The sequence below is a fragment of the Janthinobacterium sp. TND4EL3 genome (genome assembly GCF_900156175.1).
GTDB lineage: Bacteria > Pseudomonadota > Gammaproteobacteria > Burkholderiales > Burkholderiaceae_D > Janthinobacterium.
On record NZ_FTMV01000008.1, the window covers coordinates 1 to 224,478 of the forward strand.

Annotated in this window: 219 protein-coding genes and 1 pseudogene (1 of these 220 only partly in view); 103 read left to right on the forward strand and 117 right to left on the reverse strand. The window is 63.7% G+C overall.

Annotated elements, in window-relative coordinates:
* The first annotated feature begins 104 nt into the window (after window positions 1-104).
* A complete protein-coding gene (locus tag BXA07_RS13720; protein WP_076568475.1) occupies window positions 105-455 on the forward strand; it encodes a hypothetical protein in 351 nt (116 codons plus the stop codon).
* A gap of 76 nt (window positions 456-531) precedes the next feature.
* On the opposite strand, the gene BXA07_RS13725 is transcribed toward BXA07_RS13720, so the two are convergent.
* Window positions 532-936 (reverse strand): c-type cytochrome, encoded by a 405-nt coding sequence (locus tag BXA07_RS13725; protein ID WP_083708222.1) that lies wholly within the window; start codon window positions 934-936, stop codon window positions 532-534.
* A gap of 164 nt (window positions 937-1,100) precedes the next feature.
* Complete coding sequence (locus BXA07_RS13730; RefSeq protein ID WP_076568477.1) at window positions 1,101-1,979, reverse strand: EamA family transporter; 879 nt, start codon at window positions 1,977-1,979, stop codon at window positions 1,101-1,103.
* A 221-nt stretch (window positions 1,980-2,200) separates the two neighbouring features.
* On the opposite strand from BXA07_RS13730, the gene BXA07_RS13735 reads away from it, so the two are divergent.
* Both BXA07_RS13735 and BXA07_RS31310 read left to right on the forward strand, forming a co-directional pair.
* A complete protein-coding gene (locus BXA07_RS13735; protein WP_139335562.1) occupies window positions 2,201-2,680 on the forward strand; it encodes a hypothetical protein in 480 nt (159 codons plus the stop codon).
* A gap of 85 nt (window positions 2,681-2,765) precedes the next feature.
* Window positions 2,766-3,182 carry a hypothetical protein gene (locus BXA07_RS31310; protein ID WP_076568479.1) on the forward strand — a complete coding sequence of 139 codons (417 nt, stop codon included), beginning with the start codon at window positions 2,766-2,768 and terminating at the stop codon, window positions 3,180-3,182.
* A gap of 584 nt (window positions 3,183-3,766) precedes the next feature.
* Here the strand turns inward: BXA07_RS31310 and BXA07_RS13745 are convergent.
* From BXA07_RS13745 to BXA07_RS30155, 3 genes are all read right to left on the reverse strand, one after another.
* Window positions 3,767-4,063, reverse strand: a complete 297-nt coding sequence (locus BXA07_RS13745) for a hypothetical protein (RefSeq protein ID WP_139335564.1) — start codon at window positions 4,061-4,063, stop codon at window positions 3,767-3,769.
* Window positions 4,064-4,236: 173 nt separating this feature from the next.
* Entirely contained in the window at window positions 4,237-4,407 is a 171-nt protein-coding gene (locus BXA07_RS30800; protein WP_170909660.1) for a hypothetical protein, read from the reverse strand.
* Between the two features lie 116 nt (window positions 4,408-4,523).
* Window positions 4,524-4,763, reverse strand: coding sequence for a hypothetical protein (locus tag BXA07_RS30155; protein ID WP_139335565.1), 240 nt, complete (start codon window positions 4,761-4,763; stop codon window positions 4,524-4,526).
* A gap of 78 nt (window positions 4,764-4,841) precedes the next feature.
* Between BXA07_RS30155 and BXA07_RS13755 the strand changes: the two genes are divergently transcribed.
* Window positions 4,842-7,733 carry an ImpA family metalloprotease gene (locus BXA07_RS13755; protein WP_139335566.1) on the forward strand — a complete coding sequence of 964 codons (2,892 nt, stop codon included), beginning with the start codon at window positions 4,842-4,844 and terminating at the stop codon, window positions 7,731-7,733.
* 60 nt (window positions 7,734-7,793) lie between these two features.
* On the opposite strand, the gene BXA07_RS13760 is transcribed toward BXA07_RS13755, so the two are convergent.
* Genes BXA07_RS13760 through BXA07_RS30160 form a run of 3 tightly spaced genes read right to left on the reverse strand, consistent with a single transcriptional unit; the run spans window position 7,794 to window position 12,448 of the window.
* Window positions 7,794-9,671: a phytase gene (locus tag BXA07_RS13760; RefSeq protein WP_244556273.1), complete on the reverse strand. Its 1,878-nt coding sequence runs from the start codon at window positions 9,669-9,671 to the stop codon at window positions 7,794-7,796.
* On the reverse strand, window positions 9,671-12,196 hold the full coding sequence (locus BXA07_RS13765) for a TonB-dependent receptor (protein ID WP_076568482.1): 2,526 nt from the start codon (window positions 12,194-12,196) through the stop codon (window positions 9,671-9,673). Before BXA07_RS13765 ends, BXA07_RS13760 begins: the two co-directional genes overlap by 1 nt.
* Before the next feature lie 45 nt (window positions 12,197-12,241).
* Entirely contained in the window at window positions 12,242-12,448 is a 207-nt protein-coding gene (locus BXA07_RS30160) for a hypothetical protein (protein ID WP_139335567.1), read from the reverse strand.
* 64 nt (window positions 12,449-12,512) lie between these two features.
* On the opposite strand from BXA07_RS30160, the gene BXA07_RS13770 reads away from it, so the two are divergent.
* From BXA07_RS13770 to BXA07_RS13795, 6 genes are all read left to right on the forward strand, one after another.
* The gene (locus BXA07_RS13770; protein ID WP_076568483.1) at window positions 12,513-13,409 is read left to right on the forward strand and encodes a GGDEF domain-containing protein; all 897 of its coding nucleotides are present in this window, start codon (window positions 12,513-12,515) and stop codon (window positions 13,407-13,409) included.
* Complete coding sequence (locus BXA07_RS13775) at window positions 13,409-14,434, forward strand: AraC family transcriptional regulator (RefSeq protein WP_076568484.1); 1,026 nt, start codon at window positions 13,409-13,411, stop codon at window positions 14,432-14,434. Before BXA07_RS13770 ends, BXA07_RS13775 begins: the two co-directional genes overlap by 1 nt.
* A gap of 263 nt (window positions 14,435-14,697) precedes the next feature.
* Window positions 14,698-16,092, forward strand: a complete 1,395-nt coding sequence (locus BXA07_RS13780) for a class I SAM-dependent methyltransferase (protein ID WP_076568485.1) — start codon at window positions 14,698-14,700, stop codon at window positions 16,090-16,092.
* Between the two features lie 2 nt (window positions 16,093-16,094).
* On the forward strand, window positions 16,095-17,438 hold the full coding sequence (locus BXA07_RS13785) for a sensor histidine kinase (RefSeq protein ID WP_076568701.1): 1,344 nt from the start codon (window positions 16,095-16,097) through the stop codon (window positions 17,436-17,438).
* Window position 17,439: 1 nt separating this feature from the next.
* Entirely contained in the window at window positions 17,440-18,537 is a 1,098-nt protein-coding gene (locus tag BXA07_RS13790) for a hybrid sensor histidine kinase/response regulator (RefSeq protein WP_076568486.1), read from the forward strand.
* The gene (locus BXA07_RS13795) at window positions 18,530-19,543 is read left to right on the forward strand and encodes a response regulator (protein WP_076568487.1); all 1,014 of its coding nucleotides are present in this window, start codon (window positions 18,530-18,532) and stop codon (window positions 19,541-19,543) included. The genes BXA07_RS13790 and BXA07_RS13795 overlap by 8 nt, the downstream gene beginning before the upstream one ends.
* On the opposite strand, the gene BXA07_RS13800 is transcribed toward BXA07_RS13795, so the two are convergent.
* Window positions 19,503-20,207: an energy transducer TonB gene (locus BXA07_RS13800; RefSeq protein ID WP_076568488.1), complete on the reverse strand. Its 705-nt coding sequence runs from the start codon at window positions 20,205-20,207 to the stop codon at window positions 19,503-19,505. The genes BXA07_RS13795 and BXA07_RS13800 overlap by 41 nt on opposite strands.
* A 59-nt stretch (window positions 20,208-20,266) precedes the next feature.
* Entirely contained in the window at window positions 20,267-20,794 is a 528-nt protein-coding gene (locus BXA07_RS13805; protein WP_076568489.1) for an SRPBCC family protein, read from the reverse strand.
* A 215-nt stretch (window positions 20,795-21,009) separates the two neighbouring features.
* Between BXA07_RS13805 and BXA07_RS13810 the strand changes: the two genes are divergently transcribed.
* A complete protein-coding gene (locus BXA07_RS13810) occupies window positions 21,010-21,795 on the forward strand; it encodes a DNA/RNA non-specific endonuclease (RefSeq protein ID WP_076568490.1) in 786 nt (261 codons plus the stop codon).
* A gap of 24 nt (window positions 21,796-21,819) precedes the next feature.
* Window positions 21,820-22,074, forward strand: coding sequence for a nucleotidyltransferase family protein (locus tag BXA07_RS13815; protein ID WP_076568491.1), 255 nt, complete (start codon window positions 21,820-21,822; stop codon window positions 22,072-22,074).
* Window positions 22,075-22,126: 52 nt separating this feature from the next.
* On the opposite strand, the gene BXA07_RS13820 is transcribed toward BXA07_RS13815, so the two are convergent.
* The 7 genes from BXA07_RS13820 to BXA07_RS13845 form a co-directional block, all read right to left on the reverse strand.
* Window positions 22,127-25,006 carry a TonB-dependent receptor gene (locus tag BXA07_RS13820; RefSeq protein WP_170909661.1) on the reverse strand — a complete coding sequence of 960 codons (2,880 nt, stop codon included), beginning with the start codon at window positions 25,004-25,006 and terminating at the stop codon, window positions 22,127-22,129.
* Between the two features lie 333 nt (window positions 25,007-25,339).
* On the reverse strand, window positions 25,340-25,603 hold the full coding sequence (locus BXA07_RS30165) for a hypothetical protein (RefSeq protein WP_139335568.1): 264 nt from the start codon (window positions 25,601-25,603) through the stop codon (window positions 25,340-25,342).
* 28 nt (window positions 25,604-25,631) lie between these two features.
* Window positions 25,632-28,511, reverse strand: a complete 2,880-nt coding sequence (locus tag BXA07_RS13825; RefSeq protein ID WP_083708228.1) for a M16 family metallopeptidase — start codon at window positions 28,509-28,511, stop codon at window positions 25,632-25,634.
* 113 nt (window positions 28,512-28,624) lie between these two features.
* Window positions 28,625-28,957, reverse strand: a complete 333-nt coding sequence (locus BXA07_RS13830; RefSeq protein WP_076568493.1) for a type II toxin-antitoxin system RelE/ParE family toxin — start codon at window positions 28,955-28,957, stop codon at window positions 28,625-28,627.
* A 1-nt stretch (window position 28,958) separates the two neighbouring features.
* A complete protein-coding gene (locus tag BXA07_RS13835; protein WP_076568703.1) occupies window positions 28,959-29,276 on the reverse strand; it encodes a type II toxin-antitoxin system Phd/YefM family antitoxin in 318 nt (105 codons plus the stop codon).
* 40 nt (window positions 29,277-29,316) lie between these two features.
* On the reverse strand, window positions 29,317-30,243 hold the full coding sequence (locus BXA07_RS13840) for a sensor domain-containing diguanylate cyclase (RefSeq protein ID WP_244556285.1): 927 nt from the start codon (window positions 30,241-30,243) through the stop codon (window positions 29,317-29,319).
* A gap of 149 nt (window positions 30,244-30,392) precedes the next feature.
* Complete coding sequence (locus BXA07_RS13845) at window positions 30,393-31,286, reverse strand: sensor histidine kinase (protein WP_170909662.1); 894 nt, start codon at window positions 31,284-31,286, stop codon at window positions 30,393-30,395.
* 289 nt (window positions 31,287-31,575) lie between these two features.
* Between BXA07_RS13845 and queE the strand changes: the two genes are divergently transcribed.
* The 8 genes from queE to BXA07_RS13885 all read left to right on the forward strand — a co-directional run bounded on the left by queE (window position 31,576) and on the right by BXA07_RS13885 (window position 40,220).
* Window positions 31,576-32,211: a 7-carboxy-7-deazaguanine synthase gene (gene queE, locus BXA07_RS13850; RefSeq protein WP_076568494.1), complete on the forward strand. Its 636-nt coding sequence runs from the start codon at window positions 31,576-31,578 to the stop codon at window positions 32,209-32,211.
* Between the two features lie 9 nt (window positions 32,212-32,220).
* Window positions 32,221-32,667, forward strand: coding sequence for a 6-carboxytetrahydropterin synthase QueD (gene queD / locus BXA07_RS13855; protein WP_034755997.1), 447 nt, complete (start codon window positions 32,221-32,223; stop codon window positions 32,665-32,667).
* Complete coding sequence (gene tadA / locus BXA07_RS13860; RefSeq protein WP_076568495.1) at window positions 32,660-33,169, forward strand: tRNA adenosine(34) deaminase TadA; 510 nt, start codon at window positions 32,660-32,662, stop codon at window positions 33,167-33,169. The genes queD and tadA overlap by 8 nt, the downstream gene beginning before the upstream one ends.
* 241 nt (window positions 33,170-33,410) lie before the next feature.
* Window positions 33,411-35,774: a TonB-dependent hemoglobin/transferrin/lactoferrin family receptor gene (locus tag BXA07_RS13865; RefSeq protein ID WP_076568496.1), complete on the forward strand. Its 2,364-nt coding sequence runs from the start codon at window positions 33,411-33,413 to the stop codon at window positions 35,772-35,774.
* Window positions 35,775-35,837: 63 nt separating this feature from the next.
* A complete protein-coding gene (locus BXA07_RS13870; protein ID WP_076568497.1) occupies window positions 35,838-36,995 on the forward strand; it encodes a hemin-degrading factor in 1,158 nt (385 codons plus the stop codon).
* Window positions 36,996-37,156: 161 nt separating this feature from the next.
* The gene (locus BXA07_RS13875) at window positions 37,157-38,074 is read left to right on the forward strand and encodes an alpha/beta fold hydrolase (protein WP_076568498.1); all 918 of its coding nucleotides are present in this window, start codon (window positions 37,157-37,159) and stop codon (window positions 38,072-38,074) included.
* Window positions 38,075-38,106: 32 nt separating this feature from the next.
* Window positions 38,107-39,024 carry a muramoyltetrapeptide carboxypeptidase gene (gene ldcA, locus BXA07_RS13880; protein WP_076568499.1) on the forward strand — a complete coding sequence of 306 codons (918 nt, stop codon included), beginning with the start codon at window positions 38,107-38,109 and terminating at the stop codon, window positions 39,022-39,024.
* Window positions 39,025-39,038: 14 nt separating this feature from the next.
* Window positions 39,039-40,220 (forward strand): DUF418 domain-containing protein, encoded by a 1,182-nt coding sequence (locus BXA07_RS13885; protein WP_076568500.1) that lies wholly within the window; start codon window positions 39,039-39,041, stop codon window positions 40,218-40,220.
* 1 nt (window position 40,221) lies between these two features.
* Here the strand turns inward: BXA07_RS13885 and BXA07_RS13890 are convergent, their stop codons facing one another.
* On the reverse strand, window positions 40,222-40,938 hold the full coding sequence (locus BXA07_RS13890) for an SOS response-associated peptidase (protein WP_076568501.1): 717 nt from the start codon (window positions 40,936-40,938) through the stop codon (window positions 40,222-40,224).
* Window positions 40,939-41,082: 144 nt separating this feature from the next.
* Here BXA07_RS13890 and BXA07_RS13895 point away from each other — a divergent pair, with 144 nt between their 5' ends.
* Window positions 41,083-41,304, forward strand: a complete 222-nt coding sequence (locus BXA07_RS13895) for a hypothetical protein (protein ID WP_076568502.1) — start codon at window positions 41,083-41,085, stop codon at window positions 41,302-41,304.
* Between the two features lie 19 nt (window positions 41,305-41,323).
* Here BXA07_RS13895 and BXA07_RS13900 read toward each other — a convergent pair whose 3' ends face one another.
* From BXA07_RS13900 to BXA07_RS13950, 11 genes are all read right to left on the reverse strand, one after another.
* Complete coding sequence (locus tag BXA07_RS13900; protein ID WP_076568503.1) at window positions 41,324-41,569, reverse strand: hypothetical protein; 246 nt, start codon at window positions 41,567-41,569, stop codon at window positions 41,324-41,326.
* A gap of 82 nt (window positions 41,570-41,651) precedes the next feature.
* Complete coding sequence (locus tag BXA07_RS13905) at window positions 41,652-41,957, reverse strand: hypothetical protein (RefSeq protein ID WP_076568504.1); 306 nt, start codon at window positions 41,955-41,957, stop codon at window positions 41,652-41,654.
* Window positions 41,958-42,194: 237 nt separating this feature from the next.
* Window positions 42,195-42,422 carry a hypothetical protein gene (locus tag BXA07_RS13910; RefSeq protein WP_170909663.1) on the reverse strand — a complete coding sequence of 76 codons (228 nt, stop codon included), beginning with the start codon at window positions 42,420-42,422 and terminating at the stop codon, window positions 42,195-42,197.
* A gap of 74 nt (window positions 42,423-42,496) precedes the next feature.
* On the reverse strand, window positions 42,497-43,066 hold the full coding sequence (locus tag BXA07_RS13915) for a manganese efflux pump MntP (protein ID WP_076568506.1): 570 nt from the start codon (window positions 43,064-43,066) through the stop codon (window positions 42,497-42,499).
* 59 nt (window positions 43,067-43,125) lie between these two features.
* Window positions 43,126-43,980 carry an undecaprenyl-diphosphate phosphatase gene (locus BXA07_RS13920; RefSeq protein WP_076568507.1) on the reverse strand — a complete coding sequence of 285 codons (855 nt, stop codon included), beginning with the start codon at window positions 43,978-43,980 and terminating at the stop codon, window positions 43,126-43,128.
* Window positions 43,981-44,088: 108 nt separating this feature from the next.
* Window positions 44,089-44,955 carry an alpha/beta hydrolase gene (locus tag BXA07_RS13925; RefSeq protein WP_083708234.1) on the reverse strand — a complete coding sequence of 289 codons (867 nt, stop codon included), beginning with the start codon at window positions 44,953-44,955 and terminating at the stop codon, window positions 44,089-44,091.
* 87 nt (window positions 44,956-45,042) lie between these two features.
* On the reverse strand, window positions 45,043-45,684 hold the full coding sequence (locus BXA07_RS13930) for a hypothetical protein (RefSeq protein WP_076568508.1): 642 nt from the start codon (window positions 45,682-45,684) through the stop codon (window positions 45,043-45,045).
* An 84-nt stretch (window positions 45,685-45,768) separates the two neighbouring features.
* Window positions 45,769-46,095 carry a hypothetical protein gene (locus BXA07_RS13935; RefSeq protein ID WP_076568509.1) on the reverse strand — a complete coding sequence of 109 codons (327 nt, stop codon included), beginning with the start codon at window positions 46,093-46,095 and terminating at the stop codon, window positions 45,769-45,771.
* A 25-nt stretch (window positions 46,096-46,120) separates the two neighbouring features.
* On the reverse strand, window positions 46,121-46,810 hold the full coding sequence (locus tag BXA07_RS13940; RefSeq protein WP_076568510.1) for a hypothetical protein: 690 nt from the start codon (window positions 46,808-46,810) through the stop codon (window positions 46,121-46,123).
* A gap of 98 nt (window positions 46,811-46,908) precedes the next feature.
* On the reverse strand, window positions 46,909-48,585 hold the full coding sequence (locus BXA07_RS13945; protein ID WP_076568511.1) for a DUF6138 family protein: 1,677 nt from the start codon (window positions 48,583-48,585) through the stop codon (window positions 46,909-46,911).
* A gap of 159 nt (window positions 48,586-48,744) precedes the next feature.
* Entirely contained in the window at window positions 48,745-49,596 is an 852-nt protein-coding gene (locus tag BXA07_RS13950) for a helix-turn-helix transcriptional regulator (protein WP_076568512.1), read from the reverse strand.
* A 136-nt stretch (window positions 49,597-49,732) separates the two neighbouring features.
* Here BXA07_RS13950 and BXA07_RS13955 point away from each other — a divergent pair, with 136 nt between their 5' ends.
* Window positions 49,733-51,352 carry a methyl-accepting chemotaxis protein gene (locus tag BXA07_RS13955; protein WP_076568513.1) on the forward strand — a complete coding sequence of 540 codons (1,620 nt, stop codon included), beginning with the start codon at window positions 49,733-49,735 and terminating at the stop codon, window positions 51,350-51,352.
* 236 nt (window positions 51,353-51,588) lie between these two features.
* A complete protein-coding gene (locus BXA07_RS13960; RefSeq protein ID WP_076568514.1) occupies window positions 51,589-52,281 on the forward strand; it encodes a DUF3334 family protein in 693 nt (230 codons plus the stop codon).
* Between the two features lie 15 nt (window positions 52,282-52,296).
* Here the strand turns inward: BXA07_RS13960 and BXA07_RS13965 are convergent, their stop codons facing one another.
* Both BXA07_RS13965 and BXA07_RS13970 read right to left on the reverse strand, forming a co-directional pair.
* On the reverse strand, window positions 52,297-52,743 hold the full coding sequence (locus tag BXA07_RS13965) for a GNAT family N-acetyltransferase (protein WP_076568515.1): 447 nt from the start codon (window positions 52,741-52,743) through the stop codon (window positions 52,297-52,299).
* A 47-nt stretch (window positions 52,744-52,790) separates the two neighbouring features.
* Window positions 52,791-53,465 carry a hypothetical protein gene (locus BXA07_RS13970; RefSeq protein WP_076568516.1) on the reverse strand — a complete coding sequence of 225 codons (675 nt, stop codon included), beginning with the start codon at window positions 53,463-53,465 and terminating at the stop codon, window positions 52,791-52,793.
* A gap of 302 nt (window positions 53,466-53,767) precedes the next feature.
* Between BXA07_RS13970 and BXA07_RS13975 the strand changes: the two genes are divergently transcribed.
* The 6 genes from BXA07_RS13975 to BXA07_RS14000 all read left to right on the forward strand — a co-directional run bounded on the left by BXA07_RS13975 (window position 53,768) and on the right by BXA07_RS14000 (window position 60,306).
* Entirely contained in the window at window positions 53,768-55,150 is a 1,383-nt protein-coding gene (locus BXA07_RS13975; protein ID WP_244556274.1) for a sigma-54 dependent transcriptional regulator, read from the forward strand.
* Between the two features lie 367 nt (window positions 55,151-55,517).
* Window positions 55,518-57,065 carry a hypothetical protein gene (locus BXA07_RS30805; protein WP_076568517.1) on the forward strand — a complete coding sequence of 516 codons (1,548 nt, stop codon included), beginning with the start codon at window positions 55,518-55,520 and terminating at the stop codon, window positions 57,063-57,065.
* Between the two features lie 61 nt (window positions 57,066-57,126).
* Complete coding sequence (locus tag BXA07_RS30185) at window positions 57,127-57,579, forward strand: hypothetical protein (RefSeq protein ID WP_139335571.1); 453 nt, start codon at window positions 57,127-57,129, stop codon at window positions 57,577-57,579.
* Between the two features lie 32 nt (window positions 57,580-57,611).
* Window positions 57,612-58,322 carry a C39 family peptidase gene (locus BXA07_RS13990; protein ID WP_083708277.1) on the forward strand — a complete coding sequence of 237 codons (711 nt, stop codon included), beginning with the start codon at window positions 57,612-57,614 and terminating at the stop codon, window positions 58,320-58,322.
* Window positions 58,323-58,351: 29 nt separating this feature from the next.
* Entirely contained in the window at window positions 58,352-58,855 is a 504-nt protein-coding gene (locus tag BXA07_RS13995; protein WP_076568519.1) for a hypothetical protein, read from the forward strand.
* A gap of 164 nt (window positions 58,856-59,019) precedes the next feature.
* Window positions 59,020-60,306 carry a coiled-coil domain-containing protein gene (locus tag BXA07_RS14000; protein ID WP_076568520.1) on the forward strand — a complete coding sequence of 429 codons (1,287 nt, stop codon included), beginning with the start codon at window positions 59,020-59,022 and terminating at the stop codon, window positions 60,304-60,306.
* Between the two features lie 48 nt (window positions 60,307-60,354).
* Here the strand turns inward: BXA07_RS14000 and BXA07_RS14005 are convergent, their stop codons facing one another.
* Entirely contained in the window at window positions 60,355-60,891 is a 537-nt protein-coding gene (locus BXA07_RS14005; RefSeq protein ID WP_076568521.1) for a DUF2939 domain-containing protein, read from the reverse strand.
* Between the two features lie 218 nt (window positions 60,892-61,109).
* Between BXA07_RS14005 and BXA07_RS14010 the strand changes: the two genes are divergently transcribed.
* The 9 genes from BXA07_RS14010 (at window position 61,110) to BXA07_RS14050 (ending at window position 70,235) form a co-directional block, all read left to right on the forward strand.
* The gene (locus tag BXA07_RS14010; RefSeq protein WP_076568522.1) at window positions 61,110-62,708 is read left to right on the forward strand and encodes an ABC-F family ATPase; all 1,599 of its coding nucleotides are present in this window, start codon (window positions 61,110-61,112) and stop codon (window positions 62,706-62,708) included.
* A gap of 224 nt (window positions 62,709-62,932) precedes the next feature.
* Window positions 62,933-64,066, forward strand: coding sequence for a quinolinate synthase NadA (gene nadA / locus BXA07_RS14015; protein WP_070218383.1), 1,134 nt, complete (start codon window positions 62,933-62,935; stop codon window positions 64,064-64,066).
* Entirely contained in the window at window positions 64,063-64,929 is an 867-nt protein-coding gene (nadC, locus tag BXA07_RS14020; RefSeq protein WP_076568523.1) for a carboxylating nicotinate-nucleotide diphosphorylase, read from the forward strand. Before nadA ends, nadC begins: the two co-directional genes overlap by 4 nt.
* Window positions 64,929-65,693, forward strand: a complete 765-nt coding sequence (locus tag BXA07_RS14025; RefSeq protein ID WP_076568524.1) for a substrate-binding periplasmic protein — start codon at window positions 64,929-64,931, stop codon at window positions 65,691-65,693. The genes nadC and BXA07_RS14025 overlap by 1 nt, the downstream gene beginning before the upstream one ends.
* A gap of 161 nt (window positions 65,694-65,854) precedes the next feature.
* Entirely contained in the window at window positions 65,855-66,442 is a 588-nt protein-coding gene (locus BXA07_RS14030) for an RNA polymerase sigma factor (RefSeq protein WP_076568525.1), read from the forward strand.
* Window positions 66,439-67,089 (forward strand): anti-sigma factor, encoded by a 651-nt coding sequence (locus BXA07_RS14035; RefSeq protein WP_076568526.1) that lies wholly within the window; start codon window positions 66,439-66,441, stop codon window positions 67,087-67,089. The genes BXA07_RS14030 and BXA07_RS14035 overlap by 4 nt, the downstream gene beginning before the upstream one ends.
* Window positions 67,086-68,387 carry a S8 family peptidase gene (locus tag BXA07_RS14040; protein ID WP_244556275.1) on the forward strand — a complete coding sequence of 434 codons (1,302 nt, stop codon included), beginning with the start codon at window positions 67,086-67,088 and terminating at the stop codon, window positions 68,385-68,387. Before BXA07_RS14035 ends, BXA07_RS14040 begins: the two co-directional genes overlap by 4 nt.
* On the forward strand, window positions 68,384-69,055 hold the full coding sequence (locus tag BXA07_RS14045; RefSeq protein WP_076568527.1) for a TorF family putative porin: 672 nt from the start codon (window positions 68,384-68,386) through the stop codon (window positions 69,053-69,055). The genes BXA07_RS14040 and BXA07_RS14045 overlap by 4 nt, the downstream gene beginning before the upstream one ends.
* A 100-nt stretch (window positions 69,056-69,155) precedes the next feature.
* Window positions 69,156-70,235, forward strand: coding sequence for a TIGR03118 family protein (locus BXA07_RS14050; protein ID WP_076568528.1), 1,080 nt, complete (start codon window positions 69,156-69,158; stop codon window positions 70,233-70,235).
* A gap of 68 nt (window positions 70,236-70,303) precedes the next feature.
* On the opposite strand, the gene BXA07_RS14055 is transcribed toward BXA07_RS14050, so the two are convergent.
* Window positions 70,304-71,197 (reverse strand): KPN_02809 family neutral zinc metallopeptidase, encoded by an 894-nt coding sequence (locus tag BXA07_RS14055; RefSeq protein WP_076568529.1) that lies wholly within the window; start codon window positions 71,195-71,197, stop codon window positions 70,304-70,306.
* A gap of 145 nt (window positions 71,198-71,342) precedes the next feature.
* On the opposite strand from BXA07_RS14055, the gene BXA07_RS31315 reads away from it, so the two are divergent.
* The gene (locus tag BXA07_RS31315; RefSeq protein ID WP_083708242.1) at window positions 71,343-72,236 is read left to right on the forward strand and encodes a GNAT family N-acetyltransferase; all 894 of its coding nucleotides are present in this window, start codon (window positions 71,343-71,345) and stop codon (window positions 72,234-72,236) included.
* A 6-nt stretch (window positions 72,237-72,242) separates the two neighbouring features.
* Here BXA07_RS31315 and BXA07_RS14070 read toward each other — a convergent pair whose 3' ends face one another.
* Window positions 72,243-72,947: a DAPG hydrolase family protein gene (locus BXA07_RS14070; RefSeq protein WP_076568530.1), complete on the reverse strand. Its 705-nt coding sequence runs from the start codon at window positions 72,945-72,947 to the stop codon at window positions 72,243-72,245.
* A gap of 106 nt (window positions 72,948-73,053) precedes the next feature.
* On the opposite strand from BXA07_RS14070, the gene BXA07_RS14075 reads away from it, so the two are divergent.
* On the forward strand, window positions 73,054-73,728 hold the full coding sequence (locus BXA07_RS14075) for a TetR/AcrR family transcriptional regulator (protein WP_076568531.1): 675 nt from the start codon (window positions 73,054-73,056) through the stop codon (window positions 73,726-73,728).
* Here the strand turns inward: BXA07_RS14075 and BXA07_RS14080 are convergent.
* From BXA07_RS14080 to BXA07_RS14110, 7 genes are all read right to left on the reverse strand, one after another.
* A complete protein-coding gene (locus BXA07_RS14080) occupies window positions 73,691-74,371 on the reverse strand; it encodes a DNA alkylation repair protein (protein WP_076568532.1) in 681 nt (226 codons plus the stop codon). The two genes, BXA07_RS14075 and BXA07_RS14080, sit on opposite strands and share 38 nt — an antisense overlap.
* A gap of 174 nt (window positions 74,372-74,545) precedes the next feature.
* The gene (locus BXA07_RS14085; RefSeq protein ID WP_070218375.1) at window positions 74,546-75,322 is read right to left on the reverse strand and encodes a peptidylprolyl isomerase; all 777 of its coding nucleotides are present in this window, start codon (window positions 75,320-75,322) and stop codon (window positions 74,546-74,548) included.
* 111 nt (window positions 75,323-75,433) lie between these two features.
* Entirely contained in the window at window positions 75,434-76,213 is a 780-nt protein-coding gene (locus tag BXA07_RS14090; RefSeq protein WP_076568533.1) for a peptidylprolyl isomerase, read from the reverse strand.
* Window positions 76,214-76,297: 84 nt separating this feature from the next.
* A complete protein-coding gene (locus tag BXA07_RS14095) occupies window positions 76,298-76,600 on the reverse strand; it encodes a BolA family protein (protein ID WP_244556276.1) in 303 nt (100 codons plus the stop codon).
* Entirely contained in the window at window positions 76,597-77,226 is a 630-nt protein-coding gene (locus BXA07_RS14100) for a septation protein A (RefSeq protein ID WP_076568534.1), read from the reverse strand. Before BXA07_RS14100 ends, BXA07_RS14095 begins: the two co-directional genes overlap by 4 nt.
* A gap of 83 nt (window positions 77,227-77,309) precedes the next feature.
* Window positions 77,310-77,711 carry a peptide-methionine (R)-S-oxide reductase MsrB gene (gene msrB, locus BXA07_RS14105; protein ID WP_076568535.1) on the reverse strand — a complete coding sequence of 134 codons (402 nt, stop codon included), beginning with the start codon at window positions 77,709-77,711 and terminating at the stop codon, window positions 77,310-77,312.
* A gap of 9 nt (window positions 77,712-77,720) precedes the next feature.
* Window positions 77,721-79,163: a protein adenylyltransferase SelO gene (locus BXA07_RS14110; protein WP_076568712.1), complete on the reverse strand. Its 1,443-nt coding sequence runs from the start codon at window positions 79,161-79,163 to the stop codon at window positions 77,721-77,723.
* 274 nt (window positions 79,164-79,437) lie between these two features.
* On the opposite strand from BXA07_RS14110, the gene BXA07_RS14115 reads away from it, so the two are divergent.
* Window positions 79,438-81,090: a 3-(methylthio)propionyl-CoA ligase gene (locus BXA07_RS14115; RefSeq protein ID WP_076568536.1), complete on the forward strand. Its 1,653-nt coding sequence runs from the start codon at window positions 79,438-79,440 to the stop codon at window positions 81,088-81,090.
* 6 nt (window positions 81,091-81,096) lie between these two features.
* Here the strand turns inward: BXA07_RS14115 and BXA07_RS14120 are convergent, their stop codons facing one another.
* From BXA07_RS14120 to BXA07_RS14135, 4 genes are read right to left on the reverse strand one after another with little or no spacing between them, the layout of a single operon-like run.
* The gene (locus tag BXA07_RS14120; RefSeq protein WP_076568537.1) at window positions 81,097-82,605 is read right to left on the reverse strand and encodes a chemotaxis protein CheW; all 1,509 of its coding nucleotides are present in this window, start codon (window positions 82,603-82,605) and stop codon (window positions 81,097-81,099) included.
* On the reverse strand, window positions 82,592-83,122 hold the full coding sequence (locus BXA07_RS14125; protein WP_076568538.1) for a chemotaxis protein CheD: 531 nt from the start codon (window positions 83,120-83,122) through the stop codon (window positions 82,592-82,594). Before BXA07_RS14125 ends, BXA07_RS14120 begins: the two co-directional genes overlap by 14 nt.
* Entirely contained in the window at window positions 83,119-83,943 is an 825-nt protein-coding gene (locus tag BXA07_RS14130; RefSeq protein ID WP_076568539.1) for a CheR family methyltransferase, read from the reverse strand. Before BXA07_RS14130 ends, BXA07_RS14125 begins: the two co-directional genes overlap by 4 nt.
* A gap of 3 nt (window positions 83,944-83,946) precedes the next feature.
* The gene (locus BXA07_RS14135; RefSeq protein WP_348532959.1) at window positions 83,947-85,647 is read right to left on the reverse strand and encodes a methyl-accepting chemotaxis protein; all 1,701 of its coding nucleotides are present in this window, start codon (window positions 85,645-85,647) and stop codon (window positions 83,947-83,949) included.
* A 557-nt stretch (window positions 85,648-86,204) separates the two neighbouring features.
* Between BXA07_RS14135 and BXA07_RS14140 the strand changes: the two genes are divergently transcribed.
* Window positions 86,205-88,292, forward strand: coding sequence for a 3-hydroxyacyl-CoA dehydrogenase NAD-binding domain-containing protein (locus BXA07_RS14140; protein WP_076568541.1), 2,088 nt, complete (start codon window positions 86,205-86,207; stop codon window positions 88,290-88,292).
* Window positions 88,293-88,335: 43 nt separating this feature from the next.
* On the opposite strand, the gene BXA07_RS14145 is transcribed toward BXA07_RS14140, so the two are convergent.
* The 3 genes from BXA07_RS14145 to BXA07_RS14155 all read right to left on the reverse strand — a co-directional run bounded on the left by BXA07_RS14145 (window position 88,336) and on the right by BXA07_RS14155 (window position 90,024).
* Window positions 88,336-89,184, reverse strand: a complete 849-nt coding sequence (locus BXA07_RS14145; RefSeq protein WP_083708246.1) for an alpha/beta fold hydrolase — start codon at window positions 89,182-89,184, stop codon at window positions 88,336-88,338.
* A gap of 100 nt (window positions 89,185-89,284) precedes the next feature.
* On the reverse strand, window positions 89,285-89,683 hold the full coding sequence (locus BXA07_RS14150) for a VOC family protein (protein ID WP_076568543.1): 399 nt from the start codon (window positions 89,681-89,683) through the stop codon (window positions 89,285-89,287).
* Between the two features lie 101 nt (window positions 89,684-89,784).
* The gene (locus BXA07_RS14155) at window positions 89,785-90,024 is read right to left on the reverse strand and encodes a DUF2798 domain-containing protein (protein WP_076568544.1); all 240 of its coding nucleotides are present in this window, start codon (window positions 90,022-90,024) and stop codon (window positions 89,785-89,787) included.
* 113 nt (window positions 90,025-90,137) lie between these two features.
* On the opposite strand from BXA07_RS14155, the gene BXA07_RS14160 reads away from it, so the two are divergent.
* Together BXA07_RS14160 and BXA07_RS14165 are read left to right on the forward strand one after the other, a co-directional pair.
* Window positions 90,138-91,085 carry a LysR family transcriptional regulator gene (locus tag BXA07_RS14160; RefSeq protein ID WP_076568545.1) on the forward strand — a complete coding sequence of 316 codons (948 nt, stop codon included), beginning with the start codon at window positions 90,138-90,140 and terminating at the stop codon, window positions 91,083-91,085.
* Window positions 91,086-91,204: 119 nt separating this feature from the next.
* Entirely contained in the window at window positions 91,205-91,408 is a 204-nt protein-coding gene (locus tag BXA07_RS14165) for a hypothetical protein (RefSeq protein ID WP_076568546.1), read from the forward strand.
* A gap of 97 nt (window positions 91,409-91,505) precedes the next feature.
* On the opposite strand, the gene BXA07_RS14170 is transcribed toward BXA07_RS14165, so the two are convergent.
* Entirely contained in the window at window positions 91,506-93,206 is a 1,701-nt protein-coding gene (locus tag BXA07_RS14170; RefSeq protein ID WP_076568547.1) for an MFS transporter, read from the reverse strand.
* Between the two features lie 230 nt (window positions 93,207-93,436).
* On the opposite strand from BXA07_RS14170, the gene BXA07_RS14175 reads away from it, so the two are divergent.
* The 4 genes from BXA07_RS14175 to BXA07_RS14190 all read left to right on the forward strand — a co-directional run bounded on the left by BXA07_RS14175 (window position 93,437) and on the right by BXA07_RS14190 (window position 96,694).
* Window positions 93,437-94,615, forward strand: coding sequence for an acetyl-CoA C-acyltransferase (locus tag BXA07_RS14175; RefSeq protein WP_076568548.1), 1,179 nt, complete (start codon window positions 93,437-93,439; stop codon window positions 94,613-94,615).
* A gap of 127 nt (window positions 94,616-94,742) precedes the next feature.
* Window positions 94,743-95,045, forward strand: a complete 303-nt coding sequence (locus BXA07_RS14180; RefSeq protein WP_076568549.1) for a Dabb family protein — start codon at window positions 94,743-94,745, stop codon at window positions 95,043-95,045.
* 165 nt (window positions 95,046-95,210) lie between these two features.
* Window positions 95,211-96,206, forward strand: coding sequence for an NADP-dependent oxidoreductase (locus BXA07_RS14185; protein ID WP_076568550.1), 996 nt, complete (start codon window positions 95,211-95,213; stop codon window positions 96,204-96,206).
* 59 nt (window positions 96,207-96,265) lie between these two features.
* Window positions 96,266-96,694, forward strand: coding sequence for a GNAT family N-acetyltransferase (locus BXA07_RS14190; RefSeq protein WP_076568551.1), 429 nt, complete (start codon window positions 96,266-96,268; stop codon window positions 96,692-96,694).
* A gap of 60 nt (window positions 96,695-96,754) precedes the next feature.
* Here the strand turns inward: BXA07_RS14190 and BXA07_RS14195 are convergent, their stop codons facing one another.
* The 9 genes from BXA07_RS14195 to BXA07_RS14235 all read right to left on the reverse strand — a co-directional run bounded on the left by BXA07_RS14195 (window position 96,755) and on the right by BXA07_RS14235 (window position 106,285).
* Complete coding sequence (locus BXA07_RS14195; RefSeq protein WP_076568552.1) at window positions 96,755-97,762, reverse strand: ABC transporter permease subunit; 1,008 nt, start codon at window positions 97,760-97,762, stop codon at window positions 96,755-96,757.
* 24 nt (window positions 97,763-97,786) lie between these two features.
* Entirely contained in the window at window positions 97,787-99,286 is a 1,500-nt protein-coding gene (locus tag BXA07_RS14200) for a sugar ABC transporter ATP-binding protein (RefSeq protein WP_076568553.1), read from the reverse strand.
* A 77-nt stretch (window positions 99,287-99,363) separates the two neighbouring features.
* Complete coding sequence (locus BXA07_RS14205) at window positions 99,364-100,299, reverse strand: ABC transporter substrate-binding protein (RefSeq protein WP_083708248.1); 936 nt, start codon at window positions 100,297-100,299, stop codon at window positions 99,364-99,366.
* A 52-nt stretch (window positions 100,300-100,351) separates the two neighbouring features.
* Window positions 100,352-101,302: a transaldolase gene (tal, locus tag BXA07_RS14210; protein ID WP_076568555.1), complete on the reverse strand. Its 951-nt coding sequence runs from the start codon at window positions 101,300-101,302 to the stop codon at window positions 100,352-100,354.
* 2 nt (window positions 101,303-101,304) lie between these two features.
* Window positions 101,305-102,789 (reverse strand): xylulokinase, encoded by a 1,485-nt coding sequence (gene xylB, locus BXA07_RS14215; RefSeq protein WP_212592308.1) that lies wholly within the window; start codon window positions 102,787-102,789, stop codon window positions 101,305-101,307.
* Window positions 102,790-102,820: 31 nt separating this feature from the next.
* Window positions 102,821-103,828 carry a LacI family DNA-binding transcriptional regulator gene (locus BXA07_RS14220; protein ID WP_076568557.1) on the reverse strand — a complete coding sequence of 336 codons (1,008 nt, stop codon included), beginning with the start codon at window positions 103,826-103,828 and terminating at the stop codon, window positions 102,821-102,823.
* A 324-nt stretch (window positions 103,829-104,152) separates the two neighbouring features.
* Window positions 104,153-104,890 (reverse strand): NRDE family protein, encoded by a 738-nt coding sequence (locus BXA07_RS14225; protein ID WP_076568558.1) that lies wholly within the window; start codon window positions 104,888-104,890, stop codon window positions 104,153-104,155.
* The gene (locus BXA07_RS14230) at window positions 104,881-105,171 is read right to left on the reverse strand and encodes a DUF4936 family protein (RefSeq protein WP_076568559.1); all 291 of its coding nucleotides are present in this window, start codon (window positions 105,169-105,171) and stop codon (window positions 104,881-104,883) included. The genes BXA07_RS14225 and BXA07_RS14230 overlap by 10 nt, the downstream gene beginning before the upstream one ends.
* Before the next feature lie 7 nt (window positions 105,172-105,178).
* A complete protein-coding gene (locus tag BXA07_RS14235; protein WP_076568713.1) occupies window positions 105,179-106,285 on the reverse strand; it encodes a CAF17-like 4Fe-4S cluster assembly/insertion protein YgfZ in 1,107 nt (368 codons plus the stop codon).
* 185 nt (window positions 106,286-106,470) lie between these two features.
* Here BXA07_RS14235 and mltG point away from each other — a divergent pair, with 185 nt between their 5' ends.
* From mltG to BXA07_RS14255, 4 genes are read left to right on the forward strand one after another with little or no spacing between them, the layout of a single operon-like run.
* Window positions 106,471-107,457, forward strand: coding sequence for an endolytic transglycosylase MltG (gene mltG, locus BXA07_RS14240; RefSeq protein WP_076568560.1), 987 nt, complete (start codon window positions 106,471-106,473; stop codon window positions 107,455-107,457).
* Window positions 107,458-107,479: 22 nt separating this feature from the next.
* Complete coding sequence (gene tmk, locus BXA07_RS14245) at window positions 107,480-108,121, forward strand: dTMP kinase (protein ID WP_076568561.1); 642 nt, start codon at window positions 107,480-107,482, stop codon at window positions 108,119-108,121.
* A gap of 16 nt (window positions 108,122-108,137) precedes the next feature.
* On the forward strand, window positions 108,138-109,166 hold the full coding sequence (locus BXA07_RS14250; protein WP_076568562.1) for a DNA polymerase III subunit delta': 1,029 nt from the start codon (window positions 108,138-108,140) through the stop codon (window positions 109,164-109,166).
* 46 nt (window positions 109,167-109,212) lie between these two features.
* On the forward strand, window positions 109,213-109,728 hold the full coding sequence (locus BXA07_RS14255; protein WP_076568563.1) for a GNAT family N-acetyltransferase: 516 nt from the start codon (window positions 109,213-109,215) through the stop codon (window positions 109,726-109,728).
* A gap of 6 nt (window positions 109,729-109,734) precedes the next feature.
* On the opposite strand, the gene BXA07_RS14260 is transcribed toward BXA07_RS14255, so the two are convergent.
* On the reverse strand, window positions 109,735-110,094 hold the full coding sequence (locus BXA07_RS14260) for a hypothetical protein (protein ID WP_139335573.1): 360 nt from the start codon (window positions 110,092-110,094) through the stop codon (window positions 109,735-109,737).
* Window positions 110,095-110,290: 196 nt separating this feature from the next.
* On the opposite strand from BXA07_RS14260, the gene BXA07_RS14265 reads away from it, so the two are divergent.
* The 8 genes from BXA07_RS14265 to BXA07_RS14300 all read left to right on the forward strand — a co-directional run bounded on the left by BXA07_RS14265 (window position 110,291) and on the right by BXA07_RS14300 (window position 115,349).
* Entirely contained in the window at window positions 110,291-110,677 is a 387-nt protein-coding gene (locus BXA07_RS14265) for a VOC family protein (RefSeq protein WP_076568565.1), read from the forward strand.
* 201 nt (window positions 110,678-110,878) lie between these two features.
* Entirely contained in the window at window positions 110,879-111,094 is a 216-nt protein-coding gene (locus BXA07_RS14270; RefSeq protein ID WP_076568566.1) for a hypothetical protein, read from the forward strand.
* A 160-nt stretch (window positions 111,095-111,254) separates the two neighbouring features.
* On the forward strand, window positions 111,255-111,761 hold the full coding sequence (locus tag BXA07_RS14275; protein WP_076568567.1) for a hypothetical protein: 507 nt from the start codon (window positions 111,255-111,257) through the stop codon (window positions 111,759-111,761).
* 118 nt (window positions 111,762-111,879) lie between these two features.
* Complete coding sequence (locus tag BXA07_RS14280) at window positions 111,880-112,659, forward strand: TatD family hydrolase (protein WP_076568568.1); 780 nt, start codon at window positions 111,880-111,882, stop codon at window positions 112,657-112,659.
* Window positions 112,660-112,675: 16 nt separating this feature from the next.
* Entirely contained in the window at window positions 112,676-113,326 is a 651-nt protein-coding gene (locus BXA07_RS14285; protein WP_076568569.1) for an ankyrin repeat domain-containing protein, read from the forward strand.
* A 270-nt stretch (window positions 113,327-113,596) separates the two neighbouring features.
* On the forward strand, window positions 113,597-114,520 hold the full coding sequence (locus BXA07_RS14290; RefSeq protein WP_076568570.1) for a class I SAM-dependent methyltransferase: 924 nt from the start codon (window positions 113,597-113,599) through the stop codon (window positions 114,518-114,520).
* Between the two features lie 229 nt (window positions 114,521-114,749).
* Entirely contained in the window at window positions 114,750-114,998 is a 249-nt protein-coding gene (locus BXA07_RS14295; RefSeq protein ID WP_076568571.1) for a hypothetical protein, read from the forward strand.
* A gap of 153 nt (window positions 114,999-115,151) precedes the next feature.
* Window positions 115,152-115,349: a hypothetical protein gene (locus BXA07_RS14300; RefSeq protein ID WP_034784591.1), complete on the forward strand. Its 198-nt coding sequence runs from the start codon at window positions 115,152-115,154 to the stop codon at window positions 115,347-115,349.
* Between the two features lie 63 nt (window positions 115,350-115,412).
* Here the strand turns inward: BXA07_RS14300 and BXA07_RS14305 are convergent, their stop codons facing one another.
* Window positions 115,413-116,531: a phospholipase A gene (locus BXA07_RS14305; RefSeq protein ID WP_076568572.1), complete on the reverse strand. Its 1,119-nt coding sequence runs from the start codon at window positions 116,529-116,531 to the stop codon at window positions 115,413-115,415.
* Between the two features lie 272 nt (window positions 116,532-116,803).
* Here BXA07_RS14305 and fusA point away from each other — a divergent pair, with 272 nt between their 5' ends.
* Window positions 116,804-118,912 carry an elongation factor G gene (gene fusA / locus BXA07_RS14310; RefSeq protein ID WP_076568714.1) on the forward strand — a complete coding sequence of 703 codons (2,109 nt, stop codon included), beginning with the start codon at window positions 116,804-116,806 and terminating at the stop codon, window positions 118,910-118,912.
* A gap of 3 nt (window positions 118,913-118,915) precedes the next feature.
* Here the strand turns inward: fusA and BXA07_RS14315 are convergent, their stop codons facing one another.
* From BXA07_RS14315 to BXA07_RS14330, 4 genes are read right to left on the reverse strand one after another with little or no spacing between them, the layout of a single operon-like run.
* Window positions 118,916-120,085, reverse strand: a complete 1,170-nt coding sequence (locus BXA07_RS14315) for an HlyD/EmrA/EmrK family protein (protein WP_076568573.1) — start codon at window positions 120,083-120,085, stop codon at window positions 118,916-118,918.
* A 21-nt stretch (window positions 120,086-120,106) separates the two neighbouring features.
* Window positions 120,107-121,558 (reverse strand): efflux transporter outer membrane subunit, encoded by a 1,452-nt coding sequence (locus BXA07_RS14320; protein WP_076568574.1) that lies wholly within the window; start codon window positions 121,556-121,558, stop codon window positions 120,107-120,109.
* A gap of 5 nt (window positions 121,559-121,563) precedes the next feature.
* Complete coding sequence (locus tag BXA07_RS14325; protein WP_076568575.1) at window positions 121,564-123,138, reverse strand: DHA2 family efflux MFS transporter permease subunit; 1,575 nt, start codon at window positions 123,136-123,138, stop codon at window positions 121,564-121,566.
* Window positions 123,135-123,569, reverse strand: a complete 435-nt coding sequence (locus BXA07_RS14330) for a MarR family winged helix-turn-helix transcriptional regulator (RefSeq protein ID WP_076568576.1) — start codon at window positions 123,567-123,569, stop codon at window positions 123,135-123,137. Before BXA07_RS14330 ends, BXA07_RS14325 begins: the two co-directional genes overlap by 4 nt.
* 130 nt (window positions 123,570-123,699) lie before the next feature.
* Between BXA07_RS14330 and BXA07_RS14335 the strand changes: the two genes are divergently transcribed.
* On the forward strand, window positions 123,700-124,230 hold the full coding sequence (locus BXA07_RS14335) for an SRPBCC family protein (RefSeq protein ID WP_076568577.1): 531 nt from the start codon (window positions 123,700-123,702) through the stop codon (window positions 124,228-124,230).
* 454 nt (window positions 124,231-124,684) lie between these two features.
* On the opposite strand, the gene BXA07_RS14340 is transcribed toward BXA07_RS14335, so the two are convergent.
* Entirely contained in the window at window positions 124,685-125,584 is a 900-nt protein-coding gene (locus BXA07_RS14340; protein ID WP_076568578.1) for an alpha/beta hydrolase, read from the reverse strand.
* A gap of 168 nt (window positions 125,585-125,752) precedes the next feature.
* Here BXA07_RS14340 and BXA07_RS14345 point away from each other — a divergent pair, with 168 nt between their 5' ends.
* On the forward strand, window positions 125,753-128,950 hold the full coding sequence (locus tag BXA07_RS14345; RefSeq protein WP_244556277.1) for a PAS domain-containing protein: 3,198 nt from the start codon (window positions 125,753-125,755) through the stop codon (window positions 128,948-128,950).
* Here BXA07_RS14345 and BXA07_RS14350 read toward each other — a convergent pair.
* The 4 genes from BXA07_RS14350 to BXA07_RS14365 are packed head-to-tail and all read right to left on the reverse strand — an operon-like array spanning window position 128,947 to window position 137,368.
* Window positions 128,947-131,817 (reverse strand): PAS domain-containing protein, encoded by a 2,871-nt coding sequence (locus BXA07_RS14350; RefSeq protein ID WP_076568580.1) that lies wholly within the window; start codon window positions 131,815-131,817, stop codon window positions 128,947-128,949. The genes BXA07_RS14345 and BXA07_RS14350 overlap by 4 nt on opposite strands.
* Before the next feature lie 7 nt (window positions 131,818-131,824).
* Window positions 131,825-133,015, reverse strand: a complete 1,191-nt coding sequence (locus BXA07_RS14355; protein WP_076568581.1) for a hybrid sensor histidine kinase/response regulator — start codon at window positions 133,013-133,015, stop codon at window positions 131,825-131,827.
* A complete protein-coding gene (locus tag BXA07_RS14360; protein ID WP_076568582.1) occupies window positions 133,005-133,886 on the reverse strand; it encodes a CheR family methyltransferase in 882 nt (293 codons plus the stop codon). The genes BXA07_RS14355 and BXA07_RS14360 overlap by 11 nt, the downstream gene beginning before the upstream one ends.
* On the reverse strand, window positions 133,886-137,368 hold the full coding sequence (locus tag BXA07_RS14365) for a response regulator (RefSeq protein ID WP_076568715.1): 3,483 nt from the start codon (window positions 137,366-137,368) through the stop codon (window positions 133,886-133,888). The genes BXA07_RS14360 and BXA07_RS14365 overlap by 1 nt, the downstream gene beginning before the upstream one ends.
* Window positions 137,369-137,652: 284 nt before the next feature.
* Between BXA07_RS14365 and BXA07_RS14370 the strand changes: the two genes are divergently transcribed.
* Window positions 137,653-138,105 (forward strand): Hsp20/alpha crystallin family protein, encoded by a 453-nt coding sequence (locus BXA07_RS14370; RefSeq protein ID WP_076568716.1) that lies wholly within the window; start codon window positions 137,653-137,655, stop codon window positions 138,103-138,105.
* A 97-nt stretch (window positions 138,106-138,202) separates the two neighbouring features.
* Here the strand turns inward: BXA07_RS14370 and BXA07_RS14375 are convergent, their stop codons facing one another.
* Complete coding sequence (locus BXA07_RS14375) at window positions 138,203-139,549, reverse strand: MFS transporter (RefSeq protein WP_076568583.1); 1,347 nt, start codon at window positions 139,547-139,549, stop codon at window positions 138,203-138,205.
* Window positions 139,550-139,766: 217 nt separating this feature from the next.
* Between BXA07_RS14375 and cyoA the strand changes: the two genes are divergently transcribed.
* The 7 genes from cyoA to BXA07_RS14410 all read left to right on the forward strand — a co-directional run bounded on the left by cyoA (window position 139,767) and on the right by BXA07_RS14410 (window position 146,556).
* Window positions 139,767-140,750, forward strand: a complete 984-nt coding sequence (cyoA, locus tag BXA07_RS14380; protein ID WP_170909664.1) for a ubiquinol oxidase subunit II — start codon at window positions 139,767-139,769, stop codon at window positions 140,748-140,750.
* Between the two features lie 90 nt (window positions 140,751-140,840).
* On the forward strand, window positions 140,841-142,844 hold the full coding sequence (cyoB, locus tag BXA07_RS14385) for a cytochrome o ubiquinol oxidase subunit I (protein WP_076568585.1): 2,004 nt from the start codon (window positions 140,841-140,843) through the stop codon (window positions 142,842-142,844).
* A complete protein-coding gene (cyoC, locus tag BXA07_RS14390) occupies window positions 142,837-143,475 on the forward strand; it encodes a cytochrome o ubiquinol oxidase subunit III (RefSeq protein ID WP_076568586.1) in 639 nt (212 codons plus the stop codon). Before cyoB ends, cyoC begins: the two co-directional genes overlap by 8 nt.
* Window positions 143,472-143,858: a cytochrome o ubiquinol oxidase subunit IV gene (cyoD, locus tag BXA07_RS14395; protein ID WP_076568587.1), complete on the forward strand. Its 387-nt coding sequence runs from the start codon at window positions 143,472-143,474 to the stop codon at window positions 143,856-143,858. Before cyoC ends, cyoD begins: the two co-directional genes overlap by 4 nt.
* Window positions 143,855-144,697 (forward strand): SURF1 family protein, encoded by an 843-nt coding sequence (locus tag BXA07_RS14400; protein WP_076568588.1) that lies wholly within the window; start codon window positions 143,855-143,857, stop codon window positions 144,695-144,697. The genes cyoD and BXA07_RS14400 overlap by 4 nt, the downstream gene beginning before the upstream one ends.
* Entirely contained in the window at window positions 144,681-146,030 is a 1,350-nt protein-coding gene (locus tag BXA07_RS14405; protein ID WP_076568589.1) for an ATP-binding protein, read from the forward strand. Before BXA07_RS14400 ends, BXA07_RS14405 begins: the two co-directional genes overlap by 17 nt.
* Entirely contained in the window at window positions 146,020-146,556 is a 537-nt protein-coding gene (locus tag BXA07_RS14410; RefSeq protein WP_076568590.1) for a response regulator transcription factor, read from the forward strand. The genes BXA07_RS14405 and BXA07_RS14410 overlap by 11 nt, the downstream gene beginning before the upstream one ends.
* Here the strand turns inward: BXA07_RS14410 and BXA07_RS14415 are convergent, their stop codons facing one another.
* The 11 genes from BXA07_RS14415 to BXA07_RS31610 form a co-directional block, all read right to left on the reverse strand.
* Window positions 146,557-147,309, reverse strand: coding sequence for a hypothetical protein (locus BXA07_RS14415; RefSeq protein ID WP_139335574.1), 753 nt, complete (start codon window positions 147,307-147,309; stop codon window positions 146,557-146,559).
* A gap of 194 nt (window positions 147,310-147,503) precedes the next feature.
* Complete coding sequence (locus BXA07_RS14420; RefSeq protein ID WP_076568592.1) at window positions 147,504-147,989, reverse strand: GNAT family N-acetyltransferase; 486 nt, start codon at window positions 147,987-147,989, stop codon at window positions 147,504-147,506.
* Window positions 147,990-147,991: 2 nt separating this feature from the next.
* Window positions 147,992-148,633 (reverse strand): hypothetical protein, encoded by a 642-nt coding sequence (locus tag BXA07_RS14425; RefSeq protein WP_076568593.1) that lies wholly within the window; start codon window positions 148,631-148,633, stop codon window positions 147,992-147,994.
* Window positions 148,634-148,690: 57 nt separating this feature from the next.
* A complete protein-coding gene (locus BXA07_RS14430; RefSeq protein ID WP_076568594.1) occupies window positions 148,691-149,056 on the reverse strand; it encodes a hypothetical protein in 366 nt (121 codons plus the stop codon).
* A 24-nt stretch (window positions 149,057-149,080) separates the two neighbouring features.
* Entirely contained in the window at window positions 149,081-149,878 is a 798-nt protein-coding gene (gene phnE, locus BXA07_RS14435) for a phosphonate ABC transporter, permease protein PhnE (protein WP_076568595.1), read from the reverse strand.
* Window positions 149,875-150,711 carry a PhnE/PtxC family ABC transporter permease gene (locus BXA07_RS14440; protein ID WP_076568596.1) on the reverse strand — a complete coding sequence of 279 codons (837 nt, stop codon included), beginning with the start codon at window positions 150,709-150,711 and terminating at the stop codon, window positions 149,875-149,877. Before BXA07_RS14440 ends, phnE begins: the two co-directional genes overlap by 4 nt.
* The gene (locus tag BXA07_RS14445; RefSeq protein WP_076568597.1) at window positions 150,705-151,517 is read right to left on the reverse strand and encodes a phosphonate ABC transporter ATP-binding protein; all 813 of its coding nucleotides are present in this window, start codon (window positions 151,515-151,517) and stop codon (window positions 150,705-150,707) included. Before BXA07_RS14445 ends, BXA07_RS14440 begins: the two co-directional genes overlap by 7 nt.
* A gap of 69 nt (window positions 151,518-151,586) precedes the next feature.
* Window positions 151,587-152,456, reverse strand: coding sequence for a putative selenate ABC transporter substrate-binding protein (locus tag BXA07_RS14450; RefSeq protein ID WP_076568598.1), 870 nt, complete (start codon window positions 152,454-152,456; stop codon window positions 151,587-151,589).
* Window positions 152,457-152,481: 25 nt separating this feature from the next.
* Entirely contained in the window at window positions 152,482-153,546 is a 1,065-nt protein-coding gene (selD, locus tag BXA07_RS14455) for a selenide, water dikinase SelD (RefSeq protein ID WP_076568717.1), read from the reverse strand.
* A 45-nt stretch (window positions 153,547-153,591) separates the two neighbouring features.
* On the reverse strand, window positions 153,592-154,680 hold the full coding sequence (gene mnmH, locus BXA07_RS14460; protein ID WP_076568599.1) for a tRNA 2-selenouridine(34) synthase MnmH: 1,089 nt from the start codon (window positions 154,678-154,680) through the stop codon (window positions 153,592-153,594).
* A gap of 79 nt (window positions 154,681-154,759) precedes the next feature.
* Window positions 154,760-155,152: an FAD-dependent oxidoreductase gene (locus BXA07_RS31610; RefSeq protein ID WP_076568600.1), complete on the reverse strand. Its 393-nt coding sequence runs from the start codon at window positions 155,150-155,152 to the stop codon at window positions 154,760-154,762.
* On the opposite strand from BXA07_RS31610, the gene BXA07_RS31325 reads away from it, so the two are divergent.
* The gene (locus BXA07_RS31325) at window positions 155,129-155,530 is read left to right on the forward strand and encodes a hypothetical protein (protein WP_244556278.1); all 402 of its coding nucleotides are present in this window, start codon (window positions 155,129-155,131) and stop codon (window positions 155,528-155,530) included. The two genes, BXA07_RS31610 and BXA07_RS31325, sit on opposite strands and share 24 nt — an antisense overlap.
* Here the strand turns inward: BXA07_RS31325 and BXA07_RS14475 are convergent.
* Both BXA07_RS14475 and BXA07_RS14480 read right to left on the reverse strand, forming a co-directional pair.
* Window positions 155,527-156,216 (reverse strand): LrgB family protein, encoded by a 690-nt coding sequence (locus BXA07_RS14475; protein WP_076568602.1) that lies wholly within the window; start codon window positions 156,214-156,216, stop codon window positions 155,527-155,529. The two genes, BXA07_RS31325 and BXA07_RS14475, sit on opposite strands and share 4 nt — an antisense overlap.
* Window positions 156,213-156,671 (reverse strand): CidA/LrgA family protein, encoded by a 459-nt coding sequence (locus tag BXA07_RS14480; RefSeq protein ID WP_083708256.1) that lies wholly within the window; start codon window positions 156,669-156,671, stop codon window positions 156,213-156,215. Before BXA07_RS14480 ends, BXA07_RS14475 begins: the two co-directional genes overlap by 4 nt.
* A 103-nt stretch (window positions 156,672-156,774) precedes the next feature.
* On the opposite strand from BXA07_RS14480, the gene BXA07_RS14485 reads away from it, so the two are divergent.
* From BXA07_RS14485 to BXA07_RS14515, 7 genes are all read left to right on the forward strand, one after another.
* Entirely contained in the window at window positions 156,775-157,683 is a 909-nt protein-coding gene (locus BXA07_RS14485; protein WP_076568603.1) for a LysR family transcriptional regulator, read from the forward strand.
* A 104-nt stretch (window positions 157,684-157,787) separates the two neighbouring features.
* Complete coding sequence (locus BXA07_RS14490) at window positions 157,788-158,528, forward strand: glutaminyl-peptide cyclotransferase (protein WP_244556279.1); 741 nt, start codon at window positions 157,788-157,790, stop codon at window positions 158,526-158,528.
* 39 nt (window positions 158,529-158,567) lie between these two features.
* Window positions 158,568-159,461: a hypothetical protein gene (locus tag BXA07_RS14495; protein ID WP_212592299.1), complete on the forward strand. Its 894-nt coding sequence runs from the start codon at window positions 158,568-158,570 to the stop codon at window positions 159,459-159,461.
* A complete protein-coding gene (locus BXA07_RS14500) occupies window positions 159,458-160,105 on the forward strand; it encodes a hypothetical protein (protein ID WP_076568605.1) in 648 nt (215 codons plus the stop codon). Before BXA07_RS14495 ends, BXA07_RS14500 begins: the two co-directional genes overlap by 4 nt.
* 281 nt (window positions 160,106-160,386) lie before the next feature.
* Window positions 160,387-162,393: a ferritin-like domain-containing protein gene (locus BXA07_RS14505; RefSeq protein ID WP_076568606.1), complete on the forward strand. Its 2,007-nt coding sequence runs from the start codon at window positions 160,387-160,389 to the stop codon at window positions 162,391-162,393.
* Window positions 162,393-163,325: an MNIO family bufferin maturase gene (locus tag BXA07_RS14510; protein ID WP_076568607.1), complete on the forward strand. Its 933-nt coding sequence runs from the start codon at window positions 162,393-162,395 to the stop codon at window positions 163,323-163,325. Before BXA07_RS14505 ends, BXA07_RS14510 begins: the two co-directional genes overlap by 1 nt.
* On the forward strand, window positions 163,318-164,178 hold the full coding sequence (locus tag BXA07_RS14515; RefSeq protein WP_076568608.1) for an HvfC/BufC N-terminal domain-containing protein: 861 nt from the start codon (window positions 163,318-163,320) through the stop codon (window positions 164,176-164,178). The genes BXA07_RS14510 and BXA07_RS14515 overlap by 8 nt, the downstream gene beginning before the upstream one ends.
* Before the next feature lie 64 nt (window positions 164,179-164,242).
* On the opposite strand, the gene BXA07_RS14520 is transcribed toward BXA07_RS14515, so the two are convergent.
* Together BXA07_RS14520 and BXA07_RS31330 are read right to left on the reverse strand one after the other, a co-directional pair.
* Complete coding sequence (locus tag BXA07_RS14520; protein ID WP_010398340.1) at window positions 164,243-164,491, reverse strand: DUF3297 family protein; 249 nt, start codon at window positions 164,489-164,491, stop codon at window positions 164,243-164,245.
* A 192-nt stretch (window positions 164,492-164,683) separates the two neighbouring features.
* Window positions 164,684-165,028 carry a hypothetical protein gene (locus BXA07_RS31330; protein ID WP_076568609.1) on the reverse strand — a complete coding sequence of 115 codons (345 nt, stop codon included), beginning with the start codon at window positions 165,026-165,028 and terminating at the stop codon, window positions 164,684-164,686.
* A 347-nt stretch (window positions 165,029-165,375) separates the two neighbouring features.
* On the opposite strand from BXA07_RS31330, the gene BXA07_RS14530 reads away from it, so the two are divergent.
* The gene (locus BXA07_RS14530) at window positions 165,376-165,756 is read left to right on the forward strand and encodes a hypothetical protein (protein WP_076568610.1); all 381 of its coding nucleotides are present in this window, start codon (window positions 165,376-165,378) and stop codon (window positions 165,754-165,756) included.
* A gap of 7 nt (window positions 165,757-165,763) precedes the next feature.
* Window positions 165,764-166,105, forward strand: a complete 342-nt coding sequence (locus BXA07_RS14535; protein ID WP_170909665.1) for an immunity protein Imm33 domain-containing protein — start codon at window positions 165,764-165,766, stop codon at window positions 166,103-166,105.
* Between the two features lie 25 nt (window positions 166,106-166,130).
* Here BXA07_RS14535 and BXA07_RS14540 read toward each other — a convergent pair whose 3' ends face one another.
* Window positions 166,131-167,414: a metallophosphoesterase family protein gene (locus BXA07_RS14540; protein ID WP_076568611.1), complete on the reverse strand. Its 1,284-nt coding sequence runs from the start codon at window positions 167,412-167,414 to the stop codon at window positions 166,131-166,133.
* Between the two features lie 109 nt (window positions 167,415-167,523).
* Here BXA07_RS14540 and BXA07_RS14545 point away from each other — a divergent pair, with 109 nt between their 5' ends.
* Window positions 167,524-169,023 carry a serine hydrolase domain-containing protein gene (locus BXA07_RS14545; protein ID WP_212592300.1) on the forward strand — a complete coding sequence of 500 codons (1,500 nt, stop codon included), beginning with the start codon at window positions 167,524-167,526 and terminating at the stop codon, window positions 169,021-169,023.
* Entirely contained in the window at window positions 169,020-169,673 is a 654-nt protein-coding gene (locus BXA07_RS14550) for a hypothetical protein (RefSeq protein WP_076568612.1), read from the forward strand. Before BXA07_RS14545 ends, BXA07_RS14550 begins: the two co-directional genes overlap by 4 nt.
* Here BXA07_RS14550 and BXA07_RS14555 read toward each other — a convergent pair.
* Window positions 169,670-170,242: a type 1 glutamine amidotransferase family protein gene (locus tag BXA07_RS14555; protein WP_076568613.1), complete on the reverse strand. Its 573-nt coding sequence runs from the start codon at window positions 170,240-170,242 to the stop codon at window positions 169,670-169,672. The two genes, BXA07_RS14550 and BXA07_RS14555, sit on opposite strands and share 4 nt — an antisense overlap.
* Before the next feature lie 241 nt (window positions 170,243-170,483).
* On the opposite strand from BXA07_RS14555, the gene BXA07_RS14560 reads away from it, so the two are divergent.
* Window positions 170,484-172,139, forward strand: a complete 1,656-nt coding sequence (locus tag BXA07_RS14560) for a phosphoethanolamine transferase (protein WP_076568614.1) — start codon at window positions 170,484-170,486, stop codon at window positions 172,137-172,139.
* Window positions 172,140-172,212: 73 nt separating this feature from the next.
* On the opposite strand, the gene BXA07_RS14565 is transcribed toward BXA07_RS14560, so the two are convergent.
* Window positions 172,213-172,986 carry a ferredoxin--NADP reductase gene (locus BXA07_RS14565; RefSeq protein ID WP_076568615.1) on the reverse strand — a complete coding sequence of 258 codons (774 nt, stop codon included), beginning with the start codon at window positions 172,984-172,986 and terminating at the stop codon, window positions 172,213-172,215.
* Between the two features lie 225 nt (window positions 172,987-173,211).
* The gene (locus BXA07_RS14570) at window positions 173,212-174,357 is read right to left on the reverse strand and encodes an acyltransferase family protein (protein ID WP_076568616.1); all 1,146 of its coding nucleotides are present in this window, start codon (window positions 174,355-174,357) and stop codon (window positions 173,212-173,214) included.
* Between the two features lie 258 nt (window positions 174,358-174,615).
* Between BXA07_RS14570 and BXA07_RS14575 the strand changes: the two genes are divergently transcribed.
* A complete protein-coding gene (locus BXA07_RS14575) occupies window positions 174,616-176,121 on the forward strand; it encodes a DASS family sodium-coupled anion symporter (protein ID WP_076568722.1) in 1,506 nt (501 codons plus the stop codon).
* 9 nt (window positions 176,122-176,130) lie between these two features.
* On the opposite strand, the gene BXA07_RS14580 is transcribed toward BXA07_RS14575, so the two are convergent.
* The 7 genes from BXA07_RS14580 to BXA07_RS14610 all read right to left on the reverse strand — a co-directional run bounded on the left by BXA07_RS14580 (window position 176,131) and on the right by BXA07_RS14610 (window position 186,539).
* Complete coding sequence (locus BXA07_RS14580) at window positions 176,131-176,778, reverse strand: hypothetical protein (RefSeq protein ID WP_139335579.1); 648 nt, start codon at window positions 176,776-176,778, stop codon at window positions 176,131-176,133.
* A gap of 104 nt (window positions 176,779-176,882) precedes the next feature.
* On the reverse strand, window positions 176,883-179,423 hold the full coding sequence (locus BXA07_RS14585; protein WP_076568618.1) for an EAL domain-containing protein: 2,541 nt from the start codon (window positions 179,421-179,423) through the stop codon (window positions 176,883-176,885).
* Window positions 179,420-182,653 carry a hybrid sensor histidine kinase/response regulator gene (locus BXA07_RS14590; protein ID WP_076568619.1) on the reverse strand — a complete coding sequence of 1,078 codons (3,234 nt, stop codon included), beginning with the start codon at window positions 182,651-182,653 and terminating at the stop codon, window positions 179,420-179,422. Before BXA07_RS14590 ends, BXA07_RS14585 begins: the two co-directional genes overlap by 4 nt.
* A 28-nt stretch (window positions 182,654-182,681) precedes the next feature.
* On the reverse strand, window positions 182,682-183,839 hold the full coding sequence (locus BXA07_RS14595; RefSeq protein WP_076568620.1) for an ABC transporter substrate-binding protein: 1,158 nt from the start codon (window positions 183,837-183,839) through the stop codon (window positions 182,682-182,684).
* A gap of 129 nt (window positions 183,840-183,968) precedes the next feature.
* Window positions 183,969-184,976 carry an NADP-dependent oxidoreductase gene (locus tag BXA07_RS14600; protein WP_076568621.1) on the reverse strand — a complete coding sequence of 336 codons (1,008 nt, stop codon included), beginning with the start codon at window positions 184,974-184,976 and terminating at the stop codon, window positions 183,969-183,971.
* Window positions 184,977-185,012: 36 nt separating this feature from the next.
* Window positions 185,013-185,822, reverse strand: a complete 810-nt coding sequence (locus BXA07_RS14605; protein ID WP_076568622.1) for an oxidoreductase — start codon at window positions 185,820-185,822, stop codon at window positions 185,013-185,015.
* Between the two features lie 90 nt (window positions 185,823-185,912).
* Window positions 185,913-186,539, reverse strand: a complete 627-nt coding sequence (locus BXA07_RS14610) for a TetR/AcrR family transcriptional regulator (RefSeq protein WP_076568623.1) — start codon at window positions 186,537-186,539, stop codon at window positions 185,913-185,915.
* A gap of 84 nt (window positions 186,540-186,623) precedes the next feature.
* Here BXA07_RS14610 and BXA07_RS14615 point away from each other — a divergent pair, with 84 nt between their 5' ends.
* Window positions 186,624-186,992, forward strand: a complete 369-nt coding sequence (locus BXA07_RS14615) for a gamma-glutamylcyclotransferase family protein (protein ID WP_076568624.1) — start codon at window positions 186,624-186,626, stop codon at window positions 186,990-186,992.
* A gap of 57 nt (window positions 186,993-187,049) precedes the next feature.
* Here BXA07_RS14615 and BXA07_RS14620 read toward each other — a convergent pair whose 3' ends face one another.
* The 5 genes from BXA07_RS14620 to BXA07_RS14640 form a co-directional block, all read right to left on the reverse strand.
* Entirely contained in the window at window positions 187,050-189,014 is a 1,965-nt protein-coding gene (locus BXA07_RS14620; RefSeq protein WP_076568625.1) for a cytochrome c/FTR1 family iron permease, read from the reverse strand.
* Window positions 189,015-189,144: 130 nt separating this feature from the next.
* The gene (locus tag BXA07_RS14625) at window positions 189,145-189,849 is read right to left on the reverse strand and encodes a hypothetical protein (protein ID WP_139335580.1); all 705 of its coding nucleotides are present in this window, start codon (window positions 189,847-189,849) and stop codon (window positions 189,145-189,147) included.
* Between the two features lie 82 nt (window positions 189,850-189,931).
* Window positions 189,932-190,966, reverse strand: a complete 1,035-nt coding sequence (locus BXA07_RS14630) for a zinc-dependent alcohol dehydrogenase (RefSeq protein WP_212592312.1) — start codon at window positions 190,964-190,966, stop codon at window positions 189,932-189,934.
* Window positions 190,967-191,253: 287 nt separating this feature from the next.
* Entirely contained in the window at window positions 191,254-192,522 is a 1,269-nt protein-coding gene (locus tag BXA07_RS14635) for a DUF4382 domain-containing protein (protein WP_348532960.1), read from the reverse strand.
* A 121-nt stretch (window positions 192,523-192,643) separates the two neighbouring features.
* A complete protein-coding gene (locus BXA07_RS14640; RefSeq protein ID WP_244556280.1) occupies window positions 192,644-194,071 on the reverse strand; it encodes a S8 family serine peptidase in 1,428 nt (475 codons plus the stop codon).
* Window positions 194,072-194,177: 106 nt separating this feature from the next.
* On the opposite strand from BXA07_RS14640, the gene BXA07_RS14645 reads away from it, so the two are divergent.
* Together BXA07_RS14645 and BXA07_RS14650 are read left to right on the forward strand one after the other, a co-directional pair.
* The gene (locus tag BXA07_RS14645) at window positions 194,178-194,681 is read left to right on the forward strand and encodes an RNA polymerase sigma factor (protein ID WP_076568724.1); all 504 of its coding nucleotides are present in this window, start codon (window positions 194,178-194,180) and stop codon (window positions 194,679-194,681) included.
* Entirely contained in the window at window positions 194,678-195,460 is a 783-nt protein-coding gene (locus tag BXA07_RS14650) for an anti-sigma factor family protein (RefSeq protein ID WP_076568629.1), read from the forward strand. Before BXA07_RS14645 ends, BXA07_RS14650 begins: the two co-directional genes overlap by 4 nt.
* 27 nt (window positions 195,461-195,487) lie before the next feature.
* Here BXA07_RS14650 and BXA07_RS14655 read toward each other — a convergent pair whose 3' ends face one another.
* Window positions 195,488-196,717, reverse strand: coding sequence for an NADH:flavin oxidoreductase/NADH oxidase family protein (locus BXA07_RS14655; RefSeq protein WP_076568630.1), 1,230 nt, complete (start codon window positions 196,715-196,717; stop codon window positions 195,488-195,490).
* Between the two features lie 195 nt (window positions 196,718-196,912).
* Between BXA07_RS14655 and BXA07_RS14660 the strand changes: the two genes are divergently transcribed.
* Window positions 196,913-197,326 (forward strand): MerR family transcriptional regulator, encoded by a 414-nt coding sequence (locus BXA07_RS14660; RefSeq protein ID WP_076568631.1) that lies wholly within the window; start codon window positions 196,913-196,915, stop codon window positions 197,324-197,326.
* 51 nt (window positions 197,327-197,377) lie between these two features.
* Here BXA07_RS14660 and BXA07_RS14665 read toward each other — a convergent pair whose 3' ends face one another.
* On the reverse strand, window positions 197,378-199,537 hold the full coding sequence (locus tag BXA07_RS14665; protein WP_076568632.1) for a TonB-dependent receptor: 2,160 nt from the start codon (window positions 199,535-199,537) through the stop codon (window positions 197,378-197,380).
* 252 nt (window positions 199,538-199,789) lie between these two features.
* Here BXA07_RS14665 and BXA07_RS14670 point away from each other — a divergent pair, with 252 nt between their 5' ends.
* The gene (locus BXA07_RS14670) at window positions 199,790-200,542 is read left to right on the forward strand and encodes a hypothetical protein (protein WP_139335581.1); all 753 of its coding nucleotides are present in this window, start codon (window positions 199,790-199,792) and stop codon (window positions 200,540-200,542) included.
* A 31-nt stretch (window positions 200,543-200,573) separates the two neighbouring features.
* Here BXA07_RS14670 and BXA07_RS14675 read toward each other — a convergent pair whose 3' ends face one another.
* Window positions 200,574-200,873: a hypothetical protein gene (locus BXA07_RS14675; protein WP_076568634.1), complete on the reverse strand. Its 300-nt coding sequence runs from the start codon at window positions 200,871-200,873 to the stop codon at window positions 200,574-200,576.
* Between the two features lie 387 nt (window positions 200,874-201,260).
* On the opposite strand from BXA07_RS14675, the gene BXA07_RS14680 reads away from it, so the two are divergent.
* Window positions 201,261-201,848: a hypothetical protein gene (locus BXA07_RS14680; protein ID WP_139335582.1), complete on the forward strand. Its 588-nt coding sequence runs from the start codon at window positions 201,261-201,263 to the stop codon at window positions 201,846-201,848.
* A gap of 142 nt (window positions 201,849-201,990) precedes the next feature.
* Entirely contained in the window at window positions 201,991-202,962 is a 972-nt protein-coding gene (locus tag BXA07_RS14685) for a hypothetical protein (protein WP_139335583.1), read from the forward strand.
* 560 nt (window positions 202,963-203,522) lie between these two features.
* Here BXA07_RS14685 and BXA07_RS14690 read toward each other — a convergent pair.
* From BXA07_RS14690 to BXA07_RS14695, 3 genes are all read right to left on the reverse strand, one after another.
* Complete coding sequence (locus BXA07_RS14690; RefSeq protein WP_076568637.1) at window positions 203,523-204,146, reverse strand: DUF2026 family protein; 624 nt, start codon at window positions 204,144-204,146, stop codon at window positions 203,523-203,525.
* Between the two features lie 58 nt (window positions 204,147-204,204).
* On the reverse strand, window positions 204,205-204,357 hold the full coding sequence (locus BXA07_RS30810) for a hypothetical protein (protein WP_170909667.1): 153 nt from the start codon (window positions 204,355-204,357) through the stop codon (window positions 204,205-204,207).
* 1,206 nt (window positions 204,358-205,563) lie between these two features.
* Window positions 205,564-206,589 (reverse strand): DNA-binding protein, encoded by a 1,026-nt coding sequence (locus tag BXA07_RS14695; RefSeq protein ID WP_076568638.1) that lies wholly within the window; start codon window positions 206,587-206,589, stop codon window positions 205,564-205,566.
* A gap of 253 nt (window positions 206,590-206,842) precedes the next feature.
* On the opposite strand from BXA07_RS14695, the gene BXA07_RS14700 reads away from it, so the two are divergent.
* The 10 genes and pseudogenes from BXA07_RS14700 to BXA07_RS14745 all read left to right on the forward strand — a co-directional run.
* Window positions 206,843-207,793, forward strand: coding sequence for a site-specific integrase (locus tag BXA07_RS14700; protein ID WP_076568639.1), 951 nt, complete (start codon window positions 206,843-206,845; stop codon window positions 207,791-207,793).
* Between the two features lie 202 nt (window positions 207,794-207,995).
* Window positions 207,996-208,331 carry a PepSY domain-containing protein gene (locus BXA07_RS14705; protein WP_076568640.1) on the forward strand — a complete coding sequence of 112 codons (336 nt, stop codon included), beginning with the start codon at window positions 207,996-207,998 and terminating at the stop codon, window positions 208,329-208,331.
* A gap of 56 nt (window positions 208,332-208,387) precedes the next feature.
* Window positions 208,388-208,984, forward strand: coding sequence for an undecaprenyl-diphosphatase (locus tag BXA07_RS14710; RefSeq protein ID WP_076568641.1), 597 nt, complete (start codon window positions 208,388-208,390; stop codon window positions 208,982-208,984).
* Window positions 208,985-209,059: 75 nt separating this feature from the next.
* A complete protein-coding gene (locus BXA07_RS14715; protein ID WP_076568642.1) occupies window positions 209,060-209,842 on the forward strand; it encodes a COG4705 family protein in 783 nt (260 codons plus the stop codon).
* A gap of 28 nt (window positions 209,843-209,870) precedes the next feature.
* Window positions 209,871-210,323 carry a hypothetical protein gene (locus tag BXA07_RS14720; RefSeq protein ID WP_076568643.1) on the forward strand — a complete coding sequence of 151 codons (453 nt, stop codon included), beginning with the start codon at window positions 209,871-209,873 and terminating at the stop codon, window positions 210,321-210,323.
* Window positions 210,324-210,342: 19 nt separating this feature from the next.
* Window positions 210,343-211,101 carry a COG4705 family protein gene (locus BXA07_RS14725; protein ID WP_076568644.1) on the forward strand — a complete coding sequence of 253 codons (759 nt, stop codon included), beginning with the start codon at window positions 210,343-210,345 and terminating at the stop codon, window positions 211,099-211,101.
* A gap of 25 nt (window positions 211,102-211,126) precedes the next feature.
* Window positions 211,127-211,792, forward strand: coding sequence for a response regulator (locus BXA07_RS14730; protein WP_076568645.1), 666 nt, complete (start codon window positions 211,127-211,129; stop codon window positions 211,790-211,792).
* Window positions 211,768-213,129, forward strand: coding sequence for an ATP-binding protein (locus BXA07_RS14735; protein ID WP_076568646.1), 1,362 nt, complete (start codon window positions 211,768-211,770; stop codon window positions 213,127-213,129). Before BXA07_RS14730 ends, BXA07_RS14735 begins: the two co-directional genes overlap by 25 nt.
* A gap of 8 nt (window positions 213,130-213,137) precedes the next feature.
* Complete coding sequence (locus BXA07_RS14740) at window positions 213,138-213,572, forward strand: EamA family transporter (protein WP_076568647.1); 435 nt, start codon at window positions 213,138-213,140, stop codon at window positions 213,570-213,572.
* Between the two features lie 13 nt (window positions 213,573-213,585).
* Window positions 213,586-213,801, forward strand: a pseudogene (locus tag BXA07_RS14745) (Tn3 family transposase); the annotation flags it as partial.
* 298 nt (window positions 213,802-214,099) lie between these two features.
* On the opposite strand, the gene BXA07_RS31615 reads toward BXA07_RS14745, so the two are convergent.
* From BXA07_RS31615 to BXA07_RS14795, 10 genes are all read right to left on the reverse strand, one after another.
* Entirely contained in the window at window positions 214,100-214,234 is a 135-nt protein-coding gene (locus BXA07_RS31615; protein WP_280175057.1) for a hypothetical protein, read from the reverse strand.
* On the reverse strand, window positions 214,231-215,319 hold the full coding sequence (locus tag BXA07_RS14755) for a DMT family transporter (protein WP_076568649.1): 1,089 nt from the start codon (window positions 215,317-215,319) through the stop codon (window positions 214,231-214,233). Before BXA07_RS14755 ends, BXA07_RS31615 begins: the two co-directional genes overlap by 4 nt.
* Before the next feature lie 107 nt (window positions 215,320-215,426).
* Window positions 215,427-215,789: a hypothetical protein gene (locus tag BXA07_RS14760; protein ID WP_076568650.1), complete on the reverse strand. Its 363-nt coding sequence runs from the start codon at window positions 215,787-215,789 to the stop codon at window positions 215,427-215,429.
* A gap of 110 nt (window positions 215,790-215,899) precedes the next feature.
* A complete protein-coding gene (locus tag BXA07_RS14765; RefSeq protein WP_076568651.1) occupies window positions 215,900-216,508 on the reverse strand; it encodes a hypothetical protein in 609 nt (202 codons plus the stop codon).
* 11 nt (window positions 216,509-216,519) lie between these two features.
* Window positions 216,520-217,230, reverse strand: a complete 711-nt coding sequence (locus BXA07_RS14770) for a HupE/UreJ family protein (protein ID WP_076568652.1) — start codon at window positions 217,228-217,230, stop codon at window positions 216,520-216,522.
* Between the two features lie 51 nt (window positions 217,231-217,281).
* Complete coding sequence (locus tag BXA07_RS14775) at window positions 217,282-218,511, reverse strand: TolC family protein (protein ID WP_076568653.1); 1,230 nt, start codon at window positions 218,509-218,511, stop codon at window positions 217,282-217,284.
* Entirely contained in the window at window positions 218,508-218,810 is a 303-nt protein-coding gene (locus BXA07_RS14780) for a DUF3240 family protein (protein ID WP_076568654.1), read from the reverse strand. The genes BXA07_RS14775 and BXA07_RS14780 overlap by 4 nt, the downstream gene beginning before the upstream one ends.
* The gene (locus tag BXA07_RS14785; RefSeq protein ID WP_076568655.1) at window positions 218,803-221,886 is read right to left on the reverse strand and encodes an efflux RND transporter permease subunit; all 3,084 of its coding nucleotides are present in this window, start codon (window positions 221,884-221,886) and stop codon (window positions 218,803-218,805) included. The genes BXA07_RS14780 and BXA07_RS14785 overlap by 8 nt, the downstream gene beginning before the upstream one ends.
* Window positions 221,886-223,001, reverse strand: coding sequence for an efflux RND transporter periplasmic adaptor subunit (locus BXA07_RS14790; RefSeq protein WP_076568656.1), 1,116 nt, complete (start codon window positions 222,999-223,001; stop codon window positions 221,886-221,888). Before BXA07_RS14790 ends, BXA07_RS14785 begins: the two co-directional genes overlap by 1 nt.
* A gap of 224 nt (window positions 223,002-223,225) precedes the next feature.
* Entirely contained in the window at window positions 223,226-223,621 is a 396-nt protein-coding gene (locus BXA07_RS14795; protein ID WP_076568657.1) for a hypothetical protein, read from the reverse strand.
* 431 nt (window positions 223,622-224,052) lie between these two features.
* Between BXA07_RS14795 and BXA07_RS14800 the strand changes: the two genes are divergently transcribed.
* Window positions 224,053-224,478: the 5' portion of a heavy metal response regulator transcription factor gene (locus BXA07_RS14800; protein ID WP_076568658.1), read on the forward strand. It continues 246 nt past the right edge of the window; 426 of the gene's 672 nt are visible here — the first part of the coding sequence; the start codon lies at window positions 224,053-224,055; the stop codon falls past the right edge of the window.

Here is a 224,478-nt window from a genome sequence, read left to right on the forward strand (position 1 = left end):
TCACTTTCGCGCGCGAAAGTAAATCAGCGACTGCTCCGTTCAAGAAGCCCGGCGCCATCACGTTCCAAAAACTGTCTGCCGCGCAGACTCCTAGGGGAACGCACATGCCTGTCGGTGCCAGTCCCAAGCGCGAGCGCGAATTCAGGAAGCTGGAAAAAGAGTTCAGGCAGGAGGGGCGCTATCGGGGCCGCGAAGACGAAGTCGCCGCCCGCATCGTGAACAAGCAAAGGGCGCGGGCGGGTGAGACGCAGGAGGCGCCAGGCCGGGAGCGGGCGGCCAAGACGGCCCCCGCGCCGGCGGCGCCCGACTTGCCGCTTGCCGGCTACCAGCATCTGACGGTGGCGCAGATACGGGGCAAGCTGAACGGCCTGTCCGCCGCCCAGCGCAAGCGCCTGCGCGACTACGAGGCGGCGCACAAGAAGCGCAAGGGCGTGCTGCAGGCGCTGGGAGCCTGATCTGGCGTCAGGACGTGATGCCGTGTGCCCGTGCGTGCGTGTGCGCGCGCCGCTTACATCCGCTTATTTCACGCGATTACTGCGTGCGCAGGTAGGCCAGCAGATCGGCCACCTGCTGCGCATTGCCGATGCCCCAGAAGCGCATGTTGTTTCCAGGAATGAAGTCGCTCGGTGCCTGCAGGAAGCTGGCGAGATTTTGTTCGGTCCAGACGATATTCGCGTTCTTCATGGCGGCCGAGTATTTATAGTCGGTGGTGGCGCCGGCCTTGCGGCCGATCACCCCCGTCAGCTTGGGGCCGAAGCCGCCGCGCGCCGAAGGCCCCACCTGGTGACAGGAGGCGCACTTGCGAAACGCGGCCTTGCCCGCTTCGGCATTGCCTTTCAAGGCGGCGGGAGCGGCCGCATTGACCATGGCGGGCGCCAGCAGCAGGGCCGCAGCGGCAAGAGGGGAGAACCAGCGAAAATGATATGTGGATGTCATCGGTGAGGCGGAAGTGCGCGATATGGCAAGCAATGACGCATTTTACAGGCGGGCATGCAATCCTGCCCGTTAGTGATGCAAGCATGTGCTGCAACCATGCCAGGCGGGCAAGCGGCCAGGCGCGGGCGCGGCGCAGTCAGCACGGCGGAACAGGCGCGATACCGCTAGCGCTTGCCGGCCTGTGCACCGAGCGCCGCCATGGCCGAGGCAAACACGATGCAGGCGATGGCCAGCCACTGGGTCAGGCTCAGCAACTCTCCCAGCACCGCCATGGCGGCCAGGGCGCTGACGGCCGGCGCCGCACTGCTGAACATGCCGAACACGCCTTGCGGCAAGCGGCGCAGGGCAAAGATTTCCAGAGAGTACGGCAGGGCGCTGGACAGCATGGCAATCGCCAGCCCCGTCAAGGCGATCGACGGCGCCAGCAGGGCCGTGCCCGAATACGCCACGCCGATGGGCACCGTCACCATGGCCGCCACCGTCATGCCCCAGGCCACGGCCTGGCCGCCCTGCAAGGCCGAGGCGCGCTTGCCGAAGATGATGTACAGGGCCCAGCACAGGGCCGCGCCCAGCGCATAGGCCACGCCGGCTGGGTCCAGGCTGCCCGGGCTGCCCTGCAGGGGCAGCAGCAAATACAGGCCGAACACGGCGCAGGCGACGGCGAACAGGTCGCGGGGCCGGCGCGACGACAGCATGGCCACGGCCAGCGGCCCCGTCACTTCGATGGCCACCGCAATGCCGATCGGTATCAGTGCAAACGCCCGGTAAATCAGCAAGTTCATCAGTCCCAGCACGGAACCGTAGACGAGCAGATTGAGCACATCCTTGCGCGTCAGGCGGAAACGCCAGGGACGGAAGATGGCCAGCAAAATCAGCGCCGAGAAGCCCACCCGGTAGGCCGTGATGCCCTCGACGCCGATGACGGGAAACAGGTTTTTCGCAATCGCCGCCCCCAGGTTGACGGAAATCTGTCCTCCCAGCACGGCCAGGGAAGGGAGCAGGACGTTGTCGGGCAGGGGGGAGGTCGAGGCGGGGGAGGTCATGGGGCGCCATTTTAATACGCCACAGGCCGCCGGTGGCTGGCAGATCTGCAAGGGGCCGCAATTAATTCGCCCGCGCCAGCGTGCGAGGGCGGGGCAGGCACTGTTGAGACAGTGCAAGTATTTTCTGATAATGCTATTCTGGCTGCACGCTTGGCACCGCCGGGCGCCACCCCGATTCTTCATCTTGATGGAGCCGTCTCATGAATTGCAGAAGCATGGTAGTGACAGTCGCTTTGGTGTTTGCCGCCGGCATGGCCGGTGCCCAGGCCTTGCCGCCGCAGGCGCAATTGCCGGTCTGGGCGACGCAACAGCTCGATAACCTGGCCAGGCGCGAGGCCATCGAAGTCAATGCACGCTTGAATCCCTTTGTCCTGCGCGGCGATTTCGACGGCGACGGCAAGGGCGACCTGGCTGTCTTGATCAGGAACAAGGACAGCAAGAAAGAGGGCATCGTCTTTTTGTTCCGGCAGAAGTCGGCGCCGCTGATCGTCGGGGCAGGCCATGCATTGTCGAACGGCGGCGATGATTTCGCCTGGCTGGAAGTGTGGCAAGTGGAAGACAAGGGCTCGCTGCAGCACAGCTACCATGAAAAATCCATCAAGCTGAAAACGGACGGGATCGTGGTGGCAAGAGAAGGTTCTGCCAGTGCCTTGATCTATATCAAGGGTGGCAAGGCGGTATGGCAACAGCAGGGCGATTGAAGCACTACCCGCGCGTGTCTGCTGGCCGAGGCGGCATGACGGCCGATGCCAGCGGATTCACGCGTTCATCAGGAGCAGCAGGGCAATGCAGATATTCAGTATCGGCGACACCAATTTCGACGTGGATGCCGTGAAATCCAGGATCAGCGTGACGGCAGGCGCCGATGGCATGCGGGAAATCAATATCAGGATCGAGGCCGACGACGAGGTCTTCCTGCGGCTGACGGAGGACGAGGACGCGCCCTGGTCGTGGGCGCTGTATCCGCCATCCTTTATTCTGCAGGGCTTGCTCCTGGCGGGAACGGATGGGGCGCCCGTGCAGATGCTTGCCGTTGATGCAAGCAATGCGGACTGCGAATGCAGTCTTTACATGATGGAATACCGCGACGTGGCGGATCTGCGCCTGGTGGAACTGTCGGCGCAGCGCCTGGCGCTGACAGGCAAGGTGGATTTCGATGGCAAAGACTTGCCTTTTGCCATCGATATGCGGCGCGCGGCGTAGCGGCGCGAGATCGCGGGGCAGCCAGTGCGGGCCGCCCCACTGCATGATTCGAGCGGCAAGGCCTGCGCCGCGTCCGAACACGCCACATACTGGAAGTTCCGCGCCCCATCGGGCAAGGGTCTCGCTGCGTGGATAAAACCAGGTATTTCAGGACAAATGCTCCAAACGCAGATGATCTATGGCTGGAGTGGGCGTACACCCCTGGATTTGAAACTGTATGCCGGGTCGCCTGTATTCTTCAGTGCTGTCTTGATGGGCGACTAAAGTCTTAATGCCGTCCTGGCAGCCGCTTGCGCTGATTGGCGGCGCGTATCCACAGGACGCCACTGTCGAGGCTGATTTCATTGACGCGTCGGGGCCGCTCCCCGTGCGGCATTGTCATCTGGAAAACTTCCTGGCATTGATGGCTGCGTCACTGATGTCCAGCGCCGTGATTTTTGCCATCCGGCCCTTCAAAGCGGCATCGTTTCAATGCCTCGCCAGCCAGCCGGAGTACCATCAGTCCGCTGGCCAGGGAGTCCGTGACGGCAGGAAAATCACGCCGGTCCACATACCTTGCTCCTTGCGCAGCAGCCAGCCGTTAATCAGGTTGGGGAATCGCGGTGGCGCGCATTATCGGAATAGCCAAAATGGCCATCCATCAAGCCGGTGACATAAAAACGCACGGCGGACATTGCCGTATCGTGCGTGACGACCTTGGGAATGAATGCCAGCGCCTGCTGGTAGCCCGTCGTCGTCCACTCGTGAAAGACGGGATTGCCGTCGTCGATGCTGCCCGGATGCGTGGAAAGAACGAGCGCCTGCACGGCCGCCAGATCTGCGCGCGCCATCGCTTGCCAGCGCAGCGCGGGGTTTTCCGCTGGCGCGGCCTTGTCCGCCATTTCTGCCGCATTTGAAAAGGCGCACGCGGTGCCGAGAATAAAAAGGCTGCAGATATTTTTCTTCATCGGACGGGTGTCATGAAATGGCGCAGCATGAAGCATTGCCTGTTGCAGGCCGGATGATGGAATCGGTATTATCCAAACAAGTATGGCATGTTTATATTTTATAAATATCAAGCTCGGACAGGAAAATTGATTGGCGGTAGCAGTTTATGCTGGCGCAGGCGAGCATCGATATGCCAGACAAATTTGCGGGCGATTTGATTAATAGTCATATTCATTTGCCATTTGCTTGATATTTTTAATAATGAGAAATTCCTGTTGATGGCGATGCGTTGCGTCATTGCCGTTTCCTGCCACATTACATTCCCCCGCACGCGACGGTTTTTTATTGGACTGGCAGAAGAAGAGTATGAGAAAATAAGAAAAGAAGGTAATTTTCGCAATAATTTTCATAGTCCTAATTATATTGCGAATTTCCTATCTGATTATCTTTCTTGATAATGGTGTGCGCGACCATACAGGCGGCGCGTGCACTGCCCGGGGATTGAATGTGCAATGGAAAATATGATAAATAAAATGTTTTGATGCCATCGACGCCCGAGCGGTGGAACGGACTGATGACGCTGTCTTGCAAAATCGTCACCTGCCCGCCGATATCACGCCCTGTTCCGAAACGATAAAACCCCAGTACCGCCATGCAGCCGGCATGGGCGGCAGCGTACGTCAGCGATCGGCCTGTCCATCGCCGGTTCAAGCCTCCATTCAGGAAACTTCAATGAAACAAATTTTCAGGCCAGTCATGGTCTTGGCCATGCTGTCCGCGCTCGCCGCTTGCGGCGGCGCGTCCGACAGCGTCAGCAACAGCGGCAGCAGCGGCGGCACAGGCACGGGCACGGTGCCGGACAACGGCGGCACTGGCGGGACTGGCAGCGCGGGCAATGCGGGCAATGCGGGCGATGGCGGTAACGGCGGCGTCACGGGCGGCACCGGCACGGGCAATGGCACGGGGCCAGGCACGGGTGGTGACGCGAATGGCAATGCCGCGGCCCTGCGCATCGGCGCCGCCCTGGCCAGCGGCGACCCGGCCGGCCTGCAAGGCACGGATGCCGCCAGCCTGCTGGAGCTGGCCATCGCCGAGGCGGGCCGCAAGAACGCGGGCCACCAGGATGCGCTGCGCGCCATCTACGGCGCCGGCGGCGACGGCCTCAGCCTGGCATTGAACGTCGGTACCAGCACCAGCGCCACCATCGGCGTGCTGGCGTCGACGACGGCGACGCCGTACATCGTGTCGGACAGCGGCGCCGGCATCGCGGCACTGAGCCATGACGGCGCCGGGCGCGGCATGGCGTATGGCGCCGACGTGCTGCAGTGGATGGCGGGCACGAGCAAGGAACAGCAGCATTATCCCCAGTTCCTGCGCGCCTTCACGTGGCTCATGACGGGATCGGGCAGCGGCAGCCTGCCGGCCACGATCCGCTATGCCAGCGCCGGCTATGCGGCGTCCTCCGTGAAGAACTTCATCACGCGCACGGGCAAGACGCCGGCGGCCGTCGATTGCGCCGTCGCCGACAGCAGCAACACGTGCTGGGTGAATGCCGACCTGATCGTCTTTGGCGGCAGCGTGCCGGCCAGCGCGGGCTTGACCGGGCTGGTGCAGAAATACCTGGCCGCAGGCAAGGCCGTGATCTACATGCACCCGAACTGGACGCAATCGGCGGGCGGCATCGAGGTGCTGGCGGCCATGGGCATGACCCTGGGCGGCTATCCGGGCAATTACTATGCGCCCGCCAGCGGCGTGTCGGTTTCGGCCAGCCGCACGGTGGCGCAGTCGCTGGCGGCGGCCGACAAGCTGGGCGCCCTGGTGACGTCGCTGGACCTGCTGCGGCAGAGCGCCCTGTCGCTGGATGTGAGCGGCGACAGCACGCCCGCCGCACCGTTCAAGACCATGCTGAACGAACTGGCGGCCATCAATGGCGCGGGCGTCGACATCTTTGCCGGCGACGGCAACTACCTGCTGCACCGCCTGCTGGTGCTGTGGGCCGATACGCAGCGCAGCGCGATTACGTACGGCCATATCAGCCGCAGCGCCGCCGTGCCCTTCCTGCGCACCTACGCCAGCGACGCCTTCCTGTGGTTTGCGCGCGGCGCCACGACGGCGGCAACGGCCGGGCAGGGCGATTACATGCCCGCCGTCGCGCAGACCCTGGTGCCGGGCAGCGACTGGGAAGACATCGAAGTGACCCTGCCGCAGACGAGCGGCATCACCCTGATCGGCCGGGGCGCCGTGCCGGCCAGGGGCGTGCAGGTCGAAGTGCTCGATAACGCCGGCGCGGCCAGCCTGGGCATCCAGACCAGCTATTTGCGCAGCTGGGGCAATCCGCTCACGGAGGCCGCCAACACCTATGCGCGCCCGCTGCAGCCGCAATCGTTTACGGTGCCCCTGGGCAAGGGCATCCGCGCATTCGTCACGCCGAACGGCGGCCCCCTGATGCTCAGCTACAGCGGCGCGACGGCCGACACCGTGGTCAGGCTGCGCATCAAGGGCGCCGTGCGCTATGCGCACTTCGACTACACGCGCAGCATGAGCAATAGCGACGTGGCACAGGCATCGGCCGCCCTGAAGGCGGGCACGTTCGGCTGGCAGACGACGAAGGTGACAGGCGGCGAGATCCAGCAAACCATCACGTTTGCGCAAAAGGTGATCGGCACGACGGCGCCCGAGGCGTACGCGAACCAGTCCATCCGCGACGGCCTCTTCATGAGCAACCATATCGCCAACGGCTACAACGATGCGGGCATGACGGGCACCGTCAGTGCGCTGTGCAGCAGCTTTGCCTGGACCTGCGACGGCAGCGTGCACAAGCAGCCGCTGGTGCAGCACTTCGTCGGCTGGATCGCCACCTGCGGTTTTCTTTGCTCGGGCAACCCCATCGACGGCGCTGCCGGCATCGACCTGGGCTGGGGCTATGCCCATGAAATGGGGCACAACACCGTGCAGCGCGTCATGCGCATCATGCCCGACGGCACGCATGGCTGCGGCGTGGAGTGCGACAACAACATCCTGGCCAGCGCCACGGCGCTGCGCGCGTACGAGCTGCACGGGCTGGAAATCAGCAGCGGGCACCCGCTCGACCATCCTGGCCTGTACGCGGCCGTGGCGGCCAGCCGCGCCACGGGACTGGCGGACGATGCGCTGGTGGCCAACATGCAAAAGCGCGTGTGGACGGACAGCGGGCAGGACGTCATGCGCGCCGTGCACTTCCAGCTGGCCTTCCAGTTCACCCGCTACCGCAGCGGCCTGGCCGCGCCCACCATGCCGTCCACCCTGGACTACTTCAGCCTGCTGACCAAGGGCGACCGCCTCGTGGCCAGGGATTTCAGCGCCGCCACGGCCGCGCACTACGGCATGGGGCGCTACGCCACGAACAGCATCAGCAATCACGACCTGCTGTACGTGCTGAGCTCGAAGATCATCGGCCGCGACATGCGCAAGCTGTTCTGGATGTACGGCATCGCGCCGAGCGCCGACGCGCTCAGTTCGGTGGCCGACCTGGGCCTGCCGCTGGCGCCGCGCAGCTACTACGCGTTGCCAAAAGGAAAGCACAACCAGCTCGCCACCGGCAAGTGGCTGGACGTGGAAAGCGGCATGCCCGCCTGGCCGTACTGATCCATCGCAAGGATAGCTCTCCGGCACGCCGGAGAGCCGTTCCCGGCAGGCGCTGCGGCCTTACTCCAGCCGCAAGGCCTTCGCCACCGCCTCCCACGCTACATACTTGAAGTTCTGCGGGCCGTCCGGCAAGCGCTTGTAGCCGTCCTGGATCACCAGCATGCCTTGCGCATACGCGCCGCCCAGGTTGGCGGAGGTGACGTCGAGGCCATCCGTTTCCGACGTGCCGTCTATGCCGGCGGGCAAGTTGAAGCCCACCTTGAAGCGGCCGCGCACTTTATATGGCGCTTGTGCGTCGAGCACCACGTAGCTGCTGTCGCCCTGGCTGGAGACGACCAGATAGCCTGTATTGGGCGCGCCACCGGGCTTGCGGTAGATGGCCATGCCTTCCACGTCCGCCGCCAGGCTTGCGCCCACGGGCAAGACCATGGTCAGCGCGTCCGGCTTGGCGGCGTCGGCCGAGGTGGTCCACACGCCGCGCGTTTCCTCGCCCAGGAACAAGCGGCCGTTGGCGTCGTCGGCCACGCAGCCTTCCGGCTGGGTGGCGACCTTGAAGCTGCGCAACAGAGTCGCACTGAACTTGTTGCCTTCCAGGCCGATGCTGTACTGCTGGAAGGTGCCGTCCTTGTCGTTGATGAAGGCTTGCACGCCGCCGCCTGCCGGCTGGTACAAGCACATGCCGTAGATGCTTTTCAGACCGGTAGGAAAACGGCCCGCTTCCGCCACCACGCCGCTGGCATTGATGGTAAATAACATCATGCTGTTGTCGTCGCGCTGCGTGGCCACGGCCAGGTCGACCTTGCGGCCATTCAATTGGATATTCTGCCGCACGTCGACGTTGTTCAGGCGTCCCACTTCCAGCAGCTGGGTCTGCTTGCCTTGCAGGTCGTAGACGAGCAATCCCTGCTTCTTGTTGGTGCCGAGGATGCGCGCATCGGCCGGGTTGCTGGACAGCCAGATGGCCGGGTCGTCGGCCGCGTCGCCCTGGCGCGCCATCGGTTCTGTCTGCGCCTGCGGCGCGATGATGGCCACCGCCGGCGCTGTTTCCGCCTTGCCTGCCCACTTCAAGGGCCGCGCCTGCCAGCCGTTCTTGCCGCGCAGTAGCAAGGTGTCCTTGTCCAGCGCCAGCTGGCTGTCGCCCTTGCGCACGTTCAAGGCGACCGCTTGGGCCGGCTGCACCGCCCATGTATCTCCCTGATGGGTGACCAGGTGCAGCTTGTCCGCCTTGCCGTCGAGAACGGCCACGCCGCCGGGCAGCACGGCCAGCGCGCCGGCGCCGCCATCGAGCTGGCCGTACGGCTTGCGCAGGGCCACGACTTCGCGCTTGCCCATGCCTTCGGACTCCGCGTCATACGCCCACACGCCCATGTTCGATTCGCTCACCAGCAGGCGCTGCGCGCCATCGTCGACGCGGCAATGTTTGGCGTGCGGCGGCAGGGCCAGTTTGCGCACCAGCAGCCGCCGTTCGCCCTGCATGACCCACTGTTCCGCCTGGCCATCCTTGCCGATCAAGAACAGATGATCGATCTGCTGGGCGTCGCGGTACAGGCAGGACGCTTCCACGGAAAACGTCGGCACGGGAAACGGCGCCAGTTTCACGAGCTTGCCGGCCTGCACATCAACGGAGACGGGCAGCGGGCGCTGCGTATCCGCTTCCAGAAAGACAGCCAGCACTTGATTGCCATCAAGGCGCGTGTCGAGCTGCTTGGCGCGCACGGCGATGCGGTCCAGCTCCTTGCCCGCAGGATCGAACAGGCGCAAGCCGTGCTTGTCCAGCGTCAGCCAGCCGCCGCCAGGCAGGCGGGCCAGTTCTCCCGCTTCCTGCGTGAAGGCAGGCACAGCGTTGGCGGGGGCGGCTTGCACGCTGCCGCCCAGGCAGAAGGCGGCCAGCAAAGCGCTGCAGAGTACGGTTTTTTTCATGTTATTGAGAATCATCATCAGAAGGCGCTGGCTTTCAGGCTCACCTTGAAGGTGCGGCCGTATTGTTCGTTCTGCACGTTGTATTGCTTCGTGCCCTGGTAGACATAGTATTTCTCGTTGTTCAGGTTGGCTGCCTCGAACGTCACCTGGAACTGCTTGTTGATCTGGTAGGACAGCGAGAAATCGAGTTGTTTCTGGCTGTCCACGATACGGTCCTGGCTTGGGTCGAGGATATCGCCGCCCATTTCCAGCAGGTAGGGTGACTTGTAGTTGAGGGCCAGGCGGGCGCTGACGGGCCCCGTTTCATAGCCCAGCATCAGGTTCATGACCTGGTTCGACTGGCCCGGCAGGCGGATGTCGCGGTTCATCTGCTGCTTGCCCGCCTTGTCGTAGCGACCGATCTGCGCGCGCGAGGTGCTCAAGGTGCCGTTCACGCCGACGAGCAGCTTGTTGAACGGCGTCGGCAGCATGCGCAGCGGCTGCATGTAGGCCAGTTCGATGCCCTTGACTTTCGCCGCGTCGCCGTTCGCATACGAGGTGGCCGTCGTGTAGCCCGTCCATGCTCCCGTGCCGGCCAGGTTGGTCGTGTACGTGAAATTCTTGATGTCCTTGTAGAAGCCGTAGGCCGACATCACGCCGTCGTTGCCCAGCACGCGCTCGATGCCGAGGTCGAGGTTGTTGGCCTTCAAGGGTTTCAAGTCCGGGTTGCCGATCACGGCTTCCGTGTTGCTGGCCAGGCTGATGCCGGGCGCCAGCTGGCTGAAGTTGGCGCGCACCACGGCTTGCGTCCAGGCGGCCCGCACGCTGGTTTTTTGATCGACGTCATATCGGGCTTGCAGGTTCGGCAGCCAGTTGCTGTACGAGCGTTCGCGCGTCAAGGGCGTGGCGACGCCGGCGCTGTCCACCTGCGAACCGGCGGCCTCGAAACTGGTGCGTTCGGCGCGCACGCCGCCCAGGATGTGCCAGGCGTCGAAATCATAGCTGTTCTGCACATACATGGCGTTGATGTCTTCATGCATGCGGTAATCGTTGATGACCGATTCCGTGGCCAGGCGCGCCTTGTCGCGGTCCAGGCCGGCGACCCTGGCGCGTATCAGCGCCGGGTCCAGCGCCACGCCGATGTTGCCCAGGTCGTAGTCGAGATTGTGGCCTTGCACGAAGGCGCTCATCGAGGTGGCGCCGGCGCCCCAGTAATTGCCGCTGGAAGCCTTGCTGCTGTTATACGCCCATTGATCCGTGTCATTGGTTTTTTCGCGGCGGCTGACCTTGGCGCCGAATTTCAGGGTGGCGATATCGAACTTGCGCGCCAGGTCGATGCGCGCATGGTGTTCATTGTCCTTCGAATAGCGCTTTTGCAGGGTGATGGCATTGAGCGCATAGCTGGCCGGATCGTACAGCGAGGCGGGGCCGCTCAACAATGGCTGCTCGGTGCCATGGAAACTGATGCCGGCAAAATTGCTGAGGCCGCGGAAACGGCCGTCGTTCAAGGACTCCGGCGTATCTTCCGTGGCGCGGCTCAGGCCGCCTTTCACGTCCAGGGTCCAGTCGCCCGATGTCTGCTGCGTGCCCAGCACGAGCGAGCGCACTTGCTGCGTGTACTTGCGCTGGCGGATGCGGCGCTCGGCGCGCGCGCTGGCCGTCTGGTCTTCGGCCAGGCTGCCGCCGGCGATATTGCTGATGGTCAGGCGGTCGCGCACTTCATCGTCGGAAAATTCGCTCACAAAAGAGCGCAAGAACCAGCTGTTGCCCGCTTCGGGGCGGTAATCGAGGTTGACGGCCAGGGCGCCGCGCTTGCGCACGGGCAGGTAGTCGCGCAATTCCAGGCCCGACAATTTTCCCTTGCTCCAGGCGCCGCCCGTTTCCACGTCATCGGAGCCGAACGAGCGCTTTTCCGCGCTCAGGCCGGCGGCCACGCCCAGCTTGCCGTCGAGAAAACGCTGGGCCCACAGGGCGCCGCCGCTGGGGCTGGTCTTGCCCGTCTTTTCATCATGGCTGGCGGCCACGTTGGCCGACAGCAGCTTGCCCGGCAAGTCGAAGGCGGACAGCGACTTGACTTCGATGGTGGCGCCCAGCGAGTTGGCGTCCATTTCCGGCAGCAAGGTCTTCGACACTTCCAGCGTGCGGATCAGGCCGGCGGGCAGGATGTCGAGGGCCACGGCGCGGCGGCCCGCTTCCGGCGACGGCACGAGGGCGCCGTTGATGGTGACCGCGTTCAGGTCCGGGCCCAGGCCGCGCACCGTGATATAGCGGCCTTCGCCCTGGTCGCGCTGCACGGACACGCCCGGCAAGCGGGCCAGCGCCTCGGCCGCGTTTTTATCGGGCAAGCCGCCGATGTCGTCGCTGCTGATGACGCTGATGATGTTGTCGGCTTTCTCTTGCGCGGCGATGGCGTTGCGCAGGCTGGCGCGCTGGCCGCTGACGACGACGGTGGCGGCCGGCTGGCCATCATCCTGGGCTTGCGCCTGGCTGGCGCCGCCGAAGACGGCCATGACGGCCAGGGCCACGGCCGTCAGGCGCAGCGAGGAGGGGGACGAAGTATGCATGGTTTTCATGAAGGGCTCGGTGAGGGGGAAGGAACCGGGCGGATTCTAGGCAGCAAATATGACGGTTGCGTGACAGGCAAGGGCTTGCAGGCCCGAAAACAACGGCGTGTGAACGATTTCCAGCCGGAAATGAACCGTGGTGAGCTGAAATGACCTGCCCGCTGCGGGCACCGATGGCGCGGCATGCCGTATTTGCATGATGGTCAACAGGAAAGGTGAGCCGTTTGCACCTGCCGCACGGGCGTGGCGCATGTCATCGTGCCGTCATGGGCAGGCGCTATCGTGGCGGCAGCACCACTTTTAAAGGTTTTCCCCCATGCTGCCATTGCACCGTAACAGCCTGATTGCCGCCGCACTGGCGCTGCCCCTGTTCTTTTTCCTGTACGCCACCTTCGGCCATGCGAAACCGTTCGCCATCTGGAAATGGATGGACATCGTCTGCGAAGGCGGCACGGCCGTCATGGCCGGTGTGTGGTTTTTGTTTACCCTCAGCAGCCGTCCACGGGGAAGGGTGACGAGCCTGATCGCCGGCGGCCTGTGCGCCATCATGCTGGGGTCCTGGGCCGATTGCCTCGATGAATTCTTTGCCGTCGATAAGAGCGCCGTGTGGGATAACTGGCTGGAGGCCCTGATTCCGTTCGGCATGCTGGTGCTGACCATCGGCATGTATTACTGGCGCCAGGAACAGTTCCGCCTGAACGAACACCTGCAAAAGCGCGAGCGCCTGTTTCGCGACCACCGCGCCTTTGACCGCATCACGCAGCTGGCCGACGCCAGCTATCTGCGCACGCAGATGCGCCTGGAGCAGGAACGCCGTCCCGGCCTCGATTGCGCGCTGGTCTTGCTCGATATCGACAGCTTTCATTTGATTAACCGCGAACATGGCCACCGCGAAGGCGACCGCGTGCTGCAAGCCGTGGGCCACATGCTGTTGTTGAATTTGCGCAATGACGATCTGCTATGCCGCTACGCGGGCGACCGCTTCGCCGTGCTGATGCCGGGCGTGCCCCGCGAGGACGCGGCAGCCAGGGCCCGCCACCTGTGCTATATGGTGGGGCAGATGCGCCACCACGCCAACGACAACCGCGAAATCCGTCTGAGCCTGCGCCATGCCTGTTCGCTCGCCGATGGCGTGCCGGAAGTGGTGCTCGCCGAGCTGAGCCGGGCCGTGGAAATGCCGCGCCACGGTTCTGCCAGCGCCGCGCCCGCCTGATGCCGCTGAACCAGCAGGGCGACCCCAGCATCGCGGCGCGGCACCAGCCGGCGCTGGTGCTCGACTATGCGCGCAGCCGCGACCTGGCCACGGCGCCCCTGCTCAAGGGGACGGGCCTGGACGACGGCCCGCTGCCGTCCGAGGAAAGCTACGTCAGCGCCGCGCAATACCTGCAGCTGCTGGCCAATGTGGCGCGCGGCCTCGACAGTGCCGACACGAGCTTCATGCTGGGCCAGCAAATGCTGCCCGGCCATTACGGCGCCGTCAGCCACGCCTTGCTGCAGGCGCAGAACCTGCGCCAGGCGCTGGCCATCCTGTGCGATTTCCATACCTTGCTGTGTCCGCTGCTGCAGCCCCGGCTGCGCGAGGCGGGCGAGCTGCACGTCTTGTACTGGACAGATGCCTTCGGCGCACCGAGCCAGCTGCCGTTTCTGGTGGAAATGCACATGACGGCGCTGGCGGCCATGTGCCGCTGGCTGGCGGGAGAGTCCCTGCCATGGCGCTTCTGTTTCAACCGTGCCCGTCCGCGCCACGTGGAGCAGCATGAGGTGCACCTGGGCCAGGCGCTGCGCTTCGATTGCCAGGTGGACGCCATGCTCATCGATTCCAGCTGGCTGGACAAGCCCTGGCCGCGCGGCAATGCGACGGCGGCCGCGCTGGCCCTGCGCGCGGCGGCCCAGGCGCCGGCGCCGGCCGCCAGCCTGCTGGGCGCGCTGTACGACTATCTGCTGGCCAACATCCGCTGCGCGCCCACGCTGGAACGCACGGCGCAGGCGTTCGGCGTCAGTCCCGCCACCCTGAAACGCCATTTGGCGCGCCATGGCACGCATTTCCAGGCCGAGCTGGACCAGGTGCGCGCGCACAAGGCCATCTACCTGTTCCAGGCGCATGGCTACGACAATGACGCCGTGGCCGACTATCTCGGCTTTCATGATGCCACCAACTTCCGCCGCTCGTTCAAACGCTGGACGGGGCAGACGCCGCAGCTGCTGCGGCATGCATTGACCCTGTTCGTCTCTGGATGAACGAAGGCGTTGCGCGCAGGCGCCAAGGTAAGTGGTTCCGGAGGGAACAATTGCCCGTTCTGCCACATCCATAGTACACTCGATCAGAGAGCGGACAGACGCGCTGTGAGGCGCTCCGGCACGGCGTCATGCGACGCCGCAACACCGCCATTGCGATGGCGGGCCGGCGGCAGACGACCGGTTTGCCGTGCCTTAACCCCGCCTGGAATCTGGCGTGCCCAGCATGGCGCGCCGGAAGCCGGGCAACTTGATAATGCTCAATCGTGTATTCACAATCGCAGATCGATCCAGTCGTCAGTTTCCGCAACACCCAGGGTGAGGCGGTGCGCGGCACGATTTTCAACTTGCAGCGCAATTCGCTGGTCATGGAAATCTACAATCCCTACTCGATTGTCCAGGTCAGCGAGGTGCTCAATGACGTGACCGTGCGCATGGGGGCGAAAAACGCCTACGTGGGCAAGGCCGTCGTCATCAGCAGCGTCAACACGGGCCTGACGGCCATCGTGTCCGTCACCCTGATCGACGAATGGCGCGAACTGAGCGACGTGGTCGTCGTCAAGGGCGCCGTGTTGAAAGAGTCGAGCGCCTTTGTCGCCGGCTGGGGCGAGCGCTTCCGCATCCGCCGCGACTACCAGATCGTCGTCAACGAAATGCGCGCTTTTTTGTCGGAAGTGGCGCGCTGGGTCGAGCAGGTCGACTTGTCGGACTCCCTGCCCAAGGAAAATGGCCGGCTGCGCCCCGATATCTTCGACGAGCTGGCCCAGCCGCTGATGGAGCAGACCCAGCTGTACCTGCGCCAGCTTGAGGTGGAAGCGTCGCTCGTCGAGGAAGAGCGGGCGCCGGCCCACCGCGCGTTCGCCCAGGCGGCGCTGCACCCGCTGATCCTGCGCGCCCCGTTCGTCTTCCGCACGTTTACCAAGCCGCTCGGCTATGCGGGCGACTACCAGATGGTCAACCAGCTGCTGGACGATCCGCGCCAGGGCCCGAGCACGTATTTTCAGATCGTCAATGCGGCCTTCCTGCAGGCGGCCGTGGCCACGGCGCACCGCAACCGCATCGATATCCTGACGGAATTCCTGTCGCAGAAGGCGGCAGCGGCGCGCGCCGCCGGGCGGGTGTATAAAGTGCTCAACGTGGGCTGCGGCCCGGCCATCGAGGTGCAGCGCTTCCTGGAAACGTGTCCCGATGCGCAATGGCTGGCCTTCGAACTGGTCGACTTCAGCAGCGAAACGCTGGACTGGACGCGCGCGCGCCTGAGCACCATCATGCAGCGCACGGGGCGCGTGGTCGAGATCGACTATGTGCACGATTCCGTGCACAATCTGCTCAAGCGCCGCCATGGCGCGGGCGCCACGGGCTTGCCCGGCAGTTTCGATGCCGTGTATTGCGCCGGCCTCTTCGATTACCTGTCCGACAAGGTGTGCGCGCGCCTGCTGCTGCATTTCGCTTCGCGCGTGGGGCCGGGCGGGCGGCTGCTGGTGACGAACGTGCATGCCGACAATCCGGGCAAGTTCGGCATGGAGCATTTGCTGGAGTGGCATTTGATCTATCGCAATGAAGCGGGGCTGTCGGCCTTGCTGCCAGAACATGCGACGGAACCGAAAATCTATGTCGACGCCACGGGCGTGAATGTGTTTGCGGAAGTGAGCATTCCTTGATGATGGATAACCCAGGCCTGCACGCCGGCTACACGGCGGTTTTGCGCGATTTCCGCCTGGAATTTAGCCGCGGCGGGGCCTACACGGGCATCGTGCTGATCCTGCTGGGCATGGGCCTCGATTCGGCCCTGTATCCGGACATGCAGTCGGCCTTCACCAGCGCGCGCATCCTCGTGTCCGCGCTGATCTTTTGCGTCGTGCTGGCCATGCGCACGCAGTGGGCGCAGGACCGCATCCAGGGCCTGACCTTCGTGTGGCTGATTTTGCCGCAGATCATGATCGCGTGGATGATCGCCGTCACGGAAGGCGCGACCTCGATCTATTACGTGGGCATGACCCTGGCCATCTATTCGTCGGGCATCGTGCTGGCCTTCGGCCTGTGGCAAAACATGGTCTTCGGCGCCATTTCCTGCCTGCTGTACGTGGCCGCCTGTGCCTGGCATGCGGGCGGCTTCGATTTGCCGGGCACGTTTGTCGTCAATTGCCTGTTCCTCATCATGTCGGCCAGCATCAGCGCCGTCTTTACCTATTTTAACGAGCGGGCCCGCTTCATGCTGTTCCAGCTGAAGGCGGAAGTGGCGCAAAAGAACACGCAGCTGGAAGAAACGAATAAAAGCCTGGCCGATATCAAGGGGCAGATGCTGCAGCAGGAGAAAATGGCCGCCATCGGCACCCTGGCCGCCGGCATGCTGCATGAAGTGAACAACCCCGTGAACTTCTGCATGATGGCCATCGAGGTCGCCATCGAAGACCCGGCCGCCAAGCAGAGCGCACTGGTGAGCGAATGCCTGGCCGACGCCAAGCAGGGCATGCTGCGCGTGCAGCACATCGTGTCCGATTTAAAAACTTTTGCCTACCGCAAGAGCGGCAACCAGCTGGAAACGGGGCACTTCCAGTTCCGCAGCGCGCTTGACGCGGCCATCCGCCTCGTGGGCCACGAAACGAAGAACGTCAGCATCAGCCACGACTTGCCGGTCGATACCCTGGTGCGCGGCGACGAGGCGGCCATCGTGGGCGTGCTGATCAACTTGCTGGGCAATGCCGTGCTGTCCATGCGCAAGGGCAATGCGCCGCCATACGAAATCCGTGTCACGGCCCGCTGGGACGGCGACCGGCTGCGCATCAGCGTGCGCGACAACGGTCCCGGCATCGCCCCGGAAAACCTGGCGCGCGTGTTCGAGCCCTTCTTCACCACGCGCGAGGTGGGGCAGGGCCTGGGCCTGGGCCTGAGCATCAGCTATGGCGTGATCGAGCGCCACGGCGGCACGCTCTCCGCCGATAGCGAGCTGGGCGAGTGGGCCAGCATGAATTTCGATTTGCAGCGCTCCGATTGGGAGGGCCGCTAGCATGGACAACGATAGCCGCGCCTGCGTGCTGTATGTGGATGACGAAGCGCTCGCCTGCAAGTATTTCGAGCGCGCCGTCGGCCAGCGCTACCGCGTGCTGACGGCGCAGAGCGTCGATGCGGCACTGGCCCTGCTGGAAGACGAGGCCGCCCACGTCGACGTGCTCGTCACCGACTACCGCATGCCGGACCGCCTGGGCAGCGAATTGCTGCAGGAAGTGGCGCAGCGCCATCCGCACATCGTCTGCATGCTCGTCACCGCCTACGCGGACAAGGACGTGCTGCTCGAACTGATCAATGGCGGCGCGCTGTTCCGTTTGCTGGAAAAGCCGCTCGACCTGGCCGCCATGCAAACGGCGCTGCAGTTGGCCGTGCAGACGGGGCGCGAGCGGGCCGCGCGCCGCCAGGGCCTGGTGGCGATGGAAGAATCGCTCGCTTTCCTCGCGCATGAATTGAACACGCCGCTGGCGGCCATCGCCAATTTCGCGCGCGGCATCGAACGGCGCGCGCAGGCGGCCGGCGCGCCCCAGGCCGAAATCGGCGAGGCGGCCGCCCTGATGCACGGCAATGCGCGCTATTGCCTGTCCGTGCTGGCCAGCTTCGTCGACACGGTGCGCCTGGCCAGCGCCGGGCCCGGCATGCAGGGCGGGCGCCGCGCGGGCAGCGCGCGCCAGCTGCTGGCGGCCCTGCTCGACAGCTATCCGCTCAGCGCGGCCCAGCGCACGGCCATCAGCGTCGAGACGGACGACGACTTTGCCATCGCCGAGTCGCCCAACTGCGTGGCCCTGATCGTCTCGTCCGTGCTGGGCAACGCCTTGCGCTCGGTCAATGATCAAGCCCATCCGCACATCAGCATCCGCATCGGCGCCGGCCACATCAAGGTGCGCGACAATGGCGCCGGCATCGCCCCCGAGATCGTCGGGCAGCTGTTGATCGACCCCGTCAGTGCCAGCAGCGAAGGCGGCAAGGGCTGGGGCATGGTGTTTTGCCACCGCATGATGCAATCGTTCGGCGGCAATCTCGACATCGCCACCGAGTTGGGCAGTTCCACCACGGTCACCCTGAATTTTCCAGTACACATAAGGAACGAGCATGATTGACGCCAATCTGCGTTTGCCGGCTCAGCTTGAGCCGGCGCAAGGCTTGCCGACGATACTCTACGTCGATGACGAGGCGAACGCCCTCAAATACTTCCAGCGCGCCATCGCGCCGCTGGCCGACGTGCTGACGGCCACCTCGGTCGAGGAAGGCAAGCGCATCCTCGACGAGCACGCCGACCGCATCGCCGTGCTGGTGTCGGACCAGCGCATGCCTGGCGCCTACGGCAACGAGCTGCTGTCGTATGCCTGGGACCGCCATCCGCACATCGTGCGCATACTTACCACCGCATATTCCGAGCTGGAACATACGGTGGAAGCCGTCAACCAGGGGCAGATCCACCGCTACATCCAGAAGCCGTGGGATATCGCGGCGCTGCGCATGGAACTCAAGCAGGCGCTGGAACTGGCGCGGCTGCGCAATGAACACGCGCAATTGCTGCGCGAAAAGCTGATGGTGCGCCAGCGGCAAGCCGTTGCCAACCGCATCGGCACCCTGTACGCCCTGTGCGCCAGCCTGGCCGGTCCGGAACAGCAGCTGCCCGTGGAAGCGTATCTGTCCGCCGCGCTGACGGCCGGCGTCACGCCGCCCGAACCGGACTGGCTGCTGATGGATTATGCCGACCTGGTCAGCTCGGAAGCGTTCCGCAGCACGGCCTTTGCCGCCGCCGTGCGCCAGCAGCTCGACACGCTCGAGCGCGAGCATCCGGGGCGCGGCGTGGAACAGGCCATCGACATGCTGGCGCCCGTGTTTGGCGCGGCGCTGCAAAACCAGGGCGGCACGGCGCTGTTCCTCGACGGCCGCCTGCTGACGGAATTCCTGGAAACGCCGACCGGCACGCCCGTGTCCGCCATCCATACCTTCTGGCTGGCCAGCCTGCTGTGGCTGGCGCGGCGCGGCTGGTCCTTGCAGCTAAGCAAGGTGGAGCAGGGCTTGCAGGGCAGGCTGGTGCAGGCTGAACCGGCCCTCACGCCTGATCACCTGGCGGCGTGGATCGAACAGTTCTGAGGGGTGCCCGCGCCTGGGAGTCCAGTTGCCAGACGTAGCTGGCGCGCGTCCATTGCTGCACCGGCGCGCCGTCCTGCAGGGCGGGCGCGAAGCGGCAGGCGCTGAGGGCGGCGCGGGCCGCCTCGTCCAGCTGCGGGTGGCCGCTGCTGCGTTCGAGCCGCGATTCCTGCACCAGGCCATCGGTGCCGATCAACAAGCCCAGGTAGGTCGTGCCTTGCGCTCCTTGCGCCTGGGCGGCGGCCGGATAGTCGGGACGTGCGCAGTGGCGCACGTCCACGGGAAACGCGCGGATGGCGGCGGCGCCATTGGCGAGCACGGCCGTTGGCCGCGCCGTTTCCATGCTGACGGGCAGCGCCACCCATGCCTTGCTGGCCTTGCCATCGACCCGATAGGGCTGGAAACGGCACCGCAGCGCCATTGCGCGCGCCGCCGCATCGAGCCCGGCGTGGCCGCTGCTGCGCTCCACATGCGCTTCGGCGATGCTGCCATCTTCGCGCAACAGCAGCCGCAGCCGCGCCGTGCCTTGCTGCGGCGCGGCCGTGGCAGGCGGCACGACGGGCGGGCAGTGCGGCGGCGGCATGGCGGCATCTGCCGCGTGGACATGGCCGGCTGCTGCCAGCAGGGCGGCTGCCAGCAGGCTGCCACGTGGGTTGATACGGATCAAAGCAGTTCCTAAAGAAAACAGGGCCGCGCGGGCCCCGTGTGCAGCGGCGGTGGGCGGGCTTAGCGTTCCGCCGCCGCCTTCAGGTTGTTCAAACCTTTTTCAAAATCCTTGCCTATCATCCGGTCCATGCTGACGAAGACCGTCATGACCTTGCTGACGTAGGGGCTGGGGCCGGTCATGGTCCAGTTCACCTTGGTGCTGTCGCCTTCGGGCGCCATGGTGAAGGTGGTGGTGTTGTGGCTTTCGAACGGTTTCAGGAAGTCCAGCTTGATGACGGTGCGCTCAGGCTGGGTCGCTTCCGTGATTTCCATGCGGCCCGCACCCACCTTGTCATTGCCTTGCCATGCATATTGCGCGCCCTGGCCGCTGGTCGGGCCCGTGAACGTGCGGCGCATGGCCGGATCGAGCTTTTCCCACGGCGACCAGGCGGCCCAGTAGTGGAAGTCCGTGATCAGCCCGGCGATTTTCTCGGGCGGCGCCTTGATGGTGATTTCGCGCTGGACACTGAAAGTGTCGGGTTTGGTGGTGGCATAGCCGAGGATGGCGGCGACGACGACAACGATCAGCAGCAGGGTTTTTTTGATCATATGCTCTCCAAATCTCGAATGGTCGATGCGAACGAATCCAGGCAATCTTAGCAGATATGAATGGCTGTGCGCGGCCTGTTGGCCTTTATTTGCGCCAGTTCGGGGCCAGGCCGCGCGCCTGCCCGCTTTTCGCCGCGTACAGGCGCGCACGCCTCGTTTGTGGCGCGGACCCGCGTCCGCTAGAATGCTGGCCTGCAAAGATTTCAGAGGGAAATATGATTCATCGATCGATCGCCAGGCTGACCCTGGCGTGCGGCGTGCTGGCGTCCGCCTTTGCCGCGAACCTGGCGCATGCCGATGCCTGTCCTGCCCATTACGTCGATGGCCGCAAGCCGGAAATCACCAACCCCAAGCTGGACGTGGCGACCCAGGAGCTGTGCTACAAGGTGTTTGGCGTGATGCATTCGGGCATCACGCGCACGCCGCTGTGGTCGGCTGAGCATTTGACGGCGGACAAGCTGGACGCGGCGCAGGACTTGTCCCGTGAAAACTCCTTCCATGCCGAACGCAAGCTGCCCGCCGCCCAGCGCGCGGAGCTGGCCGACTATGCGCGCAGCGGCTTCGACCGCGGCCACATGGCGCCCAACGGCGACATGCCGGACCGCCAGAGCCAGCGCGACAGCTTTACCCTGGCCAATATGGTGCCGCAAGACGCGCGCAACAACCGCTATGTGTGGGCCGGCATCGAAGGCGCAGTGCGCAAGATGGCGAAGAAGGAGGGCGACCTGTACGTGATCACGGGGCCGGCTTTCATCGGCGGCAACCTGCGCAAGGTGGGAAGAGTCATCGTGCCCAGCCATCTGTACAAGGCCGTGTACAGCACGCGCCAGCGCGCCGGCGCCGCCTATTTCATCGAAAACGTCGACACCAAGCAGTATGAAGTGCTGAGCATTGCGCAACTGGAAGACAAAATAGGCATCGATCTGTTACCGTCGCTGACGCGGCAGCAGAAACTGCGCATGCTGAGTTTGCCCAAGATCAATAGCAAGTCCAAGAAATAACAAGACCGTCGAAAAGGAAATCCCATGTGCGCAAAGAAATTCGTCCCGTACGCCAATGAAAGCGATGTGCTGGAAATCGGCAATCTGACCATCGAAAACCGCATCGACCGCATCAGCCTCAGCGGCGACATCGACCTGACCCTGGACAAGCCGGGCCTGGCCCTGGCGAAACAGCTGCAGAAGCTGCTGGCCGACGTGGTGGCCCAGCTGGAAAAGCGGGAACTGCCGGACCAGCTGCCGCCGCCCGAGGTGACGTCGGTGGCAAATCCGTTTGAATAGGGACCAAAAAAACGCCTCCCGAAGGAGGCGTCAAGAGCATGCTTGCAGCTAATCAGAACGTATAACGGCCGTTGAAGGTGAAGTAGCGGCCGTAGTTGTTATGCAGTCCCTCGTTGTAGCCGGCGGCTGGGTAGCCTGGATCGTAGGGAGCGGCACGGTCGAACAGGTTCTGGATATTGACGCTCAGACTCACGTTCTTGAAACCCGTGTAGGTGTAGCCGAGACCGACCGTAGTCCAGCTGGCAACCTTGCAATCCGGGAAGGCGTTTTCATAACCGGGAATCGAGGTATTGCGATCCGGTGCCGCATCGGTCGGCTTTTTCGTGCCATAGGCGCAGAAAGGCTGGTCGTAGACGGTGGCGCCGTCGCGGAAGCGCTTGAGCGAAATGCTGTCGACGAAATTGAGCGAGGCGTTCACGTTGTGATCGCCTTTTGTCCACGACGTGGTCAGCGAGGCTTTCACGCGCGGCATGTCCGTGCCCACGCCCAGTTGCCAGTCGGACAGGCCAGGACGGGAGCCGGTGACGTTGTTTTCCACGTCGCCAGCCACCTGTGCCATCTTGTAGCTGTAGACATAGGTGGCGCGGAACGCCGAGCTCAGCGAACCCCACTCGCCGAGCTTGTTGCGCATGCGCGCTTCCAGGTCGATGCCCTTCAACTCGGTGGCGCCCTGGTTGGTCCATGGCGTCTTGACGCCCAGCAGCGGGCCGGTGCCAGGAATCGGATTGCCGTTCGCGTCGGTGATGAAGTTGACCGGATTCTGGTCGCGGATGACGTTTTCAGGCGCCCGGTCTTCGTTCTTCAGGGCGTCGCTGGCCGTGCCCAGGGCCACTTCCTTCTCCTTGCGCACCTTGTACACGTCGACCACGAAGTCCAGCCAGTTCGTCGGCGAATAGATCAGGCCCAGCGAGTAGCTCTTCGAGGTTTCCGGTTTCAGGTCGGGATTGGCGTTGCCGACGCCCGAAGTCGTTTTGTTGCAGTCGGAAGCGACGCCGTTCGGACGCGGCGTCTCTTCATCCTCCTCGCAGCGTTTCGGGTCATACACGCCGCGCAGGAAGTATTGCGCACCGCCTGGCGTCACTTGCGACAGTGCCGGCGCGCGGAAGCCTTCCGCGTAGGTGCCACGCAGCGCCAGGGTATCGGTGACCGTCCATTTCGCGCCCACCTTCGGCACGAAGTTGGTCTTGATGCCAGGATACTTGTCGACGCGTCCGGCGAAATCCATTTCGAAGCTTTTCGTGAATGGCGTGCGCAACTCGACGAAGGCCGACTTGACATCGCGCTGGCCGTCGATGGCGGTATTGGCAACGCCCAAGATTTGCCCGCTGGCCGTCAGGCTGTCAGGATCGATGCGGATCTTTTCGCGCCGCAGTTCAAAGCCCGCTGCCAATCCCATGGCGCCGCCGCCGAGCTGGCCAAATTCCGTGCTGGCCTTGCCATCCCACTGGAGAATTTCAGCCTTGCCGTGGTCTGTGGCATCGTGGCCGAGCGTGGGATCGGCCACCAGTTGCGCCAGCGAGGTGCCGGTGTTGAGTTTGCGCAAGGTTGGCAGGTACAGTTGGCCATATGTGGTTTCTTCGCGCTCCGAACGATTCCACAGCACGCCGCTTTCCCAGCTCCAGCCGAAATGGTCGCCTTGCAAGCCGGCCAGCAGGCGCGCATTTTCATTCACGGTTTGCGAACCGCCCCGCAGATTTTCGAAACGGTAGTTTACCGAGGCGCGTGCATCGCTGAGCGGATTGTCCGGGTGGCCGATGGGCAGGATGACCTGGAAAGGTTCAGCCGTTCCCGTGGCGGTAAAGTTCGTGACCTGCGAGTTGCCCAAGGTAATGCCCGCACCCGTGTAGCTGCGGCTCGAACGCGTGTAGGCTGCCTCGGCGAAGCCCGTTACCTTGCTGTTGATCTTCAGCGTGCCGCGCGTCAGCACGCTGCCATCCTTGCCGGCGCCCGTGCCTTCGAGGAATTGGTCGATATTGCTGTTGCAGAAGGTGCGGCCGATCAGTACGCTGGTTGGCAGCAGGCCATCCTTGGTGCCGCCCGTAATGCGCTCGCTGGGATCGCAGCCCAGGTTGAAGGTCATGCGGGCCGGGCCGGTGGCCTGGGTGACGCCAAAGCTTTTCGAGCCGGGGGCGGACTCGCGGAATATCGTCGCGTATTTCGAGACGGCGCTTGAGTAGTTCGAGCGGAAACGCCCGTTCAGGTCTTGATATGTGGAGTAGGCGATGTCATTGACGTCGCGGCGCGCCACCCGGTCCCGTTCGGAATAGTCGACGGCGACAAAGACGTTGTAGCCATCGGTATCGAAGTCGCCCGTGCCGAAAAAGCCATTGACGTTCTTGCGGCGGAAACGGTTGTCGTCGTTGGCGCTCGCGTTGGCGGAAAGCTGGCCGCCACGGTAGTTCGATTTGGTGATGAAGTTGATGACGCCGCCGATGGCGTCCGAGCCGTAGACGGCCGAGGCGCCATCCTTGAGGATTTCGACGCGGTCCAGGGCGGAAAGAGGAATACTGTTCAAGTCATACAGCGTGGAGTTGCCATTGTTCGGGTCCGCATACGCGGAGGGCGTCATGCGCCGGCCGTTCAGCAGGATCAGGGTGGAGCTCGATCCCAGTCCGCGCAAGGATGCCGTGGCCACGCCCTTGGCAAAGCCGGAGCCGCTGGCCTGGTCCTGGTTGGTGTCGGTGCCCATCGATGGTACCAGTTTCATCAGTTCTGCCACCGTCGATGCGCCGCTGTCCTTGATGTCCTTGGCGGTAATCACGTCGACAGGCGAGGTGCCTTCCTTGTCGGCGCGTTTCAGGTTGGAACCGGTGATCAGGATTTTTTGCAGCGCCGGCTCCTGCGGTGCCAGTTGGGCATAGACCAGTTGCGAAGAAGACAGGGTCAATGCGACTGCGATGACGCTTTGTTTTAAGACTATTCTTTTGAACAAAATATTCTCCATCAGTTTTCAACTGCTGAACACATGGCCGTCCATCGTTGTGCAATGTTCGGCTTTCCCGGTCTAGTGAATCGCTTCAGCGATTTTTGTTGCCAAACCGTATAAACAGTTTGGCCTAGACCTTTATCAAAACATCTTCGGAAACGTCGCGCTATGTTTTTTTCAATATTGTCACGTTGGCACAACAGTTCATCTAGAATATTTCTGCGCTTACATATTTGATAAAAAATTGATTGAGTAAAAAAGAAATTGTGCTAACAAATTCCCTTGCATTGTATTTTTATTAATATCATTTCATCGATGAATATTCTATAAGTTGCTGTTTTATATGGGTTTATTCTGCGTTGCGCCAGGGCGGAAAGGAATTATCATCTTCCGCGTATGTCCATGTAAGTTGCAAATGCTTACATCTGTAATATTTTGCGGATGCACAATTTTGGTGCGCTGATCTTTATTGCTGGTCTGGCCGTGAGCGCCGAGATAATCACGGGAGATAATCAGATAACATCGGAAGATAATCGAGGATTGATGTTGCGATGCATCATTTTCGTGCATAAAAAAAGCCGCCAGCATTATGCTGGCGGCCATGGCTGCATTTATCTGGTGCGTGCCGCGATTATTTGGCGAAGGCCTGCGCCGCCGGCGTCACGGTGACGGCCTCCGGCTTGATGCCCAGCTTCATCGCGCCGATGACCTTGTCTTCATCGAGCAGGGCCTGCGGCTTGTTGCCGTCGTATTTGATGGGCGAAAACGCGTCGCTGACGAGCTTTTCCTTCAAGCCGGCCGCGTCCTTGGCGACGATCACCACGGACAGGTTCTGCGCCGACAGGTGCTGTTGGATGGCGCGGTTGACATCCTGCACCGTCAGTTTCGACAAGCCATCACGCATCAGCTTGGTGAACTCGGGCGTGCCATACCATTGCGAATCGAGCGCGTAACCGAGTTGCTGGTCCTGCGTCGAGGTCATGACGAAGACGTTCTTCATCAGGTAGTCGCGCGTGGTGGCGAAATCGTCCTGCGTCAGGCCGTTGTCGACCAGCTTGCCCAGCTCCGTCAGGGCCACGCGCAGGGCGAAATGGGCGTTCTCCGGCGCCACGGGGCGTATCCAGATTTCGAACAGCTGCGCCTTGCGGCCCAGGTTCGGGCTCGGGAAGAACTGGTACATGCCGCGCGGGAAGGCTTCGATATACGCGTAATCGCCATAGTTCATGCCGCGGATTTCACGGATGCGCTGGTACAGATAGGAATTCGAGGCGCGGTGCTCGCCCAGCCACGTCTTCGCCAGCCACAGGGCGGGGAAGTCCGCGTGCGTGCGCGTCACGTCCAAAGGCAGGCCGAAGGAAATGGCCGTGGCGCGCGTGTTCTTCTCGATGATTTCCACTTCCAGCCCCTGCGCCTTGCGGCCCGCGGGCTTGACCGTGGCCGGCAGGCCGGGACCGGCCGGCAGCTTGCCCAGCGCCTGCGTCAGCGAGGCCGTCATGGCGTCGGAGACGTCGCCGGACATGCCCACCTTGACGGCGCCTTGCGCGTATGCCGTCTTCCAGAACTGTTTCACGTCGTCGAGGGTGATGGCGTCGATGCCGGCGACCGTGCCCAGCACGGGGTGGCCGTACGGCGTGCCCGCATACACGTTCGTCTGCAGACGCTCCTTGGCGAATTCCTCTTCGTTGTTGTCCTTCAGGTCCAGCAGCAGTGCGTTCTTCTGCGCATCCTTCAGGCGGCGGAAGTCGTCTTCGCGGAAACCGGGCGACAGCAGCAGGGGCAGGGCGATGTCGCTGAACTGGCTCCAGTTATCCCGGTTGATGGAACCCGTAAACGTCGTCATTTCCTTGTCCGCCTGCTGCGTGAAGCTGCCGGCCAGCGGGAACAGGGCCTGGTTGACTTCGTCGATCTTGCGCTCGGACGAGCCGCCCGAGGCCACCATGGCGGCCGTCAGCGCGGCCAGGCCTTCCTTGCCTTGCGGGTCGTGCGCGGAACCGGCCGCAAACAGCAGCTTGTAGCGGATCTGCGGCAGCGCCGACTTTTGCACCAGCACGTCGAACTTCGCGTTCGAAGCGGGCGGCAGCAGGCTGGCCAGCTTTGGCGTCGTGGCGATGGCGGCCGCCATCGGCGGGTTCGACAGGGTGGTCACCACCAGGCCGTCGTCCGTCAGGTATTTGCGCGCGGCCGCCTGCAGGTCGGCCGGCGTGAGCGTGTCGATCAGGCGATAGTACTGGTTGATGGTGGCATACGAGCGGTCGAAGTGCACGAACGACGCCAGGGTGCCGGCGATCTGCTCCGTGTTGTCGAGCGAGCGGATCAAGCCGTATTTTTCGGCCGACTTGGCGTCCGCCAGGTCTTTTTCGCTGACGGGCGTGTCGCGCAGCCGCGCCACGGTGGCCAATATCGCGTCGCGCACGTAGACGGCGTCGGCGATGTTCTTCACGCGCGCGCCGATCACGGCCAGGGTCGGGTCGACCCGGTCCGGCGTCATCTCGAACAACTGGTCGACCTTCTGCTCGTTCTGCACCAGGCGTTTATACAGGGGCGAGGTGCGGCCGAACGACAGCGACAGCAAGGTCGCCAGGGCCGCCTGATCCTTGTCCTTCACGGAAAAGGCGGGTGCGTGGAAGCCCACGGCCACCCACGGCAGGGTCGGCGTGGGCCAGGCCACGTGCTTGTAGACGGGGCCATGCGGGGCCGGTTCCACGGGCACGGCCGCCTGCTGCTTGCCGCGCTGCCAGCCGCTCCAGTATTTTTCCACCAGGGCGATGGCCTTCTGCGGCTCGACGTCGCCGGCGATGATGATGGTGGTGCGCTCGGGGCGGTACCAGCGGTCGAAGAAGATCTTCGAATACGCGTACTGGTTCGGCATGTCCTCGATGTCCTGGATGAAGCCCATCGTCGTGTGCTTGTAGGTATGCGTCGTGTAGGCGCTGTCGCGCATCACTTCGAACAGTTTCGAGACGGGATTGGCGCTGTTCTTGTTGTATTCGCCCAGCACGGCCCGCGATTCCGTCTTGAACGCGTCTTCCGCGTAATCGAGGTGCTGGAAGCGGTCCGCCTCCACCTTCAGCACGGTTTCCAGGTCATCCTTGGCAAACGTCGTGTGGTAATTGGTCAGGTCGTCGCTCGTGTAGGCGTTCTGGCGCGCGCCCGCCTTGGTGATGATTTCCTGGTATTTTTCGGGCGGATAGGCCTTGGTGCCGCGGAACATCATGTGCTCGAAGAAATGCGCGAAACCGGACTTGCCCGGCTCGACTTCATTGCGCGAGCCCGTCTGCACGGGGATGTGCAGCGAGACGATGTTCGGGAAGCCGGTCGGCACGATGATGATCTTCAAACCGTTGGCCAGGGTTTTTTCCGTGGCCTTGAACGGCAGCAGGTCGGTCTTGGCAGCGGCGGCGCTTTTGGCGGCTGCGGGCTTTGCCGGCATGGCGGCAGCGGTTTGCTGGGCCAGGCTGGACGAGGCCATGGCCGACAGGGCCAGGGCGAAAGCGGGGATGAAAATGGGCATGACTCTTGACACGAGGGCTCCTTCTTTTTTGGATGTTATGAAAGTGCAACACCACAGCATAGAAGATTCGTGCCGCCGTGCATAGGGGCAGTAGTTGCAACGAGGAAAGATGCCTAGAAGTCGGGCCGCAGCATGCGTGCCGTCAGGTGGCTGAGAAAATCGCGCCGGGTCAGCCGGAACAGGCGGATATATACGATGCCGTGCGCACGCTCATGCTGGTACACGACGCGGATGTCGTGGCACAGGCGTTGCCAAACGTCCAGGCCGGGCTCGCGGGCCTCTTCGATGGGTGCGCCGCTGTCGGGATAGGCCTTCAGATCGGCCAGGAGTTGCCGAAAGTCCGAGCTGAACTGTTCGCAGGCCGCTGGCGCCTGGCGCGCCTCGAAGTCGCTGCGCAAGTCCCTGAAATCGGCAGCGGCGCTGTTCAGCACGACGATGCGCGTCATCTCAAGCCTGGTCGAGGCTGGCGAGGAAATCTTCTTCGGCCATCACGTCGCCACGCGCGATCTCCTGCTTGCCCATGGCAATCAGCTTCATGAACGCGTGCTGCTCCTGCATCTGTCGGGCCTGCCGCTTGCCTTCCTGGTAGGCGTGCATGGACAGCACGACCATCTTCGCTTCGCCATTTTGCGTGCTGATGAGGGGTTCGTGCTGGCCTGCGTCAAAGCTGCTGACGATTTCCGCCGTGTTGGCCTTCACATAGGAAATCGGCTTGATGCGTTCCTTGAGGTTCGTGGCGGCGCCTTGACTGAGAAAATGTGACACGACCAAATATACGCCAAATTTGGTCCTGTTTCCCTGCCGCTTAGGTCAGCGTCGTTTCCGGCAGGCTGATACGGTTGCGGCCCAGGTGCTTGGCGCGGTACAGGGCGCAGTCGGCCGTGTGGACCAGCTGGCCCAGTTCCGTGCCGGGGCCGGGCAGGGCCGTGGCGGCGCCGATGCTGACGGTGACGCAGGCGCCGTCGGGGCGCTTGCGCGGCAGCTGCAGCCGCTCCACGCGCTGGCGGATGCGCTCGGCAACGATGGCCGCGCCCTTGAGCGACTGGTTCGGCAGGATGACGGCGAATTCCTCGCCGCCGTAGCGGGCCACGAGGTCGTTGGCGCGCATTTCGCTGGCCACGGCGCCGGCCACCTTGCGCAGGCACAGGTCGCCGCCCTGGTGGCCGTGGCTGTCGTTGTATTGCTTGAAGTTGTCGACATCGACCATCAGCAGCGACAGCGGCTGCTGCTGGCGCTGCGCGCGCTGCCACTCGGCGTGGATGGTGTCGTCGAAGCAGCGCCGGTTCGCCAGGCCCGTCAAGCCGTCGCGCGTGGCCAGGCGTTCCAGTTCCACGTGCGCGCGCTTTTCATCGGTCATGTCGCGCAGGGTTTCGACGACGGCGACGAGTTCGCCATGGTTGCCGTAGATGGGGCTGGCGTCGACGGCCAGGTAGCGGCGCCGGCCCGTGCGCGGCATGTCGCACCAGTTTTCCGCGCACAGGTTGTTGCCCGTGCTGTTGCGGTACTGCTGCTGCGCGTACAGGGCGCGCAGGTCGCCGCCGCGCCCGGCCAGCAGCAAGTCGGCCAGCGTGGGGCGCTCGTCGTTGTAGAAGCAGCGGCCCGGCGCGCGCATGCCCAGCACTTCGGTGGCCGGCACGCCCGTCAGCTGTTCGCAGGCGCGGTTCCAGATCATCACCTTGCCATCGACGTCGAGCACAAATGTCGGCACGACCAGCAATTCCATCATCTTCATGGCGAAACCCTGGGCTTCGCCGTCGGGCGATACGCTGGCAGGTGCGTGGCTGTCCGGCATGTAGGCATCCTTGTTGGGCGTGAAAGGGGGCGGTTCCTTGGCCATGATGCAGCGTGGCTGGCGGCAGGTGTTGATCTTGAGCAATATTTTCAGCAATGGCCGGTGCTGTCCGGCAGCGGGACGGGCAGGGTCAGGCGCAAGCTGGTGCCGCCGCCCGCGCGGCTGTCGATGTGCAGGCAGCCGCCGGCGCACGCCAGCCGTTCGTGCATGCCGGACAGGCCGCAGCCCAGGCGCGTGGACGCGGCGGGCATGCCGACGCCGTCGTCGCTGATGCACAGCTCGAGCATGGCGGCGCGCCGGCGCAGGCTGACGCTGACGCGGCTGGCCCGCGCGTGGCGGGCCACGTTGGCCAGCGCTTCCTGCAGCGCGTGGTACAGCAGCGGCTCCTGCGCGCCCGCCACGCCGTCCAGGGCATCGCAAACGCCGTCGCACACGATGCCCGTGCTGCGGGAAAAATCGGCCAGCAAGCCGTCGAACGCCGCCTGCCAGCCGTGTTCCAGGGCGGGCGGGCGCAAGTCGTCGATGACGCAGCGCAGGGCGGCGATGCTGAGGTCGACGTTGCGTGCGATCAGGCCCAGTCTCTGCGCCAGCTGGGGCGCCGTGGCGGCGCTGCTGGCCTGCAGCATGGCCAGGTCGATTTTCAGGGTCAGCAGATGCTGGCCCAGGTCGTCGTGGATGTCGCGCCCGATGCGCCGGCGCTCCTGCTCGCGCGCCTTTTGCTGCTCGCAGGCCAGGCGCGCCTGCTCGGCGTCCGCGCGCAACTGTTCCAGTGTTAGCAGGCGCGTGGCCAGGCGGTGCTGGCGCCACAGCAGCAGGGCCAGCGCACCGAGCAGGATGGCGCAGGCCGCCGCCAGGTTCTGCGGCGTGGTCACGCGCGTCAGCGAAGCGTCCGCCTGGCCGGCCTGCAGCGAAGCGGCCGCGCAGGCGCCGAGGCAAGCGGGAATGCCGAACCGGGCAGGCAGGCGGATGTGGCGATGCGTCATCTTCTCGCTCCCTAAAAGTTTGCCATCAGGCAATGTCATTACAGAAAATATATTGGCTTGAAGGTATTTATATTGTCTAAACGCAAAAGCTGCGCAGATAGCCGCGCCAGCGTCGCATTCTTGTCCGTTTCCCCGCGTCGCCGTGCGGCAGACGCGGCATTTGCACGGGAAGTGTTGTGGCGGCATATAATAGAGGGTTGTCAATCGGCTTCACGCCCCCGGCCAGGTGTTTTGCGCCGGGCGCGCCCGCATCCATGCGCGATGCGCCGGCCAGCTCTTAGGAAATACAGTGACTTATAGCATCAAAGAGATTTTTTACACGCTGCAGGGCGAAGGCGCGCACGCGGGCCGCCCGGCCGTGTTTTGCCGCTTTTCCGGCTGCAACCTGTGGACGGGCCGCGAAAGCGACCGCGCCACGGCCGTGTGCCAGTTCTGCGACACGGATTTCGTCGGCACCGATGGCGAACTGGGCGGCAAGTTCAAGACGCCGCAGGAATTGGCCGCGCTGATCGACAGCCTGTGGCCGGCCAGCTATACCGCCAGCAAATACGTGGTGTTTACGGGCGGCGAGCCGCTGCTGCAGCTGGACACGGCCCTGATCGACGCCATGCACGCGGTGGGCTTTACCATCGCCATCGAAACCAACGGCACCTTGCCCGTGCCGGCCGGCGTGGACTGGATCTGCGTCAGCCCGAAGATGGGTTCCACGCTGGTGGTGCACAAGGGTAACGAGATCAAGGTCGTCATTCCCCAGTTCCAGCAAGACCTGGCCGCCTACGAAGGGCTCGATTTCGAGAACTTCTTCGTGCAGGCCATGGATGGTCCATTGGCCGCGCACAACATGCAGCTGGCCATCGAGACGTGCAAAAGCAACCCGAAGTGGAAGCTGAGCCTGCAAACCCATAAACTCCTGCAAATACCTTAATAAAACAATATGCTCACTATCACACGCAAGCTCGAATTCGACGCGGGCCACCGCATTCCCGACCACAAGAGCCAGTGCCGCAACCTGCACGGCCACCGCTACACGGTGGAAATCACCCTGGTCGGCAAGGTCATCGAAGCGGAAGGCAATTCCGACAATGGCATGATCATGGACTTTTCCGACGTCAAGACGCTGGCCAAGCAGCACCTGGTCGACGTATGGGACCACGCCTTCCTCGTCTACGAGAAGGACACGGCCGTGCGCGACTTCCTGGCCAGCCTGCCCGACCACAAGACCGTCGTCATCGACCGCATCCCCACCGTGGAAAACCTGGCGCGCATCGCCTTCGACATCCTCAAGGCCGCATTCACCGACCATTTCGGCACGGGCTTGCACCTGCATAAGCTGGTGCTGCATGAAACGCCGAATTGCTGGGCAGAAGTGACCGATGACTGAGATGCACGCTAGTGCGCAGGACGCGCGCTACATGCAGCTGGCCCTGGAACAGGCCCAGCACGCGTGGGACCTGGGCGAAGTGCCCGTCGGCGCCGTCGTCGTCAAGGATGGCGAAGTCATCGCCGTCGGCTACAACCAGCCCATCGGCCGCCACGACCCCACGGCGCACGCGGAAGTGATGGCCTTGCGCGCGGCCGCCGATAAGCTGGGCAACTACCGGCTGCCCGGCTGCGAGCTGTACGTGACCCTGGAGCCGTGCGTGATGTGCTCGGGCGCCATGCTGCATGCCCGGCTGGCGCGCGTCGTGTACGGCGCAGGCGACCCGAAGACGGGCGCCTGCGGTTCCGTGCTGAACCTGTTCGAACAGCCGGCCCTGAACCACCAGACGGCCATCGCAGGCGGCGTGCTGGCCGACGAGTGCGGCGCTTTCCTCAAGCGTTTCTTTGTCGAGCGCCGCCGCGCCCAGGCCGAGGCGCGCAAGCTCGCCAATCCGCAGGGCTAGCATCCTGCGCAGCAGGGCAGGGCCCGATGGCCTGATCCAGATGATAACCATGCCAGCCACCCCGGCTGGCATTTTTATAATTGTTGCGAAATAACATCTGTCTAGACCAATTGCCATTCTCAAATGAGAATGATTCGTGTTACAGTATTGTTTTCGCCAGCAAACTTTCCTCATGCATCGTTAACGCTTTCGTTATCGATCCGGGTTCAAGAGCCAGCCTTTACTCTTAGACCGGATCATCATGACTACAGTGCCTACGCAGCGCTCCGCTGCCCCCGTCGTATCCTCCCCCCGCCTGCCTGTCCGCCGCCATAACCTGGTGCTGCGCGCCGCCTTGCTGGGCCTGTTCGCGGCGCCCTTGTTGCCCGCGCAGGCGCAAACGGCCGCCATCAATGCGGGCACGGCGGCCCAGGAGCCGGCCAGGCTGCCCGTTTTCCCGGAAATCGTCGTGAACGCCAAGCAAGACTATGAACGCCGCGCCGGCACCAAGACGGTCGTCACGGCGGACGACCTGGAGCGCCGCAATGTCACGGAAATGGGCGGCATCGTGCGCTATCTGCCCTTGATCAGCGCGCCAGCGGCGGCTTCGGGCAGCGGCAGCGTGTGGGATGGTTCCGGCAACACGGGCTACAACATCCGCGGCCTGGAAGGCAACCGGGTCAGCCTGGAGCTCGACGGCATTGCGCTGCCCGACGCGGCGCCCAAGCCGGACGGCAACACCCTCAACGCCTTCGCCACGGGCCGCGATTATTTCGACCCTGAAACCTTCCGCGAAGTGCGCATCGATTCGGGCACGACGGCCGCCAGCGGCGCCAATCCCGGCCTGGGCGGCGGCGTGGCCTTCATCACCAAGTCGCCCGAGGATTACCTGGGCGAGGGGAAAGACCATTACGTGGCCTATAAATACGGCCGCGCCACGGCCGACCGCAGCAATGCGCACACGCTGACGGGCGCCGCCAAAATTGGTGCCAATCTGCAGGGCCTGGCCGTCTACGTGCACCGCGACGGCGAGCAGACGGACAGCCGCGGCAGCACGCCCGTCAACCCGGATGACTGGCATTCGAACGCCTTGCTGTCCAAGCTCGTGTGGACCTTGCCTGGCGAACAAAAGCTGGACTTGACGGTCGACATGTTCGAGCGCAAGAACCAGCGCGATCTGCGCAGCAAGGTCAGCACGTATTACCCGACGGGCGTGCAGCAGGATTCCACCGCCAAACGCACGCGCGTGAGCCTGGGCCACGACGTGGTGCTCAAGGATGTCGCCCTGTTCGACCGCCTGACGTCGAAGGTGTATCTGCAGAACGCGAAAACCGAGGACAAGACGCAAGGCCTCTACACGTTCGGCAGTCCGGCCCGGCGCTCGATCGATACCAATTTCAAGAATGACAGCATCGGCCTGACGTCGGAAGCGTTCAAGCAGCTCAATGCGGACAATGCGCTGCTGTACGGCGTGCAGCTGGAACAGCTGAAAACTCGGCGTCCGTGGCGCGAAGACCGCGTCATCGTCGCCACGGGCCAGCATCAGGTCACCAACAAGAACCGCATGGCCGACATGGACACGAGCAAGCTGGCCCTGTACGTGCGCGACGACCTCAGCTTTGATCTGGCGGGCAAGAAAGCCGTGCTGACGCCGGGCCTGCGTGCCGATTACCGCAAGAACACGCCGAAAAACCTGCAAACCTATGCGATCGCCGTGCCGAACGCAGCCAAGGAAGTGCGCGAAGAGAGCGATACCTATTTCACGCCCAGCCTGAGCCTGTCCGTGGAAGTGCTGCCGCAGATGAGCGCCTACGCCACCTTCACGCGCGGCACGCGCCTGCCGACGGCGGCCGAGCGCACGGGCACCTACGACTCGTTCAGCTACACAGGGACGGGGCAGGGCTATGCCGTGCTGGGCAATGCGAATTTGCGCAAGGAAACCAGCAAGGCGTATGAACTGGGCCTGAAGGGCGACGTCGCCAGGGGCTTGAGCATGCACGCGTCCGTCTACCAGACGGAATACACGGACATGGTCGATTACGTGATGCAAAAAGATGATCCGGTGAACTACCCCACCATCACGCGCGGCCTGTTCCGCCCGGAAAACATCGGCAATGCCCGCACCTGGGGCGCCGAGCTGACCCTGCGCGCGGAACTGGGCGCCTGGGCGCCGGCCATGCAGGGCTACCACGTGGACCTGGCCACCGGCGTGGCCAAGGGCCGCTCCTTCAATACCCAGACGGGCGAGAGCGGCGGCCTGAACTCGGTGGCGCCGGCCAAGTCGGCCTTGACCTTCGGCTACGACCATGCAAACGAGCTGTTCGGCCTGGCGCTGACTGTCGTGCATGCGGGCGCCAAGCAGGCACCGGAAAACCTGCTGATCGGCGATCCCGGCCCGCTGTTTACCGTGCCGTCGTACACGATCTTCGACCTGTCGACGTACTGGAACGTGCACAAGAACGCGAAGATCGTCGTCGGCGTGTACAACTTGACGGATCGCAAGTACTGGGACTACGCCGCCTCGCGCAGCCTGGCCGCCGGCACCACGGCCGCCAACCGCGCCGAGATCGAGCGCTACGCCAAGCCGGGCCGCAACGTCGCAGCCAGCCTCAGCGTCAATTTCTAGGTTTCACCGGGGAGGCGCGCCTGCGCCTCTTATTTTTTCCATGTTTGATTGAATGGTCTCTCTATGAAGTTATCCAAACTCGTTCTCTCCCTGCTAGGCAGCCTGCTGATTGCCAACGCGTACGCGGCCCCAGCCACCCTGGCGGAACGCTGGTCCACCTTGCGCACGGAACAGCCGAAGCTGCAGATCCGCGACGCGGCGCGCGCGCTGGGTGTGTCCGAAGCGCAATTGCTGGCAACCAACATCGGCAAGGGCGTGACGCGATTGCAGGCGGACGGCAACCAGCCGCGCGAAATCATGCGCGCCGCGCTGGACCTGGGCCGCGTGCAAGCGATCACGCGCAATGAAAACGGCGTCATCGAAACGACGGGCGTGGCCAGCAAGTTCAAGCAGGCGGGCGACAAGTCGGCACAGGCCGACGCCAAGCACGACCCGGAAACGCAGGCGCGCGAGCGCAATATCGCGGGCGGCTACCTGGGCGGCCAGATCGACCTGCGTTTCCACTTTGAAAACTGGAAATACGCATTTGCGGTAGAACAAGCAGGCCGCGACGGCAAGCCCACGCGCAGCCTGCAGTTTTTCGATGCCAACGGCACGGCCGTGCACAAGATCTACCTGCGCAACGAGGCTGGCGTGGCCGTCTACGATAAATTGGTGGCCACCTTCCGCCTGCCCCAGCAAAGCGCGGAATTGAACGTGCTGGCCGTGGCGCCGAAAGCGGCGGAGAAGCCGGACAGCGAGATCGACGTCAAGGAATTCCAGCTGGCCTGGAAAGACATGACGGACGTGCACCAGTTTGCGCAAATCATGCGCGAATTCCACCTGACGCGCGAACAGGCGCTGCGCCTGGCGCCGGCCGGCGTGGTCGAGCGCGTGACGCCGCAAGCGCTGCGCACCCTGCTGGAAAACGCGGCGCAGGACAAGGTCGCCATCATGGTTTTCCTGGGCAATGACGGCTTGACACAGATCTACAGCGGCAAGATCGAGAAAACCATGGCCGCAGGCGGCTTCTTCAACGTGCTGGACCCCGACTTCAACCTGCACATCCGCGATACGGCCCTGCGCAGCGGCTGGGTCGTCAAGCGGGGCGGCGTCACGTCCGTCGAATTCTTCGACAACGACGGCACGCAAGTGGTCTCCTTCTTCGGCGTGCGCGAACGGGGCAAACCGCAGCCGCAGGCGTGGGTGGACCTGGCCGACTCCTTGCCGAAAGCCAAGTAAGCAGCACTACGGACACTGCACTGTTGCCGCCCGGCGTACCGGCGCGGCAACAGTGCGGCGGGACTTTCGCATGAGTCATGATGGTACTATCACAATAGTGGTATGCTGATTCCAGGAACGCAGATCGTGCCTGCGTGCCGGTTCCTGAAAGAGAGGCAATCATGGCAACCATCATGGCGAACGGCCTCAACATAGCTTATGAAAGCCACGGCAACCCGGACGACCCGTGCGTGCTGCTGGTCATGGGCCTGGGCATGCAGCTGATCGCCTGGCCGGCGGACTTCGTCGAAGGCATCGTGGAACAGGGCTTTCGTGTCTTGCGTTTCGACAACCGCGACAGCGGCCTGTCGAGCAAGATGGCGCAAGGGGGCAAGCCCTATCTGCCGCTGGCCTACGTGAAAAACCTGCTGGGCTGGCCCCTGAAAACCTCCTACACCCTCGATGACATGGCGGACGACGCGCTGGGCTTGCTGGCGGCCTTGCGCATTGCCCAGGCGCACGTGATCGGCGTATCGATGGGCGGCATGATCGCGCAAGTGATGGCGGCGCGCGCGCCGCTGCAGGTGCTCAGCCTGACTTCCATCATGTCGAGCAGCGGCCGGCGCGGCTTGCCCGGCCCCACGCGGGCCGCGCGCAATGCTTTATTGCAACGGCCGAAACGCAATGCCAGCCGTGCCGAACTGATGGCGCACATGGCGGCCACCGTGCGCGTCATCGGCAGTCCCGCCTATCCCGTGTCGGAAAAACTGCTGTACCAGCGCATCGAGGCGGCGCTGGAGCGCGGCAGCTGCCCCGAAGGCGTGGCGCGGCAAATGGTGGCGATTGCCGCCTCGGGCGAACGCACGGCCTTGTTGCCGAGCATCAGCTGCCCGGCGCTCGTGATCCATGGCGCGGCCGACCCCCTGATCCCCGTCGCCTGCGGCATCGATACGGCGGCGCTGATTCCGGGCGCGCGGCTCGAAGTGATCGAAGGCATGGGGCACGACATGCCGCCCCAGCTGATCGAGCGTCTGCTCGCCTTGATCGATGTGCATCTGCAAGGTAAGATGGCGCCCCAGATGCGCTCCCAGCCAGCCTAGGCGCGCCCACCACTTTTGAAGGCACGGGCATTTTGAAGACACCTGAAATTGGCATCGCCATCGTGGCGCCGGGCGGTTGCGCGCCCGATGACGCGGCCGTGGCGCGCGGCATCGCCCGCCTGCAGGCGCAAGGCGCCACCGTCCACAATTATTACGATCCTGAACATACTTTCCAGCGCTTCGGCGGCACGGATGCGGGCCGCCTGGCGCAGCTCAACGCGGCCGCCGCCGACCCGGACGTGCAGGTGGTGCTGGCCTTGCGCGGCAGCTACGGCATCAGCCGCATCCTGCCCGATATCGATTTCGAGCGCATGGCCGCCAGCCGCAAGCTGTTCGTCGGCTACAGCGATTTTACGGCCTTCCACATGGGCTTGATGGCGAAAACGGGCCGCGCCAGCTTTGCCGGCCCCATGGTCTGCGACGATTTTACGCGCGACGAGCCCGAGCCATTTACGCTCGATCAACTGTGGTCCTGCCTGGCCGGTCCCACGCACACGGTCACGGGCACGGCTACGGGCAATCCGCAGGTCGAGGCGGTGGGCACCTTGTGGGGCGGTAATCTGGCCATGCTGGTTCACCTGCTGGGCACGCCGTATTTCCCGCAGGTCGATGGCGGCATCCTGTTCCTGGAAGACGTCAACGAGCACCCGTACCGGGTCGAGCGCATGCTGCTGCAATTGCTGCATGCGGGCGTGCTTCAGCGCCAGCACGCGGTCGTGCTCGGCGACTTTTCCGCATATAAACTCAGTCCCATGGACAAGGGCTACGATTTCGACGTCATGCTGGCCTACGTGCGCGAGCGCCTGCCCGTGCCCGTGCTGACGGGGCTCGAATTCGGCCATATCCGCCGCCGCGTCACCTTGCCGTTCGGCGGCCAGGCGCGGCTGCAATCGGACGCGTCCGGCTTCACCCTGCAGGTGGTTGATTACCCGACCCTGGCGCGCCCCTGAACGCCATCAACGCCATGAGCGCCAGGCCCGGCAGGTTGCTGCAGCTCGACGTGCTGCGCGGCATCGCCGTGTTTGGCATCCTGCTCGTGAATGTCTGGGGCTTTGCCTGGGGCACGCTGTCCTTGCGCTACGGCACCTTGCCGGCGCAGCCGCCCGTGCTCGACCAGCTCGTCATTTTCGGCGTGGCGGCGCTGGCGCAATTCAAGTTCTATCCCGTCTTCGCCTATCTGTTCGGCGCCGGCTTTGCCCTGCAGACGCGTTCCCTGCAACGCCGGCTGGGCAGCTGGGAGCAGGCGCAAGCGGCTTACCGGCGGCGGCTGCGCTGGCTGCTGGCGTTCGGCCTGCTGCACGGTTTCTGTATCTGGAGCGGCGACGTGCTCACCTCGTATGCGGTGGCCGGCATGCTGGTCCTGCCGCTGGCCGGCGCCAGACTGGGCCGCGTGCGCAACCGCGCCTGGCTGGTGGCGGGCGGTTTCCTGCTCTTCATGTGCTTGCTCATACCCGTGGGCCAGCAGGGCGGCGCACCGGATACGGCGCAGGATTTGCACAGCTTCGCCGCCCGCTACGCGACCTATACGCAGGGCGGCGCGTGGGCCGTGGCCAGGCTGCGCGCCAACGATTTCCTCGTTTCCTTGCTGTACGCCATCGTCATGCTGCCGCATATCATCGTGCTGTTCCTGCTGGGCATCTTGTCCGTGCGCCTGGGCTGGCTGACACAGCCGCAGCGCCACGAGCGCCTGTGGCGCCGCGTGCGCGCCGTGGGACTGGGCGTGGGTTTGCCGTTCAGCCTGCTGGCGGCGGGCGCCATCGCGTGGCAGGTGGCGGATCCATATCAAACCGTATTCGACACGGCCCTGTTCGAAGTGGGCCTGTTCGCGGGCGGCCCGCTGCTGGCGGCCGGCTATGTGGCCGCGCTGATGCTGGCCGCTCCCGGCATGCTGCGCTGGCTCGGTGCCTGGCTGGCGCCCGTGGGACGCATGGCGCTGAGCAATTATCTGCTGCAATCGGTACTCGGCACCTGGCTGCTGCAGGGGCCGGGCCTGGGCTGGGGCGCCACGCTGCGTCCCGCCGGGATGCTGGGCCTGGCGGTCATCATCATGGCGGGGCAGGTGGTACTGAGCCGCTATTGGCTGCGGCATTTCAGACAGGGGCCCATGGAGGCGCTGTGGCGCCGGCTGGCGCGCTTGCCCGCTTGAATTAGTCGGCGCCCCAGTCGAAGGCGCCTTGCGGCGACGCCGGCGGCGGTGCCTTGGCCTTGGCGGACGGCACGAGCGGATTATCGACGGCATGCCACTCGAACAAGTCCGCGTCGAGCATGCAGGTGCGCGCCAGGTGCAGCGCCTGCTCGGGCGTGAGCGTGGGGGCTAGCCAGCGGTGCGCGTCTGCCAGGCTGACGGCCACGGGACGGCGGTCGTGGATATCGACCATGCCGCCCAGGCTGTCGGCCGTGACCAGCACGAAGCCCGTTTCTTCGCGGCTGTGCTTGTACGGCCCGAACTGGGCCAGGGCCAGCAGGAACAGGCGCGCGCGGTCGCGGCGGTGGATGTGCCACGGCTGCTTGCCGCCTTTTTCCCCCGTCCATTCATACCAGCCATCGACGCAGACGATGCCGCGCCCCGCGCGCAGCAAGGGTTTCCAGTAGGCGCCGGCGAGTTTTTCCAGCCGGGCATTGATGGCGACGGGGATTTTTTTCTTGCCGGGCGCGGGCACGGCGTGCGCGGCCCACGCGGGGCGGTAGCCCCAGTAGACATCATCGACGCGGCGCTGGCCATCCTGGATGTGCAGCACGGGACGGTAGGTGCCGGGCGAGACGTTCAGGTGCGGCTCGGCCTCGCTGTCGAACACCGCGTCGGTCCAGCCGAAGGATGACGCCAGCACGCGTGCCGTGTCATTTTGATCGAATCGTCCACACATGGTGAAATCATACCCGAACGCGGGGCGGCGCGAGGTCCCGCGCACGCGCAGGTCCTGAGTGTGATCAAGCGTACAGACGGCGCGCGGGCAAAGGCGCACAGTGGAATCCAGTCAGGTGGCTGACGCTATTGCATCGGAGGCAACATGTCTTTTGAAAATCCCACCATCCACAAGGGTTTCACCATCAGCGCCACGGCCAGCCAGCGCCGCGACGGCCGCTGGGTCGGCTCCTTCATCAGCCAGAACCATGCGCGCGGCGCGTATGCGGATACCTGCGATTACGACGATTGCAGCAATGAAAAAGAAGCGCAGCAGGTAGCCCTGTCGGTCGGCTGGCGCCTGGCCGACGGCATGCCCGGCCGCTGAGCCTTGCTGCCCGGCGCGGTCAGCGTTTGCGGCGCAAGGCCAGCAGCAGGCCCGCCAGGGGGAAGAGCAGGGCGGCGCCCAGGCGCACGGGCGTCTGCGATGCCGTTTCCACGCCCAGCACGTGGGGCAGGGCCAGCAGCAAGAGGGGGGCGGGCACGGCAATGGCAAAGAAAAACAGATACCACGAGTAGCCGTTCCTCTTGGCCAGCAAGGCGATCAGGGCGCAGCCGACCAGGAAGAGCAGCGGCAAATTCACATGTTCCATTCTTTTAGCATCTCGTTCGGGGGAAGCGCGTGATTATACGCGTGCCTGCGGCGGTCGCGCCGGCCGTTGATACGGCCCTGCTTCAGTTGCCGACGAGGTCGGGCGGCCGCGGCGCCGGCTTGCCGCTGGCGGGCGCCTCGGCCGGCAGCAGGGCCGTGATGGCGCCGTTATAGATGAGCTCCTGGGCGTAGGCGGACGCCTCGATCAGGGCCGCATGCACGGACTTGAAGCTGCTGGCCGTTTCGATCAGCACGGGCTTGGCATACACCTGCAGCGTATCGCCGCGCTTGCTGACCAGTATCATGCCCCGGTAGCGCCCATCCTTCTCCAGCGCCCCCGCCACATGAAATTCATAGCCCCTGATCTGGTGTTTCTGTTGCTGATCCATGTTTGCCGCCTCCAGACCTGATTGTCATCGGCCAGACCATGCCACGCGTATCGAACAGCAGAGTGTTTGATCTCGATCAATACCCCAATTCCTGACCACGATCCAACGCACGTCACGACGCTTGCTGCAAGCGTAGCGAGCGGTGGTGATGTGTGGCCGAGAAGCGCAACCGTACATGAGTACGGTGAGCATCGCAGGCCGCAAAGCCCCCCGCGCAGTAGCTTGCGGCAAGCGTCATCACCCAGCGCGAATGGCGCGGATCTGCTGGGCCGTTTCCTCGATCTCGCGATACGCTTCCTGGATATAGCCGCTGATCGGGTGCCCATCCATCCATTCGAAATAGGCGCGTTCGTCGTGCTTGATGGCAAAGGGAATGTGGTGGTCGCGTATCGAGACGGCCGTTTCGCGTACCAGCGAGGCGAAGATCAGCTCCAGAGTTTCCATGGTGGTCACCTTGCGAGACATGAATGCAGAGCCTTGAATGTAGCACAAAGCGGGCCGCCGGCCACGCCAGCGGCTGTGTCGTGCGCGTCCCGGCTTCAGGCCCCGTGGCCGATATGCTCGTACAGGATCACGCAGCCGATGATGATCAGCACCAGGCCGCCCGCCAGTTCGGCGCGCCGCCCGGCGATGGTGCCGAGCACGCGGCCCAGCATCACGCCCAGCGTCACCATGACGAAGGTGGAAAAGCCGATGGCGGCGGCCGTGACGACGATATTGGCGCCCAGCAAGGCCAGGCCCGCGCCCACCACCATGGCGTCGATGCTGGTGGCCAGGCCCGTGACGGCCAGCACCCAGAACGAGTGCGACTGGGCCAGCGCTTCTTCCTCGTCGGCATCGGACAGCGCATTGCGTATCATCAACAGTCCGATGATGCCCAGCAGGCTGAAGGCGATCCAGTGGTCCCACGCTTCCACGTAGGGCGCGGCGACGCTGCCCAGCGCCCAGCCGATGATGGGCGTGATGGCTTCGATGACGCCGAAGATCAGGCCCGTGCGCAGCGCCTCGCGCCATTGCGGCTTGTGCAGGGCAGCGCCCTTGCCCACGGCGGCCGCGAAGGCATCGGTGGACATGGCAAGCGAGAGGGCGGCGGTGGCGGCGAAATTCATCGTTGGCTTTCTGTAGAACCTGGCTGGGATGGTAGTGACAAACTGGAAACCCGGCGATTCTACCCTACGTACAGCACCACCAACGAGGCCAGCAGGCAATAGGCGCCAAAGAAATGCCAGCGGCCCTGTTCCAGCCAGCGCGACAGCCAGCGCAGGGCCAGCAAGCCGGCCAGGAACGCGAGCAGCATGCCCAGCAGGCTGGGGCCGAGCAAATGCAGCAGGCTGTTGCCATGTTCCAGGTGGTCCAGGCTGCCATGCGCCACGGCCTGGTAGAAGCGCCAGCCTTCCTTGACCAGCACGGCCGGCGTCAGCACGACGGCCAGGGCAAAGCTGAATTCCTCGGCACGGCGCTGCGGCACGCCCATGGCGATGCCGGCCGAAATCGTGGCGCCCGAGCGGGAAAAGCCGCGGAAGGGCAGGCACAGGCCCTGCACGGCGCCGATCACCATCGCCTTGCCGATGGACAAGGTGCCATGCTGGCGCGCCTGCAGGCGCGAGGAGACGATGATCAGCACGCCTGCGGCGGCCAGGGCGGCGGCCATCAGTTTCGCATTGCCGAACAGGTGTTCGATTTCAAAGCCGGGTGCATCCTTGCTCATGACGTGCGTAATGCCTTTCAGCAAGCCGAAGCCGACGATGCCCGTCAGGGCCGTGGCGGCCGCCAGCAGCAGCACATTGCTGCGGAAAGCGCTGGCCGAACTGAAATACGTGGCGCGCCAGGATGCCCAGAAATACACGATGACGGCGAACATGGTGCCCGTGTGCAGCATCACGAGCAGCATGGTCAGCTCGGGCGAGGTAGGGTCCAGTCCCATCAGCTTTTCCGCCATGATGACGTGGGCGGAGCTGGACACGGGCAGCAGCTCGGCAAAGCCCTGGACGATGGACAGGATAAATAATTGCAAAAAATTCATGATGGGGGACTCGGGTAGGCGAAAAAAAGGCTGCCGGTAAAGGGCAGCCGATTTTACTCGTCCGATCCCGCGCCCGAGGCTGGCGCAAGATTACAGTTTGTCCATGTTTTACTGGCCGGCCGCTGCCTGCGGCTTGAATACGGCGCGGAACGCTTTCAAGGCGGCCGGGTGGTAGATCGTGCCATGGGTTTCGGCCGGCATCTTTTCCTGGTGCCACTGCAAGCCGGTCGGCGCCTGCGTTGCCAGCACGTCGGCCAGGCGCTGCACTTCCACGGCGATGCCCGCTTCGCCGCTCGACGCCAGGTACAGGCTGCGCTTGCCCGGCGCGCCTTTCGCCAGCAGGGACGGCGCCTGGCGCGGCAGGGCGCCGCCGTTCCACCACAGGCTGGGGTCGAAGGCCAGGTAATGGTCGAACAGCTGCGGTTCCAGCAGATACGTTTCCACCACGAACAGGCCAGCCAGCGATTCGCCGACGATGGCCGTCTCGCCCGTCGTGCGGTAGCGGCGCTTGACTTCCGGCATCAGTTCGTCGCGGATGAAGGCCCGGTAGGCTGGCGCACCGCCCACGACGGGCGCGATCTTGCGGTCTTGCGCATTATCGGTCGGCCCCGTCAGGTCGCGCCGGCGCTGCGTGTTTTGCATGCCGACCAGCATGAACGGGCGCATCGTGCCGTTGGCTACCGACACCTGCAGCAAGCCGGCCACGTGCAGGAAATCTTCCTGGATGCCGCCATCGGGCATGTACAGCACGGGCAGGGGCGCGTCGGGCGGCGTGTCCCAGGCGCGCGCCATGTACACATTGATGTGGCGCTGTTCCTTCAGCGCTTGCGAGTCGATGGTGAAACTTTCGCCGATGACGAGCGGCGTGGCCGCGCCGGAAGTCGCGGCGGCGGCCGGCGCGGCCGTGGCGAGGTGGAAGGGGCTGGACAGCAGCAGGGCGGCGGTGAGGTGCAGAGCAAGGCAAGAGCGGCGCATGTTTTCCCGTGATAAATAGGTTGGATAGATGGCATGTACTCGTATAGACATGCCACCAAGCAATTCTATCTTATCTTTGGAGCAGCATTACCTGATCGTCAATAGCTTGCGCTCGCGCACGATCCCCGCCTGGTCGATAGTATAGGCAACGAGCAGGGCGCCGTCGCCGGCGCAGGCATGACAGCTCTTCAGGGGCGTGGAAAACAGCACGCTCTGGCCGCCATCGGCGGTCGCCGTGCTGCCGACGAAGTCGGCGGGGGCGAATGGCACGGCGTCCGGGTGGGCGGCGGCAAACGCGCGCCAGGCTGGCGTGGCCCGGTCTTCCTCGCGCACGGAATCCTCGTCGACGTCGATGGCGGCGCCATCGCTGCCGATCAGCAGGCTGCCTTCATTCGTGTTGGCGCGAAACGGATAGGTGACGGTGGCCAGGGCCGCCTTGCCCAGCGGGCGCCAGGCGGAAATGAAGCCGGCCTTGTCGGCCTTCACCAGCATTTTGGCGGCGGCGATGGCTTGCGGGTGCGCGCCCGAGCGCTGCATGGTGCGCAGCAGGCAGACGTCGGGGGCAGTGCGGGATTGTTCGCTGCGGCAAGCCGACAGCGAGCGTTCCTGCCACACGGCGCGCGCGTCGATGGGCCCCGTCTCCAGGGCATGGGCCGCCTGCATGGCGGCCAGGCTGGAGATGGCGAGGATGGCGCAGCCGGCCAGGTGGCGGGAAAAGCGTGTGGGCATGGGGAATCCTTTCAGTGCGGGAAATAATGTATCGTCACCGATTATAGGAGGAGGGCCTCGCCCGCCCGCGCACCGCAGGCCCGTTCAGCGCTTCTTTGCCGCCGCCTGGCGCAGGGCCTTCGCTTCCTGCTTGTTGGGGATGTGCGGACGCGTGGCCAGTTCCGCCTTGACGGCGGCGATGGCGGCGCCGAACTGCTGCTCGGCCTGCGCCGGGCTGGCGCCCGCATAGTCCTGCTGATTCGATTGGGTGGCACGCAGCCGGCGCAGCAGCGCCAGCAATTGCTTGCCGTGCAGGGCAGGCAAGTCTTGCGCCAGCGCTTGCGCGACCACCGCGCCTTCCACATGGCCGGGGGCGATCAAGCGCAGCAAGGCCAGGCCCGCGGGCTGTGGTGCCGGTGTCAATTTGTCCATCCCGCCATTCTAAACGACGCCGGGATTACAGGTATTCCCAGATTTCATCGAAGGTTTCGCGCGCGAAATCGTTGCGCCACGCTTCCGAGTCTTTCTCGCGGCTGAGGGCAAACACGGCGCGCCACGTCTGCTTCGGCGAGCTCGTGTAGGTGGCGGCGATCTTTTGCAGGCCGGCCGCGCATTCTTCGGCCTTGCAGCCGCTCTTGGCCAGCTGCTGGGCGGCAGGCGCCCATGTCACGGGCACCTTGACGAGCTGGCATTCGAAGCTGACGACGACCGTCTGGATGCCGTTTGCCACCGTCACGGGGTCGGCCTTCGTGGTCTGGCACGCGGCGCCATCCTTGGCGGCGACGACGTTCGCGGCCAGCTGTTCGGCAGCCGGCGTCACGGCCGCGCGCATGGCGGCGGGGAACAGGTCGGCGATCAGCTTGCCGGTTTCTTTCGGGAATTTTGCATCCGCCTCCTTCAAGCCGCTGTACGACGCGTACTCGGCCGATTGCTGGCCGGCCAGGCGCGTGGGGCGCAGGTAGGCATTGAGCTGGGCGACGCCCGCTTCATCGTGGTTGATGATGGTCTTGATGTAGAGCTTGGCCACGTCGACGGGCGCCAGTGCCACGGCGGTATCGGCGGCAACGGCGGGCTGGGCCAGCGCCACGGCGGCGGCAACGGTTGCCGCCAGCACGAGGGTGCGCGATGTTTGTTGTGTTTGATGCATGTCTGTTCTCCACGATACGATGTCAGGCGCAAAAAAGATGCTTTATAGCAACTTCAGCGCCCGCATTATAGATGGTGAAAGTCATAACGTTGCACACATTAGGCGTCCGCCCTGCTGGCCGCTTCCAGCAGGGCCAGCAGCAGCTCCTTGCGCCGGCCTTGCGCCTTGCGCGCCAGGGCCGCCAGTTTTTCCAGCTTGCCCCAGACCGGGTACAGCATGTGCTCGACCAGATAGCCGTCCAGTCCCTGCAGCTGCTGGCAGAACAGTTCCAGCTTCTCCACTTCGTCCAGTTCGGCCTGGATTTTTACCTTGGCATTGTCCGTGCACGCGCGCAGGCATGCCGCCAGCACGGGAGCGGAGTCGCGCGTCACGCCATGTTGTTCGGCAAAGGCGGCCGTGAACTGGTCCTGCACGCTCTGATGTTCCTCGTCGACGTTGGCCATGTAGTGCTGCACCAGCGGGAAATAACGGGCGTCGAGCAAGCCCAGCCCGAACGTGGCGTAGCTGCCGGGCATGCAATTCTTTTCGCCTTCCGTGTCCGCATAGAATTCGAATTGCAGGATGGCGGCGCGCGCATACGCTTCCAGCTGCGGCTGCAGGCCAGCATAGGCGAGGGCGTTGGCAAAGAAGCGGTGCGTATCGGATTTCGCCAGTCCCTTGATGGGCAAGTATTCCTTGACCCTGGACTTGAGCTTGATCTGGCAGCTTTTCGGGAAGCCCTTGTCGAGCAAATGCGTGATGAAGGCCAGCGCCTGCGCATACGCCGCTTCCTCTTCCCGGGCAATCGTGATGCTGATCGTGGCAAACACGTCGTTGGCGCGGCATTCGAGCAGCGCATTGTTCAGGCGGATGTCGGCATCGGGAAAGCTGCCGCTGCCTTCCGCGAGCATGCGCACGGCCCGTTCGCTGCCCAGTTCGCGCGCGATGTCCAGGAATTTCAGGCCCTTCGACTTGGCGTAGCTCGGTTCGTGGCGCAAGATCAGCACGGCGCCGTACAGCAGCAGGTCGATGGGCGCCAGCGCCTGCTTGTCAAGCGCCGCGCCCGCTTTCAGCGTGTATTCGGTGGCGCGGTAGGCGGACAGCGCGCGGTCATAGAATTGCGGCAGGTAAACGTTTTCCGCCCATTGCGTGATGGCGCGGAGGATGTCGGCGCGGTGCTCGGCCAAGGCGTCCGGCCGGGACTTGTTCAAGGCCTGGATGCGGTCGTACTGGGCGATGGTCCAGGCCACGTCGAGCTGGGGGAACAGCTGCGGGTCGAGCAGGTGGCGCGCCAGGAAGAAGGTTTCCAGCGGCTTCGTCGGATGCTTGCCCTGCGTGAGCTTTTGCCCGATGTACGCGTGTATGTTGTCCAGCAAGGCCTCGCGCTTATCCCCGTTGACGTACTCCAGCAAGGTCAGGTGCAGCTTGCCCTGCGCCGTCTGGAACTTGCCGCGGCAGGTGAAGCGGTAATCGATCATCGGCGTGTCCGCCAGCGGCGTCAGGCGGGCTTGCACGACTGCCGTCAGCCGCGGCACGACGGCGTCGCGCATGTGCGCGTCGTCTAGGCGCGCCGCCGTCCTGAAACGGGACGCGTCGTCGTTATCGAGGCCCAGGTCGAGATCGTCGGCCATCGGGCGGCCCGGCTTGTAGTCGAGCATCAAGTCGTTGAAGATGCCTGCTTGCAAGGTCGTGCGCCTGACTGATTGCTCCAGGTCCGTGCGTTGCAGCCTTTCATCGAACCAGGCGTGGATGGCCGCCGTCATTTCCTCTGTGACCAGCTCAACAAGTGTATTCATCGGTATCGTCGTCTTTCCCTGCATTGCGCGTGACGGCGCCGCCGGCGGCCGTCTCGGATATGTTTGATATAAATCACTATTCTAGGGGCACGGGCAAGGCCGCAACAAGGGCCGCACGCAAGGCCTGCCCGCATACGCCGTCATGCGCCCGTCCGGTTTCTAGCCGCCGCCCGCTGAGGAGGGCGGGGACCCGGCCCGGTCCGCCTGCGCCAGCCAGTCGCGCGGCGACTGCCCGAGGCTGGCGCGGAAGGCGCGCGTGAAGGCGGGCTGGCTGCCATAGCCCACTTCCAGCGCGACGTCCTGCACCAGCCTGCCTTGCCTGAGCAGCGCCTGGGCCCGCAGCATGCGCTGCCCCGTCAGGTAGGCGGCGGGCGGGCAGCCGAGCACCGCATGGAACTGGCGCGCGAAGCGGCTGCGCGACATGCCGCACAGGGTCGCCAGCGACGCCACCGTCCAGTGGCGCCCGGGATGCTCGTGCATGGCCGCCAGGGCCTTGGCGAGGGCGGCGTCGGCCAGGCCGAACAGGCGCGGCGCCGATATCAGCCCGCTGGCCAGCGCATGGCGCAGCAGCTGGACGATCAGCACGTCGCACAGGCGGTCCAGCACCAGTTTGCGCCCCAGTCCGCCGTGCTGCGCTTCGTCGAACAGCAGCTCGAGCACGCCGGCCATGGCCGGCAGTTGTGCCAGCGGAATGTGCAGCCAGGGCGGCAGGCTGTCGATCACGGCATCGTCGCCGCCGGCCAGGCGGACGGTGGCGCACAGCAGCCGTGCCGTGCCGCCGCCCGTGTCCAGCCCATGCGCCAGCGGGCGCGGGTAGAACACCAGCGAGGGCGCATCGGCCAGCAGCCGCGTGCCATCGGCATGGATGAAGGTCGCCGGTCCCTGCCGCACCAGGTGCAGGTGGCCCGTGCCGGCTTGGGCAGGGAAATGGTTGCTGCCGCAGAACGCTCCCTCGAAGAAGGTGTCGGCGGAAAAGTCCAGGCGCAGCAACAAGGCAGACAACAGATCCATGGGGCAACAAAGAGACGGAAAGGTATAAATTGTAGACTAAAAGCAACTAATGTTTCCATTTTTATCGCTATGATGACGCTCCGATGTTTGTCCTGGACAACATTCTCATCCTGCGCCACCCGAATGGAGACTCACTATGGCATTGTCCAACGCATGGTCCAACTTAAAGATCGGCACCCGCCTGTACCTGGCCTTTGGCGCCGTCGTCGCCTTGCTGGCGATACTGGTCGCCTCCGCGCAAACGAATCTGTCGCGGCTGGGCGAGGCGAATGGCGTGAATATCCATACCTATGAAGTGCTGGGCGAGGCCAGCGGCCTGCTGGAAAGCCTGATCAATATCGAAACGGGCCAGCGGGGCTTTGCCCTGACGGGCAAGGATGGCTCGCTCGAGCCGCTGCTGGCGGGCCAGCGCAGCTTTGGCGAACATCTGCGGAGGATCCGCGCCCTGACGGCCGATAATCCAACGCAGCAGGAGCGCCTGGCGGTGCTGGAACGCACGCAGCGGCAGTGGCAGGCGAGCGCCATCGACCCCGTGATCGCCCTGCGCCGCGCGGCGGCCGCCGATGGCAGCCTCGACGCGGTCGTGGCGGCCGAGCAGGCCGGCAAGGGCAAGGCGGGCATGGATGCGATGCGCGCCTTGCTGGCGGACGTGGGCAAGACGGAAAGTATGCTGCTGACCCAGCGCGCCGCCGAGGCCGCCGCCCTGAAGTCGCGCACCACGGCGGTGCTGCTGGGCGGGGGCGCCGTCGCCGTCCTGCTGGCGGCGGTGCTGGCCATCTTGTTGACGCGTAATATCACCGTGCCGCTCGGTGAAGCCGTGGCGCTGGCCCAGCGCGTGGCGCAAGGCGACCTGGGCAGCCGCATCGTCGTGCGTTCGCGCGATGAGACGGGGGAATTGATGGCCGCCCTGCGCGACATGAATGCGTCGCTGGTGCGCATCGTGGGCGAGGTGCGCGGCGGCACGGAGACGATCGCCACGGCATCGGGGCAGATCGCAGCCGGCAATATGGACCTGTCGTCGCGCACGGAGCAGCAGGCCAGTTCGCTGGAAGAAACGGCCTCGTCGATGGAAGAGCTGACGGCGGCCGTCAAGCAGAACGCGGACAATGCGCTGGCGGCGCGCTCGCTGGCGGCGTCCGCGTCCGCCGTGGCCGTCCGTGGCGGCGCGGTGGTTGCCGAGGTGGTGCAGACCATGGGCTCGATCAATGATTCTTCGCGCAAGATTGCCGACATCATCGGCGTCATCGACGGCATCGCCTTCCAGACCAATATATTGGCCCTGAATGCGGCCGTGGAAGCGGCGCGCGCCGGGGAGCAGGGGCGCGGCTTTGCCGTCGTGGCCACGGAAGTGCGCAACCTGGCCCAGCGGTCCAGCCAGGCCGCCAGGGAAATCAAGGGCCTGATCGACGATTCCGTGGACAAGGTGGGCGCGGGCAGCAAGCTCGTCGACCAGGCCGGCGCCACCATGCAGGACGTGGTCGGCAGCGTGCAGCGCCTGAGCGCCATCATCGGCGACATCACGGACGCGAGCGAAGAGCAGCGCGTCGGCATCGAACAGGTGAATGAAGCCATCAGCCAGATGGACCAGGTGACGCAGCAAAACGCGGCCCTGGTCGAGCAGGCGGCGGCCGCGGCCAATGCCATGCAGGACCAGGCGGCGCAGCTGTCGCAGGCCGTGCAAGTGTTTCGCCTGCAAGGCGAGCCGCAAGCCGGGCCGGCCGCGAGGTATGGCATTTCCGCACAGATCGTCAAGTAAATGCAGGTATGGCTGGACGGAAATGTTACATCTCGGTATTCTGCGCATCTGATACTTATTTCTATACAGAAAAAAGTAAGAGGGCGGCTGGCGCCGGCGGCGACGCGGCGCCCTGCCAGGCAAGGTCAGGCATGCAAAGGTGAAGTCGTCCGCCAGCGGAGCGAAACGTTCGTCTTTCGGCGCGCGGCGGGCAGGGAACAGTGCTGTCATCTTTAAAATAGTAGGAGAGGTTGCTCATGGATGCAGAAAAGGATGTTGTGTACGGTACAGAAGATTTGTTGATGAGTTTGTGCAACTCGGTGGTCCGGGTGCTCAACGTGGCAACGCAAAGCAAGGTCAATTATTCCGGCATGGTGCAGCGCATCACCAAGACGGGCCTGAAGCCGGACATCGGCTGTTTCGTCATGTTCGATGGCGGTTTCACGGGCCTCGTGGTGCTCAACTTCGCCGCCGATACGGCGATGGAAATCTACGAGCGCTACATGTTGCACATGGGTATGCCGAAGTCGGAACTGGCCAGTTTCTACACCTCGGACGAAGTGTCGAATATCATGGGCGAGCTGATGAACCAGATCGTCGGCGACTTCACGGGCAAGGTGCGGCGCGAACTGCAGACGAATATCACCCAGAGCCAGCCGAAGATGCTGGTGCTGAACAAGCAGGTGATGCTCAGCGTCGATACGCCGCTGGACCGCCCGGAAATGCGCCGCGTCACTTTCTATACAGAAAAGAACAACATTTTCTACCTGGAACTGGCGATCGACCGTACCGAGTTCATCAAGCTGCACGATTTCGATTCGCGCGAAGTCGACGCCGACTCGCTGATGGAAGGCGAATACGCGAACCGCGAACGCGACGCCGCCCCGGCGCCTGCGGCGGAAGCGGAAGACGACGACAACGCCGACCTGCTCAAGTCGCTGGGCATGTAAGCAGCCGGTGATCGGCTACAGGGTCTTGCTCATGAAGACCCTGCTCGTCCCTTCCGGGCTGCAGGCGATGTCGCCGAAGCGGCGCCAGCCGCGACGCGCGTAAAATTCGGGCGCCTGGAAACTGATGGTGTACAGCACCGCCGAGGCGCAGCCGCGCCGGCGTCCTTCCTCTTCGAACTGCGCCAGTACCTGGCTGCCCAGGCCCAGCCCCCGCAAGGCGGCGGGCAAATACAACAAATCGAGAAACAGCAAACCCAGCGAGGTCCGGCCCATGGCGCCGCCCAGCACGCGCTGGCTGTCGCGGTCGCGCACGACCACGCTCAATACCTGCCTGTCGCTATAGCCGGTGATGGCATCGTTATAGGCGTTCAGGCCGTCGAGGAGGGTTTGCTCGACTTCCGCGTCGATCGTGGCGCTGATGGAAATGGTGTAGGGCAAGGCGTCGTGCGGGCGTGCAGGCATGGCGGACAGGAAATAGTCAATAACTGTATGAATATACAGTATTTCGCTTATTTTTGCCCGGCTTGTTGCGGCAACGTCAATGTTTCCATGCGGCGAGTGCCGACCATGGCGCTTTGCTGGCTGTCATCGAGCGACCAGTATTCAAGTGCATAGACATAATCGCCGTCGACAAAGGTCAGCGTTTCCTTCTGGCGGCCGCTGGGCGCCTTGTAATACAGGCGCCGCGCCGGCCTGCCATCGACCGTGTGCCTGAACGCCTGCGGGTCGAGGGTGGCGCGCTTGCCCGTCTTGCCCGCCATCGACATGGCCGTGATCGTCACGTAGGCCCGGTCCGGGCAGCGGGCCAGCAGGTGGGCGCCGCTCAGGACGGTGGGCTGCGTCTGATCCAGCGGGAAGCCGAACGGTTGTACGCCGACAATATCGCGGCAACCCATCTGCTGCGCCAGGGCCGTCAGCGCGGCCGGGTCGAGCGCGCTGCTGAGGTGCTTTTCGGCGCTGTGCGCCTGGCCCAGCGCCAGGCGGCGCGCCAGTTCGGCCAGCGAGATATCGCTGGGCACGGGCAGCGGCGCGGGAGCGTCCGGATCGGCGGCCTTCGACGTTTCCGCCTGCATGCGCGCGGCGATGGAGTGGCTGCGCTCGGCTTGATCAAGGGGGCCGGCAGCCAGGCCCGTGTTGGAGAGGCAAGCGGCGATGGTCAGCGTAATAGCATGTTTTGTCAGCATGGAATCTAGTGGAGGGGCGTCTTCCGTGAAAAAAGCGACGCCAAACGGCTTAGCCGTACCTTTGTTAGCTATGAGAAACAACAGTGTGGCAGAACATACAAACTCGCTACAAAAGAAAAGTTTTTTTTAGTGCCACAGTGATATGCATCAATAAGATTGTCACACATATACGCATATCTCGCTACCCTGCCTGAGAGCTGTTTCATCGCTCGTCTCTCATTGCCAATCCTTAAGTCATTGATTGTTAATGCTTCCATTCACTGTCCCGCAGGGTGCCTCTCCTTGCGGGACGCGGTGGCGCGATGTTATCTGATGATCACAGTACATTTGGAGGCTGGATGTTGAAACGACTGTTATTGTGTATTGATGTGAGTGGCAACGGTTTGCTGCATGGGGCAGGCATGCGGCAGTTTGGTACTGCGTGGGACGGGTGGCAAGTCTGCACCGTGTCGGGCCTGGCAGCCGCGGCACGTGCGTTGCGCGCGCACTCCTTTCCTGTCGGGGTACTGATTTCTTCGTTCGACGGGCTGGGAGAACTCGACAGTTTCTTGCATCAGCACTGGGATATGCAATGGGTGGGCATTTTTCCGCCACGCGCCTTGCAGATGGCCGCATGCCGGCGCCTGGTCCGCGACCATTGCCATGATTACCACACTTTGCCTGTCGACATGCTGCGGCTGCGGCATACCCTGGGCCATGCCTACGGCTATGCCACTTTGCGCGAACTGCCGCATGCGCCGCTGTGCGCGCTGGAACAGCCTGATATGGCGCTCAAGGGCGGCGGTGTCGCCATTGGCCGTTTGCGGAGCCAGATCCTCAAGGTCGCCGGGGCCAGCGCACCGGTGCTGATCTGGGGCGAGTCGGGTAGTGGCAAGGAGCTGACAGCGCAAGCCATCCATGTCCATTCCGCGCGGGCGGCGGGCCCCTTTGTGCCCATTAACTGTGGCGCGATTCCGGCCGGCCTGGCGCAATCGGAGCTGTTTGGCCATGAGCGGGGCGCATTCACGGGAGCCACGCGCGACAAGCGGGGCTTGATCGAGTCGGCGGCCGGCGGCACGGTATTTTTTGACGAGATAGGCGACTTGCCCCTCCCCCTGCAAACCAATTTGCTGCGCTTCTTGCAGGAAAAGACGATCTACCGTGTCGGCGCCACGCATAGCACCGCCGTTGACTTGCGCGTCATTGCCGCCTCGCATGTCAATTTGCTGGAGGCAGTGCAGCAGGGCAGGTTCCGCGAGGATTTGTACTACCGGCTCAACGTGCTGGCGCTCGATGTCCCTCCTTTGCGCGAACGCAAGGAAGACTTGATGTTATTGGCAAACCACTTTTTTTCCACCTATGCGTCGGAGCGGGCGCCGATGGTGAAAGGCTTCAGCAACGCCGCCGTCGAAGCGATTTGCAATCATGCCTGGCCGGGCAATGTGCGCGAATTGATCAACCGGGTGCGACGCGCCATGGTGATGGCGGAAGGCCGGGCGATCATGCCGCAAGACCTGGGCTTGTCTGTTGCCGACGAGTCAGGTGCCGATGTTGCACTCGACGGTATTCGCTGGCGCGCGGACCGCGAAGCTGTACAGGCTTGCCTGGCCAGTGCTGGCGGCAATATCAGCAAGGCCGCGCGCGACCTGGGCGTGTCGCGCATGACGCTGTACCGGATGATCAAAAGGCTCAACATTGAATGTTGACTCTGGCGCCCAGGGCAAGTCCTTTGCCCTGCGTGCGGATCGTCGCAGCCGTGACGGTGTCACAGGATTGAGGCAGTCGCAAAAATGGGCATGGCGTCTTGTAAGTGATTGATTCTGCGTAGATATCGCTGGTGTTGCAAGCTGGAGATGGCAAGCGGGTGGCGCACGGTGGTGACAATTTTTCGTGTTTTGTTTGCCAAGTTTCCTAGAGGATAGCCATGCAAACCGGAGAGCTTCGAATAAGGTCTTGTAATTCAATGACTTGGCCAATTTTTTTATTACTGGCACCAAATTTGCAGTGAAGCTGTGGACCCGACGCTTCAGTCTGGTGCCAGCATCCTGATTAACTTTTAAAGAGGAAACTGCAATGAAAAAATCTCTCATCGCGGCAGCGGTAGCGCTGGCCTTCGGTTTCAGCGCTCATGCCCAGAACAGCGGGTCGACCAAGGTCGACGATGTCAAGGGTAACAATACCCAGACCGCGAGCAACGCCACGACACAGTCCGGCTCAGGACCTGGGGCGAACGGGCATTCCACTGCCTCGCAAGACAATAACTCGGACCAGAATAACGACAAGAGCACGGGGCAAAACAATAGCAGCGGCAACGCGAAAGCCACGGCGCTGGGCGCATCCGCGGCAAATAATGGCGGCACCAGCACGAGTAACGTGGCAAATGCCTTCAATACATCGACGGCGACGGCAGCGAGCACCCTGAGTGGCGCGGTGTCGGGCAACATGGTGAGTAACATCGGCAATGTCGCCACCAACAACGGCAATACCGCCGGCGGCGCAGGCAAGGGCGGCATCGGCGGCAGCGCACAGGGAGGCGATGCCTACGGCAAGGGCGGCTCGGGCGGCGCGGCGGCCGGTGGCGACGGCGCATCGGGCGCGCAAGGGGGCAACGCCAGGAATGGCAGTGCCATCAATGGCGCTGCGACGGTCGGCGACAGCACGGCCGGGGCAGGTGGCGCAGGCGGACTGGCCAAGAATGCCAGCAGCGGCGACGCTGGTGCTGGCGGCAAGGGCGGTGCGGGTGGCCGTGGCGCGGCCGGCGGCGATGTCTATGGCGGCAACGGCGGCAAGGGCGGCCTGGCAGGCGATGCCAGCGGCGGCGCTGGCGGCAATACTGGACGCACGACAGGCGGCAACGGCGGTGATGGCGGCAAAGCCATCGGCGGTCCGGGCGGCGACGGTGGCAATAGCCGCAGCGCCGCTGGCGGCTCTGGCGGCAGCGGCAGCGCCGGTAGCGTAGCCAGGAATGCGGGTGGCGGCGTATCCACCTCCAGCGGTGGTACGGCGACGGGCGGTGCCGGCGGTGCCGGTGGCACCAATACGGCGGGTGCCGGGGCTGCAGGCGGGGCTGGCGCCTCCGGTGCTGGCGGCGCTGGCGCTGCCTTGACGAGCATGGGCGGCGCCGGGGCTGCGGCAACTGGCGGTGCCGGTGGCGCAGGTGGCGCCGGTGCGGGTGGCAGCAGCACTGGCGGCAACGGCGCCGCTGCTGCTGCGGGCGGCAATGGCGGCAGCAGCGGGATGGCGCAAAACACGGGTGGTGCAGGTGCGGCTGGCGGCAGTTCGAGCAATGGCAGCGCAAGCAATGGCTCGCCCTCGAACGGCAGTGCCATGGCCGGTGCTGGCGGTGCTGGCGGTGCCGGCGGCGGCAGCAATAGCGGCGGCGCGGCCGGTAGCGGTGGCACCAACACGGGCGGCGCGGCAACCGGCGGTGCCGGCGCTGGCGGCACGGGCGGTGCCGGCGGTGCGGTGGCCGTCAATGCAGGCGCCTTCGACATGTCCAACACCATGAGCGGTACCGCGCAGTCGGCGGCAGGTTTGCTGGTCATCAGCCAGAACAGCGGCATTTCTTCGCTGATACAGCAAAGTGTGACGGTGCAGGCCAATCTGGCAGTGGGCCACTAGGCGAGCGGCTGCTTAGTGTCAGGCTCCGCCGTGGCAATGTCGCGGCGGAGCATCGCAAGTCATGAACAAGGGGATGAGCATGCGCCTTTTTTTTCATTCGATATGCTGTGCCAGCCTGGCCTGTCTTGCCACCGCTGTCATGGCTGCACAGCAAGCAAGGCCGCTGCCCTTGCTTGCCGGGCCAGAGTTGAGTCTGCCGATTATTGTTGCTCCGCCCACTACGCTGACGGCGCTGATGCCGCTGACGGCGGATGGGACCTTTGCCGGGGGCCTTGGCCGGGCCGCTGGCGAATCCGCGCTGGCGCAGGCGCGTGGCGGTACCGATACGATTACCAATGAAGCGCGCCTGAGCGGCTTTGTCACCGGCAACTCGGCCAGCTACGTCAGCACGGGGGCCAACACGATCGATGGCGCCGCGTTTGCCAACGCTTCCGGCATTCCGATCGTGATTCAGAACTCGGGCGCCAATGTGCTGATCCAGAACGCCACCATCATCAATTTGCAGTTGCGCTAGGCATGGCCACACTCGGCACATTTCCGCGGTTCATGCTGTGCCTGCCCTTGCTTGGCGGCCTGGCATCCCCGGGCGCTTGCGCGGCCGAGATCGGCGCCTTCGGCAGCGCGCGCTTCGAGGTGCCCGTTGTCAGCATGCGCGAGGCCCGTTTCCAGCGTACCTTGCACCAGCAATACGACTTCAGTTGTGGCTCCGCCGCAGTGGCCACCCTGCTGACCCATCACTACGACTATCCTGTGACGGAAGAGTTTGTTTTTGAGCAAATGTATAAGCAAGGTGATCAGCAAAAGATTCGCAAGGAGGGATTTTCCTTGCTCGATATCAAGCGTTTTCTTGCAAGCCGTGGCTTTCTGGCCGACGGGTTTCAGTTGCCGCTGGATAAGTTGGCTGAGGCGGGCTTTCCCGCCATCGTGCTGGTGGCCGAAAAAGGCTACCGGCATTTTGTCGTGGTCAAGGGGCTGAGCCAGAGCCGCGTGCTGATCGGCGATCCTGCCGGCGGCACGCGCGCCATGGCGCGTGCCGGTTTCGAGACGATCTGGCAGGGCCATTTGCTGTTTGTGATCCATGGACGCGCGACGACGGCCGCTCCGGTTCCCGCCGCGGCCGGCGAGGCAATGCAGGCGGCCCGCTTCAACGATGCGGATGACTGGCGCGCGGCGCCGCAAGCGCCATTGGGACAGGCGATCAGCCGCAGCGGCCTCGATCAACTCACCATGCCGAAGAATGACGGTGGAAATTTCTAATGGCGGTCAAACGCCACGCTGGAGGATGTATGCACGCGAAAGAGCGGTTGATTGCGGCCAGTCTCGCGGGTCTGCTTGTTGCCGCGCAGAATGTCGGCGCCGAGCCGCCGGCGGCGGGATGGACGGCGGTCAGCGAGGAAACGCTGGAGCAGGCACGGGGCGGCTTCGATGTGCCAGGCGGCTTGAGCCTGTCATTCGGGATAGAGCGCCTGGTCAGCATCAATGGCAGCGTGGTGTCCAGCGTGGCGTTCACGATTGCCGACGTGGCGCACCTGAGCGTCGAGGAGGCGAGCCTGGCGCGTACGGCCATCGCGTCGATGAATGTCTTGCAGAACGGCGTCGGCAATGTCTTTTCGCCAAGCCCGATGGCGCAAACGATGGCGGCCACCGTGATCCAGAATAGCTTGAATGACCAGGTCTTGCGTACCCAGACGATCGTCAATGGCAGCGTGAACAGTCTTCAATTGCTGAAGCTGGCGAACTTTCAGGACACCTTGCAAAATGCGCTGGGCACGGTGGCGGGTCCCAAATAGGGTTTGCAGCAAGCCGCCTGGATACGCCGGGCGGCATCGTGCAGTAGCACCGGGCCGTTGTTGTATTGCTGCCAGGGTTGGCTACTGATAGGCAGGGCTTGTCATCGGGAGAGACTATGCGGCATCTTTACTTAGTGCGATTTGGTACGGCGGGTGTATCTGCTATGTTGCTGTGTGCCGCCGTTCAGGCCCAGCAAACAGCCGGCGCCGGCCAGGACGATCTGGCAGCGCAGCTGGACAGCCTGAAAGCGCAACTGGCCGAACAGCGGCACCTGCTGGAGGCGTTGCGTGCATCGATGCATGAGCAGCAGCGCCGCATCGATGTGCTGCAGGGCACCGAACCTCTCGACAACAGCCGCCTGGCCAGGCAGCGGGGGACGGGTTTGCGCAGTGCATATCTGACGCTGGCGGAGGTCCAGGACGGCGGGTCCGCGCCGCAGGCGCCGCCGCCAGCGCCGCAGCCGGTGGGGCTGGCGCCAAGCCCGCCCGTCCGGCCGCCTGAAGTGGCGCCGCTGTTCGAGCAACCCGGGGTGCTGACGCCCAAGGGGGCATACGTGCTGGAACCCTCGATGCAATTCGGTTACTCTTCAAGCAACAGGGTCGCCCTGGTCGGTTACACCATTATTCCCGCCTTGTTGATCGGCCTGATCGATGTGCGCGAGGTCAAGCGCAATACCCTGACCGGTGCGCTGGCCGTGCGTACCGGCTTGAGCAACCGCCTGGAAGTCGAAGCCAGGGTGCCGTACGTCTATCGCTCGGATGCCACCGTCAGCCGCGAACTGTTTACCGGCACGGCTTCGGAGCGGGTGTTCGACACCAGCGGGCGCGCCCTGGGCGATATCGAGGTGGCGGCCCGTTATCAACTGAACAATGGTGGCGCCGACAAGCCATATTATGTGGCTGGCCTGCGCTTCAAGTCGCGCACCGGACGCGATCCGTTCCAGGTCGTCACGGACTGTACGCAGCGCTGCGTGGGCGAGAATGCGACAGGCACGGGCTTGCCGCTAGACTTGCCCACCGGCTCCGGTTTCTATTCCCTGCAGCCCAGCCTGACCTGGCTGTTTCCCTCCGATCCCGCCGTATTCTTTGGCAGCATCAGCTACCTGCACAGCTTCAAGCGCACTGATGTCAGCCGCCTGGTGCTCAATGGCGTGCGCGAACCGCTGGGCACCATCGAACCGGGGAAAATTTTCGGCGTCAATTTTGGCATCGGCCTGGCGCTGAATGAAAAGGCCTCGCTCAGCCTGGGCTACGATCACAGCAGCGTTGGACGCACGCGTCAAAATGGCTTGACCGTGCCCGGCTCCGTGCGCACCCAGCTCGGTACCTTGCTGATGGGTTTTTCGTATCGCCTTAGCAAGGACAGGACCTTGAACGTGTCGGTGGGTGCCGGTCTGACGCGCGATACGCCCGATGTGTCCATCTCGGTCAGGCTGCCGATGACCTTTTGATTGAGGGCGGCGGGCAAGGCAGCCCAGCAGGCTGCCGCTCGCTGGCCGCTAGCGTCCCGCGAGCGCCGTCGCGATTTCGATCGAACTCAGTTTCCAGTCCCACAGGCCATGGCGCTGCAGGACCAGTGCGCCATCCTGCGCCTTGCCGTCCTTCGCCCGTACGATGAAGGTGTTCACGCCGGCATAGCCTGCGGAATATTCGGCTTTTTTTCGGGCGCCATCGGCCGGCGCATCCGCGTCCGCATCTGCCTGCGGGCTGACGGCGCTCTTGTTGACGAGGGCGACGACGCCGGCGGGCGAGACCATGGTATCGACCATCTTGCCCAGCATGGCGCTGGCGATCGACTGTCCCAGGGCGGCCAGCGGATTGCCGCTGCCGGCAGTCGCTTCGATGCTGCGCGCCATGCTCGCTTCGAGCTGGGTCTTGACGCTGGCGCGCAGGGCGGGGAAGTCCACGTGCGCGGCCAGGGCGTCGGCGTTGCGCTCGGCCAGGGCGGTCTTGATCTGGCGCAAGGCATAGTAGGGCGAGGCATAGGCGGTGGCGGCGATGGCGGCCAAGGCGGCGGCGATGGTGATTTTTTTCAAGTGATGCCTGTGCAGTAAAGAGTGGAAACGGGAGGCACGCAGCGTATCCGTTAAATGGAAATGCGGCAATCATATTTTCTTGCCATCAGCCACCCTGTATTTTGCCGCAGTGGCTGCGCCTGTCCTTGCCGGGCCACTATAGAGTGGAAGAGGGTGGGTGCTGTATAATGGGAGAAAAGTACCTAACTACCTGTTTTCACTGGATAAAGACCTCACTAATGCTTTCTACAGCTAACATTACGATGCAGTTTGGCGCCAAGCCATTGTTTGAGAATATCTCCGTCAAGTTCGGCGACGGCAACCGCTATGGTTTGATCGGCGCGAACGGCTGCGGCAAGTCGACGTTCATGAAGATCCTGGGCGGCGACCTGGACCCGTCGGGCGGCAACGTCATGCTCGATACCAACGAGCGCCTGGGCAAGCTGCGTCAGGACCAGTTTGCGTTTGAAGACATGCGCGTGCTCGACGTCGTCATGATGGGCCACACGGAAATGTGGGCCGCGATGCAGGAACGCGACGCCATCTACGCGAACCTGGAAGCGACGGACGAAGACTACATGAAGGCGGCCGAGCTGGAAGGCAAGGTCTCGGAATACGACGGCTACACGGCCGAATCGCGCGCCGGCGAACTGCTGCTGGGCGCCGGCGTCGCCATTGACCTGCATCAAGGCCCGATGAGCAATGTCTCGCCAGGCTGGAAGCTGCGCGTGCTGCTGGCGCAGGCGCTGTTCTCGAACCCGGACATCCTGCTGCTCGACGAGCCGACGAATAACCTGGACATCAACACGATCCGCTGGCTGGAAGACGTGCTCAACGAGCGCAACTCCACCATGATCATCATTTCCCATGATCGCCACTTCCTGAACCAGGTCTGCACCCACGTGGCCGACATGGACTACGGCACCCTGAAGATTTATCCGGGCAATTACGACGAATACATGTTCGCCTCGACCCAGGCGCGCAACCAGCAGCTGGCCAACAACGCGAAAGCGAAAGACAAGGTTGCGGAATTGCAAGAATTCGTGCGCCGCTTCGCCGCGAACAAATCCAAGGCCCGCCAGGCCACGTCGCGCGCCAAGCAGATCGAAAAGATCAAGGTCGATGACATCAAGCCATCGTCGCGCGCCTATCCCTTCGTGCGTTTCGACGGCGAAAAGAAATTGCACCGCCTGGCCGTGGAAGTCGAGAATATCTCGAAAGGCTTTGACCGCCAGCTGTTCAAGAACTTCAGCATCATGGTCGAGGCGGGCGAGCGCATCGCCATCATCGGCGCCAACGGCGCCGGCAAGACCACCATGCTGCGCTGCATCGCGGGCGACATCGCCGGCCTGCAGCCGGACCAGGGCCGCGTGAAGTGGGCGGAAAACGCCAACGTGGGCTACATGCCGCAAGACCCGACGGAAGATTTCGCCAAGGATACGAACCTGACCGACTGGATCGGCCAGTGGACGAAAGAGGGCGACGACGATCAGGCCGTGCGCTCCATCCTGGGCCGTTTGCTGTTCGGCGGCGACGACGTGAAAAAGGCCGTCAAGGTGCTGTCCGGTGGTGAAAAGGGCCGCATGATGTACGGCAAGCTGATGCTGGGCCGCCACAACGTGCTGATGCTCGATGAACCGACCAACCACATGGACATGGAATCGATCGAATCCTTGAACATCGCGCTGGAAAAATACGCGGGCACCCTGATCTTCGTGTCGCATGACCGCGAATTCGTGTCCTCGCTGGCCAACCGCATCATCGAAATCAAGGAAGATGAAGTGGTCGATTACCGCGGCAACTACGAAGACTATTTGAAGAGCCAGGGTATCGATTAATTGGTACGCTCACGTTGGGTCGGATTACGCGCTGTGCGCTAATCCGACCTACGTCAAATGCAAGCGGTCAGTTGGGTAGGTCGGATTAGCGGAGCGTAATCCGACATGACAGGGCCAGCTAGCCAGCCACCCAGCACCACACCGACGCGCCGCGGTCCATTCGTTCCGGCGCACCTGCTTCATTGCAATCGTGCCGGTCTATCCCGTTTTTGTTTGACACAGCCATGCAAACTTTAGCCATCAAATCCGTCGAGTATGAACACCCGCAAGACGGAGCCAGTTGCACTGCCCATGCCTGGGCACGCACGCCAGCGACGCCGTCCCCGGCCGAGAAAGCCGAACTGATCACGCGCATCAAGCGCCTGCTGATCGAGCGCGAAGCCGTGCTCGTTGCCCACTATTACGTTGATGCTGACCTGCAAGACCTGGCCGAAGCCACGGGCGGCTGCGTCTCCGACTCCCTGGAAATGGCCCGCTTCGGGCGCGACCATCCGGCCAAGACCCTCGTCGTGGCCGGCGTGCGCTTCATGGGCGAAACGGCCAAGATCCTCAGTCCCGAAAAAACGGTATTGATGCCCGACCTCGACGCGACCTGTTCGCTCGACCTGGGCTGCCCCGTGGACGAATTCACGGCCTTCTGCGACGCCCATCCGGACCGCACGGTGGTGGTGTATGCCAACACCAGCGCGGCCGTCAAGGCGCGCGCCGACTGGATGGTGACGTCGTCCATCGGCCTCGACATCGTGGCCCACCTGCATGCGCAGGGCAAGAAAATCCTGTGGGCGCCGGACAAGCACCTGGGGTCCTACATCCAGAAGGAAACAGGCGCCGACATGCTGCTGTGGCAGGGTTCCTGCCTCGTGCACGACGAATTCAAGGGCATCGAACTCGATCTGCTCAAGGAAGAGTATCCGCAAGCCAAGGTGCTCGTGCACCCGGAATCGCCCGCCAACGTGGTGGCCCTGGCCGACATGGTTGGTTCGACGTCGCAAATGATTGCGGCAGCGCAAACCATGGACACGGACACGTTTATTGTCGCCACCGACAACGGCATCCTGCACAAGATGCGCGCGGCCGCGCCGGGCAAGCGTTTCATCGAAGCGCCCACGGCCGGCAATAGCGCCACCTGCAAGAGCTGCGCGCACTGCCCGTGGATGGCCATGAACGGCTTGCTGAACCTGGCGCAAACGCTGGAAAACATGCATAACGAAATCCACGTCGATCCCGCCGTCGGCCAGCTGGCCGTGCGCTCGATCAACCGCATGCTCGACTTCGCCGCCGCGAAAAAGGCGGGCCTCAAGCCGGGCGCGGACCTGGCAAAAGAAACCACATTGTTCCAAGGAATCGGTCCAGCATGAGTACCCTCGTTAATTCTTTCGCTCCCTTTGACCCCGCTCTGGCGCGCGCGTTCGAGGGCAATCTGCTGGCCGCCTTGCTGGAAGACGTGGGCCAGTGCGACCTGACGGGCGAGCTGGTGCCGCCCGACCATATCGTCACGGCCCGTGTCATCGTGCGCGAAGCAGCCGTGCTGTGCGGCGCGCCGTGGTTCGAAGGCATCATGAAAAGCCTGGACCGCAGCATCGACATTGCCTGGCATTACGCCGAAGGCGACATGATGACGGCCGACAGCGTCGTCTGCACGATCGAGGCGCCGGCACGCGCCCTGCTGACGGCCGAGCGCAGCGCCCTCAATTTCCTGCAGCTGCTGTCGGCCGTGGCCACGGCCACGCGCCAGTACGTGGATGTGGTCGCCGGCACGAAAGCGTCCATCCTGGACACGCGCAAGACCCTGCCCGGCCTGCGCCTGGCGCAAAAGTATGCGGTGCGCGTGGGCGGCGGCAAGAACCAGCGCCTGGCCCTGTACGATGGCATCCTGATCAAGGAAAACCATATCGCGGCCGCGGGCGGCGTCAGCCAGGCCCTGGAAAACGCGCGCAACCTCGACGCGGGCGTGCCCGTGCAGATCGAGGTGGAAACCCTGGCGCAATTGCAGGAAGCGCTGGATGCGGGCGCCGTCTCGGTGCTGCTCGATAACTTCAGCAACGACATGATGCGCGACGCCGTGCAACTGACGGCAGGACGCGCCTTGCTCGAAGCGTCGGGCGGCATCAACGTCGATACCGTGCGCGCCATCGCCGAGACGGGCGTGGACCGCATTTCGATCGGCAGCCTGACCAAGGACGTGCGGGCCACCGATTACTCCTTGCGCATCGTCGGCTGATGAGCGGAGCGGGGCGGCGCCTGCTGGCCCTGGCGCTGCTGTGGCCGGCGCTGGCCATGCCCCTGGCGGCGCAGGCGCGCGAGCTGCTGGCCGTGGGCGCGCAGTTCGAGCACGTCTTCGAGTACCAGGACAGCGGCGAATTTGGCGGCCTGGGCGCGGAACTGCTGCGCCTGATGGCGGCGCGCACGGGCAATACCGTGCGTTTTCGCATGGTGCCCTGGGCACGTGCGCAAGCCATGCTGGTGCAGGGCCAGGCCGATATCCTGATCGGCCCCTACAAGACGCCGGAACGCATGGCGAGCATGGCGTTCGCCGACAAGCCGTTCTACCAGGACCAGATGGTGTTTTATACGCGCCAGGACGCCAGTTTCGGCTGGGATGGCGATTACAGCGTGCTGAAAGGCCGCCGGGTGGTGCTGCTCAATGGCTGGGCGTATGGCGCCGAGTGGGAGCGCGTGCGGCCCGGCTTGCACGTCAGCGTGGCCAACACGGTGGAAAACGGCTTGAAGATGCTGGTCCACAATCATGTCGACGTGTTCGTCAGCAACCGCCGCAATACCGATCCCGTCATCGTTCGCCTCGGCTATGGGCGCCAGGTGAAGCCCTTGCCCAAGGTCATAGACGTGCAGAATGGCTATTTCGCCTTTCCCCGTTCGCCCGCCTTCGACAAGCTGCGCCTGCAGTTCGACCAGGAATTCAGCGCTCTGAGCGATAGCGGCGAATTGAAAAAACTGGGCAAGCGCCACGACGTCGCCATTCCCTGATGCTGCACCCCTGGCTTTCCTCAAGGCGCCGGCCGCTCCTGTAGATTATTGTTACCCTGACAAGGCCTTTGCGCGCTACCATGGACTGCCGTGCATTTTTTGCGCGGCTTAGAACCATTGGTCTGCCGTAAGGTATTTACAGACAACAACGGAGAAGGTCCATGCGGGAGGGACACGGGGAGGACGCGCGCGCGACCGCTGCCAATCTGGACGAGGCGCAGCTGCTCGGCCGTGTCGTGGCCGGGGACAGGTGCGCCTTCGAGACGCTGTACCGTGCCTACTTTCCCCGCCTGACCCGGTTTCTGGGCCGGATGACGCGCAGCGCGCCACTGATCGAGGAAATCGTCAACGACACCATGCTGGCGGTATGGCAAACGGCGCAGCGCTATGATGGGAGTTGCAAGGTGTCGACCTGGATATTCGCGATTGCCTACCGCAAGGCATTGAAAGGTTTCCGCGCCTGCGACGAACCATTGGAGTCCGACATGGAATTGTATCCGGGCGGCCCGGAGTGGGAGCCGGATTACGAACTTGGCCAGCGGCAATTGGGAAGTGCCCTGGCAGCGGCGATAGGCGCATTGCCGCTGCCGCAGCGCATCGTGGTGCTGCTGACCTATTATCACGACATGGGCTATAACGATATCGCCGCGATCATCGACTGCCCGGTCAACACGGTCAAGACACGCATGTTCCATGCGCGGCGCAAGTTGCAGGAGCTGCTCGAGCGGGCGCGGGAGGACTACGAATGAACGAAGACATCGTCAAGCGGGGCGAGCCTGCACATCAGGCCGCGCGCGAGCTGTTGCCATGGCTTGCGACAGGGCAATTGTCAGCGCGCGACGCACGCATGCTCAAGCTGCACCTGTCCACATGCCAGCTGTGCCAGCGTGAGCTGGAGATCGAGCGCCAGTTGCTGGCGGCGGCCCGCACCGAAGCGGATGCGGACCTGCCGCCCGCGCAAGGCGAGATCGAACTGGCGCTGGCGCAACTATTGCCACGACTGCCCAGGCAAGAGGCCCGGACGCTGCCTGCGCCACGGTGGCGCTTGCCGGCCCTCCAGCACCTGGCCTGGATGCCCTGGGCGCTGGCGCTGCAGTTCATCGCCATCCTTGGCCTGCTTCTCCTGCTGGCCCGGCCCGCGTCTGATGAGAGCGCCTATCGCGGCCTGGGTGGCGCGGCCGGTGCCGGCAACCTGGTTGTCGTTTTCAAGCCGGATACCGCAGAGAAAGAGTTGCGCCGCATCCTGCAAGCGAATGATGCACATCTGGTCGACGGCCCGACCGTCACCGACGCCTATCTGCTCAATGTGCCGGAACCGGCGCGCGCCCTGACCCGGCTGCGCGCCGAGCCGGCGGTCGTGCTGGCCGAAACGCTGGATGGGGGAGGTCCGCCGTGATCGCGCCGTGCCTGACCATGCCTGCGCTTGCCTTGCTGGCACTGCTTGCCGGCAGCGCGCCGGGCCACGCCGCTCCGGCGCTTGATGATGCCGTGGCGTTCATTCCCGACAGCAATGGCGCCGTCTCGCCACGCCAATTGCTGGTCATGCTGCGTCTGCCGGCCCCGCACTACCGTCCGGACGCCAGTTACGGCGGGCGCTACATCGACGATGGCGGACGCAGCGCGCGCCACCGCATTACCGAGGACCTGGCGCGGCGCCACGGCCTGAAACTGGTCGCCGACTGGCCGATGCCGGCGCTGGGTCTTGATTGCTACCTGTTGGAATACGGGGAAGGAGAGCAGCCGCAGCACCTTGCCGACCTGTTGTCGCGCGATCCGCGCGTGGAGTGGGCCCAGCCGGTCGGGCTTTTTTCCGGCATGGGGGATGCCGATCCGCTGTATCCGGTGCAGCCCGGCGGGCGCTACTGGCATGTGGACGCGCTGCACCGCACGGCCACCGGACGCGACGTGGCGGTCGCCGTGGTCGACAGCGGCATCGACAGCCGGCATCCGGACTTGGCCGGCCAGGTGGCGCTGACGGAAAATTTTGTCGATGGCAGGCCTTACGCGGCGGAGGCGCACGGCACCGCAGTCGCTGGCATCATCGCGGCGCGCGAGGGCAATGGTGGCATGCTTGGCGTTGCGCCGGGCGCGCGGCTGATGGGTTTGCGTGCCTGCTGGCAGCAACTGGACCACAGCACCCGCTGCAACAGCTTTACCTTGGGCAAAGCGCTCAACTTCGCCATCGTGCACCGGGCAAAAATTATCAACCTGAGCCTGTCCGGACCGTCCGACCGCCTGCTGGAAAGCCTGCTCGATGCGGCCCTGGCGCGCGGCATCAGTATTGTCGGCGCGCTCGATCCCCATGGCGGGGGGCGGGCTTTTCCCGCCTCGCACCCAGGTGTGATTGCAGTCGCGCAACAGGACCACGCGTCCCCCGTCGCTGCGCGGCCGGATGGACCGCAGCATGGGGTACGACTGGCGCCCGGACGCGACATTCCCACCAGCATCCCTGGCGGTGGTTGGCGCTTCGTGTCCGGCAACTCGTATGCGGCGGCCCATGTCACCGGCTTGCTGGCCTTGCTGGCCGAATTGCGGCCCGGCGCCATGCCAGCGCAACTGGAGGGTTTGCTCATGCCGGAAATGCGCTTGAATGCTACTATCGATGCCTGTGCCACCATCGCGCGCGCCGCTGGCGCGTGTCCTTGCTCATGCGCAACAGCCTCCGCCCTCCTGCCTGTCGATCCTGGTCCGTGATAGCCACCGCCGGTGCCGTGCTGCTGTGCGCCGGCACCGCCACCGCCCAGGTTGGCGGCAACATCGCGCTGCTCTCCGATTACCGCTTTCGCGGCGTTTCGATGAGCGACGGACACCCCGTGCCGCAGCTCACCTTGAACTATGACGACCCGGACAGCTGGTACTGGGGCGTGCAGGCTTCGGGCGTCAATCTGCACGAACGGGGCGGCACCCAGTGGATTGCCTATGCGGGCATGGCACGGCGCCTGGCGTCCGGCTGGAGCTGGGAAGCGGGCGCCAGCAGGTCGGTGCTGCCCCGCGACCATGGCAGCGACTACGGTGAATGGTATGCCGGGCTCGCGGCCGAACGCATCGGCTTCAGGCTCTATTTCTCGCCCCATTACTTTGGGCGCGACACGCGCACCTTGTATGCCGAAATGAACGGATTTTATCCCTTGCCGGGCGGGTTCAAGCTGGTCGCCCACATCGGTGTGCTGCGCCCGCTGCCGCACGCTGGCATGGAGGCGGCCAGCGTGCGCCGCGACGGCAGCCTCGGCCTGGCAGCGGCACTGGGCGACTGGAATGCGCAGCTGGCCTGGGTGGCCAGCTCGGGCGGCGCGCCGCGCTCGGTCCATTACGTGGAAGCGGCATCGCGGGCAGTGGTACTCAGCGCTGCCTATTCTTTCTGAATAGCAAATTGGCATTTTTTTCGCGGAGGCGAAACCTTTCAGGCGCATGCGGGTATCAACGGGCAGCGACATTTTGCCCACCACGCCGAAAGGAAGCGCCATGAATACGCACCATGTCAGCAGGATAGCCTGCGCCTGCATCGCCGCGTCGCTGTTTGCCTGCGGCGGCGGTCACGATGACGGCAGGGATCACATGCCGCCCAGCAACAGCGCCTATGCGGCCACCAGCCTCGTGTCGGACACGACAACCTTGCCGGCCGCGCACACGGACGCCAACCTTGTCAATGCCTGGGGCGTGGCCTTCAATCCGCGCGGCTTCGTCTGGGTGGCCGACAATGGCACGGCCAAGTCCACGCTCTACGATGGCAATGGCGTGCCGCAATCGCTGGTGGTCGACACGCCAGCGGGGCCGACGGGCATCGTCTTTAACGGCACGCAGGACTTCAAGCTGAGCCAGAATGGCGTGACGGCGCCCAGTCCCTTCCTCTTTGCCAGCGAAAGCGGCAGCATCTCGGCCTGGTCTCCCACGGTGAGCCCCACGACGGCAGTGGTCGTGTTCGATGGCAGCGCCGGCGGCAGCGTCTACAAGGGCCTGGCCATCAGCACCTACGGGGGCGCCAATTACCTGTATGCGGCCGATTTCCACAACGGGCGTGTCGATGTGTTCGACGCCAGCTTCGCCAGGGTCGCCTTGCCCGGCGCCTTCAGCGATCCCGGCTTGCCGGCAGGCTACGCCCCGTTCGGCATCCAGGCCATTGGCGAGCGCATCTATGTCGCCTACGCGAAGCGGGAAGCGAGCGGCGACGACGAGCAGGCCGGCGCCGGCCTGGGCATCATCGACGTGTACGACACGGGCGGCAAGCTGATCAAGCAACTGGTGAGCGGCGGAGCCCTGAACGCACCCTGGGGCATGGCGCTGGCGCCAGCCAACTTCGGCAGTGCCAGCAATATGTTGTTGGTGGGGAATTTCGGCGACGGCAGGATCAATACCTATGATCCGTCGACGGGCGCCGCTGGCGGCCCGCTGCTCAAGGCTGACCGCACGCCGCTGTCGGTCGATGGCTTGTGGGGCATCGCCTTCGGCAATGGCCTCAACAGCCAGCCCATGAACACCCTGTTCTTTGCCGCGGGGCCGAATGACGAGGCGCATGGGCAGTACGGGCGCATCGACCTGCAGTAGCTGCGTGTCCGGCAGACCCGTGCAGCCGCGAGGCGGCACGGGCAGGCGCGCCGGACTCTGGCGCCGTCTTACAGCTGGCGCGCCTCGAAGGTGTTGCACTGGGAAATCTGGCCACTCTCGATGCCCTTGCTGAACCAGCGCACGCGCTGTTCCGAGGTGCCATGGGTAAACGAGTCGGGCACGACATGGCCTTGCGCCTGGCGCTGCAGCGCATCGTCGCCGATGGCCGTGGCCGCCTTCAGGGCCGCTTCCACGTCGCCCTGTTCCAGGATCTTGCGATCCTGGTTCGCGTGGAATGCCCACACGCCGGCAAAGCAGTCGGCCTGCAATTCCAGGCGCACGGACATGGCGTTGGCCTGGCGCTCCGACTGCGTGCGGCGCGCTTGGTCGACTTTTTCGGACAGGCCCATCAGGTTTTGCACGTGGTGGCCCACTTCATGGGCGATCACATAGGCCTCGGCAAACTCGCCCGAGACCTTGAAGCGCTGCTGCATCAGCTTGAAGAAATCGAGGTCCAGGTAGACTTTCTGGTCGCCGGGGCAGTAGAAGGGGCCGCTGGCGCTCTGGCCCGTGCCGCAGGCCGTCGGGATGCTGCCGGAAAACAGCGACAGCTTGGGGCGGACGTAAGTGCCGCCTTCGGCCTTGAACAGGGCGCCCCAGGTGTCTTCCGTATCGGCCAGCACGGTTTTCACGAAGCGGGCCATCTCGTCCGATTCGGGCGGCTGGCGCGCCGGCGACTGGCTTTGCTGGGTGCTGATTTGGCCGCCACCGCCGCTGAGCAGGTTGAGCAAGGTCAGCGGGTTGACGCCCAGCACATACGAGCCGACGAGGGCGATGACGATGGTGCCGATGCCGATCGAGCGTCCGCCAAAGCCGAAGCCGCCGCCACCACCTCCGCCGCCGTCACCTTCGCCACGGTGGTCTTCCACATTGTCGCTTTCGCGATTGCCTTGCCATTTCATGATCTTTACTCCTGCTGCGATTGATTGTGACGCCTCAACATGCTGCTTGAGGCGAATCTTGTTATTATCGCAGTAAACCGCGCCGCGACAGGGGCGACAATGTTACGCTTTGCAACTTCTCAACGACTTCACAACAGGTGCGCGCATGGCGTTTGCCAACGATACACGCTTTTCTCCCCTCGCGGTGGTCCAGGCACAATTGGACGCCTACAATGCCCATGACGTGGCGGCCTTGCTGGCCATCTATGCCGATGACGCACAGCAATTCCAGCACCCCGATACCTTGCTGGCCACGGGCAGCGCCCAGATCGGCCCTCGCTTCACGGCCCGCTTCGCCGCCAGCCGGCCCCAGGCGCAGCTGCTCAACCGCATAGCCTGCGGCAAGCTGGTGATCGACCATGAAATCGTCCATGGCGACACGCCGGACGGTGTTTCCGCGCAGGAATTGGTGGCCACGTATGAGGTGGAGCAGGGGCGCATCGCGCGCGCCTGGTTCAGCTTTGGCGCCCTGACGCGCCTGCGCGTGGCGGTGACGGCCGACGTGCCCGCCATGAACGCGCTGATCGCCCGGTCCGGCGTGGCGCTGAGCGCCGGGTTTTACAGTGCAGAGCAGGCACAGGCCGTGACCCGCCACGTGTTCGGCGTCGATACGCAGCTCGTTGCCGACGAGAGCTATTTCGTCATCGAGCGCGACGGCGCCATGCTCGCGTGCGGCGGCTGGAGCCGGCGCGCCACCCTGTACGGCGCCGACCGCGCCAAGAGCGGGCCGGACCCGCTGCTCGACCCCGCCAGCCAGGCGGGCCGCATCCGCGCCTTCTTCGTCGAGCCATCGGCCGCCCGCCAGGGCCTGGGCAGCATGCTGATGCGCCATTGCGAACGGCAGGCGCGGGCCGCCGGTTTCCGCGCACTGGAACTGGCCGCCACCTTGCCCGGCGTGCCCCTGTACCTGGCCAGCGGTTTTGCCGTGACGGAGGAGTTTCATCTGGACTTGCCTGGCGACATCAAACTGCCGCTGGCGCGCATGCACAAGCGGCTGTAGGGCCGCTTACCAGGGCAGCGGAGCCTGTTCGCCGTTGCCGTGCTCGCCGTAATACAGCGACGGCAAAAAGCGCGACAGATAGGTAAATTCGCTGTAGCAATGGCGCAGCAAATTCAGGCCCAGTACGTCGGGTACGTCGCGCACGGGGTCCAGGCTGTTGCGGCCGAGCAAGAAGCGGCTGCGCAGCACGCAGCCCGTGGGGGTGTCGCGCGTCAGGTGCAGCATCTCGCCGTCGAGCGGATCGCCTTGTCCATCGAGTTCCACATGGTCGCCAAAGCCGATGCGCGCGCAGATGGCGGCCGACAGGGCGCCGCTGGCCTTTGCCTGCTGCAGTTGCGCCGGATCAAAGACTTCGATCGGATCATGGAACTTCAGCTTGGCTTTCACGGGTGGAATGTCGCCCAGCGATTCCACCGCCTCGATCGAGGCGCCATAGTAGTTCTCTCCCTTTTTCCAGCGGCTGTCCCAGCCATGATGCGCCACGTGGTCGTGCGGATGCCACCACTTGATGTGCTGCGTCGTCTCGAAGAAAGTGAACCACCAGTCCAGCATGCGTCCGCTGCAGCCGTGCAGTTCCGTGCGCGCCGCCACCAGCAGGCAGCCGTCGGGCAGGCGCGTGACGCCCGTTTCCAGGTGCAGTGGAAACGGGTCGAGCAAGTCGCCCGTGCGGGCGATGGTCCAGGGATGTTCATGGTGGCGCGTATCAGTCATGTCGTTCTCCTTTGTTTGGGAGAAGCAATTATATATTAAAGAAACGTTGCGTGTTTCCAAAATATGTTTCAGTGTAAAATTGCCCATCGATCAAGTTGGAGCAGGCATGCAGGAAGCAGAGAGCAAGACAGTGCGGGGACGGGGCCGCCCGGCGCGCCCGCCCGAAGAGGCGCGCGAGGCGGCCGTGCAGGCGGCCACGTGGCTGCTGCTGCATGAAGGCTATGCGGCCACGACCATGGAAGCCGTGGCGCGCCACGCGGGCATGGCGAAAAAGTCGCTGTATCACTATGCGGCCAACCGCGAGGAACTCGTGGCCCTCGTGGTGCGCGGCTGGACGGACGCCTTCCTGCCGGCCATGGCGCGCGATGCGGCCGCGCCCGGCGAAGTACTGCCATTATTGAAGGAGATCTTGCAGGCGATGGTGGCGCGCGTGCTGACGGCCGACGCCGTCGGCCTGTTCCGTCTGCTGTGCACGGAGTTTCCCGCGCGCGCAGACTTGCTGGCCGTGTATCAGCGCAACGGCATCGAGCGGGGCACGGCCCTGCTGGCCGACTGGCTGGCTCGCCAGGCCGCGCGCGGTCATCTGCTGGTGCGCGATGCGCCGGAACTGGCCGGCCTGCTGCTGGCCATGGTGATTGCCGAGCCGCTGCGGCAGATGGCGCTGGGCCAACTGGCGCCCGTGCCGGCCTGGGATGCGGCACCCCGCGTCGACGCCGCGCTGCGCCTGTTGGGCGGCCAGGCCTTCAGCGTGGCTGGTGCTTCAGCGCCTCGCGGTAGCTGAGCGCCGACAGCCGCTGGCGGTGCGCGTTTGCAAACGCCGTCACGGCTGCGGGCGCGTGGTGCGCGTAATCGCGCAAGGCCCAGCCGATGGCTTTGCGGATGAAAAACTCGTCTTCGTGGGCCAGCGCCAGGGCCGCATCGAACAGCCAGCGGGCATCCGTATCGCCGCGCCAGCCCAGCTGGTGCAGCATGGCGATGCGGCGCAGCCAGAAATCCGCGTGGCGCAAGGCGCCCTCCATGTGCGCATGGCCGTCGCCGCCGCGCCGCAGCTGCGCCTGCAGCACGTCGCCGACGACGTCGGCCATGCCGTCGATGCTGTCCCACCACGCGCGCTGGCGCGCCAGGTCGAGCAGGGCGGGAATATGTTCCGGTAGTAATTGCCGCCGGTGCATGGCCAGCATGTCGAGCGCCACATGCTGGTATTCGCGCTCGGGCTGCTGCCACAGCAGTTGCGCATGTTCCAGCAGCACCTCGGCCCCCACCCCTTGCAAGCCCGCCAGCAGGGCCTTGGCAGCGAGCCGCCGCTGCGGCGCCGCCACGCCCAGGAACACGAACTGGCCGCGCATATACGCCTGCATGGGCGCCGCGCGGCCTGGTTCGGCAACCGCTTCCAGCGCGGCCTTCAATTCTGCATGTAGATACATCACATCTCCAGGCGTAAAAAAAGCGCTCCGAAGAGCGCTTTATATCTGGGCAGAATGCCCGATAAAACCGTAGCGAGCGGAAGTGAATTGTGGCCGGGAAGCGCAACCGTACTTGAGTACGGTGAGCATCGCAGGCCGCAAGTCACGACGCGCAGTAGGTTTGATCGGGTATTCTTATTGGATTTTGGCTTTTTTCATCAACTCATCGCGGTAGGCAGCGAGTTTCTTCTGTTGCAGCGACTCGGCCACCTGGCCCTTGACTTCTTCCAGTGCCGGCAGCTTCGTCGGACGGGTTTCTTCCAGCTTGATCACGTGGAAGCCGAATTGCGATTGTACGGGCGTTTGCGTGATCTGGCCTGGTTTCAGGGCGACCATGGCGTCGGAGAAGGGCTTCACGTAGGAAGCCGGGCTGGCCCAGTCCAGGTCGCCGCCATTGGCAGCGGAGCCGTCTTTCGACACTTTCGCCAGTTCTTCGAACTTGGCGCCGCCTTTCAGCTTGGCGATGATGTCTTTCGCTTCCGCTTCGGTAGCCACCAGGATGTGGCGTGCATGGTATTCCTTGTCGCCGGCCTGGGCCTTGAACTTGTCGTATTCGGCCTTGATTTCAGCGTCCTTGACAGGGTTCTTCTTCACGTAGTCGGCCAGCAGGGCGTTGATGATGATGCTTTGACGGGCATTGTCGATCTGCGACTTGACTTCCGGACGCGTGCCGTAGCCTTGCTTGTCGGCTTCCTGGATCAGCACTTCGCGGCCGATCAGGTCTTTCTTGATGGCTTCGCGCAATTGCGGCGAATCGGCTTGCTTGCCTTGGGCGACGACTTGCTTGACGACCTGGTCGACGCGCGACGACGGAATGGCCTTGCCATTCACGGTAGCGACGTTTTGTGCGAACGCAGGGATCGCGACGACGGCGACCAGGGCTAAGATCAGGCGGGCTGGCTTCAAAATCATGTTCATTCCTAATAAATATACTAAAAATCGAGATGCGCGACTGTCGCGCAGTGCGCATTCAGGCGCAGAATACACGACCGGCGCCGAAAAGGGCGCCGGGGAGGTCAGTTCTTACTGAACTTTCGCTTTTTTGATCATTTCTTCCTGATACGCTTGCAATTTCTTTTGCTGCAGCGCTTCGGCGATCTGTGGCTTGACTTCTTCCAGGGTCGGCAGTTTTGCCGCGCGGGTGTCGTCCAGCTTGATCACGTGGAAACCGTTAGGCGTTTGCACCGGGGTGTCCGTGATTTGGCCTTTTTGCAGCTTCACGAAGGCGTCCGAGAACACTTTCGGGAACGACGATGGGGCTGCCCAGTCCAGGTCGCCGCCATTGTCGGCCGAGCCCGCATCTTTCGATTGCTTGGCCAGGTCTTCGAACTTGGCGCCGCCTTTCAGCTTGGCGATGATGTCTTTCGCTTCCGCTTCGGTGCCCACCAGGATGTGGCGTACATGGTATTCCTTGTCGCCCGTCTGCGCCACGAAGCGGTCGTATTCGGCCTTGATTTCAGCGTCGTTGACGGGGTTCTTTTTCAGGTAGTCGCCGACCAGGGCGTTGATGACGATGGCCTGGCGTGCGTTCTCGATCTGCTGCTTGACGGCTGCATCTTTACCGAAACCTTTGTTTTCCGCTTCTTGCATCAGCACTTCACGGCCGATCAAGTCCTTCTTGATCATTTCGCGCAGTTGCGGCGAATCCGGTTGCTGGCCTTGGGCGACGACTTGCTTGACGACTGCATCAACGCGCGACGATGGGATAGGCTTGCCATTGACGACGGCAACATTTTGCGCAAAAACAGGTACCGCGACAACGGCGAGTAGTGCGATCAGCAAGCGGGCTGGCTTAAAAGTCATTATTAAATCCTGTTAGGGAAAGTTTCGTAAAAAACGCATGGGAAGAAATCCATCACATGGCTCGGGTACGCCAAAACGCCATCCTTACACTACTTCGGACGGCGCCAGGGCCACAATCGCCAATGCATGTATCTCATTATGCATCATATCGTGCACGGAATCATACACCAGTCGATGGCGCATGACGAGCCTGAGCCCCTCAAATCGGCTAGAAATTATGCGCAGATTGTAATGGCCTCCGCCCGAGGCGGCGCCCGCGTGGCCCCGGTGGCGCGCCGAGTCGTCTTCCAGCACGCATTCCAGAGGGGAAAGTGCCGTTTCCAGGCGGGTACGGATGCGCTGCATGCGCGTTTCCGGCGAGGTATTCCCGGTGGTGGTATGCATCATGCGTCTTCCTTGATATGTTTGGCGAGGAACAGGGTCTGCGCCACGATGAAGGCAAAGAAGATGCCCGTCGCGCCAAACGCCTTGAAACTGACCCAGGCGGCCATGTCGCCCTTGTACAGCACGAAGGCGACAAACAGGTTCAGCGCGCCGATGGCGCCGAAGAAAATGATCCAGGCGGCCAGCAGCTGGTTCCATACGGCCTCGGGCAACTGCACTTGCGCTTCCATGGTCTTGCGGATCAGGTTTTTCTTGAATCCCACATGGGCGATCAGGAGGGCCAGGCCGGACAGCCAGTAGATCAGGGTCGGCTTCCATTTCAGGAAGAAATCGTCATGCAGATAGATGCTGGCGCCGCCGAACACGACGAAGATGAACAGCGACAGCCACAGCATGCCGTCCACCTTGCGCTTGCGCAAGAGCAGATAGCTGACCTGGCAGGCCGTGGCGACGATGCCGACGAGGGTGGCGAGTATCCACGGCGCCTGGTCAGCCTTGATCAGGCCGCCTGACACGAAGCCGGACAAATATTGCTGCACGAAATCGTGCGTGGCCGCTTCATACATGCCGCCCAGTTTGAAGGCGGCGAAGAAGGCGATCAGGGGGAAGAGGTCGAATAGAAATTTCATGGCGAGACTTTACACTGGTCTTATAAAAATCATCTTAGGAATGGCTTAGGAGCAACCGAGTTGCTCCCAGGCGATTCCGTGTCTCACGGCTGCGGATCGAAGCGCAAGGAGGCCGAATTGATGCAATAGCGCAAGCCGGTGGGCGGCGGGCCGTCCGGGAAGACGTGGCCAAGGTGGGCGTCGCAGACGGCGCAGACGATTTCCGTGCGCACCATGCCATGGCTGCGGTCGACAATTTCCGTCACGTTGGCCGGGTCCAGCGCCTGGAAATAGCTGGGCCAGCCGCAGCCCGAGTCGAATTTCGTATCCGACGCAAACAGGGGCGTGTTGCAGCAGACGCAGGTGTAGACGCCGTGTTCGTGGTGGTCCCAGAACTTGCCCGTGAACGCCCGTTCCGTGGCCGCATGGCGCGTGACTTCGTATTGCATCGAGTCGAGCATGGCGCGCCATTCGGCGTCGGTTTTTCTGACTTTATTCGTGGTCATAATGACTCCTTAGGATGAGCAGCTGACTTCAAGGTGGCTGGCCCAGTCGGGCGGCAGGGCCGCATAGTGCTGGTGTTCGGGCTGTTCGTCAAATGGCTTTTGCAATATTTCCAGCAATTTTTCCACTTCCGTGTAGTCCTGCTGCCGGGCTTTCTCGATGGCCACTTGCGCCAGGTAGTTGCGCAGCACGTATTTCGGGTTGACGCCGTTCATGGCCGCTTGCCGTTCGGCATCGACGCTATTCTCAAGCAACAGGCGCGCCCGGTACGTCGCCGCCCACGCATCGAAGGCGGGGCGGTCGATGAACATGTCGCGCAGCATGGTGTCGTGTTCGGGCGCCGCCACCTGCAGTGTAGACAAGGCGCGGAAGAAGTTGGTGAAATCCACATGATTGGCTTGCATCAGCGCAAACATGCTGTCGAAGAGCGCCGTATCGTCGTCCTGGCGCGTCTGCAAGCCCAGCTTGGCGCGCAGCAAGCCATTCATCTTCTCCGCGAAGGCGGGTTGGTAGCTGTCCAGCGCCGCCTGTGCCAGTTCCACTTCGCCGATCAGCGGCAGCAAAGCCTGGCCCAGCGCATAGCAGTTCCAGTGGCCCACCTGCGGCTGGTTGGCGTAGGAATAGCGGCCCTGCTGGTCCGTATGGTTGCAGATGTGTTCAGCGTCAAACGCTTCCATGAAGCCGAAGGGGCCGTAATCGAGGGTCAATCCCAGTATCGACATATTGTCCGTGTTCATGACGCCATGCATGAAGCCGACGGCCTGCCACTGCGCGATCATGTGCGCCGTGCGCACGCAGACCTCGGCCAGCAAGGCCTGGTATGGATTTGCTGCGGCGCGCAACTCGGGATAGAAGCCGTCGATCACGTAATCGGCGAGGATTTTCAGTTCGTCCGGCTTCTTGCGGTAAAACCAGTGCTCGAACGAGCCGAAGCGCACGAACGTGGGTGCCATGCGCGTGACGACGGCCGCCGTTTCCACCGTTTCGCGCAGGATGCCTTGCTGCGAACCCATGATGGACAGCGCGCGCGAGGTGGGAATGCCCAGCGCCGCCATGGCTTCCGAGCACAGGAATTCGCGGATGGACGAGCGCAGCACGGCGCGCCCGTCGCCCATGCGCGAGTACGGCGTGGCGCCGGCGCCTTTCAGCTGCAGCTCCAGCGGGCCGCTGTCCGTGGCGATATCACCCAGCAGGATGGCGCGGCCATCGCCCAGCTGGCCGGCCCAGACGCCGAACTGGTGGCCCGAATACACGGCCGACAGGGGCTGCGAGCGCTCGGCCACGGCATTGCCGCTCAGCAGCGCCACATAGTCGGGCTCGGCCAGGCGCGCCGCATCGAGGCCGACCAGGCTTGCCGCCGGCGCGCTGGCGGCCACAAAGTAGGGCGCGGGCAGGGGCGTGGGCATCAGCCGCGTATAGAACGCGGGCGGCAGCGCCGCAAAGGCGTTATCCAGTGGTAAGGTATGAGCGGTGATGGCAGTTCCATTCAAATAAGATGTGGCGGCAGGATGCGCCAGCCTGGAATGCGATTTTACCGCACGGCGCCAGGGCGCGTGGCGGGCGCCTTCGGGCCTGCCGTGGCGGGCTTGAACACGGTGAAAAACGGAATCGAAAATTCCATGCTGCACCGCAATATCGAAATGCGTTGACGATTTCCGCACGACCGTACGAAACTAAGGACAGCCTGTCCATTCCAACAATCCGCAAGTAGCCACCCCAGGAGACACGATGTCGGCATTTCCCTTGAGTCCAGTGATGGGCCAGATGATGAATCAGCCTTTGCTCATTTCCAGCATTATCGAGTTTGCAGCGCGTCATTATGGCGGCAGTGAAATCATTTCGCGGCGGGTGGAAGGCGATATGCACCGCTATACCTACCGCGATTGCCACCAGCGCGCGCGCCGCCTGGCCAATGCCCTGCATGGCCTCGGCGTCGGCATGGGCGAGCGGGTCGCCACCCTGGCCTGGAACGGCTACCGCCACCTGGAAGCCTATTATGCCGTGTCCGGCTCGGGCGCCGTCTTGCACACGATCAATCCGCGCCTGTTTCCCGACCAGATCGCCTACATCTCGAACCACGCGCAAGACCAGGTTCTATTGTTCGATCTGACCTTTTTGCCCGTGGTGGAAAAAATCGCCGCCGACTGTACTTTCGTGCGCCATTTCGTGCTGATGTGCGACCGCGACCGCATGCCCGCCAGCAGCACCATCCCCGACCTGCTGTGCTATGAAGACCTGATCGCCACGCATTCGGACGACTACGCCTGGCCATTGTTCGACGAGAATTCGGCCGCCACCCTGTGCTACACGTCCGGCACGACGGGCAATCCCAAGGGCGCCCTGTATTCGCACCGCTCGACCGTGCTGCACGCGTATGCCTCGGCCATGCCCAGCGCGCTGAACGTGCGCGCTTCGGACACGGTCCTGCCCGTCGTGCCCATGTTTCACGTGAATGCCTGGGGCTTGCCGTATTCCGTGCCCCTGTCCGGCGCGCGCATGGTGTTTCCCGGCGCGGCGCTCGATGGCAAGTCGCTGTACGAATTGTTCGAGGCGGAAAAAGTGACGTTCTCGGCCGGCGTGCCCACCGTCTGGCTGGGCTTGCTGAACCACGCCTTGCAGAATAACTTGACATTTTCCACCTTCCGCCGCACCGTGATCGGCGGCGCGGCGTGCCCGCCAGCCATGATGGATACCCTGATCGACAAGTTCGACATCGAGGTCATCCACGCCTGGGGCATGACGGAAATGTCGCCGCTGGGCACGGCGGGCGGCTTGCAGACCAAGCACCTGGACTTGCCGAAGGACGAGCAGCGCAAGATCCTGCAAAAGCAGGGCCATGCCATTTACGGCGTGGACATGAAGATCGTCGACGACGACGGCAAGGAATTGCCGTGGGATGGCGTGGCGTACGGGCATCTGCTGGTGAAGGGACCGTGGATCATTTCCTCGTATTACAAGAACGAGGGCGGCGAGGTGCTGCAGGACGGCTGGTTCTCCACGGGCGACGTGGCCACCATCGATGCGGATGGCTACATGCAGATCACGGACCGCAGCAAGGACGTGATCAAGTCGGGCGGCGAATGGATCGGCACCATCGACCTGGAAAACCTGGCCATGGCGCACCCGGCCGTGCTGCAGGCGGCCTGCATCGGCGTGTTCCACCCGAAATGGGACGAGCGCCCCGTGCTCGTGGTGGTCTTGCGCCCCGGCATGACGGTCACGCGCGACGCCTTGCTGCAATTTTTCGAGGGCAAGATCGCCAAGTGGTGGACGCCCGACGACGTGCTGTTCATCGACGCCTTGCCCATGGGCGCGACGGGCAAGATCCAGAAGAACAAGCTGCGCGAGCAGTTCAAGGGGCACCGGCTGCCGGGGATGTAAGGCAGTCTAGGCCGCTTGCGGCAGCGCCGCCCCCAGTTTTTCCAGCAGGTGGTCGCACTGGAACACGGACAGGGTCTGGCGCTGCGCATCCGTGCCGATGTCGAGCATTTCCTCCATGTCGCTGCGCAAGTCGTCGTGCGTGCCCGTGCGGATGATTTGCGGCGCCGCAAAGCGCTGGCTGTCGGAAATGGTCATGATGTTGTCGATGTGGTCGACGAGGAAGCCGTAGCGTTCGGCGCCCCGTTCCACGATCAAGATCTTGCCCGCGCCCGCGCCCGCGTCCGGCAGGGGCGGCATCGCGTACAGCTGGCGCAGGTCGATGATGCTGATCATTTGCTGGCGCAGGTTGAGCATGCCGCGCATGCAGGCCGGCATGCCCGGCGGCGTCGTGATGGCGCCGCTGAAGTCGATGATTTCGCGCACTTGCCCGATTTCCACGGCGAACTGGGTTTCCACCGTGAACGTGATGTAGACGCGGCGCTGCGCCTGGCGCGTGGCGGCGCTGGCCGTTTCCGCATCGGCCGGGTACAGGCGCGCGTGGCCGGCGCGCATCTCGACGATCTCCGCCTGCGACAGGATATGCCTGTGGTCGAGGAAAATGATGTCACCCAGCCCCTGTTTCGTGATGCAGCCGGCGAACATGGCGGCGCGCGCCTTGCTCAGCAGGGGTATCGGCAGCACCTCGTCGCCGAAGAAATGCACGATGCTGTCGACGGAATCGACGAGGAAGCCCACCGTCGCGTCCTCCAGGCGCACGACGATGACGCGCTGCTCCGGCGTGGGGGCCTTGTCTTCCCTGGTTGCCTGCAGCAGGGCGCCGAAATCGACGACGGCCACCTGGCTGCCGCGAAAATGCATGCGTCCCAGGCACAGTTCGCTGTTCAGCAGGGAGCTGTGCAGTTCCGGCACCTTGATGATTTCCTGGATGGCCAGCATTTCAAACGCAAACGTGGCGCCGGCCGCATGGAAGCTCACGCATTGCCGGCGTTCGCTTTGCGCATGGTAGCGGGCCGTGCCAGGCCGGGCGCCCGTCGCCTGCAGGGCCAGCACGTGGGGCACGTTTTCGATGCGCAGCAGGGCGTGCGGGTCGAGGATCTGCAGCAGGCGCGCGCCGCCATCGAGCAAAATCGTGCCCGCAATGACGGCGTGGGCGTCGCCGCCCGCATACCGCAGGGCGCTGCGCTCGCTGGCGGCCACGCGCAGGATTTCGCCCGTATCCTGGAAGACGATGCCGACCAGCACCTGCTGGAAGTCGAGGATGGCGATCTTGTCCGTGGCCATGGCGCGCGGCGCGTCGGCGCGGAACAGGCGGCCCAGGTTGACCACCGGAATGACGCTGCCGCGCAAGGTGAACATGCCTTCCAGATACGCGGGCGACAGGGGCAGGGCGGTGACTTTGGCGGGATAGTTGACTACTTCGCGGATGCAGCCGGCCGGCAGGGCGAATTCATCGCCGCCCAGGTGGAAGGAGCCGAACAGTTCGGTGGCCGCCTCGCGGCCTTCATGCTTGTCCATAGGCGCTTTCCTTGCGTGGAATCAAGTCGGGGTGCGCCACCACGTCGGTGACGGCATAGCTGTGGCGGGCGCAGTCGATCAGCAACTGGCGCCCGTGGCGCCCGCCCAGCGCGCAAAAACTCACGCGCAAGCCGCATTGGGCCAGGTATTTGTGCGCCGCCTGCGCGTTTTGCCGTCCCACCTGCAGCCGTCCATGGCCATTTTCGGGGCCAAACATGCTGGCGCCCCCGGCCAGCACGACGTCGATATCGGCGTAATCGGCCTGGCGCGCCCCCATCAGCCGCAGCAGTGCGGGCACGGCCTGGCTCACATAGCGCGCGCCCAGGGAGCCGTCGGCGGCGGGCGCTTCCGGCAGCAGGCAGTGGGCCAGGCCGCAGCAACGGCCCTTCTTCCAGAGAAAGCCGATGCCGATGCAGGAGCCCAGCAGCGCCTGCAGCTGCTCGTCGCGCGTCCCCACGCTCAGTTGACCCATGCCAACAAGGTGCAGCGGCGGGCCGTGCCCGATGGCGGTGTTCATGCTGTCCCCGCCTTATAGATCATGGGAAACTCGAACTGGTAGCCGGTGCCCAGGCGCGCGATGCTTTCCGACTCGCCCAGGATCAGCCTGCCATCGTCCTTGAGGCTTGGCCGCGCCTGGCGCAGCACGGTTTCCTGGTGCTCCGCGTCGAAATAGATGAGCACGTTGCGCAGGAACACGAGGTCGAACTGGCGGGCCGGGCGCAGCGCTTCGAGCAGATTGTGCTGTGCAAAGCTCACGTGCCGCCGCAGTTCGTCGTTGACCTGCACGCCATATGGCGACGGCAGGAAGTATTTGCGCAGCAATTCCGGGTGCGACAATCGGATGCGTTCGACGGAGCGCCCGCTGTACTGGCCCGCCTTCGCGGCGGCGAGGATGTGGCGCGAAATGTCGCTGGCCAGGATCTGGTAGCGGAAACCGGGCGCCTGCAGCCTGAATTGTTCGCACAGCATGGCGATCGAATACAGTTCCTCGCCACTGGCGGCCGCCGCCGACCACACGTGCAGGCAGCCATCGGGATGGGCGCGCGCCCAGGCGGGCAGGTAGCGGTCGCGGAAGTAATCCCAGATCTGCGGCGTGCGGAAGAACAGGGTGTCGTTGGTGGTCACCAGGTCGATGAAATGGGCCACCTCGTCGCCGTCGCTGGCCACGCGGTCCAGGTAAGCCTGGTAGCTGTGCAGGGAAAGCGCCTGCAGGCGGGGCTGCAGGCGCCGTTCCAGCAAGACGCTCTTGCGCGCCGTCATGGCGATGCCCGTATGCTGGCGCACGAGGGCAATCAGGGTCGTGAGCACCTCGGGCGTCAAGGTGGCCGCGTGGCTCATGGCCTACACCACGAAGCCGGACACGGTCTGGTTCAGGCTGCCCGCTCGCTCGTTCAGGCTGTCCGTGGAGCGGGCGATGCTGTCGCAGTTGGCGGCCGACTTTTCCGTTTCCTCGGCAATGTACTGGATTGCCGTCGACACTTCGCGCGCTGTCAGCAGCTGCTCGTTGGCCGCCTTCGAGATATCCGAGATGGCCAGCGTGGTCTTGGCCACGCCCGAGACGATCTTGTCGAAGGCGTCGCTGGCCTGGCGCGAAATCTCGCTGCCCGTCGAAACGCGCTTGACGGATTCGTTGATCAGTTTGGAAATCTCTTTTGTTGCCTGCGAGGAGCGCTCGGCCAGCTTGCGCACCTCGTCGGCGACGACGGAAAAGCCCAGGCCGTGCTCGCCCGCGCGCGCCGCCTCGATGGCCGCGTTAAAGGCCAGCATATTCGTCTGGCTGGCGATTTCGCTGATGACCTTGACGATTTCGCCGATGTCTTCCGACGAGCGGTTGATCAGGTCCATGGCCTCGATGGACTTGGCGACGGCGCGCGCGCCCGCTTCCGCTTCCTGCTGCGTCGCTTGCGCCAGCGAGTCGGCGTTCGAGGTGTTTTCGGCGATGGAATTGATGGAAAACGTCAGGCCGTCGATGGAGGCGTTCATTTCCTCCACCGTGGCGCCCAGCGCCTGGGTGCCCACGGCCACGCCCGTGGCCCGCTCGGCGATCGCGTGCGAGGCGTCGGCAAAGCCGTTCGCCGCCGACACCACGGTGCCGATCACGCCGCGCAGGTCGGTGATCATCTTGCTGATGCCGCCGGCCAGCAGGTCGATCGGCTCTGCGCCTTCGGGCACGATATGGCAGGTCAGGTCGCCCCGCGCCGCGCGCGCCACCGATTCGAGCAGGGCGTTGACCTTGCGGCCGTCGCTGGCGGACCGGGCCTGGATGCTGTTTTCCAGGTTCACCTGGTCGCTGATGTCGATGGCGAACTTGACCACTTTGTACGGCTTGCCGTTCAGGTCGAGGATGGGATTGTAGGTGGCCTGTATCCACACCGCCTTGCCGTGCCTGCCCAGGCGCTTGTAGCGGCCCGCGTCGAATTCGCCCCGGTTGAGCTTTTGCCAGAATTTCCTGTAGTCGGCGCTGCCCGCGTATTCGGGCTCGCAGAACATGCGGTGGTGCTCGCCCTGGATATCGCTCAGGTCGTAGTCCATGACGGCGAGGAAATTGTCGTTCGCGTCCAGCACATTGCCCTGCATGTCGAATTCGATGACGGCCTGCGCCTTGCCGATGGCGCTGACCTTGCTTTCGTATTCGGCGTTGCGCCGCTTGATGGCCGTGACGTCGCTGGCGAACTTGACCACCTTGAAGGGCCGGCCTTCCGCGTCGAAAATAGGGTTGTACGAGGCATTGAGCCAGATTTCGCGCCCGTCCCTGGTGACGCGCTTGTATTCGCCCGCGTCGAACTGGCCTTGCCCCAGCTTGTGCCAGAACTGCGCATACTCGTCGCTGTTGGCGTACTCGGGCGGGCAGAACATGCGGTGGTGCTTGCCTTGCACGTCTGCCAGGGTATAGCCGAGCACGTTCAGGAAGTTGTCGTTCGCATGCAGGATGGTGCCGTCGAGTTCGAATTCGATGACGGCCTGGACACGGTTGAGCGCGGTATGTATCGCGAGTAAGTCCAGATCCCGGGAATGGCTGACATGGCTGGCTGCGTCCATCATATTTCCTTCAGTGTGAGTCGAAGTGAATAGGGCGGGAATGCGATCGGATTATGTCTGCCGCCGCACCGGGCACCAAGCGAATTGCGGCAACAGCGCGCGCGTGATGATCGCTGAGAATGCGGGAGGCATATTGGCTTCCTTTATCAAGCTTTTCTTTGCCATTGCAGCGAATGGATAGTCATCACAGTGCATGATATTGATTTGAATCAATAATTTTATTATTCCTTAGTGCCGGATGAAAAACAAGGGGCATGCATAAATAATGGAAAACTGCCTTTGCTGCCGCTTTCCGGCATATATAAAACCGTTTCTGGAATAATAAAACGACGTTTTAAAGATTTACTTTTTAATATGCAAATGAATATTCAAGTGATAGCTGCCAGCCGCACGCGTGCGCCGCGATGGCATCGTGCCGCGAACGTTGAGGTACCATGGCGGACAATGCATGCCGCGGCAGGGAACGATAAAAATAATACGAGCGTTCTTTTATGCGGTATAGTAAAGCTTCATCCCTTGCAACCACCTCATACATTGAGCAAAACCAATAAGGAAGAGACATGAGCGCTGAATATCAAGTGCACGGTGCGGTCGCCGTCATCACGCTGGCCAATCCGCCCGTCAACGGCCTGGGCCTGGCCACGCGCACGGCCGCCGTGGCCGGCATCCGCCAGGCGCTGGCCGACGATGCCGTCAAGGCCATCGTCATCACGGGCGCCGGCAAGGCTTTCTCGGGCGGCGCCGATATCAAGGAATTCAATTCGCCCAAGGCGCTCACGGAACCAACCCTGCACACCCTGATCAACGTCGTGGAGCAATCCACGAAGCCCGTCGTGGCGGCCATCCACAGCGTCTGCATGGGCGGCGGCCTGGAGCTGGCGCTGGGCTGCAACTACCGCGTGGCCGCGCCCGGCGCGCAGATGGCCTTGCCAGAAGTCAAGCTCGGCATCTTGCCGGGCGCGGGCGGCACGCAGCGCCTGCCGCGCGTGCTGGGCCTGGAAATGGCCCTCAACATGATCGTCTCGGGCACGCCCGTGGCGTCCGAGAAACTGGCCGGCACGGCCCTGTTCGACGAAGTCACCGCACCCGGCGCCGATTTATTGCAAGCCGTCGTGGCCTTCGCCACCAAGGTGGCCGACGTGCGCCCGCTGCCGAAAGTGCGCGAGCGCAAGGTCGATTACCCGAACCACGAAGCGTTCCTGCAGTTTTCGCGCAATACCGTCAAGGCCATGTCCGGCCCGTTCCCCGCGCCGCTCAAATGCGTCGATGCCGTGGCGGCCGCCGTGACGATGAAATTCGACGATGGCTTGAAATACGAGCGCGAACTGTTCATGCAGCTGGTGCAGTCGCCGGAATCGAAAGCGCTGCGCCACGCCTTCTTCGCCGAAAGGGTCGCCAGCAAGGTGCCCGACGTGCCGTCCGACACGCCCGTGCGCGCCATCGCCAGGACGGCGATAGTCGGCGCCGGCACCATGGGCGGCGGCATCGCCATGAACTTCGCCAACGCGGGCATCCCCGTGATGCTGCTGGAAACGAAGCAGGAAGCGCTGGACAAGGGCCTGGCCACCATCCGCAAGAATTATGAAAACACGGTCAAGAAGGGCAAGTTGACGCAGGACAAGGCCGAGCAGCGCATCGCGCTGGTCAGCGGCACGTTGGCCTACGCCGACATCGCGCAGGCCGACATCGTCATCGAAGCCGTCTTCGAAGAGCTGGGCGTGAAGGAAACCGTGTTCAAACAGCTCGACGCCGTCATGAAGCCGGGTGCCATCCTCGCCTCGAACACGTCCACGCTGGACCTGGACAAGATCGCCGCGTTCACTCAGCGTCCGCAGGACGTGATCGGCACGCATTTCTTCAGCCCGGCGAACGTCATGAAACTGCTGGAAATCGTGCGCGGCAAGGCAACGGGCAAGGACGTGCTGGCCACGGCGCTGGCGCTGTCGAAAAAGCTCAAGAAGACGGGCGTCGTCTCGGGCGTGTGCGACGGCTTCATCGGCAACCGCATGATCGAGCAATACAGCCGGCAAGCCGGTTTCCTGCTGGAAGAAGGCTGCCTGCCGGAACAGGTCGACAAGGCCGTCGAAAAATTCGGCTTCGCCATGGGCCCGTTCCGCATGGCTGACCTGGCCGGCAACGACATCGGCTGGGCCATCCGCAAGCGCCGCTACGTGGAAAAACCGGAGGTCACGTATTCGAAGACGGCCGACCTGCTGTGCGAACTGGGGCGCTTTGGCCAGAAGACGGGCGCCGGCTGGTATGACTACAAGCCGGGCGACCGCAAGGCGTATGCCTCGGAACAGGTCAACGCCCTGATCGTCCGGCACTCGGCCGACATCGGCGTGACGCGGCGCAAGATCGGCGACCAGGAAATCGTCGAACGCCTCGTGTACGCGCTCGTCAACGAGGGTGCGCGCATCCTGGAAGAGGGCATCGCCCTGCGCGCCTCGGACATCGACATGGTGTACCTGACGGGCTACGGCTTCCCCCTGTTCCGCGGCGGCCCCATGTTCTATGCGGATACGGTGGGCTTGCCGAACGTACTCGACACCATCAATGGCTATGCGAAGGGCCGCCACGGCGAAGCCTGGACGCCGGCGCCCCTGCTGGTGAAGCTGGCGGGCGAAGGCAAGGGATTCAACAGCTGATTGAGGTACTGAATGCAAAAGGGCAGATTTCTCTGCCCTTTTTTTATTTCTTCTTCGCCACCATCTTGACCGCCTCGTTGACGATGACGGGGTTGTCCTTCTGGATGTAGTAGCCGGCGCCCGTGATGCGCTCGATGGCCGGCGCGCCGGACAGGCGCTGCCAATCCTTTTCCTGGGCCCGCACGACGTCTTCAAACGAGCCCATTTCCTCGATGCCGAACTTGTCGCGCACCAGCAGCATGGCGGGCACGCGCAGCGGGCTGCTCATGTCCACATGTTGCAGGCATTGCGTCTGGGCATCGAACTCGGCCGATTCCGTGCTGTTGAACATGAGCTTGCGCCGCGTCTTGACGAGCATGGCGTAGGTGGGCGCGTCCGTCTGCAGGCGGTTCCATTGCTGCGGATGCGTGGGATCGAGCAAGACCAGGCCGGCCACTTCCTGCGGGTACAGCCTGGCATACACATACTGGTACAGCCCGCCCAGGCCGTGGCCGACGAGCACATACGGCGGTTTCAGGCCCGCCTGCGCCAGCAGGGCGCGCTGCTGGGCGGCGATGGTGCACGGGTCGCGCGGCGTGGTGGTCTTCTGGCTGTCGCCGTAGCCGGGACGGTCGTACACGAGCACGCGGTGCTGCCTGGCCACTTCCGGCACCACCTTGGCCCACACATCCTTGCCGTCGCCCATGGCCGACTGGAACACGACGGGCAAGTCGCCCTGGCCGCTCAGGGCATAGGCGATGCTGGCGTCGGGCAGGGCGGCGGTGGCCGGCACGCCTGGCGTGGCCGGGGTCGATGGCAGCAGGGAGCAGCCGGAAAAACAGCCTGCCAGCAGCAAGCCGGCGCTGGAGAGGAGCATGGTGTGCGCAGTGCGGCCGACAAATAGATGATGCATGAAGCTCCTTCTTGGTTCACTGCCCGGTATGGCGTGCCAGCCATTATAGGCAAATCGCAGGGAAGTGGAAATGGCTGACAGAACGGGATTGCCCGTGCTGTCAGCCGGCGTCGGCGCGATGGCAGACGGCTTCGATGCGGTTGCCGTCCGGATCGAACAGAAAGGCCGCGTAATAGCTGGCGTGATAGTGGCGCAGGCCGGGCGCGCCCAGGTCAAAGCCGCCATGGGCCAGGCCCGCCTGCCAGAACGCGTCCACGGCCGCGCGCGAGGGGGCCTTGAAGCAGCAGTGGCGGCGCGGCGCGTCGTCCGGGGCAGGGCCCAGGCGCACGGAAAAATAGCTGCGTTCGGGGTGCTCGGCATCGCTGCGCTCGCCATAGCCTATCCAGGCGTTGGCATGGTCGCTGCCCGCCTTGGGCACGTCCAGCGCTGCGAAGACGGCGTCGTAGAAGCGTTCGGCGCGTTCCAGGTCGCTGACGGTGAGGGAAACGTGATCGAGCATCGGCACTCCGCTGTAAAAACAAGGACGGCCATAGCATAGCCCGGATCAGGGCGGCCGTGGGCGGGAGTGACCGAGTGATACTGTTGCTGGCCGACTGCCGGTTAAGGGCGGCTGGCCAGCCGCGCCACGATACTGCGGCTCATCAGTTGCACGCGGGGCGCGAACAGCATCACGGCGCAGAAGGCCACGGGCCAGGCGGCAAGGAAGGCATGGCGCCAGCGGGGCAGGAAGTCCGCCTGCAGGCCGATATTGAGCCAGGTGACCCAGGCGCTCATCAGCAGGGTCATGAGGAAGGACATCAGCAGGGCAAACACGAAACGCAGGCGCAGGGCATCGGACATGGTGTATTTTTCATGAAAAGGGAAGAGATGCCAGCGTAACGACTTGCAGCAATCTATACTAGAGGCATATTTTTAATTTCAAATTCCATAAATGCAATCATGCTTGATGAATCATGCTCGATGACCTAGCCCTGTTCGTCGCCATCGTCGAGGCAGGCAGCCTGCATGCGGCCGCCGTCCGGGAAGACCTGCCCGCCGCCACCGTCACGCGCCGGCTGCAAAAGCTGGAAAGCCAGCTGGGCTACCGCTTGCTCAACCGCAGTGCGCGCCGCCTGCAGCCGACGGCGGAAGGCTGGCAATACTATGAGCAGTGCCGGCCCCTGGTCCACGCCTTGCGGCAGGCGACGCAGCAGCTCGACGCCAGCCTGTCGGCCGTGTCCGGCACCATCCGCGTGCTGGCGCCCGTCAACTTCGCCAGCGGCTTGCTGACGCCCGCGTGGGTCAGCTTCATGCAGCGCTACCCGGACATCCGCCTGGAGCTGGAACTGTCGAACCTGCTGCAAGACCTCGTGGGCAGCGGCGCCGACCTGGCCATCCGCGTGGGCGCGCTCGACGATTCCTCGCTGATGCAGCGCCGGCTGGGCAGTGCAGCGCTGGTGATGGTGGCCGCGCCCGCCTATCTGGCGCGCGCCGGCGAGCCGCAGGACTTGCAGGAACTGGAGCGGCACGAGCTGATCGTGGCCGAGCCGCTGCGCAGCTGGCGCTTGCGCCGGCCCGGCGACGGCGCCGACATGGTGATCGCGCCGCAGGCGCGCCTGCGCGTCAATGAAATGCGCCTGGCCGTGGAGATGGCCGACGCGGGCATCGGCATCCTGCTGTGTCCGCTGCTGCAGTGCCGCGAGGAAGTGGCGCGGGGCAGCCTCGTGCGCGTGCTGCCCGACTGGATGCCGCAGCCGCGCCACGTGTATGCCGTGTGGACGCAGCGGCGCTACCTGCCGGCCCGCGTGCGCGTGCTGCTCGAGCACCTGGCCGCGTTTGCGGAAAACAATCCGCTGTTGAACGAGGAGCTGGACGAGCCGCCTGCCGCTGACGTCCTTGCCGCGCGCAATTCTTCCTTGTAAGTAATACCGAGCGCTTGTACTTCTCGCCGGGAACGCGTTAAGATAAAGCCGTCAAGCTTATCAAGCTGGCAATCGGTGTTTTTTGTCGTGCCATCCCGTCCATACACATGAGAGATGCAATGAAATATCTGATCGTTCCCTTCCTGTTGGCCATTACCGGCTGTGAGGTACTGTATGACGCGAACCGGGACAAGATCGGTGAGTACTGCAATAGCCTGAACAATTTCGACGACCGCAATGCCTGCCGCAAGCGCAACCAGACCAGCTACCAGGAATACGTGCAGCAGCGCGACCAGGTTAAAAAGGGCAAGAGCGACAAATAAGCCCATCGCCGCCTGCGCCGCATAAAAAAACGCCGCTGAGCAGTCAGCGGCGTTTTGCATGGTAAGCCCCGGCCTTGCGGCCGGGGTTTGCGCCGCATCAATCGTCGGCGTAGATATTGTTGTCCTTGGTTTCCTTGACGAACAGGGTGCCGATGACCACCGTCGCCAGGGCCACGACGATCGGGTACCACAGGCCGTAATAGATGTCGCCCTTGAAGGCCACGAGCGCGAAGGCCGTCGTCGGCAGCAGCCCGCCGAACCAGCCGTTACCGATATGGTAGGGCAGGGACATCGAGGTGTAGCGTATGCGCGTCGGGAACATTTCCACCAGCATGGCGGCGATCGGGCCGTACACCATGGTCACGTACAGCACCAGGATGAACAGCAGCAGCACGACCATCGGCTTGTTGATCTGCTCGGGATCGGCTTTCGCAGGATAGCCCGCTTCCTTGATGCCGGCGCCCAGTTCCTTCTTCAGCGCCGCTTCGTGGGCCTTGCTGTCGGCGTCGAAGTTCAGGCCGTCGGGCGTCATGACGGCGTTAAACGAGGAAAATTCCTTCGTGCCGATGCGCACCTTGGCGATGCTGCCCGCCGGCGCGTCTTCCTTCGTGTAGTTCACCGAGCTGTTCGACAGGAAGCCCGTGGCGATGTCGCACGACGATGGGAACTTCTTGGTACCCGTCATGTTGAACTGGAAGTGGCAGGATGCGGGATCGGCCACCACCACTACTGGCGAGTTCTTCAGTGCAGCTTCCAGCTGCGGGTTGGCGAAGTGGGTCAGGCCGCTGAAGATGGGGAAGTAGGTGGCCGCGGCGATCAGGCAGCCGCCGAGGATGATGTACTTGCGGCCGATGCGGTCCGACAGGCTGCCGAAGAACAGGAAGAACGGCGTGGCCAGCAGCAGGGCGATGGCGACGAGCACGTTGGCCGTGGCCAGGTCCACTTTCAGGGTCTGGATCATGAAGAACAGGGCGTAGAACTGGCCCGTGTACCAGACGACGGCCTGGCCGGCGGTCAGGCCGATCAGGGCCAGGATGACGATCTTCAGGTTTTTCCACTTGCCGAACGCTTCCGTCAGCGGCGCCTTCGAGGTCTTGCCCTCGGCCTTCATCTTGGCGAACGCGGGCGATTCATTCATGGCCAGGCGGATCCACACGGAAATACCCAGCAGGACGACGGAGACAAGGAAAGGCACGCGCCAGCCCCAGGCTTCGAACTCCTTCTCGCCCGTGGCCAGGCGGGTGCCCAGGATGACCATCAGCGACAGGAAGAAACCCAGCGTTGCCGTCGTCTGTATCCACGCCGTGAACGCGCCGCGCTTGCCTTCAGGCGCGTGCTCGGCCACGTAGGTGGCTGCGCCGCCGTATTCGCCGCCCAGCGCCAGGCCTTGCAGGATGCGCAGGATGACGAGGATGATCGGTGCGGCGATGCCGATGGACGCATGGCCCGGCAGCAAGCCGACGATGAAGGTGGAGCCGCCCATGATCAGGATGGTGATCAGGAAGGTGTACTTGCGGCCGATCATGTCGCCGAGGCGGCCGAAGACCAGCGCGCCGAACGGACGCACGATGAAGCCGGCGGCAAAGGCCAACAGCGCGAAAATGAAGGTGGTGGTGGGGTCGCCGATGAAGAATTGCTTGGCGATGATGGATGCGAGCGAGCCGTACAGGTAAAAATCGTACCATTCAAAGACGGTGCCGAGCGAAGAAGCAAAGATGACCTTGCGTTCCTCGGGCGTAATCGGCGTTCCTTTGGTGGACATTTTCCGCACGTCGGCCGGGCCGGATGATGATGCCATGGTTTGTCTCCCTATGTTTTATAGTGAACTGTTGCCGAGGTCTTTATTGACCATTCTTGCAACAGCTTGGGGGCGAGTGTGTTCTTGAAAACTTACGTCATGCTTGCTTGGAACTTACACGAAGCTTACAGAGCGGCCTCCGGCGCAACTTTGCGAACGACCGTACTTAAATGTGCTATTCTGATTCCGCAGATACTTACTCTCATAACATTCCCACAAGGAGACACAGCATGAATGAAGCCGTCATCGTATCGACCGCCCGCACGGGCCTGGCCAAGTCCTGGAAGGGCGCGTTCAACATGACGCATGGCGCCACCCTGGGCGGCCACGTGCTGGCCGCCGCCATCGAGCGCGCGCGCATCGAGGCGGAGGAAGTGGAAGACGTGCTGGTCGGCTGCGCCTTCCCCGAAGGCGCCACGGGCGGCAATATCGCGCGCCAGGTGGCCTTGCGCGCAAGCTGCCCCGTCACCACGGCCGGCATGACCGTCAACCGCTTCTGCTCGTCGGGCCTGCAGGCCATTGCCCTGGCGGCGCAGCGCATCATGGCCGGCGAAGGCGATATCTATGCGGCGGGCGGCGTGGAATCGATTTCCTGCGTGCAAAATGAAATGAACACGCATATGTACAGGGAAGTCTGGCTGCAGCAGCACAAGCCGGAAGTGTACTGGCCCATGCTGCAGACGGCCGAAACCGTGGCCAAGCGCTACGGGATTTCGCGCGAGCGCCAGGACGTGTATGGCGCGCAAAGCCAGCAGCGCGCAGCAAGCGCCCAGGCCGCCGGCCTGTTCGACGCGGAAATCGTGCCCATGACCACCATCATGGGCGTGGCCGACAAGGCCAGCGGCATGCTGGTGTCGCGCGAAGTGACGATTGCCAGCGACGAAGGCATCCGCGCGGACACCACCTACGACGGCGTGGCAAAGATCCGCCCGGCCATTCCCGGCGGCGTCATCAGCGCCGGCAACGCCAGCCAGTTTTCCGATGGCGCGTCCATGGCCATCGTCATGAACGCGAAAGTGGCCGAGGCGAAAGGCTTGCAGCCGCTGGGCGTCTTCCGCGGCTTTGCCGTGGCCGGCTGCGAACCCGATGAAATGGGCATCGGCCCCGTCTATGCGATTCCCAAGCTGCTGAAAAAGGCGGGCCTGACCGTGGCCGACATCGGCCTGTGGGAACTCAACGAGGCATTCGCCGTGCAGGTGCTGTATTGCGCCGACACCCTGGGCATCCCCATGGACCGCCTGAACGTGAACGGCGGCGCGATTGCCGTCGGCCACCCCTACGGCGTGTCGGGCGCGCGCCTGACGGGCCACGCCTTGATCGAAGGCAAGCGCCGTGGCGTCAAATACGTGGTGGTCACCATGTGCATAGGCGGCGGCCAGGGCGCGGCCGGCCTGTTCGAAGTGCTGTAATGTTTGCGTGAACCCAGTCTGCGGGCGGCTTGCAGGGCCGCCCGTTTTCCTTGTACGGCCACTTTCTGCAGAGTGCGCCGATAGCGGGTACAGTCATGCTTCATTCATAAACAAGCAGCCTGCCACCATGATCAAGCACATTGTTTTCTGGAAACTCAAAGACCACGCCGAAGGCGCCGACCGCGCCACCAACGCCCTGAAACTGAAAGCCCTGCTCGATGCCTGTTCGGACCTGGTGCCCGGCATATTGAAATTCGAAGCGGCCGTGGCCCAGCCGGGCCTGGAAGCGACCTACGACATCGTGCTCTACAGCGAGTTCGCCAGCCGCGCAGCGCTCGACGCCTACCAGAACCATCCCGAGCACGTGAAGATCAAGCCGTTTTTTGGCGCCGTGCGGGAAGCAAGGCAATGTATGGACTACGAAGTGTAGTGACACCGAACCAAACCTACTGCGCGTCGGCATAGGTGGCCTGCGATGCTCACCGTACTTGAGTACGGTTGCGCTTCTCGGCCACCTCTCCCTTCCGCTCGCTACGGTTTTGTTCGGTGTCGTGAATATCAATGTTAGCCATCAACTTTATTGACAGGAGCCTTCATGACCACCTACCAACGCATCGTCCTCGCCTCGCGCCCCACGGCCGAAGTGCAGCCGGATAACTTCCGCCTGGAAACGAAAGACATTCCCGCCATCACGGATGGACAATTGCTGGTGCGCAACCAGTACCTGTCGCTCGATCCCTACATGCGCGGGCGCATGAGCACGAATAAGAGCTATGCGGCGCCGCAGGCGCTCGGGGAAACCATGATAGGCGGCACGGTGGGCGTGGTGCTGGAATCGAAGCATCCGAAGTTCGCCGTGGGCGACACGGTGGTGGGGACACTGGGCTGGACGGAAGTGGCCGTGTCGGATGGCACGATGCTGCGCAAGGTCGATACGACGCATATTCCCCCGTCGGCCTACCTGGGCGCCGTCGGCATGCCGGGCATGACGGCCTGGTATGGCCTGAACCAGATCATGGCGCCGAAAGCGGGCGAAACCGTGGTCGTGTCGGCCGCCAGCGGCGCCGTCGGCAGCGTCGTGGGCCAGCTGGCCAAACTCAAGGGCTGCCGGGTCGTCGGCATCGCTGGCGGGGCGGAGAAGTGCGCCTATGTGGTGCATGAACTGGGTTTCGATGCCTGCGTCGACTACAAGGCGGGTAATCTGGCAGCCGACCTCGAAGCGGCCACGCCGGACGGCATCGACGCCATCTTTGAAAACGTGGGCGGCGCCGTGTTCGATGCGGCCCTCGCGCGCACGAATGCGTTTGGCCGCGTGGCCGTGTGCGGCTGGATCGCCGGCTACAACGGCGAGCCGACGCCGCTCGACAATGCCCGTTTCATCCTCACCAACCGCCTCACCGTGCGCGGCTTCATCGTCTCGGAGCAGCCGGAATTGTGGCCGCAGGGGCTGGCGGAACTGGGCACCCTGGTGGCGACGGGCAAGCTGAAATTCCGCGAATCCGTGGCCGAGGGTCTGGCCAGCGCGCCCGAGGCCTTCATCGGCCTGTTGAAGGGCCGTAATTTCGGCAAGCAGCTGGTGAAGCTGGACTGATTTCCCGCCACGGAACAGGCCGTGCGACAATTGCGGCCTGTCTCTTTTTCCATTACACCATGACCAAGCACACCATCCGCCTCGGCGACTGGGCCACCCTGGGCCCGGATGCCACCGCCATCCGTTTTGAAGTCTTCGTCGATGAACAGAAAGTGCCGGCCGAGATCGAACTCGACGACATGGATGCCGTCTGCCTGCACGCCGTCGCCTACGACGGCGCGGGTCAAGCCATCGGTACGGGCCGCTTATTGCCCGATGGCCACATCGGCCGCATGGCCGTGCGCCAGCCGGGACGCGGCACGGGCGTGGGCGGCGCCATTTTGACCTTGCTGCTGGAAAAGTCGCGCGAACGCGGCGATGCGGCGGTGGTGCTGAACGCGCAAACCGTGGCCGCGCCATTCTATGCGCGCCACGGTTTCGTGCAGCAGGGGGAACAATTCGAAGAGGCGGGGATTGCACATGTGGAGATGCGGCTGCAGTTTGCCTGATTGATCAGCGCAGGGTACGCCGCACGGCGTCCGGGGAGCTGGACGCCGTATGCAATGCCATTAGTTCTGCGCGTGGCTCTGGCGCCATTTGTCGAGAATCACGGCCAGCACGATCACGACACCTTTCGCCACATATTGCCAGAACGACGACAGCCCCAGGATCGTCAAGCCATTGTTCATCACGCCGATGATCAGGGCGCCGATCACGGTGCCCCAGACGGAACCGACACCGCCCATCAGGCTCGTGCCGCCCAGCACGACGGCCGCAATCGCATCGAGTTCATAACCGGTGCCCCAGTTGCCGTTGGCTGCGTACAGGCGGCTGGCCGACATGGCGCCGCCCAGGCCCGCGAACAGGCCGCTGATGGTATAGACAAACATCAGCACGAGGCCGACCTTGATCCCCGTCAAACGCGCGGCCTGGATATTGCCGCCCACGGCGTAGATATGCAGGCCCAGGGTCGTCTTGCGCAAGATGAACCACGTCAGCAGCACGACGGCGGCGGCCAGCCAGATCAGCCAGGGCACGGCCAGGAAGCTGCCGTTGCCCATCCATTCGAAGCTGGGGATTTCCGTGTTCAGCACGCTGGTGCCGTCGGCCAGCAGATAGGCCGCGCCGCGCAGGGCCGTCATGGTACCCAGGGTCACGACAAAGGGATTGAGGCCGACGAGGGCGACGAGCACGCCATTGAGCGCGCCCAGCAGCAAGCCGACGATCAGGAAGGCAGGAATCGAAAAGCCTGCAAACTGGGCCGACAGCGACATCAGCATGCCTGCCACGGCCGAGACGGCCAGCACGGAGCCGACGGACAGGTCGATGCCGCTGGTGAGGATGACGAAGGTCATTCCGGACGCCAGCACGATGTTGATCGACACCTGGCGGAAGATATTCATGGTGTTATTGCTCGTCATGAACGTGGACGTGCCGTCGGCCGAGAAATACACGGTCAGGCCATACATGGCCAGGTACAGCACGACCAGCACGGGCAGCATGCCCAGGCGGCGCATCAGGTTCGAGGCATTGAAGGGTTCGCCGGCGCGCGGGGCGCCGCGGGTAGTAGTTGTCATGTTGAATCTCCTGAATGATTATTCTTATGCCGCTTCCAGCTGGGTCGCATAGGCAAGGATGTTTTCCTGCGTGATCTCGTCGCCCGTCACCTCGCCCGTCAGCCGTCCTTCGCACATCACCATCACGCGGTCGCAGATGCCGACCAGCTCGGCCAGTTCGCTGGAAATGCACAGCACGGCCGTGCCCGCGTCCGCCAGCTGGTGGATGATCTTGTATATTTCGCTCTTTGCGCCCACGTCCACGCCCCGCGTCGGTTCGTCGAGGATGAGGACCTTGGGCGCGATGGCCAGCCAGCGCGCCAGCAAGACCTTCTGCTGGTTGCCGCCAGACAACCCCCCCACGATGCCGTCCGGGCCCGAGACCTTGACGTTGAGGTTGGCAATCGCCTCGCGCGTGAGCTGCGTCAGGGCACCACGGTTGACCACGCCCGCCGTGGAGTGCTTTGAAAGTATGTTCATCGACATGTTTTCCATGGCCGACAATTGCATGAACAAGCCCAGGCTCTTGCGGTCTTCCGGCAAATAGCCGATGCCGTGGCGAATCGCCGCCAGCGGCCGCTGGATGTGCACTTCCTGGCCGTCGAGCCACACCTGCCCCGATTGCTTCTTGTCGGCGCCAAAGATCAGGCGCGCCAGTTCCGTGCGGCCCGCGCCCACGAGGCCGGCAAGTCCCGTCACTTCGCCCGCATGCAGGGCGAACGAGGCGGGCTTGACCTTGCCGCCGCCGACGTTTTCCACGCGCAGGCGCTCGGCGCCCCGCGTGCTGCGGCGCTGGTGCGAATAGAAGTCGTCGGCGGGGCGGCCCACCATCATTTGCACGACTCTCTTTTGATCCAGCTCATCCTTGCCCAGTTCGCCCACATAGGCGCCGTCGCGCAAGACCGTGATGCGGCGCGCCAAACGTTCCACCTCGGCCATGCGGTGGCTGATGTAGAGCACGGCCAGGCCCTTGTCGCGCTGTTCTTCGATGATGCGGAACAATTGTTCGGTTTCCCGGTCGGACAGGGCGGCCGTTGGCTCGTCCATGATCAGGATGCGGCTTTCGTGCACGAGGGCGCGGGCGATTTCCACCTGCTGCTGCTCGGCGATCGACAGGGTAGCCACCATGGTGTCGGCATCGAAGCGGGAGCCGAGGTCGGCCAGGATGGCGTTCGTGCGCGCGCGCATCTCGCCGCCCTTGACGGTCCAGAACGGTCCTTTTGGTTCGCTGCCCATGAAGACGTTCTGCGCCACCGTCATGTTCTTGGCCACGCTCAGTTCCTGGTAGATCAGGTTGATGCCCAGGGTGCGGGCCTCGCCCGGGTTGCGGATCTTGATCGGCTTACCGTCGAGAATGATTTCACCGGCGTCAGGCGTATACACGCCCGAGAGAATCTTCATCAGGGTGCTCTTGCCGGCGCCATTCTCTCCCATCACGGCATGGATTTCGCCGCTGCGCACCGTCAGGTGCACGCCGCGCAACGCGCGCGTGGCGCCGAAGCGCTTCTCGATGCCGCGCATTTCAAAAATAATATCGTCGCTCATGACTGTCCTTCCTTGCTGGTGAAACTGGCGCCGCCTGCCAACTGGCCGGCGGCGCCTCGTGGTTCAGGTCAGGCAGATCAGTTCTTTACCCAGCCCGTGTAGGTGGCGACGTTTTCCTTGGTGATGGCCGGGGTCGGCAACAGCACCATGGTCTGCTTCGGCGTGCGGCCGTTCATGATGTCGTAGCCCATCTGCACGGCATCGGTCGCCATGCGGTACGGGTTTTGCGCCGAGGTGGCGGCAAACAGGCCGGCCTTGTTTTTCAGGGCGTTCTGTCCGTCCGGCGCGCCATCGACGGCCGTGATCAGTTTGACGTCCGTGCGCTTCGACTGCTTGATGGCCAGTTCGGCGCCGATGCCGGTCGGATCGTTGATGGCGAACACGGCGTCGATCTTCGGATGGGCCGTCAGCAAATTCGACATCACGGTCATGCCGCCGTCGCGGCTGCCGCCCGCGTTCTGGTTGTCGGACAGGATCTTGATGTCCTTGAAGGCGGCCAGGGTCTTCTTGCAGCCGTTGACGCGGTCGATCACGGACGTGACGGGCGGGCCGTTGAGGATCACCACGTTGCCCTTGCCGCCGATCTGCTTGGCCAGGTAGGCGCACGACACGTCGCCCGCCATGGTGTTGTCGGACATCACGGTGGCCGAAGCGCCCACGGCGCCCACGTCGACGGCGATCACGACCACGCCCGCATTGCGCGCCTTCTTGATGGCCGGGGCGATGCCCTTGGAATCGACGGCGTTCAGGATGATGATGTCGGTCTTGTTGGCGATAAAGTTTTCGATCTGGTCCACCTGGGTGTTCAGGTCATACTTGCTGGAAACAGTCGTGACTTTCACGCCGGGGCCACCGAGCTTTTTCGCGCTTTCTTCCGCGCCGCGGCCAATCGCCACGAAAAACGGGTTGGCCAGGTCGCCCACGCTCACGCCGATCGATTTCAGTGGTTTATCGGCGGCGAAGGCGCCGCAGGCGGCGGACAGCAGCAGGGTGGCGGTAATGACTTTTTTCATGAGGATCTCCTAGGGTTTTTATTGTAAAAACGACTGTGCTACGGGTGAAATCTTACTTAGTACGCAATTTCTCGATCATGGCATCGAGCTTGCCCGCATCGACGGCAAAGCCGCGTATGCCTTCGGCCAGCTTTTCCGTCGCCATGGCATCGTCGTTCAGGGCGTAGCGGAAAGCGGCTTCGTCATAGCTGACGGCCGGCTGGGCCGCGCCCAGGTCGCCGCCCAGCGCGCGCTCGAACGGTGTGTCGGCCGCTTCCAGCTTGGCCAGCAAGTCGGGGCTGATGGTCAGCAAGTCGCAGCCGGACAGGGCCGTGATCTGCCCCACGTTGCGGAAGCTCGCGCCCATCACTTGCGTGGCGATGCCATGTTGCTTGTAGTAATTAAAGATGCGCGTGACCGATTGCACGCCTGGATCATTGGACAGGCTGCGCGCCGCTTCGTCCCATGCCGCGCCCAGCGATTTTTTATGCCAGTCGTAGATGCGGCCCACGAACGGCGAAATGAGCCGCACTTTCGCGTCGGCGCAGGCGACGGCCTGGCAGAACGCGAACAGCAGGGTAAGGTTGCAAAAAATGCCATCTTTTTCCAGTTCGCGCGCCGCCTGGATGCCTTCCCAGGTGGCGGCGACCTTGATCAGCACGCGCTCGCGGGCGATGCCCGCCTGCTCGTACAGGGCGATCAGGCGGCGTCCGCGGGCCACGGTGGCGGCGCGGTCAAAGCTCAGGCGGGCATCGACTTCCGTCGACACGCGGCCCGGCACCACCTTTAAGATTTCCAGGCCGAAGCGCACCAGCACCTGGTCGACGATGTCGTCGAGCGACGCGTTCTTGTGGGCTGCGACCGTGCTTTCCAGCAAGGGCGCGTAATCGGGCTGCAGCACAGCCTTCAAGATCAGCGACGGGTTGGTGGTGGCGTCCTGCGGCGCGAAACGCGCCAGTTGCAAAAAGTCGCCCGTGTCGGCGACGACGGTGCTGTGTTGCTTCAATTGTTGCAGCTGATTCATTGCTATTCCTTCTCACTGAGTTGGTGCAGGGCTTGCACGGCGGGAAACAGGCTACGGTAGCGGCCGTAGCGGATGCTCAAGGCTGCGCTGTGCGCGGCATCGGGCTGGAAAATGTTGTTGACGGGCAATCCTTGTGTCAGCAGGCTGGCGTCGCCGAGGGCGGCGAAGCCCAGCTTGGCCGCGCCGAGGCTGGCCGACAGTTCGCTGTTGTGCAGGGTGCGCATTTCGCGTCCCAGCACATTGGCCAGCAGCTGGGCCCAGTACTGGCTGCGCGCGCCGCCGCCCACGAGCATGCAGTGGGGAATCACCGCGCCCGTCGAGGTGACGGCGGCCATGGCGTCGCGCAAGGCGAACGCCACGCCTTCGAGCACGGCGTAGCCCAGCTGCGCCGGCGTGCTGTCGTGGCCCAGCTGCAAAAAGGCGCCGCGCACCTGCGGGTCGTTGTGCGGCGTGCGCTCGCCCGACAGGTAGGGCAGGAACAGGGGGGCGGACGGTGCGATGGCCGTGTCGAGCGGCAGGGCGCTTTCCACCAGCGCCAGCAGGGCCGCCTCGTCGGGCTGGCCCAGCACGCCAGTGGCCCAGCGCAGACAGCTGGCGCCCGACAGGATCGCGCCCATCGCATACCAGCGGCCGGGCAGGGCGTGGCAAAAGCTGTGCACGCCGCCGGCCGGATTGCCCAGCGGCGTTTCCGTCACGGAAACGATGGCGGCGCTGGTGCCCAGCGAAATAAAGCTGTCGCCGCCGTTGACGGCGCCGATACCGACGGCCGAGACGGGATTGTCGCCGCCGCCGGCGGCCACCACCACGTTCATGGGCAAGCCCAGCTGGTCGGCGACGTTGGCCAGCACCGTGCCCGTGGCCGCGTCGCCTTCGGCCAGCGCCGGCAGCTGGTCGAGGCGCAAGCCGCAGGCGGCCACCATGGGCGGGAACCAGGCGCGGGCGGCCTCGTCCAGCCACAGGGTGCCGGCCGCGTCGGACATGTCCGTCAGCTTGATCCCCGTCAACTGCAGGCGCAGATAGTCTTTCGGCGACAGCAGGCAGGCGATGGCGGCAAAGGCGGCCGGTTCATGCTTTTGCAGCCACAGCAGTTTCGGCGCCGTCAGGCCCGCCATGGGCAGGCTGCCCGTCACGTCCGCGTAGGCGGGATAGTCGCGCGCCAGGGCGGCCGCCTCGGCGTCGGCGCGCGCGTCGTTCCACAGGATGGCGGGGCGGATCACCTTGTCGTGACTGTCGAGCAGCACGGCGCCGTGCATCTGGCCCGACAGGCCGATGCAGGCGATCTGCGCATAGTCCTGCGGCCAGCCGGCGCGCAGCTGGGCCAGCGCCTGGACGCAGGCGCCCCACCAGTGTTGCGGCGATTGTTCGGACCAGCCCGGTTGCGGGCGGCTGGTGTCGATGCGCACGGAGGCCTGGCCGCGCACGGCGCCAGTGCCGTCCATCAGCACGGTTTTCAGTTCGGAGGTACCGAGGTCGATACCGAGGGAAATGGCTGGATGCATAGTCGATTACGGTAAAAGGTCAGGGGCAGCCGCAGGAATTGCGCACGCGCAAGGCTGGCGACAGACGCTGCACGTGCTGGGCGCGGCCCGGGTGGGCGATGCGTTCGATCAGCAGGTCGACGGCCCTGGCGCCCAGCTCTTCCAGCGGCTGGGCCATCACGGTCAGGCGGGGGCTGAAATAATCGGCCCAGTCGAAATCATCGAAGCCGGCCAGCGCGACGTCTTGCGGTACCGCGATGTGCGCGTCGCGCAAGGCGTGCATGGTGCCGATGGTCATCAGGTTATTGCCGGCCACGATGGCCGTCGGGCGCTGTGCGGCGGGCAGGGCCAGCAGTTCGCGCGTGGCTGCGCCGCTGCGTTCCAGGTTCGAGTCGCCCGAGCGCAGCAGGTCCGGGTCAAACGCGATATCGGCGCGCTGCAGGGCCAGGCGGTAGCCGTCGATACGCTCGTCCGTCGTCGACAGGCCCGGTGCGCCCGCGATGAAGCCGATGCGGCGGTGGCCGTGGGCCGCGATCAGGTGGCTGACCAGTTCGGCAGTCGCCTCTATGTTTTCCACGCCCACCTGGTCGAAAGGCTGGGGCGACATGCGGTCGACCAGCACGGAGGCGATCTTGTTGCTGGTCAAATAGTCGAGGGCGCGGTTGTGCGCGTCGCCCGACGGCGCCAGCACGATGCCGTCGACCCGTCGCTGGTGCAGGTTCTGTACCACTTTCAATTCCTGCTCGGGATCGTCGTGCGTATCGGAAAACAGCATCATCAGGCCGTGGCGCGTGCAGGCCGCCTCGATGGCGCGCACGGTTTCGCTGAAGTAATGATTGGTGAAGGCGGAAATGGCCACGCCGATGGTGCCCGAGGAGGAGCCGGCCAGGGCGCGCGCCAGCATGTTCGGCACATAGCCGATCTGCTGCATGGCCGCGTTGACGGCGGCGACGGTTTTCGGGCTGACCTTGCGGGTGCCGTTGAGTACGTGCGAGACGGTCGACAGCGATACGTCCGCCGCCCGCGCTACATCTTCCATGGTGGCCATGGTGTCTCCTGATGGTTCTATTCTTATTGTGTGCTGCGATGGGGTGCGGCTGTGTCGCCGCGTTGGAATCCATCGTAAACAAAAGAAAGCGCTTGCGCAAGCGCTTTCTTTTTTGTGCGGATGGATGGTGGGTGGGTTTTCGATGAGGATAGGGGAAGCTTGCACAGGTCGGATTAGCGCGCCGCAGGCGCATGTAATCCGACAGCGGGGATGGTGATGAGGCTGGTTGAATGTGGTGGTGGCGTCGGCTTACGCGCTCGCGCGCTAAGCCGACCTACCCCGACCTACCCGACCCGCCTCGACCTTGCCTGGGGCAAGGTGGCCTTATTGAATCACCAGCTCATGCAGTTCGCCGGGCGAATCGGGGAACAGTTTGACGACGGTGGAGGTGCGCGTGCCGTAGCCCGGCGTGTCGATGCAGACGGCGGACAGCACGCGCTCGAGGTCGAGCGGCACGCCCGTGTCGGGCAGGCGGAAGTCGGGCGCGCGCGTGGTGTCGGCCAGCATGTCGAAATAGGCGTCGTCGGGCGCGCCCTGGCACAGCAGGCTGGCGAACTGGGCCTTGGTCTTCAGGACCTTGGGCCATGGCGCATCCAGCAGGGCGTTCGACAGGCCGTAGATGCCCGGTTCCAAAGGCTGGCCGTTGCGCGCATCGCCGTCGCCCCGGTTGGAAAACCAGATCAGCGTGCCCGCGTCGCCCAGCACCAGGTTAAAGCCGTTGTAGGCTTTGCAGCCGGGGCGGATCTGCGCGATGTAGTCCTGCGGCGACATCGTGCCGGCCAGGTAGTCGGCTACCAGGGCACCGCGCGAGGGGGCGTCCGGATTGCGGTCTTGCGGGCTGCGGATATTCGTGATGGCGGCAAAGCGCGAGCTGCCGCTGCCGGCCTGGGTGATGCCCATCCAGCTGCCGCCCGCCTGCAGGTCGCGGCCCGCATACACTTGCGGGTGCTCGGGCCAGGCGCCGGCGGGGGCGCTGGCGCGTTCATAGAATTCGTCGCGGTTGGCGGCGGCAATCAGCGGGACGTGCGGATTGACTTTCCAGGCAAAAACGATCAGGCACATGGGGGCAAGTCCATGAACACTTCCGTATGGCGCGCGCCGGCCGTCAGCGACAGCAAGCCCGCTTCCTCGGCGGCCGCGGCCAGTTGTTCGGCAAAACCTTCGCCGACGATGGGGTAGATTTCCATCCACGTCTGCAAGCCATCCTTCGCTTCCGGACGGCGCTTGAGCTGCGGCGCCACGCCGGAGGCGGCCGCCAGCCTGGCCTGCAAGGCGCGTACCCGTGCTTCCAGCGCCTGGGCGTGCTCTTGCTTGACCTGATAATAAATGTACAAATCTTTCATGGCATTCTCACAAGTCGAGTGCGTCGAGCACGTAAGGCATGGGCAGGAAATGCACGGCCGCACCCTGGGCCGAACCGTAGCGCACGGCGCCGGCCGCGCTTGAACCTTCGTCGATCGCCCCCAGCTTCATTTCAACGAGGGCGTCGATGCCGCCCACGCCGTTCGGCGCGGCGTTGACGACCATGCCGCAAGGCTGCTCGGGGTCGCTGACGGCAAACAGTTCGCCGCCGGCCACGACGGCCGCATCGGCGATGCTGACGAGGGTGGTGCGGCGCTTGAGCTTGCCCAAGTACTGGCTGCGCGCGACGATTTCCTGGCCCGGGTAGCAGCCTTTCTTGAAATTGACGCCGCCCAGCAGCTCGAAATTGACCATCTGTGGCACGAATTGCTCTTGCGTGGCGGCCGTGATCTGCGGAATGCCCGCGTGGATGTCCGACAATTGCCAGCAATCATTGCCGCCCTTGGCCAGCTGCGCCGTCAATTGCGGCCAGGCGTCGCGCGCCGTGGCGGCCGACGTCAGCCATTGATAGCGGGGGCTGCCAAACGCATCGGCCACGCGCAGCACGGTGCCCAGCGCGTGGTCCACCTTGCCGAACGGCGTGGCGGGCAGGGTGGGGAACCAGGCGGACAGGGCCGCGCCGGCTTGCTTGCCGCCGAGGCCCAGCACGACCTGGTTCGCTTCATCGCACGATGCATCGTGCAGCTTGGCCTTGGCGCGCAGCACGAACATCTGCAGGCGCTTCTGGATGGCCGGCTGTATGGCGCGCGGCAATTGCAGATAAATGGTGGTGGCGTTGCGCCACATCAGGAAACTGGCCAGCAAGCGGCCTTTCGGCGTGCAGTAGCCGGCCAGGCGCACTTGCTCCTGGTTCAGGTGTTCCACGTCGTTGGTCAGCTGGCCATGCAGGAAACTGGCCGCATCGTCGCCATTGATGCCGATCAAGCCCTGGTCCGTGATGGCCGCGACAAAGCCGTCTTGCAGCTGGGACACTGTCAGGGACTGGCCAAAATCGGCGATGGGGGCAATGGGGGCGGGGACGGTACTGTCAGGCGCGTCTGCGGCAGGGACGGGACGGGCGCCTTGTGCGGCTAAAAATTGATTCCAGTTATTCATAATTTCCATTAGATCAGCGATTAAGCATTATCATTACGGGTTCATTATAGTGATGTCGGGCGGATCGCGTCGGCAGCGGCAAGAATCGCAGCAGTGGCGCAGGTTTGCGCGGGCTTTCTTCACAAATGAACGATCATAACAAGCGCGCGTTGTACGCCAGCGGGCGCATCACAAGAATCGGAACAATGGCTTTCTTTAAAAAACTTGTAGTCAGTTCAGTCATCGCCGCCATCGGCGTGGGCGGCACTTTTGTGTACTGGGCGCAGCAGCCCATCACGACGGAAGGCGAAGCGATCCCGTTTACGATCACGCCCGGCAGCGGCGCGCATGCGGCCGGCCAGCAGATCGCGGACGCGGGCGTGCCCATCGTGCCCATCCTGTTCAACCTGCTGGCGCGCATCGAAGGCAAGACCTCGAAGATCAAGGCCGGCTCCTACGAGCTGAAACCGGGCACGACGCCGCAGCGGCTGATCACGCAGCTGGCGCGCGGCGAGTTCGCGCAAGAGTCCTTGACCATCATCGAAGGCTGGACGTTCAGGCAGATGCGCGCGGCCATGGCCAGCCATCCCGGCCTCAAGCACGATACGGTGGGTCTTTCCGACAAGGAACTGATGGCAAAGATCAGCCCGGAATACGTGCAGCCGGAAGGCCTGTTCTTCCCGGACACCTATCTGTTCGCCAAGGGCGCGAGCGAAATGCAGATCTTCAAGCAGGCGCACGCGGCCATGATAGGTAGGTTGTCCGAAGCGTGGGACAAGCGCGATCCGGCCTTGCCGTATAAAAACCCGTACGAGGCGCTGATCATGGCATCCATCGTGGAAAAGGAAACGGGGCAAAAGTCCGAGCGGGCCATGATCGCCGGCGTGTTCGTCAACCGCCTCAAGACGGGCATGCTGCTGCAGACGGACCCGACCGTGATCTATGGCATGGGTGACAACTACCAGGGCAAGATCCGCAAACGCGACCTGGAAGCGGACACCCCGTACAATACCTATACGCGCGGCGGCTTGCCGCCCACGCCGATCGCGCTCGCTGGCGCGCAATCGCTGACGGCGGCGCTGGCGCCGGCCCGCACGCAGGCCCTGTATTTCGTCGCGCGCGGCGACGGCACCAGCCAGTTCTCGGCCAACCTGCCCGACCATAACCGCGCCGTGAACCAGTATCAGCGCTAATTTCAACAGAATAAGAAGTTTCATGACACAACAACATCAAGCGCGCTTCATCACCTTCGAAGGCATCGATGGCGCGGGCAAGTCGACGCATATCGGCTTTGTCGCCGACTACCTGCGGCAGCGGGGCGTGACCCTCGTCTCGTCGCGCGAACCGGGCGGCACCCGCCTCGGCGAAAAGCTGCGCGAGCTGCTGCTGCACGAAAAGATGCACCTGGAAACGGAAGCCTTGCTGATGTTCGCCAGCCGCCGCGAACACATCGCCCAAGTCATCGCCCCCGCCCTGGAGCGGGGCGAGTGGGTCATTTCCGACCGTTTCACGGATGCCAGCTTCGCCTACCAGGGCGGCGGGCGCGGCATGGACCTGCGCAAGATGGAGCAGCTCGAAGCGTGGGTGCATCCGCACCTGCAGCCGGACCTCACTTTCCTGTTCGACGTGCCCCTGGAAGTTGCCCGGGCCCGCCTGGACGCCACGCGTGCCCTGGATAAATTCGAGCAGGAGCAGGCCGACTTCTTTGCCGCCACGCGCAATGAGTATTTGCGCCGCGCGGCGCAGTTCCCGCAGCGTTTCCGCATCATCGATTCCACGCAAAGCATTGCCGATATTCAAGTGCAACTGGCAAAGCTGCTTGATGTATTGCTTGCACAAAGCACTGTAACGCGCTGATTTAAAAGAAGAAGATATGAACAGTTCCCTCTATCCGTGGCAGCAGGACGCCTGGCAGCAGTTGCAAGCCTTGCGTCCGCGCATGCCGCACGCCATCCTGTTCCATGGCGCGCAAGGCATCGGCAAGGCCGACTTCATCGAGCATTTTGCGCAAGCGCTGCTGTGTGAAGACGTGCGCGCCGATGGCCACGCCTGCGGCGTTTGCGCCTCGTGCGGCTGGTTCAGCCAGGGCAACCATCCCGATTACCGCCGCGTGCGCCCGGAAGCGCTGGAAGACGAGGTGGCCGACGAGGGAGAAGACGGCGAAGGCGCGAAGAAGAGCGCCAAGAGCAAGACGCCGTCGAAGGACATCAAGATCGAGCAGATCCGCAACCTGGCAGACTTCATGAACATTTCCACGCACCGCCAGGGCTTGCGCGTGGTCGTGCTGTATCCGGCCGAGGCGCTCAATACGCCCGCCTCGAACGCCCTGCTGAAAACCCTGGAAGAGCCGCCGCCGGGCACCCTGTTCCTGCTGGCCTCGAACAGCCTGGACCGTTTGCTGCCGACGATCCTGTCGCGCTGCCGCAAATTTGCCTTGCCCATGCCCAGCCACGAGCAGGCTTTGACCTGGCTCAAGGCCCAGGGCTTGAACGACGCGGACAGCTGGCTGCGCGAGCAGGGCGGCGCGCCGCTGGCCGCGCTGGCCCAGTCCGAATCGGGTGGCCGCGAAGAAACGGAACAATTGCTGCAGGTATTGGCCCATCCCGGCGTGGAAGCGGCCCTGAAGGCGGCCGACAAATTGCAGAAGGCGCCGCTGGCGCCGCTGGTGGCGTCCTTGCAGCGCTGGCTGTACGACGTGTTTTCCGTCAAGCTGTCGGGCACCATCCGCTACTACCCGCGCCACCGGCGCGAGCTCGAAGCGCTGGCCGCGCGCATCAACGTCAGCCGTCTGATGGCCGCCATCAAGGCCGCCAACGAACGCCGGGCGATTGCCGAGCACCCGCTGTCGCCGAAGCTGTTCCTCGAAGACATGCTGCTCGACTACGCGTCAAGCTGCCAGTAAAGAGTCCATATAATCAATCGCTTGTCGCCACTATTTAAATAAGAATATGAACTATCGCCACCGCATTGCCACGCTTGCCGACCTGCCTGCCATCGTCGCCATCTACAACACGACGATCGCGTCGCGCGAAGTGACGGCCGACACGGAACCCGTGACAGTCGAGTCGCGCCTGGCCTGGTTCCACGAACACACGCCCGAGCGCCGCCCCCTGTGGATCATCGAGGCGGCCGATGACGGCTCCGGGCAGCCCGAGCCTTTGGGCTGGCTGTCGTACTCGAACTTTTATGGCCGTCCCGCTTACGCGGGGACGGCGGAATTGTCCGTCTACATCGCGGAAAGCGCGCGCGGCAAGGGCATAGGCGCCTACGGCCTGACGCAGGCCATCGCCCACGCGCCTGCCGTCGGCGTGCACACGGTGCTCGGCTTCATCTTCGGCCACAACGCGCCCAGCCTGGGCCTGTTCAAGAAATTCGGCTTCGAAACGTGGGCGAACCTGCCGAAAGTGGCGAACCTCGATGGCGTGGAACGCGATCTGATTATCCTGGGCAAGCGCGTCGGCTGATAGGCCTCAGCCGCAGGTGCGCGTGCAGCTGCGGTAGCGCACTTCGCACGCCTGCAGGCGCTCGGCGCGCCGGGCGCGGAAGGCCTGGGCTTCCGTGGGGCGCAGCTGCTCCGCTTGCGTATCGACATTCCTGCCGGCCGCGACGTAAGGATTGCTGCTCGGTTTCATCGACAGGATGGGGTTGCCATCGTTTTCCGTGGCCGCTTGCGCCTGCGCGCGGCAATCCTGGCGCGCCGAGGCGCAGACGGGCTGGCACAGGCCCGCCTCGGCGGCAGGCTTGGGCGCATCGCGCCTGTCCTGGGCATGCGCCGGCTGCGCCAGGCTGGCCAGCAATGTCAACATCAGGGGACAGGCAATTTTCAGCATGAAACACTCCACATGGCCGCGCGCCGCCCCATGGCTGCGCGTCAGCCAGCCACTATACATCTTGATAACGTTTCTGCCTAGGCAGGCAAGTCCGGGCGCGCCGCCCTGGGGCGCTGGCCCGTTTGCCATGCCCGGGGCGCGGTGTTACAGTCATGTCACTTTGCAAACCACGCGGATATCCGCAACGGAGGCGACAATGAAACGGGTCACTGGCATCGGCGGCATCTTTTTCCACGCGCAAGACCCGGCCGCGCTGCGCGCCTGGTACCAGCGCCACTTGGGCCTGGACGTGCAGCCCTGGGGCGGCGCCGCCTTCAGCTGGACGGACGCCGACGGCCAGCCCGCTGGCGGCACGACCATCTGGTCCGTCTCGGCCGACGACAGCGAGCAATTTGCGCCCGGCAAGGCGTCCTTCATGATCAATTACCGCGTCGATAACCTCGACGCGCTGCTGCAAGCCTTGCGCGACGAGGGCTGCACCGTGCTGGACAAGGCGCCCGATTCCGACTATGGCCAGTTCGGCTGGGTCATCGACCCCGAGGGCAACAAGGTGGAACTGTGGCAGCCGCCGCCGGGGCAGTAGGCGAGGTCGCTATGAACATGACAGAAAACACATGAACTACCCGAGCAAAACCATTGATTCTGCGCCAGAAAATGGGCGGCGCTTCCATGCGTTTGGCGGCGGGCAGAGTCTTGCCCGTCCGCAGCCGTCAGGGGCAGTATGAAGCGCCATGCACGCGTGCCGCGCCGGGACGCCAGCGCAGGCACTGTCGAAGGGCTTGCAATGGCATCCGATCCGCCTGCGCGCCGCCTGGCGCTTGCATGGAGCCTGGTTTTCCTGGGCCTGTGCATGGCATCGTCCGGCGCGTATGGGGATTGCGGGGTTCCCGACGGGCTGCATCAGGAGCTGCAGTCGGGGCAGCTGATGCTGATGGGGGAAATGCATGGCACCAAGGAAAGTCCGCAGGCGTTTGGCGCCGCCGTATGCCATGCGCTGTAACATGGGCGCGAGGTACCGGTCGGGCTGGAACTGAATCCCGACCAGGCCGTGCCGCTGGCGCTTTTTTCTCGCATCGGATGGCGGCGCAGCGGCCGCCGAGCGGCTGCTGCAGACGAGGTTCTGGAGCGGGCCGCTTCACGACGGCCGCTCCAGCCTCGCCATGTTCGCGCTTATCGAACGCCTGCGGCAGTGGAAACAACGCTATGCGGCCCTGGCCGTGTTCGTGCTCGATGGCCTGCCAGGCGTGGCTGGCGTCAGCAGGGACGAGCAGATGGCGCAGCGCGTCCTTGCCGAACGGGTGCGGCGCCCGCAGGGAATCGTCCTCACCTTGACCGGCAACGCGCACAACCGGCTGAAACCGCTCGGGTTTGCCATCCAGGGCCGGACCATTCCTGCGCCGATGGGCGTCTGGCTGGCCGACTTGTCACCCGCTTCCGTGACGTTGGCGACGGCTGGCGGCAGCGCATGGATGTGTGCGCCGGCATGCGGGGTGCGAGTGCTGGAGGCGGGGCACGATGCGGCGCAGGAGATGGCACCGGCCTACCGCTCATTGCCTGCATCGGGCGCGTACACGGGGCAATGGGCGCTTGGCGTCAGCACTGCATCGCTTCCCGCACGCGGGGCGCCTGACCCGCACGCAACTTCCAGCACGCTCATGCTCCCTTGACTGGCATCGATGCGCGGGCGGCAATGCCTGCTGCCTGGAGCAGGAATCGGGGGCGGGCGGGCCGCCGTCGTCGCCTCCCTCCTGCCAGTTTTCTCCCGCTCCGGTACAATCCCGCCTTATGTATATCGATTCCCATTGCCATATCAATTTCCCCGAGCTGGCTGCTCGCATGCCCGAGATCCTCGCCAAGATGGCCGAGAACAAGGTAACCCATGCCTTGTGCGTCTCCGTCGACCTGCCGGACTTCCCGCAGGTGCTGGCCCTGGCCGAGCAGTATCCGCATATTTTCGCGTCCGTCGGCGTGCATCCCGACTACGAGGACACGCCTGAACCGTCGGTGGACGACCTGGTGCGCCTGGCCGACCACCCGAAGATCATCGCCATCGGCGAGACGGGTCTTGACTATTTCCGCCTGACGGGCGACCTCGAGTGGCAGCGCGAGCGTTTCCGCACTCACATCAAAGCGTCAAGAATCACCCGTAAGCCCTTGATTATCCACACAAGAGCGGCCAGCGAAGACACGATACGCATCATGCGCGAAGAGGGCGCGGGCGTGGCCGACGGCGGCGTGGCCGGCGTCATGCATTGCTTTACAGAATCGCTGGAAGTGGCGCGCGCCGCCATCGACCTGGGCTTCTACATTTCCTTTTCCGGCATCGTCACGTTCAAGAGCGCGAAGGATTTGCAGGCCGTGGCCCTGGAAGTGCCGCTCGAGCGCATCCTCATCGAGACGGATTCGCCGTATCTGGCGCCCGTGCCCTTCCGCGGCCGCATGAACGAACCGGGCTATGTGGCCCACGTGGCGGAATACCTGTCGACCCTGAAAGGCATCCCTTTGGCCCAGGTAGCGCAGCAGACGACGGATAATTTCTTCAAGTTATTCAATCAGTTGCCGTAATCTTTTAAGGTCAGTCATGATGAAAAAACTCGCTGCGGCGATGCTCCTGTGCTGGGCCGCCGCCAGCCAGGCGGCGCCGGAACCGGATGCCTTCTTCCGCGCCGTCTCCGTCAACAACGACAGCGGCGTGCGCAGCATGCTGGCGGACGGCATGAATCCGAACCAGCCGGACGCGCAGCGGGGCGACATACCGCTCGTGCTGGCCTTGCGCGACGATGCGGACAAGGTGTTCAAGCTGCTGCTCGACGCTCCCGGCATCGATATCGAAGCGCGTTCGGCCAACGGCAACACGGCGCTGATGATGGCCGCATACAAACACAAGCTGGACGCGGTGAACGCCTTGCTGGCCAAGGGCGCCAAGGTCAACCAGGGCGGCTGGACGGCGCTGCACTACGCGGCCTCGGCGGGCGACTTGCCCATCATGAAGATATTGCTCGACCGCGACGCGGCCGTCGATGCGCGTGCGCCCGCCAACATCACGCCGCTGATGTTCGCCGCCCGCGAAGGACAGGAGGGCGCCGTCAGGCTGCTGCTGTCCTGGGGGGCGGACGCCAGCCTGAAGAGCGACCATGGCTGGACGGCCGTGCAGTTCGCCCAGGCCGGCGACAAGCCGGGCGCGGTGGCCATCATCGAAGCGGCGCAAAAGGCGCGCGCGGGACGTAAATAAGTACCTGAAAGTAATGCATTATTTTTAATATTTTCCATGCCAGCGCCAAAACTGGCATGGAATTGCCTCTCACCTCAGCCCTTTGCTCTGCCTGGCGATTAACGATAATGATCGTGTCGCATTAATCAGGAGATTTTTTGCATGGGCCATCCCACCACCACCAGGCGCCGGCTGCTTTGTCGCCGCCCCTCGCGCAGCCCGTGCGATATCACTGCTTTCTGGAATGACAAAACCGATCGGCCATCGGAGCGAGACTCCAAGAGGACAGACATGCTGAATGAACGAGAAATCGAGAGTTGTTACCTGGGGCAGTTTATCCCCGTCCATTACCACCACAATATGCTGATGGACCAGAACCGCATGCACGGCTTCAAGTCGGCGATCGATTACGCGGTGAAACCCGGCATGAAGGTGCTGGAACTGGGCGGCGGCACGGGTGTGCTGTCATGGTTTGCGGCCGCGCGCGCCGACAAGGTGTGGTGCGTGGAATTCAATCCCGACATGGTCAAGGAAGCGCGCAAGATGCTGGCGCTCAACCCGAACGGTGAAAAAGTGGAAGTCGTCCACGCGGACGCCTTCGAATACCTGCCGCCCGAGCCCGTCGACGTGGTCATCTGCGAAATGATCCATGTGGGCATGCTGCGCGAAAAGCAGGTGGAAGTGATCGAATCGTTCAAGCGCCGCTATCTGGCCCGTTTCGGCGGCCCGCTGCCCGTCTTCCTGCCCGAAGCCGTCATCATGGCCGTGCAGCCCATGCAGCAGGAATACGATTTCGAGGGGTTTTATGCGCCCATCGTGCAATTCCAGGAAACCGCGGCCATCCATCCGGGCGTGCTGGAACTGGCGCCGCCGTCCGTCTACAGCATCATCGACTTCAGCCAGCCGACGGACAGCGTGTTCGGCTTTGACGGCAAGTTCGTCGTCGAGCGCAGCGGTACGCTGAACGCCTTGCGTTTCGTCACCAAGAACATCCTGGCCGTCGTGCCCGAGCGCTCGTCCACCATCGACTGGCTGAACCATTACATGTGTTTGCCGCTGGCCGCGCCGGTGGCCGTGAAGGCGGGCGACGTGCTGCAGGTGAGCTTCCAGTACCGCGCGGGCGGCTCGATCCCGTCGCTGGAAGCGTCGATGCGCGCGCAGGTCATCTACGATGTCAACTTGCAACCAGTGACGCAGAAGCCTGTCTACGCCTGAGCAGCTGGCCAAACCTGCTGCGCGTCGCGATTTGCGGCCTGCGATGCTCACCGGCTCGGCGCCCCGTACTAAAGTACGGTTGCGCTTCTTAGCCACAACTCACTGCCGCCCGCGACGGTTTTGTCAGCCGTTCGAAACCAAATTTGGGCAACGCCGCGGCGATTTCATCCTGCGGCGTTCGTCCATTCAGGGTATATTTCGTCTTTTACCACCGGACAGCTTTACTATCATGGAACAGATCGATCAGCGTTACCTCGTGCAACAGAACAAAATCAGCGATGGCGAGACCAGGCCGCCCGTGTTTGCCAAGGTAATGCGCAGCAAGGAAGGCGTGTTTGAAGGCGTGTCCTTCATCAAGTCGAAGGACAAGGCCACCGTCATGACCATCGAAGACGCGAACCAGGCCATCAAATGGGCCGCCAGCAAGAAGCCGAACGCGCATGAATACATCACGAAAGTGATTTGCGTCGGTCAGTAAGCCCCCGTTCATTCCCGTTTTTGCACCGTTCATCCCCGTAGCGCGCAGTTCATCGCATGGCCGTTGCCGCCGTTGCCGCGCTTGACTATAGTGCGGTCACGGTAGCGGGGCAAGCGCGGCTTGCTCCGCACATTTCATTCTAGGGGGAAGGCGATGCTGGGATTCGTGCTGTGGTTGCTGCTCTTGCTCGTGTGCTGGCCGCTGGCCCTGCTGGCCCTCGTGCTGTATCCGCTGGCCTGGCTGCTGCTGTTGCCATTCCGGCTGATCGGCATCGGCGTGGAAGGCGTGTTCGAATTGCTGCGCGCCATCGTCATGCTGCCGGCCCGGGTGCTGGGCGGCGGGCGGCGCTAAATAGAAGTCTCCCCATAAACAATGGCGCCCTCGGCGCCATTGTTGTTTGTACCGCTGCCGTGCTTACAGGTCGACCATGAAACCGGCGCCGATCGACTTCTGCGAATAGTTGTAGTCGATTAAGCTCTGGCCATAGCCGGAGAACAGCTGCAGATAGCCTTTCAGGTTGGCTTTCAATGGGAAAGCCCAGCTGGCCTGCATGGAGCCATGCTTCTTGCTGAAATTGCGGCGCGCCGTGACCGCATACTCGTGGCCCTTGTTGCGGTAGCTCACGCGCAAGTCGCCATGTCCCATGTAATCGGTAATGTCGATATTGTCATTGTCGACCGGGCTATTGTCGAGGCGGTGCCAGACGCGGCCCGTGATCGCCAGATTGTCTTTTTCCACACCGAGCTCGGCATACACGCGGTTCCAGCTGCGCGACAGGGTCGAGGTCTGGCCATTCGACTGGTGCACGAGGCCGAAGTTCAGGTAATTGAATTCCAGGCCCGCGAAATTCTTGTTGATCGGCAAGATCAGCATCAGTTCTGGCTGGTAATTCGTCTCGCGGAAGGGGCTCGATGCCTTGCGGTTATACGCCTGCCAGAAACTTTGCTGCGTGTAGCCGAACCACATGTCGATGGGCGTGCCGGCGATGTCTTCCAGCAGCTTCATCTTGAAACTCAGCTGGAAGGTCAGTTCCACGTGCTGGCTCTTGATGCCGGCCGGCGTGAAGTCCTGGAACGGCTCATCGTTGGAAGCATCGCTGTAGTTGGCCAGCAGCAGGTAGGTGTCGCGGTGCGGGCGGAAGTTGAACATGCCCCGCTTGGAGGCGTCGTTCAGCTCCCACGATTGCTGGGTGCGCGAAATCGGCGCTTCCGGCGGCGCGGCGCCGGCCTGGGCGATGGCGGGAATGGCGGCGTTGACGGCGTCCGGCGTGGCCACGCCCGGTGGTGCGATAAAGGTGAGTGGAGCGACCTCGGCGGCAGCCGCCAGGGCGACGGCTGCCGTGGCAGGATCGCCGCCAGCGGCGATGGTGGCTTTTTCCGCCGCCTTGGCCAGGGTGTCGAAGCAGCCCAGGCGGGCGCTGGCGTCACCGAGCACGGCGCAACGTTGCATTTGCTGTTCCAGTTCGCCGGCCATGGCCAGGGCCGGCGACGCCAGCAGGGAGGAGAGGATTATTTTTCTTAGTCGGATAGTCATAGGCTGAGTGGGGCATGTCATTCGGTGCGCACCTGGGCTGCATGCCGCCGGCGTCGCCTTGCACGATAAATCATCGTGCATATTGATTTTGATTAATCTTTGTTGAATTAATACATATGAAAGTATAGCGGAATACCAGAATTGCCCCGTTCGTCTGGCGTGCGCGTACCTGGCGGTGTGGTGCGTATGGTAAAAACCAGTTACACGTGCCGTCAAAATCGATGTCTGCTACACTGGAAAACCGGGTGCCGGGACTAGCCATGGAGATTGTGATGACCCGCAAAACACCTATCGAGCGCTACCGCAACATCGGCATCAGCGCCCATATCGACGCCGGCAAGACCACCACTACCGAGCGCATCCTGTTCTATACGGGGGTCAACCACAAGATCGGCGAGGTGCACAACGGCGCCGCCACCATGGACTGGATGGAGCAGGAGCAGGAACGGGGCATCACCATCACCTCGGCCGCCACCACGGCGTTCTGGAAAGGCATGGCCGGCAATTTCCCCGAACACCGCATCAACATCATCGACACGCCCGGCCACGTGGATTTCACGATCGAGGTGGAGCGCTCGATGCGCGTGCTCGACGGCGCCGTGATGGTCTATGACGCTGTCGGCGGCGTGCAGCCGCAATCGGAGACCGTCTGGCGCCAGGCCAACAAATACCATGTGCCGCGCATCGCCTTCATCAACAAGATGGATCGGGTGGGCGCGGATTTCCTGCGCGTGCGCAAGCAGATCGCCGAGCGCCTGAAAGGCGTGGCCGTGCCCATCCAGCTGCCCATCGGCGCCGAAGAGCACTTCACGGGCGTGATCGACCTGCTGAAAATGCGCGCCATCACGTGGGACGACGCCAGCCAGGGCGTGCAGTTCAGCTATGGCGAAATTCCCGCCGAGCTGTTGGCGCAGGCGCAGGAGTGGCACGAGCACCTGGTCGAGCACGCGGCCGAGGCCACGACGGAGATGACGGAACGCTACCTGAACGGCGACACGTTCACGGAAGCGGAACTCAAGCAGGCCTTGCGCGCGCGCACCATCCGCAATGAAATCGTGCCCATGCTGTGCGGCAGCGCCTTCAAGAACAAGGGCGTGCAGGCCATGCTCGACGCCGTCATCGAATACCTGCCGTCGCCCATGGAAGTGCCGCCCATCATGGGCCACGACGAGCACGACAACGAGGTGGAGCGCCATCCGACGGACGACGAGTACTTTTCCGCCCTGGCCTTCAAGATCATGACGGACCCCTTCGTGGGGCAGCTGACCTTCTTCCGCGTGTATTCGGGCGTGGTGAATTCGGGCGACATGGTCTACAACCCCACCAAGAGCGCGCGCGAGCGGCTGGGGCGCATCCTGCAGATGCATGCGAACGAACGCAAGGAAATCAAGGAAGTGTATGCGGGCGACATCGCCGCCGCCGTGGGCCTGAAAGCCGTCACCACGGGCGATACCCTGTGCGCCATCGACCACATCATCGTGCTGGAAAAGATGATCTTCCCGGAACCCGTCATTTCCCAGGCCGTCGAACCGAAGACCAAGCCGGACCAGGAAAAGATGGGTATCGCCCTGAACCGCCTGGCGCAGGAAGACCCGTCGTTCAGGGTGCATACGGACGAGGAATCGGGCCAGACCATCATGTCGGGCATGGGCGAACTGCACCTGGAGATATTGGTCGACCGCATGCGGCGCGAATTCGGCGTGGAAGCCAATGTCGGCAAGCCGCAGGTGGCCTACCGCGAAACCATCACGCGCGCGGTGGAAGACGTCGAGGGCAAGTTCGTCAAGCAGTCGGGCGGACGGGGCCAGTACGGCCACGTGGTGCTGAAGCTCGAACCGCTGGAGCCGGGCACGGGCTACCAGTTCGTCGACGCCATCAAGGGCGGCGTCGTGCCGCGCGAATTCATTCCCGCCGTCGACAAGGGCATCCTCGAAACCCTCAAATCGGGCGTGCTGGCCGGCTACCCGGTTGTCGACGTGAAGGCGACATTGACGTTCGGTTCCTACCACGACGTCGATTCGAATGAAAACGCCTTCCGCATGGCCGGCTCCATCGCCTTCAAGGAGGGCATGCGCAAAGCATCGCCCGTGCTGCTGGAACCGATGATGCAGGTGGAGGCGGAAACGCCGGAAGAGTTCATGGGCAACGTGATGGGCGACCTGACGGCCCGGCGCGGCATGGTGCAGGGCGTCGACGACATCCCCGGCGGCGCGGGGCGCATCGTCAAGGCCCTCGTGCCGCTGGCGGAAATGTTCGGTTATTCCACCACCCTGCGTTCGCTGACCCAGGGCCGCGCCACGTACACGATGGAATTCAAGCATTATGCGGCCGTGCCCAAGCATATACTGGACCAGGTGGCGGCGGCGGGGAAGGCGAAGTAGGCGTCAGCGGGCCAAATTCTGCGCGATGATGGCATCGGCCATCTTCTCCGCCTCGTCCACGGGCTGGCTCAGCGCGCTGGTCGTGTAGACGGCGGACGCCGCCAGCGGCTGGTCCAGGGTGGCCCCTTCGCCATGGCTGGTATCGACCGTCACCGTCGTCGACAGGCCGATGCGCAGCGGGTGGGCGGCCAGTTCCTTCGGGTCCAGCGTGATGCGCACGGGCACGCGCTGCACTACCTTGATCCAGTTGCCCGTGGCGTTTTGCGCCGGCAGCAGCGAAAACACGCTGCCCGTGCCGGCCGACATGCCCAGCACCTTGCCGTGGTAGACGACTTTGCTGCCATACAAATCCGTTTCGATGGTCGCCGCCTGTCCCACGCGGATATTGCGCAATTCGGACTCCTTGAAGTTCGCATCGACCCATAACTGGTCGAGCGGCACGATGGACATCAGCGGCGTGCCCGGCGCCACGTGCGAGCCCAGCTGCACGCTGCGCTTGGCCACATAGCCCGAGACGGGCGCGACGACGGCGTTGCGGCGCACGGCCAGCCACGCCTGCAGCACGTCGCCCCTGGCCGACAGCACGGCCGGATGGCTGGCCAGGTTCACGCCGGCCACGCCCGACTTGGCGGACTCGGCCTGGCGCTGCGCCACGACGAGGGCCGCCTTGGCGTCATCGACGGCCTGTTTCGCATGAACAAGATCTTCGCCCGAGATCGTGTGGTCCGCGGCCAGCGGCGCGCGGCGGGCCAGGTTGCCCTGCGCCGTGGCCAGCGCCAGGCGGCGCTGCTCGATGACGGCGTCGTACTGGGCCACGCTGGCATAGCGCTCGCGTTCCTGGCGCACGACGTTGCCCAGCCGTGCCTGCGCCTGGCGCAGGGCCAGGTCCGCATCGATGGCGTTCAGGGTGATCAGCGGGGCGCCCGCCTTGACCATCTGCGTCTCGTCGGCGCGGATGGCGTCGACATTGCCCGTCACTTGGGCGGACAGGGTGACGAGGTTGCCGCCCACATAGGCATTGTCCGTCACTTCTTCCCTGGACAGCACCAGTTGATAGTAGGCGGTCCAAGCGGCGCCGGCCACGAGAAAGGCGGCCGTGATGGCGATCAGGACGGCCTTGCGCTTGCCCGGCTGTTCGTTTTGGGTGGTCGTTGCTGTGGTATCGCTGCTCATGATGTGTTCCGTAATCGATGGTTATTGTTTGGCGGTGCTGGCGCTGGCGGCAAAGTCGCTGCTGCCCCGGTAGCCGCCGCCCAGGGCCACGGTCAGCTTGATTTCCGCGTCCTGGCGCTGGTTTTGCAGCTGCATGCCCAGGTCCACCTGGCCGCGCACGGTCATTTCCGCATTGATCTGCGTGGCGCGGTCGGCCAGACCCTGTTTCAGTCGGGCATTCGCGTTGCGCAGCTGCGCTTCGCTGGCGCGCAGGTTGTCCTGCTGCAGCCGCAGCTGGTTTTCCACGCCCTGCACCCTGGCGCCCGCCTGCGCCACGTCGCGCACGACGTTGTAGACGTTCTGGTTGTAGTCGGCGATCAGCTCATTGCGTTCGCTGCGCGCGCCGGCAAGCCGGGCCTGCAGGCGGCCGCTGTCGAACAGGGGCAGCGAGAGGGCCGGGCCGATGAACAGGGTGCGGCTGCCGGACTCAAGCAGCTTGCCCAGCGTGATCGCATCGAGGCCGAACGAGGCGCCCAGGTCGATATCGGGGTAGAACGCCGCCTGCGCCGCCTCGATCTTGCTCATCGATGCTTGCACTCGCCAGCGGGCCGCCTGCAAGTCGGGCCGGCGCGCCAGCAATTCCATGCCCAGCTTGCCGGGCAGCGCATGCGGCAGCGCCTGGGCCTGTCTTGGCCGCAGGCTGGCCAGCGCCGAGCTGTCGCCGCCGACGAGGGCGCGCAAGGCTTCCCGTTCCGTGACGACCTGCGTTTCCAGCAGGGCGATCTGCTGCTGCAGCAGGCTCAAACGCGTTTGCGCGGACAGATGGTCGTCGCTCACGCCGAGGCCGTTGGCGATGCGCTTTTCCTTGTCCTGCACCAGCAGCTGTTGCAGTTGCACCAGCGCATGCAGATTGTCCATGCGGGCCCAGCCGTTTTGCATGCTGAAGTAGTGACGGGCGATCTCGGCCGCCAGCATCTGTTCCGCCATCGCATACTCGGCACGGCGCGCGTTGACTTCACCGAGGCTGGCGGCGATCTGCGCCTTGTGCTTGCCCCACCAGTCCAGGTCGTAATGGGCTTGCACGCCCACCGTGATTTCATTGTAGTAATTGCCGCCGATGGGGGCGGGCATCAGGCCATTGCCCGAATAGCGCTGGCGGCTGGCGTTCGCGTCCAGGTCCACCCTTGGGCCGCGCTCCGCGTGTTGCGCGTCGAACGCGGACAGGGCCGAGCCGATGCGGGCGTTCGCCACCGCCAGGCTGGGGCTGGCGGACAGGGCGTTTTCGATCAGCCGGTCGAGCTGGTCGTCCTGGAACTGGCGCCACCATCGGGCGGCGGGCCAGCCTTCGCTGGCCAGGCGGATGTCGGCCGCCAATTGCACGGTGGCCAGGTCTTGCTGCGGCAACTGTTGCGTGTCGGGTGCCATGCTGGCGCAGCCGGCAAGCGATAAGCTGAGTGCCAGGACGCGCAGGGAGAGTTTCATCGGTGTGTGCATGAGGGTTATTCCATGGCCGCGTGGTCGACGACGACGGGCGCATTCTTCTTTGGTGGTTTGATCAGGAGCAAAAGCGGCAGCACGAGGATGGTCAGCCACATCATCAGCCAAAAGTCGTCGAGGTAGGCGATCATCGACGCCTGCCGCGTGATTTCGCCATTCAGGGCCGCCATGCCCGTACTCGTGCCCAGGTCGAACACCTGGGCGATGCCGGGGTCATGCAGGGCCGGGTTGGCGATAGTGATGTGTTCCGTCAGGGAGGCATGGGCAATCTGCGTATTGCGCACCAACAAGGTTTGCACGAGGGCGATGCCGATGCTGCTGCCGATATTGCGCACGAGGCTGTAGATGGCCGTGCCTTCGGCCCGCATCTGCGGCGACAGGGTGGCGAACGTGGCCGCGCTCAGCGGCACGAAGACGAGGCCCAGGCCGATGCCCTGGATGATGCCGTTCCACACGACCGTCTTCGGCACGAGGTCCAAGGTGAAATTGGCCATCTGCCACAGCGAGAACGCAGTGATGGAAAAGCCCGCGCCCAGCAGGATGCGCGTATCGATCCTGCCCGTCAGCTTGCCGACGATCAGCATGGCCACCATCGTGCCCAGGCCGCTGGGCGCCGTCACCAGGCCGGCGATGGCTGCCGGGTAGTTCATCAAGCCTTGCAGCATGGACGGCGTCAGCGCGCGGGTGGCGAACAGCACCATGCCGACGATGAAGATGAACAGCAGGCCGCTCACATAGTTCGAATTCTTCAGCAGTCGGTAATCGAGGAAGGACTTGCCGGCCGGGCGCAGGGCAGTGTGGGCGATGAAATAACACAGGCTCATGGCCAGCACGATGGCTTCGATCCACGTTTCCGTGGAAGAAAACCAGTCGTTCTGTTCGCCCCGGTCCAGCAGCATCTGCAAGGCGCCAATGGACAGGCTCAGGGTGGCGAAGCCGAACATGTCAAAGCTCATGCGGCGGTTGGGCGGGTCCTTGCGGATGTAGCGCCAGATGCCAGAGAAAGCCATGGCGCCGATGGGGATGTTGATGAAGAAGACCCAGCGCCAGCTGTAGCTGTCCGTCAGCCAGCCGCCCAGTGTCGGGCCCAGGATGGGACCGATCATCACGCCCATGCCCCAGATGGCCATGGCCGAGCCGTGCTTTTCGCGAGGATTGATGTCAAGCAAGACCGCCTGCGACAGCGGCACCAGGGCCGCGCCGAACACGCCCTGCAGCAAGCGGGCGGCGACGATCTCGGACAGGGTGCCGGACAGGCCGCACAGCACGGAGGCCAGCGTAAAACCGGCAACAGACACGAGAAAGGTGTTTTTCTGGCCGAAGCGGTCGCACAGCCAGCCCGTCAGGGGCGTGGCAATGGCGGCGGCGACAATAAAAGAGGTCAGCACCCAGGTGATCTGGTCTTGCGAGGCGGACAGGCTGCCCTGCATGTGGGGCAGGGCGACGTTGGCGATGGTGCCGTCGAGCGCCTGGATGATGGTGGCGAGCATGATCGAAATTGTGATCATGCGCCGGTTCAGGGTCGGGTCCTGTGAAGCGGGCAGCGCCGGCGTGGCGCTGGCTGTGGCCGAACTCATGCGGATTTCTCCGTCGCCGCCTGTAGCGCTTCGAGCAGTTCGGTGGCGGCGCGCAGTTGATCGGGATCAATGCCCTGCAGCAGCTCCTTGCGGAAGCCGTCCGCTTCCTTGCGCACGGTCTCATACACTTGCAGGCCCGCTTGCGTCAGTATCACCAGTTTGACGCGGCGGTCCGTTGCCGACGGCTGGCGCTGCACGAAGCCCGATTTCACGAGCCGGTCCAGCATCGACACCATGGTGGGGTTTTCCACGCCCAGCTGGTGCGCCAGCTCGCTTTGCGAGGGCGGCTGCGGCGACTTGGCGATCATGGCGATGCACATCCAGCTTGCCTGCCCCAGGTCCAGGTCCTTCAGGCGCCGGTCGATCGCATGGCGCCAGCCGCGCGCCGTCTTGTGGAGCGCGGCGGAAAAGCGCTCTTCGATAGAAATCATAAGGTGAGTCGTCTAATGGTTAGGTGTCGAACTAATATTCTAGCATGCTGGTTTGGCAGGCGTACAGGCCTTCCCGTTTGCCGGCGCCGCTGGTACATTAACAGTCAGCCCACCACCATCAGGAGACAGCATGACGACGGAAAAACAGAAGCAGGACGGAGAGCACCGCGACAGCAGCGACTTTGTCATCACGCACACCTTCGACGCGCCGCGCGAACTGGTGTTCCAGTCGTGGGTGGAGCCCGAGCGCCTGGCCCAGTGGTGGGGGCCTGTCGGCTTCGAATTGAGCGTGCTGGCGCTGGACTTGCGGCCGGGCGGTGTCTTCCACTACGGCATGCGCGCCGACAATGGCTACGAGATGTGGGGCAAGTTTACTTATCAGGCCATCGAAGCGCCGGAAAAGATCGTCTCGATCTTGTCATTCGCCGACAAGCAGGGCAATGCCGTGCAGCACCCGGTCAGCGCGACGTGGCCATTGGAATCGTTCAATGTCATGACGCTTACCGAGGAAAACGGCAAGACGACGATGACCTTGCGGTCGACGCCGCACAGGGCGACCGATGAGCAGCATGAGACGTTCAAGCAGGGGTTTGAGTCGATGAAGGAGGGGTTCAAGGCTACTTTCGGCCAACTGGCCCAGTACCTGGCGCGTGTTCAGTGAGTTTGTATTAAATGCCTAGAACGGCGGGCCGGAGGCGCGGGCCTGAGAAAATGTCCAGGGCTGCGTTGCTTGGGCTCGCCGTACATGCGTACTGTCTTCGCCCGCGCGCCTTGCCCTGGCCATTTTTCAGGTCCGCTGGGCCCGGGGAGCCTTTGATTGAGGCTTGGGCCTAGTCTTGTGAGCTGGTGCTTTTAAATTGAGGTATGACAGCTATCGATCCGAAGCGTGGCTAAGGGAGGAGCGCAGAGCAGATGCGACGAGTTTATGTGACGTCCTCACCCAGATTAGATTAGTACAGTTCGTTTTTAGGTGCATGTTGTGATTGGCACTTGAGCTGCGTCGACGCGCTATTGGCACATTCAGCAGTTGAACAATCCACAGACATTTGGTTATTGTCGGTTGCGCATTCTCTGGCGGCTGTAGGAGCTTCTGCCTTTTCATCAGCTTTCTCGGTTTATTGCGCTCCCATCCCCAGCATCTCCCGCACCACCGGCAAAACCATCTTCCAGGCATTCGACGTCGCCGCAATCTCGTCATAATGACTGGCGCCTGGCAAGATCAGCACTTCCGCATGGTCGCCAGCTTTGATTGCCTTGGCCGCATAGTCGTGCGCCACGCGGGGCGGGGAGATGGTGTCGAGCTCTCCCGTGGCCAGCACTGTGCGGCTGCCGTTGGGGAGCAGGTCGGCCGCGTTGGTGTCGCTGTAGATGTCGGGGCGCCCGGTGCTGGCGCTGCCTGCCAGTTGCGCGATGTCGCGCTCGCAGCTGGTCTTGATCAACTCCTTTTCATGGCGCAGGTCGGCCAGGCCGCCCAGGCTCAGGATATTTTTTACCGGCAGGTAGGTGTCGCGGTACAGGGGGCTGGTCCTGGGCAGCTTTTCGCGGCCGGCGATCCACTGCACCAGCTGGCCGCCGGCCGAGTGGCCCATGGCGACGATGCGGCGCGTGTCCAGCTGGTACCGGGGCGCGTGCTGCTGCAGGCTGTCCAGTGCCGCGTGCATGTCTTCGTAGGTGCCCGGATAGCCGCCGCCCGGCTCATCGACGCGGCGGTACTCGACGTTCCACACGGCGATGCCTTGCGCGACGAGGGCGCCGGCCACGTTGCGCATCTGCTTGATGCCGCCGAAGGCCACCGTCCAGCAGCCGCCATGGACGAGCACGACGACGGGGAACGGTCCCGTGCCTGCGGGCCGGAACAGCTGCGCGTATTGCGACGGCGCGGGGCCATAGGCGAACTGCGCCGTGGGGGCGGGGCCGTCCAGTGCCAGGTAGTCGTCCAGGCTCATGGGGGCGGCGACGGCGCCGTGGACAGAAGCGAGCAGGGCGGTGGCGATCAGGGAGGGGGACATGGTCATGGGGGGCTGGCGCTTGAGAGGATGGCAACACTCTAGCATAGGCATATCGCTCTGGAACAGGGCGCGGCTGCCGGGCGCGCAATAATATAAAACGCTGTTCCATCTCCCTCTCAAAAAAGTGTTGCCCCATGGTATATTCCGGGCATCAGTTATCCGCTTATCGACACGGTGCACGCAAACAACATCATTACATTGCTGGACGCCGAGCATAGCGCGCTGGGGAGTCTCGCCGCCGGCGTCGCGCTGGCCCATGCACTGGAACACCTGTTGCTGGCGCTGCAAGAACTGGCCGAGGGCGGCGCGCATGCCTGCCTCGTGCTCATCGACGAGGCGGACCGCTTTTGCGGCCTGTCCGCACCGAGCCTGCCGCAAGACCTGTGCCTGGCCCTGCGCCACGGCGGCGAGCAGCCGTCACCGTTCGGCACGGCGGCCTTTTCCGGCGCGCCCGTGTATTGCGGCGACATCACGCGCGACGTGCACTGGAGCGCGGGGCGCAAGGAAGCCATGCTGCACGGCTACCGTGCCTGCTGGGTCGCGCCCGTGTTCGGCGCCCGCGGCCATGTCCTGGGCGTGCTGGGCCTGCTGTTCCAGGCGACTTGCCATCCCACCCAGCCCGAGATCGAACTGCTGGCGCTGGCCGCGCGCGTGGCCGCCCATGTCATCGAGCGGGGCCAGCTGGAACAGGCCCTGCACGACAGCCGCGAACACTTTCATTACGCCATGGAGCTGAACACGCAGGTGCTGTGGACAGCCGGCGTGGACGGCAAGCTCGACTATGTGGCGCAGCGCTGGCGCGAATGGACGGGCGGCAGCGGCCTGGGCAGCAGCTGGCTGGAGGCCATCCATGCCGAGGATGTGCCCCGCGTATGGGCGGCGTGGAGCGAAGCGGTGGGCAGCGGCCAGCCCCTGGACCAGGAAATGCGCGTGCGCCGGCAGGACGGCCGCTACCGCTGGGTGCATTCGCGCGCCTATTGCCGCAAGGATGAATCGGGCCAGCCCGTGAAATGGTACGGTTCCTGCGAGGATATCGACGAACACTGGCAGGCACGCAATGCCCTGCTCGACAGCGAAGCGCAGTTCCGTTCGCTGGCCTCGACCATGCCCAACCAGGCCTGGCTGGCGCATGGCAGCGGCGCCACCTACTGGGTCAACGAACAGGTCTGCGCCTACACGGGCCAGACCATGAAGTCGCTCGTCTCCAGCGGCTTTCGCCACTGCGTGCACCCGGACGACTTGCAGGCGACGCAGAAAAGCTGGGAACATGCCGTCGCCACCGCCGGCGCCTATGAATACGAGTTCCGCATGCGCCGCGCCGACGGCCAGTACCGCTGGTTCCTGGCGCGCGCCTTGCCCCTGATCGACGAGGCGGGCACGGTGCTGCGCTGGGTCGGCACGAATACGGACGTGCAGGAACAGAAGAACGTGCTGGAGCGCATGGCTTACCTGAATTCCTCGCTGGAACTGGAAATGGCCAACCGCACGGCCGACCGCGACCGCATGTGGCGGCTGTCCACCGACATCATGCTCGTGGCGGACCTGGCCGGCATGATCATCGCCGTCAATCCCGCCTGGAGCAAGATCCTCGACCGCCCGGAAGTCGAGTCGCTGGGCATGGACTTCATCAGCCTCGTGCATCCCGACGACCGCATGGCGGCCTTGCAGGACCTGTCCCGCCTGGCCCATGGCGCGCCCACTTTGCGCATGGAAAACCGCTACCGCCGGCGCGACGGCGGCTACCGCTGGATTTCCTGGACGGCCGTGCCGGCGCAAAAGCTGATCCACGCCATCGGCCGCGACGTCACCGATGAAAAAGAGGCGCGACTGGCACTGGTGCGCAGCGAGCAGGCCTTGCTGCAGGCGCAAAAGCTCGAATCGATCGGCAAGCTGACGGGCGGCGTGGCCCACGATTTCAACAACGTGCTGCAGATTATCTCGGGCAATTTGCAGTTGCTGAAACTGACGGTGGCCGACAGCCCGCAGGCCGCCCAGCGCCTCGATTCGGCCGCGTCGGCCGTGGAGCGGGGCGCCAAGCTGTCGTCGCAGCTGCTGGCGTTTGCGCGGCGTCAACCGCTGAAGCCGCTGGTGACGGACCTGGGCCACTTGCTGCGCCGCATGCATGAACTGATCCGCCGCGCGCTGGGCGAAGATATCGCTGAGGAAACCTTCATCAGCGACGGCCTGTGGCATACCCTGGTCGACCCGAACCAGATGGAAAACGTCTTGCTGAACATGGCCATCAATGCGCGCGACGCGATGGACAAGGGCGGCCGCCTGACGTTCACCTTGAGCAATGTCACGCTCGACGCCGAATACGCGAGCCTGCACGCGGACGTGCTGGAGGGGCAGTACGTGCTGCTGACCATCACGGACACGGGCCACGGCATGGCGCGCGACGTGATCGACCAGATCTTCGAACCGTTCTTCACCACCAAGCGCGAAGGCGAGGGCACGGGCCTGGGCCTGTCCATGGCCTACGGCTTCATCCGCCAGAGCGCGGGCCACATCAAGGTGCACAGCGCGCCGGGCGCCGGCACGACGTTCAAGATTTACCTGCCCCGTTCGCTGGAAAAGCTGGCCGAGCCGCCGCCTGGCCTGAGCGGCCCCGTGCTGGGCGGCAGCGAGACCATCCTCGTGGTGGAAGATGATGCTCCTGTGCAACATACGGTGGTCGACATGCTGCGCGGCCTCGGCTACGAGGTGCTGCATGCGGATGACGGCGCCTCGGCCCTGGCCCTGCTGGGCACGGGCGTGGCCGTCGACCTGCTGTTTACGGATGTGGTCATGCCCGGCCCCGTCAGCAGCAAGGAGCTGGCGCAGCAGGCCCGGCTGCTGCTGCCGGAGCTGGCCGTGCTGTTTACCTCGGGCTACACGCACAACGCCATCATGCAGGGCGGGCGGCTGGACCCGGGCGTCGAGCTGCTCAGCAAGCCGTACCGGCGCGAAGACCTGGCGCGGCGTCTTCGCCACCTGCTGGCCGACCGCCGCCTGGTGGGCGCGCCCGACCCGTCCGGCCGGCGCATCCTGCTCGTGGAAGACAACGACGATGCGCGCGAAATGACGACCGAGATGCTCAACATGCTGGGCCACACGGTGCATGGCGTGGCCAGCGCGGAAGCGGCCATGCCGCTGCTGGCCATGCCGGGCCTGGACGTGCTGGTGACGGACATCAGCCTGCCCACCATGTCCGGCCTGGAACTGGCGCGCCATGCGCGCGCGCACTGGCCGCGTCTGGACGTGGTGTTTGCTTCCGGGCATGACTGGGGCGCGAGCCTGATGCAGGACGCCAGCGCGCGCTTCCTGCGCAAGCCGTTCAGCCTGGAAGAACTGGCGACGGCGCTCAAGGGGCGCGGGCTGGAAGTCTATTAGGCTGGCGGCAGCAAGGCTTGCTGTAGTTGCTCGACGGTAAAGGGTTTTACCAGGAAGCGCGCCCGCGGGTCGCTGACGCCGGAATTGGCGGGCGAGTGGCCCGTGGAAAACACCACTTCCAGCTGCGGCTGCTCGCGCGCCGCCACGGCGGCCAGTTCGGCGCCCGACATGCGCGGCAGGCTGATATCGGTCAGCAATAGTTCCAGTCCCGGCGTGGCCAGCAGCGGCAAGGCTTCCTCGGCCGTGGCGACGGCTTGCACGGCGTGTCCCAGCATGGCCAGCAGTTCGGCCGTCATGGCGCGCGCATCGGCATTGTCTTCCACCAGCAGGATACGGCGTCCGCCCGGCCGCGCGGGCGCGGGCGGCTGCGGCGCCAGCTGGGCGCGGTACTGCTGCAGGGCCGTCACGTGGCGGCCGTTGGCCAGCAGGTGGCGGATGCGCCGCGCCAGGTCTTCGCGCCGGTAAGGCTTGCTCAGCAGCTCCACGCCCGGTTCCAATCGGCCGCCCTGCATGATGGCGTCCTGCGTGTAGCCCGAGGTAAACAGCACGGCCAGCTGGGGCAGCAGCAACCGGGCCTGGCGCGCCAGTTCCGTGCTGGCTACCTTGCCCGGCATCACCACGTCCGTAAACAGCAGGTCGACGGGAACCCCGCTGGCGATGATGTTCAGTGCGCTTTCGCCATTGCCGGCCCGCAGCACGAAGTAGCCGAGGCCCCGCAGCATGTCCACCACCGTCGTCTGCACCTGCACGTCGTCTTCCACGACGAGGATGGTTTCCTTGCCGCCCAGCACGGGGCCATCGAGCTGCAGCGGCAGCTCCGTTTCCGCTTCGAGCGAGCGCGGCAGGTAGATGCGGAAGGTGCTGCCATGGCCGGGCACGCTGTCCACGGTGAGGTGGCCGCCGCTCTGGCGCAGGAAGCCGTACGCCATGCTCAAGCCGAGGCCCGTGCCTTCGCCTTCGCTCTTGGTGGTGAAGAACGGCTCGAAGATCTTGTCCAGCAGCTCGGGCGCGATGCCCGTGCCCGTGTCCGAGATGGCCAGCTGCACGTAGTCGCCGGGCGCCACGTCCGCATGGCGGGCCGCGAAATCGCTGCCCAGCACGATGTTGGCCAGTTCGATGGTCAGCTGGCCCTGGCCGTCCATGGCGTCGCGCGCATTGATGGCCAGGTTGAGGATGACGTTTTCCAGCTGGTGCGGATCGACCAGGGCGCGCCAGCAGTCGTCGGCCAGCAGCATACGCGTGTCGATGGTTTCGCCCGTGGCGCGCCGCAGCAGGTCTTCCGTCGAACGCAGCAGCTGCGCCAGGTCCGTCACCAGCGGCTTCAGGGGTTGACGCCGCGCAAACGCGAGCAGCTGGGCCGACAGCTTGGCGCCGCGCTCCACGGCGGCCGTGGCGCTGGCGATGCGCTTGGCGGCCAGCGGGTCGCCGTCCAGGGTCATCTGCAGCAGTTGCAGATTGCCCGAGATAATCTGCAGGACATTATTGAAATCATGGGCCACTCCGCCCGTCAGCTTGCCCAGCGCTTCGAGTTTTTGCGATTGCAGCAGGGCCATTTCGCTGTGGCGCAGCGATTCCTGCATGTTGCGCAAGGTATTTTGCGCTTCCTTTTCCAGCGTGACGTGGCGCCCCGTGGCAAAAATCAGGTCGCCCTCGGGCGCCGCCACCCACGACAGCCAGCGGTGGCCGCCATCGCGGTGGCGGTAGCGGTTCTCGAAGCTGGGCATGGCTTCCTGCGTCACTTGCGCCAGCGCCTGGCGCGTGGCGGGCGCATCCTCGGGCAGCACGAAGTCGAACACGCTGCGGCCCAGCATTTCCTCGGGCAGCCAGCCCAGGATGGCAGCCGAGGCGGGGTTGACGGCGGCAAAGCAGTAATCGGCATCGACGGCCACCATCAGGTCTTGCGCGCTGCGCCACAGCCGCTCGCGCTCGCTGTTGCGCGCGGCCAGGTCCGCTTCCAGCTTCTTTTCCACGGTGATGTCGCGCGCGCTGCAATACACCTTGTCGCCTTCGGGCACGGCCACCCACGACAGCCAGTGCCAGCCGCCCAGCTTGTGGCGGTAGCGGTTCTCGAAGCGCAGCGCGGGCTGGCCCTGGCTGGCCGCTTCCCAGGCCGCATACGTGCGCTGGAGGTCGTCGGGATGGATCAGGTCGAGGAACGGGGTGCTGCGGATTTCCTCCGCCGACCAGCCCAACGTGGCTTGCCAGGCGGGGTTCGTGTGTTCGAAATAGCCGTCCAGCTTGAGCACGCCCAGCAAGTCCGGGCTGACTTTCCAGGTGCGGCCGAATTCGCGCGTGCGCTCGGCCACCTGATGTTCCACGCTGGCACTGAGCAGGCGCAGCTGTTCCTGGGCCTGGGCCCGCAAGATGGTCGACCAGACCCGTTCCGACACTTGCACGGCCAGTTCGATCTCTTCCGCATGCCACAGGCGCGCCGTGCGGCTGTGCACGACGAACAGGGCGGCCAGCTGGCCGTCCTTGGCGATGGGAATGTTCAGGAAGGCGCGGATGCCCAGCCGCGTAAACGTCGGCAGGGCGGCCGGCATGGCCGTGCGCGGGTCGCTGGCCACGTCGCTGACGGCAATGGCCAGTCCGGCGGCCAGCGCATCGGCCAGGCCGGCGGCATAGTCGCCCAGGAAGTATTCGCCGGCCGCGCCCGGCGCCAGGCCATCGCTCCACGCATGCCGCAGGGTAGGGCATTGCAGGGTCTGGCCGATGTCGAAGCAGGCCACCTGCTGCGCGCCGAGGCGCTGGCCCAGCAGCTGCGCCGACAGGGCGAGGATCTCGCCCGTGTCGTGCAGCAGGCGCAGCCGCCGTTCCAGTTGCAGCAAAAAGGCCACGCCGCCCGCGCTGGTGCCGTGCTTGCTCATGCCGGCCTCAGCTTCCGGCCAGCGGCAGGGTGACGCTGAACAGGGCGCCGCTGCCGGGCTGGCTTTGCAGGGTGATGGCGCCGCCGTGCGCATCGACCAGCTGCTTGGTGATGAACAGGCCCAGGCCCAGGCCGCCCGTGCTGTCCTGGTGCACGACGCGCTCGAAGGCGTCGAAGATGCGCTCCTGGTCGCGCGCATTGATGCCGATGCCATGGTCGCGCACTTCGATGACGGCGCTGTTCTGCGTGTGCGCCAGGCTGATTTCCACGGGCTGGCCCTGGCCGTAGCGCACGGCGTTGCTGATCAGGTTGACAACGATCTGCTCGACGCGGAAGGCGTCCCAATAGCCGTGGATGGGTTCGAAGGCCAGCACTTCCAGCACGCTGCCCGTCGCGGCCGCACAGGGCGCCAGGTCGTCGGCCACGCGGCGCACCAGGCTCGTCAGGTCGACGGCTTCGCGGCGGATCGACAGCTTGCCGCTGGTGATGCGCGACACGTCGAGCATGTCGTCGATCAGGCGCACCATGCTGCGGATCTGCCGCCCGTCGCGCGCCACCATCTTGCCCAGCTTCTCAGGCTCGAAGGCGGCCAGGTTGCCCCGTTCGAGGTTGACGGTGCGCATCTGCGTTTCCAGGAACAGCGTATTCAAGGGCGTGCGCAGCTCGTGCGCCACCATGGACATGAATTCGTCGCGCAGGCGCAGCGAGCGCTGCAGCTCGGCCTGGGTGGCGCGCAATTCCTTCAGCAAGGCTTCCTGCTGCTGGCGGCTGTGTTCCAGCGCCTGCACCTGGCGCCGCGTCTCGCTGCGCTGCTGGTGCAGGGCGACGAAGACGTTGACCTTGCTTTGCACGGCATTGATGTCGAGCGGCTTGTGCAGGAAGTCGACGGCGCCGCTTTCATAGCCCTGGAAGGCGAAATTCATTTCCTTGCCGGCCGCCGTGACGAAGACGATGGGGATGTGGCGCGTCTTTTCCGTGCCGCGCATCAGTTGCGCCAGCTCGAAGCCGTCCATTTCCGGCATTTGCACGTCGAGGATGGCCAGCGCGAAATCGTGTTCGAGCAGCAGGGCCAGCGCTTCCTCGCCCGAGGACGCCTGGTAGACGCTGCGGTCGCTCTCGCGGATCAGCGCATTGAGCGCGCGCAAGTTTTCCGGCAAATCATCGACGATCAGCAGTTTGGTGCTTGTTTCATTCATCATGTTTCATTCCTGGCATGTGCCGCCCAGCGTAATGGCAAGCGGCGTGCGACGGCGCACGCTTGCGGTAAAGTTTTTCCGGCCCCGGCAATGGCTCGAAGTCGGCGGCAAAGCGCGTGAAATGCGCGCTTTCCTTGCTGCCCAGTCCCAGGAAACCCCGGTGGCACAGCGATTCGTGGAACAGGCCCAGGGCCCGCTCCTGCAAGGTTTTATTGAAGTAAATCAAGACATTGCGGCAGCAAATCAATTGTGTTTCCACGAAGACGCTGTCCGTTGCGAGGCTGTGGTCGGCAAAATTGATCTTCTCGAGCAGGCGCGCGTCGAAGCGCGCGGTGGCATGTTCGACCGTGTAGTACGCGTCCAGGCGGTCCAGGCCGCCCGCTGCCGCGTAATTGGCGCCGTAATCGGCCAGGCGGTGCAGCGGGTACACGCCGCGCGCGGCCGTGGCCAGCGCCTGCGGGTTGATGTCGGTGGCGTAGATGCGGCTGCGTTCGAGCAAGCCTTCCTCGTGCAGCACGATGGCCAGCGACAGCGCCTCTTCGCCCGTGCAGCAGCCGGCCACCCAGATGGTCGGCGACGGGTAGGTTTTCAGCACGGGCACGACCTGTTCGCGCAGGGCGCGGAAAAAGGCCGGGTCGCGGAACATTTGCGTGACGGGGACGGTCAGGATCTGCAGCAGCTCGCCAAAGGCGGCCGGCGAGTCCATTACCAGTTGCTGCAGGGCAGGCAAGTCCGCACACTGGAAACGGTCGAGCGCGTGATGCAGGCGCCGCCGCTGCGAGGCGAGCGCGTAGTCGCGGAAGTCGTAGCTGTAGCGCTGATAGATGGCCTGCATCAGCGCCTGCAGCTGCGCGTCCGTGGTGCGCAGGGACATCACATGCGTTCCATCTTCGGCATCCACACGCGCAGCAGCGAATACAAACGGTCCAGGTCGATCGGCTTGGCCAGGTAGTCGGAGGCGCCCGCCTGCAGGCATTCTTCCTGGTCATTCTTCATGGCCTTGGCCGTAATGGCGATGATGGGCAGCTTGGCGTAGCGGCCGTCGGCGCGGATCAGCCGCGTCGCTTCCAGGCCATCCATGCCCGGCATCATGACATCCATCAATACCAGGTCGATATCGTCCACGCTGTTGAGTTTGCTGATGGCTTCGAAGCCGTTGCGGCCGATTTCCACCACCACGCCTTTCTGTTCCAGCGCATTCGTCAGGGCGAAGATGTTGCGCACGTCGTCGTCCACCAGCAAGATCTTGCGCCCCTCGAAGACGCGCTCGCGGCTGCGCACCTGCTGCAGCATGCCCTGGCGCTCGCTCGACAGTTCCGACTCCACCTTGTGCAGGAAGAGGGTGACTTCGTCGAGCAGGCGCTCGGGCGAACGGGCGCCCTTGATGATGATGGAACGCGAATACTTCATCAGGTCCGCCTCTTCCTCGCGGCTCAGGTTGCGGCCCGTGTAGACGATGACGGGCGGGAACGAGCACAGTTCTTCATGCTCCATGCGTTCGAGCAATTCGTTGCCCTGGATATCGGGCAGCTTCAGGTCGATGATCATGCAGTCGAAAATTTGTGTTTTCAGCAATTCCAGCGCCTGCTCGCCCAGTGCCACGGCCGTGATTTCCACGTCGTCGTCGCTGATCAGGTGGACCACGCTCTCGCGCTGGCGTTCGTCGTCCTCGACCAGCAGGATGCGCTTCATCTGCTGCGTGAATTTCGATTCGAGCTTGCGGAATACTTCCTTGAGCTGGTCGCGCGTGCGCGGCTTGGTGGCGTAGCCGATGGCGCCCAGCTGCATGGCTTCCTGCACCTGGTCGTTGCCGGAGACGATGTGCACGGGGATGTGGCGCGTCAGCGGGTTTTCCTTCAATTGCTGCAAGACCAGCAAGCCCGGGCGGTCCGGCAAGCCCATGTCGAGCAGGATGGCGTCGGGCAGGAATTCTTCGGCCAGGCGCAAGCCTTCGTCGGCGCCGTGCGCCACCAGGCAGCGGTACTGCATCTCATGCGCGAGGTCGAACAGGATGCCGGCAAACGACGGTTCATCCTCGATGACGAGCACGGAGCGCTGGCCCGTCTTGCCGGCCGGCGCGCTGTCGCGGTCGTCCCGGAAGGTGGGCAGGGGCACGGGCTTGGCGGCGGGCGCGGCCTTCGGTGCGGCGGCTGTGCGCGAGGGCGGCTGCGGCGCTGCGGACGGCGCGGCCGGTGCCGCTTCCGCAGGGCGTTCCGGCATACTCTGCGGCAATACCAGTGTAAACGTGCTGCCCTGGCCCGGCGTGCTGGCCAGCTCGATGCTGCCGCCCAGCAAGGCGGCCAGGTCGCGCGAGATCGACAGGCCCAGGCCCGTGCCGCCGTAGCGGCGGCTGGTGGTGCCGTCGGCCTGGTGGAAGGCGTCGAAAATCTTGTGCTGCTGGTCCTCGGCGATGCCGATGCCCGTATCCTGTACCTGGAAGCGCACGTTGCCGGCCCCGTCCGTGCTCACGTGCAGGGCCACCGTGCCCGCATCCGTGAACTTGATGGCGTTCGACAGCAGGTTCTTCAGGATCTGCTCCAGCCGCTGGCGGTCGCTGACGAAGGACGGCGGCGCGTCCGGCGCCAGCTTGACATCGAATACCAGTTTCTTTTGCTGCGCCTGGGCGCCGAACAGCATCTTCATGCTGCTGAGCAGTTCCTCGAAAGGCACGGCTTCCGGCGTCAGCTCCAGTTTGCCCGCCTCGACCTTGGAAATGTCGAGGATATCGTTGATCAGGGTCAACAGGTCGTTGCCGGCCGAATAAATGGTTTGCGCAAACGTCACCTGCTCGGGCGTCAGGTTGCCGCCGCTATTGTCCGACAGCAGCTTGGACAGGATGAGCGAGCTGTTCAGCGGCGTGCGCAGCTCGTGCGACATGTTCGCCAGGAATTCGGATTTATAACGGCTGGCCCGCTGCAGCTCTTCCGCGCGCGCTTCCAGCTGGGCGTGTGCCTGGACGATCGCCATGTTTTTCTGGTCCAGCGACAGCGCCTGCACGGCCAGCTGCTCGTTCGACTGCTCCAGCGCCGCCTTCTGCTCCTCCAGGTGGGCTTGCGACTGCTCCAGCACGCGCGACTGCTCGCCCAGCTCTTCATTGGCTGTGCGCAATTCCTCCTGCTGCACTTCCAGCTCCTCGTTCAGTTGCTGGGTTTCTTCCAGCACGTTTTGCAGGCGCTGGCGGTACAGGGCCGCTTCCAGCGACGTGCCGACATTGGCCGCGATCAGGGTCAGCAGCTCCTTGGCGCGGCTGCTGACGGGGTGGGTGAAGCCCAGTTCGATGACGCCGTTGACGGCCCCTTCGTTGTTGACGGGCGTCAAGACCAGTTCCAGCGGCGCGCCACGGCCCAGGCTCGATGTCACGGTCAGGTAATTGTCGGGCACCTGCCGGATGTGCTTGAGGCGCTTTTCGCGCGCCGTCTCGCCCACCAGGCCTTCGCCCAGCTTGAAGACCTGCTTGTCCTTGATACCCTGGTCGTTGAAACCGTACACGGCCGTGCGGCGCAGGCTGCCATCCTCATCGACGACGTACAGGGTGGCCACGGCCACGTCCAGGCGGTTGGCGAGGAAATCGAGCACTTGCCGCCCCAGCTGCGGCAAGGCCAGCTGGCCGCTCGTGTAGGCCGCCAGCTCCGTCTGGCCCGTGCGCAGCCACGCCTGCTCCTGCAGCACCTCGTTATCCTTGCCGCGCTGTTCCAGCGCTTCATTGTAGATGTCGGACAGGCGCAGCAGTTCGCGCCGGCCCAGGTAGGCCAGCATGCCGGACAGGCCCAGGCTGAGCAGCAGGAAGATGACGACGGCCAGCATGGTGCGGCCTTCGGCCGTATCGGCCCGTTCCTGGCGCAGGCGCTGTTCCATGGCCAGGAAGCTGAGGAATTCGCGGCGGATTTCATCGAACTCCAGCTTGCCTTCGCCCTGGCGCACGCGCGCGAGGAATTCCTGGTTGCTGCGGCGCTGGGCGATGACGCTCTCGGCGTAGTCCATCCACTGGCTTTGCAGTGCGCGGATGCGGCGCAGACGGTCCACCTGGATGGGGCTGTCGGACACGAGTTCGAGCAGCGTGCTCATTTCCACGGCGATCTTCGCCTTGCCCGATTTATACGGCGCCAGAAAGGTTTCATCGCCCGTCAGCAGATAGCCGCGCATGCCCGTTTCCAGGTCGACGGACAGCTTCATCACTTCATTGGCGTTGCCGATGACCCGTTCCGAGTGCTCGACCGAGCGCAGCGCGGACAGCAGGTAGGCGATCAGGCCAACGAATACCAGGGCCGTGACGACGCCGATGACGAGGGGCAGGGTGACGTTGCGGGCCAGGATGCGGCGAAAGCTGAAGGAGTCGATCGGGGTCTTGGTATTCATCATGTCCGTGGTGGGGAGGCTGTCACAAAAAATCAATTTTAATTGAAATGCAAGTTTTCCGGTGGTCAAGCATAGCGTGCGCTAGCATAACAGTCTTGCGGTTAATTGCCGACTCGCAAGGCCGGACTAAGCGCGGTAGCGCACAGATGAAAGTAGCGAAAAATCAAGCTTGCCACGATTGAGGCAGATCAAGGAGATTGGCGGTTCACATCCTAAGATGCAGGAGGTGGCGGCGTCCCTGTGGACGGCCGCCGTGTGCAAACCAGCCCATGCAGGAGAACATCATGGCCAATCAATTGATCCGTCGCGATCCGCAACACCCGCTGGCGCGTTTCGACCCGTTCAGCGACATGGAAGAATTCATGCATGACTTTTTTGCGCCCGCCTTGCGCCTGCGCGAAGGGGGCACATCGCGCATGCGCGTCGATATTTCCGAAACCGAGCAAGCCTACCAGGTGCAGGCGGACATTCCGGGCGTCAACAAGGACGATATCAAGGTCTCCATCGATGGCAGCCGCGTCTCCATCAGTGCCGAACTCAAGGATGAAAGAGTGACGCGCGACGGCGGCGGCAAGACCGTGCGCAGCGAACGCGAGTATGGCCAGCAATACCGCAGCTTCGTGCTGCCGCACGAGGTGGACGAGGCCGGCGCGCAGGCGCGCTATGAAAACGGCGTGCTGCTGCTGGACTTGCCGAAGAAGGAGGGCACGGGCGGGCGGCAGCTGGCGATACAGTAAGCCAGCTCCCGGCTTGGGCATGAAAAAACGCCGGACGGTGCCGGCGTTTTTTCAGTGCTTTGCGCGCTGCTGCTATCTTTACCTCTATATATATATGTCAGTCGCGGATTTCCAGCGCCCGGTTCAGGCTCAGCGCGGCCAGCGAGGCGACGGCGCCCGACAGCAGGTAGAAGCTGACATAGGCCAGGCCGAAGTTGGCCGACAGGCCCAGCGCCACCAGCGGAGCGAAGCCGGCGCCGACCAGCCAGGCCAGGTCGGACGTCAGGGCCGCGCCCGTGTAGCGGAAGCGGGCAGGGAAGTTGGCCGTCACGGCGCCCGCTGCCTGGCCGTAGGACAGGCCCAGCAGGCTGAAGCCCACGAGGATGAACACGTCCTGGCCCGTATTGCCGCCGCCCATCAGGGTCGGCACGAAGGCGCTGAAGATGGCGATCATCACGGCCAGCACGCCCAAGGTGGTGCGGCGGCCCACTTTATCGGCCAGCAGGCCGGAAATGACCACGCCGATGGCGGCCAGCACGGCGCCCAGCATCTGGATTTGCAGGAAGTCCGAAGCGGAACGGGTCTGGTAGACGGAAATCCACGACAGCGGGAACACGGTGACCAGGTGGAACAGCGCATAGCTGGCCAGCGCGGCGAGGGCGCCGATCAGCACGTTGCGGCCCTGGCCGCGGCCCATTTCAAACACGCTCACGGGCTGCAGTTCGCGTTCGTCGAGCAGGCGCGCATATTCATTCGTCGACACCAGGCGCAAACGGGCAAACAGGGCCACGACGTTGATGGCGAAGGCCACATAGAAGGGATAGCGCCAGCCCCAGTCGAGGAATTCCTCATCCGTCAGTCTGGTCAGCATGAACCAGAACAGGCCGGCGGCGATCAGGAAGCCGGCGGGTGCGCCCAGCTGGCCCAGCATGGCGTACCAGCCGCGCTTGTTTTCCGGCGCGTTCAGGGCCAGCAGCGACGGCAAGCCATCCCAGGAGCCGCCCAGGGCCACGCCCTGGCCGATGCGCAGCACGGACAGCCAGATGATGGCGGCAAAGCCCAGGTGGGCATAGGTGGGGAGGAAGGCGATGCCGGCCGTCGACACGCCGAGCAGGAAGAGGGCGAACGTCAGCTTGGCGCTGCGCCCCATGCGGCGCTGGATCTCCATGAAGATCACGGTGCCGAACGGACGGGCGATGAAGGCGAACGAGAAGATCAGGAACGCATATAATGTGCCCTCCAGGCGTTCTTCGAACGGGAAGAAGACGCGCGGAAACACCAGCACCGAGGCGATGGCGTAGACAAAGAAGTCAAAGTATTCGGATGCGCGGCCGATGATCACGCCGACGGCGATCTCACCGGGGTCGATATGCGTTTCGACCGTGCCGTCCCCGCGTGCGTCGCGCAGGGAGTGGGGGGAAAAGTCGGCGGGTACATCCCCGTCGTGTGTGCGCGTGCTGGACATGATGATCGTCTCCAATATAGTTTCGAGTTCGGCCAACGCGTAACATACCCCGGGTGTCTCACGCCCGGAGTAGGACTATTCAATAGATAGCTGTAGGAAAACTCCTCAACCACCGAGTGAAAATCCGAGCAAGGGGTAGGACAAAACGTCCAATTGCCAACGCGCTCCAGTGAGAATACAGTACCATATCTTCATCCCCTGTACTGGACTTTCCTGTATGTTTTCATTAAAAGTTCGTCGCGGACTGCTTCTTTTACCTCTCGCATTGTTGGCTGGTTGCAATACGGTGGTGCTGAATCCGTCTGGCGACATCGCAGTTCAGCAAGGCAATCTGATTGTCATCTCGACATTGCTGATGCTGTTGATTATCGTTCCGGTAATCGCCCTGACCCTGCTGTTCGCATGGCGCTATAGAAAAAACAATACCGCGGCCAAATACGAGCCGGACTGGGACCACTCGACTCGCCTCGAGCTGATCATCTGGGGCGCGCCCCTGCTGATCATCATCGTGCTGGGCCTGCTGACCTGGATCAGCACCCACACCCTCGATCCATACCGCCCATTGAGCCGTATCGACGCCAACCGCCCGATTCCTGCCAGCCACAAACCGATGATCGTCGAAGTCGTGGCCCTGGACTGGAAATGGCTGTTTATCTATCCGGAGCAAGGCATCGCTTCCGTCAATGAACTGTACGCGCCCGTCGACCGTCCGATCCGCTTCAAGATCACCGCCTCGTCCGTCATGAACTCGTTCTTCATCCCCGCACTGGCAGGTCAGATCTACGCCATGCCGGGCATGGAAACGCAGTTGAATGCCGTCATCAACAAGCCGGGTGTCTACAAGGGCTTTTCCGCGAACTACAGCGGCGCCGGTTTCTCGGGCATGCGCTTCAAGTTCCACGGCGTCAATGATGCGGACTTCGACAAATGGGTGGAATCGGCACGTGCCGGTGGCGGCGCGCTGAACCGCGACGACTACCTGTCGCTGGCCCAGCCTAGCGAACGCGATCCGGTGCGCCGCTACAGCGCCGTGCCTAGCGATCTGTACAAGGCAATTCTGAACCGCACCATCGTTTCCGACGCCCTGTGCGTGACGCCGGTCGAGCCATACAAATTGACGATGGCAAAAAGCCCGGTAGCGGCCGTAACGGCAGTAGTCGCTAGCGATGCAGTCGTGGAAAAGGGCGTTCAAGCCAAGTAACCACTGCATGAATCCCGCAGCGCATCGTAGTGGCGCTGCAGATACTGGCGCCGCTTGCCTGGCGCCTCCCTTTTTTCTCTGAGAGTAACAATGCTAGACCATATTGATCTGACGAAGCTTATATTCGGCCGTCTGACTTGGGATGCAATTCCATTTCACGAACCTATCCTGCTGGTGACCTTTGCCATGGTTGCCCTGGGCGGTATCGCACTCGTTGCGGCACTGACGTATTTCCGCGTCTGGGGTACCCTGTGGCGCGACTGGATCACCAGTATCGACCATAAAAAAATCGGTATCATGTACATGATCCTGGGCCTGGTCATGCTGCTGCGCGGCTTTGCCGACGCGCTCATGATGCGTACCCAGCAGGCGATCGCCTTTGGCGACAATGCCGGCTTCCTGCCACCGCATCACTACGACCAGATCTTCACTGCCCACGGCGTGATCATGATCTTCTTCGTCGCGATGCCTTTCGTGACGGGCCTGATGAACTACGTGGTGCCGCTGCAGATCGGCGCGCGCGACGTGGCTTTCCCATTCCTCAACAACTTCAGCTTCTGGATGACCACCATGGGCGCCGCCCTGGTCATGGCTTCGCTGTTCGTCGGCGAATTCGCCCGCACGGGCTGGCTGGCCTATCCGCCGCTGTCGGGCATCGTCGGCAGTCCGGACGTGGGGGTAGACTATTACATCTGGTCCCTGCAGATTGCCGGGGTCGGGACGCTATTGTCCGGTGTCAACCTGATCGCCACCATCGTCAAGATGCGCGCGCCCGGCATGACCTGGATGAAAATGCCCGTCTTCACCTGGACCGCACTGTGCACCAACATCCTGATCGTCGCCGCCTTCCCGGTGCTGACGGCTGTATTGGCCATGCTGTCGCTGGACCGCGTTGCCGGCTTTAACTTCTTCACGACGGAACTGGGCGGCAACGCCATGATGTACGTCAACCTGATCTGGATCTGGGGTCACCCGGAAGTCTACATTCTGATCCTGCCGCTGTTCGGCGTGTTCTCGGAAGTGGTCGCCACGTTCAGCAGCAAGCGTTTGTTCGGCTACGCCTCGATGGTGTACGCCACCTGCGTCATCATGATCCTGTCCTACCTGGTATGGCTGCATCACTTCTTCACCATGGGTTCGGGCGCCAGCGTCAACTCCTTCTTCGGCATCACGACGATGATCATTTCGATCCCGACGGGCGCGAAGATCTTCAACTGGCTGTTTACCATGTACCGCGGCCGTATCCGCTTTGAACTGCCGATGCTGTGGACGATCGGCTTCATGGTCACCTTCACCATCGGCGGCATGACCGGCGTGCTGCTGGCCGTACCACCGGCTGACTTCGTGCTGCACAACAGCCTGTTCCTGATCGCCCACTTCCATAACGTGATTATCGGCGGCGTGGTCTTCGGTGTGTTCGCTGCGATTAACTACTGGTATCCGAAAGCCTTCGGCTACAAGCTCGACGCGTTCTGGGGCAAGTGCTCGTTCTGGTTCTGGTTCGTCGGCTTCTACCTGGCCTTCATGCCGCTGTACGTGCTGGGCCTGATGGGCGTGACCCGTCGTGTCAACCACTTTGAAGATCCATCGCTGCAAATCTGGACCATCATCGCCTGGTTTGGCGCCGTCTCGATCGCCCTGGGCATCGCATCGATGCTGATCCAGTTCTATGTCAGCTACCGCAACCGTCACGCCCTGCGCGACGTGACCGGTGACCCATGGGGTGGCCGTACGCTGGAATGGTCGACGTCGTCGCCGCCGCCAGACTATAATTTCGCCTTCACGCCACAAGTGCACGAACTCGATGCATGGACTGACATGAAGAAACACGGTTACCAGCGTCCGACGTCCGGTTTCACGAAGATCCACATGCCGAAGAACACCTGGGCTGGTTTCGTGATCGCCGCACTGTCCGCACTGGTCGGTTTTGGCCTGATCTGGCAAATGTGGCTCGTCGCCAGCATTGGCTTCGTGATCATGATGGTCACCATCATCGTCCATACCTTTAACTACAAGCGCGATTACTACATTCCTGCGGAAGAAGTGGTCCGTACCGAAGACGCTTATACTAAATTGCTGAGCAGCCATGTCTGATACCATCGCCCATAACACCGGCGCCGCTGGCGCCGCACCAAGCAAGCGCAGCTACTTTGTGCGCGAGCACCACCCGGAAAACGGCAGCCTGCTCGGTTTCTGGCTCTACCTGATGAGCGATTGCCTGATCTTCGCCTGTCTGTTCGCCACGTACGCCGTGGTCGGCCGCAGCTATGCGGACGGCCCGACGGGCGCCGCGCTGTTCGACCTGCCGCTGGTGGCCGTCAACACGGCCATGCTGCTGCTGTCGTCGATCACCTACGGCTTCGCCATGCTGGCCATGCAGCGCAAGCAATTGCGCAGCACCCTGGTCTGGCTGGGCATCACGGGCCTGTTCGGCCTGGCCTTCCTGGCACTGGAAATGTATGAATTCATTCATCTGATCCACGAAGGCGCCGGTCCGCAGCGCAGCGCGTTCCTGTCGTCGTTCTTCGCCCTGGTCGGTACCCACGGCCTGCACGTGACGTTCGGCGTGATCTGGCTCGTGACCCTGATGTTCCAGTTGAACAAACACGGCCTGACCCCGGAAAACGGCCGCCGCATGATGTGCCTGTCGCTGTTCTGGCACTTCCTGGACGTCATCTGGATCGGCGTCTTCACCTTTGTCTACCTGATGGGAGTGCTGCCATGAGCGACCACCACACACACGGCGATAGCCACCACCATGACCATCACGATCATGGCAGCCTGAAAAGCTACACCATCGGCTTCATCCTGTCGGTGATCCTGACGGCCATTCCGTTCTGGCTGGTGATGACGAAAGCCATCACCAACTCGGGCACCATGGGCCTGGTCCTGCTGGCGTTCGCGGCCGTTCAAGTAGTGGTGCACATGGTGTACTTCCTGCACATGAACACCAAGTCCGAAGGCGGCTGGAACATGATGGCGCTGATCTTCACGATCATGATCGTGGGTATCGCCATGGCCGGTTCCCTGTGGGTCATGTACCACATGAACCACAACATGATGCCGGATCTGATGCCTGAGTACATGCATACGAAAACGGCTCCATGATGAGTCAAACGCGCCCAGACAGCACCGGGCGCGCCCCTGGCGCCGCATCGCAAGATGCCGCGCCAGGCCCACGCGGCACGGCTGTGCATTATGCAAAAATTGCACTGGCCTTGCTGGCGGGGATCTTGTTTGCCGGTTTCTGTGCCCTGGGCACCTGGCAAGTCAAGCGCCTCTTCTGGAAGCTTGACCTGATCGAGCGCGTCGAACAACGCGTACATGCGCCCGCAACGGACGCACCTGGACCCGCAGCCTGGGCCAGCATCACGCAGAAAACGGATGAATATCGCCATGTGCGGCTCTCCGGTACCTATCTCCCCCTATTCAATACCCTGGTGCAGGCAACGACGGCACTGGGCAGCGGCTATTGGCTGGTGACGCCCTTGCGCCTGGCCGATGGCAGCACCGTGCTCGTCAACCGCGGCTTCGTGGCCAAGCGCGCCGGCATCGCCGCCGGCACGCCGCCCGGCATCGTCGAGGTCGACGGCTTGCTGCGCGTCAGCGAGACGGGCGGCGGCTTCCTGCGCGAAAACAGTCCTGCCACGCAGCACTGGTATTCGCGCGACGTGGCCGCCATCGCCGCCTCGCACATGCTCACCAACGTGGCGCCATATTTTGTCGACGCGAAAGCAAGGTCGGAAACGGCCGTTGACGCCCCCGTGGGCGGCCTGACCGTGATCTCGTTCCACAACAACCACCTCGTGTATGCGCTGACGTGGTTTGCCCTGGCCCTGATGGTCGCCGGTATCACGTGGTGGATCGTGCGCGAGGACAAGCGCCGCCGCGCCCGCGGCAAGAAGCTTGATCCATCGCAAGAAAGCGACCATGCCGGGCAGGATTGAGATCCTGCCCAACCGCGAGGTACTAGAACGCGGCGCGGTGGCGGCCGAGATGGAACATCCGGCCGGCCACCAGAACATGAAGCTGCTGATCCAGTTGCGCTGGCTGGCCGTGATCGGCCAGATCAGCACGATTTTCGGCGTGGGCGTGGGACTGGGCATCGCCTTGCCCGTGCCCTACATGCTCGAAGTGCTGTCCTGCCTCATCGCCTTCAACCTGGCCAGCCTGCTGCGCTGGCACGAACGCCAGCCCGTCTCGAACACGGCGCTGTTCCTCGCCCTGCTGGTCGACGTCACCGTGCTGACGGCCCAGCTCTACCTGAGCGGCGGCATCAGCAACCCGTTTGCCTTCCTGTATCTGTTGCAAGTCATCCTCAGCGCCGTGCTGCTGGAAGTGTGGTCGACGTGGATCATGGTGGCCATCACGAGCCTGTGCCTGGCCGGCCTGGCCTTGCTGCCCGGCCCCTTGTTCCTGCCGATCGACCCGGAGCGGGGCTTTTCCAGCCTGTACGTGCAGGGCTTGCTGATCTGCTTTGCGCTGAACGCGGCCTTGCTGGTGCTGTTTATTACGCGCATCAACCGCAACCAGCGGGCCGGCGACGCCAAGGTGGCCGACTTGCGCCAGCGCGCGGCGGAAGAAGAGCACATCATCCGCATGGGCTTGCTGGCCTCGGGCGCCGCCCACGAGCTGGGCACGCCGCTGGCGACCTTGTCCGTCATCCTCGGCGACTGGCGCCGCATGCCGGAACTGAGCAAGAACAGCGAATTGCTGGAAGAGATCACGGAAATGCAGGCACAGTTGCAGCGCTGCAAGAGCATCGTCAGCGGCATCTTGTTGTCGGCGGGCGAGGCGCGCGGCGAATCGTCCGTGAAAACGACGATCAACACCTTCCTCAACGACCTGGTGGACGAGTGGCGCAGCAGCCGCCCCATCCTGGGTTTCGAGTACGATAACCGCATCGAGCACGATATTCCCGTCGTCTTCGATTCGACCCTGAAGCAAACCATCTGCAACGTGCTCGACAATGCGCTGGAAGCGTCGCCCGAATGGCTGCGCTTCGAGGCCACGCGCGAGGCGGACGCCCTGCACCTGGTGATCACCGATGCGGGCCCCGGCTTCGAGCCGTCGATGCTCACGCACCTGGGCAAGCCGTATCAAAGCAGCAAGGGCAAGCCCGGCGGCGGCCTCGGCCTGTTCCTGGTGGTGAATGTCGCGCGTACTTTAGGTGGTACGGTGACGGCGCGCAACCGGGTGCAGGGCGGGGCGGTGGTGCACCTGGCCTTGCCGCTGGCGGCCATCAAACTGGAAAGAGAAAGCGACCACCATGCAGGATGAGCGTCTGTTACTGATCGTGGAAGACGATGCCGCGTTTGCCCGCACCCTGGGCCGCTCGTTCGAACGGCGCGGCTACCAGGTCATCCTGGCCACCAATTTCGACGAAGCGAGCGCCCTGCTGGAGCAGCATTGCCCCGACTACGCCGTCGTCGACCTGAAGCTCAATGGCAATACCTCGGGCCTGGCCTGCGTGCAGATGCTGCACCAGCACGACCCGGAGATGCTGATCGTCGTGCTGACGGGCTACGCCAGCATCGGCACGGCCGTCGAAGCCATCAAGCTGGGCGCCTGCCAGTACCTGGCGAAGCCGTCGAACACGGACGACATCGAAGCGGCCTTCGGCCACGTGGCCGGCAACGCCGACATCGAACTGACGAACCGCGCCACCAACATCAAGACCCTGGAATGGGAACGCATCCACGAAATGCTGGCCGAGACGGATTTTAATATCTCGGAAACGGCCCGCCGCCTTGGCATGCACCGGCGCACCCTGGCGCGCAAGCTGGAAAAGCAGCGGGTGAAATAGTCACTGCCCAGTTTGGTCGTTGTCGAATGCCAGTTCGATCATACTGTCGTCGCTCCAGTCCTGTTCCCGCAATGGCGGCGTGAACGACGTGCCGCTGAAGGGCACGGGCGCGCTTTTGCCGTTGTAGCTGATCGTCGCGCCCGTGATGCGCCGCGTTTCCGTAAAGCTGTAGGTACCCTTTTGCGACACGAAATTGCAAGGCCCGCCCAGTGCGCCCATCGCCGTGCGCATGGCGAAAGACAGGGTTTCCTTGTCGATGGCCCAGTGGACTTCGCATGCCAGCCGCAGGTCGCCCAGGCGGCGCAGCGTGTCGCTGGCCGCCCCGCTCCTGACGTAGGGGATCCACCTGACGGAGCCCGCCTTGCGGTTCACGGTCAGCTCGGCCTTGTCATACAGCGGACCCTGCCCGACGGGCAAGCTGAAGACATTGCGCTCTCCCAGCGGTATCGCCATGCCCGCCTCGTCGCTTTCCAGCCGCAGCGCGATGGCGTGCATGTCGACGTCGGCACGGCGCGGTTCGAGAATGAAGCGCAATTCGGCGCCGGGCGCCAGCGCATGTTTTTCCTCGAAGCGCTTGACGCCCTTGAGCATGGCACTGTAGGGCTTCCAGTCCGGGTCGCGGATGCCTTTCACGTTGACGGACGCGGCCGCATCCTGACCGGCCTGTTCCGCGGCTGGTTCCGTATCAGCGCAAGCGTGCGCCGCGGCGCCGCACAAACACAGCAGAAGAGCCGTCTTCTTTATGACAGGCATACCCGATCTTTCTATTCATCAATGGAAACGCAAGTGTAGAAAAAAACACGGGGACGAACAGGTTTTTAAGACAGGGCGTCAATTGGGATGAATGAAGTGCTGGAAACCGCTGTTTTCCGGGAGCCGATGGCGGGATATCGCATAGCCGCCGGACTAACCCGATGCATAACAAATTCCGGCCGACAATCATGCCCTCATGCTGGCGCCCGCCATTCCATCTTCTGCACCTGGATATGCGGATGGCTTTCCAGCGCTTCCCATTCGGGCAGGAAGACAAAGCCCTGTTTCCGGTAAAACGCGGCCGCGCGCGCATTCTCGGGCGCCACGCCGAGCACCAGCCGGGAATGGCCGTTGCCGACGGCGCATTGTTTCACGGCATCGACGAGGCCTTGCGCCACGGCCAGGCCCCGATAGTCGGACTGTACCCACATGGCGATCAGATGGCATTCGCCATTGCCGGCCACCACTTGCGCGGCCAGGCCGATGGCTTGTTCTGCGTCAAAGGCGAGAAAAAAGGTGCGCTGCGGCGTGCTGACGGCGCGCTCTTGCCAGTCCGCATCGGCAAAAGCGGCGGCGCTGGCGTGGCTGGCGCCAAAGGCCGTGGGGGCGTCGAGCAGGGCGGCCAGGCGCGTGGCTTTCAGGGCGGGCCAGTCGCTGGCGGTGGTGGCGCGTATCGGCATGCTCAGTTGAAGACGATCGCCGTCTTGTGTTCGATGCTGAGCCGGCATGCTTCAAACGCGGCCAGCCAGGCGATCAGTTCGCGCTCGAGGCCGTCTTCGCCGCCGATGCGCGCATTGATGCGTGCCGCTTCTTCATCGCTCAGCTCGTCGCAGAGCAGGAAAATGCCCAGCGCGGGCGCGACCGTGACCAGTTCGGCGCGCAGGCTGTACGAGGAACCGAGCATGCCGCCCAGCAGCGCATGTTCCTCATCGGCAAAAATGACGTCGTCGAAGACGAGAGGAAAATAAAAGCCCTCGCAATCGGAATGGCAGAGCAGGTGGCTGTCCAGGTCATCCTGCGCCGCTTCCAGCACCGAATCTTCACTTGGATCCTCGCCTTCGGCCAGCGGTGTGGCCCGCCATTGCCCATCCTGGACCGCATGCGCATAGGCGCGACGCAGATAATGCAGGTAGCTGTATGGAAAGGAATCAAGCGCTGCGCGTGACTGCAATTGCGGCAAGGCCAGCGGTTCGCCATGCAGCGGCAAGCCCGCTTTTTGCAACAGGGCATTCGCTTGCGCCAGGGAATCGGCCAGCCATTGCGCGCCTTCCGGGTCTTCTTCGTGCAGGTCGGCCAGAGCGCCGACTGTTATTGCCAATCCCATGCATGGACTCCTTTATTGTTCAGCTGCCAGTGTAAATCATTTGCCTCTGATCATCATTTACGATTGGTCCCACACTTCGACGGTCAGCAGCTGTCCGGGCGCGCAGGCGGCGATGCGCTCCGCGTGCACGGTGATGCTGCCGGGCCAGCCTGTGAGCTGGTCTTGCGGAAACTCCCCATCCTGCGCTTCGGCGATGCCCGCCAGCAGCAGGGGCGCGATGACGCTCGCCGGGGCCGTGTAACGGTTGGGAAAGCCGTTGAAGGTCAGCTGGGTCGCCTTGCCTTGCTCACACAGTTGCGCGATCCAGCCGGCGCCGGACAGGCCCGCTTCCCACGTGGCGAGAAACGCCTCCTTGTTGACTTTCGTCATATCGGCCATTTGCTCCGGCGTTTCCGTCGAGATTATCGTCCACCAGCCTGACATGGATATTCCTTGTGGAAGTGAAAATTAACGGGTCATGGCCCGGCGCAGCAGGTAGCTGAGGCCATCGACGGCGGCCACCATCAGCAGCATGGCGACGATGACGGTGGCGGCGCTGGGCATCTGGAACAGCGACAAATGGTATTTCAGCATCTGCCCCAGGCCGCCCGCGCCGACGACGCCGAGGATGGCGGCGGCGCGGATATTGTTTTCCCAGCGGTATAGCGTATACGACATCATCTGCGGTCCGCATTGCGGCAAGGTCGCATACAGGAACGCCACGGCGGGGCGCGCGCCGTTGATGCGCAAGGTGGCCGCCGGCAGGGGCGGGCAATTTTCGAACGCGTCGGCAAACAAGCGGCCCAGCACGCCCACCGTGTGCAACGCCAGCGCCAGGGTGCCCGCGAACGGGCCCAGGCCGGCGGCGATCAGCAGGATCGACGCCCACACCAGTTCCGGGATCGAGCGCAGCACATTCAACACGCCGCGCGTGGCGTTGCGCGCGACCATGCCGAAACGGCCGCTGGCGGGCAGGGCCAGCAGCGCGCCCAGCACGGCCGCGATGACCGTGCCGATGGCCGACATGGCCAGGGTCTCGAACGTGGCCACGCCGACTTTCATCAGGAAGGGGCTGGACAGCTCGGGCGGTGCGAAGCCGTGCAGGAAGTCGGCACTCGTGCGCACGGCGTCGGCGCTGAAGAATTCTCCCCATTTCAGGGGCAGGGTGGCGAAGCTGGCGATGACCAGCAGCAGCAAACCTGCCAGCAAGGCCCAGGTCGACCAGCGCACGGGCGCAGGGACGGGCAACATCGGTTCCGTCTTCATGCCAGCCTCCGGCGCAGCATGGCGGACACGGCGTCGGCGCCCGCCACCAGCAGCACGAACACCATCAGCATGGTGGCCAGTTCATTGCCTGCCATCATCTTCATCGATTCATCCATGCGCTGGCCCAGGCCGCCCGCACCGACAAAGCCCATGACGACGGAGCCGCGGATCGCGCATTCCCAGCGGTAGATCGTGTAGGACACCAGTTCGGCGGCCGATTCGGGCAGGGCGCCGTACAGCAAGGCCTTTAATCTGCCGCTGCCGTTGTGGAGCAGGGCGTTGCAGGCGGACGCATCCGACGATTCGAGGATTTCCGCATACACCTTGCCCAGCATGCCGCAATACGTGAGGGCGATGGCGATTACGCCCGCCGTCGGCCCCAGTCCCACGATGCGTACCAATAGCAAGGCCCAGACCAGTTCCGGCACGCTGCGCAGCAGCACCAGCAGCGCACGGACGGCGTGGCGCACGGCGGCGGCCAGCGGCGACACCTGGCCGGAACCGATGCGCGAGATCGACAAACGCTCCGTCACCAGCAGGGTCAGGGGGATGGCGCCCAGCATGGCCAGCGCCATGCCGGCCGTGGCCATGGCGATGGTTTCCCAGGCCGACGTGGCCACCAGTTGCAGGAATTCGGGCGAGTGGGCGGGCGGCACGAAGCTGGCGATGAATTGCCAGGTGGCCGCCAGGCTTTGCGCGTCCCACAGTATCCACGGCTTGAATTCGGCCTGCACCAGCATCGGCCACAGCACGAACAGCGCCACGGCCGTGATGGCCAGGCGGCCGCGCCAGGCGGGGTCGCGCGGCAGGGCGTCGTCGGCGCGCTTCAGCAAAGGGGCCTCGCGGCGTCCAGGTGCGCCTCCACCGCTTCGAACTGGGGCGCAGGATCGGCCTTGTTGCGGTACAGCTCGGCGATCATGGCGTCGCTGACCTCGCTGGCAGGCAAGTCGAAGACGATCCGGCCGTCACGCAAGGCAACGATGCGCGTAAAGCAGGCGCGCGCGATCTCCACCTGGTGCAGGCTGCAGATCAGGGTGGCCTTGCGCGCCGTCGCTTCCGCCTGCAGCACATGGATCGTCTGCAAGGCGAGGGTGGGGTCGAGCGCGGACAGCGGTTCGTCGACGAGAAATACATGCGCATCCGACACGAGCGCGCGCGCCATGCCGCAGCGCTGGCGTTCGCCGCCGGACAGGCGGTCAACCCGCGCATACAGTTTATCCTGCAGATTGAATTTGCCGAGCGCTTCCCACGCGGCGCGCGGGTCGACGGGCGCGACCAGCGAACGCATCGCCGTCCACAAGCTCCATTGCGGCAAGCGGCCCGCCAGCACGGCGTTGACGACGCGCTGGCGCGGCGGCAAGGGCGGCGTCTGCGGCGCGAGGAATAATCGAGCGCGCAAGACGTGGCGTTCGCCGCTGGCAAGTTGCCAGGGAGAACTACCGAGTATGCGCAAGCTGCCGGACTCGGGGCGCAGCGCGCAGGCCAGCGTGTGCAGCAGACTGGTCTTGCCGGCGCCGGAAGGGCCGATCAGGGCGATCTGCTCGCCCTGGGCCACGTCCAGGTCCAGTTCGCGCAGGGCCAGCGCATTGCCGGCGGCGCCCGCGTGGTGGACGCAGACCTGGTGAAGTTGGAATGTCATGCGATGTTTCGGTGTGGGAGGGAGTGTGCCGGATGCGTCCGCAGGACGTCACCCGGCAAGTTTCAGCAATTACTTCAACAACTTGGCATCGCGCGCGGCCGCTTCGATATCCTTGTAGTTCTCGGCCTTGGTGGGGATGAACTTCGTGGCGCGCTGCAGCTCGAGGATTTCCTTGCCTTCGGCCGTGGATGGGTCCAGCGCCAGGAAGGCGTCCGTCAGCTTCTTGCGCACGACGGGATTCATGTCGGCGCGCACGCTCCAGTTGTAGTCGTAGTAGCCCGGTGTCGTGTAGAACACGCGCACCTTGGCTGGATCGACCTTTTTCGCTTCGACCAGCTTTTCCCACACGGAAATGTTCAAGGTGCCCGCATCGACCTTGCCGCCGGCCACGGCCGCCACGGTGGCGTCATGCGCGCCCGAGAACGCGATGCGCTTCATGTCCGTATCCGGATTGATCTTGGCGGCCAGCAAATAGTAACGGGGCATCAAGTGGCCCGAGGTCGACGATTCCGAGCCGAACGTGAAGTTCTTGCCTTTCAGGTCGGACAATTGATTGATGTCCTTGCTGGTGGTCACGAACACGGAGCGGAACTTCGTGTCTTCCTCGCGCTGCACCAGCGGCACGATCTTGCCGCCGCTGCGCACGTTCGCTTGCACAAACGTAAAACCGCCGAACCAGACCATGTCGAGCTTGTGATTGATCAAGCCTTCGACGGACGCCGCGTAATCGGTAACGGGCGTAAATTCCACCTTCATGCCCAGCTTTTTCTCCAGGTAGCTGCCCAGCGGCTTGAACTTGCGCTGCAACTCCGTCGGCGCTTCGTCGGGAATGGCGGACACGCGCAGCACTTGCTGCGCCTGCGCCAGGCCGCTGTGGATGGCCAGGGTGGCGGCGACGGTGGCCAGGATGGCGGGGAACTTGTTGGAAAACGTGGTCATGGGACTGCCTTTGAAAAAATGTTCATTAATATACGGAAACCCCGGTACTGCCATCCTGCATCTCGCCTATCACCGTCGCGTCGGCAAAGCCTTCGGCGCGGAAAATCGCCAGCACTTGCTCGACGGCTTCCGGCGCGCAGGCCACCAGCAGGGGGCCGGCCGTCTGCGGGTCCGTCAGGATCGCCTTGTCGATGGCGCTTAAATTGTCCGCCAGCGCCACTTGCGCGCCGTAACCCTGCCAGTTGCGGCCTGAGGCGCCCGTGATGTTGCCATTCTGCGCCAGCTGCTGCACTTGCGGCAGCAGCGGCACGTCAGCCATGGCGATGCGCGCCTGCAACTTGGCGCCGCGCGCCAGTTCCAAGGTGTGGCCCAGCAAGCCGAAGCCCGTCACGTCCGTCAGCGCATGCACGCCGTCCAGCAGGGCCAGTTTCTTGCCCGGGGTATTCAATTTGGTGGTGTTGCCGATCAGCGAGGCGTAGCCGTCCCCGTCCAGCGCATTCTTCTTCAGCGCGGCCGACAGGATGCCTACGCCGATCGGTTTGCCCAGCACCAGTTTGTCGCCGGCCCGCGCGCCCGCGTTGCGCTTCACCTGCGACGGGTGCACGAGGCCCAGCACGACGAGGCCGTAGATCGGCTCGACGGAATCGATGGTGTGGCCGCCCGCGATGGGGATGCCGGCCTGGGCGCAGACGGTTTCGCCGCCTTTCAAGATGAGGCCGATGGTTTCCACGGGCAGCTTGTTGATCGGCATGCCGACCAGGGCCAGCGCCATGATGGGCGTGCCGCCCATGGCGTACACGTCGGAAATGGCGTTGGTGGCGGCGATGCGGCCGAAGTCGAACGGGTCGTCGACGATGGGCATGAAGAAATCCGTCGTGGCGATCAGCGCCTGCTCGTCGTTGAGCTGGTAGACGGCCGCGTCGTCGGAAGTTTCTATGCCGACCAGCAATTCCTTCGGCAGGGGAAAGCCGCCGCTGCCCTTCAAGATGTCGGCCAGCACGCCGGGCGCAATCTTGCAGCCGCAGCCGCCGCCATGGGCAAATTCGGTCAATCGGATGGGTGTATTGGATGTTGCTGCGCTATCGGACATGGTCGTCATCCTGCTGAAATAAGTAATTGGGTAGCAAGCCAGGCATCACGCGCTGGCGGTACGGGGTTCGCCGACGATAGCACATAATGCGCGCGCGGCTTGCTCAAAGGCATGTTCTGAAATATCGGGCAAGACCAGCGGCGTCGCCTGCCCGTAGCGGCTGAAGTTGCGCCGTATCGATTGCAGGTAGACGGGGTCGTAATGCTCGACCAGCAGCGCTTCGACCAGTTCGGCCATGCGGCCCGCCGTGGCCAGTTGCTGCCAATGTGCAATTTTCTCCTTGCCGTGCAGCTGCGTCAACAGGGCCAGCTGCACGTTCAGGCGCTGCGCATCGCCGACAAAGTGTTCATAATCTTCCATCAGCAATTGCACGCGCTGGGCCGTGGCCAGACGCACGTCGGTGCAGGCGGAAGCGCGCATCTTTTCCATCAGCGCGTCGGGCACGCGCAGCCGGCCCACTTTCTTGCTTTCCGATTCGATGAAGACGGGCAATGCCGGATCGAACTGGCGCAGCTGCTGCCACAGGGCGCTCTCGAACGCCTTTTGCGACGGCTGCTCTTCCTCGGGCAAGCCGCCCAGCACGGAGCCGCGGTGGGCCGCCAATTGCTCCAGGTCGATCACCTGTGCGCCCTGGCGGTCCAGCACCTGCAACAAACGGCTCTTGCCGCTGCCCGTGGGCCCGCACAGCACGTTGATGAAATCGAAGCGCTCGGGCAGGGTGGCCAGCTCGGCGTTCACATGGCGCCGGTAATCCTTGTAGCCGCCGTCGAGCTGTGTGACGGGCCAGCCGATGCGCGCCAGGATGTGCGCCATGGCGCCGCTGCGGTTGCCGCCGCGCCAGCAGTAGACGAGCGGCTTCCATTCGTGCGGATGGCCGAGGAAGCCGTCTTCGATATGCCGCGCGATATTCTTCGCCACCAGCGCCGCGCCCAGCTTCTTCGCCTCGAAGGCGCTCGTCTGTTTATATAAAGTGCCGACGCGCACGCGCTGCTCGTCGTCGAGCACGGGCAGGTTGATGGCGCCCGGCAAATGATCTTCCGCAAACTCGGACGGGCTGCGCACGTCGATGATGGCGTCGAATTCATGCAGGCGTGGCAGGATGTCGCTGAAGGGAAGGACTGCGGGGTATTTCATCGTGGCGCGGCTGCTTGGAATGGGGAAAGACGTATTATCCCCGATAAAGGCCGCTGGCGTGGGGCTTTGGCGCCGCCGTTCACACTTCGGGCGCCGGGCCGGCGTCCCGCATGCCCGTAAAGAACCGCACCAGGCTGTGCGGCGCGTCGTCGTCGAAGCACAGGCGCAGGATGCGTTCGGACTGCGCCGCGGCCGCGCCGCTGCGCGCAAACAGCGCCGTTTCATACGCCAGCAGGGGCGCCGCCATGTCGCCCGGCTGCGCGGCAAGCTTCTGCGCCAGCTCGGCGCCGTCCAGCATGGCCAGGTTGGCGCCTTCGCCGGCCGGCGCCATCAGATGGGCCGCGTCGCCCAGCAAGGTCACGCCTGCCACGGGCTGCCAGCGGTGGCCGGCGGGCAGCAGGTGCACGGGGCGGGGCACGGGCGGCGTGTCCGCGCCGTGGCGCTTGCCATGTTCGAGGCCATGGATGCGCATCCGTGGCTGGGCTCGGCCCTGTCGCGCGCGCCGGGCCAGCTGCCCACCGTGCGCATCCTGGAACGCCTGGGCCGGCAGGTCGATGCGCTGGGCGTGCCGCAGGACCGGCAGTGGATGGCGGCATGCGCCTTGCTCAATTATCTGCTGGGCGTGAGCGGGCAGAATGCGGCCAATGCCGTCATCGCCCATGAAAAGGGCCTGGAGCGCGCGCATTTCCTCGACACCCTGGCGGGCGCCTGGTCACGCCTCGACGCGCAGGCGTTTCCGTTCGCCCGCAAGGTGGCGGGCCAGCTGCGCGCGCACGACGACCGCGCGGACTTTTTGGCGGGCATCGACCTGATCGTGCATGGCATGCAGGCGCTGCAAGCGGGCCGCTAACCGAGCAGATGTCCCAGCAGCGGCGCCAGCAGGACCGTCACGACGCCGGAAAAGATCATCGTCAGGCTGGCCACGGCGCCTTCTTCCATGCCCACGCGGCGCGCCACGGACAGGCCAAAACCGTGCGCGGCCGCGCCATACGGGGCGCCGCGGGCGATGCGCATGCGCAAGGGCAGCAGTTTCAGCAGCGGCTTGCCCAGCATCAAGCCGAACAAGCCCGTCATCACCACGAAGATGCCCGTCAGCTGCGCCGAGCCGCCCATGTGGCGCGACGCTTCCAGCGCGAACGGCGTCGACACGGAGCGGGCCAGCAGGCTGCGCGCCATGTCGCCGTGCACGCCAAATACCCGGTCCAGCAGCAAGGTGGCGGCGACCGATGCCACGATGCCGGCGCAGCTGCCCAGCGACAAGGCCAGCCAGTGCTTGCGGATCAGCTTGCGCTCCTGGAAGATGGGCAGGGCAAACGCCACCGTCGCTGGCCCCAGCAGCCACGGCAGCCAGCGCGTCTCGCCGAAGTAGGTGGCAAACGGCGTCGAGGTCGATTGGACGATGACGATCAGGATGGCCGAGGTGCAGATGGCGGGCGTCAGCAGAAAATGCGGGTGGCGGCGGTGCACGGCCTGGTTGGCGTAGAACAATACCAGCGTCAGCAGCAGGAACAGCAGCGACAGGAGCAGGGTGCTCATGCTGCCGCCCTCGCGGCGCGCTGGCGCAGCAATTTTTGCAGCCGCAGCTGGCGTTCATAGCGGCACACCCCTTCCACCGTCAGCGCCGTGGCCAGCATCACGCAGGCAAAGCCCAGGCCGATATTTACGAACAACATCAAGCCCTGCGACTTCAACAGTTGCGTAAATTGCACCACTGACACCACCAGCGGTATGAAGAACAGCAGCATATTGGCCAGCAGCCAGTTCGCGCCCAGTTCGATGGCGGCGGGGCGCACCCAGCCCGCCAGCAGCAGGGCCACCAGCACGAACAGGCCCACGACGCCGCCGGAGAACGGCAGGTGCAGGGCGGAGGCGGCCGCGTCGGCCAGCCACCAGGCGGCAATCAGGATGCCCACTTGCCACGCAGTCTGCGCGGACTGGCGCCAGGCAGGGATGGAGAGTGGGGCGGCGGTGGAACAAGGGACGGCTTTCACGGCAGGCTTTCAAACGGCAGGAGGAAGGTTTCATTGTAGTGAGCCCACATCAAAAGATAAAATGACTTAAACTCATGATCATCATTCGATTTTGGAATGCATTATGGATATCCGCTCCCTGCGCTACTTCGTCGAAGTGGTCGAACAGAACAGTTTTACGCGCGCGGCCAGCAAGCTGCACGTGACGCAGCCCACCGTCAGCAAGATGATTGCCCAGCTGGAACAGTCGCTGGACCTGGCCCTGCTGGACCGCGCCGGCAAGCGCTTTACCCTGACGGACGCGGGCAAGGTGGTGCTGTCGCGCGCGCATGAACTGCTGGCCCTGCACGCGGAACTGAAGGTGGAGTTGCGCGACCTGCAGCACCTGGAGCGGGGAGAATTGCGGGTCGGCGTGTCGCCGCAGACGCACTCGACCCTGGCGCCGTGGCTGGCCGAATACCACCAGCGCTATCCGGGCATCGAACTCAAAATGTATGAAAGCGGCACGCAGGCCATCGAGCGCGACTTGCGCACCGGCATGGTGGAACTGGGCACCATGCTCGACTATCCGGGCAATGCGGCCACCTGGCAGGATTTCGACGCCTTGCCCCTCGTGCGCTCGCCGCTGTGCCTGCTGGCCGCGCCCGGCTCGCCGTGGCAGGGGCGCTCGTCCGTAGCCCTGGCCGAGCTGGCCGACAGCCCCTTCATCTTCTACGGCGCCGCCTTCGCCCTCAACGACATCGTGCAGGATGCCTGCCAGCGGGCCGGTTTCGCGCCGCGCATCACGGGCCGCAGCGGCCAGTGGGACTTCATTGCCTCGCTGGTGCGGCTGGGCGTGGGCATCTGCCTGTTGCCGAAGATGTATTGCGACACGCTCGACGCCGCGCAATTTGACGTCATTCCCCTGGACGGCCCGCCCGTGGAGTGGAATTTGATGCTGGCCTGGCGCCGGGGCGGGCGGCTGTCGTTTGCGGCGCGCGCCTGGCTGGACCTCGTCAGGGCGCACATGGCGGACGCGGCACGTTTACAATAGGCGCACATCAACTTCCGCCCGACCCGATGATCATCAACGTCAAAACCAGACTCAAACGCACCGCCGGCTCATTGCTGCTGGGATTGTTATGCACCGTGGGCCTGATGAGCGAAATGGGCTACGCCCAGGCCGCCATTCCCGTGTATGGCTATTTCGTCAAGAATATCTATCCGCATGACCCGCAGGCGTTCACGCAGGGCTTGCTGTTCAAGGATGGGCATCTGTATGAAAGCACGGGCCAGAATGGCCAGTCCTCCTTGCGCAAGGTGGAATTGACGACGGGCAAGGTCTTGCAGAAAAGCATGCTCGACAAGAATGTGTTTGGCGAAGGCATCACGGACGTGGGCGATGAGCTCCTCGGGCTGACGTGGATTTCGCAGACGGGCTATGTCTTCGACCTGAAGACCTTCAAATTGAAGCGCAAATTCAGCTACCAGGGCGAAGGCTGGGGCCTGGCCAGCGACGGCAAGTTCGTCTACATGAGCGACGGCACGGCCGCCATCCGCGTGCTCAATCCGAAAACCCTGGCCGAAGTGCGCCGTTTCGAGGTGAAGGCCGAGGGCCGCCCCATCGACCGGCTGAACGAGTTGGAAATGGTCGACGGGCAACTGTTTGCCAATGTGTGGGGCGCGGACGTGATCGCCCGCATCGACCCGGCCAGCGGCAAGGTCGTCGGCTGGATCGACCTGACGGGCTTGCTGCCGCCCGAACAGCGGGGCACGGCCAATCCCGACGCCGTGCTCAACGGCATCGCCTGGGATGCGCGGGGCAAGCGCTTGTTTGTCACAGGGAAACTGTGGCCCAAGCTGTTCGAGATCGAGCTGATCGAAATCCAGCGCCGTTGATGTTGGCTATTGGACAGTATTGCTGGCGATGAATCGTTTATGATGGCCTTCCTTCGCCCGGTGCGACCCTTGCAGGATGCCATGCCGTTCTTTCCTTTACGCCGACTGGCCGCCGCCGTGCTGGCGGCCGCCATCGTCCCGGCCGCGCAGGCGCAAACGCCATACGTGCCGGTGATGCAGCAATACGGCGACTTTGTCGTCACGCGTGACCGCCACGACGCGCTCGTCACCTTGTCCTTCCGCCAGCACGGCTACTGGCCCGGCGGCGCGCGCGAAGTGGCGGAAGTGCGGCCCCTGGCGGCCACGCGCGAGGGCCAGCCCATGCTGCTGGCATTCACCAAGGGCTATACGGGGCAGGGCACCATCCTCATCGGCGTGCAGAACGGCGAGCCGCTGATGCGCCCCGTCAGCCCCCTGCAGCGCGACAGCATGGTGCGCACGGAGCGCGACCCGGAATGGGGCGTGCCGCAGCCGGGCCGCCCCGAGGTGCTGCTGTTTGCCCGCGACGGCCGCGCGCTCGATACGCGCACGGGCGAGCTGCTGTGGTTTGACGTGCCGGGCGGCGTCACGGGCGATTACGCGCCCGCCATGCTCGTTTCCGTCTCGCCCGACGGGCGGCGCGGCGCGTATCTGACGAATGCGCTGACGAAGGTGGGGATCATCGTCGCCACGCGCGACGACGGCGTGGCCGGCATGCTGGCCTTGCCGCCCGACACGTATCAACGGTGGCTGAAACCGATCTCGGATGCCGCCTCCGCGCAGGCGGGCGCCGCCATCCAGGCGCGCCAGGGCCGCACGGATAGCAACCGCATCCGGCGCGAGCTGGAACTGGCCTGGTTCGGCCAGCAATTTCAATGGAAACAAGGCAAGGGGGGCTGGCAAGTGACGGGCCTGGGCCTTGCTTCCGTGCCGCCGGAAGGAAAACAGCCATGAGCTACCCGCCACTGATCGCCGGCTGCCTCGCCGCAGTCCTGCTGGCCGGCTGCGTGCACAGCGAGATCGCCCCCAGGGATTATCTGGCGCAAGACATCGACAAGCAACAAGCCTTGCTGGAACTGGACGTGGTCTTCGGGCAAGCGCCCGACGACAGGCTGACGTCGCGCCTGACGGCGCGCAACAGCGTGGAATACGGGGGCGCGCCGCATATCGTCGTGCCGTTCTACCAGAAGGGACTCGGCTTCGACCAGGGTTTTGCCGGCACCTACATGTTTGCCGTGCCTTATCCGGTCGCCAAGGTCGAGACGGCCACGGCCAGCAGCCGCGTCTTCGGCCAGAAACTTGACGGCCAGCAGCCGGGCAGCCCCCGCTACCGCTTCCGCGTGCCGGGCAAGGCGCAGTGGAACAGCAATGAAACCTTCATGCTGAGCTTTGCGCGCAAGGGCCGCCGCGAAGAAATCACTTTCCGCTTCAGCAACACGCAAAGCTGCCCGTCCGCCTTCCTGGCCACCACGCCACGCTATGGCTTTCCCATCAAGGTCGTCGCCACCTTCAAGGACAATCAGGGCTGCCTGAAAGTGTGCGACAGCCGCGAGCAGTGGCCCGGCTTTTGCGCCTTCCAGCCGCCGCCGGCCGCCTGACTATCGACATGCAAGCGACGCGCCGGCCTTGGACGGTGCGGCGCTTATACACGCGCGCGTTTTGCCGATTCTATTCAATTGTCATCGAATGGCCGCTTAAAACGTCTATTTTTACGCTGAACATCCAGCTGAATTGATGCAGGTCAAATCCCTGTCAGGCCTGTAAATCTTGCCGCAAAAATATCTTTCTCAGGCGTATGATTTCAATGCCGTGAACGGCGCACGCAGATGGCGCGGCCCGGCCCGATATCCGAAACGCATCCTTCCTGTGGAGAGACAGAATGAAAATGCCCGTTTTAGGAAGCACCCAGGCGCCCATCACCGGGCGTCCCCTGGACATGCTGGCCACCGACACGGCGGCCGTGCGCGCCATCGCCCAGGCGGCCGTCAGCGTGGAACTGTTCACCATTCCCCTGTACATGGCCACCATGTATTCGATCCAGGGCACGCACCAGATCAATTCTCAGGGCATTCGCTATTACGAGGGCCGCCAGTGGCCGGGCATGGGCACCACGGCGAAGCCGGAAACGCCGGAGCAGAAGGCCTTCAACGTCATCTTCAGCGTCTTCATCCAGGAAATGCTGCACCTGCAGATGGCGGCCAACCTGTCCACGGCCATCGGCGCGGCGCCGTGCTTCACGGGTTCGGAACTGCAGTCGCTGGAACACGGCTGGACCTGCTACGGCAAGGACTGCACGGTGATCCCGCACATCGTCGACCTGCAGGACACGTCCGGCTACCGCCACGTGCGCGTCAACCTCGAAGAGCTCAACGGCAACCAGTGCGACCTGTTCCTGGCCATCGAGCAGCCGGAACAGCAGGCACGCGGGCAACTGGCCGAGTTCGACAAGCACAACCACACAAAATATTTCCCCGACGTACCGTTCGAGGGCTGGACGCCGGGCAAGCACGTGCATGACCTGCCCCTGTTCGGCACCATCGGCTACATGTACGAATGCTATGCGCGCTATATCAGCATCGAATACGACGATGGCATCACCCTGTGGCAGAAGCTGTTCGTCAATCACTCGGTGCAGCAGGATATGTTCAACAGCAAGGGCAAGGGCCACGAGCTGGCGGAATTTCCCAAGTTCGATACCTGTTTCGGCCTGGACGACCAGGATGGCGGCCAGATCCGCTCCTTCAACAAGGCCATCGACATGATGGCGGCCATCACGGACCAGGGCGAGGGCAGCGACACGGCCATCACGCGCTACCGCCGCCGGCTGCAGGCCCAGCTGATGGCCGTGAAGCCCGATTACCGCGAAGACCTGGCAGCGCTGAAGGCCGATTATCCCTCGTACACCAATGATGGCAAGGAGGCCGAGTCGCGCGACGCGCACGCCCGCCACGACAGCGCCGCCTACGACCATTACGAGCGTTTCGGCCAGGTGAAGGACATGTTGCCCGTCAAGACATGGCCGCAATGGCACCGGGAAGGCCATCGCTGGACGGAGAAGATGCTGACCAACGAACGCTACAACCCGCTGACGGCGCCCAAGAACATCCCCGCGCCGGAACAGGTGGCGGGCGCGCTGAACCGCCTGAAGGACCGCAGCGACACCTTGACGATGCTGAGCACGGTGGCCACGGGCGCCATCTATGGCATCACCTCCGTGCTCGATACCTACTGGCAAAAGCAGAAGACCGCCTTCCCGTATCCGTCGATGGTGGGCGCGGGCGACCGCATGGCCATCTGCTGGGCCGTGCTGGGCCAGGCGCCGAACCTGGCGACGGGTGTGCCGAAGGTCGAGAAGGACGTGCTGTACCACGCCTGCCAGGGCATGCACCTGGCGGGCGAGGCATCGGACACGTGCGCGGCGCTGGCCGTCTACCATACGTGCAAGGGATCCAACGGCTGCCACGCGCAGGGCGGCTGCGGCTTTGCCCAGCTTGACGCGGGCGGCTCCAACTGCGGGCACGGCGTCAAGGCGGCGGCAGTGGCGGACAATCTGTGCGGCGTGCCCACGGGGCCGTACAGCGCGCCGAGCGACAACAAATGCGGCGGCTTCGGCGGCTGTGCCGTGCCCATCTCGGCCTCGCAGCTGTATCCGAACACCACCAAGAAGACGCCGCCCCAGGCCGCCACCATGGTGCTGTACGACTTCGGCCCGGCGCCCGAGCACCACAACCTTCCGCTGGACGAGACCATGTCGTTCTCGCTCGGTGACAGCGTCTATGACAAGGCCTGGGAAGCGTATGGCAAGGTGATGGCCGCGCGCGGCACGCCCGTGGGCGCGCCGCCGCCGCCGACCGACCTGCGCCTGGCCCTGCCGCCGTCGACCTGATGAAGGCGGCCGCCAAGCCAGCGGCGTCCCCGCGCCTGGGCCTGCCGCATCTGGGCCTGGGCGTGGGGCTGCGTCCGCTCCATTACGCGCACATCCTCGAACACGGGCCGCAGGTGGACTGGTTCGAGATCATCAGCGAGAACTTCATCGGCAACCACGGCTATGCGCGCCATGTGCTGGACGTGGTGGCGGCGCAGGTGCCCATCGTCATGCATGGCGTATCGCTGTCGATCGGCAGCAGTGATCCGCTGAGCCTGGCTTACCTGCGCCAGCTGCGCCAGCTGGCCGACGAGATCCGTCCCGCGTGGATCTCCGACCACCTGTGCTGGACGGGCGCCGCCTCGCTCAACAGCCACGACTTGCTGCCGCTGCCCCTGACCGAGGCCAGCCTGCGCCACGTGGCGGGCAGGGTGCGCCAGGTGCAGGAGTTTCTCGGCCGTCCCCTGGTCCTGGAAAACCCAAGCAGCTACGTGGAGTTTGCCCAGTCCAGCATGCCGGAATGGGAATTCCTGGGCCGCCTGGCCGAGGAGACGGGTTGCGGACTCTTGCTTGACGTCAACAATGTCCACGTCAGCGCGCACAACCACGGCTATGACGCGGCCGCCTACATCGGCCAGCTGCCGCACGACCACATCGTGCAGATCCACCTGGCCGGGCCCACCGTCTGCGGTGCCATGCTGGTCGACACGCACGATGCGCCCGTGCCGGCCGCCGTCTGGCGCCTGTACGCGCTGGCGCAGCGGCTGACGGGCGGCGTCTCGGCCCTGCTGGAATGGGATGCGGACATTCCCCCGTATCCGCAGCTGCTGCTTGAACTGGACAAGGCGCGCGCGGCCGAACGGGGCGAATTCGGGGACGCGCCTGCGGCCACGGCCGCCGGCAACGCCGTGTCCACGCCGCTGGGCTTTCACCTGGAAACTGCCCATGCATGACGCCGACGGCAAGGCTGCGCCACTGGCGCAGCTGCAGGCGTGGTTCCTGACGGCCATGACGGCGCCGGGCGGCGCGGCGCGGGGCGCGCAGCTGGCCAGCGAGCGCCACGGCCTGACGCAGGAGCAGGTATTGAAACGGGCGCGGGGCGCCCCCGCGCCGCTGCACATCCATGCGGACGGCTACGTGCAGCGCCTGCTCGAATGCCTGCAAGCCGACTATCCCGTCCTGCGCAAGGTCATGGGCGACGCGCTGTTCGCCTTCTTTGCGCGCGCCTACATCTGGCGCCACCCGTCCGCTTCGCCCACGCTGTACGACCTGGGCGGCGGCTTTGCCGATTTCCTGGCCGCCAGCCAGCCCGGCGCGGGGGAAAACGCCGCGGCCTTGCGCTTCCCCGTCGAACTGGCCCGGCTGGAACGGGCGCGCAGCGAGGCGGGCAGGGCGCGGGGCCTGGAAAAGCGGGCACGCCAGGCCATGCCCGACGGCCTGGCCTGGCTGCTGGGCGAGGGCACGCAGGTCGTCGTGGCGCCCTGTCTGCGGCTGCTGGCCCTGAGCTTCCCCGTGGCCGCCTTCTGGCAGCAGGCGCAGGCGGCACCAAGCGAGGCCATGCCGGCCCCGCCGGAACCGGCGCCCGGCTACGTGGCCATTACCCGCCTGCGGTATCGCATCACCATGCACGACTTGCAGCCGTGGCAATACTTTTGGCTGCAGGCGCTGGCCGGCGGCGCACCCCTGCCTGCCTGCGCGCAGGCGGCGGCCCAGGCCAGCGGCAGAGCGCAGGACGAGCTACTGGCCGACGCCATGCTGTGGCTGCCCATGGCGGCTGCGGCAGGGCTGATCGGCGCCGACTGCTGAGCAGAAACTGCGGACGCAAAAAAGGCCGATGCAAATCGGCCTCGATGACAACTGAATGTATTGCTTAGCGGTAAAACGCTTCGACTTTGCCCTTCAGCTTGATCTGCAGCGGACGGCCGCGGCGATCCAGGGACTTGGTGGAAGCGACCTTGATCCAGCGTTCGCTGATGCAATATTCTTCCACGTCAAGGCGTTCCTTGTCGTTGAAACGGATGCCGACGTCATTCTCGAACACGGCGGCAACGTGGTAAGGGCTGCTCGGGTCGATCGACAGGCGATCGGGCAATGGGGGTAAGGTAGTGGTATCGTTCATGGGCGACATTATCGCCCAGAATGCCGATCCAGACAACGGGGGCAGACGGATATCTGGCCGGCCGCGCAACGGCGGTCCGGGCGTCCGCTTGCACGGCAATGGCGTCAGCGGGCCGGCAGGGCAATGCCGTGCCGGCCCGCTGCGTCCTGGTCTTACAGGGCCGTGGCGGCCCAATGCCGCCGGGAATCAGGATCAGGATTTGTCGTCATTCTTGTGGCTTTGACGTCCCGCTTCCACATGCTGCTCGTGCGTGCCGCCGCGCGAGCCGGCCCCGGAGCCCGATTGCTCGCTGCCGCCGCTGCGCGACTGGCCCGATTGCTGGCCGGACTGCTGCGAACCTTGCGAACCCGATTGTCCCGATTGCTTGTCGCCGTCATTCTTGTGGCTCTGGCGGCCCGCTTCCACGTGCTGCTCGTGCGTGCCGCCCTGGGTGCCGCCCGACGACTGGCGGCTGCCCGACTGCTTGTCCGACTGCTGGCTGCCCGATTGCTGTTTGCCGGACTGGCTGCCGGATTTGTCGTTGCTGCTTGAAGCCATGATGTTCTCCTTTGGGTGTAGACTTGCCATGAATGGGAGCTCCGGTACCGCGCGCACCGCACCGTTGACGCCATTCTGCTTGGGCAAGTCGGACCTAGCCATAGGGACACCACTTGCCTGTGCGTAGGAAAACTCCGGCGAGGCAGGCAACCATTTCTCAATAGCAATCTTGCAGGTGCGTGCGGCTGCCGGCAAGTGCCGCGTCTCGCCGGGCGGCGCATCCCATGCGTCATGCCGGGCACCGATGTCATGGAAGGCTGCGTCGCCCAGCTGATGCAGACTGAGCCAATGACAAGGACTACTTGCCGCTACTATAATATTGCCTTGTTCAGCAAGCGAGGCCTTTCATGGGGAAAGCAGTGACCGACAGCCTGCGGCGGCAGGCGCATGCGCTGGCGACAGCCTTCGTGCACACGCTGGACCTGCGCGATCCTGGCGCGCTGCAACGCGAGTGGGCCATGTCGCCCGCGCTGGCCGGGGAAATCTGCGACATGGTGGACAGTTATTTTGCCCCGCAGCAGCGCCTGTCGCTGGCGCCGCTGGCGCAAGCCTTCGCGCCGGGCCAGGGCGGCCGGCCGCCCGTCGACGTGTACGCCACCGACGCCGGTCCGCTGGGCATGGAATGCATGCTGCTGGCCGACGGCCGGCCCGGTGAAGCGACCGTGCACCTGGAAGTGGCGGGCCACGATGGCGCATTGCGGCTGTCATATAAATACATCGGATCCTGAGGACGCCATGAACGAGCTGATCAACGAACAGATCAACGAAAACCAGCAGCGTATCTGCGACAAATACGGCATGCCCGCGCAGGCGCCCGAGGCCATGGTGGCCCTGGCCATCGGCAGCCTGGACCAGTCACCCATCTATGGCACGCGCATCGAGCTGCCCGAGAACGGCACCATCAGCTGGTTCATCCATTGCGGCGCGCATAGCGACGCGTCCGATTTTTACCAGCCCCTGCATGCGGCGCACCTGACCGAGCTGCTGCCGCAGGTGCTCGCCTACCTGGCCTTGCCCAGCGGTACCAAATTCATCCTCGACCGCGCCGGCTATGAGGATGTGTGGCGCGAAGGCTAGGCGTGCCACTCCGGCTTGCTGCGGCTCATGACAGGGTATTGGGCAGGTAGGCCTTCTGCCGCAGATCGAAGCGGAAGTAGTCGAGCAGATGGCTGCCCTTGCTGAACGGCTCCTGCGGCCGGGGCACTTCGTAGTATTTGCCCTGCATGACGCCGTCGGACAGTTCGACGCGCAGGTAGCCGTGGTGGTCGTCCGAATAGTTTTCCAGCGTGACGGCGTCTCCCGCATCGTCGTGGAAGACGGCGGGCGGTATCAGGCGCTGGCCGTTGACCTTCATGATCTGGTGCAGGTTATGGTAGCCGCCCGCGCCGGTGACGAGGAACAGGGTCTTGCCGCCGTCGGCGTCGGCCCGCGTCAGGCGCTGGTAGTTGTGGACGTGGCCGGCAAGGATGGCGTCCGGGTGGCGTCCCGCCGCGGCGGATGCTTCGGCGACGAGGTCCTTCATGTAGCTGCTGCCGGAATGGTGGTCGTCGGCCGAGTAGATCGGATGGTGCAGGGCCAGCAGCAAGGGCAGTTCGCGCGGCAGGGTGGACAATTCCGACACCAGCCATTCCTTCTGCGGCGCCCGGATCTCGCCGCCGGCGGGCACATTGCTGTAGAGCCCGACGATATTGGCTTGCGGCGTGAGCAGGGTCCAGTACACATTCGGCTGCACCATGGCCGTGCGGTGGGAATCGCCCGATTCCGGCATCTTGACGGGCCGGGGCGCACAGAAATTGCGCACGAAACCGTCGAGTGTCTGGTCGTCCGGCAGGTTGTCGCCATCGTGGTTGCCAGGCACGGCAAACACGGGCGCCAGGTAGAATTCATAGGGCTGGTAAAACTGCTTGTAGTATTCGCCGACCTGGCCGTTGAAGTAGACGCAGTCGCCCGTGACATACAGGAAGGCCGGCGGCTCGCTGGCGTCGGCCTGGAAATCGTTCTCCATGCCCTTGGCCACCAGTTCCTGCGGCACCGCATACTCGATGCCGCCCATGTCGCCATTGAGGTGGAAGACGAGCTTGCGCTTCCGGACGATGGCCTCGTAGACGGCGGGCGCCACGACATCCTTCAGGTCGAGGCGGAACGGCGCGCTGCCCGTAGGCGGCGGCAGGTCGCGAAACGCCGTGTTGCGGGGCGGCGCCTGGTGCAGCGACGCGGCTCGCCCCGCTTGCGGCCGCGCCAGGCCAAAGACATGGGCATTGCTGCCAGAGACAAGATCGGCCATGACGGACTCCTCGCGCCGGCTTGTGTGTGCGCCGGCCAGACCTGCAGTGTAGTCGCGCAGGCGCGCAATGCCGCTGCGCGCGGCCGCCGGTTCGATCTGCATCAATAGGCGGCGTGCTGACTGGATTTCTATCTGGCAATATTTCCGTTGACGTTGGTAAATAGATATGTGATGCTGCACGTCCGCTCCGTCCCGCAGAGAGAGAGTCATCTTGCATACACGTTTCCCGCCGGCCCTGTTCATCCTGGCGCTTGGCGCCGCCCTTGCGCCGGCCGCCCTGGCCGCCACTGCCGCGCCCGCCAACGGGCAACTGGCCAGCCGCGCGGAGCGCGAGATCGCCGCTTTCGTGCAGGACGAAATGCGCGAACGCCGGATACCGGGTCTGCAACTCGCCGTCATCCGGCATGGCAAGGTGGTGCTGTCGCGCAATTTTGGCGTGGCCAGCCTGCAGTACGGCGTGCCGGTGACGGACGCGAGCCTGTTTTCCATCAATTCGGCCACCAAGGCGTTCACGGGCGTGGCCGTGATGCAGCTGGTGCAGCAGGGCAAGGTGGACCTGGGCGCGCCCATCGGCCAGTACCTGCCGGGCTTGCCGGCGGCGTGGCAAGCCGTGACGGTGACGCAGCTGCTCAACCATACTTCCGGCTTGCCCGACGTGCTCGACCAGCGCAGCGGCAAGCTGGTGGGGCCGGAGCCGGACGATGGCCAGGCGGCCTGGAAGGCCGTGCAGGCGCTGCCCGTGGAAGCCCCGCCGGGCCAGCGCTACCGCTATAACCAGAGCAATTATGTGTTGCTGGCGCAATTGATCGAGCGCCAGAGCGGCCAGGCCTACGTCGACTTCATCCAGCGCGGGCAATTCGACCCGGCCCGCATGCGGCACAGCGGCTTTGGCGACGCGAAGGACGTGGTCGCCAACAAGGCCAGTTCCTACGTGCTGGGCGCCGGCGGCCAGGGCTACCGCAACGTCATCGAGGACTTTCCCGTCTTCATGCGTGCCGGTGCCGGCATCAACAGCAATGCGGGCGAACTGGCCGGCTGGATTGTCGCACTGCAAGCGGGACGCTTGTTGGCGCCCGCCGGCGTGGCGCGGCTGTGGCAGCCGGGCAGCCTGAATGACGGCAAGCCGGCCCCGTGGGCGCTGGGCTGGCCCGCTATCCGCCGCGACGGCCACCGCGCCGTGGCCGGCATCGGCGGCGGCCGTTCCGCCTTCTATGTGTATCCGCACGACGACCTGGCCGTCATTATCCTGAGCAATTTGGCCGGGGGACAGCCGGAACAGCTGATCGACGCGGTGGCCGGCTTCTATATTCCCGCGCTGCGCCTGCAGCATGGCGGCGCGCATGCGGTGCAGCTGCTGCGCCACGGCCTCGGCGACGGCCCGTATGCGGACCTGGCGCCGAAACTGGCCGCCATCCGGCGCCAGCACGGCTTGCCGAATCCATCTGAAAACGACTTGAATGCCTGGGGCTACCGCCTGCTGGCGCGCCAGCAATCGCGGCAAGCCGTCGCCGTGCTCGGGCTGGCCGTGCAGCTGTATCCGGACAGCGCGAACGGCCACGACAGCCTGGCCGAAGCGTATGAAGCCGATGGCGCCGCCGCGCCGGCCATCGCGCACTACCGCCGTGCACTGGAACTGGACCCCGGCAATGCGCATGCCGCGGCGCGGCTGCAAGGCCTGGAGCAGCAAGGCATGAAGGACGATGCAAGATGAGCGGTTTCGTCAGCTCGTCCACCGTTTCCGCCTGCCGGCTGGAATTTGCGCAGGGCAGGGCGCCCGTGGAAATCCGCGTCGCGCTCGACTGGGTCACCGCCGGCGAGCAGCACACCATCACCACCGGCACGGTGCGCATGCGCGCCAGCTATGCCGACCCGGAAGCCGTGCACCAGCCGCCGTCGCGCTTGTCGTATTGCTACCACGATGATTTCAGCGATGTGCAGGGCCAGGGCTTGCTCTTGCGCATCACCGACTTCCAGCTGCCGCCAGCTTTGACGCAGTGCGGGATCGGCACCTTGATCTGGTCGCGCATCCACCGGGCGCTGGACGGCGCCGGCCTGCTGCCCATGCAGCTGCGGGGCGGCTTGAGCAGCACGGATGCGACGGTGCGCCAGGTCGATGCGGCGGGACGGCAGGTCAGGCGGATGTCGCATGGCGGTTTCTATCCCGCGTCCGTGCCGAATATCGCGCGCAGGAATGCATTCTGGAAACGCATGCTCGATACGGCAGGCACGCGCTTCGACTGCGACGCCGCCGGCGTCGGCGGCTTTGCGGGCCGCTTCATCGATCCGGCGGCCCACCCTTCCTACCGTCGGCCGTTTGACGTCGTGGAAATCGACGCCGGCATGCCGGATGGAAGCACTTAGGCAGGCTGGCCGTGCTCGGCGCCGTGCATGGCCAGGTAGGCGTGCAGGTTGTCGTCGGCGATGCCCAGGCTGCGCAGCACTTCACGCGTAAAGCTGACGGGGGCCGTGCCGGGGGCCGTGATGACGCCCTGGTCGGCGACGGCCCAGGCCACGTCCTGGTACAGGGCGGCGCCCGCATAGCCGGTCGTGGCCAGGTTGTCGGCGCCATTCGAGGTGTGGCGGACATTGTCGAGCACGCCCGCCTGCGCCAGCACGCGGGTGCCGTCGCAAATGCCGGCAAGCACGATATTGCGCGCACGCGCGGCGCGCAGCAGGGCGCTCACATCGGGCGCCTTGCCGCTTTGCCAGCTGCTGCCGCCGCACACCATGAGCAGGTCGAGTTCATCGAGCGCGATCTCTTCCAGCGCCAGCTGCGGCGTCACCAGCATGCCGCCGGACGAGGTCACGGGCTGGCCGCCCTGTGTGGCGAACTGCGTGTAGACGCCGTAGTAGAGGCGGGCGGTGGAATTGAACAGGGCAGTTTCCCAGTCGGCGAAGTTCTCGGTAAGTATGGTGATGGCACGTGTCATCGCAAGTCCTGTCTCGGGTTGGTCTAAGGGACGTGGGCCGGCTGGCCCGCGCATGGCGAAATCATAATGAAAGGCACTGACAGTTTCTGTCAGGAGCAAGCCCCGGCGCGTGCAAGCGTATTTTGCCGGGATGAAATGATGATACAAGTTGCCAGGGACTTGGGCTACAATCGCGGGCCCGTCCGCGCGGGCCATGCCACGCCATGTCCCTATAACGCCGATTAGACTGCCTGCCGCCTCCATGCCGATCCTGTTTTGCCGCGTCCTGACCAGCATTGCCGGCCTGCTGGTTTTCTTCTGTTCCGGCCAGTTGAGCGCCAACGAACTGCTCAAGCTGGGCGTGCTGCTGGCCGCCTTCCTGCTGGGCCTGGGCGGCCTGCTGCACGCGTGGCGCTTCCCGGCTGGCGCGACCACCTGGCTGCTGCGCATCGTCGCGCCCGTGTTTTACCTGGATGCCGCCACCAAAGGCTTTTTGCGTGACTATTTTGGCATGCGGCCCAATCCCGGTGCCGTTTTACAGGCGATGTTTGCGACAGATCAAGCCGAGACGGCCGAGTTTTTCGTGCATAACGGGATGGCCCTGGCGCAGGCCGCATGCTGGTTCGTCGGCGTGACGGCGGCCGTGCTGCTGGCCGACCGCCAGCTGCGCCGCCGGCTGGCGCCATCGCATGCCGCGCCGGGCCGCTGGCAGAAGGGCGCCGCCGCCTTCCTGGCCCTGTTCCTGGTGTCGCTGCACGTCAATACCACCATGCGGCGCGAGAATCCGGCCTTGTTCTGGCCGCTGCGCTACCTGCAATACAGCGAGCAGCTGGCCGCCATGCAAGCGATGCAGCAGGCGCTGGCAACGCGCATGAGCTCGCCGCTGGACTGGCAGGTGCGCTATGCGGGCGAGGCGGCCCGCACGGTGATCCTGGTGATCGGCGAGAGCACCAACCGCGCCTCGATGTCGCTGTACGGCTATGCGCGCGCCACCACGCCCCGGCTCGACGCCATGCGTTCGAAGCTGCTGGTCTTCAACGACGTGATTTCACCCGCATCGAGCACGGTGGAATCGATGATGACGATGCTCACGCCGGCCGATATCGGCAATCCCGACGCGTGGATGGCCAAGCCGAACCTGCTGATGCTGGCCGAGGCGGCCGGCTACAAGACCTTCTGGGTGTCGAACCAGACGCGCAACGACGGCTGGATCGGCTTGCTGGCGGGCGAGGCCGATGAAAGCGACTTCATCAACTACGGCACCGGGCGCGGCGAAAACAATTTTGACGGCAACCTGTTCCAGCCATTCGAGCAGGCACTGCGCGACGGGGCGCCGAAAAAACTGATCGTCGTGCACCTGCTGGGCGCCCATCCCAGCTACGACATGCGCTACCCGAGCCGCTTTGCCCATTTCGGCAAGGCGCGCGACGCCGTCAGCGCGCAGATGGCCAGCCAGGGCAGGTCCAGCTGGATACGCCACCGGCGCGACGAATACGACAACGCCATCCGCTACGGCGACTATGTGCTGGACAAGCTGATCAGCCTGGCGGAGCAAGCCAAGATGGACCGCGCCGCCTCGCTGCTGTTCGTTTCCGACCACGGCCAGGAAGTGGGCTACAGCCGCAATCATGCGGGCCATTCCGCCTCGGACAAGAGCGGCTATGAAATTCCGATGTTGATCTGGAGCAATCGCCCGCTGGGCGCCTCGCAGGCGGCGCGCGCGGCGCTGGAAAGCCGGCCCTACCAGACGGACAAGCTCGACGCGACCGTGCTGGGCCTGCTGAAGATCGAGTCGCGCTATTACGCGGCGCAGGACGATATCCTCAGCGGCGACTTTCAGCCCGTGCAGCGCTTCATGAACGGCTTGCAGTACCAGCGCGGCGCGCCGGCGCTGGTGCGCGCTCCCGGCGCCAGCTGACATGCAAGAGGCCCGGCGCCGCCGCAGGACGCGGCGGGGCCGGGCCCCTGGGGTGTTGCGGATGCCTTGCGGATTACTTCTCGGCGAACGCGCGCTCGACGACGAAGTCGCCAGGCGTCGAGGTGTTGCCTTCCTTGAAGCCACGCGCTTCCAGCATTTCCTTCAGGTCGCGCAGCATGTCCGAGCTGCCGCAGATCATGACGCGGTCTTCGGCCGGGTTCAGCGCCGGCAAGCCCAGGTCTTCGGCCAGCTTGCCGTTCTCGATCAGCTGCGTGATGCGGCCCATGTTGCGGAAGTCTTCGCGCGTCACGGTCGGGTAGTAGCGCAGCTTGTCGCTGACCATCTCGCCCAGGAACTCGTGCTGCGGCAGGTGCTCTTCCAGCAGTTCGCGGTAGGCCAGTTCATCGACCTGGCGCACGCCGTGCACGAGGATCAGCTGGTCGAAGCGCTCGTAGATGTCCGGATCGCGCACGATGCTGAGGAAAGGCGCCAGGCCCGTGCCCGTCGACAGCATGTACAGGCGCTTGCCTGGCAGCAGGTAGTCGGACACCAGGGTGCCCGTCGGCTTGCGGCCGACGATGACGGTGTCGCCCACTTGCAAGTGCTGCAAACGCGACGTCAGGGGGCCGCCCGGCACCTTGATGCTGAAAAACTCCAGGTGGTCTTCATAGTTGGCGCTGGCGATGCTGTAGGCGCGCAGCAATGGCTTGCCATCGACGCGCAGGCCGATCATCGTGAAATGGCCATTCGAGAAACGCAGCGACGGGTCGCGCGTGGTGGTAAAGGAGAACAGGGTATCCGTCCAGTGGTGCACGCTTAAAACGCGCTCTTCATTCATCGAACTCATAGTATTTGTTGGCTGGTCAAAAAAATGGTTAGTTGCTGGCAACTGCTGGCAAAAGTGAAACCCTGTGTAGGCCCAGCCGCTATTGTACTGGCCTCCACACGAAATTGTTACCGTCTATCGCCGCCTATGCTGCCGCACGCGTTGCCGACATTATAGTGCGGTTGGCAAGATCGGGCTGGAATTCGCCCCGAAACGCCCTGCCGGCATGCGGACTCTTGACCTGCCTCACTTTTTCAGGGCGCCGCGCCAGGGTTGCCGCCGGCGCGTGCCGGCGCAGCCGTGGCGCCAGCGCCGGCGCAGGGCGGCATTCGCCGGTTCGGACACGTAGCGGGCCACGAGGGCGGCCGCCAGCGCCGTCGCGGCCAGGAAGAGCGCCAGCCACGGCAGCCGTTCCGCGTAGCCCAGTCCCGCCTTGTCGATGACGTTGCGCATGCCGGCCAGCACGATGATGTGGAACAGGTACAGCTCATAGCTGTGCCGTCCCAGCCACTGCAGCGGCCCGGGACGGCCGTCGCGCGCCGCCGGGACCGCCGTGGCGCCCGCGATGAAGGCGGCGCTGGCCAGCGCGATGGCGCAAAAGCCAAAGACTTCATGGCCGCCGATGCCGCGCACGTACACGGCCGCCAGGGCCAGGCCGGCCGCCCGGCGCAGGAGTTTCCCGGCCCGCGGCCCGGGCTGCCAATGCTGTGTCAGCAGGGCCGTCAGGCAGCCGATGGCGATGGCGTCGAAACAGGCAAGGTAGCCGTACATGTAGTAAATCTCGTTGTCGGCGTGCAGGCTTCGGTACACGGGGCCGGCGACGATGGCGGCGCCGCACAGCAGCATGATCGCCTGGCGCCGGCGCAGCAGGCGGCACGACAGCGGCAGCAGCAGATAAAACATTTCCTCGACGGACAGTGACCAGTAGACGTTCAGGCAGTAATTGAAATAGCCGGCGCTTTGCATCAGCACGTTGTGCCAGAAGGTCAGCACGGAAGCGATGGCGATGACGAAATAGCTGGCTGGCAAGTCCTTGCCGCCGTCCGAATTGGCAAAGAAGGGCACGTCCAGCACGCCCAGCAGCACGATCAGGGACAGGGCCAGCAGCAGCGCGGGCAGCAGGCGGGCGACGCGGTAGGCATAGAACGCGGCCAGGTCGATGCGCGCCAGGTCGCCCCAGCGGCGCAGCGAGGTCGCGGTGATCAGGTAGCCGGAAATGACGAAGAACATGGTCACGCCGTAATTGCCCTGGTAGGCGGCTTTCAACAGCCAGTCCGGCAGGGCCGACAGCGGGCTGTTCTTCAAGCCGTAGGCCAGCGCGAAGTGCAGCAGCAGCACGCAGAGGATGGCGACGCCGCGCAGGGCGTCGATATGATGGTTGCGTGCTTGCAAAGGTTTCCTCTTTGGTAAGGCGGCAGGAGGGGCGATTATGTGAGCGATGCCGCGCGCAGGTCAACGATTTTGCAATTGGCGGCGCGGACGCGCCGAATGGGGCGGGGTGCGGGGCCGCCCGCCGTGTATGATATTGCCTAACAGAATTGTTGGGCATCTGTCATCTTGCGGGCGCGGTTTGTCGTGCCTGCAGCCCATGAATCTGCGTGCACGATTCCGGCCGCCGCGATGCCCGACCCACAGCGAAAGGTAATGAAGATGTATAAAACAGTGCGCGAAATGTTCCTGCATTTCAAGGAAGCCGTGCCATTCCGGCTCGTGCCGGCCCTGATCTGCACGGTCTTGCTGGTGAGCATGCTATTGCTGCCGGCGCCAGACGGCCTGACGCCCAAGGCCTGGGGCTTGCTGGCGATCTTCCTCACCACGATACTGGCGATCATCTTAAAAGTCATGCCCATCGGCGTGATGGCCATGATGGCCATCGTGATCGTTTCCTTGTCGCAAGTGACGTCGACCTCGTCCAAGGGCGCCATCACGGATGCGCTGAGCAGCTTTGCCAATCCCCTGATCTGGCTGATCGTCGTGGCAATCCTGATATCGCGCGGCCTCAAGAAAACGGGGCTGGGCAGCCGCATCGGCCTGCTGTTCATCTCGCTGCTGGGCAAGCGCACCATGGGCATCGGCTATGGCCTGGCCATCTGCGAACTGGTGCTGGCGCCATTTACGCCGAGTAACACGGCACGCGGCGGCGGCATTGTCCACCCCGTCATGAAATCGATCGCCAACGCCTTCGATTCGGACCCGGCCAAGGGCACGGAAGGCAAGGTGGGCACCTATCTGGCTCTCGTCAACTACCACGCCAACCCGATCACCTCGGCCATGTTCCTGACGGCCACGGCGCCCAACCCGCTGGTGGTCGATTTCGTCGCCAAGGCCAGCGGCCAGAACTTCCACCTGACGTGGACCACCTGGGCCCTGTGCATGCTGCTGCCTGGCCTCGTCTGCCTGCTGGTGATGCCTTTGATTATCTATTGGCTGTCGCCGCCGCAGCTGAAAGCCACGCCGGACGCCGTCACCTATGCCAAGGCCCAGCTGAAAAGCATGGGACCGCTGTCGCCTTCGGAAAAAGTCATGCTGGGCACCTTCGCCCTGCTGCTCTTGCTGTGGGCGAACGTGCCCGCCATGCTGTTCGGCCCCGCGTTTTCGCTCGACGCGACCGTCGTCGCCTTCGTCGGCCTGTTCGTGCTGATCATTACGGGCACCATCGACTGGGATGACGTGCTGTCGGAAAAGAGCGCCTGGGACACCCTCGTGTGGTTTGGCGCCCTCGTCATGATGGCCGAGCAGCTGAACAAGACGGGCGTGATCGCCTGGTTCTCGGCCGGCATGAAGGGCGCCATCGTCGCCAGCGGCATGGACTGGCTGCCGATCGCCGGCGTGCTCGTGCTCGTGTTTGTCTTTTCGCATTATTTCTTTGCCAGCACGACGGCCCACATCAGCGCCATGCTGCTGGCCTTCCTGACGGTGGGCCTGCACCTGATCCCGGCCGAATACCACGTGCCCTTCATGCTGATGATGACGGCCGGCTCGGCCATCATGATGACCCTGACCCACTATGCGACGGGCACCTCGCCCATCATCTTCGGCAGCGGCTTCGTGACGATGGGCAACTGGTGGCGGGTCGGCTTCATCATGTGCGTGGTGGAACTGCTGATCTTTGCCGTCGTCGGCACCGCGTGGTGGAAGGTGCTCGGCTACTGGTAAGCCGGCTTGCTAGAGCTGGCGCGCCAGCTGCCGCATGGCCGCCAGGCATTGCGCCAGCTCGCCGCCGACGGCGCGCTTCCACAGCACGGCGGCCTGCGACCACGCCTGTTTTGCCAGCAAGTCCCTGAGCTGCGCTTGCAGATCGGCCGGCAAGCCGCCGAACTGGCGCAGTTCCAGCGTGCGGGGCTGGCCGTGGCGGCCCGCCGGGTCCAGCTCTTCGAGCGCGTCGTGCAGGCTGCCGGGCCGGTGCAGGGCGCCGGCCTCATCCATGTACGCCAGTTGCACGTCCGGCGTTGCATCCAGGTCGTAGCCCGGGTCGCGGCAAGGCTCGTCGAGGAGCTGGGCGATATTGTAGATTGTCAACACCTGCGCGGACCGCACGACGTCGGTCAGATCGTGCACGTCGACGCCCGCGTCCAGCAGGCGCTGCAGGGCAGGCGAGTTAATGAAGGGGAAATCCGACTCGCCCAGGTCGCGCCAGCGCGCGATCCACCGGGGCTGCGGCAAGTCTTCATCGACGACGTCGGCCCACAGGCCCCGCAGCAGCAACTGCCGCAGCAAACGGTCATATTTCTTGTTCGCACTATCGTGCTCCAGGGCATCGGCCTGAGCCCCGTCGATCCCGCATTGCCGCAATCGCCCGCCTATCGTCGTCATGGTATGCCGCCAACCTTTCCATCGCATCTGGTCCAGGCAGCATCATATACTGCCGCGCGCACGCCGGGCAGCGCGGCGGCGCCTCAGCCCGCGGCTTGCCCCGGTCAGGCGGCGCGGTTGCCGGCCTCGATGCCATGGGGGCCGAGCGGCGGGCGCTGCACGCCCGATTCGAAGCGCAGGAAGGCTTCGCGCAAATGGTCGCGCAGCAGTGTTTCGTCCCAGGGCTTGGTGATGAATTTGTACACGGAACCTTCGTTGATGGCCGCCGTGACGGAATGCAGTTCCGGATAGCCGGACAGCATCACGCGCACGATTTCCGGGTAGACCCCCTTGATGCGGCGCAAGAGTTCATTGCCGGACATGCCGGGCATGCGCGCATCCGTGAGGATCACGCCCACCGCATGCGCGGCCACCAGTTCCAGCGCTTCCTGCGGCCTGGTGGTGCTGAGGATCTGGTAGCCTTCCTTGCGCAGCGAGCGGCGCAGGGCGGACAGCATGTGCTCTTCGTCGTCGACCAGCAGCAGCACGCGCTGCGGAGTTTCTGCGTGGCAACTTTCTGGTGGCAAATGGGTGCCCGCATACAGCAGCTTGTCCATCTCGGCGCCCGGCAGGGGGCGGCTGAAATAATAGCCTTGCATGGCGTCGCAGCGGTTGGTATTGAGAAACTCCAATTGTCCCGCCGTTTCCACGCCTTCGGCCACCGTGGCCAGGTGCAGCGACTTGGCCATGGCGATGATGGAGCGGGTCAGCGATGCGCCGTCCACGCTGTCGGTCACGTCGCGGATGAAGGACTGGTCGATCTTCACCACGTCGATGGGGAATTGCTTGAGGTAGGACAGGCTGGAATAGCCGGTGCCGAAGTCGTCGAGCGACAGGGTGACGCCCAGTTCCTTGAGCTGCTCCAGTGCCAGCACGACGAGGTCGCGGTTTTGCATCAGCACGCTTTCCGTCAGCTCCAGCTCCAGGCTGGCGCCCGCCAGGCCGCTGTCGGCCAGCACTGCGCGCACCAGTTGCGGCATGTCGACCTGGCGGAACTGGCGCGCCGACACGTTGACGGCCATCGTCAGGTGCGCAAAGCCGTAGGCATGCCAGACGCCCAGCTGCGCGCAGGCCGTGCGCAGCACCCATTCGCCGATGGGCACGATCATGCCCGTTTCCTCGGCCAGGGCAATGAAGCGGTCCGGCGGCACCAGGCCGATGCCGGCCCGGCGCCAGCGCAGCAGCGCTTCCATGCCATACACCTTGCCGCTGGTGAGGTCGACCTTGGGCTGGTAGTGCAATTCCAGTTCGCCCAGCGCCAGCGCCTGGTGCAGCGCGTGTTCGATCTCGGCCCGCTCTTCCACCAGCACGCCCATCTTGTGGTTGTAGAACTGGTAGCCGTTGCGGCCCTTGTCCTTGGCGCTGTAGAGGGCTGCGTCGGCCGTCTTGAGCAGCATGTCGGCGCTGTCGCCGTCGGACGGGTACAGGCTGGCGCCGATACTGGTGCTCACGTGCAAGGTATGCTCGCCCAGCACAAAGGGCTCGGCGAATACGGCCAGCACCTTTTTCACGATGTCCTCGGCCGTGTCGCCGTCGGGCAAGTCCGTCAGCAGGATGAGGAATTCGTCGCCGCCCTGGCGGGCCACGGTGTCGCCCTCGCGCACCGCGTGCTGCAGCCGGCGCGCCACTTCCTGCAGCAGGGCGTCGCCGACGGGATGGCCATAGCTATCGTTGACAAACTTGAAACGGTCGAGGTCCAGCATCAGGGTGGCCAGGTGCAGGCGCGTGCGGCGGGCGTGGGCGATGGCCTGGCCGGTGCGGTCGTTGAGCAGCTGGCGGTTGGGCAAGTCCGTCAGCGCATCGTGGTTGGCCAGGTATTCGATGCGCCATTCCTGCTGCTTGCGTTCGGTGATGTCCTGCACGGTGCCGCGCATCAGCAGCACCTGGCGGCCTTCGCGCACGGCCTCGGCCTGGTGAAAGACGATGCGCTCGGCGCCGCCCGGCTGCCGCACCCTGTGTTCCAGGCTGTAGCCGGCGCCGCTGGCGTGCAGCGCCATGAAGGCGTCGAGCAGCAGGGGCCGCTGTTCCTCCGGCAGGCACTGCAGCAGGCGCTCGAAGCTGGTGGGGCCGGAATCGGCCTCCAGCCCCAGGATGCGCAGCAGCTCGGGCGACCAGTAGCCGTCGCCGTCGGCGACCCGGTATTCCCAGTTGCCGAGCCGGGCCAGCGCCTGCGCGTGGCTGAGGCTTTCGCGGATGCGGCTCAAGTCGCTCAAGGCGCGGCTGGCCCGCAGCAGGTAGCGCAGCCGGTGCGCCAGCAGCCGCCACTGCATCGGCTTGGAGATAAAGTCGCTGGCGCCCGCTTCCAGCGCCTGCTTGATCGAGGCATCGTCGTCGTTGCCGGTGAGCATGACGATGGGCACGTGCGCGCCGCCGGGCAGGCGGCGCAGCTGCTCGCAGCATTCGAAGCCGCTCATGCCGGGCATGGCCACGTCGAGCAGGATCAGGTCGGGCGCGCCGCGCTGGAAGGCCGCCAGCGCTTCCGGGCCGCTGGCCACCTCTTCGATGCGGAAGCCTTCCGGTTCCAGCGCTTCGGTCACCAGGAGGCGCGTCATGGCGTCGTCATCGACCACCAGGACCTGTGCGTGCGGGGGGAGGGCGGGATTCATATGGCTTCCTTTTCAATGGCCAGGGCGGCGAGGACACGGTCGAGTTCTTGCTGGATGCCGCGGATATGGCGCAGCGCGCTGCCGACATCATTGCCGCGCGCATATTCTTCGATTTCGCGGCAGGTGTCCGACAGGCCCAGCGCGCCCACGTTGGCGCAGCTGGACTTGAAGGTATGCGCGGCCAGCTGCAGCGCCGCGGCGTCGCTGGCCCGGGCCGCCGCTTCCAGCTGGCCCAGCAGGCGCGGGGCGTCGCTGTGGAACAGGTCGATGATGCAGCCGAGCACATCGGCACGGCCGGGACGCCGCATGGCGCGCAGGTTGTCCAGGGCGGCCGCGTCGAGGATGGCGCCGGGCGCCGCCGCCGTGGCCGCCTGTGACTGCGCCGGCGCGGCGGGCGTCTCCGCTGCCGCCGCCGCGGTGGATGCGGGGCGCCAGCGCGCCAGCACGGCCAGCAGGGCGGCGCGCGTGTAGGGCTTGGCCAGGTAGTCGTCCATGCCCGCGTCCAGGCACAGTTCGCGGTCGCCCAGGATGGCATTGGCCGTCAGGGCGATGATGGGCGTGCGGCTGCGGCCCTGCTCGCTTTCCATGCGGCGCAGGCGCCGGGTCGCCTCGAAGCCGTCCATGTCCGGCATCTGGCAATCCATCAGGATCACATCGAACGGCTGCTGCTGCCACAGGGCCAGCGCGCGCCGCCCGTTGTCGGCCGGCGTGGCCTGGTAGCCGGTCTCTTCCAGCATGGCCAGGGCGATTTCCTGGTTGATCGCATTGTCTTCCACCAGCAGCATGCGCAGCGGCGGCGCCGCGCCGGCGCCGTGCGGCGCGGCGGGCAGGGCGGGCCTGGTCGGCGCCGCCGGCGCGTCCTCGGGTGCCACCGTGCCCACGCCGACGGTGACGGCGAAGCTGGAACCCTGGCCCGCCACGGATTCGAGCACGATGTTGCCATCCATCATTTCCGCCAGCTGCTTGATGATGGCCAGGCCCAGTCCCGTGCCGCCGTATTTGCGCGAGGTGGCGCTGTCGGCCTGGCGGAAGGGCTGGAAGACGGCCGCTGCCGCTTCCGGCGCCATGCCGATGCCCGTGTCGCGCACTTCCAGGCGCAGCCGGCCCGCGGCGGGGCAACTGACGTCGACGGCGATTTCGCCCCGTTCCGTGAACTTGGTGGCGTTGTTGAGCAGGTTGGTGAGGATCTGGCGCAGGCGCACGGGGTCGCCGCGCACGTGCTGCGGCACGCCGGGCGCGATGCGGCAGCCAAATGCGATGGCCTTGCGCTCGATGCCGTTGGCAAACAGCGCCACCACGTCGTCTATCATCTGGCGCAGGTCGAAGGGGATGTGTTCAAGTACCAGCTTGCCCGCCTCGATCTTGGAAAAGTCCAGGATGTCGTCGATGATGCTGAGCAGACTTTCGCCCGAGCGGTGCACCGTATGCACGAAACGCTGCTGCTTGGGGCTCAGTTCCGTGCGCTGCAGCAATTCCGTCATGCCCAGCACGCCATTCATCGGCGTGCGGATCTCATGGCTCATCTTGGCCAGGAATTCCGATTTCGCCCGGTTGGCGGCGTCGGCATCGGCCTTGGCCTGCGTGAGTGCCAGGTCGCGCTGTTCGACGTGTTCGAGCATGCCGTTGAAGCCCGTGATCAGCTGCCCCAGCTCATCGCTGCCGTGCTGCGGCACGCGCACGGACAGCGCCTTGCCGTCGCGGATATGCGCGATGGCGTAGGACAGGCGCGCCAGCGGCCTGGCGATGGACGCGCTGATGAGCCCGGTGATCGCCACGCAGGCCAGCAGCAGCACCAGCGCGATGCCGAGGATCAGCACGAAGGCATGCCGTACGCCATAGCGCACCTTGGCCACCGCATCCTGCTGCTGCTCCGTGATGCGCGCCACCTGCTGCGCGGAATAGGCGGCCTGTTCGCGCTCGAAGGCGCGCACGTGGGCGATCACCTCGCCCAGCGCCGCCTGGCTTTCCAGCACGCTGCCCTTGGCCTGCACCAGCCGCCGCCCCGAGCGCTCCACGGCGTCCAGGTAGGTGTTGACGGTGCGCGTCTCGGCCAGCAGGCCCAGCTGGCCTATGCCTTGCAGCAAGGTCTGCATGGTCGCCATGTCGCGGTGCAGGGCGCCGATGCGCTGCGCGATGTCGCGCCCCAGCCGCGTGACGTCGCCGGCGGCCGTGGCGAGCATCACTTCGCCCACGTCGATGCTGATGGCGTCGACGGCCAGGTTGATTTCGCCGCTGGCGTCCTCGATGCGGGCCGAGGTGTGCATGTTGCGGCCCGCCTCGGCCAGCCGGTCGCGTCCGATGGCCAGCTGCAGTTCGATGGGATCGAGCTCCTCGGCCAGGCGCAGGTGGGCGGCGGCCAGGGCGGCGCTGATTTGTTCCTTTAGGGCAAGATATGGGGCCTGCCGCGCCGCGCCGGCGCCGCCCGCGGCCAGCAGCCCGGCGCGCAGGGCCAGCAGGCCGGCGGCGGGATCGAGCAGCTGGCGCGCCGTGGCCAGCAGTTTCGCGCGCAGGGCCAGCTGGGACGGGCTGATGTCGCGCTCGCTGGTGCCCGCCAGGTGCGCCACGGCCGCAGCCAGGCGCTCGCGCAGGGGGGCGATGCGGAAACGGTTGTTCACGGCAGCCGTTTCGGCCAGCGCAATCTGCATGTCGTGTATGCTCTTGCGCAAATCCGTCAGGTAGCGGGCATTCTCGTTGAGGCGCTGGCTTTGCTGCTGCACCTCGCCCGCCGTGGCCTGGGCCTGGCTGTCGACGAGGCGGATCTTGCCGCGCGCGCTTTTCGCGGCCGCCTTGATCTGCGCCAGCACTTGCCGTATTTCCGACGCCTGCGCCTTGTAATATGCTTCGTTTTCCAGGCGCTTGCGCACGGCCACGCGCATGCGCTCGAATTCCCGCTCGAAGGCGGCGTGGTAGCGCGGCGTTTGCAGCTGGCCATGGCGCCGCAAGTCATGGCTGATGCCTTCGGCCGCACGGATGCTGGCGACGATCTTGGCCGACACCTGCTCCAGCTGCGCCACGTCTTCCGCCTTGCCCAGCTCGAAAAAGTCCGAAGCCATGTCCTGCACCGTGTAGCGCAGGCGCAGCACGTCCGTGTACAGCGGCACCGTCTGGTCCGTCAAGCCGTGCACATGGGTTTCTATGCCCTTGACCAGCAGCAGGCTGGCCGCCGCCATGGCAGCCACGCCGGCCAGCAGGACGGTGGTACTGATGATCAGCTTGCTCCTGATTTTCATGCCAGGCTCCGGGGGCGGGCGGCGCGCGTCACTGCGCGCCAGGCGCCGGGAACGCCGGGACGATCCTGCCGTCGGCGATGCGGGTCAGGAAGACGGCCGTCGACGCCTGGTGGTTGCCGGGTCCCAGCGTCACGCGCAAGCCGCCCAGATCGAGCCGGTCGAGCGTTTCGAAGCTGCGGATCAGGCCTTCGCGCGTGAGGTCCGCGCCCGCGCGGCGCAGGGCCGCCACCATCAGGGTGGCCGAGATGCAGCCTTCGAAGCTGACGAAGGACAGCCTGGCCGCCGGCACGTGCCTGGCCAGCAGGGCGGCGCAGTCGGCGGCAATCGGCAGCGTGGCGTCGTCGGGCAGGGGCACCACTTGCGAAATCACGATATTGTTGCCTTCCGTGCCCAGCAGCTGCAGCAGGCTGTCCGTGCCGACGAAGGACACCGTGGCCAGGTCCGCCTTCAGCCCGACCTGCCTTGCCTCGCGCACGAAGGCGGCCACCGGCGTGTAGGGACCGGCCATGACCACGGCCTGCAGGTCGTGGCCGATGAGGGCCGCCAGCCCCGCCTTGACGGCCGTCGTGCCGCGCTGGAACGCGCCCTTGGCGACGAGCTCCATGCCGCGCCGCTGCAGGGCGCGCACCGTGCCGTCGAGCACGGCGTTGCCGAAGCCGTCATCCTGGTACAGTACGCCGAAGCGCTTGACGCCCCGGCTGGCGAAATACTGCACCAGGGCGTCGGACTCATCGTCATAGCTGGCGCGGAAGTTGATGATTTCATGCACCACGGGGCGGCGCAAGGTCATCGCGCCCGTAAACGCCCCCACCAGCGGCACTTGCATTTCCTGCACGATCGGGATGACGGCGTTGGTGGTGGGCGTGCCCACGTTGCCGAACAGGGCGAACACCTGTTTTTCTTCGACCAGCCGGAGCGTTTCGCTGATGGCGCGGTCCGGATCGTAGCCGTCGTCGGCCACCACCAGCTCGATGCTGCGGCCATGGATGCCGCCGCTCCGGTTCGCTTCCTGGAACACGGCCGTCGCGCCGTCGAGCATGGCCCGTCCCAGCCCCGAGGCCGCGCCTGTCTGGGCATTGACCATGCCGAGCCGGACTTGTGTTTCGCTCACGCCCGGTTCGGCGGCATGGGTGATGCCTGCCCACAAGGTGAGCGCCAGCCAGCAGCATTCCGGAAAAACGCGCATCAGCTACCTTTACGGAGGTTGATTAAAATCAACAGGTAAATCGATGCAATCGAGTATGGCCGAAATTGCCCATTTAAAACTCACACATAATCACGGCGTGGCAAAGCGGCTCGTGGCGCCGGATGCGGCTCAAGGCTGCGGCAGTTGCACCACGACCTTGCCGCGCGCGCGGCCCTGCGCCAGGTAGGCCAGCGCCTGTTTCGCCTCCAGAAAAGGAAACACCCGGTCGATGACGGGACGGATAGCGCCCGCTTCGAGCAGGGCGCCGATCTGCGCCAGCTGGCCGCCGTCTGGACGCACGAAGTGGAAGGCATAGCTGGCGCCGCGCCGCCGCGCCAGGCCGATGATCTTGCGGCTGAGCAGGCCAAATACCAGCGTCAACATGAAATGCATGCCACGCGCGCGGGCGAAAGCGGCGTCCGGCGGGCCGACCAGCGAGACGACGCGGCTGCCGGGCTTGACGATGCGCAAGGCCTTTTCCAGGCCGTCGCCGCGCACCGTGCCCAGCACGGCGTCGTAATCGCGCAGCACGTCCTCGAACGGCTGCTGCGTGTAGTCGACCACCTCATCGGCGCCCAGGCTGCGCACCAGGGCCACGTTCGCCGTGCTGGTGGTCGTGCCCACGCGGGCGCCCAGGTGCCTGGCCAGCTGGATGGCGAACGTGCCGATGCCGCCCGAACCGGCCGGGATGAACACCTTCTGGCCCGGCCGCAGCTGCATGCGCTCGTGTATGGCTTGCCACGCCGTCAGGCCCACCATGGGGATCGACGCGGCCTGCACGAAATCGAGGCTGGCCGGTTTCAGGGCGGCCGCCTGCTCGGGCACGATGGCGAACTCGGCCAGGCTGCCGTGGGGCGTGTCGAAAATGCTCGCATACACGGCGTCGCCGACCTTGAAGCGCGTGACGCCGCTGCCGACTTCCGCCACCACGCCGGCCAGGTCGCTGCCCACGGTGGCGGGCAAGCGCAGTTTTAATATGGGCTTGAAGTCGCCCCTGGGAATCAGGTTATCGATGGGATTGAGGCCCACGGCGTGCACCCGCACCAGCAGTTCGCCGGGGCCGGGCGTGGGGCGGGGCAGTTCCGCAAACGCGACGTGATCGAGGCCGCCGTATTTTTTAAGTTGCAATGCTTGCATGATGTTCTCTCTGAATGCGGGAAAAAATGCTGGCGTTCAGGCCAGGCGCAGGTCCTTGCGCAAACCGGCGTCCATCAGTGCGGCGGGCAGGAAACGGCGCATCAGGCGCAGGCGCGCCGCCAGCGGCCCGGCCGTGTAGCGCAATGTCGGATGGCTTGCCCGGGCCGCCGCCAGGATGGTATCGGCCACGACGCCAGGCTCGTCGGCGCCGGCCATCAGCGCCTGCAGCCGGCGCGTGACGTCTGCGCGCACTTGCCGGTAGGCCGACAGCGGGGCATCGGGTGCCAGCAGGTTGGCTTCGAACGTGGTTTTCGTATAGGCCGGTTCGATGACGCTGGCGCGGATGCCCCAGCCGCGCACTTCATGGTCGAGCGATTCAGTGTAGCCCTCGATCGCGTGCTTGGTGGCGGAATACAGCGCGCCGTAGGGCATGGGCAAAAAGCCCAGGACGGAACCGATATTGAGGATGCGCCCGCCGCCCTGGGCCCGCATGTGCGGCAGCACGGCCAGGGTCATGCGCACGACGCCATGGAAATTCGTGTCGAAGATGGCTTGCGCCTGTGCCATGCTGCTTTCCTCGGCGCCCGCCGGGGCCACGCCGAAGCCGGCGTTATTGACGAGCAGGTCGATGCGGCCTTCGCGCCGCATCAGTGCGTCCACGGCGGCGGCGACGGACGCGTCGCTCGTGACGTCGAGCGCCAGCATCGCGTAGCCAAGCGCGTCCGCTTGCGCGCCGCGGCGGCTGGTGCCGTACACCGTGTAGCCCGCCTGCGCGAGGCGCTGGGCCGTGGCCGCGCCGATGCCGGACGAGGCGCCGGTGACCAGGGCAATTTTGTTGTTGTGCATGGCAGTTCCTTTACTGGTGGATGATGCAAAATATGATGATCGTCATATGATGGTTTGAAAAAAAGCCCGGACGGACCCGGGCCATGGGCCTTACGGCTGGTTTGTCTCTTGAAACTGCGCCAGCGTGGCCGCGCACAGGGCGTCCGACAGGGCCGCTTCGTCGACGGCGCGCGCCAGGATGGTGGTGCCGATCATGGCGCACACCGTCGCCATCGCCTGCGCGTGCGCTTCGGGCTGGCCCCAGTTCGGCAGTTGGCGCGCGAACAGGTCGATCATTTCCTTGATGTGGATGGTGGCGGCGCGCCGCACCTCGGGCGCCTGGCGCGGCATTTCCGAGCCCAGCGCCGAGACGGGGCAACCGACCTCGATGGCGGCGATGTGTTCGGGCGACAGGTAGGCGGCCAGCATCGCCTGCAGCGCCTGGCCGGGCGGGGCGGCAGCGGCCACCCTGGCCGCCAGCGCCACCGATTCGGCGCCTGCGCGGTCGCCCGCTTCGGCCAGCAGCGCGTCGCGCGAGGCGAAGTGCGCATAGAAGCCGCCGTGCGTCAGGCCCGCTTCCTTCATGATGTCGGCCACGCCCGTGCCCGCATAGCCGCTGCGGCGGATGGCGCGCGTGGCCACCTCGACGATGCGTTCATGGCTGGCTTCCTTGCGGCTTTGCGCCAGGGGTTTCTTGTCAGATGATTTGTCGTATGAGTTCTGCATGATGGTCATCATATCGCAATTTTCACCAGGGCGCAGGACCCGTACCGGCAAAAGGCGCTACGATGCACGCTATCGACATGCGACGAGGAGAGACAGATGGCAACTATTTCAACGGCAACGATGGAGCACCTGTTTTCCTACGGCACCTTGCAGCAGCCCGAAGTCCAGCTGGCCACCTTCGGGAGGCTGCTCGACAGCCGGCCCGACCGCTTGCCCGGCTACCGGCTGGGCTTGCTGGCCATCGACGATGCGCAGGTGGTGGCGACCAGCGGCAAGACGCATCATCCGATTGCCGCGCGCGGCGATGCGGCGGATGGCGTGCCGGGCGCCGTGCTGGCGATGTCGCTGGAGCAATTGCGGCAGGCGGACGGCTACGAGGTGGCCGACTACCGGCGCGAGCGCGTGACGCTCGCTTCGGGCCTGCAGGCCTGGGCCTATGTGGATGCGCGCGATGCGCTGGCCTGAGCGTATTGCGGCCGATGGCCGGCACGGGCAGCCTGCCCGTGCCGGCGCCTTGCACGGTCAAGCCGGCTTGAGCTTGCCTGCCGAGTAACGGTTCCAGCCGTAGCCGGCAATGATGATGGCCAGGATGGCCGCCTGTGCCAGCAGGGTTTCCGCCGTCGGCAGGATGCCCAGCAGGTCGATGCGCATGAAGTCGACGGGGGTCACGCCGACCCAGCCCGCTTCCTGCAGCGCGGCCACGCCCTTGCCCATCAAAATGACGGCCAGCACGGCCACGAAGGCGGATGTCCACGAGAAGAACTTGCCGATAGGCATTCGGGCGCTGGTGCGCAGCAAGGCCCAGGCGATCACGACCAGCAGCACGATGGCCACGAGGAAGCCGCCCAGCAGGGCGCCGCCGTTGCCGTCGGCCGCCAGGGCGGAATAGAACAGCACGGTTTCAAACACTTCGCGGTAGACGGCGATGAAGGCCAGGGCGAACAGGCCCCAGGCCGAGCGCCGCGTCATGGCCGCCGTGAGCTTCTCGTGCAAATATTCCTGCCAGCGCCCGGCGCTGCTCTTCTGGTGCATCCACAGGCCCACGCTGAGCAGGACCAGGGCCGCGAACACGGAACCGAGCCCTTCGCTCACCTCGCGGCTGGCGCCGCTGATGGTCACCAGATAGGTTGCCGCCACCCACGTCAGGGCGCCCGCCACCAGCGCGCTGATCCAGCCGCCATGCACGTAGGGCATGACGTCGCTGCGCTTGGCCTTGCGCAGGAAGGCGATGATGCCGATGACGATCAGCAGCGCTTCCACGCCTTCGCGCAGCAAAATCGTCAGGGCGCCGACAAAAGTCGTCATCGGGTCGGCCTTGGCCTCGCCCAGTTCCGCTTCCACGTGGCTGAACAGTTGCTGCAGCTTGTCGCCGGCCGCTTCGGCGTCGGCCACCGTGCCCTTGGCCACGGCGGAACGGTAGGCCAGCATGGCGTTTTCCACGGCCAGCAGCAGGGATTTGTTGCGCGCGCCGACCATCGGTTCGATCGGCTCGAAGCCGTCCAGGTAGGCCGACAGGCCCAGGCGCGTGGCGCCCGCGCGGTCGCCCGCGCGCATGGCGGCCAGGCTTTCGGCCAGGCGCATACGCGACAGGGCCAGGCCGGCAGGCTTGTGCGCTTCGGCCTTGTCCGGGTGGCTGCGCAGATACGCCGTCAGCGCATGTGCCGCGTCCGCGCCCAGCGTGGCGGCCGCCGCTTCCTGCGTCACGGTCGTCACGGCGGCCAGGTCCGCGTACAGTTTTTTACTGCGCGGATCATCCTGCCACAGCTTTTCGCCTTGCGCGCGCGCCGCCGCGTCGTGCGACATGCCGCCGACAAAGAAGGCCAGGTCCCAGCGCTCGTTCTCCGACAGCTGGCCGAAACTGGCCATCGACGTGCCGGCCACGCCTTGCGAAATGACCTGGTACAGCGCCATCACGCTGCGCGACTGGGCCCGCTCCGCATCCGTGAAGGCGATCGGTTTCGGCTCCAGGCTGGCCGCCAGCGGACCGTCGCCGCCGCCGGCCACGCCGTGGCAGGAAGCGCACTGGGCCGCATACAGGGCCGCGCCGCGCATCAGGTTGGGCAGCACCTTCGGCGCCACGGGGATCGGGTAGGCGGCGATCAGCAAGCCGTTCGCATGGTGCGCCAGGCGCTTGACTTCCACGCCGTCGGCCTTGGCCACGACGGCTTTGCGCAGGTCGGCGATGGCGGCGGCGATGGCCGCCTGCGATGCGTGGGCGGGCAGGGCGGCGATCTGCGTCGCCGCGTTGTCCGTAAAGTCCAGCATTTCCGCGTATTCCGCTTCGCTGACCACTTTGCCGTGCTCGACGGCGCCGCTGTAATCGACGGCCACATAATCGATCAGTTGCCACAACTGCTTGGCGCCGGCGCCAGGATCGGCCGCCTGCGCCTGCGCCTGCGCCTGCGCGCTTGCGCCCAGCAGCAGGGCTGCGGCCAGCAGTGGATAACACGCGAGCCATTTCCGTATTTTAATGAACATGATTCTCATTCTCATTTCTTGTTAACCCGGCGACTATAGGACAGACGGTGCGCAGTGTCAACGGCGCACGGCTGCGCCCGGGTCGATATGCCTGGCCGGGGCAGCGTGTGGGGAGATGAGAACGCGGGGGGAAGGAAGCTTACTGATGCGATGCCGGTTTGGCGTACAGCCCTCTGGAGAGGCCATTGTCCGCGTCGTCGACTTTCAGGCCGCCCTTGACGACGCGCAAGCCCAGTTTCTGGAAGGCATGGCCTCTCAGCCATCGCGGGTCGCTGACGGCGAAGGCGGCGAGGCGGTCCTTGGCGCGTTCGGGCGGCACGGCCAGCCATTGATAGCCGGCCTTCGAGCCCTGGCGGCGCAAGCCGGCGCGTACCCAGCGTTCCGACGCCGGCATGCGCACGATGGCGTCGCCGTTCGCCACGCTCACGGCCGTGGCCGTCTTGCCGCTCTGCGCCTCGAATCTGACTTCCACGCCGGCCATCGGCCCCAGCCGGGGGAAGCCGACGATGGCTACCCACACGCCCGCTTCGGCCGGCTTCTGGATGCGCATTTCGTCTTCCTCGAACAGGCGGAACTGCGGCTCCTTGCCGCCGTTGCCCGCCACGAGGGTCAGCTTGTCGCCGTCAACGCGCCACTCGCCGCTGGCTTGCTCGTCCATGCTGCCGTAGCTGAGCATCCACTCGAAGGTGCCGTCCTTTTTCAGCAGCAGTTCGGAACCCGTCTCCATGACGCCTTGCAGATAATAATGGCCGGGCAGGGAGGACGCGGCCGGACCGGCCGCGCCGGCGGGAGCGGTGAAAACGAGGGTGGCGCAGGCCAGCAAGCCAGAAAGCGTTATTTTCATCGGTGTGTCCTTTATGTTATCCAATGGTAACAACGGCAACGCAGTGGCGTCGCACGACACACCGGTGAAATTGGCGTTCCGCTCAGTTTCCGCTGAAATCGAGCACGACGCGGGCGGCAACCTTGCCATGCTCGAGGCGGCTGAACACCTCGTTGATGGCCGACAGCGGCTGCAATTCCACGTCCGCCTTGACCTTGCCATTCGCGGCGAACGCCAGCGCCTCGGCCATGTCCTGGCGCGTGCCCACGAAAGAGCCGCGTATCGTCACGCAGTTGGCGACGACGTCGAACAGCGGCGTGGGGAAGTCGCCCGGCGGCAAGCCGACGAGCACGCAGGTGCCGCGCTTGCGCGTCATCGCCACGCCTTGCTGGAAGGCGTCGAGCGACGGCGCCGTGATCAGCACGCCGTGCGCGCCGCCGCCCGTCGCTTCGCGCAAGGCCGCCACGGGGTCGCCCTGGCGCGCGTTGATGGTCACTTCGGCGCCGAGGGCGCGGGCGTGTTCGAGCTTGCCTTCATCGATGTCGACGGCCGCCACGCGCAAGCCCATGGCCAGCGCATACTCGATGGCCAGGTGGCCCAGGCCGCCGATGCCCGACACGGCCAGCCATTCGCCCGGCCGCGCGCCCGTTTCCTTGATGCCCTTGTAGCTGGTCACGCCAGCGCAGATGATGGGCGCCGCCTGCACGGCGGAAAGACCGGCAGGAATGTGCGCGACATAGCGGGGGTCGGCGAGGATGTACTCGGCAAAGCCGCCGTTCTTCGTGTAGCCGCCGAACTGCGCCTCGGCGCACACGGTTTCCCAGGCTGCCAGGCAATGCTCGCAATGGCCGCAAGCCGAATACAACCAGGGCACGCCGACCCGGTCGCCCAGCTGCACCTCGGTCACGCCCGTGCCCAACTCCACCACCACGCCGATGCCTTCATGGCCGGGAATGAATGGCGGCGTCGGCTTGACGGGCCAGTCGCCGCGCGCCGCATGCAAGTCCGTGTGGCAGACGCCGCACGCTTCCGTCTTGACGAGGATCTGGCCGGGGCCGGGAACCGGCACGGGTACTTCGCGCAGCACCAGCGGCTGGCCCAGTTGCTCGACAACGGCGGCTTTCATGGTAGTGGGGATCATGTTATTCCTTATGAAGTTGGTCATGCGTAGTGCAGTGGCGCAGGCGCTCTGCCATGGTCTGTTCGACAGAGCCTTGCGAATGGTCATATTCTGCTGCACACGACAGGAAAAATGATTGATCTACATCAATGTATACGGGCTGGGAGGCCAGCCTTGCGCAGGTAGTTGCCGGATGCGGGGAAGAGGCGGGGGAGGAAGCGGAGGAGGAAGCTGAATTGGCGGCCTGCACGGCGACGCGTCCGTGGACGCATCGCCGTGCAGGGCGGGCAGGAACGGCCCGCGTATCAAGGGGTCAGGGTAAAGTTGACGCCAGACTGGTTTGCCGTGGAAATATCCACCGATGGCAGGGACTGGGTCGCATACCCGTTCGCCGCCGCTTCCACCTTGTACTTGCCGGTACCGGGCAGCGTATTGGCCTGCGCTGCAAAGACCAGGGGCAGGGTGGCGCTATACGGCGCCAGCTGGGGCGCAACGGTGGGCAAGGTCAGCGCATAGGCGCCCGTGGCGATATCGACGCCCTGGTACTTGACGGTCACGCTGGGGCCGGCCGCGAAACTCTGCTTCGCGCTGACGCTCGCCACTTCGGTGCTGCTCGCCGGGGCCAGGACGACGGCGCCGCCGATGACGCCCGGGGCGGTGGCCGCGGCCGCCAGGGTGATCGGCGCGCTGCTGCTGCTCAGTACCGTGGTGCTGGTCGTGCTGGCCACCGGCACGCCGGCGATGACGGCCGTGGCGCTGTTGTCGGCCGTAATGACGACATCGTAGTTGCCCGGAACCAGGCGCGCGAGGAAAAATTCGCCCGTCGTGGCGTTCGGCGCGGTGGCGGCCACGATGGCGCCGCCCTGCTGGGCCGTTACCATCACGTGCTGCGACAGCAGGGCAGGGGCGATGAAGCCGTCGATGCCGTTCAGTACGGTCGGCACCACCTTGACGACGGGCTTGAGCGCATAGCCGGCATTGCCTTTCCTGACGACCGATTTGCAGGCGTCAAAGTCGAGCACGAGGTCGACTCTTTGCCCCGCAGCCACGTCAAACTGGCTGACCAGCTTGATACCGCTCTGTACCGCGCTGGGCGTATCGAGGGAAATTTCGTTGACGCTGCCGCTCGGAATCACCGAATTGGCCATGGCCGAGCCGGCATTCGCATCGAGGACCAGGCGCAGCTGCGTGTAGTGGCCCGGCGTCAGCGGTGTCTGGCCTAGGTTCTCCAGCGCACCATTGGTCAGGTTCAAGAGATTGATCTTGCGCGCCGGGCTCAGCGTAATATCGGTCCAGCCCGCATCGGTGTCGCTCGCCGTGGCGCTCTGGTGCACGCGCACCTTGTTCACCGTCACGTTGACGGCGTCAAAGCCGCACGCCGGCGCATCGGTGATGGCGACGCCCAGCGTGCCGTTCACGCTCGCCTCGCCGGCGGAGCCACCGCCGCCGCCGCCGCAGGCCGACAGCAGGGCGGCGACGGTGACGGCGCCGGCCATGCCGCAGTGGCGCGCAATCCGGGTCATGGTGTGGCCACCCCGAAGGGCGGCCTGGACGGCAAGTTGCTGGGATTTCATGTTCGGTCTCCTTGAAAAGGCCGCGGAAAAATGCGGCAGGTACAGGTAGAACGACGGGCGCAGCCGTTTTCTTCCGTCGCCGGCAACTTTTTTCGCCGCGCGGCCCGCGACAGCTCCCGCCTCAGGGCCTGGCGTCGGGCGCGATGCGGAACGACTCGCCCACCAGGCCGTATCCGGCTTCCGGCGAGCGTTCCCCGCTGCCCAGGCGCTGCGCGTGCGCGGCCAGGTCGGCGACGGCGGCGCGGCCCGCGGCAGCATCGGGCCGGCGCATGCCCTGCGCCAGCAGGGCCGCCACGATAGGCGCGGCAAACGACGTGCCGCGCACCACGCCATACGGCGCCGGGCCGGTGGCGGCGGCCAGCATCTGGCTGCCGGGCGCGGCGAACATCACCTGCGGGCCGCGCGCCGCTTCCGGCAGGATGTGCCGCTGCGCGTCGGCGCCGCTGACGCCGATCACGCCGGGATAACTGGCCGGATACAGGGGCGGCGCGGCCGGGCCGTCATTGCCCACGGCGGCGATCAGCAGGTGGCCGCGCCTGAGCATGGCTTGCACGGCCCGTTCCAGCATCTGATTGGGCGGTCCCACGAGACTGACGTTGACCACCGGAACTTGTTCCTGCGCCAGCCAGGCCAGCGCCCCGATGATCTGGTCGACGGCGCCGCCCGTTTCGTTGCCGCAATACGCGTCGGCCGCATACAGGCGGGCGCCCGGCGACACGCCGTGGAAGCGTTCGGCGCTGCCCACCAGCAGCGAGGCCACCGCGGTGCCGTGCGCGCTGGCGACGACGCGGCCTTCGCAACCCCAGCGCCGGATGGCCGCGTCCTGCAACGCCGGGTGCGCGCCGTCGACGCCGCCGTCGACCAGTCCCACGCGTACCTGGCCGGGGGCGGCCGGGCGTGCGGTCCCGTCGGCACCCTGTCTGTGGACGGGCGCCGACGGCGCGCCGGCCTGGCCGCCGCGCATATAAAGATGGTTGAAATCATGGCTGCCCTCGGGATCGAGGGCCTGCAGCCGGTCCAGCGCCTCCGGCGTGCTGTAGCGCTCCGGCACGCCGAGCACCACCAGCGTCTCGCCCAGCCCGTCCAGCACGCGCCGGCCGAGCACGATAAAACCGTCGGCCCGCGCCGCGTCCAGCACGGCGGGCGGCGGCGACCATGCCAGCAGTTGCCGCCGCAACACCGGTTCGCCGCGGGGATCGGCTTCGATCACGTCGCGATACTGGCGCAGCAGGTTTTTTACCATGCGCGCGCGCGACTGCTGCAAGCCGGCCACGTCGCCCGGATCGCCGGGATGGTCCGCGGCGGCGGCCCGGGCGGCATTGCCGGGTTCGAGCCAGTTTTGCTGTTTGAGCAAGCCCGGCGGGTCCCGCTGCAAGCCCAGGCCGTTGCCGTTCCCGATGCCTATGCCGCGCTGCATGGACGGATTCATCGGGCTTTGCATTGCGGGACGGTGGCCCTGGGCCTGCACGGCGGCGCAGGCGAACAGCAGGGGCAGCAGCGCCAGGAAGCGCCGGGCGGGAGGGAGCGACAAGGGCGGGCAGGCGGGCATGGCGTGGTATCCGGGCCGTTCAGTGATACAGGAAGTTTCATCATATTAAGCCTAAATGGCCGAGGGATGGACTAAAATCCCTCACTCCATCGTTTACCAGATAGCAATGACGCCACCTGCCGCATCACTGCACGCCGACATAGTCGCCTTGCTGCCGCGGCTGCGGCGCTTTGGCCGGGCCGTGACGCGCAACCACGAGGATGCCGACGATCTCGTGCAGGTCGCCATCGAGCGGGCGCTCCGGCACGCTGGCCAGTGGGAAACGGGGTCCCGCCTGGACAGCTGGCTGTTCCGGATCATGAAGAATGCGTGGATAGACGAGGTAAGGGTAAGGGTACGGCGCGACCGGCTCTTCGCGGCCGAGGAGGAAGGGCAATACGTCGGCGACGATGCATCCGAGCGGCACGTGCATCGCCTTGCGGTACAGCAAGCGATCAGCCGGCTGAGCGAGGACCAGCGCATGGTGGTGGCCCTGGTGCTGGTCGATGGCTTGCCCTATAAAGAGGCGGCGCAGGTGCTGGACATTCCGGTCGGCACCCTGACGAGCCGCCTGGCGCGGGCGCGCGAAGCGCTGCAGGTGCAGTTGTCCGATACGGCGAGGATACGATGATGCATTTCTCTGATGAAACCTTGATGGCCTATGCCGATGGCGAGCTCGACCCGGCCACCGGCGCGCAGGTCGAAGCGGCGATGGCGGGCGACGCCGCGATGGCGGGGCGCGTGGCCCGGCACCGCGCCATGCGCGACGACGTCTACGCCAGCTTCGCCCCCGTCCTCGACGAAGCCGTGCCGCAGCGCCTGCGCGACGCACTGCGCCCGGCGCAAGCGGCGCCCGCCAGCCCGGCGCCCGCATACGCGCCCGGGCCGGCCGCCAACCACAGCCGCTGGTCGCTGCCCGTGTGGGGCGCCCTGGCCGCGAGCCTGGTCGTCGGCGTGCTCATCGGGAAAATGGCCATGCCCCCGTTCGCAGCGGCCGGCGGCAAGAGCGCGGCCGTCGCCACCGTCGACGGCCGCCTCGCGGCTGGCGGCGCACTGGCGCGCGCGCTGTCGCAGCAGCTGGCCAGCGCGCCAAGCCAGGGGCAGGCTGTCAGCATCGGCATTACTTTCCGCGCGGCCGACGGCCAATTCTGCCGCAGCTTCACGCTGCGCGACGGGCCGCCCCAGTCAGCGCCCCTGGCCGGCCTTGCGTGCCGGGCGCCGGCGGGCGGCGACCGCTGGCTCATACCCGTGCTGGTGGAAACGCCGCCTGACGCGGCGGCACCGGCCGGCTACCGCATGGCGGCCAGCGCCGCGCCGGCCGTCTTGCAGGCCATAGACGAACGCATTGCCGGCCAGCCCCTCGATGCGGCCGCCGAGCGCCAGGCGCTGCAGCGCGACTGGCGGCCTTGACGGCCGTTTGAGCTGGAACAATGTGATTCATGCGCCGCCATGCATCATGCGGCGGTACTGCCAGTTCCTGACCTTGGTTTCCAGTTGCTGCATCAGCAGCGCCAGGGCGGGTGCCACATGGGGCCGCGTTTGCCTGCCCTGGCTCAAACGCCGCAGCTGGTACTTCACCATCGCCATGTAGGCAATCGACGACAGCACCTTGTTTTTCCACGGGATGGCCCTGAGCGCGGGGCTGGCCGACCGGTCGGAAAGCCATGCTTTCGGCAGTTGCGGATCGATGGCCAGCGCCGTGCCCATGCCCGCCATGGCGATGCCGCTGGCCAGCACCTGCTCGACCACCGGGTAGCGGCGTATGCCGCCCGTCACCATGAGGGGCATCGTGGCCACGGTGGCGATGTCCCTGGCGAATTCCAGGAAATACGCTTCGCGGGCCAGGGTGCGGCCGTCGCGGGTCTGGCCGTGCATGGCGGGGGCTTCATAGCTGCCGCCGGACAATTCAATCAGGTCCACGCCCAGGGTATTGAGCATGGACACCACCTGTTTCGCGTCATCCTGGCTGAAGCCGCCTTTCTGGAAGTCCGCCGAATTGAGCTTGACGGCGACGGCAAAGCCCTTGCCCACGGCCTGCCGCACCGCCTTGACGACGTCGACCAGCAGCCGCGCCCGGTTTTCCAGCGAGCCGCCCCAGCGGTCCGTGCGTTTATTCGTCAGAGGGGAAAGGAACTGGCTCAGCAGGTAGCCGTGCGCCGCATGGATCTGCACGCCCGTAAAACCGAACCGTTCCGCCAGGCGGGCGCTGTTGACAAAGCGCTGCTGCACGTCGGCAATATCGGCTTCCGTCATTGCCCGCGGCGCGGCAAACTGCCTGGAATAATTGCCCAGGTCCATGGGCACGGCCGATGGCGCCATGGTTTCCTGCCCCATGGCGGCCGGCATCTGGCGTCCCGGATGGTTGATCTGCATCCAGATATGCGCCCCGCGTGAACGGGCGGTGCGCGACCACTGCTCGAAGCGGGCGCCAAATTGCGCGGAATCGAGCACGACGCCGCCCGGTCCCGTCATGGCGCGCCGGTCGATCATGACGTTTCCCGTGATCATCAGGCCAACGCCGCCGTCGGCCCACGATTGGTACAGGCGGATCAGCTCCTTTGACGGCGCGTGATCGTTGTCGGCCATGTTCTCTTCCATGGCGGCCTTGGCGAGGCGGTTCGGGATGACGGCCCCATTGGGCAGCGTCAGTGCGGTGTAGGGTTGCATGGAAATCTCCAGGGTTGCGATACACTCACGATAAACTTAAAGTCAACTTGAAGGTCAAGCCTTCAATCGAAAAATAGCGAGGTGTCTTGCGCCACCCACCCGCTGCTTGACATTCAAGTCGCCTTTAAGCTTATAGTTGAACATCGCTACCGGATGACACGGATGGCAACTGCAAAAAAATCAGCGGGGACAATAATGAAAATCGGCGAACTGGCCAAGCGCAGCGGCCTGGCGGCGTCCACGATACGCTTCTACGAAGCCAAGGGCCTGTTGAAAACCGTGGACCGGCAATCGAACGGCTACCGCGACTATCCGCTGGAAGCCGTGGCCGTGCTGTCGATTATCAGCGACGCCCAGCAGGCGGGCTTTACGCTCGACGAAATCAGGCAAGTCTTGCCGGAGGATATGTCATCATGGAAACATGATGAGCTGATGGTGGCGCTCCGGAAGAAGATCGCCGATATCGAATCGCTGGAAGTGCGCCTGGCCCAGAGCAAGGCGCATCTGTTGTCGCTGATTCAATTGATCGACGCCAAACCCGAGGCTCTCGACTGCAAGGACAATGCGGCCCGGGTCATGGAGAGCATGGGCATTGTTGCCAAGAATTAAAGACGTTTGCCGGAGCCGGCCCAGATGCGGCCGGCCGGGCTTGCCGCCGCGTCAGAAATCCACGGCGGCCGACAGTTGCACCGTGCGGGGCGCCGATTGCGACACCGTGCCATACGAAGCCACGCCTGCCCAGTAATGGCGGTCGAAGGCGTTCATCAGCCCGCCGCGCAAGGTCGTCGCCTTGCCGGCGATGGCCGTGCGGTAGCGCAGGCCCAGGTCCACCCTGGTCCACGACGGCACCGATTGCAGGTTCGCCTGGTCGACGAACTGTTTGCTCGTGTAGCTGACGGCGCCCGTGGCCGTCAGGCCCGGCCAGTACGGCACATCCCATTCGCCGCCCAGGTTGGCCATGGACGTGGGCACGCCCACGGGGCGCTTGCCCATGGTGGCGGCGCTGTTGGTGTTGACGAGCCGCCCGTCGAGCACGGTGATGCCGGCGAGCAGGCGCACGGCCTTGCTGGCGGCGCCGGACAGGTTCAGCTCCAGGCCCCGGTTGCGCTGTTCGCTGTCCATGCTGTACACCTTGCCATACAGCTGGCCGCTGGGTTTGCTCACCTGGAACACGGCCAGGGTCGCCAGCACCACGCCGAAATCGGCCTTGGCGCCCACTTCGTACTGCTTGCTCTTGTAGGGCGCGAAGACCTGGCCCGCGTTGTCGGCGATGTTAGGCGCGATATCGCCCTTGCTCAAGCCCTCGATATAGTTCGCGTACAGCGACACGTGGCGCAGCGGCTTGACGACGATGCCGGCCAGCGGCGTCAGCGCGCCTTGCTTGTAGTGCGTGGTGAGGGCGCCGCTGGCGGCGTGGTAGTTCTTCGCTTCGACCAGCTGGCGGCGCACGCCCAGGGTCAGCTGCACGCGCCGGTCCAGCATGTCCAGCGTGTCGGCCACGGCCAGGCTGGACAGGGTGGCGGCGGACAGCTTGGGCGCGCGGGCCGGCGCGGGAACGCCGGGATCGGGCACGGCCACGGGATGGTAGATATTCGACGTGATGAGCTTGCCGGAATTGCTCACGCTGCCGAACTCGTCGCGGTAGACATTGCCCATCACAACCAGCGCATGCTCGACGCCGCCCGTGCGAAAGCGCGCGCGCACGCCCGTGTCGCCGCTGGCGCGCCGCACGCGGAATTTCCAGTGCATGGGCGTGACCGTCATGTCGCCCGCCGCTGCGGTGATGGTCGGCGTCTGGTCCGAATACCGCGACACGTCGGAGCGCGTGCCGCCCACGTCGGCGAAGACGGTGACGTTGTCGTTCAGGTCGTATTCGAGCTTGCCCAGGGTGGCCAGGTCGTTGGACTTCCACCAGCCCCAGGACTGGGTGATGTTGCGCCGGCCATCGGGCGCTTGCGGGACGGGCAGGCGCGCGGCCACGAGGAAGGGACGCGTGGGCGCGTCGATCCACTGGTATTGCTCGATCAGGTCAAGCGAGGCGCGCAGCCGCTGGCCCTGGTAATCGAGGGCGACGGCCGCCACTTCCGCGCGCGATCTCTGGTGGTCGAGCGGCGTCTTGCCCTGGCGGTGCAAGCCGTTGAAACGGATGCCGAAGCGGCGCTCCTCGCCGAAGCGGCGGCTGACGTCGATGGCGGCGCCCAGCTGCGCGCTGGAACCGTAATCGACGGTCAATCGCGTCAGGTCGCGCGGCAGCGAGCGTTTCGGCACGGCGTTGACGACGCCGCCCACGCCGCCATTCGGCGACATGCCGTACAGCAAGGCAGCCGGCCCCTTGAGCACCTCGACGCTTTGCAGGTATTCCGTAAATAGATGGTAGTTGGGCGAGACGCCATACACGCCGTCGAAGGCCACTTCGCTCAAATTGCCCTCGTTGAGGGGAAAGCCGCGGATGAAGAAGGAATCCGTGACGCCGCCGATCTGGCCCGTGAAGCGCGTGGACGGGTCGCCGCCCAGCACCTCGGCCAGGGTCAGCGCCTGCTGGTCCAGCATGCGCTGGCTGGTGTAGCTGGCGACGCTGAAGGGCGTGTCGAGCAAGTCCTTTTCGCCCAGCAGGCCGGCGCGCGCGCTCTTGGCGATCTGTCCGCCCGCATCGGCCTCGGCCTGGCCCGTGACGACCACGGTGGCCAGCCCGTTCGACGTGGCGGCAAGGGTGTGCGCCAGCGCGCACGGAGGAACGCTGGCAAGGAGCAGGCCTGCAAGGATCAGGCGGGCGGCGAGGGGATGGCGGGCAGAGGCTGGAACGGGGCGTAAGGTCGGCATCGATGGAATGGGCGCAAGGTTGTAAAAAGAAAAACTGCGCGCACTATACTATAAATGAGAATCATTCCGTTTTATATTTTGCCGCATCCTGGCCTGGGCGGACAATATCGCCGGCCAGATTGCGAAGCTCTGCGTTGGAGCAAGTCGGTCTACTACACGGCCGCTATAAAATGAACGATCTTCAGCGGGTCGCCGGTGCGGCACTCCAGGCAATCCGGCAGCCACCATATAGCGCCATGGGATGTCGAGTTCATGAATATATATCAGCGCCTGTCTCTTCCTGCAACGGTAGCGAACGGGATTGCAATCGCTTCCTGCCTCGTCGCGCTGGCCAGTACCGCCATGCTCTTTCTGTATCTCGAGAAGATCCCGCTTGGTGAGGCATCTTCACCCGTCAATCGCCAGAATGGTGCAAGTGTAGAGGTGACGGCGGTCGATTCCCCGGATCTTTCGAGCGCGGAAATTGGCATCATTGCCCAAAGCATGGCAGCCGTCCTGGCGACCCGGCTGCCCGGATCGTCCCCCCGCTTGCGCGTGGCGGCCTATGGCGCGGGCACGCCAATTCACGCACGACTCGATGGCGGAGTGGCGGGGTACATGGGCGAGAAGAACTTATTCATCCTCGACGTGACGAAGGCACGCGCTGCCGCCGCCAAGTTGAAGCTGACGCCCGTGGAAGCCTTGGCGTTTATCATGGGACACGAAGCATCCCATCTTGTGCAGCACATGCAAGGGCGCATACACGTTGCGAGCAGGGGCGACGCGTACTATACAGATCCGCTTGAACTGGAAGCATTTCAGGAGGGATTCGACCTCGTCAGCGCCATGCGCGCCGCGATATTGCGCGTCGATATCAACGGCTCCATTTTGTTGACATCGCCGGTAAATCCCTACAGTGCCGAACAGCTTGTCGAGCAGAATGTGCCGGTGAAGGTGCGCAGCAGTTGGACCTGGCGGGGGCAGCTGGTCAAGGCTTTTCATTCAGCTGCTCGATTCTGGCAGTGAAAGCAGCATAAACACAGGCGTCGCAGGCCTGTTACGGGATGGCGTGCAAGGCCAGGCGCGCATGCCATGGACGTACAGGGCGCTCCTTGATGGCTTCAAACATGCCGTGCAGCTTCGCATGGAGCACCTTGGCGGCCACGTCATAGCCGCGCACGTAGTTGGCGAAGGCGCGGGGGCTGAGGTGCAGCGGCGCGACGGCGGCAACCCAGTCGTACAAATCGTCCTCCATGACGGCAATCTCTCCGAACAGGTCGAGTGCTGGCTGGCGTAGCTGGTAGGAAAAATAGGAGGCTGCAGCCATGCTGCGCGCGGTGGTCTTTTTCAGTTGCATAGAATGTCTTGTGACGCGAGACGGCAGTGCAGGAACCGGCGGGCGGGCCTGCGTGTCGCATAATTTGGCAAGATGCTAGACTTTGTCGAGGAAGTGTATGTAAGGATTTGATTCTGCACTCTTTATTCAATTTTACATAATATAAATTATGCGAAGTTATGGGCGAATTCGTCAAATGCCCCGTTTTGCGACTCGTACAATCGCAAATGCGATTTACGTGCTTTTTCTGGGTGCCATGTTGCTTGCGCTGCCACCTGCCAACGGACGCGCGCCGGCCCCTGGACTTGAGGCAGCACAAACACTTGGCTATCTGGTACATGGCGGCCTGTCGTGGTGCGATCATTCCAATGTGGAGCGGCCATAACCTCGTCTATCCGGAGATGGATCATGCAACCTGATCAGCTAATCGACGCCGTGCTGGCAATTGGCAGAGTTGTCGTGCTCATTCTGGGCATGGGCGCCGGCACCTTCACCATCTATCTTGGCTGGCGGCTGTACAAGGATGCAATCGTGTCGCAGACTACCGGTGAACTCAGCTACAAGTCGCTCAAAATCGTGCTCGCAGGTGGCGGGCCTGGCGTCTTCCTGGCGATATTCGGCGCCTATCTGCTGGTTTCGATCACGGGCCAGAAAGTGGATTTATCTTCGACAATGACGGCGCCGCAAACGATGGCCGGCATGTCGTTGCAGCAAGATGCGCCAGCGATCTGGCATTCCGCCATGCAGGGTTCCAGTGCTGCCGAGCAAAATCGAACGCCGCTCGCGCGTGCCAATGTCCGCTGCGTCGTTACCGAGTACAAGCGCGTACTTTTTTCGGGTGAAACAGCCGCCAGACCGCCCGCCATCCGCAAGGCGCTGGACCTGGCCCTGAGCAGCCTGGGCGAAATACAATCGGCTCAGCCGGAGAGCAAATTGCCTGAATACCGCCAGGCAACACGCATTATCGAAGATTTAAAAGCCGGTGTCGTCGAATGAACGCAAGGCCATGTGCCTCCTTTGCCGCCCTATTTTGCAGGTTCTGAGCAGTTGCTGCCTCGCTGGCTGCCTGTGCTGGCCTGGCGCGGCACTGGCGCAGTCTCGGTACAACGACAGCTACTATGCCAATTACCTGCCTTTCATGCGCACCGATGCCGATATGGTGGCGCTTATCCGGCGTATCGCCGACAAGCTGCCTGCCGATGAGCGCTTGGCCTTTGATGCGCGCTATCTGGCTTTTTCGATGCAGCCGCCGAATAATGGCGCATGCAACAGCCCAGGCAACCTGGCCGGAGTCGCACGTCATCAACTTGAGCGTGCCGACGGCAAGACCAATGTACTGTATCTGTGCCGTGAGCAGATCGTGGTCACGCTGGAAAATATCACCTCGCTGATGTTGCTGATGATTACAACGTCGGCTTTGCCCGATGCCGAACGCGATCGGATCATGGAGCGCGCATTGGCGCAAACCGGCGCCTCCAGTATCAAGTTGTTCGATACTTACCGACGCCATGGCAACGCCAGCCCTTGCCATCCTGCCGTACATGCCTACGTGCTGCTGCGCGGTGGCGATCTTTCATGCGTGGGCCAAGACGCGCAAGTCGTTGCCCGCTACATGGCACCGTTTCTGCGCAAAGGCTTGCCAGCGATCAAGGAATTGGCTGACACCAGTGATATGGAGCTGTATTTCGGCATGGCGGATGAGCTCCAGCGCGGCATGGGGACATGGCTGGCAATGTTTGTCGTCTTGCATGAAATTGCGCACATGGTGATGGGGCATACGGACATCGGCGACCAGCGCGACCCCGCTGAAAATGAGGCGCAGGCTGACCGTTATGCCATCGAGCGCATCGGCCCCTTTCTGGACGAACCGACAAAAATCATTGCTGGCCCGGTATTGCTATTGACGCAACTGCATTTGACCTATGTCGCGTTGCTGTTTTTTGCCGAGATGGAGAAAACAGGCGATCCTGCAGCACAACCCCGCATGCAAGCGGGCCTCAGGTCCAGCATCTGCACCATGCGTTCGATGAGGGCCGATCCGGCAGTACCGGCACTGATCCGGCGATTACTGGGCTTGCTGAAGGACGGTTACCCCATCCGTTGCCAATAGGGTGCCGCCATTTGCCCGCTCCGCCCTTCCCCGCCCTGCTTCCGGCGCGCTTCCGCACACCATACCAGCGCAGCTGGAAACAGGCACTGGTATGGCCCGCATCACCCATCCTTTGGGATAAGGCTGCAACTGGTATTGTGATCTTGCGCAAAGAATAAAACCAGTTGACTACCACTTGCAATGCTTGCACTCTGAAACGGCGGACGGTGTCCAGCCGCCCGGCCATGATAAAAACACACAAGGAGATGCAATGAACCGGACAGCCATGAATACCCTCATCATTACCCTCTTCGAGGGTTGGCCTGGATTGCGGTTTTTTTCGCGAAAAGCTAACTAAGTTATTGATTACATGGGAAGAAATGGAAAATCGACACAACTCCCTGGCCCTCCCCGTTGACACATTAGTCTCCCATTGATGTTTTTTTAAATGGAAAGACTTTTATGTTGTGGGTCCTGTCTTCTAGGGACAAAGTGTGATCATTGCGTCACTACCGGCGCGCGGCTTTCAGAGATAGGCAAAAGCGGCACGAAAACCTCCTTGAGGGGCGGACCAGAATGGTTTAAGTCCAACTGCCAGTCACATACAATTGGTCGAGGGACGCACGCCGCACCTTGCCGCTTGAACTCCGGGTTTGAAACGGCGCCATGGGCTCAGGGGGCTTGCGATACCAACGCGTAGTGATTTCAATTAGGTCCCGGTACATCGGCTCTTTCAGGAAATACTGCACCATATACTGCGACAACGCCTGATCTTCCAAGAAGTGGCAGTCTCCTTTTCTCTGCAAATTGTAATGATGATCTGCGAGGGTCGACTTCGGACGTTGGAGCATCCAACGTGGAACGTCTTTCGTATAGCCTCTCGTGCGCATGGCATCGCCATACAGTGGTGCCATGAAATCAATCACGTACTCTCCAGCGTCGACCCATGCATGATAGTGGTCTGAGTCGCTACCTGCGTTGTCACCGTCCAGCTTCCCATAACTGAGAATATCCCGTGACACGTCGTCGAGGAGGAGAAACGCAGCGCCGAACATCGGCCTGGCGGCGATCTGATAGTGCGTAAATAGAATGGCCGCACCCATCAAGGCAAAAAACTGGCAAGAATGTGCAGTAGCTGCGTCCTCACTGTCAAGGACGGTTTTGATGGCTTGGGTGATGCGTTGGTAGTCTGCTATTGGGATCATGTACTTGTCTCTTATGCTTGAAATAGGATTTTTTACACTCGGTGCGCGAAAAGCATACTTAGTCACCAACCCTAGACGATGCTGAGCCAGTGGTGATTTTGTCGAGGTAGGTTCGCAACTGCTCGCCAATTTGCTCTTGTGCCTGTAATTTCGCGTTGGCCTGAGCGAGCAAAAGTTCAAGTTCACGAACCGGTGCCTTCACCGGTGCCATCTGGTCGTTCGCCTTCCTCAACTGCCCGGCGAACAGTTCCTCTTCGGCAATTTTACTGGCAAGTTGCCGCTCTGTATAGGAAGCGTCTACGTGCAGGGTCCGGCCCTTGCGCCAAGTCGACTGTCACTTCAATGATTGCTCATGCAGGCGTAGACGCTGATAGATGGCTATCTTGTGCCCGGACTGAGGAGCACGCTCTACGTCCTCATGCCAGTCAATCATGGATACTTCTTCCGATGTCACATCGTTTATCCAAAGAAGATCAGCCAGTTCAGTAGCATCAGAGTGCGATAAACGAAGGCCGCTTTCGCATTCCGCAATTAATGCATCATCGACAAGATAGATTCTCGCTCGCACAAAAGTCCTTTTAAGAAAACGTCAAGTGATCCGTACCCAACTTTTGTTTCGAAGGTCCATATCATATTGGCCGACGTCGGATCACCGATTGGCACCTGTCTTCAGGTGCTTCCGGTTACGAGCGTTCAAAGTGATTTCGTGACATCCTCACTAGAGTGCCGCTGCATGTGTCTGGATAACAACTTAGAAAGCCCCGACGGCACTTTTCTGTTTGCTCCAGCCCCCTAGTTTGTCGGGGTGGTGCATCATTTTTAAGCAAAACATATGCTATGCTGAAGCCATCGGCGGGTTCTTCGCTATAATTGAAGCGGTCTGAGATGGCATTATGATAGGCAATTCACAAATTCACCATAATCACGAAGCGTTCTTGGAAATTGACGAACGTCGTCTCGCAAAGCATGTGTCAGTCGCATTGGCCCTGCGCACTGCACCGGCGCCGATTGTGAACGAAATTATCCGTTTAGCTAACCTCCAGGTAGAAAGTTGGGAAAAGAGCTTACTCTGTAGCAGAGACTATATTTCTACTTGGCGAGAACTTCTTAAACGACCTAATGACGCGGCTTCCATTTTGGAAGAGCGGTCGTCTCGCGCGGCTGCTTTGCGCCAGAACTCTCCTTTTGTTGCCTCGGTTCGAAAATTTCAAGCGCTAGCGCAAGCGGCGTAGCCATGTCCGAATAACGCTTGAGCAGAAAGTCAATTCCGGCCTGAGGGGCGGCCCGGATTCCTGTAAAAATCCCCAAAATTTGATCTAAGTTTTTGTTTTTAAAGAATTTTAATTCTGATTTTTGTTGCGATATCTCTTCATTTTGACTGGCAGCCGGCTCTCCAGACCAGTCTCTAGCTCTTCTCTTAGGCGGGTGGTCGGTCCAGTGACTGTAGATAACCCCGCAACTCCTCACTGATGCCTTGGCTCGCTTCGGCTCTAGCGTTAGCTTGGGCCAAGGACAATTCGAGTTCACGTAGTCGGGTTTTCAGTCCCCCCATTTCCTTTCCCAATTCTGCCACCTGCCCCAGCAATACCTCATTTTCAGTCACTTTGGCGGCAAGTTGTCGTTCCAGGTCTCCGGCATGCAGCTGCCCCGCATGAAGCTGCTCGATCTTTTGATCTTGCCGACGGCCGAGCGCTTGTTGCTCGTAAAGCGCATGTTTGGCATGTGACAGCTCGGCAACCAATTTAGCGCCTTCCTGGTTCAATCGAGTCGCCTCTTCCTGTTTGAGCACCACCGCTTGTTGCTGTTGCCGTAGCTCGGCTTGCAGTTGCTGTGTCTGCTGTTCATGGCGCCGCTGATCCTGATCGCGCTGTTCCTTGACTGACTGACGATAATGCTCCAGGGAGTCGCGCGCATGGGCATGCTTTTCCTCTAGCGACCGCCGGTGCGCCTCATTTTCGGCCAGGCGCTCTTGCAAATCGGCCACCTGCTGCTGCGCTGTGTGGCGCAAGATGGTCTCATTTTGCAGACTGGAGCGAGTTTGGGTATGCGTTCGTATTTCCTCGACGCCATCATCCCTGGCTTGGCGCAATTGCTGTTGTAGCGCCGCCAGTTCTTTCTCATAGCTGTTCACGGCCGCGGCATGGTCGCGCTCCTGCTCGGCGTTCCGGGACTCGATAGCCGAGGTCCGTTCGTCGGCTTCTTCATGCAGTCGCGCGGCCAGCCGAACCACAATATCATGCAAGGCATCGCTGATCGGCGCCTTGCGCCCGTCGCCAGAGCCTTCTTCCGTCTCCAGTTCTTTCAGATATTTATGGATGGTGGTCTTGGACCCAGTGTTGCCTAAGGCAACGCGGACTGCGTCGACCGAGGGGTAGCGCCCTTGGGCCAGCAACGCATCGCGCGCTTTTTTGATATCCGATTGATACAGTCCGGCGCGGCCCATGGCCTCTCCACGAAATAAGATGATGGATTACATACCATGTAATTACATACCATTTTTCGAGAAATTCAAGCTCAAATTTTCCTTGAAATTAAAGCAGGATAATATAAGGTTATCCTGTGTCAGACGTCTTTTCGTGCCATTTTTGTCGCGTTTGATGTACATTTGCCGATAGCACCGGACATAATTGGCAACGCCACTAGCGACGATCTTACCAGCCGACCTTACCCGCCCGCTTTTTCTGCCTTACCATGCCATGTCTGATATCGACCTCTTTCTGCAGGCTGCCACGCGCGAGAACACGCGAAAGAGCTATCGAAGCGCGGTCCGCGACTTTGAAGTTGAATGGGGTGGTTTTTTGCCGACGACGTCCGATAGCGTGGCACGCTACCTAGCCGACCGAGCCGGCAAGTATGCCATCAACACACTGCGTCAGCGATTGGCCGCATTAGCCCAGTGGCATCTCGACCAGGGCTTTCCCGACCCAACCAAGGCTCCGGTAGTACGCCAAGTCTTACGCGGTATCCAGACGCTGCACCCAACCGAGGAAAAGCGGGCAAAACCATTCCAGATCGATCAACTCATGGCGATCGATCACTGGTTGACGGCCAACGTCGACGCCGCGCAATCCCAGGGTGAACTGGCCACCGAGTTGCGGTACCGCCGCAACAAAGCGTTGTTTCTCCTCGGTTTCTGGCGCGGGTTTCGCGGCGATGAGCTGACGCGCTTGCAGATCGAGCATATTCACATCACGCCAGGTGAAGGGATGACTTGTTTCTTGCCGCGTACCAAAGGCGATCGCCAGCTCAAGGGTGGCAATTTCAAGGTGCCGTTGTTGTCGCGCTTGTGCCCGGTCAGCGCTTATGAGGAATGGATCGCCGCAGCGAAATTGACGGCTGGACCGGTGTTTCGTGCCATTGATCGCTGGGGCAACATCGGCGTCAACGGATTGAACATCGATAGCTTGGTGCCGCTCCTGCGTAATATCCTGCAAGAAGCTGGCGTGGATGCGCCTGAGTTGTACAGCGCCCACTCGCTGCGCCGCGGCTTTGCCACCTGGGCGACTGCCAATGGGTGGGATCTGAAAACGCTGATGGAACATGTCGGCTGGAAAAATGCACAGTCTGCCATGCGTTACATTGACAGGGAAGATTCCTTTAACCGGCGCCGCATCGAGCAGAACCTTCTTCATCCTGCGAGCAAGTAATCAAACATTTGGGTTGGAGCCCGTATGCAGGGCCAACTGGCATGAAGTGATGGGTTTGATATGGGCCATCCTCCCTGGAGGCGTCTCAGAAAACGGAAAATAAAGCAAAACTAAACTATTTTGCAGCGGCTCAGTGCCAGCTAAGTCATCCTCCGTAGTCTCTCCATTACGCAAATACCTGCGTTCTTTTTGGAGAAGCACCATGAATCGCTACAGCAAACTTTCTATCCTGGCCGCAGCCATCGCCGCTGCGGCCACCGTTGCCTATGCCGCCCAAGGCAGCATGGAAAACGATGCCATGGCCATCACCAAAGCCAAAATCCCGCTGGCTCAGGCTGTCACCGCTGCCGAGCAACACGCCAATGGCAAGGCTGCACGCGCTGAGTACGAAAACTCGAAACAGGGCTGGGTCTACGACGTGGAAGTCGTCAGTGGCGCCAAGGTCTTTGATGTCAAGGTCGATGCCGACAAAGGCACGGTCATTTCGTCCGCCGAAGACAAAGCGGATCGTGACGACGACCACGACAAGCGAGATTGACTATACGCCACTATGGTCGGGGCATCCCTATGGGGTGATCCGGCCACGGAGAACAAATGGAAAACCTCAATCACGCACTATTTCTCTGGCTTAATGCACCAGAGCATCCAAGCACGCTGCTGTTGGCCGTCGCCACCATTTTCGCTGAATATGCCATTTGGGCGCTCCCGGCCATCCTCGGGCTCGGTTGGCTACGCGGAAGCGAACATACCCGCAAGGTTTTGCTCGAAGCGACCGCGTCCGGTCTAGCAGGCTTGCTCATCAACCAGATCATTGGGCTGGTTTCGCAACATCCACGTCCTTTCATGATCGGTCTGGGGCACACCCTGATTCCCCATGCGGCGGATTCTTCGTTCCCGAGCGACCATCTGACGCTCCTATGGGCCGTCGCCTTTAGTTTCCTGATGCACAGCAGCTCACGTGTGGCTGGCCTGGCACTGGCATTATTGGGGCTGCCTGTTGCTTGGGCGCGTATCTATCTCGGCGTTCATTTCCCGCTGGACATGCTGGGTGCGGCACTGGTTGGAGTGGTGAGTACGTGGCTGGCCTTTCGTGGAGTACGCTTGTATCTGCCTACCACTTACCGCCTTAGCCTGAGCGTTCATCGAATTCTCTTCCGAAAACTCATCCAAATTGGATGGGTACGCAAGTGATGGGCCTATGGATGGCCTAAGTTTCGCCGTTCAAACTTGCCCCAAGAACAACCAATCTTTGCAGGAAATAACGCAATGAATACACTGCCCATACCTTCCGCATCCACCTGGCTCAATAAGGTCCCAGAAGTGACTCTCTCGTTCTGGGTCATCAAGATCATGTCCACGACGGTCGGAGAAACAGGAGCCGACTTTCTGGCTGTCAATGCAGGCTTCGGCCAAGGCATAACTCGCACAGTGATGGGCGCGCTGTTGGCTGTTGCCCTAGTTATGCAGCTACGCACGCGGCGCTACATTCCCTGGATTTACTGGCTTACGGTCGTGCTGGTCAGCGTGGTCGGCACTCAGATTACTGACCTACTAACCGATGGGCTAGGCGTTAGCCTATATGTCAGCACGTCGACATTTGCCGTGGCGCTTGCGGGGATTTTTTCAGTTTGGTTTTGGGTGGAGCGCAGCTTGTCCATACATGAGATTTTCACGCGACGTAGGGAGTTGTTTTACTGGTCGGCCATTCTCTGCACATTTGCATTGGGTACTGCGGCAGGTGACTTGGCGACCGAAGCGCTTGGCATGGGCTTCACTTGGGGAGCCGTGTCATTCGGTACACTGATCGCTTTAACCTATGCAGCATTCCGCTTAGGCGGTAGCGCCGTACTGACTTTTTGGATTGGCTACATCCTGACTCGCCCTTTCGGTGCAGCGCTTGGTGACCTGCTGACCCAGGCCAAAACTTATGGCGGCCTTGGCATGGGTGCCATGTGGACCAGTGCTCTATTTCTGACCGTGATCGTGATGCTGGTGGCCGTTGCGCAGTTCAGCGTTGGCAATCGCATGAATGCACAAGCCGTCGAATAAACTCTATCTAATAACTCAAGGAAAAATCATGCGCCATTTGCATTCGATGACTCACTCCGTTGCCACTCTATCGGCCATCGCCCTCTTGGCACTTGCTGCTGGCTGCTCAAAGTCCACCAACACCGGTACGGCAGGCTCCACTTCATTAGCAACAAGTCAGATTACTTCTTCGCCGCCGGCAAAGACTGCATCCAAGCTGGGGGACCTATCTGCGTTTCGAAGCATTGCAGCAGAGGTTGCGACCCTTGTAGATAAAGGCGATCTGCCAGGTGCTAAAACGCGGATCAAGGAGTTAGAAGTTGCATGGGACTCGGCGGAAGCAGGCTTGAAGCCACGTGCAGCGGCTGACTGGCATTTGCTCGACAAGTCCATTGACCGAACCCTTAGCGTCCTACGTGCTGATGTGCCCAGTCAAATTGACTGCAAAAAAGCTTTAGCTGACCTGTTGACCATTTTTGATTCCCTCCAAGCCAAGCCCTAACTAGCAAACAGGAATTGAGATGAATATTTCAACAGAAAAAGCACTAGGCAAAGTCCCAGAAGTGACGCTCGCTTTCTGGATCATTAAGATTGCAGCCACCACGCTCGGCGAAACAGCTGGCGATGCCGTTTCGATGTCCATGAATTTGGGGTACCTGATTGGTACTGCTATTTTCTTGGCGGTATTTCTGACAGCGGTATTTGCGCAAATCAAGGCCAAGAAATTTCACCCCTTCCTTTACTGGGCAACCATCATTGCAACTACCACAGTCGGCACGACGCTGGCTGATTTTGCAGACCGATCACTTGGTATCGGGTACGCTGGTGGCTCGACCTTACTTATAGCTTTGTTGTTCGGTTCCCTATTTATATGGCATCGAACACTAGGATCAGTGTCGGTCAGCACGCTCAGTTCGCCGAAAGCCGAGATATTCTACTGGGTAACTATCATGTTTTCTCAGACCTTGGGAACGGCACTGGGCGACTGGACAGCCGGTACCGCTGGCTTGGGCTACACCGGCGCCGCTATAGCGTTCAGCGTCTTGTTGGCACTGGTCGTTGCAGCTTACTATTGGACAAATGTGTCGCGGACCCTGCTTTTTTGGACAGCATTCATTTTGACTCGACCTCTCGGTGCCGTGGTGGGGGATTTTTTGGATAAGCCGCTCAGTGCAGGCGGCCTGGCTCTGAGTCGTTACTCAGCATCAGCGGCATTATTCGCCTTTATTTTGACTAGTATTTTGCTATTCAAGCAAAGGGCTGCCAGAACAGCGCATTGAATTATCGGTATAAGAAGGAGGAATAATGCGAGTCTTGCTGGTCGAAGACGACACCATGATTGGCGAAGCCATCCAAGGGGCGTTGAAAGACGCCTCTTATGCGGCCGACTGGGTAAAAAACGGTCAAACTGCCCTTACGACACTGGGTTGCCAGCACTATGACCTGGTGCTGCTCGACCTTGGACTGCCTGGCAAGGATGGGCTGGAGGTGTTGACCAACATCCGCGCCAAGGACAACCCCGTTCCACTGCTCATCATCACCGCCCGTGACGGACTCGATGATCGACTGCGCGGCTTGGATGGCGGGGCCGATGACTACGTGCTCAAGCCCTTTGAAATGGCCGAACTGCTGGCCCGCATGCGCGCCGTGCTACGACGCAAGGGAGGCAGCGCAACGCCCATACTCAGCAACGGTGTTGTCTCGCTTGATCCAGCCACGCGAGAGGCCGCAGTCAACAGTAGTGCCCCGGCGCAACTCTCTAACCGTGAGTTCGCGTTGTTGCAAGCCTTGCTGGCACGCCCCGGTGCAATTCTTTCCCGCAGTGATCTGGAAGACCGTATCTACGGATGGGGCGAAGAGGTGGAAAGCAACGCGGTCGAATTCCTGATCCATGCACTGCGGCGCAAACTGGGCGGAGAAATCATCAAAAATGTCAGGGGGGTTGGATGGATGGTTTCAAAAAACGTTTGAACGAGTCAGTCCAGTTCAAGCTGTCGTTTTCGCTGTCGCTGGCCATTTTGGTCATCGCATTGGTGGCTGGCTTATTTTCATTCGTATCCGCATTCGACGAAGCCCACGAATTGCAAGACGATATGCTGCGCCAAGTTGCGGCGCTGTTTGATCAGCAACACCTCCCGCTTACACATTTTGGAGACGATGGACGCGCCAAAGACAGCGATGAAGAGTCCCGGGTCATTGTCCAGTATCTAGCAAATGGCAGAAAGGTGATCGGAAAAGGTGAGACCGGAGCACCGCTGCCACTACCAATCACGCTACCCGATGGTCTGCATACGCTTGAAGTTAACGGAGAACCGTTCCGTGTGTTGGTTAAAACAACGTCCAACGGCGAGCGTATCGCCGTAGCGCAGGAAACTGGCGTTCGCGATGAAATCGCACGCGACAGCGCTTTGCGCACTTTGATGCCGTTGCTAATTCTGGTTCCAATCCTGCTTTTGATCGTGGCTGATCTTGTGCGTAAGATGTTCCGGCCCATCGCTTCTTTATCTGCGGAAATCGACCAACGCGCCGAACAAGAATTGCATCCAATCGAAGAAAAGCATCTTCCTGCTGAAGTACGACCGTTCGTGGTGGCAATCAATAGTCTACTTACCAGAGTTGAGAAAGCGATGGAAGCACAGCGCCGGTTTGTCGCGGATGCGGCGCATGAGCTTCGCTCTCCGTTAACCGCCTTGTCACTGCAAGCCGAGCGGCTGGCCGAGGTAGATATGCCTGACCTTGCACGTGAACGTCTCAGGACATTGCGCCGAGGCATCGAGCGTGGTCGGAACCTATTGGATCAGCTTCTCACCTTGGCCAAGGCTCAGTCTGCGCTCGACCGACCCGGGTCGCCCGTATCCGTGCAGGACGTCTATCGACGTGTTCTGGAAGACCTTATGCCACTGGCAGAAGCCAAACACATCGATATTGGTGTCGAAGGAGAACAAGACGCCCTACTCTGGGTTAACGAACTGGACATGATTGCCGTCGTCAAGAATTTGGTTGATAACGCCATCCGTTACACGCCGACTGGCGGCAGGGTCGATCTTTCTGTCGCCGAGGAAGAAGGTCGCGCAATATTGCGAGTCCAAGATTCAGGGCCAGGGATTCAAGTAGTAGAACAAGATCGGGTGTTTGCCCCATTCTATCGCATTCTTGGGAGCGATCAGGTCGGATCAGGTCTGGGCCTTTCCATCGTCAAGGCAGTCACGGATCGGATTGGCGCTGAGATTCAAATAGGATTCTCAGACGAAGTGACGCACTCTGGCCTATGTATCTGTGTGCTCATGCCGCTGGCTAAACCACTTTAAGGAAATATATGGCGACATCAACTGGCTGGTTCTATTGGGCTATTCTATCCGCCGTATTTGCAGCACTGACTGCTATTTTTGCCAAGATAGGCATACAGGGAGTCGATTCCGATCTGGCCACCTTGATCAGAACGGCGGTCATTATTGTCGTACTATCCGTGTTCGTTACTTATACGGGCAAGTGGTCCAATCCCTTTGAGCTTTCGCCGAAAACTTGGTTGTTTCTTGGGCTGTCTGGCCTAGCCACTGGCGCGTCTTGGGTATGTTATTTCCGGGCACTCAAGATAGGGGATGCATCCAAAGTCGCGCCTGTGGACAAGCTTAGCCTCGTCTTGGTGGCTGTGTTCGCGTTCACATTCCTAGGAGAACGGCTATCAGTCCGGGAGTGGTCGGGCATTTCGCTGGTCGCTGGTGGTGTTTTCTTGCTCGCCTTTAAGCGTTGACGTGTCTGATTGAGCTATGCTGCTAACGCACACCAAGATCACTGAACTCTCGATGGAAGCCGATGTGTGGCCGGGTTCACCCGGCACTTCACACATCTGAAAACCAGCGACACGGCCAAGGACAAGACCTTGCTGCTGACGACAATCCTGACCGATGCCATCAATCCTGGGCTAACCAAGATGGCCGAGTCCTACCTTGGCAATACCTTCCGCCAAGCTGTCGTGGCTACCCGTCGAAGGATCACGAGTTTGCTGATAACTTCCATACGCAATGGCATATATCTCATCACTTCGTCCGACAGCTTACAGATGATGATGCTTTACTAATGGATATGTTGTGGGTTTGGCTTCCGCGCTACAACGGCCATTTAGTGGAGTTGTCTCGAAGAGAGAACATTGAACGGTTCTAAAGCGGCATGCTTGGAACCACATGGACCAGTAAGAAAGAAAAGGCTAGCATGTTCGCTAGCGGTTTGAACACCGTAGGCAATGGCGGCGCGGTCCTTCAGACGTTAGCTCCAACCTCGTCAATCATCGCTGGTCCTTCCAAGCATTCCATCTACCTGGGAACGTACGAATTCACCCTCTACACCCATAAACTCGGCGACATTGTGCGAATCCGCGATTTCGCCCCATGCAATCTTCTTTTTGACCAGAGTCATGAATGATCGTGCCGGTGATGGATGTCGGGATAATGGGGATGCGCATGGCGCAGCGGCAGATGCTGATGGGTGTGCACATGCGGCTCCTTGCCGTCCCAGCTGTCATCGTGCGTATGCTGGTGATGGGCGTCGTGGCTGTGCACATGCGTATGTAACAGCGGCTCATGCTCGTGATCGTGCTCATGATTTTCCGTTAAATGCAGCCAAATGCCTGCGGCCATCAACGCTGCGGCCAGCCAGAACAGCAGCCCGGGAATGTCGCCCAGCATGAAAAGTGAGATGACCGCGCCGACAAACGGCGCCGCCGAGAAATAAGCGCCCGTGCGGGCCGTTCCCAGGTGGCGCAACGCCAGCACGAACATCACTAGGCTCAAGCCGTAGCCGCAAAAACCGACAAATCCTGCGTTCAGGGCAATGCTGACGCTGGGCAAGGTGTAACCCAAGGCCATGGCGATGGCCAGGTTGACGGAACCGGCTACTAGGCCCTTCAATGCGGCAATTTGCAAGGCATCGCTAGCGGACACCTTGCGTGTCAGGTTGTTGTCGATACCCCAGCACAGGCAGGCGCCCACAATGGCGATCGCGCCCCAAGGCACGCCCAGTTTTGGCACCTGCTCCCAGGACAGCAGGATGCCAGCGGCGACGATCAGCAGCATGCCAATGAAAATACGGCGGTCGAAATTTTCCTTGAAGACGAACCAGGCCAGCATCGCCGTCAGCACGCCCTCGATATTGAGCAGCAACGATGCCGAGGAGGCAGGCGTCAGGGTCAGGCCGAACATCAGTAGGACTGGCCCGGCAATGCCGCCGAAGGCAATCGCCCCCGCGAGCCATGGCAAATCCGCAGTCGTGAGCGTGGCGGGTTTGTCCTTGGTGTTGCGGGTGAGCACCGCGCGCACCAAGAAACAGGCCAGCAAGCCCAGTCCGCTGCCCAGGTACAGGATTCCTGCCAGAGTGACGGGAGCGACCTGCCCTACCAGCGTTTTGGCAAAGGGCGTGCTGGCGCCAAACAGGGCCGCCGCCAGTAAGGCGTACACGACACCTTGATGCGTGCTGTGACTTGGTGAAGATGAAGAAAATGCCATACCATGCTTTCATAACGTATTATTTACTTAGTCTGCCAGTATGCACGATCCGGCACACCCTGGCAGCGCAACCCTCATTGCGGCCCGGTGAGGGGCCGCATGGTGCCTTACTTGGCGACCAGCTCGGCCTTGACTGTGTTCTTGTTCGCGAAGGTGATGCTGGCCTGGGCTCGGGTGCCCGCGGCCAGCGGCACCGCCGTCTTGGCGATCATCGTATTGTCCGCGCCAGGCTGCAAGGCGACGTCGGTCTTGGTATTGCCCGTCATGATTGCCAACACGCCAGTTGCGCCTGCCGTCGCGTAATTCTTGCCCGCACTTTTGGCATACACCGTGGCTCCCGTCTTGCCGACCTTCAATTCGAGCTTGATCTGGGCCGGCGCCTCGTCATGATCGTGGTCGGTGTGGGCCCACGCGCCAGGTCCTCCGGAAACGAGCAACAAAGTGGCCAACGTCAACATAAATTTTTTCATGCAATTCTCCATAGATGCGGCGATTTTGGTCGGCCTCGCCGCGATAAGCCGTCGTACATGGGCGCGGCACCGTGTCATTAGCGCCGCACACAGCAAACCAATCGTATTACTTACTTTTTGTAAATGTCCGCGTAGAAACCGCTGGAGCGCAGCACCAGGGTCACCGGCTCGGCCGATTTGTTTTTCCAGTACCAGCCGTGCACACCTGTAAAGGGCGCGATGAGCGAGCCGCTGGAGCTGCTCACTCCCTTGTCGGCGATAAAGCTCTCGAACTCGTCTTCGCGCGCGTTGACCGGCTCGCCATGAAAATCATGGTTGACCACGGCGCCACCCTTCGTTTCCCAGGAATAAATCAACGTTGCACCCTTGGCCAAGTGAGTTTTGACTTCCAGGCCCTTGCCGGGCGCCAGCGTAATTTCCTGCTCGTCCGAGCGATACGGCACGGTTTGCTTTGCTGCAATCGTGAGCGCGCGTTCTTCGCCGGGCGCCGCTACCTGCGAGCCCTGCGGTGCGGGTGCGCTGTCGGCAGCGGTCGCCGCCGGGCGATGCAAGGTGGTCAAGCCCAGCGCCTTGCCGATTCCAGTCGGATCGATGCCGTATTCGGCAGGCAGAACCGCGACAGTCAAAATGAGGCCGGCAACCAAGGCCGCCAGGCCGGTACCGCGCAACAGTTCTTTTTTAGCGACCGTAATGCCGCCGTTCATTGGTGTGGATGTCATGGGTCGTGCTCCTATTTGCTGAGAAAGCCGGTGAATTGGTAGCCGGCCAGAATGAATCCGGCCGTCATCAGGACGAAATTGCCAGTGGCGGCATGCCGTACAAAGCTGGTGGTGCTGCGCCAGTAGCGCATGGCGATCAGGATCATGCTCAAGGCCAGCAGTTGGCCGATCTCCACGCCGACATTGAAGGCGATCATGTTTGGCACCAGGCCGTCGGCGGACAAGGCAAAGTCCTGCAGTTTGGTGGCCAGGCCGAGACCATGGAAAAAGCCGAAGATCAGCACGGCCGCCCGCTTGTTCGGCTGCACGCCAAAGACCGTCTGGAAGCCTCCCAGGTTGTCGAATGTGCGGTACACGATGGATAGGCCGATAATGGCGTCGACAAAATAAGCATTGATATGCCAGCCGTTGATCACGCCCAGCAGCAAGGTCGTGCTGTGGCCGATGGCAAACAGCGTCACATACAGGCCGATATCCTTCATGCGGTACAGGAAAAAGATCACGCCGCACAAAAACAGCAAATGATCGTAGCCGGTGACCATGTGCTTGGCCCCCAGATAAATGTACGGCAGGATCTGCATGCCGCTGCTGGCCTGTAGAAAACCCTTGTCGGACTCGGATACGCCATGGGCGGCCGCGACACCAGCGCATAGCCACAGCAAGGCGCCGGCCAGCCAGCTCCACCAGGCGCCAAGGCCCGGCTTGTTCATCATCAATTTCATGTAGTGCTCCAATTAACAGTCTTGGCGTCGGGAGACGCCCGGAAAAATGCTTTATTCATGGTCCATGTCCCACACCACATGCGCGTCGACCAAGATGCCGTAATACGCACGTGCCGCCGCCACCCGCGCCGCCAGGGCGTTTTGCTGGGCGGTGGTCGCCTGGCGGCGGGCCGCCAACAAGGTAGGAAGATCGGCTTCGCCCAAGGTGTAGGCACGTTGCAGCAGGCGTGCGTTGTCACGCATGTCCGCCGCGCCCGCTTCGGCCACCTGCCAGCTTTCATGCGCGCCTTGTGCCGACGCCAGCGATACGGCGATGGCGCCATCGAGGGCGCGCCGCTTCAGTGCGACCTCATGCTGCGACACCTCCATGGCCTGGACTGCCCGCCCATCGCGTGCGGCCCGGTGGGCGCCCGGCAAGGGAATGCTGAACATGACACCCGTGATGCGCTCACGACCGCCCACCTCGGACGTCGTGTACAGGCCGACAGTGGGATCTGGCGTGCGCTCGGCCCGCATGCGCGCGCTCACGCTTTGCGCCTTGAGCAGTTGCGCCTCGGTAATCTTGAGTTCGTCACTCTGGGCCAGGATGCGTTCACGCCAGAACCTCGGCGACTCGGCAAGGGGAAGCGAGGAAGGCAAGGTGGACAACTCGCGCTGGAATCCGGGAAAGCGCGCATTTAGGCGTGCCCAAGCAACAGCTGCCGCCGTTTTGGCTTCGATACTGACTCTTTGCTGGTCGGCCAAGTCCCCGCGCGCCAGGCTGGCGTCGAGCGCGGCGGCGTCACCGGCCTTGACGCGCTTGTTCACCGCAACAAGATTGTCGCTGGCCGCCTGCTGGTGTTCGGCCGCCAATACCAGCGCCTGTTCAGCGTGCGACCAGTCCAGCCACAGTCCCAGCAATTCACGCGCGGTCTCGAGCAAGGCCTCGCCATAGCGCGCCTCCCCCTCTTCCTGCAAGGCCTGTCCGATGCGGCGATCCGCGTTGGCCTTGGCCGGCAAACGCAACGTGCGCTCCACGCCCGCATTCCACTCCCTGTAATGGGGGCCGGCTTCCACGGTACGCCGCTGGGCCGTGACCTTGGCGGTCCACTCGTACGGAGATTCCTGCGCCAGCGCGGCGTCCTGGCGCAGCATCTCGCGCCCGGCACGGGCGGCGGCCACCTCAGGATCCTGGTCCAGCAGAGGGCGCACCATCGCTGTCGGCAACAAGCCGGGCGCCGGCGGAAGTGGCGCGGCCTGGACCGCACCCGCCGCCAGCGCCATGAGTAATCCATACTTCATAGCAGCTCCCCCGCTTCGGTAATGGGTGTTAGCCAATAGCGCACACCGCCGCCCTGCAAGACTTGGCGCAGCATGGTTAGCACCTTTTCCCGATGCGCTTCCAGCAGAAGTGCATCGATGCGCGTCATCTTGGCCAAGCCAAGCACTTGCTCCGTGGCGCTGAGCCGATCGTGCGCCAGGCCGTGTGCGGCGGCCGCAGTACTGGTAAAAAGCGAAATTTCACTGCTCATCAGCAGCGTGTCGAGCACTCGCTCTTCCAGCGCTGGAGGACACAGCAAGGTTAAACACAGTTCAGTCATGGAATTTCTCCTGCTTCGCCACCGCGAAGCGCAAATAAAGAATGGGCAACAACAGCAGAGTCAAGGCAGTCGCCGTGATCAAGCCGCCAATCACCACAATGGCCAGAGGGCGCTGGATTTCCGAGCCTGGCCCGCTGGCGAACAGCAGCGGGATCAGGCCAAAGGCCGTAATCGAGGCGGTCATCATCACGGGGCGCAGGCGGCGGCGCGCCCCCTGCACCACAAGCTCTGCCAGGGCCATGCCTTCGGCACGCAGCTGATTGAAATAACTGACCAGAACGATTCCATTGAGCACCGTAATACCCAGCAAGGCGATAAAGCCCACGGACGCCGGCACGGACAGATACTCACCCGTGGCCCACAAGGCAACGATGCCGCCCACCAAGGCGAACGGGATGATCGACAGAATCAGCAGCGCCTGGCGTACCGAGCGGAAGGTGGAAAACAACACGATAAAGATCAGTCCCAAAGCCACCGGAACGACGACGCCCAGGCGCGCGGCCGCACGCTGCTGGTTCTCGAACTGGCCGCCCCAGGTGATGCGGTAGCCGGTCGGCAAGGCAAGGGTCTTGGCGACGCTGGCCTTGGCCTCGTTGACGAAGCCCACCAGGTCGCGCCCGCTGACATTGGCAATCACCACGCTGTAGCGGCTGCCCATCTCGCGGTCGATCTTGACCGGTCCTTCGGCGCGTTCCAGCTTCGCCACAGTGCTGAGCGGCACGCTGCTGCCATCTTTGGCGGTAATGCGTACGGCGGCAAAATCCGTCGGCGACAGGCGGATGGACTCGTCGGCGCGCAACACGATTGGTGTTCGGCGGTTGCCTTCGACCGCATGCCCGGTCTGCTGGCCTTCGATCTGCACCCGCAACGCATCCTGGATTTCCTCAACGCTCAAGCCCAGGCGGCCCGCCTGCAGGCGGTCGACAGCCACACGCAGGTATTGCACGCCATCGTTTTGCACCGTGTACACATCCTGATTGCCTGGTATGGTTTTCAGCACGGTTTCCACCTGCGACGCGAACTGGTTCAGCTGCGCCAGGTCGGGACCGAAGATTTTCACGGCGATATCGCCGCGCACGCCAATAATCATCTCGCTCACGCGCATTTCGATCGGCTGCGTAAAACTGTATTTAATGCCAGGTAACTGGTCGAGTACCTTGCGGATCTCGTCCATCAGCGCTTCCTTGCCCTTCATCCGCCATTCGCCGCGTGGCTTGAGCAAGAGATAGGTGTCGGTTTGATTCAAGCCCATCGGGTCGAGACCGATCTCGTCAGAACCCGCGCGCGCCACCACGCCCGTCACTTCCGGCAGCGCCTGCATCAGGGCCTGATGTATCTTGAGGTCCAGTGCAGCGCTTTGCTCCAGGCTGACGGAAGGCAGCTTTTCGATGCCGACAATCAGGTCGCCCTCATCCATGGTTGGCATGAACGTCTTGCCCACCTGTGTGTAGAGCAAGCCCGCGCCGAGCAGCATGACTGCGGCGCCGATAGCAACCACGCGTTGCCGGCGCATGCTCCAGGCCAGCACGGGTTCGTACCAGATCAGCAGCTTGCGCGGCAACCAGGGTTCCTGATGCGCTACCTCGCGTAGCAGATACGAGGCCAGCACGGGAATGACGGTCAACGACAGCAGCAGCGAGCCTGCCAGTGCAAAGACGATGGCCAGGGCGACCGGGGCAAAGAATTTGCCTTCCAGATCCTGCAAGGTCAGCAGCGGCAAAAAGACCGTGATGATGATGACGATGCCGGAAGTGACAGGGACGGCCACTTCGCGCACCGCCCGGTAAATCGTATGCAGGCGCGGCAACTTGCCCGCCGTCGGGTCGTGCGCCAGCCTTTGGACGATGTTTTCCACCACCACCACAGCCGCATCGACCAGCATGCCGATGGCAATGGCCAAGCCGCCCAGACTCATCAGATTGGCCGACATATTGAAGCCGCGCATGAGAATGAAGGTGATCAGCGCCGCCAGCGGCAAGACCAGTGCTACTGTGAGAGCCGCGCGCATGTTTCCGAGGAACAGGACCAGGAGTACGACGACAATCACCGTTGCCTCCAGCAGCGCCGACGAGACGGCGCCCACGGCTTTCGAAACGAGCTCGGCCCGGTCATAGAAAACATTCAGGGTGACGCCCTTTGGCAAGGTCGGCTGGATCTCGCCGAGCTTCTTGCGCACACCTTCAACCACTTGCTGCGCATTGGCGCCGGCAAGACCCAGCACCAGTCCCTGCACCGCCTCCCCTTTGCCGCTCTGGGTGACGACGCCATAGCGTGTCAGCGAGCCGATACGCACGTCGGCCAGTGCGCCCACGCGTAGCGGCGCCCCATTTTGCACCGTGACGACGACCGCGCGCAGATCATCGAGGCTGGTGATGCTGCCCTCGCTACGCACGAGTAGTACTTCATCGCCTTCACCCAGGCGTCCGGCACCGTCGTTGCGGTTGTTGGCACGGATGGCCTCGCTCAACTGCGCCAGGGTGACACCGCCTGCCGCCATGGCCAGTGGATTGGGCACGACCTCGAAGGCGCGCACGACACCGCCCAGGGCATTCACATCGGCCACGCCGGGCACCGTGCGCAAGGCGGGCCGGATCACCCAGTCGAGCAAGCTGCGGCGCTCGGCCAGGGAAAGACCGCCGCCCTCGATGGTAAACATGAACATTTCCCCGAGCGGCGTGGTAACCGGAGCCATGCCGCCGCTGATGCCACTCGGCAAGCTGTCCGTGATGCCGGCCAGCCGCTCACTGACTTGCTGGCGTGCCCAGAAGATATCGGTGCCGTCCTGAAAGTCGATGGTTACGTCGGCTAGGCCGTATTTCGTGACCGACCGCAGGACCTTGGTCTTCGGAATGCCCAGCATTTCAACTTCAACCGGCACCGCAATACGGCTTTCCACCTCTTCCGGCGTCATGCCGGGGGCTTTCATGATGATCTTGACCTGTGTACTGGAAACATCAGGAAAGGCATCGATGGGCAGCTGCTTGAACGCATACCACCCGGCGCCGCCCAGCATCAGCGCTGCGAGCAGAACAAACAGGCGTTGCGAGAGGCATGCCTGGATCAGGCGGGCGAGCATCAGCTGCCCCCTTTCTCGCCCAGCCAGGAGCCTTTCAGGGCCACGACACCGGTGACGGCGATTTTTTCACCGGCCTTGAGCATGCCGGACACCCGCACGCGCTGCCCTGCGCTACTGACGACGGCGACCGGACGCGCTTCAAAACCGTCCTTGGAGTGCACAAATACATAGGCTTGCTTGCCATCGTGCGCCAGCGCGGCCAGTGGCACGTCCCAGGCGGCCGTATTGGCGCCCAGTGGCAATTGCACTGTGACCATTTCGCCGGGCCGCAAGCCGCTGGTGCCGGCATCGAGTTCCGCGCGGATGGTGACCGTCTGGCTGCCTGGCGCGACGACGGGGCTGATACTGACGATGCGTGCCTTGCTGTTGCGCCCCTCGACCTGCAGGGTACCACCTACACGCCAGGCCGCGGATTGCGCTGCGGGCGCCTGGATTTCCAGTGCCAGGCGATCGAGTTGCGTCAGGTGCAGCAAGGCGGTGGTGGGATCGATGCGCTGGCCTGGTTTGACTTCGATCTGGGTCACGATGCCGGCCTGGGTAGCCGTCAGCGTCACTCCATCCTCCAGCTTGCCGCTGGCAATAATGCGCTCGATTGCCTGCGCAGGCAGACCGGCCAGGCGCAGCGCAGCTTTAGCCTGCCGCAATGTCGCTTCGCTGTCTTGTAACGCTGTCTGCGCTTCCTGAACGCGGCGCTGGGCGATGATGCCTTCATCGAACAAGACGCGTTCGCGCTGCGCAGTCTGGCGGGCCAGGCCGGCCCGGCTCGCAGCTTGCAGCAATTGCAATTGCAAAGGCCCGAGTTCCTGGCTCACCAGACGCAGCAATGGTGCGCCGCGCTTGACTACCTGGTTCGGTTGTACGTACAACTGGACCGCCAGGCCCGTCAAGGGGGAGCTGACAATCTGTTCGCCACTGGCGGGCAACGTGACTTGTGCAGGCAGGTTCAGCACGACCAACTCGGCATCGCGCTGCAATGCCCGCACTTGAATATCGAGGGCTTTCATCTGCTGTTCCGTGACAGCAAATTTGGCCGAACGCTCCGCAGCGGACGACGGAAGGCACAATGCCAGCGCAAGCGCCAGACACAGGGGCGAGAGTATTTCTCTTGTTTTCATGATTCTTTCCTGAATGAGACAGACAGGGCTACCGGGTAATCGAGGCCATGGCCCGCAGGCCAGGCACACCAACGCTCCCCAGACGCGCCAGAGTGGCGGCTGTGAAGGAAGGCAGCAAAAGGTAAAAGATGCAACGAGGACAGAGACGCGCGGCGCATCAGGGCGCGCATCTACTCCGGCAAATGCTTGATGGGGAGCGCAGGCTCCCGGTCATACAGACGGAGTTAGGCTGTCAGCGCGTCGCTACAAGGCGGGCGGAACGGAGGGTCGTACGAGGGGAGCGGCAAGCGCAGGGTGACGAATTGCGGCGGGACATTAGCGTCCGCAGCCAGCATCGAAAAACCACCGAAGGCGGTATCCGGGAAAAACTGAAGGTGGTCGACGGCGTGCAGGGCCTGGTGTCCGGACTTGCCGAGCACCTCATTGTTACGATCATCATGATCGCCGTCATTGCTGTGGCCCAAGTGCGCATGCTCATGTTCACCTGCATCCTGGTCGAGCTGGCCGATATGCGCCATCTCATGTGCCAGGCGAACGCTGCTCCCCGTCCATGCGCCGCTGTTCGTCATGAACATAACGAACAGGAAAAAAGCGAGGTAGTTGGAGAGGGACTTGCGCATGCCCGGAATGTATCACGCCTGTCATGACTTTGCGAGGGCTACTTGCAAGAGAAAAATTTCACCACAACACATGAAAAACATTTAGAAAACAATTAGGTCGACATTTCTTAGAAGCATCTTAACATTCAGACACGCGGTAGTCATAAGCACCATCCCTCTACAATGCGTTCTGCTCTTTGTAAGCCTGCCGACCGATAGCGCGCCCTTCTTGGTCACCGCTCACATCAAGGCGCTGTTGTGAAAATTTAAAAAGTGCAGGAACCTTTGATCGTATTCTAGTCAGCACAGGTAAACAGTTCAATTCTGACAGGATTGTAATCCTGGCGTTAGACGACTGTCACCTTTCCAAGGTAGACTAAAGACAGAGAACGACGGGTATCTTCGCCATCCGCAGAACGTGGACACAGCAGTTGAACAAGTGGAAAAGTGATATGCGATTATTAGTGGTGGAAGACGAGCAAAAGGCGGGCGAATATATCCAGAAAGGTCTGAACGAGTCTGGCTTTGTGGTTGACTTGGCGAGAACTGGACCCGACGGACTTCACGCCGCCACTACTGCCCACTATGACCTCATCGTGCTTGACGTCATGCTTCCAGGCTTAGATGGTTGGCAAATCATCGCGGAGTTACGCAAAACGGTCGATACGCCGGTGCTGTTTCTTACCGCACGGGATGGACTCGATGACCGCATCAAAGGGTTGGAGCTTGGTGCGGATGATTACTTAGTCAAGCCATTCGCTTTTGTTGAGTTGCTTGTTCGTATTCGAACGTTGTTGCGCCGAGGGCCGATCAGAGAAGCTGATATTTTTCAGATTGCCGATCTTGAACTGGACATTCCCAAGCGAAGAGTCATACGC

Bases quoted from the DNA above. Each gene is read 5' to 3' on its own strand.
- BXA07_RS13720 (WP_076568475.1), top strand. From the start codon at position 105: ATGCCTGTCGGTGCCAGTCCCAAGCGCGAGCGCGAATTCAGGAAGCTG.
- BXA07_RS13725 (WP_083708222.1), bottom strand. From the start codon at position 936: ATGACATCCACATATCATTTTCGCTGGTTCTCCCCTCTTGCCGCTGCG.
- BXA07_RS13730 (WP_076568477.1), bottom strand. From the start codon at position 1,979: ATGACCTCCCCCGCCTCGACCTCCCCCCTGCCCGACAACGTCCTGCTC.
- BXA07_RS31310 (WP_076568479.1), top strand. From the start codon at position 2,766: ATGCAGATATTCAGTATCGGCGACACCAATTTCGACGTGGATGCCGTG.
- BXA07_RS13745 (WP_139335564.1), bottom strand. From the start codon at position 4,063: ATGGCGGACAAGGCCGCGCCAGCGGAAAACCCCGCGCTGCGCTGGCAA.
- BXA07_RS30800 (WP_170909660.1), bottom strand. From the start codon at position 4,407: ATGACGCAACGCATCGCCATCAACAGGAATTTCTCATTATTAAAAATA.
- BXA07_RS30155 (WP_139335565.1), bottom strand. From the start codon at position 4,763: ATGGCGGTACTGGGGTTTTATCGTTTCGGAACAGGGCGTGATATCGGC.
- BXA07_RS13755 (WP_139335566.1), top strand. From the start codon at position 4,842: ATGAAACAAATTTTCAGGCCAGTCATGGTCTTGGCCATGCTGTCCGCG.
- BXA07_RS13760 (WP_244556273.1), bottom strand. From the start codon at position 9,671: ATGATGATTCTCAATAACATGAAAAAAACCGTACTCTGCAGCGCTTTG.
- BXA07_RS13765 (WP_076568482.1), bottom strand. From the start codon at position 12,196: ATGCATACTTCGTCCCCCTCCTCGCTGCGCCTGACGGCCGTGGCCCTG.
- BXA07_RS30160 (WP_139335567.1), bottom strand. From the start codon at position 12,448: ATGCGCCACGCCCGTGCGGCAGGTGCAAACGGCTCACCTTTCCTGTTG.
- BXA07_RS13770 (WP_076568483.1), top strand. From the start codon at position 12,513: ATGCTGCCATTGCACCGTAACAGCCTGATTGCCGCCGCACTGGCGCTG.
- BXA07_RS13775 (WP_076568484.1), top strand. From the start codon at position 13,409: ATGCCGCTGAACCAGCAGGGCGACCCCAGCATCGCGGCGCGGCACCAG.
- BXA07_RS13785 (WP_076568701.1), top strand. From the start codon at position 16,095: ATGGATAACCCAGGCCTGCACGCCGGCTACACGGCGGTTTTGCGCGAT.
- BXA07_RS13790 (WP_076568486.1), top strand. From the start codon at position 17,440: ATGGACAACGATAGCCGCGCCTGCGTGCTGTATGTGGATGACGAAGCG.
- BXA07_RS13795 (WP_076568487.1), top strand. From the start codon at position 18,530: ATGATTGACGCCAATCTGCGTTTGCCGGCTCAGCTTGAGCCGGCGCAA.
- BXA07_RS13805 (WP_076568489.1), bottom strand. From the start codon at position 20,794: ATGATCAAAAAAACCCTGCTGCTGATCGTTGTCGTCGTCGCCGCCATC.
- BXA07_RS13810 (WP_076568490.1), top strand. From the start codon at position 21,010: ATGATTCATCGATCGATCGCCAGGCTGACCCTGGCGTGCGGCGTGCTG.
- BXA07_RS13815 (WP_076568491.1), top strand. From the start codon at position 21,820: ATGTGCGCAAAGAAATTCGTCCCGTACGCCAATGAAAGCGATGTGCTG.
- BXA07_RS30165 (WP_139335568.1), bottom strand. From the start codon at position 25,603: ATGGCCGCCAGCATAATGCTGGCGGCTTTTTTTATGCACGAAAATGAT.
- BXA07_RS13825 (WP_083708228.1), bottom strand. From the start codon at position 28,511: ATGCCCATTTTCATCCCCGCTTTCGCCCTGGCCCTGTCGGCCATGGCC.
- BXA07_RS13830 (WP_076568493.1), bottom strand. From the start codon at position 28,957: ATGACGCGCATCGTCGTGCTGAACAGCGCCGCTGCCGATTTCAGGGAC.
- BXA07_RS13840 (WP_244556285.1), bottom strand. From the start codon at position 30,243: ATGAAGATGATGGAATTGCTGGTCGTGCCGACATTTGTGCTCGACGTC.
- BXA07_RS13845 (WP_170909662.1), bottom strand. From the start codon at position 31,286: ATGACGCATCGCCACATCCGCCTGCCTGCCCGGTTCGGCATTCCCGCT.
- queD (WP_034755997.1), top strand. From the start codon at position 32,221: ATGCTCACTATCACACGCAAGCTCGAATTCGACGCGGGCCACCGCATT.
- tadA (WP_076568495.1), top strand. From the start codon at position 32,660: ATGACTGAGATGCACGCTAGTGCGCAGGACGCGCGCTACATGCAGCTG.
- BXA07_RS13865 (WP_076568496.1), top strand. From the start codon at position 33,411: ATGACTACAGTGCCTACGCAGCGCTCCGCTGCCCCCGTCGTATCCTCC.
- BXA07_RS13870 (WP_076568497.1), top strand. From the start codon at position 35,838: ATGAAGTTATCCAAACTCGTTCTCTCCCTGCTAGGCAGCCTGCTGATT.
- BXA07_RS13875 (WP_076568498.1), top strand. From the start codon at position 37,157: ATGGCAACCATCATGGCGAACGGCCTCAACATAGCTTATGAAAGCCAC.
- BXA07_RS13885 (WP_076568500.1), top strand. From the start codon at position 39,039: ATGAGCGCCAGGCCCGGCAGGTTGCTGCAGCTCGACGTGCTGCGCGGC.
- BXA07_RS13890 (WP_076568501.1), bottom strand. From the start codon at position 40,938: ATGTGTGGACGATTCGATCAAAATGACACGGCACGCGTGCTGGCGTCA.
- BXA07_RS13895 (WP_076568502.1), top strand. From the start codon at position 41,083: ATGTCTTTTGAAAATCCCACCATCCACAAGGGTTTCACCATCAGCGCC.
- BXA07_RS13900 (WP_076568503.1), bottom strand. From the start codon at position 41,569: ATGGAACATGTGAATTTGCCGCTGCTCTTCCTGGTCGGCTGCGCCCTG.
- BXA07_RS13905 (WP_076568504.1), bottom strand. From the start codon at position 41,957: ATGGATCAGCAACAGAAACACCAGATCAGGGGCTATGAATTTCATGTG.
- BXA07_RS13910 (WP_170909663.1), bottom strand. From the start codon at position 42,422: ATGTCTCGCAAGGTGACCACCATGGAAACTCTGGAGCTGATCTTCGCC.
- BXA07_RS13915 (WP_076568506.1), bottom strand. From the start codon at position 43,066: ATGAATTTCGCCGCCACCGCCGCCCTCTCGCTTGCCATGTCCACCGAT.
- BXA07_RS13920 (WP_076568507.1), bottom strand. From the start codon at position 43,980: ATGAATTTTTTGCAATTATTTATCCTGTCCATCGTCCAGGGCTTTGCC.
- BXA07_RS13925 (WP_083708234.1), bottom strand. From the start codon at position 44,955: ATGCGCCGCTCTTGCCTTGCTCTGCACCTCACCGCCGCCCTGCTGCTG.
- BXA07_RS13930 (WP_076568508.1), bottom strand. From the start codon at position 45,684: ATGCCCACACGCTTTTCCCGCCACCTGGCCGGCTGCGCCATCCTCGCC.
- BXA07_RS13935 (WP_076568509.1), bottom strand. From the start codon at position 46,095: ATGGACAAATTGACACCGGCACCACAGCCCGCGGGCCTGGCCTTGCTG.
- BXA07_RS13940 (WP_076568510.1), bottom strand. From the start codon at position 46,810: ATGCATCAAACACAACAAACATCGCGCACCCTCGTGCTGGCGGCAACC.
- BXA07_RS13945 (WP_076568511.1), bottom strand. From the start codon at position 48,585: ATGAATACACTTGTTGAGCTGGTCACAGAGGAAATGACGGCGGCCATC.
- BXA07_RS13950 (WP_076568512.1), bottom strand. From the start codon at position 49,596: ATGGATCTGTTGTCTGCCTTGTTGCTGCGCCTGGACTTTTCCGCCGAC.
- BXA07_RS13955 (WP_076568513.1), top strand. From the start codon at position 49,733: ATGGCATTGTCCAACGCATGGTCCAACTTAAAGATCGGCACCCGCCTG.
- BXA07_RS13960 (WP_076568514.1), top strand. From the start codon at position 51,589: ATGGATGCAGAAAAGGATGTTGTGTACGGTACAGAAGATTTGTTGATG.
- BXA07_RS13965 (WP_076568515.1), bottom strand. From the start codon at position 52,743: ATGCCTGCACGCCCGCACGACGCCTTGCCCTACACCATTTCCATCAGC.
- BXA07_RS13970 (WP_076568516.1), bottom strand. From the start codon at position 53,465: ATGCTGACAAAACATGCTATTACGCTGACCATCGCCGCTTGCCTCTCC.
- BXA07_RS13975 (WP_244556274.1), top strand. From the start codon at position 53,768: ATGTTATCTGATGATCACAGTACATTTGGAGGCTGGATGTTGAAACGA.
- BXA07_RS30805 (WP_076568517.1), top strand. From the start codon at position 55,518: ATGAAAAAATCTCTCATCGCGGCAGCGGTAGCGCTGGCCTTCGGTTTC.
- BXA07_RS30185 (WP_139335571.1), top strand. From the start codon at position 57,127: ATGAACAAGGGGATGAGCATGCGCCTTTTTTTTCATTCGATATGCTGT.
- BXA07_RS13990 (WP_083708277.1), top strand. From the start codon at position 57,612: ATGCTGTGCCTGCCCTTGCTTGGCGGCCTGGCATCCCCGGGCGCTTGC.
- BXA07_RS13995 (WP_076568519.1), top strand. From the start codon at position 58,352: ATGCACGCGAAAGAGCGGTTGATTGCGGCCAGTCTCGCGGGTCTGCTT.
- BXA07_RS14000 (WP_076568520.1), top strand. From the start codon at position 59,020: ATGTTGCTGTGTGCCGCCGTTCAGGCCCAGCAAACAGCCGGCGCCGGC.
- BXA07_RS14010 (WP_076568522.1), top strand. From the start codon at position 61,110: ATGCTTTCTACAGCTAACATTACGATGCAGTTTGGCGCCAAGCCATTG.
- nadA (WP_070218383.1), top strand. From the start codon at position 62,933: ATGCAAACTTTAGCCATCAAATCCGTCGAGTATGAACACCCGCAAGAC.
- nadC (WP_076568523.1), top strand. From the start codon at position 64,063: ATGAGTACCCTCGTTAATTCTTTCGCTCCCTTTGACCCCGCTCTGGCG.
- BXA07_RS14025 (WP_076568524.1), top strand. From the start codon at position 64,929: ATGAGCGGAGCGGGGCGGCGCCTGCTGGCCCTGGCGCTGCTGTGGCCG.
- BXA07_RS14030 (WP_076568525.1), top strand. From the start codon at position 65,855: ATGCGGGAGGGACACGGGGAGGACGCGCGCGCGACCGCTGCCAATCTG.
- BXA07_RS14035 (WP_076568526.1), top strand. From the start codon at position 66,439: ATGAACGAAGACATCGTCAAGCGGGGCGAGCCTGCACATCAGGCCGCG.
- BXA07_RS14050 (WP_076568528.1), top strand. From the start codon at position 69,156: ATGAATACGCACCATGTCAGCAGGATAGCCTGCGCCTGCATCGCCGCG.
- BXA07_RS14055 (WP_076568529.1), bottom strand. From the start codon at position 71,197: ATGAAATGGCAAGGCAATCGCGAAAGCGACAATGTGGAAGACCACCGT.
- BXA07_RS31315 (WP_083708242.1), top strand. From the start codon at position 71,343: ATGGCGTTTGCCAACGATACACGCTTTTCTCCCCTCGCGGTGGTCCAG.
- BXA07_RS14070 (WP_076568530.1), bottom strand. From the start codon at position 72,947: ATGACTGATACGCGCCACCATGAACATCCCTGGACCATCGCCCGCACG.
- BXA07_RS14075 (WP_076568531.1), top strand. From the start codon at position 73,054: ATGCAGGAAGCAGAGAGCAAGACAGTGCGGGGACGGGGCCGCCCGGCG.
- BXA07_RS14080 (WP_076568532.1), bottom strand. From the start codon at position 74,371: ATGTATCTACATGCAGAATTGAAGGCCGCGCTGGAAGCGGTTGCCGAA.
- BXA07_RS14085 (WP_070218375.1), bottom strand. From the start codon at position 75,322: ATGATTTTGAAGCCAGCCCGCCTGATCTTAGCCCTGGTCGCCGTCGTC.
- BXA07_RS14090 (WP_076568533.1), bottom strand. From the start codon at position 76,213: ATGACTTTTAAGCCAGCCCGCTTGCTGATCGCACTACTCGCCGTTGTC.
- BXA07_RS14095 (WP_244556276.1), bottom strand. From the start codon at position 76,600: ATGATGCATACCACCACCGGGAATACCTCGCCGGAAACGCGCATGCAG.
- BXA07_RS14100 (WP_076568534.1), bottom strand. From the start codon at position 77,226: ATGAAATTTCTATTCGACCTCTTCCCCCTGATCGCCTTCTTCGCCGCC.
- msrB (WP_076568535.1), bottom strand. From the start codon at position 77,711: ATGACCACGAATAAAGTCAGAAAAACCGACGCCGAATGGCGCGCCATG.
- BXA07_RS14115 (WP_076568536.1), top strand. From the start codon at position 79,438: ATGTCGGCATTTCCCTTGAGTCCAGTGATGGGCCAGATGATGAATCAG.
- BXA07_RS14120 (WP_076568537.1), bottom strand. From the start codon at position 82,605: ATGGACAAGCATGAAGGCCGCGAGGCGGCCACCGAACTGTTCGGCTCC.
- BXA07_RS14125 (WP_076568538.1), bottom strand. From the start codon at position 83,122: ATGAACACCGCCATCGGGCACGGCCCGCCGCTGCACCTTGTTGGCATG.
- BXA07_RS14130 (WP_076568539.1), bottom strand. From the start codon at position 83,943: ATGAGCCACGCGGCCACCTTGACGCCCGAGGTGCTCACGACCCTGATT.
- BXA07_RS14135 (WP_348532959.1), bottom strand. From the start codon at position 85,647: ATGATGGACGCAGCCAGCCATGTCAGCCATTCCCGGGATCTGGACTTA.
- BXA07_RS14140 (WP_076568541.1), top strand. From the start codon at position 86,205: ATGAGCGCTGAATATCAAGTGCACGGTGCGGTCGCCGTCATCACGCTG.
- BXA07_RS14145 (WP_083708246.1), bottom strand. From the start codon at position 89,184: ATGCATCATCTATTTGTCGGCCGCACTGCGCACACCATGCTCCTCTCC.
- BXA07_RS14150 (WP_076568543.1), bottom strand. From the start codon at position 89,683: ATGCTCGATCACGTTTCCCTCACCGTCAGCGACCTGGAACGCGCCGAA.
- BXA07_RS14155 (WP_076568544.1), bottom strand. From the start codon at position 90,024: ATGTCCGATGCCCTGCGCCTGCGTTTCGTGTTTGCCCTGCTGATGTCC.
- BXA07_RS14160 (WP_076568545.1), top strand. From the start codon at position 90,138: ATGCTCGATGACCTAGCCCTGTTCGTCGCCATCGTCGAGGCAGGCAGC.
- BXA07_RS14165 (WP_076568546.1), top strand. From the start codon at position 91,205: ATGAAATATCTGATCGTTCCCTTCCTGTTGGCCATTACCGGCTGTGAG.
- BXA07_RS14170 (WP_076568547.1), bottom strand. From the start codon at position 93,206: ATGGCATCATCATCCGGCCCGGCCGACGTGCGGAAAATGTCCACCAAA.
- BXA07_RS14175 (WP_076568548.1), top strand. From the start codon at position 93,437: ATGAATGAAGCCGTCATCGTATCGACCGCCCGCACGGGCCTGGCCAAG.
- BXA07_RS14180 (WP_076568549.1), top strand. From the start codon at position 94,743: ATGATCAAGCACATTGTTTTCTGGAAACTCAAAGACCACGCCGAAGGC.
- BXA07_RS14185 (WP_076568550.1), top strand. From the start codon at position 95,211: ATGACCACCTACCAACGCATCGTCCTCGCCTCGCGCCCCACGGCCGAA.
- BXA07_RS14190 (WP_076568551.1), top strand. From the start codon at position 96,266: ATGACCAAGCACACCATCCGCCTCGGCGACTGGGCCACCCTGGGCCCG.
- BXA07_RS14195 (WP_076568552.1), bottom strand. From the start codon at position 97,762: ATGACAACTACTACCCGCGGCGCCCCGCGCGCCGGCGAACCCTTCAAT.
- BXA07_RS14200 (WP_076568553.1), bottom strand. From the start codon at position 99,286: ATGAGCGACGATATTATTTTTGAAATGCGCGGCATCGAGAAGCGCTTC.
- BXA07_RS14205 (WP_083708248.1), bottom strand. From the start codon at position 100,299: ATGAAAAAAGTCATTACCGCCACCCTGCTGCTGTCCGCCGCCTGCGGC.
- tal (WP_076568555.1), bottom strand. From the start codon at position 101,302: ATGAATCAGCTGCAACAATTGAAGCAACACAGCACCGTCGTCGCCGAC.
- BXA07_RS14220 (WP_076568557.1), bottom strand. From the start codon at position 103,828: ATGGCCACCATGGAAGATGTAGCGCGGGCGGCGGACGTATCGCTGTCG.
- BXA07_RS14225 (WP_076568558.1), bottom strand. From the start codon at position 104,890: ATGTGCCTGATCGTTTTTGCCTGGAAAGTCAATCCGCACGTCCCGCTG.
- BXA07_RS14230 (WP_076568559.1), bottom strand. From the start codon at position 105,171: ATGAAAGATTTGTACATTTATTATCAGGTCAAGCAAGAGCACGCCCAG.
- BXA07_RS14235 (WP_076568713.1), bottom strand. From the start codon at position 106,285: ATGAATAACTGGAATCAATTTTTAGCCGCACAAGGCGCCCGTCCCGTC.
- mltG (WP_076568560.1), top strand. From the start codon at position 106,471: ATGGCTTTCTTTAAAAAACTTGTAGTCAGTTCAGTCATCGCCGCCATC.
- tmk (WP_076568561.1), top strand. From the start codon at position 107,480: ATGACACAACAACATCAAGCGCGCTTCATCACCTTCGAAGGCATCGAT.
- BXA07_RS14250 (WP_076568562.1), top strand. From the start codon at position 108,138: ATGAACAGTTCCCTCTATCCGTGGCAGCAGGACGCCTGGCAGCAGTTG.
- BXA07_RS14255 (WP_076568563.1), top strand. From the start codon at position 109,213: ATGAACTATCGCCACCGCATTGCCACGCTTGCCGACCTGCCTGCCATC.
- BXA07_RS14260 (WP_139335573.1), bottom strand. From the start codon at position 110,094: ATGCTGAAAATTGCCTGTCCCCTGATGTTGACATTGCTGGCCAGCCTG.
- BXA07_RS14265 (WP_076568565.1), top strand. From the start codon at position 110,291: ATGAAACGGGTCACTGGCATCGGCGGCATCTTTTTCCACGCGCAAGAC.
- BXA07_RS14270 (WP_076568566.1), top strand. From the start codon at position 110,879: ATGGCATCCGATCCGCCTGCGCGCCGCCTGGCGCTTGCATGGAGCCTG.
- BXA07_RS14275 (WP_076568567.1), top strand. From the start codon at position 111,255: ATGTTCGCGCTTATCGAACGCCTGCGGCAGTGGAAACAACGCTATGCG.
- BXA07_RS14280 (WP_076568568.1), top strand. From the start codon at position 111,880: ATGTATATCGATTCCCATTGCCATATCAATTTCCCCGAGCTGGCTGCT.
- BXA07_RS14285 (WP_076568569.1), top strand. From the start codon at position 112,676: ATGATGAAAAAACTCGCTGCGGCGATGCTCCTGTGCTGGGCCGCCGCC.
- BXA07_RS14290 (WP_076568570.1), top strand. From the start codon at position 113,597: ATGCTGAATGAACGAGAAATCGAGAGTTGTTACCTGGGGCAGTTTATC.
- BXA07_RS14295 (WP_076568571.1), top strand. From the start codon at position 114,750: ATGGAACAGATCGATCAGCGTTACCTCGTGCAACAGAACAAAATCAGC.
- BXA07_RS14300 (WP_034784591.1), top strand. From the start codon at position 115,152: ATGCTGGGATTCGTGCTGTGGTTGCTGCTCTTGCTCGTGTGCTGGCCG.
- BXA07_RS14305 (WP_076568572.1), bottom strand. From the start codon at position 116,531: ATGACTATCCGACTAAGAAAAATAATCCTCTCCTCCCTGCTGGCGTCG.
- fusA (WP_076568714.1), top strand. From the start codon at position 116,804: ATGACCCGCAAAACACCTATCGAGCGCTACCGCAACATCGGCATCAGC.
- BXA07_RS14315 (WP_076568573.1), bottom strand. From the start codon at position 120,085: ATGAGCAGCGATACCACAGCAACGACCACCCAAAACGAACAGCCGGGC.
- BXA07_RS14320 (WP_076568574.1), bottom strand. From the start codon at position 121,558: ATGCACACACCGATGAAACTCTCCCTGCGCGTCCTGGCACTCAGCTTA.
- BXA07_RS14325 (WP_076568575.1), bottom strand. From the start codon at position 123,138: ATGAGTTCGGCCACAGCCAGCGCCACGCCGGCGCTGCCCGCTTCACAG.
- BXA07_RS14330 (WP_076568576.1), bottom strand. From the start codon at position 123,569: ATGATTTCTATCGAAGAGCGCTTTTCCGCCGCGCTCCACAAGACGGCG.
- BXA07_RS14335 (WP_076568577.1), top strand. From the start codon at position 123,700: ATGACGACGGAAAAACAGAAGCAGGACGGAGAGCACCGCGACAGCAGC.
- BXA07_RS14340 (WP_076568578.1), bottom strand. From the start codon at position 125,584: ATGACCATGTCCCCCTCCCTGATCGCCACCGCCCTGCTCGCTTCTGTC.
- BXA07_RS14350 (WP_076568580.1), bottom strand. From the start codon at position 131,817: ATGAGCAAGCACGGCACCAGCGCGGGCGGCGTGGCCTTTTTGCTGCAA.
- BXA07_RS14355 (WP_076568581.1), bottom strand. From the start codon at position 133,015: ATGATGAATGAAACAAGCACCAAACTGCTGATCGTCGATGATTTGCCG.
- BXA07_RS14360 (WP_076568582.1), bottom strand. From the start codon at position 133,886: ATGTCCCTGCGCACCACGGACGCGCAGCTGCAGGCGCTGATGCAGGCC.
- BXA07_RS14365 (WP_076568715.1), bottom strand. From the start codon at position 137,368: ATGAATACCAAGACCCCGATCGACTCCTTCAGCTTTCGCCGCATCCTG.
- BXA07_RS14370 (WP_076568716.1), top strand. From the start codon at position 137,653: ATGGCCAATCAATTGATCCGTCGCGATCCGCAACACCCGCTGGCGCGT.
- BXA07_RS14375 (WP_076568583.1), bottom strand. From the start codon at position 139,549: ATGTCCAGCACGCGCACACACGACGGGGATGTACCCGCCGACTTTTCC.
- cyoA (WP_170909664.1), top strand. From the start codon at position 139,767: ATGTTTTCATTAAAAGTTCGTCGCGGACTGCTTCTTTTACCTCTCGCA.
- cyoB (WP_076568585.1), top strand. From the start codon at position 140,841: ATGCTAGACCATATTGATCTGACGAAGCTTATATTCGGCCGTCTGACT.
- cyoC (WP_076568586.1), top strand. From the start codon at position 142,837: ATGTCTGATACCATCGCCCATAACACCGGCGCCGCTGGCGCCGCACCA.
- cyoD (WP_076568587.1), top strand. From the start codon at position 143,472: ATGAGCGACCACCACACACACGGCGATAGCCACCACCATGACCATCAC.
- BXA07_RS14400 (WP_076568588.1), top strand. From the start codon at position 143,855: ATGATGAGTCAAACGCGCCCAGACAGCACCGGGCGCGCCCCTGGCGCC.
- BXA07_RS14405 (WP_076568589.1), top strand. From the start codon at position 144,681: ATGCCGGGCAGGATTGAGATCCTGCCCAACCGCGAGGTACTAGAACGC.
- BXA07_RS14410 (WP_076568590.1), top strand. From the start codon at position 146,020: ATGCAGGATGAGCGTCTGTTACTGATCGTGGAAGACGATGCCGCGTTT.
- BXA07_RS14415 (WP_139335574.1), bottom strand. From the start codon at position 147,309: ATGCCTGTCATAAAGAAGACGGCTCTTCTGCTGTGTTTGTGCGGCGCC.
- BXA07_RS14420 (WP_076568592.1), bottom strand. From the start codon at position 147,989: ATGCCGATACGCGCCACCACCGCCAGCGACTGGCCCGCCCTGAAAGCC.
- BXA07_RS14425 (WP_076568593.1), bottom strand. From the start codon at position 148,633: ATGGGATTGGCAATAACAGTCGGCGCTCTGGCCGACCTGCACGAAGAA.
- BXA07_RS14430 (WP_076568594.1), bottom strand. From the start codon at position 149,056: ATGTCAGGCTGGTGGACGATAATCTCGACGGAAACGCCGGAGCAAATG.
- phnE (WP_076568595.1), bottom strand. From the start codon at position 149,878: ATGAAGACGGAACCGATGTTGCCCGTCCCTGCGCCCGTGCGCTGGTCG.
- BXA07_RS14445 (WP_076568597.1), bottom strand. From the start codon at position 151,517: ATGACATTCCAACTTCACCAGGTCTGCGTCCACCACGCGGGCGCCGCC.
- BXA07_RS14450 (WP_076568598.1), bottom strand. From the start codon at position 152,456: ATGACCACGTTTTCCAACAAGTTCCCCGCCATCCTGGCCACCGTCGCC.
- selD (WP_076568717.1), bottom strand. From the start codon at position 153,546: ATGTCCGATAGCGCAGCAACATCCAATACACCCATCCGATTGACCGAA.
- mnmH (WP_076568599.1), bottom strand. From the start codon at position 154,680: ATGAAATACCCCGCAGTCCTTCCCTTCAGCGACATCCTGCCACGCCTG.
- BXA07_RS31325 (WP_244556278.1), top strand. From the start codon at position 155,129: ATGTTCGAGGCCATGGATGCGCATCCGTGGCTGGGCTCGGCCCTGTCG.
- BXA07_RS31610 (WP_076568600.1), bottom strand. From the start codon at position 155,152: ATGCGCATCCATGGCCTCGAACATGGCAAGCGCCACGGCGCGGACACG.
- BXA07_RS14475 (WP_076568602.1), bottom strand. From the start codon at position 156,216: ATGAGCACCCTGCTCCTGTCGCTGCTGTTCCTGCTGCTGACGCTGGTA.
- BXA07_RS14485 (WP_076568603.1), top strand. From the start codon at position 156,775: ATGGATATCCGCTCCCTGCGCTACTTCGTCGAAGTGGTCGAACAGAAC.
- BXA07_RS14490 (WP_244556279.1), top strand. From the start codon at position 157,788: ATGAGCGAAATGGGCTACGCCCAGGCCGCCATTCCCGTGTATGGCTAT.
- BXA07_RS14495 (WP_212592299.1), top strand. From the start codon at position 158,568: ATGATGGCCTTCCTTCGCCCGGTGCGACCCTTGCAGGATGCCATGCCG.
- BXA07_RS14500 (WP_076568605.1), top strand. From the start codon at position 159,458: ATGAGCTACCCGCCACTGATCGCCGGCTGCCTCGCCGCAGTCCTGCTG.
- BXA07_RS14505 (WP_076568606.1), top strand. From the start codon at position 160,387: ATGAAAATGCCCGTTTTAGGAAGCACCCAGGCGCCCATCACCGGGCGT.
- BXA07_RS14510 (WP_076568607.1), top strand. From the start codon at position 162,393: ATGAAGGCGGCCGCCAAGCCAGCGGCGTCCCCGCGCCTGGGCCTGCCG.
- BXA07_RS14515 (WP_076568608.1), top strand. From the start codon at position 163,318: ATGCATGACGCCGACGGCAAGGCTGCGCCACTGGCGCAGCTGCAGGCG.
- BXA07_RS14520 (WP_010398340.1), bottom strand. From the start codon at position 164,491: ATGAACGATACCACTACCTTACCCCCATTGCCCGATCGCCTGTCGATC.
- BXA07_RS31330 (WP_076568609.1), bottom strand. From the start codon at position 165,028: ATGGCTTCAAGCAGCAACGACAAATCCGGCAGCCAGTCCGGCAAACAG.
- BXA07_RS14530 (WP_076568610.1), top strand. From the start codon at position 165,376: ATGGGGAAAGCAGTGACCGACAGCCTGCGGCGGCAGGCGCATGCGCTG.
- BXA07_RS14535 (WP_170909665.1), top strand. From the start codon at position 165,764: ATGAACGAGCTGATCAACGAACAGATCAACGAAAACCAGCAGCGTATC.
- BXA07_RS14540 (WP_076568611.1), bottom strand. From the start codon at position 167,414: ATGCAGATCGAACCGGCGGCCGCGCGCAGCGGCATTGCGCGCCTGCGC.
- BXA07_RS14550 (WP_076568612.1), top strand. From the start codon at position 169,020: ATGAGCGGTTTCGTCAGCTCGTCCACCGTTTCCGCCTGCCGGCTGGAA.
- BXA07_RS14555 (WP_076568613.1), bottom strand. From the start codon at position 170,242: ATGACACGTGCCATCACCATACTTACCGAGAACTTCGCCGACTGGGAA.
- BXA07_RS14560 (WP_076568614.1), top strand. From the start codon at position 170,484: ATGCCGATCCTGTTTTGCCGCGTCCTGACCAGCATTGCCGGCCTGCTG.
- BXA07_RS14565 (WP_076568615.1), bottom strand. From the start codon at position 172,986: ATGAGTTCGATGAATGAAGAGCGCGTTTTAAGCGTGCACCACTGGACG.
- BXA07_RS14575 (WP_076568722.1), top strand. From the start codon at position 174,616: ATGTATAAAACAGTGCGCGAAATGTTCCTGCATTTCAAGGAAGCCGTG.
- BXA07_RS14580 (WP_139335579.1), bottom strand. From the start codon at position 176,778: ATGACGACGATAGGCGGGCGATTGCGGCAATGCGGGATCGACGGGGCT.
- BXA07_RS14585 (WP_076568618.1), bottom strand. From the start codon at position 179,423: ATGAATCCCGCCCTCCCCCCGCACGCACAGGTCCTGGTGGTCGATGAC.
- BXA07_RS14590 (WP_076568619.1), bottom strand. From the start codon at position 182,653: ATGAAAATCAGGAGCAAGCTGATCATCAGTACCACCGTCCTGCTGGCC.
- BXA07_RS14595 (WP_076568620.1), bottom strand. From the start codon at position 183,839: ATGCGCGTTTTTCCGGAATGCTGCTGGCTGGCGCTCACCTTGTGGGCA.
- BXA07_RS14600 (WP_076568621.1), bottom strand. From the start codon at position 184,976: ATGCAAGCATTGCAACTTAAAAAATACGGCGGCCTCGATCACGTCGCG.
- BXA07_RS14605 (WP_076568622.1), bottom strand. From the start codon at position 185,822: ATGCACAACAACAAAATTGCCCTGGTCACCGGCGCCTCGTCCGGCATC.
- BXA07_RS14610 (WP_076568623.1), bottom strand. From the start codon at position 186,539: ATGATGACCATCATGCAGAACTCATACGACAAATCATCTGACAAGAAA.
- BXA07_RS14615 (WP_076568624.1), top strand. From the start codon at position 186,624: ATGGCAACTATTTCAACGGCAACGATGGAGCACCTGTTTTCCTACGGC.
- BXA07_RS14620 (WP_076568625.1), bottom strand. From the start codon at position 189,014: ATGAGAATCATGTTCATTAAAATACGGAAATGGCTCGCGTGTTATCCA.
- BXA07_RS14625 (WP_139335580.1), bottom strand. From the start codon at position 189,849: ATGAAAATAACGCTTTCTGGCTTGCTGGCCTGCGCCACCCTCGTTTTC.
- BXA07_RS14635 (WP_348532960.1), bottom strand. From the start codon at position 192,522: ATGAAATCCCAGCAACTTGCCGTCCAGGCCGCCCTTCGGGGTGGCCAC.
- BXA07_RS14640 (WP_244556280.1), bottom strand. From the start codon at position 194,071: ATGCCCGCCTGCCCGCCCTTGTCGCTCCCTCCCGCCCGGCGCTTCCTG.
- BXA07_RS14645 (WP_076568724.1), top strand. From the start codon at position 194,178: ATGACGCCACCTGCCGCATCACTGCACGCCGACATAGTCGCCTTGCTG.
- BXA07_RS14650 (WP_076568629.1), top strand. From the start codon at position 194,678: ATGATGCATTTCTCTGATGAAACCTTGATGGCCTATGCCGATGGCGAG.
- BXA07_RS14655 (WP_076568630.1), bottom strand. From the start codon at position 196,717: ATGCAACCCTACACCGCACTGACGCTGCCCAATGGGGCCGTCATCCCG.
- BXA07_RS14660 (WP_076568631.1), top strand. From the start codon at position 196,913: ATGAAAATCGGCGAACTGGCCAAGCGCAGCGGCCTGGCGGCGTCCACG.
- BXA07_RS14665 (WP_076568632.1), bottom strand. From the start codon at position 199,537: ATGCCGACCTTACGCCCCGTTCCAGCCTCTGCCCGCCATCCCCTCGCC.
- BXA07_RS14670 (WP_139335581.1), top strand. From the start codon at position 199,790: ATGAATATATATCAGCGCCTGTCTCTTCCTGCAACGGTAGCGAACGGG.
- BXA07_RS14675 (WP_076568634.1), bottom strand. From the start codon at position 200,873: ATGCAACTGAAAAAGACCACCGCGCGCAGCATGGCTGCAGCCTCCTAT.
- BXA07_RS14680 (WP_139335582.1), top strand. From the start codon at position 201,261: ATGCAACCTGATCAGCTAATCGACGCCGTGCTGGCAATTGGCAGAGTT.
- BXA07_RS14685 (WP_139335583.1), top strand. From the start codon at position 201,991: ATGCGCACCGATGCCGATATGGTGGCGCTTATCCGGCGTATCGCCGAC.
- BXA07_RS14690 (WP_076568637.1), bottom strand. From the start codon at position 204,146: ATGATCCCAATAGCAGACTACCAACGCATCACCCAAGCCATCAAAACC.
- BXA07_RS30810 (WP_170909667.1), bottom strand. From the start codon at position 204,357: ATGGCACCGGTGAAGGCACCGGTTCGTGAACTTGAACTTTTGCTCGCT.
- BXA07_RS14695 (WP_076568638.1), bottom strand. From the start codon at position 206,589: ATGGGCCGCGCCGGACTGTATCAATCGGATATCAAAAAAGCGCGCGAT.
- BXA07_RS14700 (WP_076568639.1), top strand. From the start codon at position 206,843: ATGTCTGATATCGACCTCTTTCTGCAGGCTGCCACGCGCGAGAACACG.
- BXA07_RS14705 (WP_076568640.1), top strand. From the start codon at position 207,996: ATGAATCGCTACAGCAAACTTTCTATCCTGGCCGCAGCCATCGCCGCT.
- BXA07_RS14710 (WP_076568641.1), top strand. From the start codon at position 208,388: ATGGAAAACCTCAATCACGCACTATTTCTCTGGCTTAATGCACCAGAG.
- BXA07_RS14715 (WP_076568642.1), top strand. From the start codon at position 209,060: ATGAATACACTGCCCATACCTTCCGCATCCACCTGGCTCAATAAGGTC.
- BXA07_RS14720 (WP_076568643.1), top strand. From the start codon at position 209,871: ATGCGCCATTTGCATTCGATGACTCACTCCGTTGCCACTCTATCGGCC.
- BXA07_RS14725 (WP_076568644.1), top strand. From the start codon at position 210,343: ATGAATATTTCAACAGAAAAAGCACTAGGCAAAGTCCCAGAAGTGACG.
- BXA07_RS14730 (WP_076568645.1), top strand. From the start codon at position 211,127: ATGCGAGTCTTGCTGGTCGAAGACGACACCATGATTGGCGAAGCCATC.
- BXA07_RS14735 (WP_076568646.1), top strand. From the start codon at position 211,768: ATGGATGGTTTCAAAAAACGTTTGAACGAGTCAGTCCAGTTCAAGCTG.
- BXA07_RS14740 (WP_076568647.1), top strand. From the start codon at position 213,138: ATGGCGACATCAACTGGCTGGTTCTATTGGGCTATTCTATCCGCCGTA.
- BXA07_RS31615 (WP_280175057.1), bottom strand. From the start codon at position 214,234: ATGACTCTGGTCAAAAAGAAGATTGCATGGGGCGAAATCGCGGATTCG.
- BXA07_RS14755 (WP_076568649.1), bottom strand. From the start codon at position 215,319: ATGGCATTTTCTTCATCTTCACCAAGTCACAGCACGCATCAAGGTGTC.
- BXA07_RS14760 (WP_076568650.1), bottom strand. From the start codon at position 215,789: ATGAAAAAATTTATGTTGACGTTGGCCACTTTGTTGCTCGTTTCCGGA.
- BXA07_RS14765 (WP_076568651.1), bottom strand. From the start codon at position 216,508: ATGACATCCACACCAATGAACGGCGGCATTACGGTCGCTAAAAAAGAA.
- BXA07_RS14770 (WP_076568652.1), bottom strand. From the start codon at position 217,230: ATGAAATTGATGATGAACAAGCCGGGCCTTGGCGCCTGGTGGAGCTGG.
- BXA07_RS14775 (WP_076568653.1), bottom strand. From the start codon at position 218,511: ATGAAGTATGGATTACTCATGGCGCTGGCGGCGGGTGCGGTCCAGGCC.
- BXA07_RS14780 (WP_076568654.1), bottom strand. From the start codon at position 218,810: ATGACTGAACTGTGTTTAACCTTGCTGTGTCCTCCAGCGCTGGAAGAG.
- BXA07_RS14785 (WP_076568655.1), bottom strand. From the start codon at position 221,886: ATGCTCGCCCGCCTGATCCAGGCATGCCTCTCGCAACGCCTGTTTGTT.
- BXA07_RS14790 (WP_076568656.1), bottom strand. From the start codon at position 223,001: ATGAAAACAAGAGAAATACTCTCGCCCCTGTGTCTGGCGCTTGCGCTG.
- BXA07_RS14795 (WP_076568657.1), bottom strand. From the start codon at position 223,621: ATGCGCAAGTCCCTCTCCAACTACCTCGCTTTTTTCCTGTTCGTTATG.